The 230,686-nt window shown below is 46.5% G+C and carries 208 protein-coding genes, 2 tRNA genes, 1 pseudogene, 5 riboswitches and 2 other annotated features (1 of these 218 cut by a window edge); of the genes and pseudogenes, 63 read left to right on the top strand and 148 right to left on the bottom strand.

Annotated elements, in window-relative coordinates; all coding sequences use genetic code 11:
• A protein-coding gene (locus tag EI981_RS20570) for a CAP domain-containing protein (RefSeq protein WP_127001400.1) crosses the window boundary here: on the top strand, positions 1–477 show its 3' portion. 243 nt of this gene lie to the left of the window's left edge; the window shows 477 of its 720 coding nt (coding positions 244–720); its start codon lies beyond the left edge, outside the window; the stop codon is at positions 475–477.
• 257 nt (positions 478–734) lie between these two features.
• On the opposite strand, the gene EI981_RS20575 is transcribed toward EI981_RS20570, so the two are convergent.
• The 24 genes from EI981_RS20575 to EI981_RS20700 form a co-directional block, all read right to left on the bottom strand.
• A complete protein-coding gene (locus EI981_RS20575; RefSeq protein ID WP_127001402.1) occupies positions 735–1,241 on the bottom strand; it encodes a DinB family protein in 507 nt (168 codons plus the stop codon).
• A gap of 240 nt (positions 1,242–1,481) precedes the next feature.
• Positions 1,482–1,886 carry a 3-hydroxyacyl-ACP dehydratase FabZ family protein gene (locus tag EI981_RS20580; protein ID WP_127001404.1) on the bottom strand — a complete coding sequence of 135 codons (405 nt, stop codon included), beginning with the start codon at positions 1,884–1,886 and terminating at the stop codon, positions 1,482–1,484.
• Between the two features lie 321 nt (positions 1,887–2,207).
• Positions 2,208–2,573, bottom strand: coding sequence for a hypothetical protein (locus EI981_RS20585; protein WP_127001406.1), 366 nt, complete (start codon positions 2,571–2,573; stop codon positions 2,208–2,210).
• Positions 2,574–2,781: 208 nt separating this feature from the next.
• Complete coding sequence (locus EI981_RS20590) at positions 2,782–3,081, bottom strand: immunity 53 family protein (RefSeq protein WP_127001408.1); 300 nt, start codon at positions 3,079–3,081, stop codon at positions 2,782–2,784.
• Between the two features lie 244 nt (positions 3,082–3,325).
• The gene (locus tag EI981_RS20595) at positions 3,326–3,772 is read right to left on the bottom strand and encodes a hypothetical protein (protein ID WP_127001410.1); all 447 of its coding nucleotides are present in this window, start codon (positions 3,770–3,772) and stop codon (positions 3,326–3,328) included.
• A gap of 253 nt (positions 3,773–4,025) precedes the next feature.
• Positions 4,026–4,373: a DUF3139 domain-containing protein gene (locus EI981_RS20600; protein WP_127001412.1), complete on the bottom strand. Its 348-nt coding sequence runs from the start codon at positions 4,371–4,373 to the stop codon at positions 4,026–4,028.
• A 511-nt stretch (positions 4,374–4,884) separates the two neighbouring features.
• Positions 4,885–5,610, bottom strand: coding sequence for a DUF695 domain-containing protein (locus EI981_RS20605; protein WP_162616233.1), 726 nt, complete (start codon positions 5,608–5,610; stop codon positions 4,885–4,887).
• A gap of 876 nt (positions 5,611–6,486) precedes the next feature.
• Positions 6,487–6,582, bottom strand: a complete 96-nt coding sequence (gene comI / locus EI981_RS29780; RefSeq protein WP_019639195.1) for a competence inhibitor ComI — start codon at positions 6,580–6,582, stop codon at positions 6,487–6,489.
• Between the two features lie 570 nt (positions 6,583–7,152).
• Positions 7,153–8,004 (bottom strand): HEAT repeat domain-containing protein, encoded by an 852-nt coding sequence (locus tag EI981_RS20620; protein ID WP_227011516.1) that lies wholly within the window; start codon positions 8,002–8,004, stop codon positions 7,153–7,155.
• An 83-nt stretch (positions 8,005–8,087) separates the two neighbouring features.
• Positions 8,088–8,621: a hypothetical protein gene (locus tag EI981_RS20625; RefSeq protein WP_127001418.1), complete on the bottom strand. Its 534-nt coding sequence runs from the start codon at positions 8,619–8,621 to the stop codon at positions 8,088–8,090.
• Between the two features lie 275 nt (positions 8,622–8,896).
• Complete coding sequence (locus EI981_RS20630; RefSeq protein WP_127001420.1) at positions 8,897–9,481, bottom strand: hypothetical protein; 585 nt, start codon at positions 9,479–9,481, stop codon at positions 8,897–8,899.
• A gap of 777 nt (positions 9,482–10,258) precedes the next feature.
• Positions 10,259–10,624, bottom strand: coding sequence for a hypothetical protein (locus EI981_RS20640; protein ID WP_127001422.1), 366 nt, complete (start codon positions 10,622–10,624; stop codon positions 10,259–10,261).
• 296 nt (positions 10,625–10,920) lie between these two features.
• A complete protein-coding gene (locus EI981_RS20645; protein WP_127001424.1) occupies positions 10,921–11,406 on the bottom strand; it encodes a GNAT family N-acetyltransferase in 486 nt (161 codons plus the stop codon).
• A 381-nt stretch (positions 11,407–11,787) separates the two neighbouring features.
• Positions 11,788–12,825 carry an alpha/beta fold hydrolase gene (locus EI981_RS20650; RefSeq protein WP_127001428.1) on the bottom strand — a complete coding sequence of 346 codons (1,038 nt, stop codon included), beginning with the start codon at positions 12,823–12,825 and terminating at the stop codon, positions 11,788–11,790.
• A 229-nt stretch (positions 12,826–13,054) separates the two neighbouring features.
• Positions 13,055–13,591, bottom strand: coding sequence for a hypothetical protein (locus tag EI981_RS20655; protein ID WP_127001430.1), 537 nt, complete (start codon positions 13,589–13,591; stop codon positions 13,055–13,057).
• Positions 13,592–14,039: 448 nt separating this feature from the next.
• Positions 14,040–14,456, bottom strand: a complete 417-nt coding sequence (locus tag EI981_RS20660; RefSeq protein ID WP_127001432.1) for a tyrosine-type recombinase/integrase — start codon at positions 14,454–14,456, stop codon at positions 14,040–14,042.
• A gap of 112 nt (positions 14,457–14,568) precedes the next feature.
• Positions 14,569–15,138 (bottom strand): manganese catalase family protein, encoded by a 570-nt coding sequence (locus EI981_RS20665; protein ID WP_127001434.1) that lies wholly within the window; start codon positions 15,136–15,138, stop codon positions 14,569–14,571.
• 207 nt (positions 15,139–15,345) lie between these two features.
• On the bottom strand, positions 15,346–15,621 hold the full coding sequence (locus EI981_RS20670; protein WP_127001436.1) for a spore coat protein CotJB: 276 nt from the start codon (positions 15,619–15,621) through the stop codon (positions 15,346–15,348).
• A complete protein-coding gene (locus tag EI981_RS20675) occupies positions 15,614–15,844 on the bottom strand; it encodes a spore coat associated protein CotJA (protein ID WP_127001438.1) in 231 nt (76 codons plus the stop codon). Before EI981_RS20675 ends, EI981_RS20670 begins: the two co-directional genes overlap by 8 nt.
• Before the next feature lie 181 nt (positions 15,845–16,025).
• A complete protein-coding gene (locus EI981_RS20680) occupies positions 16,026–16,472 on the bottom strand; it encodes a hypothetical protein (RefSeq protein ID WP_162616234.1) in 447 nt (148 codons plus the stop codon).
• A gap of 294 nt (positions 16,473–16,766) precedes the next feature.
• Positions 16,767–18,116 carry a hemolysin family protein gene (locus EI981_RS20685; RefSeq protein WP_127001442.1) on the bottom strand — a complete coding sequence of 450 codons (1,350 nt, stop codon included), beginning with the start codon at positions 18,114–18,116 and terminating at the stop codon, positions 16,767–16,769.
• Between the two features lie 51 nt (positions 18,117–18,167).
• On the bottom strand, positions 18,168–19,304 hold the full coding sequence (yfkAB, locus tag EI981_RS20690) for a radical SAM/CxCxxxxC motif protein YfkAB (RefSeq protein WP_127001444.1): 1,137 nt from the start codon (positions 19,302–19,304) through the stop codon (positions 18,168–18,170).
• Between the two features lie 16 nt (positions 19,305–19,320).
• Positions 19,321–20,418, bottom strand: coding sequence for an HD-GYP domain-containing protein (locus EI981_RS20695; RefSeq protein ID WP_127001446.1), 1,098 nt, complete (start codon positions 20,416–20,418; stop codon positions 19,321–19,323).
• Positions 20,419–20,448: 30 nt separating this feature from the next.
• Positions 20,449–21,882 (bottom strand): bifunctional metallophosphatase/5'-nucleotidase, encoded by a 1,434-nt coding sequence (locus EI981_RS20700; protein ID WP_127001448.1) that lies wholly within the window; start codon positions 21,880–21,882, stop codon positions 20,449–20,451.
• 143 nt (positions 21,883–22,025) lie between these two features.
• Here EI981_RS20700 and moaD point away from each other — a divergent pair, with 143 nt between their 5' ends.
• The 5 genes from moaD to EI981_RS30290 all read left to right on the top strand — a co-directional run bounded on the left by moaD (position 22,026) and on the right by EI981_RS30290 (position 24,160).
• Positions 22,026–22,274, top strand: coding sequence for a molybdopterin converting factor subunit 1 (gene moaD / locus EI981_RS20705; protein WP_127001450.1), 249 nt, complete (start codon positions 22,026–22,028; stop codon positions 22,272–22,274).
• Positions 22,275–22,469: 195 nt separating this feature from the next.
• Positions 22,470–23,516, top strand: coding sequence for an HD-GYP domain-containing protein (locus EI981_RS20710; protein ID WP_127001452.1), 1,047 nt, complete (start codon positions 22,470–22,472; stop codon positions 23,514–23,516).
• 173 nt (positions 23,517–23,689) lie between these two features.
• On the top strand, positions 23,690–23,956 hold the full coding sequence (locus EI981_RS20715) for a hypothetical protein (RefSeq protein WP_127001454.1): 267 nt from the start codon (positions 23,690–23,692) through the stop codon (positions 23,954–23,956).
• On the top strand, positions 23,953–24,090 hold the full coding sequence (locus EI981_RS29095; protein WP_162616040.1) for a hypothetical protein: 138 nt from the start codon (positions 23,953–23,955) through the stop codon (positions 24,088–24,090). Before EI981_RS20715 ends, EI981_RS29095 begins: the two co-directional genes overlap by 4 nt.
• Complete coding sequence (locus EI981_RS30290; RefSeq protein ID WP_127001456.1) at positions 24,062–24,160, top strand: IS3 family transposase; 99 nt, start codon at positions 24,062–24,064, stop codon at positions 24,158–24,160. Before EI981_RS29095 ends, EI981_RS30290 begins: the two co-directional genes overlap by 29 nt.
• A gap of 184 nt (positions 24,161–24,344) precedes the next feature.
• Here EI981_RS30290 and EI981_RS20725 read toward each other — a convergent pair whose 3' ends face one another.
• The 8 genes from EI981_RS20725 to sufC all read right to left on the bottom strand — a co-directional run bounded on the left by EI981_RS20725 (position 24,345) and on the right by sufC (position 30,920).
• A complete protein-coding gene (locus EI981_RS20725) occupies positions 24,345–24,461 on the bottom strand; it encodes a hypothetical protein (RefSeq protein ID WP_127001458.1) in 117 nt (38 codons plus the stop codon).
• A 433-nt stretch (positions 24,462–24,894) separates the two neighbouring features.
• Complete coding sequence (locus tag EI981_RS30140) at positions 24,895–25,074, bottom strand: GH25 family lysozyme (protein WP_227011927.1); 180 nt, start codon at positions 25,072–25,074, stop codon at positions 24,895–24,897.
• Between the two features lie 120 nt (positions 25,075–25,194).
• On the bottom strand, positions 25,195–25,371 hold the full coding sequence (locus tag EI981_RS29100) for a hypothetical protein (RefSeq protein ID WP_162616235.1): 177 nt from the start codon (positions 25,369–25,371) through the stop codon (positions 25,195–25,197).
• 371 nt (positions 25,372–25,742) lie between these two features.
• Positions 25,743–27,140 carry a Fe-S cluster assembly protein SufB gene (gene sufB / locus EI981_RS20740; RefSeq protein WP_127001460.1) on the bottom strand — a complete coding sequence of 466 codons (1,398 nt, stop codon included), beginning with the start codon at positions 27,138–27,140 and terminating at the stop codon, positions 25,743–25,745.
• Between the two features lie 45 nt (positions 27,141–27,185).
• Positions 27,186–27,608, bottom strand: a complete 423-nt coding sequence (sufU, locus tag EI981_RS20745) for a Fe-S cluster assembly sulfur transfer protein SufU (RefSeq protein ID WP_127001462.1) — start codon at positions 27,606–27,608, stop codon at positions 27,186–27,188.
• Positions 27,608–28,822, bottom strand: a complete 1,215-nt coding sequence (locus EI981_RS20750) for a cysteine desulfurase (protein WP_127001464.1) — start codon at positions 28,820–28,822, stop codon at positions 27,608–27,610. The genes sufU and EI981_RS20750 overlap by 1 nt, the downstream gene beginning before the upstream one ends.
• On the bottom strand, positions 28,819–30,120 hold the full coding sequence (sufD, locus tag EI981_RS20755) for a Fe-S cluster assembly protein SufD (protein ID WP_127001466.1): 1,302 nt from the start codon (positions 30,118–30,120) through the stop codon (positions 28,819–28,821). Before sufD ends, EI981_RS20750 begins: the two co-directional genes overlap by 4 nt.
• A gap of 20 nt (positions 30,121–30,140) precedes the next feature.
• Positions 30,141–30,920, bottom strand: a complete 780-nt coding sequence (gene sufC / locus EI981_RS20760; protein ID WP_127001468.1) for a Fe-S cluster assembly ATPase SufC — start codon at positions 30,918–30,920, stop codon at positions 30,141–30,143.
• Positions 30,921–31,350: 430 nt separating this feature from the next.
• On the opposite strand from sufC, the gene EI981_RS20765 reads away from it, so the two are divergent.
• Positions 31,351–31,905: a hypothetical protein gene (locus tag EI981_RS20765; RefSeq protein ID WP_127001470.1), complete on the top strand. Its 555-nt coding sequence runs from the start codon at positions 31,351–31,353 to the stop codon at positions 31,903–31,905.
• A gap of 130 nt (positions 31,906–32,035) precedes the next feature.
• Here EI981_RS20765 and EI981_RS20770 read toward each other — a convergent pair whose 3' ends face one another.
• Entirely contained in the window at positions 32,036–32,428 is a 393-nt protein-coding gene (locus EI981_RS20770) for a DUF423 domain-containing protein (RefSeq protein WP_127001472.1), read from the bottom strand.
• 161 nt (positions 32,429–32,589) lie between these two features.
• Here EI981_RS20770 and EI981_RS20775 point away from each other — a divergent pair, with 161 nt between their 5' ends.
• The 3 genes from EI981_RS20775 (at position 32,590) to EI981_RS20785 (ending at position 34,860) form a co-directional block, all read left to right on the top strand.
• Complete coding sequence (locus EI981_RS20775) at positions 32,590–33,006, top strand: hypothetical protein (RefSeq protein WP_127001474.1); 417 nt, start codon at positions 32,590–32,592, stop codon at positions 33,004–33,006.
• 91 nt (positions 33,007–33,097) lie between these two features.
• Positions 33,098–33,955, top strand: coding sequence for a DegV family protein (locus tag EI981_RS20780; protein WP_127001476.1), 858 nt, complete (start codon positions 33,098–33,100; stop codon positions 33,953–33,955).
• Between the two features lie 50 nt (positions 33,956–34,005).
• On the top strand, positions 34,006–34,860 hold the full coding sequence (locus EI981_RS20785; RefSeq protein WP_127001478.1) for a DegV family protein: 855 nt from the start codon (positions 34,006–34,008) through the stop codon (positions 34,858–34,860).
• A 758-nt stretch (positions 34,861–35,618) separates the two neighbouring features.
• Here EI981_RS20785 and EI981_RS20790 read toward each other — a convergent pair.
• From EI981_RS20790 to EI981_RS20820, 7 genes are all read right to left on the bottom strand, one after another.
• Complete coding sequence (locus EI981_RS20790; protein WP_127001480.1) at positions 35,619–37,049, bottom strand: SpoVR family protein; 1,431 nt, start codon at positions 37,047–37,049, stop codon at positions 35,619–35,621.
• Position 37,050: 1 nt separating this feature from the next.
• Positions 37,051–38,214 carry a sporulation protein YhbH gene (gene yhbH / locus EI981_RS20795; protein WP_127001482.1) on the bottom strand — a complete coding sequence of 388 codons (1,164 nt, stop codon included), beginning with the start codon at positions 38,212–38,214 and terminating at the stop codon, positions 37,051–37,053.
• A gap of 200 nt (positions 38,215–38,414) precedes the next feature.
• A complete protein-coding gene (locus EI981_RS20800) occupies positions 38,415–40,199 on the bottom strand; it encodes a glycoside hydrolase family 9 protein (protein ID WP_127001484.1) in 1,785 nt (594 codons plus the stop codon).
• Positions 40,200–40,291: 92 nt separating this feature from the next.
• Positions 40,292–41,263: an ROK family protein gene (locus tag EI981_RS20805; RefSeq protein ID WP_127001486.1), complete on the bottom strand. Its 972-nt coding sequence runs from the start codon at positions 41,261–41,263 to the stop codon at positions 40,292–40,294.
• Between the two features lie 44 nt (positions 41,264–41,307).
• On the bottom strand, positions 41,308–42,030 hold the full coding sequence (locus EI981_RS20810) for a 6-phosphogluconolactonase (protein WP_127001488.1): 723 nt from the start codon (positions 42,028–42,030) through the stop codon (positions 41,308–41,310).
• A gap of 107 nt (positions 42,031–42,137) precedes the next feature.
• The gene (locus EI981_RS20815) at positions 42,138–42,974 is read right to left on the bottom strand and encodes a YitT family protein (RefSeq protein ID WP_127001490.1); all 837 of its coding nucleotides are present in this window, start codon (positions 42,972–42,974) and stop codon (positions 42,138–42,140) included.
• A 439-nt stretch (positions 42,975–43,413) separates the two neighbouring features.
• Positions 43,414–45,309, bottom strand: coding sequence for a PrkA family serine protein kinase (locus EI981_RS20820; RefSeq protein ID WP_127001492.1), 1,896 nt, complete (start codon positions 45,307–45,309; stop codon positions 43,414–43,416).
• Positions 45,310–46,195: 886 nt separating this feature from the next.
• On the opposite strand from EI981_RS20820, the gene EI981_RS20825 reads away from it, so the two are divergent.
• Entirely contained in the window at positions 46,196–46,933 is a 738-nt protein-coding gene (locus EI981_RS20825) for a DUF2161 domain-containing phosphodiesterase (protein WP_127001494.1), read from the top strand.
• Positions 46,934–47,022: 89 nt separating this feature from the next.
• Here EI981_RS20825 and EI981_RS20830 read toward each other — a convergent pair whose 3' ends face one another.
• Positions 47,023–48,588, bottom strand: a complete 1,566-nt coding sequence (locus EI981_RS20830; RefSeq protein ID WP_162616236.1) for an aminotransferase class I/II-fold pyridoxal phosphate-dependent enzyme — start codon at positions 48,586–48,588, stop codon at positions 47,023–47,025.
• 526 nt (positions 48,589–49,114) lie between these two features.
• Here EI981_RS20830 and EI981_RS20835 point away from each other — a divergent pair.
• Entirely contained in the window at positions 49,115–49,519 is a 405-nt protein-coding gene (locus EI981_RS20835; RefSeq protein WP_127001498.1) for a hypothetical protein, read from the top strand.
• The gene (locus tag EI981_RS20840; protein ID WP_127001500.1) at positions 49,516–50,583 is read left to right on the top strand and encodes a phosphodiester glycosidase family protein; all 1,068 of its coding nucleotides are present in this window, start codon (positions 49,516–49,518) and stop codon (positions 50,581–50,583) included. The genes EI981_RS20835 and EI981_RS20840 overlap by 4 nt, the downstream gene beginning before the upstream one ends.
• Positions 50,584–51,180: 597 nt before the next feature.
• Here the strand turns inward: EI981_RS20840 and EI981_RS20845 are convergent.
• The 4 genes from EI981_RS20845 to EI981_RS20860 all read right to left on the bottom strand — a co-directional run bounded on the left by EI981_RS20845 (position 51,181) and on the right by EI981_RS20860 (position 54,697).
• On the bottom strand, positions 51,181–51,426 hold the full coding sequence (locus EI981_RS20845; protein WP_068780187.1) for an AbrB/MazE/SpoVT family DNA-binding domain-containing protein: 246 nt from the start codon (positions 51,424–51,426) through the stop codon (positions 51,181–51,183).
• Positions 51,427–51,678: 252 nt separating this feature from the next.
• Complete coding sequence (gene trmL, locus EI981_RS20850; protein ID WP_127001502.1) at positions 51,679–52,143, bottom strand: tRNA (uridine(34)/cytosine(34)/5-carboxymethylaminomethyluridine(34)-2'-O)-methyltransferase TrmL; 465 nt, start codon at positions 52,141–52,143, stop codon at positions 51,679–51,681.
• 414 nt (positions 52,144–52,557) lie between these two features.
• Entirely contained in the window at positions 52,558–53,646 is a 1,089-nt protein-coding gene (gene serC / locus EI981_RS20855) for a 3-phosphoserine/phosphohydroxythreonine transaminase (RefSeq protein ID WP_127001504.1), read from the bottom strand.
• 160 nt (positions 53,647–53,806) lie between these two features.
• Positions 53,807–54,697 (bottom strand): hypothetical protein, encoded by an 891-nt coding sequence (locus EI981_RS20860; protein ID WP_127001506.1) that lies wholly within the window; start codon positions 54,695–54,697, stop codon positions 53,807–53,809.
• 350 nt (positions 54,698–55,047) lie between these two features.
• Here EI981_RS20860 and pepT point away from each other — a divergent pair, with 350 nt between their 5' ends.
• Positions 55,048–56,286, top strand: a complete 1,239-nt coding sequence (gene pepT, locus EI981_RS20865) for a peptidase T (RefSeq protein WP_127001508.1) — start codon at positions 55,048–55,050, stop codon at positions 56,284–56,286.
• Positions 56,287–56,312: 26 nt separating this feature from the next.
• Here the strand turns inward: pepT and EI981_RS20870 are convergent, their stop codons facing one another.
• The 18 genes from EI981_RS20870 to metA all read right to left on the bottom strand — a co-directional run bounded on the left by EI981_RS20870 (position 56,313) and on the right by metA (position 80,223).
• Positions 56,313–59,042: a GH36-type glycosyl hydrolase domain-containing protein gene (locus tag EI981_RS20870; protein WP_127001510.1), complete on the bottom strand. Its 2,730-nt coding sequence runs from the start codon at positions 59,040–59,042 to the stop codon at positions 56,313–56,315.
• Positions 59,043–59,327: 285 nt separating this feature from the next.
• Entirely contained in the window at positions 59,328–60,752 is a 1,425-nt protein-coding gene (gene glnA, locus EI981_RS20875) for a type I glutamate--ammonia ligase (RefSeq protein ID WP_127001512.1), read from the bottom strand.
• Between the two features lie 250 nt (positions 60,753–61,002).
• A complete protein-coding gene (gene aroF / locus EI981_RS20880; RefSeq protein ID WP_127001514.1) occupies positions 61,003–62,046 on the bottom strand; it encodes a 3-deoxy-7-phosphoheptulonate synthase in 1,044 nt (347 codons plus the stop codon).
• 355 nt (positions 62,047–62,401) lie between these two features.
• The gene (locus EI981_RS20885; protein ID WP_127001516.1) at positions 62,402–63,349 is read right to left on the bottom strand and encodes a 4-hydroxy-3-methylbut-2-enyl diphosphate reductase; all 948 of its coding nucleotides are present in this window, start codon (positions 63,347–63,349) and stop codon (positions 62,402–62,404) included.
• Positions 63,350–63,433: 84 nt separating this feature from the next.
• Complete coding sequence (locus EI981_RS20890) at positions 63,434–64,882, bottom strand: sensor histidine kinase (RefSeq protein ID WP_127001518.1); 1,449 nt, start codon at positions 64,880–64,882, stop codon at positions 63,434–63,436.
• A 4-nt stretch (positions 64,883–64,886) separates the two neighbouring features.
• Positions 64,887–65,576 carry a response regulator transcription factor gene (locus EI981_RS20895; protein ID WP_127001520.1) on the bottom strand — a complete coding sequence of 230 codons (690 nt, stop codon included), beginning with the start codon at positions 65,574–65,576 and terminating at the stop codon, positions 64,887–64,889.
• A 220-nt stretch (positions 65,577–65,796) separates the two neighbouring features.
• Positions 65,797–67,422 (bottom strand): S1C family serine protease, encoded by a 1,626-nt coding sequence (locus tag EI981_RS20900; RefSeq protein ID WP_127001522.1) that lies wholly within the window; start codon positions 67,420–67,422, stop codon positions 65,797–65,799.
• A gap of 137 nt (positions 67,423–67,559) precedes the next feature.
• Positions 67,560–68,213, bottom strand: coding sequence for a response regulator (locus EI981_RS20905; RefSeq protein ID WP_127001524.1), 654 nt, complete (start codon positions 68,211–68,213; stop codon positions 67,560–67,562).
• Positions 68,206–69,252, bottom strand: coding sequence for a sensor histidine kinase (locus EI981_RS20910; protein WP_127001526.1), 1,047 nt, complete (start codon positions 69,250–69,252; stop codon positions 68,206–68,208). The genes EI981_RS20905 and EI981_RS20910 overlap by 8 nt, the downstream gene beginning before the upstream one ends.
• 4 nt (positions 69,253–69,256) lie before the next feature.
• Positions 69,257–70,270 carry a cell wall-active antibiotics response protein LiaF gene (gene liaF, locus EI981_RS20915; protein WP_127001528.1) on the bottom strand — a complete coding sequence of 338 codons (1,014 nt, stop codon included), beginning with the start codon at positions 70,268–70,270 and terminating at the stop codon, positions 69,257–69,259.
• Positions 70,271–70,530: 260 nt separating this feature from the next.
• Positions 70,531–70,686 (bottom strand): hypothetical protein, encoded by a 156-nt coding sequence (locus EI981_RS29300; protein WP_193556393.1) that lies wholly within the window; start codon positions 70,684–70,686, stop codon positions 70,531–70,533.
• A gap of 543 nt (positions 70,687–71,229) precedes the next feature.
• Positions 71,230–71,973 (bottom strand): 3D domain-containing protein, encoded by a 744-nt coding sequence (locus EI981_RS20920; protein WP_269467557.1) that lies wholly within the window; start codon positions 71,971–71,973, stop codon positions 71,230–71,232.
• Between the two features lie 131 nt (positions 71,974–72,104).
• Positions 72,105–74,042, bottom strand: a complete 1,938-nt coding sequence (gene thrS / locus EI981_RS20925) for a threonine--tRNA ligase (RefSeq protein ID WP_127001530.1) — start codon at positions 74,040–74,042, stop codon at positions 72,105–72,107.
• Between the two features lie 467 nt (positions 74,043–74,509).
• Positions 74,510–75,427 carry a putative sporulation protein YtxC gene (gene ytxC / locus EI981_RS20930; RefSeq protein WP_162616237.1) on the bottom strand — a complete coding sequence of 306 codons (918 nt, stop codon included), beginning with the start codon at positions 75,425–75,427 and terminating at the stop codon, positions 74,510–74,512.
• 154 nt (positions 75,428–75,581) lie between these two features.
• Positions 75,582–76,718 carry a cyclic dehypoxanthinyl futalosine synthase gene (gene mqnC / locus EI981_RS20935; protein ID WP_127001534.1) on the bottom strand — a complete coding sequence of 379 codons (1,137 nt, stop codon included), beginning with the start codon at positions 76,716–76,718 and terminating at the stop codon, positions 75,582–75,584.
• 129 nt (positions 76,719–76,847) lie between these two features.
• Positions 76,848–78,026, bottom strand: coding sequence for a trans-sulfuration enzyme family protein (locus tag EI981_RS20940; protein ID WP_127001536.1), 1,179 nt, complete (start codon positions 78,024–78,026; stop codon positions 76,848–76,850).
• Positions 78,019–79,203, bottom strand: a complete 1,185-nt coding sequence (locus EI981_RS20945; protein WP_127001538.1) for a PLP-dependent transferase — start codon at positions 79,201–79,203, stop codon at positions 78,019–78,021. Before EI981_RS20945 ends, EI981_RS20940 begins: the two co-directional genes overlap by 8 nt.
• Positions 79,204–79,287: 84 nt before the next feature.
• Positions 79,288–80,223, bottom strand: a complete 936-nt coding sequence (gene metA / locus EI981_RS20950) for a homoserine O-acetyltransferase MetA (RefSeq protein ID WP_127001540.1) — start codon at positions 80,221–80,223, stop codon at positions 79,288–79,290.
• 350 nt (positions 80,224–80,573) lie between these two features.
• Positions 80,574–80,695: riboswitch (SAM riboswitch) on the bottom strand.
• Positions 80,696–81,281: 586 nt separating this feature from the next.
• Between metA and corA the strand changes: the two genes are divergently transcribed.
• Positions 81,282–82,217, top strand: coding sequence for a magnesium/cobalt transporter CorA (gene corA, locus EI981_RS20955; RefSeq protein WP_127001542.1), 936 nt, complete (start codon positions 81,282–81,284; stop codon positions 82,215–82,217).
• Positions 82,218–82,313: 96 nt separating this feature from the next.
• Here corA and EI981_RS20960 read toward each other — a convergent pair whose 3' ends face one another.
• Positions 82,314–83,318 carry an HRDC domain-containing protein gene (locus EI981_RS20960; protein ID WP_127001544.1) on the bottom strand — a complete coding sequence of 335 codons (1,005 nt, stop codon included), beginning with the start codon at positions 83,316–83,318 and terminating at the stop codon, positions 82,314–82,316.
• Between the two features lie 226 nt (positions 83,319–83,544).
• On the opposite strand from EI981_RS20960, the gene EI981_RS20965 reads away from it, so the two are divergent.
• Positions 83,545–83,844, top strand: a complete 300-nt coding sequence (locus EI981_RS20965) for a DUF3055 domain-containing protein (RefSeq protein WP_127001546.1) — start codon at positions 83,545–83,547, stop codon at positions 83,842–83,844.
• Positions 83,845–83,975: 131 nt separating this feature from the next.
• Here EI981_RS20965 and EI981_RS20970 read toward each other — a convergent pair whose 3' ends face one another.
• The 9 genes from EI981_RS20970 to EI981_RS21010 form a co-directional block, all read right to left on the bottom strand.
• A complete protein-coding gene (locus tag EI981_RS20970) occupies positions 83,976–84,866 on the bottom strand; it encodes a 5'-3' exonuclease (RefSeq protein ID WP_193556506.1) in 891 nt (296 codons plus the stop codon).
• Between the two features lie 25 nt (positions 84,867–84,891).
• Entirely contained in the window at positions 84,892–85,257 is a 366-nt protein-coding gene (locus EI981_RS20975) for an arsenate reductase family protein (RefSeq protein ID WP_127001550.1), read from the bottom strand.
• A gap of 155 nt (positions 85,258–85,412) precedes the next feature.
• Positions 85,413–86,363: an RluA family pseudouridine synthase gene (locus tag EI981_RS20980; protein ID WP_127001552.1), complete on the bottom strand. Its 951-nt coding sequence runs from the start codon at positions 86,361–86,363 to the stop codon at positions 85,413–85,415.
• Positions 86,360–86,929 (bottom strand): cob(I)yrinic acid a,c-diamide adenosyltransferase, encoded by a 570-nt coding sequence (locus EI981_RS20985; RefSeq protein ID WP_127001554.1) that lies wholly within the window; start codon positions 86,927–86,929, stop codon positions 86,360–86,362. The genes EI981_RS20980 and EI981_RS20985 overlap by 4 nt, the downstream gene beginning before the upstream one ends.
• Positions 86,930–87,120: 191 nt before the next feature.
• A complete protein-coding gene (locus EI981_RS20990; protein ID WP_418789078.1) occupies positions 87,121–87,312 on the bottom strand; it encodes an aspartyl-phosphate phosphatase Spo0E family protein in 192 nt (63 codons plus the stop codon).
• A gap of 222 nt (positions 87,313–87,534) precedes the next feature.
• Positions 87,535–88,743, bottom strand: a complete 1,209-nt coding sequence (locus tag EI981_RS20995; protein WP_127001556.1) for an aminotransferase class I/II-fold pyridoxal phosphate-dependent enzyme — start codon at positions 88,741–88,743, stop codon at positions 87,535–87,537.
• A 13-nt stretch (positions 88,744–88,756) separates the two neighbouring features.
• On the bottom strand, positions 88,757–89,257 hold the full coding sequence (locus EI981_RS21000; protein WP_127001558.1) for an Lrp/AsnC family transcriptional regulator: 501 nt from the start codon (positions 89,255–89,257) through the stop codon (positions 88,757–88,759).
• A gap of 227 nt (positions 89,258–89,484) precedes the next feature.
• Positions 89,485–89,883 (bottom strand): spore coat protein, encoded by a 399-nt coding sequence (locus EI981_RS21005; RefSeq protein WP_418789023.1) that lies wholly within the window; start codon positions 89,881–89,883, stop codon positions 89,485–89,487.
• 36 nt (positions 89,884–89,919) lie between these two features.
• The gene (locus tag EI981_RS21010) at positions 89,920–90,153 is read right to left on the bottom strand and encodes a hypothetical protein (RefSeq protein ID WP_127001560.1); all 234 of its coding nucleotides are present in this window, start codon (positions 90,151–90,153) and stop codon (positions 89,920–89,922) included.
• 372 nt (positions 90,154–90,525) lie between these two features.
• Here EI981_RS21010 and EI981_RS21015 point away from each other — a divergent pair, with 372 nt between their 5' ends.
• The gene (locus EI981_RS21015) at positions 90,526–91,755 is read left to right on the top strand and encodes an NAD(P)/FAD-dependent oxidoreductase (RefSeq protein ID WP_227011518.1); all 1,230 of its coding nucleotides are present in this window, start codon (positions 90,526–90,528) and stop codon (positions 91,753–91,755) included.
• 95 nt (positions 91,756–91,850) lie between these two features.
• Here EI981_RS21015 and EI981_RS21020 read toward each other — a convergent pair whose 3' ends face one another.
• Together EI981_RS21020 and EI981_RS21025 are read right to left on the bottom strand one after the other, a co-directional pair.
• Positions 91,851–92,384: a hypothetical protein gene (locus tag EI981_RS21020; protein WP_127001564.1), complete on the bottom strand. Its 534-nt coding sequence runs from the start codon at positions 92,382–92,384 to the stop codon at positions 91,851–91,853.
• Between the two features lie 321 nt (positions 92,385–92,705).
• Positions 92,706–95,069 (bottom strand): endonuclease MutS2, encoded by a 2,364-nt coding sequence (locus EI981_RS21025; RefSeq protein ID WP_127001566.1) that lies wholly within the window; start codon positions 95,067–95,069, stop codon positions 92,706–92,708.
• 164 nt (positions 95,070–95,233) lie between these two features.
• Between EI981_RS21025 and EI981_RS21030 the strand changes: the two genes are divergently transcribed.
• Together EI981_RS21030 and EI981_RS21035 are read left to right on the top strand one after the other, a co-directional pair.
• Positions 95,234–95,596, top strand: coding sequence for a phage holin family protein (locus EI981_RS21030; protein ID WP_068780150.1), 363 nt, complete (start codon positions 95,234–95,236; stop codon positions 95,594–95,596).
• Positions 95,597–95,833: 237 nt separating this feature from the next.
• Complete coding sequence (locus tag EI981_RS21035; RefSeq protein WP_127001568.1) at positions 95,834–96,205, top strand: cupredoxin domain-containing protein; 372 nt, start codon at positions 95,834–95,836, stop codon at positions 96,203–96,205.
• Positions 96,206–96,295: 90 nt separating this feature from the next.
• Here EI981_RS21035 and zapA read toward each other — a convergent pair whose 3' ends face one another.
• The 3 genes from zapA to pheS form a co-directional block, all read right to left on the bottom strand.
• Complete coding sequence (gene zapA, locus EI981_RS21040; protein WP_162616238.1) at positions 96,296–98,506, bottom strand: cell division protein ZapA; 2,211 nt, start codon at positions 98,504–98,506, stop codon at positions 96,296–96,298.
• Positions 98,507–98,625: 119 nt separating this feature from the next.
• The gene (pheT, locus tag EI981_RS21045) at positions 98,626–101,076 is read right to left on the bottom strand and encodes a phenylalanine--tRNA ligase subunit beta (protein ID WP_127001572.1); all 2,451 of its coding nucleotides are present in this window, start codon (positions 101,074–101,076) and stop codon (positions 98,626–98,628) included.
• Positions 101,077–101,097: 21 nt separating this feature from the next.
• Entirely contained in the window at positions 101,098–102,132 is a 1,035-nt protein-coding gene (gene pheS, locus EI981_RS21050) for a phenylalanine--tRNA ligase subunit alpha (RefSeq protein WP_127001574.1), read from the bottom strand.
• 65 nt (positions 102,133–102,197) lie between these two features.
• Positions 102,198–102,477 (bottom strand) — a binding site (T-box leader).
• Positions 102,478–102,715: 238 nt separating this feature from the next.
• Between pheS and EI981_RS21060 the strand changes: the two genes are divergently transcribed.
• Positions 102,716–102,792 (top strand) — tRNA-Pro (locus EI981_RS21060).
• 12 nt (positions 102,793–102,804) lie between these two features.
• Positions 102,805–102,875: transfer RNA gene (locus EI981_RS21065), tRNA-Gly, on the top strand.
• Between the two features lie 118 nt (positions 102,876–102,993).
• Here the strand turns inward: EI981_RS21065 and EI981_RS21070 are convergent.
• Both EI981_RS21070 and EI981_RS21075 read right to left on the bottom strand, forming a co-directional pair.
• Positions 102,994–105,102, bottom strand: a complete 2,109-nt coding sequence (locus EI981_RS21070; protein WP_127001578.1) for a putative bifunctional diguanylate cyclase/phosphodiesterase — start codon at positions 105,100–105,102, stop codon at positions 102,994–102,996.
• A gap of 180 nt (positions 105,103–105,282) precedes the next feature.
• Positions 105,283–106,243 (bottom strand): annotated as a pseudogene (locus tag EI981_RS21075) (aldolase catalytic domain-containing protein).
• Positions 106,244–106,548: 305 nt separating this feature from the next.
• Between EI981_RS21075 and EI981_RS21080 the strand changes: the two are divergent.
• The 3 genes from EI981_RS21080 to EI981_RS21090 are packed head-to-tail and all read left to right on the top strand — an operon-like array spanning position 106,549 to position 109,022.
• Positions 106,549–106,791 (top strand): FeoA family protein, encoded by a 243-nt coding sequence (locus tag EI981_RS21080; RefSeq protein ID WP_127001580.1) that lies wholly within the window; start codon positions 106,549–106,551, stop codon positions 106,789–106,791.
• On the top strand, positions 106,788–108,806 hold the full coding sequence (gene feoB, locus EI981_RS21085) for a ferrous iron transport protein B (RefSeq protein WP_127001582.1): 2,019 nt from the start codon (positions 106,788–106,790) through the stop codon (positions 108,804–108,806). The genes EI981_RS21080 and feoB overlap by 4 nt, the downstream gene beginning before the upstream one ends.
• 36 nt (positions 108,807–108,842) lie before the next feature.
• Positions 108,843–109,022 carry a FeoB-associated Cys-rich membrane protein gene (locus EI981_RS21090; protein WP_227011930.1) on the top strand — a complete coding sequence of 60 codons (180 nt, stop codon included), beginning with the start codon at positions 108,843–108,845 and terminating at the stop codon, positions 109,020–109,022.
• 75 nt (positions 109,023–109,097) lie between these two features.
• Here the strand turns inward: EI981_RS21090 and EI981_RS21095 are convergent, their stop codons facing one another.
• From EI981_RS21095 to ilvB, 12 genes are all read right to left on the bottom strand, one after another.
• The gene (locus EI981_RS21095; RefSeq protein ID WP_127001586.1) at positions 109,098–110,204 is read right to left on the bottom strand and encodes an ATP-binding protein; all 1,107 of its coding nucleotides are present in this window, start codon (positions 110,202–110,204) and stop codon (positions 109,098–109,100) included.
• A gap of 335 nt (positions 110,205–110,539) precedes the next feature.
• Positions 110,540–111,808, bottom strand: a complete 1,269-nt coding sequence (locus EI981_RS21100) for a cytosine deaminase (protein WP_127001588.1) — start codon at positions 111,806–111,808, stop codon at positions 110,540–110,542.
• Entirely contained in the window at positions 111,805–113,073 is a 1,269-nt protein-coding gene (codB, locus tag EI981_RS21105) for a cytosine permease (RefSeq protein WP_127001590.1), read from the bottom strand. The genes EI981_RS21100 and codB overlap by 4 nt, the downstream gene beginning before the upstream one ends.
• A gap of 287 nt (positions 113,074–113,360) precedes the next feature.
• Positions 113,361–113,765 carry a hypothetical protein gene (locus tag EI981_RS21110; protein ID WP_068780136.1) on the bottom strand — a complete coding sequence of 135 codons (405 nt, stop codon included), beginning with the start codon at positions 113,763–113,765 and terminating at the stop codon, positions 113,361–113,363.
• Positions 113,766–113,965: 200 nt separating this feature from the next.
• The gene (locus EI981_RS21115; protein WP_127001592.1) at positions 113,966–114,514 is read right to left on the bottom strand and encodes a peroxiredoxin; all 549 of its coding nucleotides are present in this window, start codon (positions 114,512–114,514) and stop codon (positions 113,966–113,968) included.
• 95 nt (positions 114,515–114,609) lie between these two features.
• Positions 114,610–115,686 (bottom strand): 3-isopropylmalate dehydrogenase, encoded by a 1,077-nt coding sequence (leuB, locus tag EI981_RS21120; protein ID WP_127001594.1) that lies wholly within the window; start codon positions 115,684–115,686, stop codon positions 114,610–114,612.
• A gap of 143 nt (positions 115,687–115,829) precedes the next feature.
• Positions 115,830–116,432, bottom strand: a complete 603-nt coding sequence (locus tag EI981_RS21125; RefSeq protein WP_127001596.1) for a class I SAM-dependent methyltransferase — start codon at positions 116,430–116,432, stop codon at positions 115,830–115,832.
• A gap of 170 nt (positions 116,433–116,602) precedes the next feature.
• On the bottom strand, positions 116,603–117,712 hold the full coding sequence (locus EI981_RS21130; protein WP_127001598.1) for a glycerol dehydrogenase: 1,110 nt from the start codon (positions 117,710–117,712) through the stop codon (positions 116,603–116,605).
• Positions 117,713–117,855: 143 nt separating this feature from the next.
• Entirely contained in the window at positions 117,856–119,379 is a 1,524-nt protein-coding gene (locus EI981_RS21135; protein ID WP_127001600.1) for a 2-isopropylmalate synthase, read from the bottom strand.
• 164 nt (positions 119,380–119,543) lie between these two features.
• Positions 119,544–120,536 (bottom strand): ketol-acid reductoisomerase, encoded by a 993-nt coding sequence (gene ilvC, locus EI981_RS21140; RefSeq protein WP_127001602.1) that lies wholly within the window; start codon positions 120,534–120,536, stop codon positions 119,544–119,546.
• 187 nt (positions 120,537–120,723) lie between these two features.
• A complete protein-coding gene (ilvN, locus tag EI981_RS21145; RefSeq protein ID WP_127004860.1) occupies positions 120,724–121,203 on the bottom strand; it encodes an acetolactate synthase small subunit in 480 nt (159 codons plus the stop codon).
• Positions 121,203–122,948, bottom strand: a complete 1,746-nt coding sequence (gene ilvB / locus EI981_RS21150) for a biosynthetic-type acetolactate synthase large subunit (RefSeq protein WP_127001604.1) — start codon at positions 122,946–122,948, stop codon at positions 121,203–121,205. Before ilvB ends, ilvN begins: the two co-directional genes overlap by 1 nt.
• Positions 122,949–123,573: 625 nt before the next feature.
• Here ilvB and EI981_RS21155 point away from each other — a divergent pair.
• A complete protein-coding gene (locus EI981_RS21155; RefSeq protein ID WP_127001606.1) occupies positions 123,574–124,029 on the top strand; it encodes a GNAT family N-acetyltransferase in 456 nt (151 codons plus the stop codon).
• A gap of 9 nt (positions 124,030–124,038) precedes the next feature.
• On the opposite strand, the gene EI981_RS21160 is transcribed toward EI981_RS21155, so the two are convergent.
• The 5 genes from EI981_RS21160 to EI981_RS21180 all read right to left on the bottom strand — a co-directional run bounded on the left by EI981_RS21160 (position 124,039) and on the right by EI981_RS21180 (position 127,220).
• Positions 124,039–124,365 (bottom strand): hypothetical protein, encoded by a 327-nt coding sequence (locus EI981_RS21160; protein ID WP_127001608.1) that lies wholly within the window; start codon positions 124,363–124,365, stop codon positions 124,039–124,041.
• Between the two features lie 182 nt (positions 124,366–124,547).
• The gene (gene rplT / locus EI981_RS21165) at positions 124,548–124,907 is read right to left on the bottom strand and encodes a 50S ribosomal protein L20 (RefSeq protein WP_127001610.1); all 360 of its coding nucleotides are present in this window, start codon (positions 124,905–124,907) and stop codon (positions 124,548–124,550) included.
• A gap of 32 nt (positions 124,908–124,939) precedes the next feature.
• Positions 124,940–125,140 (bottom strand): 50S ribosomal protein L35, encoded by a 201-nt coding sequence (gene rpmI, locus EI981_RS21170; RefSeq protein WP_068780125.1) that lies wholly within the window; start codon positions 125,138–125,140, stop codon positions 124,940–124,942.
• A gap of 75 nt (positions 125,141–125,215) precedes the next feature.
• Complete coding sequence (gene infC, locus EI981_RS21175; RefSeq protein WP_127001612.1) at positions 125,216–125,713, bottom strand: translation initiation factor IF-3; 498 nt, start codon at positions 125,711–125,713, stop codon at positions 125,216–125,218.
• 268 nt (positions 125,714–125,981) lie between these two features.
• Positions 125,982–127,220, bottom strand: a complete 1,239-nt coding sequence (locus EI981_RS21180) for a glycosyltransferase family 2 protein (RefSeq protein WP_127001614.1) — start codon at positions 127,218–127,220, stop codon at positions 125,982–125,984.
• Between the two features lie 580 nt (positions 127,221–127,800).
• Here EI981_RS21180 and EI981_RS21185 point away from each other — a divergent pair.
• Positions 127,801–128,328, top strand: a complete 528-nt coding sequence (locus EI981_RS21185; protein WP_127001616.1) for a phosphatase PAP2 family protein — start codon at positions 127,801–127,803, stop codon at positions 128,326–128,328.
• Positions 128,329–128,378: 50 nt separating this feature from the next.
• Positions 128,379–129,533: an MGDG synthase family glycosyltransferase gene (locus tag EI981_RS21190; RefSeq protein WP_193556394.1), complete on the top strand. Its 1,155-nt coding sequence runs from the start codon at positions 128,379–128,381 to the stop codon at positions 129,531–129,533.
• A 149-nt stretch (positions 129,534–129,682) separates the two neighbouring features.
• Here EI981_RS21190 and trmB read toward each other — a convergent pair whose 3' ends face one another.
• Complete coding sequence (gene trmB, locus EI981_RS21195; RefSeq protein WP_127001621.1) at positions 129,683–130,441, bottom strand: tRNA (guanosine(46)-N7)-methyltransferase TrmB; 759 nt, start codon at positions 130,439–130,441, stop codon at positions 129,683–129,685.
• A 446-nt stretch (positions 130,442–130,887) separates the two neighbouring features.
• Here trmB and mnmL point away from each other — a divergent pair, with 446 nt between their 5' ends.
• From mnmL to EI981_RS21210, 3 genes are read left to right on the top strand one after another with little or no spacing between them, the layout of a single operon-like run.
• Complete coding sequence (gene mnmL, locus EI981_RS21200; protein WP_127001623.1) at positions 130,888–131,838, top strand: tRNA modification radical SAM protein MnmL/YtqA; 951 nt, start codon at positions 130,888–130,890, stop codon at positions 131,836–131,838.
• Between the two features lies 1 nt (position 131,839).
• On the top strand, positions 131,840–132,421 hold the full coding sequence (mnmM, locus tag EI981_RS21205; protein ID WP_127001625.1) for a tRNA 5-(aminomethyl)-2-thiouridylate-methyltransferase MnmM: 582 nt from the start codon (positions 131,840–131,842) through the stop codon (positions 132,419–132,421).
• Between the two features lie 55 nt (positions 132,422–132,476).
• Positions 132,477–133,406 carry an alpha/beta hydrolase gene (locus EI981_RS21210; RefSeq protein ID WP_127001627.1) on the top strand — a complete coding sequence of 310 codons (930 nt, stop codon included), beginning with the start codon at positions 132,477–132,479 and terminating at the stop codon, positions 133,404–133,406.
• 68 nt (positions 133,407–133,474) lie between these two features.
• Here the strand turns inward: EI981_RS21210 and EI981_RS21215 are convergent, their stop codons facing one another.
• The 5 genes from EI981_RS21215 to recQ form a co-directional block, all read right to left on the bottom strand.
• Complete coding sequence (locus EI981_RS21215) at positions 133,475–134,650, bottom strand: glucosaminidase domain-containing protein (protein WP_127001629.1); 1,176 nt, start codon at positions 134,648–134,650, stop codon at positions 133,475–133,477.
• 18 nt (positions 134,651–134,668) lie between these two features.
• Positions 134,669–135,781 carry a nitric oxide synthase oxygenase gene (locus EI981_RS21220; protein ID WP_127004861.1) on the bottom strand — a complete coding sequence of 371 codons (1,113 nt, stop codon included), beginning with the start codon at positions 135,779–135,781 and terminating at the stop codon, positions 134,669–134,671.
• 45 nt (positions 135,782–135,826) lie between these two features.
• A complete protein-coding gene (locus EI981_RS21225) occupies positions 135,827–136,063 on the bottom strand; it encodes a hypothetical protein (protein WP_127001631.1) in 237 nt (78 codons plus the stop codon).
• 222 nt (positions 136,064–136,285) lie between these two features.
• Entirely contained in the window at positions 136,286–138,076 is a 1,791-nt protein-coding gene (locus tag EI981_RS21230; protein WP_127001633.1) for a B12-binding domain-containing radical SAM protein, read from the bottom strand.
• Between the two features lie 15 nt (positions 138,077–138,091).
• On the bottom strand, positions 138,092–139,936 hold the full coding sequence (gene recQ, locus EI981_RS21235) for a DNA helicase RecQ (RefSeq protein ID WP_127001635.1): 1,845 nt from the start codon (positions 139,934–139,936) through the stop codon (positions 138,092–138,094).
• Between the two features lie 228 nt (positions 139,937–140,164).
• On the opposite strand from recQ, the gene EI981_RS21240 reads away from it, so the two are divergent.
• The 6 genes from EI981_RS21240 to EI981_RS21265 all read left to right on the top strand — a co-directional run bounded on the left by EI981_RS21240 (position 140,165) and on the right by EI981_RS21265 (position 146,984).
• Positions 140,165–141,688, top strand: coding sequence for a DHA2 family efflux MFS transporter permease subunit (locus EI981_RS21240; protein ID WP_127001637.1), 1,524 nt, complete (start codon positions 140,165–140,167; stop codon positions 141,686–141,688).
• A gap of 176 nt (positions 141,689–141,864) precedes the next feature.
• Complete coding sequence (locus tag EI981_RS21245; protein WP_227011519.1) at positions 141,865–142,464, top strand: acyl-CoA-like ligand-binding transcription factor; 600 nt, start codon at positions 141,865–141,867, stop codon at positions 142,462–142,464.
• Between the two features lie 176 nt (positions 142,465–142,640).
• Positions 142,641–144,113: a 23S rRNA (uracil(1939)-C(5))-methyltransferase RlmD gene (rlmD, locus tag EI981_RS21250; RefSeq protein WP_127001639.1), complete on the top strand. Its 1,473-nt coding sequence runs from the start codon at positions 142,641–142,643 to the stop codon at positions 144,111–144,113.
• Positions 144,114–144,449: 336 nt separating this feature from the next.
• On the top strand, positions 144,450–145,229 hold the full coding sequence (locus EI981_RS21255; protein WP_127001641.1) for a helix-turn-helix transcriptional regulator: 780 nt from the start codon (positions 144,450–144,452) through the stop codon (positions 145,227–145,229).
• Positions 145,230–145,800: 571 nt separating this feature from the next.
• Positions 145,801–146,178 (top strand): hypothetical protein, encoded by a 378-nt coding sequence (locus EI981_RS21260; RefSeq protein WP_127001643.1) that lies wholly within the window; start codon positions 145,801–145,803, stop codon positions 146,176–146,178.
• Between the two features lie 326 nt (positions 146,179–146,504).
• The gene (locus EI981_RS21265) at positions 146,505–146,984 is read left to right on the top strand and encodes a DUF1579 family protein (protein WP_227011520.1); all 480 of its coding nucleotides are present in this window, start codon (positions 146,505–146,507) and stop codon (positions 146,982–146,984) included.
• A 771-nt stretch (positions 146,985–147,755) separates the two neighbouring features.
• Here EI981_RS21265 and EI981_RS21270 read toward each other — a convergent pair.
• The gene (locus tag EI981_RS21270) at positions 147,756–148,253 is read right to left on the bottom strand and encodes a DUF6022 family protein (protein WP_127001645.1); all 498 of its coding nucleotides are present in this window, start codon (positions 148,251–148,253) and stop codon (positions 147,756–147,758) included.
• Between the two features lie 149 nt (positions 148,254–148,402).
• Here EI981_RS21270 and EI981_RS21275 point away from each other — a divergent pair, with 149 nt between their 5' ends.
• On the top strand, positions 148,403–149,107 hold the full coding sequence (locus tag EI981_RS21275) for a MerR family DNA-binding transcriptional regulator (protein WP_127001647.1): 705 nt from the start codon (positions 148,403–148,405) through the stop codon (positions 149,105–149,107).
• A 271-nt stretch (positions 149,108–149,378) separates the two neighbouring features.
• Positions 149,379–149,789 (top strand): CatA-like O-acetyltransferase, encoded by a 411-nt coding sequence (locus tag EI981_RS21280; RefSeq protein ID WP_127001649.1) that lies wholly within the window; start codon positions 149,379–149,381, stop codon positions 149,787–149,789.
• A 156-nt stretch (positions 149,790–149,945) separates the two neighbouring features.
• On the opposite strand, the gene EI981_RS21285 is transcribed toward EI981_RS21280, so the two are convergent.
• Positions 149,946–150,827: a poly(ethylene terephthalate) hydrolase family protein gene (locus EI981_RS21285; RefSeq protein WP_227011521.1), complete on the bottom strand. Its 882-nt coding sequence runs from the start codon at positions 150,825–150,827 to the stop codon at positions 149,946–149,948.
• Between the two features lie 269 nt (positions 150,828–151,096).
• Between EI981_RS21285 and EI981_RS21290 the strand changes: the two genes are divergently transcribed.
• From EI981_RS21290 to EI981_RS21310, 5 genes are all read left to right on the top strand, one after another.
• Positions 151,097–151,666 (top strand): DUF4256 domain-containing protein, encoded by a 570-nt coding sequence (locus EI981_RS21290; protein WP_193556507.1) that lies wholly within the window; start codon positions 151,097–151,099, stop codon positions 151,664–151,666.
• 28 nt (positions 151,667–151,694) lie between these two features.
• On the top strand, positions 151,695–152,411 hold the full coding sequence (locus EI981_RS21295; protein ID WP_127001655.1) for an MBL fold metallo-hydrolase: 717 nt from the start codon (positions 151,695–151,697) through the stop codon (positions 152,409–152,411).
• A 333-nt stretch (positions 152,412–152,744) separates the two neighbouring features.
• Positions 152,745–153,932: an MFS transporter gene (locus tag EI981_RS21300; protein WP_127001657.1), complete on the top strand. Its 1,188-nt coding sequence runs from the start codon at positions 152,745–152,747 to the stop codon at positions 153,930–153,932.
• A gap of 48 nt (positions 153,933–153,980) precedes the next feature.
• The gene (locus tag EI981_RS21305) at positions 153,981–154,454 is read left to right on the top strand and encodes a nucleoside deaminase (RefSeq protein ID WP_127001659.1); all 474 of its coding nucleotides are present in this window, start codon (positions 153,981–153,983) and stop codon (positions 154,452–154,454) included.
• A gap of 122 nt (positions 154,455–154,576) precedes the next feature.
• Entirely contained in the window at positions 154,577–155,356 is a 780-nt protein-coding gene (locus tag EI981_RS21310) for an IucA/IucC family C-terminal-domain containing protein (RefSeq protein WP_127001661.1), read from the top strand.
• 59 nt (positions 155,357–155,415) lie between these two features.
• Here the strand turns inward: EI981_RS21310 and EI981_RS21315 are convergent, their stop codons facing one another.
• Genes EI981_RS21315 through EI981_RS21325 form a run of 3 tightly spaced genes read right to left on the bottom strand, consistent with a single transcriptional unit; the run spans position 155,416 to position 158,289 of the window.
• The gene (locus tag EI981_RS21315) at positions 155,416–156,216 is read right to left on the bottom strand and encodes an ABC transporter ATP-binding protein (RefSeq protein ID WP_127001663.1); all 801 of its coding nucleotides are present in this window, start codon (positions 156,214–156,216) and stop codon (positions 155,416–155,418) included.
• Between the two features lie 25 nt (positions 156,217–156,241).
• Positions 156,242–157,282 (bottom strand): FecCD family ABC transporter permease, encoded by a 1,041-nt coding sequence (locus EI981_RS21320; RefSeq protein ID WP_127001665.1) that lies wholly within the window; start codon positions 157,280–157,282, stop codon positions 156,242–156,244.
• Positions 157,279–158,289 (bottom strand): FecCD family ABC transporter permease, encoded by a 1,011-nt coding sequence (locus EI981_RS21325; protein WP_127001667.1) that lies wholly within the window; start codon positions 158,287–158,289, stop codon positions 157,279–157,281. Before EI981_RS21325 ends, EI981_RS21320 begins: the two co-directional genes overlap by 4 nt.
• 212 nt (positions 158,290–158,501) lie before the next feature.
• Between EI981_RS21325 and EI981_RS21330 the strand changes: the two genes are divergently transcribed.
• From EI981_RS21330 to EI981_RS21350, 5 genes are all read left to right on the top strand, one after another.
• On the top strand, positions 158,502–159,482 hold the full coding sequence (locus tag EI981_RS21330) for an ABC transporter substrate-binding protein (RefSeq protein WP_127001670.1): 981 nt from the start codon (positions 158,502–158,504) through the stop codon (positions 159,480–159,482).
• Between the two features lie 297 nt (positions 159,483–159,779).
• Positions 159,780–160,484, top strand: coding sequence for an ABC transporter ATP-binding protein (locus EI981_RS21335; protein ID WP_127001672.1), 705 nt, complete (start codon positions 159,780–159,782; stop codon positions 160,482–160,484).
• Positions 160,485–160,486: 2 nt separating this feature from the next.
• Positions 160,487–162,811 carry an ABC transporter permease gene (locus tag EI981_RS21340; protein ID WP_127001674.1) on the top strand — a complete coding sequence of 775 codons (2,325 nt, stop codon included), beginning with the start codon at positions 160,487–160,489 and terminating at the stop codon, positions 162,809–162,811.
• A gap of 416 nt (positions 162,812–163,227) precedes the next feature.
• The gene (locus tag EI981_RS21345) at positions 163,228–164,034 is read left to right on the top strand and encodes a pentapeptide repeat-containing protein (protein WP_127001676.1); all 807 of its coding nucleotides are present in this window, start codon (positions 163,228–163,230) and stop codon (positions 164,032–164,034) included.
• Between the two features lie 75 nt (positions 164,035–164,109).
• Positions 164,110–165,396, top strand: a complete 1,287-nt coding sequence (locus EI981_RS21350) for a leucine-rich repeat domain-containing protein (protein ID WP_127001677.1) — start codon at positions 164,110–164,112, stop codon at positions 165,394–165,396.
• Positions 165,397–165,511: 115 nt separating this feature from the next.
• Here the strand turns inward: EI981_RS21350 and EI981_RS29790 are convergent, their stop codons facing one another.
• Positions 165,512–165,676 carry a hypothetical protein gene (locus EI981_RS29790; protein WP_227011950.1) on the bottom strand — a complete coding sequence of 55 codons (165 nt, stop codon included), beginning with the start codon at positions 165,674–165,676 and terminating at the stop codon, positions 165,512–165,514.
• Here EI981_RS29790 and EI981_RS29795 point away from each other — a divergent pair.
• Positions 165,614–165,790, top strand: coding sequence for a GyrI-like domain-containing protein (locus tag EI981_RS29795; protein ID WP_227011522.1), 177 nt, complete (start codon positions 165,614–165,616; stop codon positions 165,788–165,790). The genes EI981_RS29790 and EI981_RS29795 overlap by 63 nt on opposite strands.
• Before the next feature lie 37 nt (positions 165,791–165,827).
• Here EI981_RS29795 and EI981_RS21360 read toward each other — a convergent pair whose 3' ends face one another.
• The 4 genes from EI981_RS21360 to EI981_RS21375 all read right to left on the bottom strand — a co-directional run bounded on the left by EI981_RS21360 (position 165,828) and on the right by EI981_RS21375 (position 169,591).
• Entirely contained in the window at positions 165,828–166,226 is a 399-nt protein-coding gene (locus EI981_RS21360) for a VOC family protein (RefSeq protein ID WP_127001679.1), read from the bottom strand.
• Between the two features lie 501 nt (positions 166,227–166,727).
• A complete protein-coding gene (locus tag EI981_RS21365) occupies positions 166,728–167,573 on the bottom strand; it encodes a GNAT family N-acetyltransferase (RefSeq protein ID WP_127001681.1) in 846 nt (281 codons plus the stop codon).
• Between the two features lie 526 nt (positions 167,574–168,099).
• On the bottom strand, positions 168,100–168,735 hold the full coding sequence (locus EI981_RS21370; protein ID WP_127001683.1) for a cyclodeaminase/cyclohydrolase family protein: 636 nt from the start codon (positions 168,733–168,735) through the stop codon (positions 168,100–168,102).
• Positions 168,728–169,591, bottom strand: coding sequence for a bifunctional 5,10-methylenetetrahydrofolate dehydrogenase/5,10-methenyltetrahydrofolate cyclohydrolase (locus EI981_RS21375; protein WP_127004865.1), 864 nt, complete (start codon positions 169,589–169,591; stop codon positions 168,728–168,730). Before EI981_RS21375 ends, EI981_RS21370 begins: the two co-directional genes overlap by 8 nt.
• A 109-nt stretch (positions 169,592–169,700) precedes the next feature.
• Positions 169,701–169,788, bottom strand: a riboswitch (ZMP/ZTP riboswitch).
• Between the two features lie 305 nt (positions 169,789–170,093).
• Here EI981_RS21375 and EI981_RS21380 point away from each other — a divergent pair.
• Together EI981_RS21380 and metG are read left to right on the top strand one after the other, a co-directional pair.
• A complete protein-coding gene (locus tag EI981_RS21380; protein ID WP_127004866.1) occupies positions 170,094–170,678 on the top strand; it encodes a 50S ribosomal protein L25 in 585 nt (194 codons plus the stop codon).
• A 77-nt stretch (positions 170,679–170,755) separates the two neighbouring features.
• Positions 170,756–171,018: a binding site (T-box leader), on the top strand.
• 53 nt (positions 171,019–171,071) lie between these two features.
• A complete protein-coding gene (gene metG, locus EI981_RS21385) occupies positions 171,072–172,712 on the top strand; it encodes a methionine--tRNA ligase (RefSeq protein ID WP_127001685.1) in 1,641 nt (546 codons plus the stop codon).
• Positions 172,713–172,740: 28 nt separating this feature from the next.
• Here the strand turns inward: metG and EI981_RS21390 are convergent, their stop codons facing one another.
• Positions 172,741–173,487 carry a GNAT family N-acetyltransferase gene (locus tag EI981_RS21390; RefSeq protein ID WP_127001687.1) on the bottom strand — a complete coding sequence of 249 codons (747 nt, stop codon included), beginning with the start codon at positions 173,485–173,487 and terminating at the stop codon, positions 172,741–172,743.
• A gap of 183 nt (positions 173,488–173,670) precedes the next feature.
• Between EI981_RS21390 and mscL the strand changes: the two genes are divergently transcribed.
• The 3 genes from mscL to EI981_RS21405 all read left to right on the top strand — a co-directional run bounded on the left by mscL (position 173,671) and on the right by EI981_RS21405 (position 176,929).
• On the top strand, positions 173,671–174,069 hold the full coding sequence (gene mscL / locus EI981_RS21395; RefSeq protein ID WP_193556508.1) for a large conductance mechanosensitive channel protein MscL: 399 nt from the start codon (positions 173,671–173,673) through the stop codon (positions 174,067–174,069).
• Positions 174,070–174,209: 140 nt separating this feature from the next.
• Positions 174,210–175,958, top strand: a complete 1,749-nt coding sequence (locus tag EI981_RS21400; protein WP_127001691.1) for a globin-coupled sensor protein — start codon at positions 174,210–174,212, stop codon at positions 175,956–175,958.
• A gap of 359 nt (positions 175,959–176,317) precedes the next feature.
• Positions 176,318–176,929: a DUF2087 domain-containing protein gene (locus EI981_RS21405; RefSeq protein WP_127001693.1), complete on the top strand. Its 612-nt coding sequence runs from the start codon at positions 176,318–176,320 to the stop codon at positions 176,927–176,929.
• Between the two features lie 112 nt (positions 176,930–177,041).
• On the opposite strand, the gene EI981_RS21410 is transcribed toward EI981_RS21405, so the two are convergent.
• A complete protein-coding gene (locus tag EI981_RS21410; protein WP_127001695.1) occupies positions 177,042–178,544 on the bottom strand; it encodes a copper amine oxidase N-terminal domain-containing protein in 1,503 nt (500 codons plus the stop codon).
• A gap of 190 nt (positions 178,545–178,734) precedes the next feature.
• Positions 178,735–178,778, top strand: a riboswitch (PreQ1 riboswitch).
• A 140-nt stretch (positions 178,779–178,918) separates the two neighbouring features.
• Here EI981_RS21410 and queC point away from each other — a divergent pair.
• The 5 genes from queC to EI981_RS21435 all read left to right on the top strand — a co-directional run bounded on the left by queC (position 178,919) and on the right by EI981_RS21435 (position 182,480).
• On the top strand, positions 178,919–179,587 hold the full coding sequence (queC, locus tag EI981_RS21415) for a 7-cyano-7-deazaguanine synthase QueC (RefSeq protein ID WP_127001697.1): 669 nt from the start codon (positions 178,919–178,921) through the stop codon (positions 179,585–179,587).
• Positions 179,584–180,072: a 6-carboxytetrahydropterin synthase QueD gene (queD, locus tag EI981_RS21420; RefSeq protein ID WP_127001699.1), complete on the top strand. Its 489-nt coding sequence runs from the start codon at positions 179,584–179,586 to the stop codon at positions 180,070–180,072. Before queC ends, queD begins: the two co-directional genes overlap by 4 nt.
• On the top strand, positions 180,072–180,815 hold the full coding sequence (gene queE, locus EI981_RS21425) for a 7-carboxy-7-deazaguanine synthase QueE (RefSeq protein WP_127001701.1): 744 nt from the start codon (positions 180,072–180,074) through the stop codon (positions 180,813–180,815). The genes queD and queE overlap by 1 nt, the downstream gene beginning before the upstream one ends.
• Before the next feature lie 67 nt (positions 180,816–180,882).
• Positions 180,883–181,380 carry a preQ(1) synthase gene (gene queF, locus EI981_RS21430; protein ID WP_127001703.1) on the top strand — a complete coding sequence of 166 codons (498 nt, stop codon included), beginning with the start codon at positions 180,883–180,885 and terminating at the stop codon, positions 181,378–181,380.
• A 116-nt stretch (positions 181,381–181,496) separates the two neighbouring features.
• Positions 181,497–182,480, top strand: coding sequence for a 2-hydroxyacid dehydrogenase (locus EI981_RS21435; RefSeq protein WP_127001705.1), 984 nt, complete (start codon positions 181,497–181,499; stop codon positions 182,478–182,480).
• Positions 182,481–182,593: 113 nt separating this feature from the next.
• Here EI981_RS21435 and EI981_RS21440 read toward each other — a convergent pair whose 3' ends face one another.
• Entirely contained in the window at positions 182,594–184,120 is a 1,527-nt protein-coding gene (locus tag EI981_RS21440) for an MDR family MFS transporter (RefSeq protein ID WP_227011931.1), read from the bottom strand.
• Positions 184,121–184,349: 229 nt separating this feature from the next.
• Here EI981_RS21440 and EI981_RS21445 point away from each other — a divergent pair, with 229 nt between their 5' ends.
• The gene (locus EI981_RS21445; RefSeq protein WP_127001709.1) at positions 184,350–184,616 is read left to right on the top strand and encodes a DUF3949 domain-containing protein; all 267 of its coding nucleotides are present in this window, start codon (positions 184,350–184,352) and stop codon (positions 184,614–184,616) included.
• A gap of 151 nt (positions 184,617–184,767) precedes the next feature.
• Positions 184,768–185,856 (top strand): M24 family metallopeptidase, encoded by a 1,089-nt coding sequence (locus tag EI981_RS21450; protein WP_127001711.1) that lies wholly within the window; start codon positions 184,768–184,770, stop codon positions 185,854–185,856.
• Positions 185,857–185,935: 79 nt separating this feature from the next.
• On the opposite strand, the gene EI981_RS21455 is transcribed toward EI981_RS21450, so the two are convergent.
• Positions 185,936–186,637: a queuosine precursor transporter gene (locus EI981_RS21455; RefSeq protein WP_127001713.1), complete on the bottom strand. Its 702-nt coding sequence runs from the start codon at positions 186,635–186,637 to the stop codon at positions 185,936–185,938.
• Between the two features lie 341 nt (positions 186,638–186,978).
• Between EI981_RS21455 and EI981_RS21460 the strand changes: the two genes are divergently transcribed.
• A complete protein-coding gene (locus EI981_RS21460) occupies positions 186,979–188,667 on the top strand; it encodes a methyl-accepting chemotaxis protein (RefSeq protein ID WP_127001715.1) in 1,689 nt (562 codons plus the stop codon).
• Positions 188,668–188,742: 75 nt separating this feature from the next.
• On the opposite strand, the gene EI981_RS21465 is transcribed toward EI981_RS21460, so the two are convergent.
• The 11 genes from EI981_RS21465 to EI981_RS21515 all read right to left on the bottom strand — a co-directional run bounded on the left by EI981_RS21465 (position 188,743) and on the right by EI981_RS21515 (position 200,308).
• The gene (locus EI981_RS21465) at positions 188,743–189,882 is read right to left on the bottom strand and encodes a KamA family radical SAM protein (RefSeq protein WP_127001717.1); all 1,140 of its coding nucleotides are present in this window, start codon (positions 189,880–189,882) and stop codon (positions 188,743–188,745) included.
• Positions 189,883–190,053: 171 nt separating this feature from the next.
• A riboswitch (cyclic di-AMP (ydaO/yuaA leader) is annotated at positions 190,054–190,197 on the bottom strand.
• 22 nt (positions 190,198–190,219) lie between these two features.
• Entirely contained in the window at positions 190,220–191,842 is a 1,623-nt protein-coding gene (locus EI981_RS21470) for a cobyric acid synthase (RefSeq protein WP_127004867.1), read from the bottom strand.
• Positions 191,843–191,958: 116 nt separating this feature from the next.
• Positions 191,959–192,765 carry an adenosylcobinamide-GDP ribazoletransferase gene (gene cobS, locus EI981_RS21475; protein WP_127001719.1) on the bottom strand — a complete coding sequence of 269 codons (807 nt, stop codon included), beginning with the start codon at positions 192,763–192,765 and terminating at the stop codon, positions 191,959–191,961.
• Positions 192,762–193,355 carry a bifunctional adenosylcobinamide kinase/adenosylcobinamide-phosphate guanylyltransferase gene (gene cobU / locus EI981_RS21480; protein ID WP_127001720.1) on the bottom strand — a complete coding sequence of 198 codons (594 nt, stop codon included), beginning with the start codon at positions 193,353–193,355 and terminating at the stop codon, positions 192,762–192,764. Before cobU ends, cobS begins: the two co-directional genes overlap by 4 nt.
• The gene (gene cobT / locus EI981_RS21485) at positions 193,352–194,431 is read right to left on the bottom strand and encodes a nicotinate-nucleotide--dimethylbenzimidazole phosphoribosyltransferase (protein WP_127001722.1); all 1,080 of its coding nucleotides are present in this window, start codon (positions 194,429–194,431) and stop codon (positions 193,352–193,354) included. The genes cobU and cobT overlap by 4 nt, the downstream gene beginning before the upstream one ends.
• A gap of 130 nt (positions 194,432–194,561) precedes the next feature.
• On the bottom strand, positions 194,562–195,350 hold the full coding sequence (locus tag EI981_RS21490; protein ID WP_335926390.1) for an ABC transporter ATP-binding protein: 789 nt from the start codon (positions 195,348–195,350) through the stop codon (positions 194,562–194,564).
• 5 nt (positions 195,351–195,355) lie between these two features.
• Positions 195,356–196,402 (bottom strand): FecCD family ABC transporter permease, encoded by a 1,047-nt coding sequence (locus EI981_RS21495; protein WP_127001726.1) that lies wholly within the window; start codon positions 196,400–196,402, stop codon positions 195,356–195,358.
• Positions 196,399–197,412, bottom strand: coding sequence for an ABC transporter substrate-binding protein (locus EI981_RS21500; protein WP_227011523.1), 1,014 nt, complete (start codon positions 197,410–197,412; stop codon positions 196,399–196,401). Before EI981_RS21500 ends, EI981_RS21495 begins: the two co-directional genes overlap by 4 nt.
• 233 nt (positions 197,413–197,645) lie before the next feature.
• A riboswitch (cobalamin riboswitch) is annotated at positions 197,646–197,855 on the bottom strand.
• A gap of 129 nt (positions 197,856–197,984) precedes the next feature.
• Complete coding sequence (locus tag EI981_RS21505) at positions 197,985–198,959, bottom strand: TRM11 family SAM-dependent methyltransferase (RefSeq protein ID WP_127001728.1); 975 nt, start codon at positions 198,957–198,959, stop codon at positions 197,985–197,987.
• Between the two features lie 86 nt (positions 198,960–199,045).
• Positions 199,046–199,636, bottom strand: a complete 591-nt coding sequence (locus tag EI981_RS21510; RefSeq protein WP_127001730.1) for a histidine phosphatase family protein — start codon at positions 199,634–199,636, stop codon at positions 199,046–199,048.
• A gap of 18 nt (positions 199,637–199,654) precedes the next feature.
• On the bottom strand, positions 199,655–200,308 hold the full coding sequence (locus EI981_RS21515) for a TetR/AcrR family transcriptional regulator (protein WP_227011524.1): 654 nt from the start codon (positions 200,306–200,308) through the stop codon (positions 199,655–199,657).
• Positions 200,309–200,665: 357 nt separating this feature from the next.
• On the opposite strand from EI981_RS21515, the gene EI981_RS21520 reads away from it, so the two are divergent.
• Entirely contained in the window at positions 200,666–201,931 is a 1,266-nt protein-coding gene (locus EI981_RS21520; protein WP_127001732.1) for a Gfo/Idh/MocA family protein, read from the top strand.
• 70 nt (positions 201,932–202,001) lie between these two features.
• On the opposite strand, the gene EI981_RS21525 is transcribed toward EI981_RS21520, so the two are convergent.
• The 20 genes from EI981_RS21525 to cobD all read right to left on the bottom strand — a co-directional run bounded on the left by EI981_RS21525 (position 202,002) and on the right by cobD (position 230,665).
• A complete protein-coding gene (locus EI981_RS21525; protein ID WP_127001734.1) occupies positions 202,002–204,131 on the bottom strand; it encodes an S-layer homology domain-containing protein in 2,130 nt (709 codons plus the stop codon).
• Complete coding sequence (locus tag EI981_RS21530) at positions 204,112–206,202, bottom strand: NPCBM/NEW2 domain-containing protein (protein WP_127001736.1); 2,091 nt, start codon at positions 206,200–206,202, stop codon at positions 204,112–204,114. The genes EI981_RS21525 and EI981_RS21530 overlap by 20 nt, the downstream gene beginning before the upstream one ends.
• Before the next feature lie 264 nt (positions 206,203–206,466).
• A complete protein-coding gene (locus tag EI981_RS21535) occupies positions 206,467–209,673 on the bottom strand; it encodes a cohesin domain-containing protein (RefSeq protein ID WP_127001738.1) in 3,207 nt (1,068 codons plus the stop codon).
• Positions 209,670–211,199, bottom strand: coding sequence for a dockerin type I domain-containing protein (locus EI981_RS21540; RefSeq protein ID WP_127001740.1), 1,530 nt, complete (start codon positions 211,197–211,199; stop codon positions 209,670–209,672). Before EI981_RS21540 ends, EI981_RS21535 begins: the two co-directional genes overlap by 4 nt.
• Before the next feature lie 16 nt (positions 211,200–211,215).
• Positions 211,216–212,862: an S-layer homology domain-containing protein gene (locus EI981_RS21545; RefSeq protein WP_162616239.1), complete on the bottom strand. Its 1,647-nt coding sequence runs from the start codon at positions 212,860–212,862 to the stop codon at positions 211,216–211,218.
• 176 nt (positions 212,863–213,038) lie between these two features.
• Positions 213,039–215,285, bottom strand: coding sequence for a helix-turn-helix domain-containing protein (locus EI981_RS21550; protein WP_227011525.1), 2,247 nt, complete (start codon positions 215,283–215,285; stop codon positions 213,039–213,041).
• A gap of 56 nt (positions 215,286–215,341) precedes the next feature.
• Positions 215,342–216,205, bottom strand: a complete 864-nt coding sequence (locus tag EI981_RS21555) for a carbohydrate ABC transporter permease (RefSeq protein ID WP_127001744.1) — start codon at positions 216,203–216,205, stop codon at positions 215,342–215,344.
• Positions 216,199–217,083 (bottom strand): ABC transporter permease, encoded by an 885-nt coding sequence (locus EI981_RS21560; protein WP_227011932.1) that lies wholly within the window; start codon positions 217,081–217,083, stop codon positions 216,199–216,201. The genes EI981_RS21555 and EI981_RS21560 overlap by 7 nt, the downstream gene beginning before the upstream one ends.
• Before the next feature lie 180 nt (positions 217,084–217,263).
• Entirely contained in the window at positions 217,264–218,880 is a 1,617-nt protein-coding gene (locus EI981_RS21565; RefSeq protein ID WP_127001748.1) for an extracellular solute-binding protein, read from the bottom strand.
• 491 nt (positions 218,881–219,371) lie between these two features.
• Positions 219,372–220,274, bottom strand: coding sequence for a Gfo/Idh/MocA family protein (locus EI981_RS21570; protein ID WP_127001750.1), 903 nt, complete (start codon positions 220,272–220,274; stop codon positions 219,372–219,374).
• A 28-nt stretch (positions 220,275–220,302) separates the two neighbouring features.
• Positions 220,303–221,478 (bottom strand): M20 metallopeptidase family protein, encoded by a 1,176-nt coding sequence (locus EI981_RS21575; RefSeq protein ID WP_127001752.1) that lies wholly within the window; start codon positions 221,476–221,478, stop codon positions 220,303–220,305.
• A 2-nt stretch (positions 221,479–221,480) separates the two neighbouring features.
• Complete coding sequence (sdaAA, locus tag EI981_RS21580) at positions 221,481–222,365, bottom strand: L-serine ammonia-lyase, iron-sulfur-dependent, subunit alpha (RefSeq protein ID WP_127001754.1); 885 nt, start codon at positions 222,363–222,365, stop codon at positions 221,481–221,483.
• Entirely contained in the window at positions 222,362–223,045 is a 684-nt protein-coding gene (sdaAB, locus tag EI981_RS21585) for an L-serine ammonia-lyase, iron-sulfur-dependent subunit beta (RefSeq protein ID WP_127001756.1), read from the bottom strand. The genes sdaAA and sdaAB overlap by 4 nt, the downstream gene beginning before the upstream one ends.
• 21 nt (positions 223,046–223,066) lie before the next feature.
• Positions 223,067–224,104, bottom strand: coding sequence for a dihydrodipicolinate synthase family protein (locus EI981_RS21590; RefSeq protein WP_127004875.1), 1,038 nt, complete (start codon positions 224,102–224,104; stop codon positions 223,067–223,069).
• Between the two features lie 29 nt (positions 224,105–224,133).
• Entirely contained in the window at positions 224,134–225,150 is a 1,017-nt protein-coding gene (locus tag EI981_RS21595; protein ID WP_127001758.1) for an NAD-dependent epimerase/dehydratase family protein, read from the bottom strand.
• Positions 225,151–225,246: 96 nt separating this feature from the next.
• A complete protein-coding gene (locus EI981_RS21600) occupies positions 225,247–226,566 on the bottom strand; it encodes a hypothetical protein (RefSeq protein ID WP_127001760.1) in 1,320 nt (439 codons plus the stop codon).
• A gap of 323 nt (positions 226,567–226,889) precedes the next feature.
• Complete coding sequence (locus EI981_RS21605) at positions 226,890–227,729, bottom strand: hypothetical protein (protein ID WP_127001762.1); 840 nt, start codon at positions 227,727–227,729, stop codon at positions 226,890–226,892.
• A 145-nt stretch (positions 227,730–227,874) separates the two neighbouring features.
• Complete coding sequence (cbiB, locus tag EI981_RS21610; RefSeq protein ID WP_127004877.1) at positions 227,875–228,843, bottom strand: adenosylcobinamide-phosphate synthase CbiB; 969 nt, start codon at positions 228,841–228,843, stop codon at positions 227,875–227,877.
• Positions 228,843–229,421 carry an adenosylcobinamide amidohydrolase gene (locus EI981_RS21615; RefSeq protein ID WP_237172634.1) on the bottom strand — a complete coding sequence of 193 codons (579 nt, stop codon included), beginning with the start codon at positions 229,419–229,421 and terminating at the stop codon, positions 228,843–228,845. Before EI981_RS21615 ends, cbiB begins: the two co-directional genes overlap by 1 nt.
• Before the next feature lie 146 nt (positions 229,422–229,567).
• A complete protein-coding gene (gene cobD, locus EI981_RS21620) occupies positions 229,568–230,665 on the bottom strand; it encodes a threonine-phosphate decarboxylase CobD (RefSeq protein ID WP_193556395.1) in 1,098 nt (365 codons plus the stop codon).
• Positions 230,666–230,686: the final 21 nt, after the last annotated feature.

A 230,686-nucleotide genomic window follows, 5' to 3' on the forward strand; every position in this document is an offset into this window, starting at 1 on the left:
ACACCGGATGGAAATCCAGCAAACCAGGCACCTGCAGGAAATCCTGAAAATAAGGAGCCAACAGGTTCAACAGGACAAGTACAGGAGGGTAAGAAAGATACTACGGATAAATCCGACTTCGAGCAGCAGGTTCTGGATCTAGTCAATCAAGAAAGGGCCAAAACAGGATTAAGTTCCTTGAATAGGAGTGAAGAATTGTCAAATGTGGCTATGGTCAAGGCACAGGACATGTACAACAACAATTACTTTGATCATAATTCTCCAACACATGGATCCCCCTTCGATATGATGAAGGAATTCGGGATCACATACAATACCGCTGGAGAAAACATCGCAAAAGGGCAAACCACCCCTACCCAGGTTATGAAGGAGTGGATGAATAGCCCTGGCCACAAAGCAAATATACTGAATAATAGTTATACTCATATCGGTATTGCTTATTATAACAACACATGGGTCCAGGAATTTACTGGATAGCGCCTCTCATCTCCCAACAATAAAGTATCAAAAACCCGCAATTTATGTCGGGTTTTTGATACTTACAGATCCTGCATACACCACCAGTTGTTTTGTGTCCTCGAACTGACTCGAATTATCAATCTCATCCATCTCCATCTTGTCTGCTGAATGACTTCATAGAAATGCCTCAGCAGACCGAGAGTTTCAGCCCGCAACGTGAATGTGTTGTTTTATGTTATCAGGCTCTACTTTGCCATCTTTGAATATGCAAAGCCTTACTTAAACTTTTCTATAATTTCATTAATTTGTTTAATATGTCTTTGTTCATGTAAATACAGTGATCTAACCCATTCAATTAATAACATCTCTTTAAAGACTGGATGTATAAAATGTCTTCTACTCAGCACTGCTGGGTCATCTACTGTATTTAATATTTCATGTAACTTATTTCTTGAATAGTTTAACTTCTCAATGATTTCTTCATATTCTAAAAACTCATCAGTTGGTTTAGCAATGTCAGGAGCTTCTAACTTATTACTTCTATCAAGTAGAAATTCTAATGGTTTATTCTCTATGAGTGAATCTTCTGTGCACTTTAATCCTTTCCTTATTGCTACAACGTATAGTTCTTCTGTTTTAGCTAGGTGTTGACATACCTGACTGATACTCCAACTGAATGAGTCTTTTTGTTTGTTTAATTGATCTTCACTCAATCCATCAAGAATCCCTAGTAATTCGTCTCTTGTTTCTTTTAATTTTTGATTGATTTCTTGAAGTTCCATGGAAAACCCCCTTACTTTATTTTTTGCGGATATTTCCTATAACGTTCTTGTATCTACGAACCCGAGAGACTTAAGGGAGCGACCGGGTCCGACGGACTTTCCCACGCAGGATTGTGAGCTGAATCTACTTCTCTGTTCACCTCTTCTTGCGAACCAAAGGCCGAACGGCTCGCTGTTTAGATACGATGTTATCTGATGTTATTGCCCTCTTGAATAGTCACACAAAAAATTAGCGAATTATTAGGAGCCTTGTATATATATCATAATCTCTTTTGCTCTAATAATTACTCGGTTTCCAACAATGGCCTCTCCTTTACCCAATATAAAACCTCTTCTGTTCTTGATAACTTCATAATATAATTCAACTCTATCACCTGGATAAGCATTGCCTATAATTTCAATACCGTTTAAAGATGAAAGAAAGCCCAAACTATTCTCCTTACTTGATGTTGTGAATGCTCCTAATTGCGCTAATGCCTCCACAATCATCATACTTGGCATACATTGACTTGACTCAGTAATAAACCATTCATTACATGTCACATTCTTATATCCTTTAGCCCACTTACCTTGCTCTAACTCAACAATTCGATCAATCATTAAAAATGGATATCGATGTGGAATTACGCTTGGAATATCAATCATTGGTATGCACCTCAAAATTATTTATTCATGGTCTTTAATGAACTGTAGTCCTTAATAAAATATTTGCAACAATTTCATATAACTTTGTTGTATCTACGAACCCTTACTGGCTTAAGGCGCGTATGCGTCGGGTCCGACGGACTTAGTCTGTGCAGGGTTGTCTGCCTTATTTCGCTTCTCTTAAATGCCTCGGGCAGACCAAAGGGACTTCAGCCCCGCCGCGTAGATACAGTGTTATAGGATGTCAGTGCCTTCCCGAAATACCAACATATTTGCCCATAAAATTTTAAGTAGTTAAGTGTTCTTTGTTTACATTACGAATTATTTAGTGGATAGTTCATCAATCGCTTGAATAGATAGTTCCAACGCTTTAATCCTTCTTTCTAAAAGCGTTCTTTGGGGACTACCAGTCTTTGACTTAGCATAACTATTTTCAATTGATGGAAATAAACCAGTAATAACATTGCGAGCTTCTGCTAAATCTTCCTGAGTATAGTGATGGGGACTTTGATTCCAAACGTTTTCTAGCATAGCTAGGCCGATGTAAACAGCTTTGAGTCTTTTCTTTACCAGAGTAGTATTTACGCCATTATTAGTCATCTGGGATAAGGCATTCTCGAGCTTACTAATTGTTGATTGCAAAGATTTTATTGATTCCAACTTATCTACATATGATACCTCTTCCATGTAATTAATGTCCTTTCTTCGCACCTAATCAAAGTGAATTGCCCGTTATCTTAATAATTTCAAAAGAAATTTGCTTTTGTTTTTTTCGTTTAGCGCTGATTTTCATATAACGTTCTTGTATCTACGAACCGAAAGGCCTAAGCCTGCAGCGTAGATACGGTATTATGTGAAGTTCATGATTTTTCATTGAATTAATATGATTATATTCTTATGATTTTGTTTCAAGTTCAGCCCATTCCTTAAATGTCCTTAATATATCTTGTAGATTTCTTGTTCCTCCATAACCTTTAAATACACACTCTTCAATTCTACAGTGAAACCAATCAGTCTCACTTCTTGCGATATCAATTTGTTTAAATAGCTTCTCTTCTAATTCTGTGTCCATTAGAGATATTTCTAGCTTCCACCCTGGATTATCTAATGTTTCGAGCTTTATTCCATAAATATGTTCCCAATCTTCATTGCATTGGAGTTCATACCATTCTTCAATCCACTCTAAGTAATTAATAGCCTTTGACCTTCTTTCTTTTGTTTTTCGTTATTTAGTGCACTTCATGAATTTCACATATCGTACCTGTATTCACGACGTCCAACTCCCTTAAGCCCGAAGGGCGGCCGGAGTTGGATGTGTCCAGCTACTTGTGCATCCCTGCTATGAATACTCAACATCGAACCTCCTCATTCTTCTGCCGAATCGAGGGTTGAATGGCCTGAATATAATGTTATCGGATGTTACCGAATCCTTGAACTACTTAATCAATATCTCCGATCTTCCATTCATCATTGGAGTTCTTAGCCTTTATAAAAACGTAATTATAATTAAATGCCTCACCTGAAATCACTATATCTTCAGCTTTTACTAAGGCAACAAATGAATATTTCTGTTCTTGTATATTTATTTCATCTAATAGTTTGACTGTTTTTAGTTTATATTTCGGCAGGCCATTTATTGGGCTTGTAGCATGGAATAATTTCATATATTCACTTTCGTTCTCTTCAAATGTGTATTTCATTCTTTGGTTAATAAGTCTAATAATATCTAATTCATTTCCGCTATATATATTTTCATTTATATATTCTGGACTTTCTATGACTTGAGAAGATATAGAGTAAGTTGTAAGCAAGTTATTATCCTCGTTTTTTAAATTACAAGACGATAACCAAAATATAAGAGATATCATAACAAATATCTTTTTCAATTGATTTTCTCCCTTCGGTAATTTCCGATAACGTTCTTGTATCTAAGAATCCGAGAAGCTTAAGACGCATCGCACCGCGTCGACGGACTTATTCTCGCAAGGTTTTGAGCTGGATCTTCTTTCTCTGCCTCCCACTTCTTGCGAACCAAGGTCCGAACGACCCACAGCGTAGATACGATGTTATCCGATGCCTCTGATCTCTTTGAAATCCCGTAGTGATCCATAGCGATCTTTTTCTTTTACATAGGGCACATTATTTTTCATAATGTTTTAAATCTGATTCCGTTATACCTTTTTGCTTTCCTTCTTCAGTTAATCTATAACCAAACTGTATTACTTCGTTATGTGCAAAATATATATATTCAACATCTGGTTCATCCTTAAATATTACTTCGGCATAAAAAGATGGCAGCTTTATTCCCCATATTCCTTTGACGGATACTATTTCTTCTCTACCATATTTCTGTTCTTCTATAAGATAGTCAGTGACTCTATCAGCGTATTCAATCTTGTTTGATTGTACATAAATAATTGATACTACTACTAATATAATCATTAGCATTGCTATTATAATTGCAATAATTTTTGTTTTCTTCTTCATAAATAACTTCCTTTATTTGTTTGCTTTATTGATTTTTTGAATCCATTCTCCGAGGTTTCGGGTAACGTTAGGTATTTACGAAATGACCCAGCCTTAGATAGCTCTTATCTTAGGCTGGGTCATTAGTTGTCTAAGCTTCTTCCATGATTATACATATGACAACCGAGGGGCGATAGCTCCGTAGCGTAAATATGGTGTTAAGTGAAGTAATTGACTTCTATGAGTTACTATAAAATCTCTTGCGAATTTCTAAAGGCGTCAAGGTTACCCCTAACTCATGGGGAGATTTTATCCTACTTTAAATTTATGGTGCTTTTCAATTATTTCGCTTAACGTTCTATGTATTCACGAGTCCGTGAGGCTTAAAGGAGCGCCAGCGACTGGGTGCACAGTACTTAGCCTCGCAGGATTGTCTGCTGATTCACTTCTCGGAATCGCCACTTGCAGACCAAGAAGCTGCAAGGCGACGTGGCGTGAATACTATGTTAAGCGTGCTTCTGACTTCCTTGAATTACTCATTCTCTATTACTGGGCTTTCCCAGCCATCATAGTTTCCGCCAGCTTCTATTACTTTCTTTAGTAGTTCTGTTGTGATGTGATTTATCGTTTCAAATTCAACATTACTTGTGTGTGAAATCACTAATTGAAATGGGAAGTCTGATTCTTGTAGCGTATCTTCCTCAACAATTCTGTACAGGTTTGAATCAAGATTCCTTTTAAAGTCTTCCCTGCTCACATATTCAGGAAAATAGATCCAATGGTTTACTTCTCGTGGTATTTTGAGATTATCTTTATTAGCTTTTAGTTGTTCTACTACTTCTGAATCCATTTTCCACTGCTTCTCATAAACATCTGGATATAGAGAGTTTAAGTAAAATTCCCATTCAGGATCTTCCCCAATTAAGATTTCACATTTGAGTTTTCTATATTGCGAAAGAATTTTATTCAGTCTATTGAAAAGTAAATTTTCTTGCTTCGTATAATAGTAAAAAGACTTTGAGTCTGCATAAGTGATGGCACCTACAACAAAATCATGATCTGTCAATTGACTATCGATTTCATCTTCAACTGCACTTATAAGTTCAGAATCTAATTTCTTCGAAAAAAATTTCCTTGATTTCATATTTACTTGTATTAATGTTTTTGCACCATCGATCGGGACATTTTTAAGTATTCCTAGATCTACTCTCACTATTGTTTTGTGTTTTGATAGATATACATCCCAGTGATCAGACATTTTAATTCTCCTTTGATGTTTTGTATTTTTAATCATTTCTGATAGCGTTCTTGTATTCACGAAACGACCCAGCCTTAGATAACTCTTATCTTAGGCAGGTCATTTGTCGAACGCGGCGAAGTCGATATTCCCACAGCAATACCGATTAAACTGGCCGATTTCCACCAAACTAGCACAGACTATCTTCTGAACAGAACTAACATTAAGAAACCTTATCCTATTAATTAATATCAGACTAATGAACAATTTGATTTACTTTTAATGTTCCCAATAAATGATGAAAAGTTGAGGTACTTCTCTGAAGTTCTTATAAAAAATCGTCTTTAATTCAACTCTCATTGATTTCAGTTAACGTTGTTGTATTCACGACGTCCAACTCCCTTAAGCCCAACGGCCCAATCGGTTAGGGAGTTGGATGTGTCTGGCTGCTTCCACTTCCCTGTATCCTGAGTTTACTCCATACAAATCCTCTTCAACTTCTGCCGGACCGAGGGGCTTCGCCCCGATGCGTGAATATGGTGTTTTAAGATGTCCCCGCCTTCACAAGTAATACAAATCCCCTACGTCTGTTGGATTAAGCTCTACATATGATGATGCGCAACCATTATTGATATTAAGCTCTAGGTATATATTTGATGTTTTTTTACTTCATCAAGACTGTCTACAATTTCCGAATCTTTACTCTTAGCATAGCTCTCCACGATATCTCGTATTTCATTTCACGCTTTGATACATTTTTTTCTTTGTGTTATTATATATGTAATAAAGACCAAGTGCTGCGAACACTTGGTCAGTACAATTGGCTTGGATGGTTTATTCCCTTCTAAGTCGTATAGGAACAAAACCCACCTCTGGCCTCAACCTTTGGGTGGGTTTTTACTTTCTCTTGTTGTTATTATTGATGTATGTTAAAAGAGCAAGAATGAACGTTCCAAAGAGAAACATGATCGTTAATGCATCTTTCACTTCCATGGCTTCACCTCCTCTCGAAGGGAAACCATGCCCACCCAAGATTCAATTGTAGTTATATTTTACCTTTATTTACATCTACGTACAAGCGTTCTTAATTTGCTTTTATAATCTTTTTTTTTGCATCCCTTTCATATAACGTTCCAGTATCTACGAACCCGAGAGGCTTAAGGCGCAACGCGCCGGGTCCGACGGACTTAGCCTTGTAGGTGTGTGAGCTGAGTTCACTTCTCTGCCTACTACTCCTTGCGAACCTAGGGCCGAACGACCCGCAGCGTAGATACAGTGTTAACTGAAGTCATAGCCCTCCTCGAACTACATCCGTATATATCCGTGCTCATCTTTTTCAATCATCTTTAATTGTTTTTCAAAGTCTTCTATCGGTTTTATATCTTTTACAAAATGCCAATAATAGCGCATGAGTTATTACACGCAGGTCTTCAGCATCATGAACGCTGCAGTCCAGGGTTGTCTGCTGGATTCTCCTCTATGCTATTGCACCTGCAGACCAGTGGCGAATGCCCGTGCGTGAATATTATGTTATGTGGAGTCCGGACTTCATTGAATAGTCTTTTAAATTTCTTCATTTAGTTTTTCTCTTATTCTTGCTAATGCTCTTTTGGCTGCTAATTTCGCATTATGCATTCCGTTTATGGAAACCTCTATTAACTTTTCTCTAGCTGGAATGTATCTATGAAAACCAACAATCTCACATGCCCTCTCTTGAACATACATATCTTCATCATCTAAATATTTTATTAATGAATCAAGATATCTTTTCGGTGTTAATGCCATGATTGAAAAAATATACTGACAACGAATATCATCATTTATTAGTTGGTTAGAACTTATCAAATTGTTCAACTCATCAATACAACTTAAGTCTTCATCAATCTCAGTACTACTAATTTCTATTTCTGAGGGATAGTCTTTCTTCAATTCATCCCAATCAAAATTAGGATGTTGTTCGAGTTTAGTTATAAATGAACTTATACTTCTAAAACCTGGAGATAAATCCGTTTCCTCATGATTAATGTAACTTATCCTATATTTGCACGCACCTTGAAAATGTAAGCCTATATAGTTCGAATTATCATCTGTCCATAAAGGAATAATATCTTGATAAACCTTAATTTCAGACATGAAATCAACTAATTCAATTATTTCATCAAATTCCATTAATCTTAAAAAGTAAATTTGATCCTTCTGTTTCTTACTGTGAGTTTCTAAGTCCTCAACTAATACAATAGGTAATGTGATGCTAAGTCTATTAAAAAGATCTATAAACATATTTCCGCTCCTTTGAAAAAATTGATTTTTTCGCATTTCACATAATGTTTTTTTGTATTCAAACGCCCCAGCCTTAGATAGCTCTGATCTTAGGCTGGGGCGTTTGTTGTCTGAGCTTCTTCCATGATTATACATCTGACAACCTAAGGGCGATAGCCCTGCAGCGTGAATACGGTATTATCGGATGTCCTAGCCATCACAGAAATATCCTACTTGTATTATAATAAGCCTTTTTCTTTTAGTAGTTTTATTTTTTCATCTGGAATACTTCTCTTTAAGTCACCATTTTCAACATCAATGTCATCCCAGTCAGAATACACAACAAAATCATCTGTGACTGGAGTTATATTATCCCAATTTTTATGGTTCAATTGATAAGCTACGTCAAATCTAGTATTTTGGCATAATTCCCACAAATTTCCCCATCTCTCTTCACCATATAAAGATTTAAATTCTTCTTGTTTTTCACTAAACGAAGGCAATACGCTTTCAAGACCAATTTGGTAACATGCTGGCATCTCACCAGAATTCCAAATGTACCAAAGGATTTGTCCATGTCCTTCTTTTAACATCTCGTCACGATACGATTTGATTCCAAGTGTAATGAGTGATAGAACTGGTTCGTCATCTGAACCGTATAGGGAGATATAGCACACTTTCTCCGAAGGCTCCAATTTTACTTTTCTTACTGCATTTTGTATTTCACTTAACATAGCAACTTTTAACTCTTCTAAAAGAAGATTATTTTCCATTCTTTTTCACCCTTTGATTTTTATTATCTTTGCTGGGATTTCCGATAACGTTATTGTATTCACGACTGTCCCACCGAATTAAGGCACCGTCAGATGTCGGCCGCGATGCGATTAGTCAGTGCGGATGTGTCCGGCTGCCTCTGCCTCCCTGCTACTGAAACTGCCTCCCGGTCCCACTTCTAACTCCGGCTGGACCGAGGGCGAATGCCCAATGCGTGAATATGGTGTTATAGGATGCCAACGCCTTCTCGAGTATGCTAAGCAGCTTACTGTCGCTATTTCTTTTTCCAGGTATTCAAATACAGATTGGTAATTGTAAGCTCTACTTTACCTTTATCTCTAATTGCTTCTTCTGGATTAATGTCGATTGAGAAATTATCTCCCGATTTATAGTTCAACCCTGAAATCCCAGAAACGGTTCCGTCATATTGATTATTTTTATATTTGGCTATCAACTGAGCAGTCATTTGTGTACTAAATGTCAAATCATTATTTGTTATATGATGCACGCCAGAAATCAACGTTGCTCCACTCATTGAATAATCACCAAATGATCTAAAACCAATATTTATACCACCCGCACTAACACTTCCAATATTTATCCGATCAACTATTATCTTGTGTTTTCCATCATTATAAAGCTCTTTTCCGATATTGCTTTGAATGTCCGCAAGGTCAATTTGGATAGTGTAGCTACCATCAAGAACATAACCTGCCTTATCACTATACTTTTCTGTATTGTTTGCGATAGCAGATATCCCTTTACTCCACAGTTCCAGCAATCCAGTTCGCCATGTTACAACCAAAAACAATAGAATTGTTGTGAATATTACTAATGATATCTTTTTAATTTTTTTCATCTTCAATCTCCTGAAAGTATATAGTTGATTTGCGTTGATTTCCTATAACGTTTTTGTATTCACGACGTCCATTTCCCTTAGATAGCTCTTATCTTAGAGAAATAGATGTGTCCGCATTGATATACTTCCTGAATTTACTTCTGCGGACCGAAGGCCGAATGGCCTGATGCGAGAATACTGTGTTAGACGGAGTACCTGACTTCCTAGAAAATACCCTCATCCCATTACTAACATTTCCAATTACTGAAATGCCTCTTCGAATCTACTTCAAACTCCGGCCGGACCGAGGGGCGTATGCCCCGAAGCGTAAACACATTGTTATCTGATGCCATCTGACCTCTATGAATAATTCACGGCTACTTGAATCTTCTTTCGATTTTATTTCCAATTCCGTCAGGTTTAAACAAGCGCTTCAAAGCGAGTGAATCTTCTGTGCTCTTTAATCCTTTCCTTATTGCTACAACGTATAGTTCTTCTGTTTTAGCTAGGTGTTGACATACCTGGCTGATACTCCAACTGGCGGATATTTCCTATAACGTCTGGGTGTTCACGAACCCTCGTTAGCTTAAGGGGTGAAGCCCTGTGTCCGACGGAATTAACCAGTGTAGGGTTGTCTGCCTGACTTCACCTTTTCGAAATGCCTCAGGCAGACCAAGAGGCGCGATAGCGACCCACAGCGTGAATGCAGTGTTACAAGGGGTCAGCGCCTTCTTCGAAACACCTACACATTTCAATATCATATCCCGGTAGTTAAGTGTTCTTTGTTTACATTACGAGTTATTTAATGGAAAGTTCATCAATCGCTTGAATAGATAGTTCCAACGCTTTAATTCTTCTTTCTAAAAGCCTTCTTTGGGGACTACCAGTCTTTGACTTAGCATAACTATTTCCGATTGATGGAAATAAACCAGTAATAACATTGCGAGCTTCTGCTAAATCTTCCTGAGTATAGTAATGGGGACTTTGATTCCAAACGTTTTCTAGCATAGCTAGGCCGATGTAAACAGCTTTGAGTCTTTTCTTTACCAGAGTAGTATTTACGCCATTATTAGTCATCTGGGATAAGGCATTCTCGAGCTTACTAATTGTTGATTGCAAGGATTTTATTGATTCCAACTTATCTAGATTTGATACCTCTTCCATGTAAATACTGTCCTTTCTTCGCATCTAATCAAAGTAAATTGCCCGTTATCTTAATAATTTAAGAAGAAATTTGCTTTTGTTTTTTTCGGTTTGCGCTGATTTTCATATAACGTTCTTTTATCTACGAACCGAAGGGCGGCCGCAATGCGGTTAGGTGGTGCGGATGTGTCAGGCTGATTTCACTTCCTTACTGCTGCAAATTGCATCTCTGAATCCACATCTAACTTCGGCCGGACCGAGGGCAGAACGTCCCGAAGCGTGAACATGTTGTTAGGCGATGCCAGCTTGAGATACATTCAAATTAATTCTCTTTCCATTTCTATTGAGACTATTTTCTTATTATCTTGATTCATTATTATTTTATATCCACACGGCGTAAAACCCTGATTACAATAAAAAATAAGAGCTCTGGTATTAATGTTATGGCAAAATAATTTCATCTTTTTAATACCATGTTCATTTCTAGCCTTATCCATCATTATGTTAATTAAATATTCAGACACACCTTTGCCTCTATAGTCAGGACTAACTATTACATTACCTAACCAACAAATAGAATCTTCATGATTCAAATCATATAAATTTGCATATGCAATAGCTAATTGGGTGTTAGTATCAGTAATTACTGTGGGACTAAATCTATTTTCTAGGATCTTAATAATTTGATCAGGTGTTAATGGATATTCAAATCGAGGACTTATAAAAAATAATTCTTCTATATTTAACGGAAGTAAAGAGATGATTTCTAAATCTTCTTTCAATAGATTTCTATGAAATATCATGGTTTTCCCCCCTCGCTCCAGCTGGTTTCCCCTAACGTTCTTGTATTCACGAAACGACCCAACCTAGATAACTCCTATCTTAGGTTCGGTCGTTTGTTGTCTGAGCTTCTTTCTTGATTATACATCTGGACAACCAAAGGGGCATAAGCCCCGTAGCGTGAATATGGTGTTAGATGATGTCACATGCCTTCTTGAATAATCAATATACTTGCCATTCATTTGATTTCAATCCATATATCAACCTATCGTGATATTTGCCATTTAAATATTCATAAACGTCTGAATCCACTTCTTAGAAAATCCTTCTTGGCCGACCGAGGAGCGTCAGCGTCGATGTCGAAATACATTGTTATATGATGTACCATCCATCCTTGAAGATACTTACAACACTCCCTTATTTAGATTTAATATATTTATTAATATGTTTTCAATTTCTTTAGCATCATCAGGATGAAACATATGGGATGACTTTTCCATCCATATGAATTGTTTTCCAGCAGGTGCTACTAGCAAATTGTAGTATTTGTCCGTTAGTTGTCCATAGACATGAATATCTTTTCTTCCGTGAATAAAAACGACAGGAATATCAATCTTTTCAATCGTTTTATTAAAATCTATCTCCGCAAAATCCTCGATTATTCTTTGTGTATAACTCCTTTGAAATCCTCTAATTGTGTTAAGTATGTCTTTTATTGAGTAGTCAGGTGACCTTAACAAAAGATCTACTGCAAGTTTCATTCCCGGGTGCTTCACATTATGATCTGAGTAGACCATTGAATTATATCTACCCATCCACTTTCTTAACGTGCCCCATTGCTTCACGCTTTTTATATACGGTGGGTATCCACAATTCATTAATTCATCTATTGCTTTCTGATTATTTTTGTCTTTTGCTTTATTCAATGTCCATTGTAAACATAGAGCGTCATTATCCGCCCAGTTTATGATTTGAGAAATTCCAATATAAGCACGATAATCTTCAGGGTTCTCGTAAGCTAATCGCAATCCCAGTATAGTTCCCCATGAATAGCCCGCAATATATATTTTATTTTTATTAAATTCTTTCTTTAAGTACCTAACTACTTCCTTAGAATCCAATATGTATTGATCAACACGGAATGAATCCTTGGATGTATTGCTATTAAATGTTTTTCCTGATCCCCTCTGATCCCAAAAAACTACTGTGTAATGTTTGACCAATTCTTTAGTTGTTGTTGCCACAACGTAGTCCCTTGAGCGACTCGATACACCAGGTATAGGTAACCCAGGACCTCCATGTAAAATAAGTAATACTGGATTATTAATATCTTCAGTTTGGATTAATAGATACTGGTCAATTCCACCTATTTCCACTTTCTCTACTTTACTTATCCCTGTCTCTGATATAATAAAATCTTTCTTGGGAAATAGAACTGCCACATTATATCTCCTCCTCCTCCACCAATTCTTCTAGTACTTAATAATTTAAATGGTATTTCACATAACGTTCTTGTATTCACGAAACGCCCCAGCCTTAGATAGCTCTTATCTTAGGCTGGGGCGTATGTTGTCTGAGCTCCTTCCATGATTATACATCTGACAACGAAAGGGCGATAGCCCTGAAGCGTGAATACGGTGTTATGTGAAGTAATCGACTCCCTTGAATAACCTACATAATTACTTTCCTTAACGAACAGTCATTAAGTGCCTGATTAATATGTTCTTTGTTCGTGTTCATTTCTATGCCATCAGCAATACTCTCCATTGGAAAAAATGCAAGTGTGATATCCTCTTCCAAATGGAGTAGAACGGCATAATCAAAATGTACTTGTTCTTCACCAATCAATTCAGTTTTTTGATAGATCTCAATCTTCTCAAGTCTTAAAGCTTGGGGTAGATGATAAGTAAAATGCGGCCCAGAATAACTTCTTTGTTTAATGTTATATATAATTCCATCAGGTTTATCGCCACATTCAACGATAAGCTTCCAGTAGTCATTGTATACATCTGTCTCCAACCAAACATTCTTAAATATAAGAAAAAAATCATTATCGATTGAAATGCTGAAACTATAATAAGAACCAATGTATGTAGAATTATAGCGATTCTCGGCTCCAGGTGAATTTACAAATTGTATCTGTTTTCCTATGCAGTTTCTTAGAATTTCAATCTGTTGCTCTTCTAGCTGAGCAGAGTATTGTTTCATTATTGCTCCTCTTCGCATTCTCGATTATTTCACATAACGTTCATGTGGGTTCCCGAACCCTCACACCTTAAGCCGCGATGCGGTTAGGCGGTGCAGGGTTGTCCGGCTGATTATGCTTCCTGCAAACTGAATTATCTCCGTTGTGATTTCGCTGCTTCTGCTTCGGACGGACCAAGGGGCGATAGCCGCAGCGGGAAAACGGTGTTATATGTTGTTGACGCCTGCTATGAAATACTTTTAAATGTCCATGCTTTTATTTTCTTTCACCACCCGTGAGGATTTACGCCCTTACTCAATTACCATGATTATACCTCCATTTCATAATTATGTAATCTTATTCCTTCCCATTCTCCTATATCCCTTCCAACCATTCACCTACGCTTAGGTATGGAACTTCTCTTCAATCTTCTTCTCGATCTCCCCTCCGACTTTCTCTCCATTACTCCCCCTAATCCTCCCTATAAATACGGTCGAGGGGGCTTTGGATGTGGCGGAGGACATGGATACCAACCTTCTTCTGAACACGGGAGCGTACCACCGCTTCAGTGAACACTTTTTGCAGGGTACGCCTCATGCAGATGTGTCTGCCGATTTTGCCCAGGGAATAACCAAATGGCGGCATCTCCAGCTTAATGTATTGCTTTACTAACAGCGACGCAGCTCTTGATAGAAGGGTATGTCGGTCCTTCTTTCCTTTCCCTTGTCGGATCGAGATGATTCCACGCTCCCAGTCAAGATCCTTTATCCTCAACCGTACCACCTTACTGACACGAAGTCCTGATGAATAAGCCAGATACAACATCGTCCTGTGCCTCAGATTATCCAGTGCTTGAAGGATGCGAATCACCGCTTGTTCGGAGAGCACGTAAGGAAGTTTCTTCTCCTTTTTGGGACGGAGGTAAGTTTGTCAACTTCCTAACCACAGACCCGACAAAAAAGGACACCCCGTCAAAGGAATGCCCTTTAAATCCGCCTCACTAGAACACCTTCTTCTTTCCCTGCTCAGCCTTCAAGATTTCAACTGCCTCGCGGAAGCGCAGTGAGTGAATAATCTCGCGCTCGCGTAAGAACTTCAGGCTGTCTTGCAGATCCACGTCATCGGTCATATCGATCAGCCACTGATATGTAGCCCGGGCCTTCTCCTCCGCGGCAATATCCTCATACAAATCGGCGATGGGATCGCCCTTCGCCTGGATATAGGCGGCCGTGAACGGTACGCCCGAAGCATTCTCATAGAAGAGCGCGCTATCATGGGCAACATAATGAGGCGCCAGCCCGCAAGCTCGTAATTCCTCTACAGTCGCATCCTTCGTGAGCTTGAACACCATAGTGGCAATCATCTCGAGATGCGCAAATTCCTCCGTCGAAATGTCCGTAAGTAATCCAATCACTTTATCCGGAATCGAATACCTCTGATTCATGTAGCGCAGCGCAGCCGCGAGTTCCCCATCAGCACCGCCATACTGCTCCAGCAGCAGCTTCGCCATTCCGATATCGCATTTACCTACACGAACCGGGTATTGCAGCTTCTTCTCATATACCCACATTTTCTCCGCCTTACCTCCTTCTGCTCATTTTCATAAGGCCCACTTTACAGCGCTGAAGCTTATGTTAGTTGTGCATTTTGCAGAATGATGGAGTTGCCTGAAGCTAATGTCTGAGGATGCAGTCGTTCATCCAATAACTGGCCTCAGGTGGAAGGTCTTAATCAAGACCGTATTTTTGAACACTCTCCATAAATAATCAAGGCAGGCCTAGACCTGCCAAGGCCATGGAACGTTAACCCATTCCCACGGGTATCTCGAGAAAGAATGCCCGAAATTCTGCAACGGACCGTATAAGTGTTGAAAGTGCTCTGCCAGATGTCGTCTTTCCAATGCCAATTGATTAAATTGCTGGAGCGCAGCCAAGTCCCCCGGATGCGTATCCAGATAAAGGTTCAGCTCGACGAGCGTGAAATCCAGTGCCTGCAGCTTCTCCAGCATGTCATAATACTCCTGATCGCAATGCGGCTTAGTTACTTCATTCATTCGTCTGCCTTCCTTTCCCCCACCGGGATTCATAGGGGCTGTATAATGCGGGCCATAGCGTACCATGTCTTAATGCTTCCTGTGGACTGAACTGCGGCAGATTGGGTGGCTGGAAGGGCATATATAAATGCGGCGGTGTACTATAGGTTTTAATCAATATCGGCGGGCAAGGATCAAAAGGGCCAATGAAAGGGGTATATGACTTCTCCTGAGTAAAGTTCAAATCACTTCCTCCTTTACATACTGGTTTTCAAGATCGCTGCGGCTTGGGACAAATCTAGTCACGATCTCCTCATTCTTTAACATATGACATTCGCCCAAATAATGAACTAAAAAGCGTGAATAAACAGCAAAAAACCGCCCTCTCCAGAGCGGTCAAGCCAAATATTGATCCCATTATTATATTAAATAGTAATCTCATCCGTTATACTCATTGGAATCTGCTCCGAATGAATCTCACCTTGGTTATCCTTCCAAGTAATCTGGACAATCGTGTTCTCGAGACTAGTTCGCTCCGGCTTGATATCATCAGCACCAAGAGGTGCCGTAATCGAGCCAAAGTTGCCCAGATTCTCATAAATACCTACTGGTCCGCCTTGACTGGTATGAATCGTGTTATATACCGTCTCGTTGTCTTCAATGACTTCTATAGCGTAATAATCAGATTGATCAATCGCCTTGCTCCCGATATACCGAAGTCCCGCTTCTCCCCTCTTAATCTGCTCCTGATCCATAACTACTTTATAGTTGATGACTGTCCAATTCTCACCTTCCCCATCCATAAAATACAGATTTGCCGTAGGCTCCTGCCTCCCGCCATGCCAAAGCAATGCACCAAGTACAATGTTCATAACTGCAGACAGTAATAATCCGTACCAAGCAACCCTATACCTCATACTCCCGCCTTTCGGACTTCTGTTTAACTAGCATGTAGTCGTGTCCCGTTAATTCTCTATTTCCACTTATTATACCAACCACCTCCGCTCTAACAACCTATATTGGAAAATAAAAACCGTCAGCATCACACCGTACTCCAAGTTCTCAAGTACAGCATGACCTGACGGCCTTGTTATATTGGGTTAACCTTATTCGCAAGAAATCATTAATTCATCTGATCTTGCCAGAATCTTGGGAAACCTGAAACCCTATGATTCCTCACATGGATCATCGGGGAGCTCTGGCTCCACTAATTTAATGATCTTCACGCGGGTAATTCGCAGGCGGCTTGCTTCAGCAACCTCGAAAATAATATTGTCCTCCTGCTTCTTCTTCCCCTTGGCTGGAATCCCTTCCAGCTCCTTGAACAGCCAGCCGCCGATGGAATCAACCTCATCGTCCACCAGCTCACTTCCGATCAGATCATTAACCTCTTCGATTAACAAACGGCCGTCTACCGAGTATACGCCATCTTGCAGCTTTTCGATTTCCGGGCGCTCATCCTCGAACTCATCATGAAGATCGCCGACGATCTCCTCGAGAATCTCTTCAACCGTCAGAATACCGGCTGTACCACCATACTCATCCACCACAATCGCAAGCTGTGAATGCCGCTTCTGCATCAGCCGCAGCACATGGCTAACTTCCATCGATTCCGGTACGTTTAGAATCGGACGCACCATATCCGCGAGTTCCTTCGGACCTTCCGGCTCCGGCAGCAGCAGATCGGTAATATGTACAAAGCCAATGATCTGGTCTTTATCCTCCACAGCCACCGGATAGCGCGAATGCTTCGTATCGTTGATAATCTTCAAATTCTCTTCCCAGGATAGATTAGTGAATAAGCAATCCATATCCGTCCGCGGAAGCATAACCTCCCGTGCCAGCATATCCGAGAAGTCAAAAATATTATCCATCAGCTTCATTTCATCTTTGTCGATCACGCCGCTCTTAGCGCTCTGATTCATCAAGATCCGTATTTCTTCTTCGGAATGCGCCGCTTCAGCCTCATTCGCCGGCTGAATGCCGATTAAGCGCAGCAGCCCGTTAGCCGCTGTATTAAGCAGCCAAATAACCGGCAGGAACAGCTTGTAGAAGAATAGCAGCGGAGCTGACAACCACAGTGATGTCGCCTCGGACTTCTGTATAGCCAGCGATTTAGGAGCTAGTTCACCGACTACAATATGCAGGAACGTAATAATCGCGAAGCCTACTGCTACGGAAATCGTGGAGATCAGTGCAGGATCCGTAACTCCGAGCTTATACATAATAGGCATGACAATAAGCTCGGATACAGCTGGCTCACCAACCCAGCCAAGACCGAGTGATGCAAGCGTAATTCCTAACTGAGTAGCCGATAAGTATGCGTCCAATTTCTTGTTGACTCGAAGCGCATAGGAAGCCCTTCGATTCCCTTCGCTGACAAGCTGGGTCAGCCGTGATTGGCGCACCTTAACGAGCGAGAATTCCGCAGCAACGAAGAACCCGTTAAAGAACACCAGGATTAAGACTATAAGTAGGTTAGAAATAATCTTGCCAACTTCAAAATCGGTGTGCAAGATGAACGCCTCTTTTCTGTGTGATTACGTATAATGTCTTATTGTTAAATATTATAGTTCGATGGCTTTACGCGATTTGAAGTCGATATCCTTATAATACATATCGGCAACCAGCAGATTTGGACCACAGCAATTCGCAGCAGGGCAATGGCAGTTCACCTTCTGATTGAGCGGATGCTCCGTAAGCCACTTCTCAAAAATATCATCCAGACGCCCGTCACGCAAATTGCCAAAGGCCGGAATCGCCGCAAAGTCGGTGACGAATACATCGCCTGTGAACATGTTTACGTTCACCCGATTGCGTCCATCCGGGTCATTGCGCACCGTAACATTCGGTTCCTCGCGTAGACGACGCAGCAGCTTGGCATCCTCCGCGCTTGGATTGCAGGCGAAGAAAGGAAGCGTACCGAACAGCATCCATAGCTTAGGATCACGAACATCAAGCAAGGAATGGATGGCTCCGCGCATCTGATCCAACGATAGCATAGGCAGTCCCTCTGCGAAGTCAGCCGCGTACATCGGATGGACCTCATGGCGTTTACAGCCCATCTCCAGAATCAAGCGATGAATCTCCGGCAGCTTCTCATAAGTTCGGTAATTGATCATCGATTCTGCGGAGATGAACATCCCTTCCTCACTCAAGCGGCGGGTGTTCTCCACCATTTTGTCATACATTCTGTAAGCAACCTCAGACTTGACTGGATGCCCACTGCGGGCGAAGCCCACCTCGTGGAAGTCCCGCTCGCTCGTGTAATTGAACGAGATATGCATAACATCCAGGTAAGGCAGCAGCTTCTCGTAACGCTCATAATCAAGCGTCAGATTGGAATTGATCTGAGAACGAATCCCCCGTGACCTTGCGTATTTCAATAGCGGAACAATCAACTCGTCGACCGTCTGCTTCCGAAATGTAGGCTCTCCGCCAGTGATACTGATCGTCTGCAGGTTCTCGACCTCATCCAGCGCACTTAGCATCATATCGAGTGGAATATGCTCCGGCTCCTTCATCACAAGACTATCGCCTACTGCGCAATGTTCACAACGCATATTGCACAGATTGGTTACCGTCATCTCCACGCTGGTCAGTACATGTCGACCGTACTGCTTAAGCGACAGAATCGGGTCCCACGGATCATAACTCGGGCTTATTTGCCGGATGGCTTCATTGTTCATACTCATTATTTTCATATTATACTCACCTTATTTATTTTATAGCTTCTTTTGTACCATCTACTCCGGTAATAACGACGGATAGACGGTTTGACAGATCGATATCGTACGGAGACTTCAAATCAACTCCGTCAGGATCGGTCAGTACTCTGACCACAGGTCTGTGCGGAATCGCCTTGTGAATCTTGGCGACAACACCTCGTTCACCAGTGCTTAGATCAACGGTCATACCCACCGGATATATAGCCATATGATCTCTGAATAGCTCTAACTTCGATTTCTCATACCATTCTCCGCAGCCTGCATAGAGCACCTCCAGTGCCTGATGCGGCAGCATCGCCGGACGGTATACCCGGTGCGTTGTCATCGCATCGAACGCATCTGTGATTGCGATCCAGCGGGCGAATTCATGGATCTCATCGCCCTTCAAGCCACGCGGATAACCGCCGCCGTTAATGCGTTCATGATGCTGATAAGCACAGTGGGCTGCCTTGAGCGGAATCCCTGGTTCATCCTTCAACAGCTTGAACCCGATCTCGGTATGCTGCTTAATCTGTGCGAATTCCTCGTCAGTCAATTGGGACGGCTTATTCAGAACATCCCGCGGCACCTTCGTCTTGCCTATATCATGCAGCATGGCTCCAAGGCCGAGCAGAGTCAGATCCTCTTTGCTATAGCCATAGACCTGACCTAGCAACAAAGTATATAAGCATACATTCAAAGAATGGCGGTAAAGGTAATGATCCATACTATCGATATTCATCATCATGATCATTGCATCTTCCCGAGAGCTGAGGTCATCGACGATGGATTCGACCAAGCCGGAGAAGGTCTTGCCCAGATAGGGATAGGCTACCCCTTTCATCGCCGGCTCCATCAGCTTCTTGAAGTTGACCCTTAATTCATTCAACGCGCGGCGGCGCGTAGTTTCTTCGATCATCTCGCTGATCTGAATATCATCCGTACGATGATCAGCAATATAGATATAATCGAGGCCGTGGTGACGCAAGCGGCGAATGATAGCATCATTTATTTCTGCATTTTCCGATAAGAGAACAATCCCGTCCTCATTATAAATCTTTTTACCCAGCTTCATTCCTGGTTGTAGAGAATTTATAGCTATTAACCGCAACTAAACCACTTCCGTCTCGTTATAAATCGCTTAAACTTGCTTCCATCTGGTGAAGAAGCAGCTGTCTACGGCCCCTGCCGTCTGTAATTCCATCCTGAGCAGATCACGTATAAATAAAGGAAGCATAAATTTCTGCTCGCTTCCTTGCTGCAACCGTTCGTAGCCTACTCCGAAAGTAAACATATCCAGAGTACCGACCTTATATGTCGCTCCAGGGTCCAGAGGAATCCCGGCGACACTAGCTCGAATAATTCGCTGATCTGGCTCGGCATATGGGTCATATTCGACTTCCATACCATCCAGACAGATCCCGCCCAGAACCTTACCGCGGAAGCCATAGCCGAATATGGTCTTATCCATCATATCCGGAAGCAATGATTGCTCCAGGGTATATAGAATGTCCTCACCTTTTAAGATCATGGTACAAGGATTAATCGGAGAAGGGCAGCGTTCATGCAGCATGCCTTCACTAATATCACCAGCGGGAAGGTCGCTCAGCAATTGTCCGCTATTGATAATCGATAGTTCGCTGTTCGTAAACCTCCTGACCGCCTGGGCCAATAAATTGCCAAATGGAGACTCACTGCTGTAAGAGATCGACAGCTTTCGATCCGTCGTTGTGACCGTCCGATCCAGACGGGCTTTAGCCTTCCTACGATAAGTGTCAATGGAGCTCAGGATCACATCACTCTCCGCCCCTGGCCCAACTTGAAGCACCTTTCCATCGTAAATTTCCGGTAGACCGCTCACTGGGTTCCTGCGGTATTTTATTTTCCCAAGATAATTACCGAATTTGCCCGCAGCTGTGATCGCTGTCTTCCCTATAATTAAGGACTCCTCCAGCAGATGATGGGTATGACCGCCAATGATGAGGTCAATGTCTGGAATCTTCTCTGCCAACTGTCGATCGAGCAAGATTCCCAAATGGGACATGACAACAATCAGATCCACCCGCGGACGCAGCTGTTCTACATCATATTGGATCGTCTCTATCGGGTCAAGAGCATCCCAACCCAGCAAGCTGTAGAAATCAGAAAATGCCGCCGTCGCTCCAATCAATCCGATCGTGAACGGACCCCGCTGTACAATAAGATGTCTTCTCATCCATTCTGGGGGCTGGCCTGTTCTTTGTTCAACAATATTGTTGCAAATTACGGGACATCGCAGACTGGCATACGTCTCCCCTAGAAGTTCCGGAGTGAACGTCAGCCCCTCATTATTCCCGATCGTGATCGCATCGTATCCCGTCAAATTCAGAATATCGACATTCGCCTGACCCATTGTGCCTTCCGTCTCTGGTGCGGCTCGATCCATATGGTCGCCTATATCAAGGAGCAGCATTTCACTATTTGGCTCCGACCGCAAATCATCGATCATCGCGGCGATTCTGCCCATGGCGCCGAAATGGCTGTGCAAGTCATTCGTATATGCGATCGTTAATGTAACTCCGTCCTTATCCGGCACATGAAAGCCCCCTTGTTGTTTTTCTATTCAATAGACCAACAAAAAATGAAGATAAATCTAATTATATACCTTGAAAACGCCCACTGTCTTCTTATATATGATATATTATAGGGATTTAAACACAAAATCCGAGGTGCTTAGACATGAAAATAGAAATTTCTCTCTTCGCCGGACTGGCCGAGCGACTCGGCACATCCCGGATCTCCCTGAACTGCAGCGAATCCAGCCTAACTGCCGAGCGTCTGAAGAAGCTGCTAAGCGATGCTTATCCCGATGCCAGTCCGCTCATATCCGCAGCAATGGTTGCCGTCAATCAGGAGTACGCAGCAGCCAATTGTCCGATCCAGGAGAAGGATGAGATCGCTTTGATTCCGCCTGTATCTGGAGGTTGATGCTTAAGCATCAACCTTCTGTCCTCCCTGTGATCTATTTAACAGGAGAGATAATGACTATAAGTCTTCAACACAATCCTGCTCCGGTCATAATCTTCCTCTTATAAATAGCAACAAAGAACTATGATACCGTTGTCAACCCATATATTTCCTGATATGATTAAAAAAAAGCACAATATAGAGGTGTCATCTTTCTTGAAGGTACATATTATGGATCTTAACCCTGGAGACAAGCTTCAGACCGACGTATTCAATCATTTTGGCGTACTGGTTCTACAGAAAGAGAAGGAACTGTCCAGCGAGGCCATCGTGAAGTTGATGCAGCACGGGATCGATTATATTGATATCATCCCTCATACCATTGACGTCATCGTGCCGACCGCCTCAGTTACTCCGCAGTTCATCCAGAAGATTCAGCCTGTGTTTAACGAAGCGATTGACGGATTTGAAGCAATATTCCTGGAAGCGCTGGCAACCGGCAATTTCGACAATTCTCAAGTAGACCAACTGCTTGAACCCATGGTCGAACAGCTCGATGACCAGAAGGATGTCGTATCTCTGCTTCTGCTGCTTGGCAATAATGATAATTATACATATAATCATTCTTTGCAGGTTGGAATGCTATCCTATTATATCGCTTCCTGGTTAGGATATTCAAAGGAAGATGCCTATAAAGTTGGCAAAGCTGGTTACTTGATCGATATCGGGAAGTGTAAGATATCGGAGGATATCTTATTCAAACCTGGTAAGTTGACACCTGAGGAATTTGAGGAGATCAAGCGACACACACAATACGGGTATGAGATTATTATGAATTCTACCGGGGACGAGCTATCGGCCCTCATCGCTTTGCAGCATCATGAACGTGATGATGGTAGCGGTTATCCACGCGGACTGACGGATAAGGAGATCCACCCATACGCCAAGATCACTGCAGTGGCGGACGTCTACACAGCAATGACCTCTAACCGTATCTATCAATCGAAGCAGGAGCTATTCACCGTACTCAAAGAATTGAATAATATGAGCTTTGGCAAATTAAGTCCTGAGCCTACCCAGGTGTTGATTAGCCATCTGCTACCGAACTTTATCGGTAAGAAAGTACTGCTGAGTTCCGGCGAAGTCGGGGCGATTATCATGACGAACCCATCCGACTTCTTCCGCCCGCTAATCCGTACAGAATCGCGCTTTATCGATTTGTCCAGGGAACGCGAGCTTACGATTACTGAGATTTATATGTAATAGCATTAATACACCTTAATTTAGAAGCCCATTGATCTTAATTGATGTGCTCCCTGTCAAGTAGACAGTGTAAAAAAACAAAGATCATGAGTGCCCTCTGAAGTGCACCCCTTAGAAAAGACATTGGAAAAACTTCTTGGTTTAACCGATGAATTTCTAGGGGTGTATTTTTTATGGCTATTAATGGTCAAAAGTTTAAGACCTATTCTGAGGAACTCAAGATGAAAGCATTTCGCTTGCACGTAGAGGAAAAATGGACGTATCGGAGGGGAGAATGCGATGCTAAAAAAGTGATTGGAAATCTGGATTCGGGAGGGAAAGAACAGCACTTCAGGCACATCGAACAAGCGGCGAACATCGGCCAAGTAGCGAAGGTACTGCGCCTTATGCAAAAGCTGGGTCTTCAAGCCAGCATTCGCCGGAAACGCCGATCATTATGACATATCTGGCTGCCGAGCGTGTGGCTGATAATCTGCTTAAGCGAAATCTCACAGCCAAAAAACCAAGCCAGAAATGGGTAACGGATATGACCCAATACCAGGTGGGTGAGCACTGGCTGTATCCGTTTTTATAACCGAAGACGACCACAGCGTAAACTAAACAAACTGACGCCGGTAGAGTACCGACGCCAGTTTCTAGCATAGGTGTTTTTTCCATGTCCACTAAATCGGGTCTTGACCCGTAGAAGTAGAAGTTTTTTTCTACTGTCTACTATGATGGGAGCATATCATTTAAGGTCAGTAGGCTATTCTTTCAGATTACATGGCGGCATGGGCGTATGACGTACACCAACTATTGGAAAATTGAAGTTGATATTAGAGTTATCAATTAAAAAACAAAGGCTCTTGTAATGATAACAAGCAAAATGAACAGAACTAAAATCGCTGCAGTTGATGTGAATAATCCACCACCACATGATCCTACACCACCAAATACTTCACCCATTTGTGCAAACCTCCTTGTATTTAGAGTACACACTATCCTATTCTATTTCCTATATAAAGATTGGGCACCTTTCCCTCGTCAATAGTCCATTTTATGTGATGCTTGTACTTACCGATGTAATGAAACAGGACCTGCTTACTGTTACAGGTGTGTTGCTTGGCTGATGGCTACTCTTGGTATCATAAGTAATCCAACCAAGCCAGATAGTGGAGGATATAACTTGTACCCATTCGCTACTGCTTCAGCCCAGTCTTCAATCGCCCAAGGGCTTACTTGATTAATATCACGTTCACTCCCCTTTGGTTCCTCCTTCTTTGGTCGTATTTATTTCTCAGCTCAGCTTCGGTTCCATCGAATTCATTTAGATCCATTGATCCCATCTACCTTACGAGAACCGTTTGCCTATGTACCACCGGCCGGTCCTCACTCTGTACTACCAGAACTCCCAGCGTCGCCATTCTGATGCATCAGCAGGTCTTTGAGTGCTGTATCGTGCAATCCAGAGCGGATACTGGCTCAATCCGCTGAAGTTACCAATGAATGATGGATAGGTGTAGAGTATCGGCGTGACTCCCGTGGCGCTTAATCTGCCGGATTTCGATTCGTAATCCAGTACCCCATCCTCTCAATGTAAATAGCCCCCGGATCAGCTCCGAGGGTAAAAGAAAAAAAGAGCCTGCGTGTTTTATGTTTTACAGACTCTTTTGATTCAAGTATTCAACTATCCAGCAAACTACTTCCAGCCCTTTTGCCCTTTGTACTTCTCAGCTTTATCTCGATTTTCTTTCTCCTGTTCTTTAGCCCAATTCGCTTTTTCAGTCTTCCCCTTTTTCAAATAATCCGCAGCTTGTCTACCAAAGCGCTCAGCTCTGTGCTTAAACATATCAGTTTTATCTTTAAAGAATGCCATAGGAGGAACTCCCTTCCAATAATGATCTTCCAGTAAATAACTTATCATAAGGCTATTAAGAAGAGAAGGCTTGTCCTGATTCTTAATTTCAAAGTCGGCAACGACCTCAGTCGATTGATTTCATTTCCGTTTTGATCAGATCAAAGTAGATTTTAACCAAAGCCATGCTTAATAAAATAAAAAAAGAATCCGCAGAAAAAATCTACGGATTCAGTAAGGATATGTTTGTATTTGGTGGAGTGGCCTCATACCACTATTCCCCACTTTCACAACCATTTTAAACGTGTATTTCCTGAGCTACGTATCCACGATTTACGTCATAGCTACGCTTCGTATTTGATCAATAAGGGGGTAGAGAGCTTAGCTTTCACTTACCCTATACTACCTTCCATCTCAAATTTGATCAATCTGTTCATCTCAACCGCATACTCCATCGGCAACTCTTTTGTGAACGGCTCGATGAAGCCCATGATGATCATTTGCGTTGCTTCTTCTTCAGTCAGACCACGGCTCATCAAGTAGAAGAGTTGTTCCTCCGATACCTTCGATACAGTCGCTTCATGCTCCAGAACAATGTTATCATTCATGATCTCATTGTATGGAATAGTATCCGAAGTAGACTCATTATCGAGAATGAGTGTATCGCACTTGATATTGGACTTCGCGCCATCTGCTTGACGTCCGAATGAAGCAAGACCGCGGTACGTTACTTTACCGCCATGCTTACTGATCGATTTCGATACGATTGTCGAAGTAGTATCCGGAGCAAGGTGAATCATCTTCGCACCTGCATCCTGGAGCTGGCCTTTGCCAGCAACAGCGATCGACAATACGCTGCCTTTGGCTCCGCGGCCCTTCAGAATAACCGCTGGATATTTCATCGTCAGCTTAGAGCCAATGTTGCCATCAACCCATTCCATTGTCGCATTCTCTTCGGCAACGGCACGCTTCGTAACGAGATTGTAAATGTTCGGCGCCCAGTTCTGAATCGTGGTGTAACGAACGCGGGCGTTCTTCTTACAGATAATCTCCACAACAGCACTGTGCAGAGAATTCGTGCTGTAGATCGGAGCTGTACATCCCTCTACATAGTGTACGAAGCTGTCCTCGTCAGCAATGATCAAGGTACGTTCGAACTGACCCATATTTTCCGAGTTAATACGGAAGTATGCTTGCAGTGGAATCTCACACTTCACACCCTTCGGCACATAGATGAAGCTGCCACCAGACCATACCGCACTGTTCAGAGCGGCAAATTTATTGTCTGCTGGAGGAATAATCGTACCGAAATGTTCGCGGAAGATCTCAGGGTGCTCTCTCAGAGCAGAGTCGGTATCCATGAAGATAACGCCTTGGTCCTCCAGATCCTTCTGCATGCTGTGATATACAACCTCGGATTCATATTGAGCCGATACCCCAGCCAGGAACTTCTGCTCCGCTTCTGGAATACCAAGCTTGTCAAAAGTCTCTTTGATCTCGTCAGGAACTTCATCCCATGTCTTGCCTTGCTTCTCAGATGGTTTGACATAGTATTGAATTTCGTTAAAGTCAAGATCGTCCAGATTTCCACCCCAGCGCGGTAGCGGCATTTTCTCGAACTGCTCCAGCGATTTCAGACGGAAGTTAAGCATCCACTCCGGTTCATTCTTCATACGGGAAATTTCCGTGACAATCTCTCGAGTCAAACCTTTACCCGATTGAAAAATTGACTTGTGCTCATCACGAAAGCCATATTTATACTCTTCCATTTCAGGCGCTTTCTTAGCCATGGCTGCATTACCTCCTTAAACTTTCATTAATTGCATATACTCAATTTATTCTTCTTCGTGAATCCCTTTCTTGAGTGCGTTCCACGCTAGCGTCGCGCACTTGATCCGGGCAGGGAATTTATTAACCCCGGATAGAGCCTCAAGCTCTTCATATTCATCAAAATCAACAGCCTCTCCCTGCATTAAGGAAGAGAATCGGCTAGCCAAATCCATCGCTTCCGCATAGGTCCGGCCCTTCACTGCTTCTGTCATCATCGATGCTGAGGACATGCTAATCGAGCAGCCCTCTCCGTTAAAGCGGGCGTCCTTCACAACGCCATCCTCCAGCTTCAGCTGGAGAGAGATGCGATCCCCGCAAGTTGGGTTGTTCAGATCAACAGTCAGGGAATCGTCATCAAATTTCCCACGGTTGCGAGGGTTTTTATAATGATCCATAATTACGCGGCGGTATAAATCGTCAAGTTGCATTATCCAAAATACTCCTTTGTCTGGACTAAAGCTTCAGCCAGACGGTCAATGTCCTGCTCCGTATTGTACAGATAGAGGCTAGCTCTAGCTGTTGCACTGGCTTCAAGCCAACGCATCAATGGCTGGCAGCAGTGATGACCGGCACGTATAGCTACTCCGGATGCATCCAGAACAGTAGCTACATCATGCGGATGAATATCCTGCAGATTGAAGGTCAACAATCCGACCTCGCGTTCGCGCGGCCCGTATAATGTCAGTCCTTCAATTTCAGAGAGTCTAGCAGTGGCGTATTTCGCCAGCTTCGTTTCATGCTGGTGAATCGCATCCATACCGATCTCCTGCAGAAAATCAATCGCAGCGCCCAGTCCAATCGCTCCGGCGATAATCGGTGTTCCGCCTTCAAATTTCCACGGAAGCTCCTTCCATGTCGATTCATACAGGCCGACATCATCGATCATCTCTCCGCCGAATTCGATCGGCTCCATAGACTCCAGCAAATGCTTCTTACCATATAGTACCCCAATTCCCGTTGGTGCGCACATCTTATGGCCAGAAAAAGCGTAAAAATCGCAATCCAGTTCCTGCACATTCACCTTCATATGAGGCGTACTCTGTGCTCCGTCAATAACCATTATAGCTCCATGACGGTGAGCAATCTCAGCCAGCTCTTTGACCGGATTTACTACGCCAAGCACATTGGAGACATGAGCGATCGAGACGATCTTCGTACGATCGGTAATCGTCTTTTCCGCATCCTCCAGAGCGATATTACCGTCAGGCTGAAGCGGGATATATTTTAAAGTGGCACCCGTCCGTATGGCCAGCTGCTGCCAAGGGATCAGATTGCTATGATGCTCCATAGGAGTAATGACAATCTCATCACCCTCTTGGAGCACTGCAGGTCCGTAAGCAGAGGCTACCATATTCAGCGAAGTCGTCGTCCCCCGAGTGAAAATAATCTCCTGGGTCCGCGCAGCGCTGATAAACCGCGCCACCTTCTCTCTCGCCCCTTCATATGCATCCGTTGCCCGGCTGCCAAGTGTGTGGACACCACGATGCACGTTGGAATTTTCCCACTCATAGTAGTGCTTCAGTGCATCGAGCACAGCGCGTGGCTTCTGAGAAGTGGCAGCACTGTCAAGGTATACAAGTGGATGACCATTGATCTCCTGATGCAGAATAGGAAATTGTTCCCGGATCAGTTCTGCATTCATTGACCTAACTTCCTTTCAACCAGTCCTTGCAATTGCTGCTGCAATTGTTCCAAAGGAATCTCCGTAACGACCGGAGCCAGGAAGCCGTAAATAACTAAGCGTTCAGCTTGCTCACGCGAGATACCACGAGACATGAGATAGTAAATTTGCTCTTGATTGACTTGGCCAACCGAAGCCGCGTGACCGGCTTTAACATCATCCTCATCGATCAACAGAATTGGGTTAGCATCCCCACGTGCCTTCGGACTAAGCATAAGAACCTTCTCTGTCTGCTCGCCATTTGCCTTGGTTGCACCCTTCTCAATCTTCGTGATCCCATTAATGATCGCTGTAGCTTGTTCACGCATAACAGCCCGGGTAATCATTTGACTCTCAGAGCTCTTGCCGAAATGGACGGCCTTCGTCGTATAGTTCAGCTTCTGCGAACCCGAACCGACAGCGATCACCTTCATATCCGAGAGAGATCCGTTGCCTTTGAGAATCGACAGCGTCTCACTCATCGCATCACCAAAGTTCATCTCGCCGATGATCCATTCGATCGAACCGTCATTGTCGATGATCGAACGGCGATAGCTCAGGTCAATGGTATTGGTGCCCAGATTATGAACTGTAGCGAACTGTACCTTGGCTCCCGCTTGAACGAATACTTCCGCTACTCCGCTATGAACAAGCGTCTTGTCAAATTGTCCGGAGAAGTAGTTGTCTACATAAGTAACACGGCTATTCGCTTCGGCAACAATCAAAACATGCGGTGCAAAGGTCGTCTTATCATCCTCTTGGACAAAGATGCTTTGCAGTGGAATATCGATCTCTACGTTGCGCGGTACATACAGGAACACACCACCATTCCACAGTGCGGAATGCAGAGCCGTCAAGCGGTTCTCATCGCTCTTGACAGCCTGATGCAAATACTTCTGTACAAGGTCGCCATGTTCGCGAACGGCAGTCTCCAGATCTGTGAAAATAACACCTTTGGCAGTCAACTCAGGGGACAACTGCGCAAACTGCGTTCTGCTGTTCACCTGAACGATCAGATTACTATGCTCTTTCAGATCGACGAGAGAAGCCACACTTTCAGGCAACTGCTGCGCCGATGCTGCATAGCCTTCGCGTTGTTGACCGAAATTGCTGAGATCCCAGCGTTCGATTTTCATCTTTTCCAACTTAGGCAGTTCAAGCTCTTGGGCAAGCTTTACGCCATTTACACGACTTTCCGTCAACCAGGCCGGTTCCCCATTATTAACGGATGTTTGTCTTACTGCATCAAGTTCCACCGGAAGAACGATTTGTGTCGTCATTTCAGTTCCCTCCTTCCGTCTTAGGCTTCTTGACCGACAGTTTCATCCGTAATTCCAAGTTCTTCTTTGACCCAATCATATCCGTCGCGTTCCAGACGTTCTGCCAGCTCAGGGCCACCCGATTTAACGATTCGACCTTGCATCATTACGTGAACGACATCCGGTTTAATATAGTTGAGCAGACGTTGATAGTGAGTAATGATCAGGAATCCACGATCTTCATCACGCATGCTATTCACACCGTTAGCTACGATACGCAATGCGTCGATATCCAGACCAGAGTCGATCTCGTCCAAAATGACAAGCTTCGACTCAATCATCATCATTTGCAAAATTTCGTTCCGTTTCTTCTCCCCGCCGGAGAATCCTTCATTTAAATAACGGTGAGCGAATTCAGGATTCATCTCGAGCTCCTTCATTTTGCTCTCCATTTGACGGATGAATTTGATCAGTGAGATTTCATTGCCCTCTTCACGGCGTGCGTTGATTGCACTGCGCAAGAAGTCAGAGTTCGTTACACCAGCAATTTCGCTTGGATATTGCATTGCCAGGAACAGACCCGCGCGAGCACGTTCGTCCACGGCCATTTCCAACACATCTTCACCATTCAAGCTCACTGCACCGTCAGTTACTTCATATTTAGGATGTCCCATTAATGCGGAAGCGAGCGTACTTTTACCTGTTCCGTTGGGGCCCATGATAGCATGGATTTCTCCGCCCTTTATTTCAAGGTCGATTCCCTTGAGAATTTCCTTTCCTTCAATGGTCGCCTTCAGACCTTCAACAACGAAATGTGTCATTTTTTATCATACCCTCCATCTACTCGTTCTCTTTTTTGTAAAGCCATTATAGCATAAAATAATTCTAATAATTATTTAATTAGAATTATTATTGGTGATTCTCACTGATTCTCATTCCATTCTACCTTACTTTCCAAGCCGAATCAACGCGAGCTGCAAAGATTCTCAAATGAATACCATCACAATAGAGCAAAATTGAGCTTATAGATACTGATTTATATCTAAATATAGTCTTACGTTCTAGGTCTGTAGAACTGTTTTGATTAATAATTATAAAGACATCATGCAATTTTTAATGGAATTCCGGTATGTTTATAAGATTTTAGGACTATGCTTCCCCTTGAAGCAGTGCTATGATAATCAGGTGTATTAGAGTTATATTATGAAATGTTTTTTGTTACATATCATGACATGAGCTTTTGGGGGAAATATGAAAAAGACAAGTGCAACCGATCAAGAAGAACTAGGATATCTATTTAATGTAGAAATTCTGGTCAAAGAACAGACAAATGCCAAAGCACTGCAAAAGCTGCTGCAGCTATTGAACAGCAGTGACGATATTATCGATTACCGGATCAACTCAGGAATTGAGCTAGGCGCCATTATTAGTTCCATGCTTGCCAGCAAGAAGCAGTCACTTATCAACAAGTCCTATAAAAGAATCAATGAGGGCGCTTCGAACCCGGCTCCCTCGGAGACCAAGGATACAAAAACACCCCATGCTCCTAAGGAACAACCGGAGAGCCCACAACAGAACAGTTTTGTAAGCATGGCAAAGAGTCAGTATTTTGAAAACTGGGTTCAAAAATACATCGCCAATAATTCACTCGTCCGTCTATTAGTCAACCGTAACGGGAAGCGTATCAGCATCCCTTGCAGGATCTTGAACTTCCTAGCGGATACCTACACAATGACGGTCTACCATGTAGATGAGAAGCAAGTCTACTCCTTCCATCTCAGCGAAATTATCGATCTTAACGAATAATGACTCATATGAGCTTCAAATAGACACTTTTGATCCCGAAGCAACACTTCGACATCGGATCTGAACACGAACATTTTAGGTACACAAAAAGAGCGGACGATCTAATTAATCATAGATTCGTCCGCTTTTATTACTTATTACTGTTCTGTTGTGTCTTGTCCCATGCGGCCAGAATGAACATCAGCCAGCCGGCAATAAAGGATACGCCACCCAGTGGTGTAATCGGGCCAAACCACTTCCAGCCCGTAAGGGCAAGCAGGTATAAGCTTCCGGAGAAGAGGATCGTACCGATCAGGAACAAAATATTCGCCCAGCGCCATTTGTTCGCACTGCCGCCAAAGGCAGCCGCTATGGACGCGAGTATCATTCCGATTCCATGAATCATCTGATAGTGAACTCCCGTCTCAAAGGTACCGAGCGATTCCTCTCCGATGATCGATTTTAGCACATGAGCGCCGAACGCTCCCAGTGCCACAGACAACAGCATAATTATAGCGCCGATCCCGGCATATTTGCGTTGCATGCTAACGCCTCCTATACAGCTCAATCTTCATAAATTCATCTTAACCCAATGGCTTGATACATTCTAGTACTACAAACAATTGAAATAGTCATTGATTTTTTGTCAAAGATATGAAAAATTAAACAGAGTAATCATTATGGCCTAAAGGAGAATTATTTGAAATGGAAAACTTTGACCAAAGGAATTATACTACATACCCTTCTTATCCTGGCCCCGCACAAGGCGGCCAACCCACCCAAATCATCAAGCATTCGGGTCCCGGCATCGCTTCCTTCATCATAAGCTTGGTAGCTTTCATGGGCTATCTTTTCGCTACAGTGCTTGTATCGGTTGCAGCCGCCAATGTTCTGGAAAGCCCGGAAGAACTGTTCGAGGAGTATTTCATACAGCAGGGCAGCGCAGTTGCCGGAGTACTGCTACTATTGATTACCATAGTCTTAAATCTAACCTCACTCATACTAGGTATTGTCGGAATCAGCATGAAGAATCGCAAGAAAGTGTTCGCGATATTAGGCACGATTTTCTCTGCAATCCCTATACTACCGGTGATTTTCGTATTATTGTTTGCTAATCTATAAACGTTGCTTCTATCTAATACGTCTACTTTTCAGCACAGAGAAGGTTGGATGAAAGCTAAGAACTATTAACAAATATTTAAAGGAGATGCTTATGTCACAGATTAAAATATTCGCAGACAGCACCTCCGATCTGCCGGCAGATTGGATTACAAAATATGAAATAGGAATTATACCTCTCTACGTTGTATTTGGTGATACGATTTACCGGGACGGGGTCGATATCACTCCGGAAGAGCTCTATCGTAAGGTTGAAGAGGGCGGCTCTCTGCCGAAAACCACGGCGCCATCGCCAACCGATTTCGTTAATGCTTTCAGTCCGCATATCGAGCGTGGCGAGACGATCGTCTATCTCAGCTTGTCGTCCAAGCTGTCCGCGACCTATCAGAATGCACTGATCGCAGCGGACGAACTCCTGCCAGGTCGGGTACATGTCGTCGACTCCCTGAATCTGTGCAGCGGAATCGGTCTGCTCGTCATGAAGGCCGTCAGAGCGGCTGAACAAGGTAAGACCGCAGTAGAGATTACAGCTATGTTAGAGCATACCCGACAATTGGTAGACACTGAATTTGTTATAGATACTCTAGAGTATCTATACAAAGGCGGACGCTGCTCTGGCATGCAGAACTTCATCGGCAGTCTGCTGAAGATCCGGCCAATCCTTAAGGTTGTTGACGGTTCTATCATCCCCGCATACAAAGTACGCGGCAAGAAAGACAAAGCCGTTCAGAAAATGCTGGATAACGCACTTGCAAATCTTGACGCAATGGATAATGATGTAATTATTGTCGTACACACGCTTGCTGAGGAAGAAGCCCTCTACTTAGCGTCCGTATTAAAAGAGAAGACCGGCGCGCGTGAAGTAGCGCTCTCCCAAGCAGGATGCGTTATTTCGAGTCATTGTGGCCCACATACGGTAGCAATCATGTATACTAAGAAGTCTGAGGCCTGACGGATCAGACAGCATAAGGCCTAACTAAAACATATAAGGAGGACTACACAATGGGAAACCTCAAAATATTCGCTGACAGCACATGTGACCTGCCATCCGATTGGATTGGGAAATATGACATTGGAATTATTCCCCTGTATGTCACCTTTGATCAGCAGACCTATAAAGATGGCGTTGACCTGGATACCCCGATGTTATATCAGAAGGTAAGCGAGACCAAGAAGCTGCCGAAGACGGCTGCCCCTTCACCCGCTGACTTCATTCAGGCCTTCACTCCAGCCATCAACGAAGGCAAGGATATTCTCTATATAAGCTTGTCGTCCGAGCTCTCCTCTACTTATCAGAACGCACTGATCGCAGCAACTGAATTCCCCGAGGGACAAGTTCGTGTATTTGATTCGCTAAACCTGTCCACCGGCATCGGTCTGCAGGTGATGAAGGCATATAGAGCAGCCGAAGCAGGCAAGAGCATCGAAGAGATCATGGACCTCCTGCACAGAACTCGCCCGCAGGTGGAGACGGAATTCGTGATCGATTCCCTCGACTATCTCTACAAAGGCGGACGCTGCTCTGGGATGCAGAACCTGGTCGGTAGCCTACTCAAGATCCGTCCGGTCATCAAAGTAATCGATGGGAAAATGACCCCCGCCTACAAAGTGCGCGGCAGTCGTGAGAAGGCTCTTCATCAAATGTTGGACAACGCGCTTGCCCGCATCGATGATATGGACAATGACCTGATCTTCGTGACTCATTCGCTGGCGGATGAAGATGCCGACCAATTGAAGAGCATTCTGCAGGAGAAGACCGGAGCTAGAGAAGTCGCCATCTCCAAGGCAGGCTGCGTCATCTCAAGCCATTGTGGTGCGAAGACGATCGGCATTCTGTACACGAAGAGAACAAGCTAACTTTCTAGCTTGACGCTTAAGAGTACAAACATAGATAAAATAAAGACCCGCCTAGATAGGCGGGTTTTTATTCGCGGAACCTTCTCTAACGAAACAGGATATCGCTATTTGGGCCAACAAGAGCAGTAAATCATTTTAACGAAACTGGGGATCGCTATTGAAGCAAATAGGCTGCTAAAAGTCTGGATTTCATTCAAATAACAATCTGTAGTTTCGTTAGATTTAATTTTCCGCTGTTTTTGTGCCAATAACATTCTGTAGTTTCGTTAGAGTTTGAAAGAGCCTGTACTGTACGATTCTTTTGCCTTCTCTAACGAAACTGGGGATCGCTATTGAAGCAAATAAGTGGCTAATAGTCGGGATTTCGTTCAAATAACGTTCCGTAGTTTCGTTAGATCTAATTCCCTGCTATTTTAGGGCCAATAACGATCTGTAGTTTCGTTAGAGTTTGAAATCGCCCGTACTGTACGATTCTTTTAACCATCTGCAAACCTGCAAAAATGCAGGTTTTGAGTCATCCTATATGCTCCACAGGTCCTCATTCCTGCAAAATTGCAGTTGTTTCTTAGAAAACGGCTGATCCAAGACGTAATCGAATGAATCACCTGTATTTCTGCAGATTTTTTGCTAACAAAGGCTGATTTCAGAAGAAGAAAACTGCATTTTTGCAGTTTTCTTCTGAATCTTTAAACTTGGATGATACCCTCAAAATATCCCTCACAAACAGCTCTGAGCGGCTCCTGGCCCCTGACAATTCGCTAGACAATCCTCCGGCTCACTTTATTGCCCTCATAGCTGAACTGAGCGCACTTGTTCTCGACGATCGTCTCTAGATGGACGGGTCTGCCCCAGAGCGTGTAGACATAAGGTAGAGTACGCTCCAAATATTTAAGGTCCAGCTCAAGACCGTCATATTGATGCTTCAACAGCAGCTCACCAGACCGGTTATAATCTCCGTCCTTCACGACAACGTAAGGAAATCCACCGTTCATGCGGGAGACGACTAGTTGATCACGTACATTCTCCCACCCCTTGTCGGTGATTTTCCATTCGGGCCCCTGCTTCTCGAAAATATATAGATCCAGATCATTTACTAACTGCTTCGTCAAATAGCTGCGCAGGAAAGAAATATCTGAATCGAGCTCCCGCACCTCGAAGATTTTCTCTCGTCCCTGCCCAGGAACCCGCCCGAATCTCGTTCGTTCCTCTTCTGTCGGCTCGTTCCACCGCCGTTCGATATCCTCAAAGATTTTTAGGCCGAGGTAATAGGGATTCAGACTCTGCGAAGGCTGCACAACAGAAGCGTTAAGCTTGGCGAATTCGATGGTCTCCTCACTGCTCAGATCCATCTCGCGCAATATACGCTGATGCCAGTAAGAGGCCCAGCCTTCATTCATGATCTTCGTCTCCATCTGCGGCCAGAAATAGAGCATTTCCTCGCGCAGCATACTCATAATATCCCGCTGCCAGTCCTCCAGATGCTCCGAATACTCCTGGATGAACCAGAGAATATCCTTCTCCTGCTCCGGTGGGAAAGGAACTGAATCCTTGCTGCCCGAGAGCGCCACGCCCTGATTCTCCAGCTCCCACAGATCGTCATACTCTCCCTGCCGGGCCGGCGCCTTCTTCTTCTCCTTGGCTTGGCGCTGCTTCTCTTCCATTTGCTGTCGCTTATCATAACGATGTGGCTTAATTAGCTGCGGATCGACATGCTCCTGAATGGCTAGAACAGCATCGATGAATGCCTCTACCTTGCCTGCACCATGAATCAGCTCGTAACGATTAATCCGCTCTGCCGTCGCGGACATACTCTCAACCATATCGCGATTCGTAGCCGAGAAGCGAAGGTTGTTCTTGAAGAAGTCGCAGTGAGCCAGCACATGGGCGATGATCAGCTTATTCTGTATCAGCGAATTGCCCTCCAGCAGAAAGGCATAACATGGATTGGAATTAATGACGAGCTCATAAATTTTGCTTAATCCAAAGTCATACTGCATCTTCATTTTATTGAAGGTTTTTCCGAAGCTCCAATGACTGAAGCGAGTCGGCATCCCATAAGCCCCGAAGGTGTAGATGATGTCAGCCGGGCAGATCTCATAACGCATCGGATAATAATCCAGCCCGAATCCATCGGCGATCTCCATAATTTCCCGAATCGAATACTCCAACTGTTCCAGCTCAGCCGCCACGTTATTTGCCTCCTTCCCGTTTGTGGAAAAAGCGTTTCAAGGCCTGATGCACCTCACCCTTCTCCTTAATCACATAGTACAGGAACCGTTCATGCTTCAAATTGCGATAAGCGGACATTAAGGTGCTGCCGCGGTTGTATTGATTAACCTCCCCATAACCGAACATGTTCGAGCGCTTCAGGAGCTCATTAATAAGCCTAGTGCAACGTTCATTGTCTGAAGTCAGATTATCGCCATCGGAGAAATGGAAGGGATAAATATTGTAGCTGGACGGAGGATACCGTTCATCTATAATCTCCAGCGCCTTCTGATAGACGGACGAGCAGATCGTTCCGCCGCTCTCGCCGCGAGTGAAGAAATCCTGCTCGCTGACCTCCTTGGCTTCCGTATGATGGGCCAGGAACACGATTTCCACCTTCTCATACTGCCGACGTAGAAACCGGGTCATCCAGAAGAAGAAGCTGCGAGCACAGTACTTCTCAAAATTGCCCATAGATCCACTCGTATCCATCATGGCAATAATGACCGCATTAGAGCGAGGAACCTTGACATCCTCCCATGTCTTATAGCGCAGATCGTCCGGCGAGATGCCATGGATACCCGGAGAGCCAGAGGTCGCATTGCGACGCAGGTTTTCTAGAATCGTTCGTTTCTTGTCGATGTTGGACATTAGTCCCTTCTTGCGGACATCGTTAAATCGGAAGGAGACCGTCTCCATCTCCTCTTTATCCTTATCCTCAATAAAAGGGAGCTCCAATTCATTGAACAGCATATCCTCTAGTTCTTCGATGCTGATCTCGGCTTCTACGACATCATGCCCGGGCTGATTGCCTGCTTTCCCTCCTTTGCCAGCATTCTTCGGTTGATCCTGAGCCAGCACATCACCAACTTCGCTGTCCCCATTCCCTTGCCCGACATGCTTCTGCTTCTGAAAATTATGGATGAAGCGGTATTCCTCCAAGTTGCGCAGTGGAACCTTAATAATCTGCTTGCCGTCCGACATGATGATATTCTCTTCCGTAATCAGGTCCGGCAGATTCTGCCGAATGACTTCCCGCACCTTCTCCTGGTGGCGCTGCTGATCCTGATAGCCTTTGCGATGCAGCGACCAATCTTCCTTGGAGACGACGAAGTTGAACTTATTCTGTTCAAATGAAGATGACACAGTGGGCACCTCCCTATTGGAATGTCAGGGGATTAAAAAGTAGCTGTAACTAAGTATATTCACGCGGCGCGGTGATATGTGAGGGAGAAGCAACGCAAAAATAGCCCATTGGCCGAAATAGAGTAGGGCTGCTATAACAAATAAAACCACCGGAACTTCAGTCCGGTGGTTTATACATGATCTAGTCTATACGTTGCAAATTACTGATCTTCGGAATCCGATAGGTCGCCAAGCGCAACCGCATACATATACCATGAAGCATGCGGCAGCCACTGCTCGCCCCAGCGCCAATTATCATCAACAACACCAGGTTCAGATTTGACGAATAATTCGATGTCCTCCTCATCGGTTAATCCAGAAGTAATGCCATTGCAGATTCCCCCCGGACAGTTCATATAGTCGAACCCATTTACAAAATGATACTGCGGATTGTTCCGCCCGGAGCCCTGCAGCATGCAGCTGTCAAATGGATTAAGTCCAAGAATCCAGCTCAACTGGGCGTCGGCATAAGCTAACAGCCTTTCCTTAAACTCAGCATCCTTAGCTTCGGTCAACTGCTTGGCCAGCAGTCTGGCTGCTACGGCTAAAGACGCAAGGCGCGCGTTCTCCCCTTGCCACCAAGGTGAGACCTCTGTCTGATGCGGCAAGAAATAAGAAGTATATCTCCGTCCATCACTACTCTGTACCCATTGTCTCGCCAGCCCGAATGGATTAGCAACCTCTGCGGTAATCCTCAGTTCAGATTCCATAACCCGAAGGGCCGCCTCCATTACCTTGCTACGGCGCGATGGATTCTTCTCAATCTGCAAATAGTTCAGCAGCGCTACTACCGGAAGGCCGGCATCCGAAGCATGGAAGAACGGGCGTCCCTCCTCATTGGCGCTCCAATAGCAGCCCCACTCTGCACTTGGTTTTAAATAACCGATTAACCGCTCAGCGCTCTCGCCTGCCTGTTTCAGATAATCTGGATCCAGAGAGGCCTGGTACAATTCAACTAACGCGGTTAACATGCAATATTCATCTAACAGATTCGGCTTGCCATCATTCAAATACTTGGCATTATTCTCTGCAAGATATTCATACGACTCACGGGCTGCCTGCAAATATTGCTCGCGCAAATAATCGCCAGGGTAGGCGTGCCGGCTCGCAGAAGCCAGCGCAGCGATGGCAAATCCAGCGCCTTGACGGAATCCTGTCTCATAGGACTCATCGGTAATCACTTCAACATCAGCCGTAGCCGCTGCTCCGAACTGGGAGGAAGAATTCTTGTACAGGAACGAGATCCTCCGGTCCTCCGCCTTCATGAACTCTCCGCTGCGTCTGATCGAGCGGAAGAAACTGCCCGAGGGAGCCCTCATTCGGAACATATAATCCGCACCATACATCGCTTCATCTAACAGTCTGCGCTTGAATTGGTAATAATGCCGATTCCCCGATTCCTCGAGCAGCTCATGCGCCTTGAATAGAACCCATGCCGTAAAGGAACCTTGCTGCGGATTGAAATAAGTCGCATGCGACAGATGTGATAGATGCTTGCCATAATCCCCGGTCGCATCGTACCAACCCCCGTGCAAGTCATGTCGTCCTTCTCGCTCCCCAGCGAATGGGATATCCCGGTCTGCCCGGTCAAAATCTCCGCTGCACCGCTGAGCTTTGAAATAGAAGATGACATCCGATAGACTTTGCTTTCCAAGCAAATGATCTTCTACAGCAAAATCATAGGAACGAATGACACCCTTCGTCGTATCACATTCGATTACATATCGCCCCTCGGCCTGCAACCCATCAAAATTAGCCGTCCAGAAATGCCAATCCCTCCATCTTTCCACCGTTCCACAGCGCTGAGCACTTCCGGAATAGAGCGTCTGCCCGCTCGCCTGATCCACAACTCGGAAGCTGCTGACCTCATCTGTGCTGCCGCCCATGATGACAGCATGCTTTGTTCCCTTTCGCTCATATCCGATATGATTAATTAATATTTTCATCCAGCCATCGTCCTCTCTCCCAAGCTACTCACATCATTTATTAGTTGAAATCATGTTTGTCCGAATGAGGCATTCGGGGAAAATGTACGTAGTTACCCAATCTTCTCGTAGTCCCATGCCAGACAGGCCGCTCCCAGCAATCCGGTCACCTGTGGACCGAGCTCGGTGAGTGAGATCTCCTTCAGCCCTCTCCTAGACACCCCGATCGTATTCTGATATATAAAATCACTAAGCTCCTTCAACAGCCAGCTATCCCTCATCACTCCACCACCGAGAATAATCGCTTCTGGGTTGAGGATATTCACCAGATTAACCAGCCCGATCCCGATCGACCAGATGAACTCTTTATGTATCTTCATCGATAGTGGATCTCCCTTACGCGCCTCTCTAAAAATATCCACGGAAGTAATATTACCTGATTGAATGAGAGGGGCCAGTCTCGAATCCGGATAGTCGCTAATCCAACGGATTGCCCGGTTGATCATCCCGCCTCCTGATGCGGCAGATTCCAGACACCAGCTACTCCCACACATACACTGCTCCATATCACGTCCGACGAAGGTATGACCGATCTCCCCAGCATAATTGGAGGCTCCCCTAATCAGCCTGCCGTCACTAATGATCCCCGCGGCAATTCCAGTGCCGACATTAACATATAGAAAATGGCGATACTCCCGGCCTTTGCCGAGATGAAGCTCAGCCAGAGCCGCCGTATGTACATCATTATCGATTGCTACATTCATTCCGTAGCGTTGCTTCAGATCATCCCTGAAGCGAATCATTTCCATCCCGGGCACCCTCATCGTCCCGAGCCAGTCCCCTTGTTCAAAATCAACGTGGCCGAACACGCCAATTCCGATATTTACAGACATATTCTCTTCACGGCGTCCATGGATATAATCCGCAATGGAACGATAGATACTACCCTTCAGCGAGGACTCCGTGCTAAGATCGATCCCGTATCTGGCATGATGAATAATATCACCCTGACGCGTTACCGACCCGATCAATATTTTCGTCGCACCAATATCAATTCCTACAGTTACCGGCTCATCAACACGCATTTGGCTAGATCTCCTTTCTATTTATCCCTGGATCTGAATCGTGACTACAGTAGTTCAGCTGCTGCCTTATCCATAATAATCGTCAAGCTAGGATGCAGCTGCAGAACAGAGGCCGGAACATCTGTAGTTATCGGCCCCATTAAGGCCTGCCTAATGATCTCGGACTTGCCCTTCCCTTTTGCCAGGAGCAAAATCTGCTTCGATCTCATAATCCGTCGGATTCCTACGGTAATCCCTTGTTCAGGTACGCTGCCGACTGTGCCGAAGAATCCGGCCTTATCCTGCGTTGTGCGACTAGCTAGATTAATTACATGTGTATCCAGATGGAAAGGGGTTCCCGGCTCATTAAATCCAATATGCCCATTGCTCCCAATCCCGAGAATCTCAAGATCAACTGGATACGCATCAAGAAGTCTATCGTAGGTATAACAAGCCTGCTGCAGATCTTCGTCCATGCCGTCCGGCATATAAATATGGTCGCTCTGCAAGCCGATAGGGTTCAGTACCTGGTGGCGAATCCGATAGCTGACACTTCGCGGATCATCTGGAGATAGACCGACATACTCGTCCAATGTAAACGCCTTCATTTTTGAAAAATCAATACGCCATTGACGACACAACTGGGACAACTCCCGATGAACTCCAACCGTAGTCTCGCCTCCCGCAAAGGTAATTACGCTCTCTGGCTTCGCTACAACCTGCTTTGTAATTTCAAGTGCAGACGCAATATGAAACTGTTCTTCTGTATCTTCCACAATGATCCTCATGAAGCACCTCCCAAGATGTGTAATCACCTCTATATTACCCCCTCTCTACCTGGAAGTGAGGTAGAAAATCTTCTAATAAGGGGTTAATATTCTACAAAAAGAGCCGTCTATTTTGACAGCTCCATAAATCCTTCCCCGAACACATCGCGTACATCATGGATGGTAATAAATGCATTCGTGTCGATCGCCTTAACGATCTTCTTCAGTTGACTGATCTCTTGCTTATTAATGACAATATACAAAATTTCCTGCGGCAGCTTCGTATAAAAGCCATGTCCGTGAAGCACAGTCACGCCCCGCTCCATCAGAACATTCACCTGCTCCGCGATCTGATTCTGCTCCTTGGATACGATCATCACCGCTTTTCTCGGATTCAAGCCTTCAATGATGAAATCCATCACCTTAGTACCGATAAACAGCATCACAATGGTGAACATCAGGCTCTGAACCCCAATAATGAACAAGGATGCAAACACGACGATCAAATCGAAGAATAGCAAAGCATAGCTTATATTCCAATCCAGATACTTATTCATGAGCCGGGCGAGAATCGTCGATCCTGCCGTCGTTCCGCCAACCTTAATAATGAGCCCGATGCCCACCCCGGCAAATACGCCGCCGAAGACAGCATTCAGCATCAAATCATGGGATGCGATGCTCCAGCCCTCTGTAAGATACAGGAAGAGAGAATTGAATACGACAGCGATAATTGTATATATGGTTGTCTGCTTATCCAGGAATTTGTACCCGACCACCAGTAGTATAGAATTAAATATGAAGTTAACAAGACCAGGAGACCATTGGAACAAGTAGTACAGAATGATGGTGACCCCGGTAACTCCCCCCTCGCCAAAATCATTAGGAATAACAAACAGATTCACATCCAATGCAAAAATTAAAGCGCCCAAGATGATCGTTAAAATATCGGTTATTCTCTTTTTCATAAAGTAAGCCCCTTCTTGTGAGTATGTATGGTGTTACCCCTCGCGCTATAATCATGTAGATCCGGCCTGCCCGTAATAAATTGGAAAGAGCGCACCGCGGCAAGGGTACGCTCTTCTTCTCAATATGGATTGTACTGCGCTCCGAATCATTTAGCCGATCAAGCCTGCTATTTCATTGTAGTGGAAATATTATGATTTGTTAAGCCATTTTCAGAAAATGAATAAATATACAAATGATAACGTCTTTTGCTGATTTTCACTGGGCATTTGGTTCATGAAAGCAGCAGCTATGTTGCTATAAATACCCCTTCTTATCGCAAAAAAAGAAGCCCGCCACTATCCAGTGGCAGACTATAATCCATATTCTAAGCTTATCTTCCTATAGAAGCAGGAAGCCCATGCCCCCAGTCATGTCTCCCGCCCCTGATAGCGGGATCATCTAACGGTTCAACAGGCTCCCCACATACCGCAGCAGCTCATTCGCGCATACAGGGCAATAGCCATGCTCATCAATCAAGCGCTTGCTGACCTCATTGATGCGTTTCAATTGACTCTCATCCGGGGTCTTGGTAGAGGTCGTTATCTTGACGATATCCTTCAGATCAGCGAACAGCTTCTTCTCGATCGCTTCCCGCAGCCGATCATGATGATTGTATTCGAATTTGCGGCCTTTACGGGAGTAAGCGGAGATGCGAATTAATATCTCTTCACGGAACGCCTTTTTGGCATTTTCAGAAATACCGATTTGCTCTTCAATGGAGCGCATCAGTCGCTCATCTGGATCAAGCTCCTCATCTGTAAGCGGGTCGCGCCGCTTGGTCCAGTTGCAGAACGACTCGATATTGTCGAGATAATTCTCGAACAGTGTCTTGGCCGACTCCTCGAAGGAATAGACGAACGCCTTCTGTACTTCCTTCTTCGCGATCTCGTCATACTCTTTGCGAGCAATGCTGATGAAGTTCAAGTATCTATCGCGTTCCTCCTTCGTAATCGAAGCATGCTGATCCAGTCCGTCCTTAATCGCCCGAAGAATATCAAGCGCACCCATGCATTGAATATCCTGCTTGATCAAGGCGCTGGATATCCGGTTAATAACATAACGCGGATCGACCCCGGACATCCCTTCCTCCAAATACTCATTCTGCAGTTCTTTTAAATCCGCATCTTTATAGCCCTCTACCTCTTCCCCGTCGTAGAGGCGCATTTTCTTAACGAGATCGATGCCTTGCTTCTTCGTCTCCTTCAGACGAGTCAGTATAGAGAAGACCGCCGCGGAACGCAAAGCATGCGGAGCAATATGCACATGTCCCATATCGCTCTGGCCGATCAACTTGGCGTAGATTTTCTCCTCCTGCGATACTTTCAGATTATACGGGATCGGCATAACGATCATCCGTGATTGCAGCGCCTCATTCTTCTTGTTCGCGATGAAGGATTTATATTCCGATTCATTTGTATGGGCCACAATGAGCTCGTCGGCCGAGATCAAAGCAAATCTTCCCGCTTTAAAATTCCCCTCCTGCGTCAAGGACAACAGATTCCAGAGAAACTTCTCATCGCACTTCAGCATTTCCTGGAACTCCATCAGACCGCGATTCGCTTTATTCAATTCACCATCAAAGCGGTAAGCTCGTGGATCGGATTCAGAGCCAAATTCCGTGATCGTCGAGAAATCGATGCTTCCTGTTAAGTCAGCAATATCCTGTGATTTCGGGTCCGAAGGACTGAATGTGCCAATCCCGATCCGCCCTTCCTCGGATAAAAGCACTCTCTCCACCGGCACCTTCTCGATATCTCCGTCAAACTCTGTACGCAGCCTCATCTGGCAGACCGGGCAGAGATTCCCCTCGATTCTAACTTGAAGCGCCTTCTCCACCTCCGGGCGCAGCTCATGAGGAACGAGATGCAACGGATCCTCATGCATCGGGCAGCCGGAGATTGCATAGACTGCACCGCGCTGTGTACGGGAGAATTGCTCCAGACCGCGCTTGAGCATCGTAACAATCGTCGACTTGCCCCCGCTCACCGGACCCATTAACAGCAAGATGCGCTTGCGGACATCAAGCCTTCTGGCCGCGGAATGGAAGTACTCCTCCACCAGCTTCTCCACAGCCCGATCCAGTCCGAAGATTTCCTGTTCAAAGAACTTATACTTTTTCCGGCCATTTAGCTCTTCCACGCCGTAAGACTCAATCATTTCATACACCCGGGCATGGGCCGTCATGGCAGGTGAAGGATCCTCAGCGAGCAGAGCGACATAGTCCTTAAATGTTCCGTTCCATGCTAAAGCATCGCTTTCCGCCCGGTAAGCCGCTATACGTTCAAAAATGTCCATGTTCGGTACCTCCTGTACTCCGCTTGGGGTCTCCCTGTCCCTTTGATCCTGACCAGCAATGGAATAACCTGCAGCATCATCATTTATTTAGTGAATTCTCTACACCTGACTCAATTAGAAAAAGTGTATTACATACCTATGCGAAAACAAGCAAGAAGTTGACCTTTTTTATCCTTATTAATTATTCCAGTCGGAATAATCAGTTTTCAAGCTTACATCATGCAAATCATCGAGGAGCATTTCCGGCTGTGCTATAATTTGGTCTATAAGCTGAGCCATAACAATCGGTGGATCACTGAAGTCATAGCGACAGCATTTGCGATAGACTGAGAGTAAATGGGAAGTGCACCATACTTGGAGACGATCTTTGCCTAATGGACAGGGACTTCTGTCCACGCACCTTCAATAAAATGGGGTCGAGTGGCCTAAACGAAACGCAGCAGGCTGGCAAAACGGATCGATAGATAATCCAACGAAACTGAGGGAGCGCTATTTGAACCAGAACGGATCATCGGATTTCTAACGAAACGTGGGATTGCTGTTTGAGCTAAAACAGGTCATTTGAAGTTCTAACGAAACGTGGAGCGCTATTTGAACCAAAACAGGTCATCCGAAATTCTAACGAAACTGGGGAGCGCTATTTGAACCAAAACAGATCATCCGAAATTCTAACGAAACTGGGGAGCGCTATTTGAACCAAAACAGATCATCCGAAATTCTAACGAAACGTGAGAGCGCTATTTGGGCCAAAACAGTTCATTTGGGCCGTCTTTCCTCCTAATAACGTGTCTGTGTTTCGTTAGAATTAAGATCAGAGCGTTGTTGCGACAATAACGTTTCCTAGTTTCGTTAGCGTATAAATTCTTGGAAGTAGAGGGAGATACGCATGGCAGTCAAGCATGAGACGGAATTGTATGCTCCGCTGAAGGTTTTTTTTGAGGAGCGGGGATATGAAATAAAAAGCGAGGTACGGCATTGTGATCTGGTCGGATACCGCCCGGAGAGCGATGAGCCGTTGATCGTTGAAATGAAGAAGAGCTTCAATCTGCCCCTCCTTCTGCAAGGATTGGAGCGTCAGAAGCTCAGCAGCGAGGTATATTTGGCTGTAGAGCGAGCGCGGGCCAAGAAGGGAGCGCATAATCAGCGCTGGAGCGAAATTACGAACCTGTGCCGTAGACTCGGCCTAGGCTTCATAACGATTACACAGTACAAGACGAAGAAGCCCTTTGTTGAGATTCACTGTATGCCTGGGGATCATCTTCCCGCGCCTTCGCAAAGGATCGTTAAAGCCCGGGCCGCCCGCTTGCAGTATGAATTTAATGAAAGAAGCGGCGATTATAACGTAGGCGGCAGCCATGGCACGAAGCTGATGACCGCGTACCGTGAGAAAGCGCTGCGTATCGCGATGGTCCTGCAGGAAGGCGGAGAGATGGCCCCCAAAGACATTAAGCTGCTGAGCGGCATCGGCCAGACTGCAGGGATTCTCCAGAAGAACTACTATCTCTGGTTCCACAGAGTCTCGCGCGGACGTTATGTCCTGACCTCTGAGGGCGAGCACGGTCTGAAGCAATACGGTCACATCATCGAGGCATGGCGTAATGCCGCTCCTTCTGTGGAGGAGTAGACGCATACCCCTTCAGTAGGAATTCTACTCCCCCCATTCCTGCCTCTCACCGCATGCAATCCAGCATGCGGTTGTTTCATTTTATGTCTCTAACTCCTGGCCGTGAACTCCGCCAGGGCGTCTTCAATCCGCGCTATGCCCTCGGCGATTCCCATTGCCGGGTAAGCTGCATAATTCAACCGAATCCAGTCCCCTTCCGTGATCGGGGACTGTTTTAAGTCCTCTGAAGCGGCATAGCATCGTATGCCCGGTGTAAATGCCACACCTTCTAGCATTGAGGCCTTCAGCAGAGCCTCTGAGACGATTCCTTCAGGAAGCCGTACCCACAGAAATAATCCTCTTCCCGGATCATGAACCTCAGCCTTCCTCCACTCTCTTCCTGTAAGCAGCTCCTTCATATATATCCGTCGGGTATTTAATTCATCCAATACCGCCGCCGTATGCTCTGATAATGAGAAGCGATCATCTCTCAGTAGCTTGTAGAGCATAAGGCAGGTCTGATTAGAAGCAGAGGCAAGCCCAGCTTCTTCGGTACGAGCGGCGGTGAGCCTGGTGAGCATCGCCGTATCGCCGCGCAGCCAGGCCAGCGGCAGCGATGGGAACAGGGCACGCTCGAACGAATCCAGCAAGACGACGCTCGTTCTTCTCCATTTGGCTTGACTAAGCCATAAGGAGAAGATGGAGTCGGACGCTGCCCGGACCGATGCGGTGCCCACCCGGGGCACGCCTGCGCCTTGCGGCCTGGCAGGCGCCGGCCCAGCCCCTCCGGTAACCTTGCCCCCCTCCGGGGCCGTTACCGGGCCATCCGCGCCGCCACGCCCGGCGGCGCGCGCGAACCCCGGCACCCCGCAGGCGGTGCCGTCCTCGACGATCGGCACACGGTGCCGATCGCACTGCTCCAGCAGCGCAAGCATGCGCTGCTGGCTCCACACCGCGCCGGACGGCCCGGTGCTGTGCAGCGGCGTCACGTACACCAGCGCTGGCTTTGCCGCGCGGAGTTGACGCCGCAGGTCGTCCGGCAGCATGCCGTCCCGGTCACACTGGACCGGGACAATGACCGCGCCGCGGCGGTGCAGCGCCCACAGCGCCTCCGGCGAGCTGGGCGACTCCACCAGCACCGCGTCGCCCGGCTTCAGCAGTGCGCGGATCGCAAGCTCCAGCGCGCCTGCTGCACTGTCCGCCAGCAGCAGGCGGTCCCCCGCCTCTGCTGCTCTCTCCCCACCCTCCGCTTGCCGATAAGCGGAGGCCAGCCACTCCCGCAGCCGCTCCGAAGCCTCGGCCTTCGACTTCGTAGCTTCATCGATCCGGTCAGTCTCATTGATCCGCGCCTTTACCGTTTCATCGACCTCGCTAGTCTTATCTGCCCCCGACTTTACCGCTTTATCGGTCTCACCCGCCTCGGAGGCTCCATGATCATCAGCGGCCCCGCTTCTCTGACAGGACTCTGTCCCCGGTTTTCTCCCAGCATCCTTCTTTCTCCCTTCCGATAACCCTAACTCATCCGCAATCCTCGCCAGAGGATCACTTAGCGAAGACAGCTCCCCAACATAACTCCTAGCGAAGGATATAAAATCTCCGTCACGAATCAAACCTTCGACATCGCTGCGGAATATGTCCGGCAGACGCCCGATCGTCTCCTTAAGCCAACCCTCCATATCCATTCCTCCCCTTCCGAATCATCGCCTTACGGCGATTGTACCTGAGGACAAATTGTAGCAGCAAATTTATTGTTACCTTTTTTCTTCTACTAGAGCTTATCAACAACTCTCTCATTTGATCAGCAAACCTGATCAAGGCCATCGAGGATGAGCGACCGCAATTCAAAGATAGGTCCTCTAATGCTCCTCCGATCACCCCGTTTTTGACCTCAAGGATCCAATGCTCGCACAGACGAGTAGTATCCTTATTTATACGCTTTAGTGACATCGATTGGAAACGGGTAATGCTAGCCAAAATGATCATTTAACAGACTATACGGTCGGCTTAGGAGGATAATTTCAAATATTCTTGTTTTTAGTTTATAAGCGTGGCTTGTCCGTTACAGAATACACATCAGAAGCATAAGCTTTGATGCTTAAAACCATACTTTTTGAACATGCACTATTAGAAATATTACGTTTTGCGAGAAACGATACCACATGATAGAATGTAATCTTGGAAATAATAACTAGAGGTGATATAATGCATTACTCCACGGAGCCCATGTCAGATAGCGTCCCAAGCAGAAAGAAGCGCCGGCCTTCCCCTAAGATGATTCTATTAATCTGGATTCTACTTATCGCCCTCGGCGTGACTGCCGCTTACTTATACAGCAATCATTTGAAAGATTCGATGATCGCGCAAATGAACCTGGAGATACAAACCCGCACGGAAGCGATGAAGACGGATTACACGACGCAGCTCGCCGCCCTGTCCGCTGAGATTCAGGAGCTCAACAGCAAGGTGGAAGCCTTCAATGAGCTACTGACCTTCACGAAGGATAACTCCAGCAATAAGACGGATAACAGCAATAAGCTGTACTCCCAGCTGAATGAAGTCAAAGAACAGCTCGCCGCGCTGCAGAAGAAGATGGATCTGTTAAAATGATGACGTCACATAAACAAATCAATCGCTTCTTTTTACTCATGACGGGTCCTTTTCTGGGACTTCTTATCGCAATGTTGATTAGCGGAACTAGCTTGCATGTTCAACAGAAACCCGTGCCATTTACAGTCAACACCGATATTCCTGCCACGGCAGCTGCTATTTCCGGGCAGCTGGATCAGGCGGAGGAAGCAGCTCAGACAACGATATCTTCTATTAAGAAGACGGCGGAGCTGTACAATAAGACGACCTCAACCATGTCGAAAATCGTGCAATCGTCGCAGAAGGCTGCCAAACGACCTGAAACGATCTACAACAACAAAATTACAAGCAGGCTCGGTTCTCCATACAAGACCGTGGAATCCGACCGTATCAGGCTTGAACTCTTCACTGTAAATCCCGGTACTTATCAAGGCTATGCCATGAAAGTGAAGCTGAAATCGCCGGATGCGATGCGAATGACCCTGGGCAAGGACAAGCTGGGCAGTTCTGAGACGACACTCGCTGCAGCCAAACGTTATGGAGCGGTCGCAGGAATTAATGCTGGCGGATTTGCCGACTCCAAGAAGGGACGTTTCCCATTAAGTACAACCGTACTGGACGGTAAATATCTGGGCGGATTTGAACCCAGCTACAAGGATCTCTTCTTCGTAGGATTGAACAAGTCTGGCAAATTGATCGGTGGAAAGTTCTCCACACAAGAAGAGCTAGATCGGCTTCATCCGGATTTCGGCGCTTCCTTCGTACCGGTTCTGCTTAAGAATGGTCAGAAGAAGCAGATTCCAGACAAATGGAAAACCTCGCCTTTGCGTGCTCCGCGCACCGTCATCGGCAATTATAAAGACGATCAGCTGCTTATTATCGTCGTGGATGGATATAATGAGAACGGCGGCTCCGGGGCAACTCTCGAGGAGCTACAGACCAGACTGTACAAGCTCGGCGTTCAGGATGCCTACAATCTGGACGGCGGCGGTTCTACCTCGCTCGTCGTTAACGGTCAAATCGTGAATCATCCCTCTGATGGGCAGCTTCGTCCTGTTCCTACTCATTTTCTGTTTTTTAAATAGCAAAAAAGATCACTTTGCCAGCGATCTCGTTCTGTCTGTGAAATATATCATATTTTGATTTATTTTTACCGAAGAGATGGATATAATAGGAACAAGAGATGTTAACTTGGAGGTGTCGTCCTTGTCTTTCTCATTAACATTCTGGATTATTGCCATTGTACTGGCTATGTTCCTGTGCGGAATTCTTACTGCATCCTATAACGACGATAAAACAAAAGGCCTGTAATAAATAAGCTTCCCTTCATAGGGAAGCTTATTTATTACATTTAGAGGATGTTCAAAAAGTCCGCTTTTATAAGAAAACCAATCGAGGCCAATTCATGGCTGAGCGACCGCGATTCAAAGGTAGGTTTTCTTACGATATAGAATTTCATCAACTCCGTTGATAACGAATAAATTCTATATCTAACACGAAGTGAATCAAGAAGTAACTCGGCATCGAATCTTGAATTCGCCCGGGTCTAAGCGAATGCTTACGAAGTCATGTTTCCTACGGAAACATCTCAGGTGCTCACGTACCAACTACGTACGCTCCTCAGACCCTAGCTTCATCCAACCTTCTCGGTGCTGAAAACCTGACTTTTTGAACACACACATTTAGGTCAAATGGTTCATTTCGACCAAGCATTGATTGCAGATCGAACGCTCCTTGAAGTCGCTAACATTGTCCATAGAGCCGCAAAATACACATTTAGGACGATATCTTTCCAGAATAATATGATCGCCCTGTACAAGAATTTCTACAGGATCTCCCTCATTCATTTGATATCTTTTGCGCAGCGACTTAGGCAATACGATTCTCCCCAGTTGATCCACTTTCCGGACCACTCCAGCTGGTTTCATGATACGATACACCTCTCCAACATAAAATTATTATGTAAAAAATAGAACGAAATACCTATCTAATAATATATATTTCGCTATTTTTTTGCAGATTCCTGCTAATCTCGACAGTAAAAATGCTTCGCCTGGTCTCTCCGATCCCGGAACTGGTTAGCCGTAGAGTTATGTAATTGACCACGCCGACTAATATCTAACGTCCGTATCGACAATTTAGCGGGCGCGGCCCGGTGATCAAACAGCCCGTAAGCGAGCCTACTCCATTCCAGGGAAGCCAATCTGTCTTAATGCCTCGTAGACAATAATTGCCGCCGAATTGGATAAGTTAAGCGAACGCACCTTATCGCTCATCGGCATCTTCATTAATGTATCCGGATGTGCCGCGAGAATCTCCGGCGAGAGTCCTTTGGTCTCTTTACCGAACACTAGAAAATCTCCGTCACGGAATTCAAGATCCGTGTAATACTGCTTCGCTTTCGTCGTAGCAAAAAAGAAGCGGCTGCCCGCGTATTTCTCTTCTACTTCCTGAAACGAGTCATGATATTCAATATTTACCGCATACCAATAATCAAGACCGGCCCGTTTCATCGTTTTATCATCTGTACGGAAGCCGAGCGGACGCACCAAATGCAGATGAGCCCCCGTTGCCGCACAGGTTCTGGCTATATTCCCGGTGTTCGCCGGAATTTCCGGCTCCACGAGTACGATATGCAATGCCATGCTGATTAACACCTCATCAAATAATAGAATCTGTACTTTCCATAGCTGTCTAAGGGTAGTCCTCACCTATTATAACAGTTTAGCTCCCAAAGTATAAGAATCGTTTTTAAAATATAATCATATTAAAAGAGGTTGTTCAAAAAGTCCACTTTTGATCCCGAAGTAACACAGAAAGTGATCTCGACATCGAATCTTGAATTCAGCCGGGCCTAAGCAAATACTTACGAAGTCGTTTTCTTCGAAAACGTGTAGCTCTGCTCCACAGGCCCTTGCTTCATCCAACTGATGCGTTTCGAAGAAACGCACATCGGAAGCATAAGCTTCGGTGCTGAAAACTGGCCTTTTTTGAACATCTATTAAAAGAAAAACCCCCCGTCGCCATTGCAACGGAAGGTTGATAGATTTCAAGCGATATTAGCCATTTTGCTGTTGGAAATGGTTCATAAGATCAACCAGAGCCTTGATGCTATCATATGGCACTGCATTGTAGATCGAAGCGCGGAGTCCACCGACACTGCGGTGACCCTTGAGTCCTACAAAGCCCTCTTGCTCCGATTGCTTAATGAACTGCTTCTCCAGCTCTTCATTAGCGAGACGGAACGTCACGTTCATGAGGGAACGGCTCTCTAGGTCAGCACAACCGCGGAAGAATCCTCCACTATTGTCAATCGCATTGTACAACAGGTCTGCCTTCTTGCGATTATTCTGCTCAACTGCTTGCAGGCCACCCTGTTCTTCAATCCAGCGTAATACTTCATTCACCATGTAAATAGAGAAGGATGGAGGTGTATTATATAGTGAATTGTTGTCTGCCTGAATATCATAACGAAGCATGCTTGGCAGATGTTTAGGAGAATTGCTTACCAGCTCCTCACGGGCAATGACAACCGTTACCCCGGAAGGACCTAGATTCTTCTGTGCCCCTGCATACACCATGCCGAACTGAGTCAGGTCGAACGGACGACACAGAATGTCACTCGACATATCCGCGATCAGCGGCACGCTACCGGTATCTGGATATTGTGTGAACTGGGTGCCTTCAATCGTCTCATTGGAGGTCAGATGCAGATAAGCTGCATTGTCTGGCAATTGGAGGTTGCTAAGATCAGGAACGGACATGTACTTGTCTTCCTCAGAGGAAGCAGCCACGTAAGTCTCGCCGATCAGCTTCGCTTCCTTAATCGCCTTGTTAGCCCAGCTTCCGGTCTTCACGTAAGCCCCGACCTTGCCTTCAGTCAAGAGATTCATAGGAATCATCGCGAACTGCGTCGATGCCCCGCCTTGCAGGAACAGCACTTTATAGCCTTGCGGATTGCCCAGCAATTGCAGTAGGCGGCTGGATGCTTCATTATGAACCCCTTCATACACAGCCCCGCGATGGGACATCTCCATGATCGACATTCCTGTACCATGAAAATCAACAAATTCAGCTTGCGCGCGTTCCAATACCTCAAGCGGCAGTGCAGCCGGTCCGGCATTGAAATTATAAGCTCTCTTACTCATTTCTCCCATCCTCTCCTATTTACCCTTATACCTGCGTAGTTTTTTGATAAGCATAATCATAGCAACTATTCTTTTCTACAGCAAGCTGATATTTCATGATATATCACCAATTCGCAGAATTGACACATTAACGCTTCACCAAGATATAGAGATGAAATGATTATTTTGTGTAAAACTCATAGATTCTGGACCAGCTATAACTATCACCGGGAGCGACATTCAACTTAATAAATATTTCTGGTGAAATAACATGTTTCTCCCCCCATACCGCGATAGAATCAACCGGATATATGCTAATCTCTCTGACTCCGGCACGACTCTCGTGGTGGTACAGATCCCAGATCCATCCTTGGGGCTCATTGGCTTGGCCTACGCCCTGCAAACGGAAATAAAACCAGCTATCCTGGGTATCATTCCAGTTAACTTCACTGTCTTGAAATAACAGACTATCCATCGATCCCTCTTCGTCTACTTCAGGAACAAGCTCGAACGGGAACTTCAGAGTATAACCCGACCCAATCCCACGCTGGTCAATACCGAGAAAATTGTGGTTATATTCGGTCGTAGAGATCGTCTTGCTGCCTTCATTATGCAATGTGTAGTCCAGTATCAGACGGTTGTCCTCAATATGGATCTGCTTCTCCAGCTGGGCCGCATAGCCGCGGCACTCCTGTGGAAATACCGTAAAGCATAGTTTAGACGAGCTTTCCTGTGTGACCTCCTGCCGATAAGGAATCAGTGGATATTCCTTGTGAAATTGATACGGCTCTTCATCCACCCGAGTCAACAGACCTACTCCCAGCTTGGGAAACAACTCGCCGACCTTGGCATCCTCGTATCCGATCGGATCTGCGATGCCAAACTCATTGCACAGCCCTGCTCCACCGGTTCCGAGTCCGGGAACAAGGCTCTCCGGTACGCAGAAGCTATGATTGCCCTGCCTTAGGGTCACCCCTGTAATAAAACCGCTCCAATCAAAACGCTTGCCTTGATAAAATCCTTGCTCAGCAAAATCTACGATCAGGTGATCGTTTTTCAATTGATATCCCATCTATTGTTTTCCTTCCTCTCCAAGGACTGAAGCATCAGCCCATATCTTGACCTCTTCGAGCTTCATTAAGGCTCCTTTACTTCCGGCAGCCCCATTAAATAAGTATACCTCCCTCCGCTCTTTTCGTTAATACGGACGGAGGTTTTTCTACCACACTTTTATCCGCCTTCCCGGTTTGATACAATTTATATAAAGGTTGCTCAAAAAGTCCGCTTGGTGATCATATAATGAATCAGGAAGTGGCATCCTCAAGATCGTACCTATGTGAGGGATATATGCTTCGGTGCGCATACCGACCTTTTTTGAACATGTACACTTTGTGATTAAATCGATGAAAAGAGGCTAATTCGATGAGAGACGAGCTTATCAACAGGTTTACTTCCTATGTTAAAGTCGATACACAGTCCAACGAGGACAATCTGGTCTGCCCATCTACACCAGGGCAACTCACGTTGGCTAGACAACTCGTGGAGGAGCTGGAAGCCATCGGCATGGAGGATATCAGTCTTGATGACAACGGTTATGTCACGGCAACCCTGCCGGGCAATACGGTAAAAGATGTTCCCGTCATCGGTTTCCTGGCTCATCTAGATACCGCTACCGACTTTAGTGGTGCTAACGTTCAGCCGCAGATCTTAGAATCCTATGATGGCGGAGATATCTTATTGAATGAACCCGGTGATATCATATTGTCTCCGCGTGAGTTCCCCGAGCTAAGTAATTACAAAGGCCATACGCTCATTACAACCGATGGTACGAGCCTGCTTGGCGCGGATGATAAGGCTGGCATCGCCGAGATTATGACCGCGATGAACTATTTGATCCAGCATCCGGAGATCAAGCATGGCACGATCCGCGTCGCCTTCACACCTGATGAGGAGATCGGCCGTGGTCCAGACCGCTTCGACGTCGATGCCTTCGGGGCTGAATTTGCCTACACTGTGGATGGCGGGCCATTAGGCGAACTGGAGTACGAGAGTTTTAACGCTGCTGCAGCCAAAGTAACCTGCAAAGGGGTCAGTGTTCATCCCGGATCAGCGAAGGGCAAGATGGTCAATTCCGCCAAGATTGCGATGGAATTCCACGCCATGCTGCCTGCTGCGGAAGCCCCTGAGCATACCAATGGCTATGATGGCTTCTACCATCTGTCCTCGATCAATGGTGATGTGGAGCAGACACGGCTGCATTACATCATTCGCGATTTTGACCGCGAACAATTCGAGACCCGCAAGACCAAAATGCAGAGCATCGCTGAAGAGCTGAAGGCGAAATACGGTCCTGATCGAATTACCCTTGACCTGCGCGATCAATATTACAATATGCGTGAGAAAATCGAGCCTGTCATGGATATCGTGAACGTAGCCGCCGAAGTTATGAAAGAATTGAAGATCGAACCGATTATCACCCCGATTCGCGGCGGTACTGATGGCTCGCAGCTCTCTTACATGGGACTGCCTACGCCGAATCTGTTCGCCGGTGGTGAGAACTTCCACGGCAAATTCGAATACATTTCCGTGAATAGTATGATCAAGGCGACCGAGGTTATCGTCGGAATCATCCAGAAATTTGAAGAGAGAGCGCAGTCCTAACAGACTGCGCTCCCTGCGCTTCTATACTACGGAATTCGTTCCAGCAGCACTTCAATGACTAGATTGCCTTGCTCCGGCACGTCCAGCAGCTCCCGCGAAATGAGACAACCCATTCCATTCATTTTAAGGTCTGCCTGCTGGCCATTTATTTTTACCGCACCTATACGATATTGACCGTAATCGATTTGCCGCGGATTGTGATAGACGACCTCCAGCATTCGCCCAGCGAACAGTGTCTCGACAGAAGCAGTGCCCTCAGCATCGAATTGTGTTCTTATCAGCTTCGGTTCCAACAGTAAATCACCGTAGTACCCCTTCACCCCGTACACTTCCGTAAGCTGTGTCAACAACAGCCAGCTGGCAGAGCCGGTCAAGTACGTATACATTCCTCTGCCCCGTTCGTTAATATACTCCGGTACACCCGGGTACATTTTACTAACGGAAAAATCACTGGACAACCGATATATCGAATCGAGAACCTGGTATCCCTCCTGCACATATCCACGTTTATATAGCGCATTGGCATACATGACTGTCATATGGCTGAACATCGCCCCGTTCTCTTTATGACCAAAGGCAAAGCCAAAGGCGCGGCCGAGATTTTGCTGAATACCTCCAAACCGTGAGTTCAGGCGATAGCCGATGTGCTCATCCTTCAGATATCGCTCCACTGCGGCATGTATTTTATCGACCTGTTCATCGGTCGCTACCCCGCCCATGATAGTGAACACTTGCCCCGTCAAAGTCATTCTGACTCCCTCAGGACAGTCCCCCTCAACACGCTGGCCATCATTGTTATAGTAGCCGTTGAACCATTCATAGCCTTCCTGGCTAGTCACCCATTCGTTGCGCCGAAGATGTGTGATCATCCATTCTGCTTTATGCTTAAGGTCTTGTACCACATCCTCAATGCTAAGTACGACTAACTTACCGCTTACGGCCGGTACAATCGATTGATAGTAGCTGTCCAACAGAGCAAGCTTCGATGTTGTGCTGTCATAAGAGACCGGATGTGACAAGCTGTCCAGCAGCCTTGCAATCTCTTGGCCTAACTTGATCGTATTTATTCCCGATCTATGCTTCAACTGCAAGAGCAGATCGGACAATTCTATCAAATTGCTGGCATAGAAGGCGGTAAAAGCGACACTCTCCCCACGGTTCGGGGCCAGATCAAGCCCGTCGTTCCAGTCCGCTCCCTCCAGCTTGATATTGTTGTGTTCCCCGACATTAAAGAACGGAACCAGATTCTGCAGCAAAATATGCTCCAAAATCGTCCCTTCATAGATGTCCCCTTCACAGGTCAACAGCTGGTTGCCCTGCTCCGGCAGCCAGCTTGTGTCCCGCCCTTTGGAGCGCTCAATAAAGCTGTCCCGGAAATAGGTCTGTGACTGAAGCAGGAAATCGAGATCCCCGCTTTGATGAATATACAGCATTGTCGTGAGCAGCGGCCAGGCACCATGGTCCATCCACACGCGCGGGATATTGTTGCGATCGGCGATGAATTCCCCTGGCCTAGCCCCAATGATCGTCGCGTTGCTGCCATCGATGCGTACCCCGGCATAATTGTTCAGCAGCAAATAACGGACCTCCGCGGGTTCCATGACCATCAGAGCCAGGCAGTCCTGCCATAGATCACGCCAGCCCCGGCCACCGCGGCCATAATCATGGTAAGGGAGAAATGAATTACCATAGAGGCGCCGCAGAACCGGCTGCAAGGTCACCCATTTCATCCACAGATCCTGTTCCTCGTCCCCGGAATGGAAGATGATCGTATCCAACTTCTCACGCCAATAACGCTCGTTCTGAGCAAGCAAATTGTCAAAGCTGGCCTCGGATAAATATTTTGCCGCGTACTCTTCGTCGCTAATTCGTTCCCCGGTAATCAACATCGCAATAATATAAGACTTCGACTCACCTGCGGCTAGTTCCACCTCTTCAAATCTCAAGCCGCCGACCGCTTCATAACCTTCGAAACGGACGTCTGGGCCTGCCTGCGCTTTTCGGTTGAGGACGACAGCCTCTGGCCAATCTAACGCCCCGCCTTCTCCAACGAAGTCCTCAGTCACCGGGAAGAAGCCCGAAGGACGTTTACCATGATCCTCTGCCCCAAGCACGCTATAGGTGACTTTATTGACCCGATGTCCCCGTTCATCAAAGGACAACGAGGGCTGTACCTCAACGCCATATGTAGTAGTATAGATGCGATGTAGCAGGGAGGTCACATGCCGGTGGTCGCGAAGGTCATCGGCTGAGCGTCCGTACAATGGAATCGCCGTTGTGGCAGTGAAGCGGATAGGAGTATCCCCTGTATTCGTGAGCTTCACCTTCATCAATTCAACTTGATCTTCAGTAACCGGGACAAAATTCGTCGTCTCGGCAGTTAGCGGTAGCATGCCATGCTTGCGTGTGACGCGATGCCATAGAAATCCAGCCTCCACCTGGCTGTACTCGCGGCCCTCGGCAAATTGTTGAGCGTTCTGCCGCGCAGAATTGCCGCTGACGGACCAAGCCCCTTCCTTCTCCGTGTAAATCCAGAAATTCCGTGCCGCCTTTGAATTGTGAAGTGCCTCGGCCGATACAGGCTCCGTCAGAAAGCGGTTATGGCCGGATGTAATCTGCCCATGCAAATTTGGAGTGATTGACGACATCATCCCTGCCTCATTCACTAACGGAAAATACAAATAACTATAACCCTCCGGCTGTTCAAGCTTGAACCCCCCTTGCTTCCCTGCATATTGCCATCCCCTTGACTTCATCCCATCTTCCTCCTCATGAATAGTCGCTTATAAAGAACCTATTACTTCATTCGAAGCGAGAACGATTACCTCATAATTCGAAACCGGTTTCGTTTTGTATATTATCTCATTCTTGGCTCTCCGATGTAAAGGGATGTTCACGAATCTGAAACAAGATAAACTGAGATTTTTTATCCATCCGTGGTCACAGATCAAAATAAAAAAGAAGAAGCTCCCCTGAACCTATTTCTATTCCGGTCCGCGGAGAGCTTCATCACCTTCTATCATTGGGAGCTAGATTTCATTCTATAAATCATAATATAGGCCGAATTCATAAGGATGAACACGAATTGCTACCGCTCTGGCTTCTGCCCGCTTGAATTTAATATAGTTAGCAATGAATTCGTTCGTGAACACCCCTCCTGCAGTCAGGAACTCGCTGTCCGCCTCAAGCCCATTCAGCGCTTCCTCGAGCGAACCCGGTACACTGCGAATACCTTCCTTCTCCGCTCTGGAAAGTTCATAAATATTTTTATCGAAGGGGCCGTAGCCTTCCTTGACTGGATCGATCTTGCGCTTGATCCCGTCCAGCCCGGCCATCAGCATCGCTGAGAACGCCAAATACGGATTAGCGGTAGAGTCCGGGGTCCGGAACTCAATGCGACAGCCTTTCGGTGTAACAGCAGCGACTGGTATCCGTACGGCTGCGGAACGATTGCCTTTGGAATATACGAGGTTGACCGGAGCCTCGTACCCAGGAACTAGACGCTTGAAGGAGTTGGTGCTCGGATTGGTGAAGGCGATCAGAGCAGGAGCATGATACAGAATGCCACCGATATAATGCAGCGCGGTCTCACTTAGGTTAGCATATGCCCCTTTTTCATAGAACAGCGGAATATCGCCATTGAAGATCGATTGATGCACATGCATCCCGCTACCATTATCGCCGAAGAGCGGCTTCGGCATGAAGGTCGCTGTCTTGCCGTACTGAATCGCCGTATTGTGAACGATATATTTATAGACCATCAGATTATCCGCTGTTTTCAGCAGTGTGTCGAAGCGGAAGTTGATCTCAGCCTGGCCAGCAGTCGCCACTTCATGATGGTGACGCTCCACCTCAAGTCCAGCCTCTTCAAGCAGACGGCACATTTCGCTGCGGATGTCCTGCTGCTTGTCAGTCGGGGCTACCGGTACATAACCGCCCTTCACAGGAATTTTGAAGCCCGTATTGCCGCCTTCCTCAGTACGGCCTGAATTCCAGGACGCTTCCTCAGAATCCACCGAATAATAGGTTCTGTTGATCTTATTCTCATAGCGAACATCATCAAAGATGAAAAATTCCGATTCAGGTGCGAAGTAAGCTGCCGTACCGATCCCGCTTGCTTGCAAATATTCCTCGGCTCTTACCGCGATACTACGTGGGTCACGCTCATATCTCTCACCCTCCGGCGTAAAAATATCACAAAATACGTTTAACGTTGGATGGGCGGTGAACGGATCTACGTATACTGCGCCATGATCCGGCATCATCACCATGTCAGATTCCTCAATCCCGCGGAACCCGGGAATGGATGAACCGTCAAAAGCTACTCCATTAACGAATGTATCCTCATCAACCTGTTTCGCTGGAAGCGTAATATGGTGAGCCCGACCAGACAGATCAACAAACCGGAAATCCACCCATTCGATCCCTTTTTCCTTGATAGTTCTCATTACAAGCTCTGCTGACATGTTGTTTCCTCCCCAGATCACGAACATTAAATGCAATTATCACATTCAATGTTCATGCTTACGATTTATTCTGAGGTCATTATAAAACCATGAAATTATGTCGTCAATAGTGATGTAAGGTATTTTTACATGGTAAATAAGGTATTATTACATCAAGTACAAACTTATCGCTAAATAGTATAAAGGCCCTCCGTCATAAAGACAGAGGGCCCTGTTTATTCAATGCTAATCATTTATCTTTTACGAACGATCAGCTCTGTAGTGCAACCTTTGGAGTGTCGAATTTCTTGCCTACAATCGGAGCTAACTTCTCTAGATCTTGCAGCAAGGCGGCAAATTGGTCCGGGAATAAGGATTGCACGCCATCCCCGGTCATCGAATTGTCAGGGTCGGTATGCATCTCAATAATGAGTCCATCCGCCCCGGCAGCAACTGAAGCCTTCGTCATCGGCTCAACCAGCTCGCGCCGTCCAGTACCATGGCTCGGGTCTGAAATGACCGGCAAATGACTAAGCGATTGAAGCACCGGAATGGCCGACAAGTCCAGCGTGTTACGGGTGTAGGTTTCAAAAGTACGAATACCGCGTTCACAGAGCATCACATTCGGATTCCCGCCAGCAAGAATGTACTCAGCGGCATTCAGGAACTCATCGTATGTAGCGCTGAATCCCCGCTTGAGCAATACCGGCTTGCCGCAAGCCCCCAGTTTACGCAGCAGATCGAAGTTTTGCATATTTCTTGTGCCGACCTGGAGAATATCAGCATATTCCGCACAAATATCAACATATTCCGGAGTCATGACTTCCGTAATCGTCAGCAGGCCATGCTTCTTGCCAGCCTCGGCCATCATCACAAGTCCTTCCACACCGATTCCTTGGAAGCTGTAAGGCCCCGTACGCGGCTTAAATGCGCCCCCGCGCAGCACCTGGCCACCAGCCGCCTTGACCAGACCAGCAATCTCATCAATTTGTTCCGGTGATTCAACCGCACATGGACCACCCATGACGACCAGTTCTCCACCACCGATCTTCACATCACCGATCGAGATTACCGTATTCTCAGGATGAAAATCACGGCTCGCCAATTTATACGATTTGGATATTTTTATAACATTCTCAACATCTTTCATTTGCCGCAGATGCTCAGCAAGCTTCGGTTCAATACTTCCGATAAGGCCGATCACTGTACGATCCTCACCGCGTGAGATATGAACCTGCAATCCCTCTCTCTCAATAACGGCTATAATCTCCTGAATCCGTTCCTCAGATGTTCGATTTGAAGTTACTATGATCATATAATTCCATCCTTTCCTTATCCATTGACATCATATAGGGATATTTTGTATAGTCCCCCATAGCAATATTTTACTGTCACGCTTAAACGCTTGTTCGCTTTTAAGCTTTTAATCGTTAAAGAGAATATACTCTATTGGACCACTTCCGTCAAGATTGCCAAATTGCAGCAAGATAGAAATGTGAATCTCGTATTTAAAAAACCGCATAACAAAGGAGCTCGTTCGACCAAAGGTTGCAGGAATACGAGAACTCGATGACAACAAATTCGAACTACTGCTCGAATACTAAATTCCCGATCCCAAAGCCTCAAGTAACGAAAGAGCTCCGTGATTTATTGTATGTGATTATGAAGCTTTATTTCTTGGCAACTTTAACCGGAGGAAGCAACTTCTGCATATTGACCGTCCTGACGATCTCCCAGGTGGACGGATCATCCGGATTATACTGCTCCAAATAATTGATGACTTCCTTAGTGATCGGCGTTGGCGTTGAAGCTCCTGAAGTCACCGCCACCTTGCTAATGCCTTGCAGCCATTCCAGCTTGATCTCGGACACATCAGAAACCCGGTATGCCGTTACTCCGGCGATCTCCTCCGATACTTGTGCAAGCCGATTGGAGTTATTGCTGCGCGGATCACCTACGACGATAACCAAGTCAGCTTGGCTGGCCTGCTCAGCTACTGCTTGCTGGCGCATCTGGGTGGCCAGGCAGATCTCATTATGCACCTCAGCCCCTGGGTACTTCTCCAGCAGCTTCTTCATAATATGCTTAATGTCCCACTGGCTCATCGTTGTCTGATTCGTGATGACAATTCGGTCAGACGTCAGATGAAGATCGGCAATCTCCTCTTCCTTCTCAATCAGATGAACCTTATCAGGAGCGACACCGATCGCACCTTCCGGTTCCGGATGGCCTTTCTTGCCGATGTAGACGACTTCATAGTCTTCAGCCACCTTCTCCTTGATTAATACATGGGTCTTGGTCACGTCTGGACAAGTCGCATCCACCGTGGTCAACCCTTTCTCACGAGCCAGCTTTCTGACCTCTGGAGATACCCCGTGAGCCGTGAAGATCACAGTCCCACTCTCCACCTGATCCAGAATTTCCATCCGATTCGGGCCATCCAGCGTAATAATGCCCTCATCCTCAAAGGATTGGGTCACATGACTGTTGTGAACAATCATGCCCAGAATATATATAGGCCGCGGAAGATCGAGATTTTGTGCAGCCTGTCTGGCCAGCACCATCGCATCGACGACTCCGTAGCAATAACCGCGCGGCGTAATTTTGAGCACTTCCATGAATTATTCCCTTCTTTCCGTGCGCCTCTCCTAGAACCTCTTCTAGCGAGAGAAGCGGATAATACGAATCCTCCCTATTATAGCCTATTCCGGCAAGGCATTAAAGAGAGCTGGAAGCCAGATGATAAAAGAAGTCCCTTCGCCCAGCTTGGTAACTACTTCAACCGACCCATCATGCTCATCGATAATCCATTTTGCAATGGATAATCCGAGCCCGACTCCCTGGATGACACCGCGGGAAGGATCAGCCCGATAGAATCTCTCGAAGATATGCGGGATCTCGCTCTTATCCATCCCTATGCCTGTATCCGTAATGCGGATACCAATCTGTTCTCCCTGTCTGGCCGCATCGATCGTTACGCTGCCCTCAAGCGTGTATTTGAAGGCATTCTCAATAAAGATGAACAACAGCTGCTGCAAATAATCCTTATTCCCCATCACAGCGGCACCCCTAACCGCTTCAAGATTTCCTTGCAGCCAGGCTGCATTGCGCGGAAGGAATTGTGCTCTGCGTATGACCTCTTCTATTAACGGAGAGAGTGCAAGCGGTTTTTTGTTAATGGTCTTACCAGCATCAGCGCGGGCAAGCGACAGCAAATCGTTAACTAGACTACTCATCCGCCGCGATTCATCGGCGATGTCCGTAATCGCCTCCAGCGTATAGATCCGCTTCTGCTCTTCATCCAACTCTACCCGTTTTTCACCGCCTTGGCCCCACATCTTCTGCAGCAGGTCAACATTGCCACGAATCGTCGTCAGCGGCGTCCTCAGTTCATGAGAGGCATCGGAGACGAAGCGGCGTTGAGCTAAATAAGCTTCATCCAGCTCGTTATAGAATCCCTCAGTGCGCTCTAACATTCGATTGACCGTACCAATCAATTGGCCGATCTCATCGTCCGGACCCTCATAATCTATTCGTACACTCAGATCATTTCCAGTCTGGATTCCGTTAGCAGCCTCAATAACTTTACCGATCGGTGCCATAGACTGACGAGCCAGGAACATACCCAGTGTTGCAGCAAAAATAAGCGAAATCGATGACCCAAATAATAACACACTTCTGACCAACCCCAGCAATCGTTCCTCAGCCCCGGTATAGGCACCAAGTTGGAGAAGACCAATATTCGTATTTTTATACTGTAAAACGGTCTGATACAGTAAAAATGAATTCTCACCGATCCGAATGCTCTGATATCCATTACCATTTTTAAGCGGCCCCTTAGGTAGTGGAAATTGAAGATTTAATTCCTGCATATTATTCGATCGGTTAATACTCTTCTTCACATCGTTATAGATTTGCGCAAAAATTTGCGCATCTTCCAAGCGATTATTTTGGCTGGGCTCTAAAGAGATGTCCAGATTCACTGGATCCAAAATTAAAGTTTGAATCCGATTAGCCTGCTCCTCCAGCCGATTCTTTACTTCCTGATACGTATAGAAGCGTATCAATCCATAGAACGAAGCTCCGAACAATATCAATACGACTGCTAATATGCTAGTATACCAAGCCGTGAGCCGTAATCTTATCGACATGCTCTTAGTCTCCTCTCAGAATGTAACCGGCTCCGCGAATCGTCTGAATTATGCGTTTCCCGCCGAACTCCTCCGTCTTCTGCCTTAGCATGGCAATATAGACCTCAAGTACATTGGACTCGCCGCTGTAATCATAGCCCCAAATTTTATCCATAATCAGATCTCTAGTTAGGAGGCGCTTCGGATTCTGCATGAACAGATGCAGCAGATCGAATTCCTTCGCAGTCAGCTCCAGTCTCTTCCCGCCACGAATGACTTCCCGTGAATCGAGATCCATAATAATATCCTCAAAGATCAAGCGATGCTCGCCGTTCTCGCCGCCCCCTTGATCTTTCCGTCTGAGCAGCGCACGGACCCGAGCTAACAACTCCTCAAGTGCAAACGGCTTCACTAAATAGTCGTCCGCCCCAGTGTCCAGCCCCTTAACGCGACTCTCCACTTCATCCTTGGCCGTCAGCATTAGCACTGGCACCGTACTACCGCCTTCGCGCAATCTTCGGCACACCTCGAAGCCATCCACCTTCGGCATCATCACATCCAGGATGATCATATCCGGCTCTGCCGTCATCACCATAGATAAGCCCTCCGCACCATTTTGGGCCGTATATACATCATACCCTTCAAATGCCAGGCCACGCCGCAGCATTGAAGTGATTTTCTCATCATCATCGATAACTAGAATAACTGACCTCATAAGCAACCTCCTCTGATCAAGAGCCATATGTAATGATCAAGAAATTATGGCTCAAGTCTCTATATATATTCTATCAAAATTCAAGCCCAAACTTAAACTTGTCACAAAAAGGCGGCAGGCCCAAGGGCCCGCCGCCTCCTTACGCCTAGAATCAGACGCATCGACCTGCCGATAAGAGGTAGTTCAGGTGCTGAAAACCAAACTTTTTGGACACGCACTATTACTGAACGTTCGAAAAGTCGTTCTTATTGCCAATCTTAATCTTCAGATCCATCTTGTTGCCGTCACGGACAATATTGAAGGTAACCTCATCACCGACATTTTGCTTCTGAATATAGTCAATCAGCGTTTCCTTGGTGGCAAATTTCTTACCATCGGCTCCTGTAATAATATCGTACGGGCGCAGGTCTGCATTATAGGCTGGTGATTTGAACACAACGCTTGATACCACCGAGCCTTCCTTCACATCTGAACCCATTTGGGCAGCCACTTCATCACTCATCGTCATCAGTGTAGCGCCGATGAATGGAACTGGTTTTTCCGGAATCTTCTCGTTATTCTTCAGCTTATCGATAACTTCTTTGACCGTACTGGTCGGAATCGCAAATCCGATACCTTGTGAATCCGCGCTAACTGCAACGTTAATCCCTACAACCTCACCATTCAAGTTCAAGAGCGGACCGCCGGAGTTGCCGGGGTTGATCGATGCATCCGTCTGTAGCAAGTGCTCATACTCACGGTCTTTCTCTCCGTTCTCACCAGCGATGGTAATGCTGCGCTCTTTTGCGCTAAGTACGCCCGTTGTGACGGTATGATCGAAGCCTTTCGGGTTCCCGATAGCAACTAACCAATCGCCTACCTGCGAGTTGTCAGAGCTTCCAAGTGGGATGGACGGGAAGTCGTTATTGCCCTCGATCTTTAGCACGGCGAGATCAAGCTCATAGCTCGTGCCAAGTACCTTGGCTTCATATGGTTTCTCGGTATCCTGTACCGTTACTTGAACTACATCGGCATTGTGGACCACATGTTCATTGGTCAGAATATAGCCGCTCTTATCGAAGATGAACCCTGAACCGATGCCAGTCGGAACCAATTGATTCGAATTGGACGAGGAACCACCGCCATCACTATTGCCGTTGCCGTTGCCGTTGCCGTAACCTCCGTTATTCGAATCTTCACCGAAGAAGAAACGATAGAACGGATCATCACTGTAAGAATTGCTCCGGCTTGACTGCTTGCCAGCCTTAACCAGTGTCTCAATCTTAACAACCGCCGGTCCGGCTTCCTTAACAACACCAGCAACATCTGTAGAACCTGCCACCGGATAAGATGTAGTCGACGCCTTCGAAGCTGTAGTATCGTTACTGCCTTGATTCATATTCTGTTCAGCTACAGTTGGTTCGGATGAATTTCCTGTGAACAGGTGAGCATAGTCTGCGAACGCCATCCCACCGCCCATGATCAGCATGCCAGCCAGGAAAGCAGCGATAATGGATTTTGCAGAGGATTTCTTCTTCGGCTTATTGAACTGCCAGTTGCCCGAATTTTTTGGAGGTAATGAACCTCCCCCGTCTCCATTCAATGCGCCAGCGTCCTCAGTCGAGGAACGGTAACCATATGTGCTAGGCAGCGGCTTCACCGGCTGCGGTCTTGTAATTTCAACATCCTGTGATGGGCCTTCGCTGCCCAAGTAACTACTGGTGCTAGTTCCTTCCGGCTCCTTGCTATAGGATTGGAATGGACCGTAAGAATAATAGTAAGAAGCTCCGGAGTCTTGAGTTCCTTGCGATCTATCACTTTCATTCTCTTTGAATGGTTGACCCGATTTGTTTTTATCCTCTTCCATGATTGATATACCTCCTTCCCCTTGGTACTACAGGGGTGATTGATTGTTGAGTTGTTATCTCGTTTACATTTATTATTTTGTACCAAGAACCTTAAACATACCTTAAAAACAATTAAAAAGGAGATAAAAGCTGGAAGTTAACTAACCCACCCTTGACGATGAGCAAAAATGGCCAATTGAGTACGGTCTTCGAGATCGCATTTCATCAGCAAATTGCTGACATGGGTCTTGACTGTCTTGATGCTAATATGCAGTTCTTCTCCAATCTCTTTGTTACTCTTCCCTTCGGCAATAAGCAACAGTACTTCCTTCTCGCGCTCTGTAAGATCTGTATCATCGCCCTGTACCGTTCGCTGACGAAGGCCGCGTGTTAGCGCTTGAGCAATCTCCCCCGTCATCACCGGCATACCGCGACTGGCCTGCTGCAGGGCATGAATAAGTTCATCTGCGGATACCGTCTTGAGACAGTAGCTAACCGCCCCAGCTTCCACGGCCTGTACGACCAGATCATCCTCTATGAAACTCGTCAGTATGACGATATTGATTTGCGGATAACGCTCTAGTACCGCCCTTGTTGCTTCTACTCCATTCATAACCGGCATCATAAGATCCATTAATACAATATCAGGCAATGCATTCTCCGGGTTAGCGTTCATAAAGTCAACCGCTTCTTTTCCGTTTCCTGCTTCAGCGATAACCTCAAAGAGGGGATCCATCATTAAATAAGTTTTAAGCCCCATTCTAACCATATCATGATCATCAACAATCATCACTTTAATTTTATCACTCATTTACAGCCGCCTCTTTTCCCGTCTCAAATTTCGGAATATGCACACGGATGGTCGTCCCCGCTCCTGGCTTACTTATGATCTCAACATGACCGCCAAGCTTCTCGGCCCGTTCACGCATGGTGGTTAGTCCATAAGATCCCGGTCTCTGGGTGGTACTGCTGAAACCCTGGCCATCATCGCTCACACTGAGAATGACCTGTCTTGGTCCCTCCTTGAGCGACATGCTGACTACCTTAGCACCGGCATGCTTAACAATGTTGGCCATCGCTTCTTGAATAATTAGGAACAATTGATGTTCCTTGGCTTCTGATATGCCTCCTTGAATATCAAGGTCTTTCATTCCTTTTAGCCCATTTTGCCGGCAATAATCAGGGAACCACTGATCGAGCGCTTCTGCAAGCGACTTGCCAACGAGCTCCATCGGGCGGAGCTGGGCGATCAATGCACGCATCTGCTTCTGCGCCGTATTCGACATTAGGATCAGCTGCTCCATCACCGTCTGTGCCTGGGCTTCATTCTTCTCCAACACTTTGGGAAGCGAGGATGCGGCCATATGAATGGCAAATAGCTGCTGACTGACTGTATCATGCAGGTCACGGGCCAGCCGGCGCCGTTCCTCCAGCACCGCAAGCTCAGCCGCCTGCTCCTTCTCAACAACCTCCTGCTCACCAAGCTGCTGCAGGAGCTTCATCTTCTTCTCCACCGCATCCGTCATATTGTTGAACTCCTGATATACCCCGGCAAAGGATTGATCCAGTGTATCAGGCATCCGTACGGATAAATTGCCCTTTGCGGCCTGAAGCATATTTAGATGCAGCAGATCGATCCGTCCCTGAATACGACGGCCAGCGATATAACCGATAATTAGTGTTAACACGACGATCGCTATCGTCTCATAGAACCAGACATAGGGATCACCAATGATGATGATCCCCGCCCTAACACCGATATAAGAAGCAATGGCTGCCAGACTGCCTGTCAACAGGAAGAATCCGAGCAGCTCCCATTTTGTATTTTTTAGAATTCGTTGAACGATCATATAATCAACCCACCATATTTACTTTAACGTCCCCGATAAACACGCTGACGATCAGCTTCACTTTCTTGTTAGCTTCATTATAATATGGAGTCTGCGCTTTAATATTGCTCATGAACCCGCCCTGCTTCTGGGAGAAGACGGCCAGGTCACCGATAAATGCACTCGATACAGCTACAACGCCGACATCCATATCATCTGGTACGAAGATCTTCACATCGCCAATAAATGCTGAAATGTTAATCTTCGTCTCACCGTAAGGAATCTGTGCCTTGGTTAAATCGATAATTGTATCTCCGATAAAATGGGATATGTTCATTGGCTGAAGCTGGAAATACTCCTGACCCATATGAACATCGCCAACGAATCCTGATTTATTAAGCGTCTCCTTAGAACCAAAACCGTTGAACTTCTTCTGAAACTGCTCTTTCCAACCTGATTTGTCATTCATTCCCTCTGGATCGTAGGATCCATGCATTCCATTCCCCTGCTGCTTCATATCAAATTGACTGTCGCCAAAATGATCGTAATCGAAATTGCCCGGTCCCATTTTCTTCTCTTTCTTTGGCTTCTCCATCGATTCAAAAATTGAGTCCAGCGACGATTCCATCTCCGTAATTGGCGGAACCGGCGGCTTCGGAGGTGCCGGAGGCGGGAACGGAGGCTGATTAAACTTCGGAGAACGTGGCTTGAATAGTAAATTAATACCGGCAATGATCAGTGCGAGCGGTACGAAAAACTTGAAGAACTGGCCGGGGTCAACCTGTACCAAATCCAAGTTCCTGGCTAGGAAATAACCACCGATCACAATCAGAACTAAACTGCCGATCAAGCTACCTCCGCGTCTGTCTCCATTGGCGAAACTCGCGATACCACCAAGAATAAGAAATACTGGCCAAAATGTTCCGAACAGATAGCCTATACTTATATCTGTATAGCCCAGCATATTCAAAATAAAGATGCTGCCGATTGATATTAATACTAGCCCGCCGATCAAGCGACCTATGTAATTATGTTTCATTTTCGTTCCCTCCATCATACTCGTCATCTACTGTAACAACAGTGTACCGCATTTCAATGACAAGCAACAGCGGCGCGGGATGGAACATGCTATCGGTCTCAAGACCGAGTCGCTTTACTTTTTTTTACAGACTGAATCGTAACTTTATAAATGAATCCTTTAAGGCAAGACTTTATAGGAATTTTGAAGCCGCCAGCAGGCAATTACACAAAAAAGGGCAACCCTAACGGGTGCCCTGTAAAACTCGTTGAATCTCTCAGTTATTGCACATGAGAGCCTTGTTTATGTTTGACATTACGAGAAACCTTTTTAGCAGTTGTTGTTGTCATGTTCTCCTCAGCGAACTCGGCATTGAACTTCTCGTTAGGAGTTTTATAACCAGGAGAAGCTGCTTTGTTTTTATTTTGATTTGGCACTGATTTCACCTCCCTTGCACTTTCGCGACAAGAAATCTCTCTTATCGACTTAACGGAACGTTCTTTTACAACGAACCATCCTTATTATGCAAGGAGTTCAGGGAAACTATGCACCTTTAAACCAGGTTAAAACTACCTCCTGATTCACTACAATCAAAAGTGGATTTTTGAATTTCCCAATTAAATCAGGTTCAAAAATTCGCTTTTCAGCACCGAGAAGGTTGGATGAAGCTAGGGGCTGAGGAGCACAGCGTACGGTTTGGGTACGTGAACACCGGAAGGCCAAGCTGAATTCAAGATTCGATGCCGAATAAACTCTCAGTGTTAACTACGTGATCAAAAGCGAATTTTTGAACTTCCTAATTGAATCAGGTTCAAAAATTTGCTTTTCAGCACCGAGAAGGTTGGATGAAGCTAGGGGCTGAGGAGCACAGCGTACGGTTTGGGTACGTGAGCACCGGAAGACCCGACTGAATTCAAGATTCGATGCCGAGTTAACTATCCGTGTTGCTTCGTGATCAAAAGCGCATTTTTGAACTTCCTCTACACAGTTTTGTTCCAGAGGTCTTCGGGTATCTCCTTACTAACCTCCATCGCCTCGCCCAGTTCACGCAGCATAGCCTCCGTCAACTTACCGTTTCCCTTCCGGATGACCTGAACTTCAACTTCCTTCTTGCCCCATTCTTTATAGACCTGTTTAGTCGTCTTAAAGTACAGATCAATCTTCTTGCCTTTGATCGCTGAGCCTTTATCCGCTACAACCCCATAGCCATAGCCAGGAATGTATAGAATTGTTCCAAGCGGGAACACCTTCAGATCCGCCGCAATCGTAGAGACTGTATTTTTATCGCGGCGTACCTTAACTCCTGAATACGTGATGCCATATTCCGGGTGGTTGGGTCTTTTACCTGTCGATTCATAACCAGCAGTATACCCCGTAGCCATCACCTTGACCGTCTTCATTTTCTTCTTGACCTGCTCAGTCTTCTCCGCTTTATCCACCTTCGGTTGTAACGGTCTTTGCATCATTTCCATCGGCTTAGGTATCATTACCGTTTGCTGCTGGACCGTTGGATTTCCAAACGATTCCTGCCTTGATTGAGTCTCCAGCAGGCGCATCATCTCGAAATATTTCTTTTGTTCATAGTATGGATCTGCATACGATATATTCGTCACATTTGCCGATTTGGCTGCCGCAGGAATATGGTCCAGTGAAATCCCGTGCAGAAGCAAGCCCGTCAAAATACTTACCATTACAATTCTTTGCCATAAAATAATTTGGCGCATACGAAAAACCTCCCCCTTATTCCAAGAGGTTCTCCATATGCGCCGCAATTTATACATTTAATTTTAAAAAAGGTATTGCTTCCGCCTCTCGCATCACTAGAAGTGACAAAGCGCGCGGACAATATGATCTATTAAATAGTGTGGTTGGCGATGTCATTTTTCAAGGATGCAAGTACATCATCCAGTGGCTGCGCGCCCAAGTCCCCTTCACCGCGCTTGCGCACCGAGACTGTACCACTATTCTTCTCGTTCTCACCAACAACGAACATGTATGGAATCTTCTCGAGCTGAGCTTCACGGATCTTATAGCCAAGCTTCTCATTGCGCAGATCACTCTCGGCACGAATGCCTCCAGCACGTAATTTATCCTCTACCTGACGTGCATATTCCTCGAAATGAACCGAGACCGGAATGACCTTCGCTTGTACTGGAGACAGCCAAAGTGGCAAATTGCCAGCAAAGTTTTCAAGCAGGAACGCTGTAAACCGCTCCATTGTACCGAGAATACCGCGGTGTAGCACCACAGGACGATGCTTCGCTCCGTCTTCTCCGACATATTCCAGCTCGAAGCGTTCCGGCAGAAGGAAGTCAATCTGAACTGTGGACAGTGTCTCTTCCTTGCCCAGAGCGGTCTTGATCTGTACGTCCAGTTTCGGGCCGTAGAATGCCGCTTCGCCTTCTGCTTCATAGAACGGCAAGCCTGCTTCTTCTACAACCTCACGCAGCATACGCTGTGCTGTGTTCCACATTTCGTCATTTTGATAATACTTCTCTGTATCCTGCGGATCACGATAGGACAGACGGAAGCGGTATTCACCGATACCGAAGTCACTATATACTTGCTTGATCAAGTCAAGCACACGAGAGAACTCGCTCTTGATCTGATCCAGGCGGCAGAAGATATGAGCATCATTCAGCGTCATCGAACGAACGCGGTGTAGACCTGTCAATGCGCCTGACATTTCATAACGGTGCTGCATACCGAGCTCAGCGATACGGATCGGCAGATCACGGTAGCTGCGCATATCGCTCTTAAATACCATCATATGATGCGGACAGTTCATCGGACGAAGTACGAACTCCTCGTTATCGACTTGCATTCTTGGGAACATATCCTCTTCGTAGTGAGCCAAATGACCTGAAGTCTTGTACAGCTCTGTGCTACCGAGTACTGGAGTATAGACGTGTTGATAGCCGAGGCGTTCCTCAATATCAACAATATAGCGCTCAAGTGTACGGCGTAGAGTTGCCCCTTTTGGAAGCCAGATCGGCAGACCTTGTCCAACCAAATTATTAAAGGTAAAGATGCTGAGTTCCTTACCAAGCTTACGGTGATCGCGCTTCTTCGCTTCCTCCAACATATGCAAGTGCTCATCAAGCTGGGCTTTCTTCACAAATGCTGTACCATAAATGCGCTGCAGCATCTTATTGTCGCTGTTACCGCGCCAGTAAGCACCAGCCACGCTGAGCAGCTTGAAGATTTTGATCTTGCCTGTGGAAGGTACGTGCGGCCCCCGGCACAAATCGGAAAATTCGCCTTGATCATAGATTGAGATAGTCTCGCCTTCCGGCAAATCACGAATCAATTCAAGTTTGTAAGGGTCACCCATTTCAGTGAAGATCACAATGGCCTCCTCACGGCTTACTTCGCGGCGTGTAATCGGCAGATTCTCGCCAATAATCCGCTCCATTTCCTTCTCGATCTTCTGCAGATCTTCAGGATTTAGCGGGTGTTCCAGGTCCATATCATAGTAGAACCCGTCCTCAATCACAGGACCTACACCAAGTTTAACTTCTTTACCGCCGAATAACCGTTTTACGGCTTGAGCCATCAAGTGAGCGCAGCTGTGGCGCATAATTTCCAGACCATCCTGCGAATCCAGCGTAATGATCTCTATCTTCGCCCCATCCTCCAGCTTCGTGTTCAGGTCAACGGCAACCCCGTTCAACTTGCCAGCCACTGCATTTTTGCGCAGGCCACTGCTAATCGACGCCGCTACATCTTCAAAAGTACTTCCTTCTGCATATTCCCGGACCGATCCGTCCGGCAAAGTAATCGATACTGCCACTTTCATTTCCTCCCTCTTATTGTTTGGCCGCCGGAAGCGGACATACAAAAAACGCCCGTCCCGTAAAAGGGACGAGCGTGATTTACCCGTGGTTCCACCCTTATTCGGCTGTCTAAGTTAATAACAAGACAAGCCCTTAATTAAGCATTGTGTAACGGTAATGAACCGGCTATTCCTAATACCGGATAACCGAGCAACAGCTGAATCAACTATAAGCCCGTTCTCCCATGGTTCGGAACAGCAGCTACAAAGGGGTAAACCATGATCGAATCCGAAGGGAATTCCAGCCAAAGTTCCCTCTCTCTGTGCAGTTCAAAATCCGGTTCATATCTTTGTCATCGCTTTTAGAGGTAATCCAAAAAGTCACTTTTGACCGACTTCTTGAATCCATACTTAAATTACAACTAATGTGTAAATTATATAGCGATCCTGTCCTACAGTCAAGGAAATGGGCTAGTTATGGCGGCTTAGGTGCACTGATCCTTCGATCTCTCCGATTGATGGAACATGGTGCATTGTGGGCATTGAGAGCAGATCTCCACCCGCTCTCCAAAAATCTGGCAGATCGTCGAGATCATCTGCATCTCCGGCCATGGAGTATGGATTAAAATGCGGACTGGTGCTAGAGAAATCAAAGAACTGACAACGGCATTTTCCATCTCCAGCTCCTGATCGGCTATTCGCGCGACCATGCCTCCACCGGCAGGAATATGGATCGACGTAAACTTCTCATCCAAAACAACAAATTCTTGATCCTTTTTGTGCATCAGGTGGACTAGTGGAGTCAACGGCTCCTGAAAATGAACAAAATACTGGAGCAGGCCGATGAATTCTTCATATTGCTTATCAAGTAGAAGCTCATCCACCGCATAATCGATAATCTCATCCAGTTTGTTTATATATTCCCTTAGCCGAAAAGTGATTAGACCATCCAAATGCACAAAAGCGCTTTGCTGCAAATGTTTTTTCAGTTCTTTCTTAATTAAGGACATCCGCGTCCGTCTGGCAGATAAACCTGCTTCGTCCGTTCCAAGTAGGCGTAAACTCAGCTTCCATACTGCTTCATAATCTTCAGCTGAAGCGAAGGAATATTTTCTGGATAGCATTGCGGACAGAATACCCGCCTCTTTCACCTCAACTACATAACGTGCGATTCCCTCTGTTAACCGTTCATGTCCATCGCCCCATACCGGGTCTGGATACTTGTGTCCGTGTGAAGTCTCACCAGATATCCCAACGAGAACATCCATGATTTTTCCGTCTGTGGAGTAGCTGATTGCTGACTGACCTGAGTCAATATACAGATCTTGTCCTGAGAAGCACTCTGTAAAGCGGGCACCCGAGTCTGTACCGTCAATATTGATCCGAATTGTAAAAAAATCCATGGACTTTCCCCCTTCCGCTTCCTCTCCACAAGTATATGGTGAGGAGAAAACGGATATACGGATCAAGCCCATGGAATGAAAGGTAGACTTTCCAATGTTACCTAGACCAGGTCAGCGGCAGTTGGATTAACCTAACTGTGACCTTGGCTCCAGCCTAATTCTGCATCACAAAATCCCGTTCAACATGAGATTCCTTATCAAACACACGCAGAATATCATACTTCGTATTACGCTGTGCCGGGATTTTCCCTGCTTCACGAATAATGGAAAGAATTGCTTCAATATTTACTTTATACGTTGCACCTGCCGATGAGACAACATTCTCCTCAATCATCGTACTGCCGAAGTCGTTGCAGCCATACCGCAGGGATAATTTACCTACCTCAGGTCCCATCGTAACCCATGAGGACTGTAGATTCTTAATATTATCAAGGACAATCCGGCTGATCGCTACCGTCTTCAGGTATGCTTCCGGTGTTTGTCGCTCCTTCTTCAAGTTTGTGTTATCCGGCTGGAACGTCCAAGGGATAAAGGCCAGGAAGCCTTCCGAAGGATACTGGTTCTGGATGCATTCGTCCTGGGCTTCACGTACACGCATTAAATGGAGTGCACGCTCTTCCATGGATTCTCCAAATCCGATAACCATCGTTGCGGTCGTGTTCATGCCAATCTTGTGAGCGGTCTGCATCACATCCATCCAATCTCTCCAGGAGCCCTTCAGACGGCTAATCTTCCGCCGTGTGCGGTCATCAAGAATCTCAGCACCACCGCCCGGCAAGGAATCCAGGCCCGCAGCATGAATTTGCCGTAATACTTCCTCAAGCGAGAGGCCATCCGAGACTTCCTTCATTTTCATAATTTCAGCCGGAGAGAAGGAATGCATCGTAATGTCCGGGAAATGAGTTTTGATTTCTTTTAGAAGATCCGTATAATAGCTAAATGGCAAGTTAGGATTCGTTCCGCCCTGCATTAAAATTTCCGTTCCGCCCACATCAATGGTTTCCTGGATTTTCTGCAGAATCGTCTCTGTTGGCAGAACATAACCTTCTTCCGATCCAGGCCGACGATAAAATGCACAGAAACGGCAATAGACATCACAAATATTGGTGTAGTTCACGTTGCGACCGATGACAAATGTTGTCAATGGCTCAGGATGTTTACGCTCCATCAGATTGTTCGCCACATGTCCCATCTTCTCAACTTCATCAGATTCGAACAAGGCGATCGTCTCTTCCAGATTAACGCGCTCCCCCTTAAGTGCTTTATCAAGTATATGATCAATAGCTGTCATATAGTGCCCTCCCTTACTTCAATATAAAACTATCACAAATGTAATTAATTATCAGATAAATTTATCCTAACACACTCAAGCCCATAAAAACAGCACCTGATTTAGGATCAGGTGCTAAGCGATGAATCCTTAAATCTTACTGCTGCTAAGAGCTTGTTCTAAATCAGCGATTAGATCATCAATATCTTCTAGTCCGACTGAGAATCGCAGCAAACCATCTCCGATTCCACGTTCCAGTCTAACTTCGCGCGGCATGGAAGCATGAGACATCATCGCTGGATAGGATAGAATACTCTCGACCGCACCGAGACTCACTGCGACTAGTGGCAGCTTAACCTCGCTGAGCAACCTTTTCGCACGTTCTCCCGAGCCAACATCGAAGGAGACAACCGCGCCATACCCTGTCGATTGCTTCTCCTGAATTGCCCGTCCAGGGTGTTGCTCTAGTCCCGGATAGTAGACTGTTTCGATATCATTTCGACTCTGCAACCAATCCGCCAATTTGCGAGCGCTGATCTCACTGTACGCCATTCGTGCACCTAGCGTCTTCATTCCTCTCATAAGCAACCACGAATCCTGCGCACCGAGCACAGTGCCAAGCCCGTTCTGCACATATTTTAGGCGCTGGGCCAGCTCCTCGTCACGTGCAACAGCGAGCCCGGCCAGCACATCACTGTGTCCGCCAAGAAATTTAGTCGCGCTATGCAGCACGATATCTACGCCAAGTTCAATAGGACGTTGATAATATGGGGTCATAAACGTATTATCAACAATGCTGAGCAAGCCGTGCTCTCTAGCCCAAGCAGCAATCTCGGCCATATCGGTAATTTTCAGCGTCGGATTAGATGGTGTCTCCATATATACAGCTTTCGTATTTGGTCTTAAGGCCGCCTTCACTTGCTCTGGGTCAGTCATATCGACGAAAGTCGTCTCGATATTCATCCGGCTCAGCACATTCGATAACAGTCGATAAGTTCCTCCGTAGACGTCCTCAGTCACAATCAGATGATCTCCCGCCGAGAACAGCATGAAGGTTGTTGATATCGCGGCCATGCCGCTAGCGAATGCAAAGCCCTTCACACCGCCTTCTAATACCGCAATATAATCCTCCAATGCCTGGCGCGTTGGATTCCCTGAGCGGCTATAATCGTATTCCGGAGGATTATAGATATCATGATGATGGAAGGTGGAAGCTTGATAGATCGGTACGCTCGAAGCCCCCGTACTGGGATCCAACTCGCCACCGAAGTGAATCAATTTAGTCTCAAACTTACGATCTTGTTCATCGCCCGAATGGAAGTTACTCATGAATCTCTCCTCCTTCAACCTCGACGCTAGCTGCCTCCAAAGCCTGGCCCAAATCCTCGATCAGATCGTTAACATGCTCAATTCCTACCGAGAATCTCAGCAATCGATCATCAACGCCTACTGCTTCACGAATCTCAAGCGGAATATCGGCATGGGTCTGTACAGCTGGATAAGTCATCAGCGATTCAACACCGCCGAGACTCTCCGCGAAGGTAATCAATTTAAGATGTCGCAGCACTGGCTCAACATAGCGAGCGTCCGTCACTTTGAAGGAGAAGATGCCCGTATTGCCGCTGCTCTGCTGATTTTGAATTTCATAGCCTGGATGGTCTGGTAGAGCTGGGTAGAATACTTCCGCCACCTGTGGATGGTTCTGCAAATATTTAGCGATCGCCAGTGCATTGCTCTGGTGACGATCCATCCGCAGTGCCAGTGTCTTCATACCTCTCATGAGCTGATAGCTATCAGACGGGCTAAGCACAGCGCCCAAGGAATTGTGCAGGAAGAACATCTCGGCAGACAGTTTCTCTCCTTTGGTCACAATAATTCCGGCCAAAACATCATTATGTCCGCCCAAGTATTTCGTCGCGCTATGAACTACAATGTCTGCACCAAGCTCAAGCGGCCTCTGGAAATAAGGCGTAAGCAACGTATTGTCGACGATAGTCAGCAATTGATGCTGCTTTGCCCAACTGCTTACCTTACCGATATCGGTAACCATCATCAATGGATTCGTCGGCGTCTCGATGAATAGAGCCTTTGTATTCGGCTGACGTACGCTCTCCAACTTATCTAGATCATTCGTGTCCACATAGGAGGCCGTTACTCCGAATTTCGCCAATATCCGTTCAAGCAGCCGATATGTACCTCCGTACAAATCAAGCGATACGATCAAGTGATCGCCTTGGGCGAACATCATAAACACCGTCTGCAGTGCCGCCATACCGGAGCTACAGGCAAACCCGGCATCTCCGCATTCCAATTCGGCCGCCGCTTGTTCAAGCACCGCTCGAGTCGGGCTCTTCGTACGAGCATAATCGAATCCCGTGCTCTGTCCGAGACGCGGATGGCGGAACGCCGTTGCTTGATATATTGGATAATTGACCGCTCCCGTCACCGGTTCCTCCACTGAGCCGATTTGTGCCAGCTTACTCTCAATATGCCACTTCTTATCCATGCCAATCTTTCCTCTCATCATTTATATAGATTGTTTAAAAGTCTCCCTTTGATCACGGAGTAATCTGACTTTTTAAACACGGACTTAAATCTCATATACGAAATCTTTCGCCTCATCAATGTTATAAGGTGTCTCTTGATACACATAGTAATTGAGCCAATTGGAGAATAATAAGTTGGCATGCGATCTCCAGGTAGACACCGGCGTTTTGGAAGGATCGTCATTTGGATAATAGTGAAGCGGTAGATCGACCACGAGTCCCTTGGCTACATCACGATCATATTCCCATTTCAAAGAGCTCGGGTCATATTCGGAATGACCAGTTACGAAGATCTGCTTGCCATCCTTGGTGGCTACGAGATAAATACCTGCCTCCTCGGATTCCGCAAGAACTTCCAATTCATCTTTAGCTTCAATATCTGCTCGTAATACGTCCGTATGACGAGAATGTGGCACCTGGAACACTTCATCGAAACCGCGCAGCAGCTTCACATGAGGCTTATTCACCGTATGAGGGAATACGCCGAAGCATTTCTGGTCCAGAGGAATTTTTCGTACGCCATAATGATGATACAAACCGGCTTGTGAAGCCCAACATATATGCAGGGTCGAAGTAACGTGGGTCTTGCTCCAATCGAATATCTCCTGCAATTCCTTCCAGTAGTTCACTTCTTCGAATTCGAGCTGTTCGACCGGAGCACCTGTAATAATCAGACCGTCAAAGCGGCGATGCCTGATTTCATCAAAAGTTTTATAGAACATTTCCAGATGCTCCGCCGATGTATTCTTCGACGTATGGGAGCTTGGATGCAAGAGCACGATATCGACCTGCAACGGTGTATTTCCGAGCAAGCGTAGTATTTGTGTCTCCGTTGTTTCTTTTGTTGGCATAAGATTTAGTATCGCAATGCGGAGTGGCCGAATATCCTGACGATATGCCCGACTTTCATCCATCACAAAAATGTTCTCTTGATTCAGTACTTCCTTGGCCGGCAAATAATCCGGGATCTTGATTGGCATAATGTTCCCACTCCTCATTTCATGGATTTGAATACAAATCATCTGTCATCTCAAAGAGGAAGTTCGAAAATCCGCTTTTGATCACGAAGTGGATCAAGAAGTAACTCTGCATCGAATCTTGAATTCAGCCGGGTCTAAGCGAATGCTTACGAAGTCATGTTTCCTCCGGAAACATCTCAGGTGCTCACGTACAAAATACGTACGCTCCGCGCCTCAGACCCTAGCTTCACCCAACCTTCTCGGTGCTGAAAACCGGATTTTTTGAACACTCATTTAATAGCTGGAGATACAACAAATGGCCTCACTCGTATAAATCGAGAAAGGCCATTGATATCTGACTGAATATACCTCTCTCATCTCTCAGAGATCATACGCCGACAGGGCATCTGATCCTGCAAGAATTAGCACCGTGCAAAATTCGCCGGTTGCCGGGTATCATCGGGCTAGTCCCTCCACCTACTCTTGATAAGAAAAAATGTATTTTGTATTCAATTGTTTTAAATTTGAATTTACTGATCTCATTATACATCATTTCTGCATTTTCACAAGACTTTCATTTCTTTTGGTTTATTAGCCTCTAACCCCAGCTCGAAATGAACATTTTTCCTTAAAAAAGTTCCAGAAGGCCAGTTTTCAGCACCGAAAGGTTGAATGTGAAATTCTATATCACAAGAAAACCAACCTTTAAATCGCGGTCGCTCATCCTTGAATAGCCTCGTTTGAGGTTTTCTTATCAAAGGCGGACTTTTTGAACAACCTCTTGAAACATTTGATGGCACAGCGTTATACTAGACAAGTGTTTTAAAATTCAGGAACAAAGAGGTGAAAAATCCGAGATGGAAGGCGACCCGAGTCCGCAGAGTTATAGGATACAACCGCATAGGAAAAACGGTCAGCAGGCGACCTGTGGATTTAGCGCGGGCACTTTCTTGTCACGGAGCTATATGTAGTGGCGCCTCTTTCGCATGTCTGCCTCAACTGACGCTGTCTTTTCCTGTGCTCGAACCTTAAAGAGAGCATACCTGACGTAATAGCCAGGAAAAGGGAGTGAACTTAATATGAAAATTCGTCATGTCAAGGAAGGTGTATTCACACCAATAGAGGACGTGGAAATTACGACAACCCCTCCGGAGGAAGGGTTCTATTGGATTGATGCAGATGCCGAGGATCTCGCTCTGCTTCAGCCTCTATTCTCATTGCATGATCTGGCAGTGGAAGACTGCCTGTCTGAAGAAGAACAGCGGCCAAAGATTGAAACCTATGAGAATCACTATTTCATCGTTGTGAACAGTATCCGTTACGATGATGAGGAAATTTTCCTGCGTGCACTGAACGTTTTTCTTGGACGGCATTATATCATTACAGTTACCAAGCAGAAAATCAATGAACTTCGCGCAGTCAAGCCGCTTCTTTGGGAGCAGGAGGTTAGTTCGCCAGACTGGTTCCTCTATCTGCTGATCGACCTTGTCGTTGACAACTACTTTACCGTTGGCGACCGGATTGAAGTGAAGATTGAGAATTTGGAAGAAGATATACTGATGCATACGAAGCGCTCGCACCTGAATGAAATTATCGGTCTACGAAGCGAAATACTATGGCTGAAGAAAGTCCTTGGCCCGCAAAAAGAAGTTATTAACATTTTAAATAAAAAAGATTTGCGCCTGATCGATGATCAATTGCAAAAATACTTTAGCGATATCTATGAGAACGCGGTAAAAATCGCCGAAAACTTTGATACGTTTCGCGAACTGGTCGGAAACTTAAGAGAAGCCTATCAGGCTTCGATCGCTAACCGGGCGAACGAAATCATGCGCGTGTTTACGGCAATTACGACGATCTTCATCCCTCTAACCCTAATAACGGGTATTTACGGAATGAACTTCGACAATATGCCTGAGCTGCATTGGAGATACAGCTACTATGTTGTCCTTGGCATTATGGCCATACTTGGGGCAGGGATGTTCTATCTCTTCCGCAAGCGGGACTGGATTTGAACAGATAGCGAGGAATATTCACCATCGGGTCTTCCCTTGATGGATATTCCTCGCTTTTTCTTGCAGGGCAATCTATAATTACGAGTCCAACTACCTCTATACCGCTTTCCGAACCGAACCCGCATTGCGTCTGAAAGAGAGACGAATCAGTCTTAGACGCTCATATAGCAGATCCACTTGACTGTCCTCTGTAGCCTCTGCTCCAAACACACGCAATAACACCGGCTTAAGGAGATTATCACCTAGCTCTTCGAACGCTTGCCATACTGCCACTTGCTCTTGCTCAGGCATACTCTGAAGCTCTAGCTTGATCAGATCATCCATCTGATAGCCGTCCTTCTCCAGACTCTCAAGCAGTTCTAACGCCTCCCTGCGTTCGAGTCCGCTATGAAGACAGATATCGCTGATATTCTGTCCTTCTGCCAAGCATTCCAGCACTTTGCGACGCAGGCTGAACTTCTCCATCTCAGCACGGTATTTAGCCTCCTTCTGCTTGTATACCCAGGATCGGAAGACTTCATCATCAATCCTCTCCTCCACCCAATCGAGTGGGAACGCTCGAGGTTGTTCACGAACCTTCGACAGCTCTACTAGCTCGGCTCCATATTCATTCGCCTTATTCTCGCCAACACCAGGAAGCTGCAATAATTCTTCCTTGCTATGCGGACAAAACACACTAATCAGCTTAAGCAGACGATTGCTAGCAATCAAGTAAGGGGCTTTGCGTTCCATGGATGCCTTCCTTCTACGCCAAGAGGCCAGTTCAGCATAAAATTCCTCATTAGGATGCAGTTCACTGTAACAGATCAGCCTCTGTGCGACCATTCCCCGACCCTGCGCAATATCCCGCTCATCCCATATGCCATCGATAATCGGCCTGAAGCCTTCACTCAGCTTGGCAGCCAGACGATGACGATATACGAGCAGCATTTCCGACCACGATGCCCCTTCGAACCAGATCGTCTCCCGCTGACCTTCCGACTCCAGCTCATTCCAGCCCATATGCCATATACCTTCATCTTCGCCAATCCAAATCTGTGCCTCAATCGTCCTGTCCTCCAGGGTCTTTCTCTCCAAGCTGTTCAAAAATACGATCCGCATTCTTCTATTTCGCCTCCTCTATGTTTTCAGCAACGCTATAGGGCGCTAACAACGACAAAAAGCACCCCCCTGCCATAGCAAGAGAGGTGCTTCCCCTAAACGTATACTGTTATTCCTAATTGTACCATTTTATAAAGTACTGTCAACGATGAATGCTGTTTTCCCACAAATGCCATTTTTTCAGATATAATGACAAAAGACATTGCATTTTAAGGAGGGCTATACTATGACTGGCTCAAATGATCTTGATTTCTTATCCGATAGCACTGAGAGCACTTCAACAAGATTTGTAACCTTCATCGGACATTCATTGAAGCGCTTTGATCTTGCTGTAACGACAACGAACCGCTTCTACGGTAAGAAGCTTGTTACCGATTTACAAAATGGACGTACGGCCATCCTTGGCACCGATGACCTCGAAGAGGAAGGCTACCTAGAGCATATCTTCTCTCTCGAAGAACAAGAAGGCGAGGACATGCGCAGTTTCCTGTATCAAGTCGTAGGGGACCCTTATTTTACGGATTAAGCATCAAATCAACGTTACAATAACAAATAATAGGCCCCCATTCACTCTGAACGGGGGCTGGTGACTGCAAGCATTCAACTGCCATATAAATCGCCGTCAGCAGCGTCTGTGTTCTGCCTGGTATGTTGTGTCTATCTTGCTACCGCCAATCCCATCCATGAAGAGACGCTCGCCATTTCGAGCTCTTCAAATTTGGATACAACAAGCGCCGGGTTCAACTCGAAGCAGCAGGCCTCAACCGTACACTCCAATTCTACGTCACAGCGGATTTCGGCAAGCTGTCTTGAGAGATGGAGCATATCCAGATCATTCTCGATTTTCGTGCGAACCGACTTGGACAGCCCGTCCAGATTGGACAAAATACCGTCCACAGAGCCATATTCTTGGACCAACTTCATCGCAGTCTTCTCTCCGATCCCGCGAACACCAGGATAATTGTCGCTTGGGTCGCCCATCAAGCCTTTCATATCGATAATCTGTGCCGGTTTTAACTGCTTCTCCTCCATCAGACTCTCCGGCGTATATACCATATAATTGCCATGGCCTTTTTTCATAATGATTACGCTGGTTCGATCAGTCACAAGCTGAAGCATATCATGATCACCAGTCAGGACGAACACTTCCATGTCCTCGCTGAATTTGACGGACAGCGATCCGATGCAGTCATCCGCCTCAAACCCAGGCGAACTGACATTAGGAATACCCAAGCTATCCATCACTTCGCGAATCACACTGAACTGTGGAATTAGCTCATCAGGGGCATCCGAACGGTTACCTTTATAGGCTGAGAACTGCTCGGTACGAAAGGTCTTACTACCTAGATCCCAGCAACAAGCAATGTGGGTTGGCCCGAACTTCTGCACAACATCCCAGAAATAACGCATAAATCCATAGACGGCATTGGTCGGCAGACCCTCTTTGGTGCGCCGAATATATCCGGTTGCAGCCGAAGCATAGAAAGCCCGGAACATCAATGCCATCCCATCAACTAACAATAAACGCTGTTTTGTTTGTTCCATAATCGTAAACAAGCTCCCCTATTAAAATCTATTTGTCTCCCCACGACTGTTCATAGCTATCCTCTTTAAAGCCTACGGTAACTTTATGTCCGTCCGTTACAAGCGGTCGTTTAATCAGCATACCATTAGAGACGAGTAACTGGATCGCCTCTTCGCGTGATAAACCTGGCAGCTTGTCCTTAAGCCCTAGCTCTTTATATACCTCACCGCTCGTATTGAAGAACTTCTTAAGCTCAAGCCCGCTGCGGTCGATCATCTCTGACATTTGTTCACTTGAAGGAGTTGTCTCCTTCAGATTGTGCAGCTCCAGATGATGGCCATGCTCCTCCAACCATTTAACCGCTTTGCGGCAAGTACCGCATTTAGGATAGTGATAAACTGTAAGTGTACTCATAGTATCGTTCCTCTCTAAATGGTCGTTCAAAAAGTCCACTTTTGATAACCTCAAAAGGGGCTATTCAAGGATGAGCGACCACGATTCTCCGCTACTCAGTCCCTAACTTCATCCAACCCTCTCGGTGCTTAAAACGTCCTTTTTGAACACGCACTCTAATTCAACCTTTTCTGTAAATGAGCCATATCTGCAGGCAACGAAGCAGAGAATACGATCTGTTCGCCCGTTAACGGATGAATGAATCCAAGCTCAGCGGCATGGAGAGCCTGCCGATCAATAAGAGCATCCAGTGCATTCATGCTTGCCCGCTCCTGCTCATTAAGCTCGTCGAAGCCTAAGTAGCGATACATCTTGTCGCCAATCAACGGGTGACCGATTGAGGTCATATGAACGCGGATTTGATGCGTTCTCCCTGTCTCCAGCCTAAGCTCCACCAGAGCCCCTTCTCCATAACAAGCCTTTACCTCATAATGAGTCAATGCAGGATAGCCATCCGCCGTCACGATGCGGCGATGCGGTTCCTGTGGATCACGATCAATAGGACCGTCAATCGAGGCGCTCGCAGGCTGCGGACAACCGTGTACGAGAGCAATGTATTTCTTGGATACTTGCCCCGCTATAAGCTGCTCCGAAATATGCTGATGGATATAGGCATTCTTGGCGATCGCAATAATCCCGCTCGTCTCCTGATCCAGACGGTGCACTGGACGAAATCGGTACTTCTCGCCTTTGGCCTGCCAGTAGTGTACAACCCCGTTGGCCAGCGTGTTCATATAATGACCATGTGTTGGATGAACGATGATCCCTGGTTCCTTGTTAACGATCAGCAGTGCGTTATCCTCATACACAATATCGAATGGAATCGGCTGTGGCAAAATATCCTCTGACATCTCCTGCTCCAATGAGATGGATACGATATCGCCCGCTCTTACTGCCACGCTGATGTACACTCGCTCCCCATTCAACATTACACCGCGTTCCGTCAGCTTGATTCGTGACAGCAGCTTTCGCGATACGCCTAAGCGCCGCTGCAACACCGTCTTCACCAGCCAACCTTCCTCTAGCTCTGTTACCTGATAAGTAATCGGTTCATAGTAATCTGTCATGATTTATTGCCAAACACCTTCCGACTGCGCAAATATTCTATATCGGGAACCGCCAGACGCGCGTTAGCTGTCCTGGCCACCGTGAAGAAGAAATCAGATAGCCTATTGATATATTTCAAAGCGTCCTCGTTAATTTCCGTTTTATGGCTCAGTGTTACTACTCGGCGTTCAGCGCGGCGGCAGACTGTACGACAGACGTGAAGAACAGCTGCCAGTTGGGAACCGCCAGGCAGAATGAAGCGCTCAAGCTTAGGATTTTCCTGTTCATAGCGGTCCACCCACTGCTCCAATCTCTCCCATAGCTCAGACGTTACTTTGTATTTGCTCTCTTTGATCTTGACGTAGGCCAGATCAGATCCACAATCGAACAACTCCTGTTGAACCAGCAGAAGATCCTCGTGAAGATCGGCGAATTTCTCCCCTTCTGCAAGGCTCACAGCCTGTCCAACAAAAGAGTTCAATTCATCTATCGTGCCGTAGGCTTCTACTCTCTCATCATCCTTATATACTCTCCCGCCGATCACTGAGGTCTGCCCCTGATCACCAGTACGCGTGTAAATCGTCATTAGAGAAACTCCCCCTATCCTTAGAAATCGATATTCCCAATATACCATAAAACGATGCTGAGGGCTTTTCCAGATGATTACTAGGCTTCTTCAACTTCTTGCAACCCTCTCGATAACCCTGAATCGCATAAAAAAGAAGATCTGTAAAAGATCTTCTTCAATCGACTGAACTCTGTCAGGTCGCTACTTGATTATTGTTTCTTACTCCGCTTCTTCATAAATTCATTAATCTTCAGATCCAGCAAACGGCTGATTTCGATTACAATATCCGAGGTAAAAGACTTCTCTTGCAAGAACATCTTTTCCATTCTATTACGAAGTATATGAATTTCATCCTCCAAGGTTACTGCTTGTGGTGAAGTCTTACGGTTCGCTTCTACCATCCACTTGTTTGATTCATTGTCTTCAGCGATCAATAGCCCCGCCATATCATATACTAGATTGTATTCACCACAACCCAAAAGTTATCCCTCCCCGAGAAACTATAACCTTCCTCCGAAAACATATTATACCATATTAATTGGACAATGATCAATTAATAAATGAAAGAAATGTTAAATAGAACCATTTTCCCGGGTGAATAGTTCATGGTCACAGCGCCAGACCTAGCCTTGCTTCAGCTTATGGACGAATTGGCCCATTCGGTGTAGTGCTTCGTTAAGTTGACTGACCGATGTCGCATAGGAACAACGTAGGAAGCCTTCCCCGCCACCGCCAAAAGCGTTGCCAGGTACAGCTGCCACCTTTGCTTCCATAAGCAGTCTCTGCGAGAATTCCTCGGAGCTAAGTCCAGTCGATTGGATACTTGGGAAGGCGTAGAATGCCCCTTGGGGATCATGGCAGGACAAGCCGATGTCCCGCAGTCCCTGTACGATCAGGCGTCTTCTCTGGTTATACGATTCTACCATATGATCCTTCTCTCTAAGGCCGTTCTTCAGAGCCTCGAGCGCAGCCACTTGGCCCATAACTGGAGCGCACATCACGGTATATTGATGGATCTTCAGCATTGCGTAGATCAAGTCAGGATGTCCGCATACATATCCCATGCGCCAACCTGTCATGGCAAAGGCCTTGGAGAAGCCGTTAACGAGCAAGGTACGGTCCTTCATGCCAGGGATCGAAGCGAAGCTGACATGCTTGTGATCGTAGGTCAATTCCGAATAGATCTCGTCGGCGATGACGATCAGATCATTCTCCTCCACCACTTTGGCAATCGGCAGCCAATCCTCATAGGTCATAATACCGCCTGTCGGATTGCTCGGATAATTTAAAATTAATATTTTGGACTTCGGCGTAATCCTAGCTTGCAAATGCTCAGCCTTCAGCTTGAAGCTGTCCTTAGCAAAAGTCTCGACTTCTACCGGTACTCCTCCGCCAATTGAAGTAATTGGGGAATAGGAGATATAGCACGGAACCGGCACGAGAACCTCATCCCCTGGCTCGATCAAAGCTCTAAGAGCAAGATCAATCGCTTCGCTTCCGCCCACAGTAACGATCATTTCATCTTTGGGATCGTATTTCAGATCATAGCTATTATATAGGTACTCCGCAATGGCCTCGCGAAGCTCAGGCATACCTGCGTTGGATGTGTAGCTCGTAAACCCACGCTCCAGCGAATATACGCAAGCTTCTCGTACATGCCAAGGAGTTATAAAATCCGGCTCACCGACACCTAGAGTAATAATATCCTTATTGCCACTCACCAAATCAAAAAAACGACGAATACCCGAAGGCTGTATCTCCCTTACGACGGGAGACAGATAAGATGTCATAGATTTGCTATTGTTCTCTACATCCTGTGAATTTACACTCATATTATTACTTCCTTTACGGAGATATCAAAAGTCTGCGATCCTCTTCAGGATCTTCAAAAATAATGCCATCCTGCTTATACTTCTTCAAAATAAAATGCGTCTTGGTAGATAGTACGGACTCAAGTGTAGACAGCTTGTCGGACACGAAGCTGGCCACTTCCTTCAGGTTACGGCCCTCCACCTCAACCAACAAATCATATGCACCGGACATCAGATAGACACTCATTACTTGCGGGAACAAATAAATGCGCTCGGCGATCGTCTCAAACCCTCTTCCACGCTCAGGCGTAATTTGTACTTCGATTAACGCCGTCACCTTCTCATCGTCCAGCTTGCTGGAATTAACCACCGTAGCGTACTTCACGATCACGTTATCCTCTTCCAATTCCGCGATCGCCTCCGCTATCTCCTCAGGAGTCGCGCCGAGCAATGTCGCCAGCAAATTAGGGTCACGCCTCGCGTCCTCTTTCAGAAGATCCAGCACTTTCAGCTTAAGCTCGCTTATTTGTCTCATCCTTCATCCTCCAGCGCTGTTCCGGCAAATGTCAGGGTGGTAGTTCGTATGCATTCTCCACGCACCGCCTGCCGAAAACTAAATTTAATACTAATATTACATGAATTTCATGTATCTGCAAAGAAAAACCGTCCGTCATAAGGATGAGTTATCCCCTGGACGGACGGTCGCTGAACTATAGCCGGTAAGCCGAACTAATCGCTTCTCCAGCCGCTTGAACGGTTAGGTTAAGTATATGGATTCTGTACGTTCGAAGTGTGATTCGACACATTGTTCTGATGGTAGAAAGCACCGGATTGCATACCGTGCTGCTGACTCATCTGATGCGCTTGTTGATGATCCTGTTGCGCAGTCTGAATCTCCTTATCAATCATTTGGCGCGGTGCTGGAGAAGGCGCGGTATACATTTTATTTTGCTCCATCACCTGAAATAATTCACCCTGCAATCGCAGCGTGCTGTTGGTCAGATCCGTGAACATGCGTCTGACAACAGGACATGCCGATTCTGTCGTGGCCGTTGTGTATTCACGCACCGTTCTCTTCAGATCGGATAGAATAACATTCAGGTAATCGGACTCGTTCATCATTTGCTGACCCTGTGATTGATTCTGTTGTTGATTCATCATTCCTATCCTCCTAGATATTTATTAAAGAACTGTTGGTTAATGACTTTGCGTCGGTGCCATTTGTTGGTGCTGCTTCAGCATTTCGATCATCTGATGTGTATGCTGCTCATGAACCTGCAGATGCTGATCTATGACCTGGCTGATTTGCGCGTTGGCCGATACGCTTCTTGCTGTCGCATACAGCTTGATAAGCATATTCTCATTGGATAGTGAATCGGCGATGTAATCCAATTCCTTGCCTGAGAGAGGCTTCATTTGCATATTGTTCATGCCTATTCCTCCTGATTTTTGATTCAATTCTTGCCTATTATGCTCCCGCAAGTGATTTTTTATGATGTCTCTAATTGGACATACTAACGACAATCTCGTGAACAACAGCAACCTTATTGAGTTACTTCTTGATTCACTTCGTAATCAAAAGCGGACTTTTTGAACTACCTATTTAAATCCATGTTCAAAAAGTTTGGTTTTCAGCACCGAGAAGGTTGGATGAAGCTAGGGGCTGAGGAGCGGAGCGTACGTAGTGGGTACGTGAGCACCGGAAGACCCGGCTGAATTCAAGATTCGATGCCGAGTTACTTCTTGATTCACTTCGTGATCAAAAGCGGACTTTTTGAACTTCCTCTAAAGGAGTGGCCTATTTTGAAGCTGCATTCCGGTCATTATTACTGGCCCACCGTATCTCCCGAGCCTAGCAAATACCCCACCTTAAACACGGATATCTCCTGCGATGTATTGGTTGTCGGAGGGGGGATGGGCGGAGCAATAACTGCATTTCTTTTAACCCAGAGGAACATCAATACTGTTCTGGTTGAAAGTCATCAAATCGCCTCCGGCAGTTCCCTAGCAAATACAGGCCTACTCCAATTCTCCAATGATAAGACGTTAACCTCACTGATTCATACGTTTGGCGAGCAGGAGGCCGTGCATTTCTACCGACTCTGCCGTGATGCTAACCAGCATTTAATCCGTCTTAGTCAGGATTTTCCCGAAGTGGCCCGACTGCTTCCCCGCGGAAGCTTATATTTCGCCAGCACGCCTGAGGACGCCGATATGCTTAGAGAGGAGCATAGAACCTTGCAACGCTACGGTTTTGATGCTTCGTGGTGGAATGAAGACCAAATCTCAACCCACTTCTCATTCAAAAAAACCGCTGCCATCTATACCAAAGGGGATGCAGAGGTTAACCCTTATGCCTTCGTTCATAGCCTGGTTGAACATTCAGTCCAGCAGGGAGCGCGGGTCTATGAAGAATCCGCGATCAGCAGCTGTGAATTTACCCAAGATCGGGTGATCTGTCGATGCGGGCAGTCACAGATTACAGCAAGGCATGTTATTTTTGCGACTGGATATGAGACACAGCAATACAAGCGCGAGAGAGGCGCAGAATTAACAAGCTCCTATGTCATCGTTACTGAACCGCTCAAGGACTTTAGGGACTGGTACGAACAATGCCTGATCTGGGAGACGGCCCGGCCTTATTACTATCTACGAACTACCCGGGACGGAAGAATTATAGCCGGAGGCTTAGATGAACTCTTACCTGGAGGCAGACTTGTAGAGGGACGCTATCTAGCCAAGAGCAAACAGCTACTTGATTATGTACATCAAATGTTCCCGAGATCTGCTACAATCCAAGCGGAGTATAGCTGGGGCGCAGTGTTCGGGCATACTCATGACGGACTTCCTTATATCGGTACCCACCCTGATTACCCGCATTGTTATTTTCTCGAAGGTTATGGCGGCAATGGTACGGTATGCAGCACGATTGCCGCAGAGATGATTACGGATATCATCAGCGGAGTTGATCGACCTGACATACAGATGTTCTCTTTAACGCGCACTCCCCATCCTACTCCTAAACTCCATTAGACTCCCGATTGGTATTCTGCCTAAGCGTTACTAAATATAAAAAGAACCTTCAATTCCAATCACGGAAATGAAGGTTCTCCTTCTCAAGCTTACTCTTATTCTTCTTCGGTCACTGTACGAATGAGATGCATTCTCTCGTCTTCTGTTAGGAAATGACTCACATGAAAACAAGCCGAGCAAATATAGGTGTCCAGCTTAGCCGCCTTCTGCACTAACGGCCTCGCCAATCCGGTCGGAACTGCAGGTACGAAGCTGTCCGGCAATGGTTGGCTTCCAGCAAATAGCATGTACTCACGGCAATGAGGGCACTCAGGTACCTCTTCCTGGCCATCCAGTACTTTCTCCACTCCGGAGTCATAAGCCAACAAATCTCCGCCCGCCTTGGCAAAGGTCTCTACTCTACGAATCGCATCGAGATGTCCGCTCTCTTCATGTTCCCAAAAGACCTTCTGATCCTGATCTTCATCCCCGTCGTACTCGTTCTCTTCATCCTCAATCTCATCAATCCCAATATTCAGAGTACGATACCCCTTCAACTCATTGTTGCAATAAGGGCAGTACTCCTCGGGCCCTATTTCTTCATCCCATACAATTTCTGTCTGGCACCATGGACAAATTGTCGTCTCCATCGTCCCCATCCTTTCTTTAATCCAACTTTGATCACGAAGTAGTACTGGTAGCTTAATCGGCATCGAATCTTGAATTCAGCCGGGCCTTCCGGTGCTCACGTACAAACTACGTACGCTCCGCTCCTCAGGCCCTAGCTTCATCCAACCTTCTCGGTGCTGAAAGCTGGAATTATTAAACACGCACTTAAATGCGTATTAAGCCACCCAGAGATAGATAATCCCAGCGACAATGAAGCATACGGCAGCCGCGAATAAAACCCTGACCAGGTTCTTCAGCATGATCTTACTCCCCCTACATGGATCATATTCGTTCCATACGAATTATTTAAGCTCCGCCACCGTAACTCCTGTGCCGCCTTCTCCGTAATTTCCAAGACGGTAGCTCTTGATATGCTTATGTCTACGCAGATAGTCGGATATTCCGCTGCGCAGAATCCCGGTTCCTTTACCGTGGATAATATAGATTTGACCCAGATTGCTCAGGTACGCCTCATCAATAAAGCGATCTACCTCAATCAATGCCTCTTCCAGATTGGCTCCACGCAGATCCAGCTCTGTCCGCACATGCTCATCCCGCGTACGCTTCACATTAGCTGCGGTTCGCTGAACCGGCTTCGTAACGGGAGCTGAACCAATCAGCTCGAGGTCATCAAGCGCAACCTTCATCTTCATAATTCCCAGCTGGACAAGTGCTTCCTTGTCGCCGGACAGCTCGACAACATGCCCCTTCTGATTCAGGCTGTGTACCTTCACCTCATCACCAGGCTGGATCGAGCGTTTTGGCTTGGCAGCCTTATGAGCTATAGACTTCTTACGCATCGCTGGCTCAGCTTCGTCAAGCTGCTTGCGGGCAGCGATCAGCTTATGCTCCTTCACCGAGGCTCCTTCTTCCATGGCAAGCAAGCGCAGCTCATCGATAATCTTCTCCGCTTCGCTGCGAGCCTTAGCGATAATCTCCCTCGCTTCCTCATCCGCCTTCTCTAGATAACGCTCCTTCTGCTGCTCCAGCTTCTCAAGCTCGGCCTCATGCTTACTGCGCAGGCCTTCCATTTCCTTGCGTAGTTTCTCAGCGTTCTCACGCTCTTGCTCAGCGATATTCCGATTCTCTTCGAGCTTGGCAATCATATTCTCCACCCGAAGGTCTTCTTCCTTAACTTCACCCCGGGCGAATTCAAGAATCGGAGCCGGAAGCCCGAGCCGCTCAGCTATTGCAAATGCATTACTTCGGCCAGGTACACCTACCAGCAAGCGATAGGTTGGGCTCAATGTATTGATATCAAACTCCATGCTGGCATTGATGACACCCTTACGTTCATAGGCGTAAGCCTTAAGCTCGCTATAGTGTGTTGTCGCCACCATTCTGCAACCCAGCGAATGTATATGCTCCAATATCGCGATCGCCAATGCCGAGCCTTCAGCAGGATCCGTCCCCGCCCCAACCTCGTCGAGTAGAACAAGGCTCTTCGGCGTCATATTTTTCAGAATGGAGATGATGTTCGTCATATGGCTGGAGAAGGTACTCAGGCTCTGCTCAATACTCTGCTCATCGCCGATATCCGCATAGATTGCGTCAAACACACATAATTGACAGCCTTCTTCAACCGGAACGAACAATCCGGACATCGCCATCAAGCTGAGCAGACCGATCGTCTTCAGCGTAACCGTCTTACCGCCCGTGTTAGGACCGGTGACGATAATCGTCGAGAAGTGATTGCCGAGCTCAACGTCAATCGGTACGACCTGGTCGATCGAGATGAGTGGATGGCGTCCTCTCCGCAGCTTAATGAAGCCGCGGTCATTCATTCGCGGCAGCGTGGCCTTCATCTCGCGCGCCAGACGTGCCTTGGCGAACATAAAATCAAGCTGGGCCAGAATATCGATATCATATATCAGAAGTTCCGCCTGCTCACCTACAAGCGCAGTTAGTTTCTGCAGTATAACCTCGATCTCCCGCTCCTCGCGTAGCTTCGTCTCACGCAGCTTATTATTCATCGCGACAATCGACTCCGGTTCAATGAACAGGGTCGCCCCTGAGCCGGACTGATCGTGTACGATTCCGCCAAAATGCGAACGGTATTCCGCTTTAACGGGAATAACAAAACGATCACCGCGAATCGTAACGATCTGATCCTGCAGCATCTTCGACACCGTTGACGAACGAATCATCGAATCCAGCTTCTCACGGATCCGTACTTCTCCACCACGAAGTTCACGGCGAATTTGCGACAACTCCGCACTTGCCGAGTCCATAATTTCCGCACTGTCATCCACACAGCGTTTGATTGCATCCTCTAACGGCTTCTGCTCACTTAAGGAATCGCTCAGTGTAAATAATATTTCCACCGGATTATCCTCATGCACTGCAGACAGGTAGCGTTTGATCCGTCTTGAACCTTCAAGCGTTGTCGCAATTCCTAGAAGTTCGTGAGGATTCAGCGTACCGCCAATGCGGGCTCGTCTAACAGCCGACGTTATATCTACAACTCCCCCGAAGGAAGGATAACCCTTGAGCCGGTCAACGGTAAACGATTCCTCCGTCCCCTGCAGCAACAATTTCACATCTTCCAAGCGTGTCACTGGCTGTAATTCCTCTGCCATTTGCTTGCCTAGTGAGGTCTGCGTATAACGGGCTAAATGATTTATAATTTTTGGATATTCCATCGTATGCAGTATTTTCTGATCCAAGAAACTTCACAACCTCTCTCGAGCTATGGTTACATTATATCGAAACCGCTCAAATTTCGCTATTTAGCCTTAATTTAAAAATAAAGGCACATAAGAACCGACTTTCATGAACATCATAATATAGAGTTGCCACATGTATTTCATTAAAAAAGGAGGCAAATACCGTGCATTTTCTTGGGCATGTTGTCCGTTTTATCGTCTCCGCCCTGGTACTGCTGGTTGTGGGCTGGCTCGTTCCACAATTCAGTGTAGGTGGGTTCTGGAGCGCTCTTGTGCTCGCTCTTGTAATTGCCTTATTGGGTTGGGCCATTGAGGGCATATTCGGCAAGAAGGTTACTCCATTTGGACGCGGCATCGTCGGTTTTCTGGCCAGTGCACTCGTGATCTGGCTCGCTCAATTCGTCGTATCCGGTGTCTCGGTGTCTGTAATCGGCGCCTTACTGGCGGCACTAGTGATCGGGATTATCGACTTGTTCATCCCCGTATCTACGCCCTTTGAGGCAGGCCGAGATAATGGCTCTCGATAAGCTTACTAAGTAAAAGCTACAAGATGCAGCAAGAACTACCCCCGCGCCCCTATATCTGGAGGCTTCGGGGTAGTTTTCTTTATGGACTCATATTTCACGATTACATTCACATATGAAAATCTGAGAAATATGGAAAATGTTCACTAATTATTCATACCGTCCCCCTCTTTTGATTGAAAACCTGCGCTATAATATTCTTAAATTTGTCACAATAATACTATATTGCAGGTGATGATTATGAAGAAGACTATTGCATTTATGGCTACATCTGTGTTATTGCTCGTCTTGGCTGCTTGTGGCAGCGGTTCCAATACCAGTTCCGAAAATAACAACATTACACCAGAAGCCGAGCTCACGATCGAAGCGACCGATTATCAATTCGATCAGCCTGAGTACCACTTGAAGAAGGGCGTTCCGGTGAAGATCACTTTCAAGAGCAAGGAAGGCAATCATGGGATGCTCGTGCCTGGACTTAAGCTGCAGTTAAGCGGCAAGAGCCAGTCCAAGACGATCATCCCAGAGGAAGCCGGGGAATTTGAATTGGCCTGCTCCATTATGTGCGGAACCGGACATTCAACCATGATCTCCAAAATTATTGTAGAAGAATAAATCAACTAGAGGTAGTTCAAAAAGCACAATAAGGGTCCTTGGGCGAATCGCCTAAGGACCCTTCATTTAGTACCGTGACTATTCACAGTGCTAGTTATTATCCTGCTCGATCAATTCAATCCACTCGTCATACTCTGTCTGCAGCTTCGCATAATCTTCCTTCAGCCGCCTATATTCCTGCTCAAGCTTCTGCGTATTCTCTTGGTCCAGTTCCTTGGCTGATTTTAACAGATGATACTCATGCGACACAATTTCGTAGCCTTCAGTAATTTGCCGAAGCTGCTCTGACATCTGCCCCTTCTCCTGCTGCAACGCATCGTACTGCTCGTTCAGGTCCTCGACCTTCTCCGAGCTGGCCGCGCATTCCTGCTGCCATGTATTCAATTGTCGCTGCAAATCCGCCTCGATCTCCCGCCAAGAAGCCAGTTCCTGCTCTGCTGAAGCCAACTGGGTCCTCCAGGCCTGCTCCTGCTGCTCGGCATCCTTGCGTGCCTGTTCTTGCTCTTCCGCAAGCTGGGCGTAACCTTTGGCTTCTTCCTCTAAGGAACAAATACGATCACCTAGACTTTGAACCATCTCATTCAATCGGCTCTTCTCCGCTTCACTTGCTTCTGCAAGCTGAGCATAGCCCCCGGACTCCTCTCTCAGCTCCCGAATACGTTCATCCAGACTCTGAATCTCCGTTTGGAGCTGCTCTTTCTCGGCTTCACTAGCCTCAACGAGCTGAGCGTACTCCCGGGACTCTTCTTGCAATTTCTGAATCTTCTCACCAAGACTCTCAATCTTCTCACTCAAGCGCTTCTTCTCGGCTTCACTTGCTTCCACAAGCTGGGCATGGACCCCAGTCTCTTCCTTCAGCCCACGAATACGTTCTTCAAGGTTTTGTACTTCCACTTGCAAATGGTTCTTCTCGGCTTCACTCGTTTCTGCAAGCAGAGCATAGTCTTGTGACTCCTCCTGAAGAATCCGGATCCGATCTTCAAGATTATGGACTTTCTTCCGCAGCTGTTCATTCTCTGCTTCGCCAGATTCTACAAGCTGATCATAGTTCTTAGCCTCTTCTTCCATACCTTGAATGCGATCGACAAGACTTTGAATCTCATTTTGCAGACGATTCTTCTCTACTTCGCTCGCTTCCGCAAGCTGAGCGTAGCCCTTGGACTCTTCTGCCAGCTCACTTATACGTTCACCCATACTTTGAATCTCTTCTTGCAAACGGTTCTTCTCCGCCTCGCTCGCTTCCGCTTTCATAATAGCGGTTCCTCGATCCGACAGCGCTTGCTTCAATTTAATACGCAACTCTTCCAATTCACCAGCAGTCCGCTTAAGCTTGTCCTGTTCAACCTGCAGACCTTGGCGAGCGGCATTCGCTTCCTTCGTTGCGAATTGTAGCTGCTGCTCGTTCTTCTCTAGCTCTTCGGATACCGCGAGTATCTTCGTCTCGAGACCACTCAGCTCCTCATTACGTTTCTCAGCCAGCTTCTGCCACGATTTCTCATTCTGCAGGACGCCATCTAATTCGGAGCGGAGCTTGTTCTCCCTTTCATTCGCTTCCTGCACATGCTGCTGCAGCTTCTTGGTCTCTGCTTCTGCACTCTGTAGCGATTCCTGCAGACCTTTCTTCTGCATCTCCAGTTTATCCACGTTTACTTTCAACTGTTGTCCATCAGCCTTAGCTGCTTCTTCACGCTGCTGCACAGCCTTCAATTGAGCGCTAAGCTTGTCGTGCTCGCTCTTCTCCCGCTGTACATTTTGTTCTGAAGCACGTAGCTTATTCTGCAGTTGAGTGTTACTGTTCCGCTGTTCGCTCAGCTGACGTTCCAGTTCCTGCACTTTGTTCTTGTGCCTCAGGTTCTCGGCCTCTTGTTCCTTGGCCTGCTTAGAACTTTCAGCTTCATGCTGTTTGAACGTTGCTTCGGTAGCCGTGAGCTTGTCAGACAACGCCTTCCTGTCGTCCTTCAAATTGCCATACTCCTCCTGAAGCTTGGCATATTGCTCTTCTTGCTTGCCATTTAACGTCTTCAGCACTTCAAGCTCCTGAATGATGGACGCCTTCTCCTGCTGCAAGCTCTTCAATTCACCTTCAAGCTGATTGACTCTGGCAGCCTCTTCTGTCATCCGAACAGCAGTCAGCACCGCTAGACGAGGAGTATCCAAATGTGAATACGCCTTGGAAATGGAACGCATCTGCTCGTCCACTCGCTTAGCGATCTGTTTCATATACGCTTCATTACTGCCAACAATTTTATAAGAAGTACCGTAAATATCTACGTTTACACTAATTCGGTCAGGGGTATTCAAACTTTGTGCCTCCTTTATTGCGCTTTGTTCTAGGTGTCTGAAATATGCATTTTTTTGCACGAAAGTCACATCGAATCGTTTACTTGTACTTGATTCGATGTGACTTTGTACAATTCCTGCTATTTTCTTAATTCAGCTGCAAAAGTTTGCTCAAGTGCATTGACCACAGATCCATGAACTGCAGTGATCTCCTCATCCGTCAATGTCCGTTCCTTGTTGCGGTATACGAGAGACAAGGCCACACTCTTCTTGTCTTCTCCCAGCTTACTGTCGATGAATATATCGAATACCTCAACGGATTCCAGCAATTCGCCTGCGTTCTGACGGATCGTCCCGATCAAATCTCCGGCCTGAACTTCCTGGCCAACCACAACAGCGATATCACGCTGCATCGAAGGGAAACGCGGTAAATCACTATATGCTACCGTTGCTCCTGCATAGCGGTAGATCGGTTCAAGTAACAATTCTGCTGCATACGTATCCACTAGCTCTATTTCACGCTGAAGATCTGGATGAAGCTGTCCTATGGTACCGATCCATAGCTTGCCTTCCGGTGTATCGAGATACATAGAGGCAGAACGTCCCGGATGGAATCCAACTGGCTTGTTCGCTTCATAAAAGACTTTTTCGCTTAACCCCAGCGCTTCAAACACACTTTCCAGCGCTCCCTTGATATCGAAGAAGTCCACCTTCTCCGCAGGCATATTCCAGCGCTTCTCGCCACGATTTCCAGTCAGCAACATTCCGAGCAGAGGCAACTCTTGTGGTTGCTTCGTCAGCTTCTCTTCTGTAGATAGGAACCCATTACCGATCTCGAACAATGCCAGATTATCCTGCTTGTGTTTGCGGTTATATGCCGCGATCTCAGTAAGTCCTGGCAGCAGGCTGCTGCGCAACACGCCCCGTTCCTCACTCATCGGCATTGCCAACTTCACTTCATATTCTCCTGCACCCAGACGCGGGAACAGCTTAATACTGCCTTCCTTCACGAAGGAATAGCCCATCGCCTCCTGCCAACCGCCATGTACCAGCAGTTTGCGCAAGGAACGACGTAGAGCCTGCGACTTCGTATATCCGCCAGCAGTTGTCGGCCCTTCTATTACTGTAGTAGGGATGTTGTCATATCCGTATATGCGGGCAACTTCTTCGATCAAATCGACATCACGGGTAATATCCCCGCGGCGTGTAGGTACGCGCACTTCAATGGTATTATCGGCCATATCTCCACAATCAAAATGCAATCTGCTCAGGATCGTCTTCGTCTCAAGCGTTGAAATATCCGTTCCAAGGAAAGAATTCAATTTGCTAAGTGATAGAGAAATGATATTCTCCTGCGGTTGTTTGACAACTGTCTCCACTACGCCTTGATGAACACTGCCAGAAGCATGCTTCATCATAAGTCCTGCCGCCCGGTTCAGGGCCGGAATTACAGAGTTCGGATCAACCACTTTCTCAAAACGCAAGGATGCCTCAGAACGTAGTCCCAGATGACGGGATGTAATCCGTACCGAGCTGCCGCTGAATTTGGCCGATTCCAGCACAATATTCGTCGTCTGCTCAGTTACTTCCGAGTTAAGGCCACCCATAACTCCGGCGAGAGCGATCGGGTTATCCTCTCCGTCCACGATCAAGAGCGTTCCCGCCTCCAACTTGCGCTCCTGCCCATCCAGTGTAACCAGGCTCTCATCTGAGCTAGCCTCGCGCACACCGATCACACCGCCGGCAATCTTGTCAGCATCGAAAGCGTGCAGAGGTTGACCATATTCCAGCATAACGTAGTTCGTGATATCAACGATATTGTTGATCGGGCGAACCCCCGCAGCCATCAGACGATTCTGCATCCAGAGCGGCGAAGGAGCGATCTTAACGCCTGTGATATAACGAACTGCATAGTGGTCGCACAATGCCGATGCATCGATCTTCACAGCGACATAATCATTAGCTGGCTTCTGTACTTCTACCAAATCCTTCTCCGGCGTTGGTAGCTTAACTTCTCTTCCGAGAATCGCACCCACTTCGTATGCCGCGCCCAGCATACTTAAGCAATCGGAACGATTCGGCGTTAAATCGAAGTCCAGAATTTGATCGTCAAGTCCAAGCAGGTTCGTGATCGGCGTGCCGATCTCAACTTGCTCTGGCAGCACGAGAATTCCTTCCTGCTGATCCTTCGGCAGTAGCTTGTCATTCAGCCCCAGCTCTTTAGCGGAGCAAATCATGCCATGGGAAGGAACACCACGCAGCTTCGCCTTCTTGATCTTCAATCCACCTGGCAGCTCAGCGCCCACAAGCGCTACGGCAACCTTCTGGCCAGCGTCAACATTTTTGGCTCCGCAGACGATCTGCAAATCCTCGTCCTCGCCAGCATCTACTGTACACACGTTCAGCTTGTCAGCATCCGGGTGCTTCTCCTTATGCTTGACATAACCGACAACAACCTTAGTCACACCTTTGTTGCGGTTCTCGATCGAATCAATCTCAATGCCCGAGCGTGTAATTTGCTCTGCGAGCTCAGTAATATCTACATTTTCAAGCGATACATATTTAGATAACCATTCGGCTGATACTTTCATCTGACTTTCCCCTTTCCGCTATTAAATTCTGGCAAACTGCTGCAAGAAACGAAGATCATTGCTGAAGAAGTGACGGATATCGTCCACACCATATTTCAGCATCGCGATCCGCTCCACACCCATACCGAATGCAAAACCGCTATAAATTTCAGGATCATAGCCGCTCATCTCTAGCACGCGTGGGTGTACCATGCCGCTACCCAGAATTTCAAGCCATCCGGTGTGCTTGCACACCCGGCAGCCATTGCCACCGCATTTAACACAAGTTACGTCGACCTCAACACTAGGCTCAGTGAATGGGAAGAAGCTTGGACGAAGCCGGATTTGCGTATTCGAGCCGAACATCTTCTTTGTGAACTCCAGCAAGGTCCCCTTCAAATCACTCATCCGGATTCCTTTGCCGACAACCAGACCTTCAATCTGATGGAACTGGAAGGAGTGTGTCGCATCATCATCATCGCGACGATATACTCGTCCCGGACAAATGACCTTAATCGGCACCTCGCCCTTCATTTGCTCCATCGTGTGTACTTGAACCGGAGAAGTTTGTGTACGCATCAGCAACTCTTCCGTTAAATAGAAAGAATCCTGCATATCGCGAGCCGGATGATCCTTCGGTAAATTCAACGCTTCAAAGTTATAATAATCGGTCTCAACCTCAGGACCCTCAGCAATCCGATAACCCATACCAATGAAAATATCTTCAATGTCCTGGATAACCTGATTCAGCGGATGAATCGCACCTTGCTTCATCGGACGGCCCGGCAAAGTCACATCTACCTGCTCGGCAGCCAGACGCTGTTCAGTAGCCAGACGTTGGAAAAAGTCAATCTTCTCTTCCACCAGTGCTTCAATAGCCCCGCGAACTTCATTGGCCACCTGACCGATAACAGGGCGTTCCTCAGCACTTAAAGATCCCATACCGCGCAAAATTTCCGTAAGTGCACCCTTCTTACCCAAATATTTAACACGCAGCTCAATCAGATGATTACCATCCGCAACCTTGTGAAGCTGTTCCAATGCTTCCTGTTTGAGTGCTTCCAAACGATCTTTCATGAATTTTTCCTCCCTAAACGTTAAAAATCATGTTGAAATCCAAACAAAAAAGGCCTTCTCTCCCGAAAAGGGACGAAAAGACCGTGGTACCACCCTTGTTAGAGCCTGGTGCGTGCAGCACACGCACCAGGCGTATCGCTGTTACAACAAAACTCTCACTTTAACGAATAACGGCTCGTGACCGGTATCCTCTACTTCCTTATTCCCTTCAGTGGGAACAGGCGGTTCAAGGAACTGCTCCGGAGTGAACTTCAGCAGTCTAAATTTCGTAGAGACGCTCTCAATCTGCGGCGTCCCCTCCCTGTAAGAAGGCTTCTGCTTACTCTTCTCCATCATAGCATTTACATGTTTGGCTTGACTGATTACACTTATCCCATATTATATGCAAACTCCCCCCAAATGGCAAGCTTCCTGGACCCTAAATGACAGTTCCGGCTCCCCCAATCGTAGTTAGATACAAGTAACCTGAATTTATAGAAGAGGATCAATAGATATTTATTCAAAAAAGGTCTTGCCTTCCATCTCTAAAAATGATATATTATTTCTTGTCTTCAAAAGGAGTCAAATTCTTAGATTAAGACAACGGGATGTAGCTCAGCTTGGTAGAGCACCTGGTTTGGGACCAGGGGGTCGCATGTTCAAATCGTGTCATCCCGACCATATTTCATATTTGCGGGTGTAGTTCAATGGTAGAACTCCAGCCTTCCAAGCTGGTAGCGTGGGTTCGATTCCCATCACCCGCTTACTCATGTAAATCCCTTGCGATGCAAGGGATTTTCTGTTTTTATCTCACAATTATGAATGCTTCTACTGAAATGTTCCTCTGCTCTCTATCGGCGAACGCCTCATATAAAAAAGCTCCTAGCCGGCAAGCCGACTAAGGAACTCATTCTCAAATACGCCTGCAGGAACAGGCTTACTGAACAGGAAGCCCTGCCCCTCATGGCAGTTCTGCTGCTTTAGAAACTCAAGCTGCTCCTCGCTCTCGACCCCTTCGGCCGTCACTTTGAGCTGCAGATGGTGTGCCATTGTCGTAATTGTAGATACGATGGCGGCATCATTTCCATCCAACATTAGCTCCTGTACGAAGGCTCGGTCAATCTTCAAGCGGTCAATGGGTAGGCTCTTCAAATAGTAGAGCGAGCTATATCCTGTTCCAAAATCATCGATACTAATATGTATTCCGAGCTGCTTCAAGCTGTATAACTGGCTTAACGCCGTCTCAATATCATAGGTCATACTCTCCGTAACCTCAAGCTCCAGATACTTCGCTTCCATTCCAACTTCCTTTAGGATCGCTCCCACCCTCTCAGCCAGGTTATATTGACGGAATTGGCGCATCGAGAGATTGACAGAGATACATATTGGCGGATAACCAGCTAATTGCCAGTTCTTATTATACTGACAGGCTGTCCTTAATACCCACTCTCCAAGTTGAACGATCAAGCCGCTATCCTCAGCGATCGGAATGAATTCCCCTGGTGAAATGATCCCACGCTTCGGATGTCTCCACCGCACTAGCGCTTCCATTCCTACCATCTGATTGGTCTGCAGACTGAATTGCGGCTGAAACTCCAGGAAGAATTGCTCCTGATCTAGCGCCTTGCGCATATCGTTCTCCAATTCGATTCGGGCCTGGGTTACCAGCTTTAATTTATCAACGTAACGCGAAAATTCCTGCCCTTGATCCTTGGCATGATGAACAGCCATATCAGCGTATTGGATGACCTGCTCAACGGATGCTCCATCTGCAGGATAGACGGCTAAACCCATCGAAAGTGAGATGTGGTACTCTGTCTCATCGATAATGACGGATGGATTCACTGCATGAAGCAAGCATACTGCACGGCGTTCAGCCGCCTTTGCATCACCCACTTCGCCTAAAATGAGAGCAAATTCATCTTCTCCCATTCGGTAGACCTTCTCTGCACCCCGGCACACCTCTGACAGTCGTTCGCCTACCTCCGTAAGCACTTTGTCGCCAGCGCTATAACCAAGAGAATCATTAATTGCCTTGAAGCGATCGATATTGATCACGGCAATACCGATACATGAAGCGCAAGAAAGGGCCGCTTGACCAAGCTCCTCCTTCATCCGCCGCAAATTAGGTAATCCGGTCAGTTCATCATGATCGACCATATGCTTCATCAAAGCTTCAACAGCCTGTTGGCTACGGAACGGCTCTTCAATAGTAAGGCGGTATACTCCCTTCATCACAAAATAATAAGAGAGAACCATATACCATTCGCCGACAGCATGAAGCAAGCTAGCCTGCATGTCTACTAACATAAGCAGAATATGCCCCAGCAGCATGAACATCAACGCCTGAACCATCGTTATCGCTGCAGACGAGCTTGCCTTGCGCGATCGGCGAACCATGGATATCATCGCCAATAAGATGATCGGCAGAGTAGCTATCCAAATTACCGAATTGCCGAGGCTGCGTCCGTTATACTCCAGCCATTCAGGGTGCTTCCATTGATATGTATATAACAGTCCGATCCCGATCGCACTGACCAATGCACCACCGATAAAGGCCATAAATTTATGTTTGCCCAACACCTGCCTATCTTCTGTACAGAAAATAAACAGAATCCCCAAAGCCCCAAGCAAATGCGAAATCGCAAGCAACGTATTCGATAAATGAAGCCCGGTCTCTATTCCGAACAGCTTAAGTCCGCTATATGCCGAAATATGTAATACATCCAATAATCCGATTATGAAAAAGAGGACCGCGGTGTACAAACGCTGTCTAGACAGCTTGTCCGCAAACAAAATCCAGCCTTGAGCAAAAATCGCAAATGATATTGTTCCGATCACCAATCCGGCCAGGATCAATAATGCTCGCATGCTATCCGCGGAAATCCCCAAGCTGTCTAACCTAACGGATGCTATAATGAAGGCCAGCATACCTGCCAATCCGATTCCTCCCTGGATTAAAGCTGTTCTTCTCTCTGTCCTTGTACCCATCTTTGCGCTCTCAACCCCCGGAGGTATATTCTTTAGTTGTACAATTCAACATCATCCGCTATTTTCCTGCCTTCTCCCTAATCCAAGGACAAAAATCGCTAAAATACGCGTCACTTTTCTGAACACTCAGAAAAAGCCCGGCTATTCGAAGATAACCGGACTTTTTCTATATATATTCTATTACTTCTTCTTAAAGTTCACTTCAGGCGTCGTAAGCTTATCATAGAAATCAACGACTTTATCCTTATCGTCTGATACACGAAGCGCCATAGCTGAACGCGGATGCTCGTCCAACGTTCCGGTAATCATGTAGGGGATCAGGTAACCCCACTCCTCCTTCTCGCGAAGCGGCACCATCAGTTCTTCAAGAACAACAAGCAGTGGACGAAGATTATATTTCGTATTTTTTAAATGAGTGACGAGCAGTTCTGTAGGACAGTTGCCCGCTGCACGACCCATCCCGTATACAGAAGCGTCAAGAAATTCTACCCCGTTATCTGCTGCAACTAGCGTATTTGAGAAAGCCAACTGCATATTGTTATGGGTATGAACGCCCAAGCGTTTATTAGGCAAATGGGTCTTGAATTTGTCCACCAAGTACTCCATATCTTTATAATCCAGACTACCGTAAGAATCGACGACATACACAACGTCAACTACGCTCTCCTTAATCATCTCGAACGCTTCTAGCAATTCATTCTCCATCACGTTCGACAAAGCCATAATATTCAGCGTCGTCTCATACCCGCGATCATGGAACAATTGTACAAGCTCCAGAGCTTTATCGACATCCTTGATGTAGCAAGCTACTCGAATCAGATCAAGCATACTCTCGCTGCGGGGCAAAACATCATTCTCATCTACCCGACCGATATCGACTAGGGCAGACAGCTTGGTGGTTCCTTTCTGCGGGATCACCTTACGAAGGAAATCGTCGTCCAGGAAGCGCCATGGCCCTGCCTCATCAGCTCCCTTAAGCAGTTTCGGGGAGTTTTTTATACCCAATTTCCATATAATCCACGCCTGCTTCATTCAGACCTGCATACAATTTTTGTACAAAATCCACACTAAAATCCCAATTATTGACTAACCCGCCATCTCGGATAGTACAATCGACAATCTTACATTGGTTCGCTTTCATCTTCCTATCCCTTTCACTCGTTTGTTTTATTATCCATCTTACTTGAAGGTAAATGAAAATGTAAAGTGAAAGATACAAAACGCTGTGATTCATATCACAGTTGTTTATTTTCCGGTTTGCTATATTTATTGAGAACCAATGAGAGTGATTATCAATATCAGATTATTAGATAAGAAATGCTATCATTTAATATTAATTATTGTTGGATAGATATTCATACAGAAGTTTATTAATAGTACCTAAATTAATGAAGCAAATAAAATTACCAGTTCTAATCCTTTCATTATAATAAGGGGCGATCTACCATGTCTGACTGCCAAAACTGTCTGCTCGGTCTGAGACCGGGAATCTCCGCTGAAATACGTCACTTCGGATCCATTGATCCTGCGCTGAAGCGCCGTCTTACTGATCTTGGCATCTCTGTTGGCTCAAATATTACGATCAAGCGATATTGCCCATGCGGAGGACCATTAATGCTGGAATGCAGCGGTCAGCTATTCGGAATCCGTCAGAAAGAAGCAGCGGAAATTAAGGTGGCTGTCTCATGAACAATGCGGCCCTTATCGGCAATCCAAATACAGGTAAAACCTCCCTATTCAATACGCTCACCAGTTCATACGAATATGTAGGTAACTGGTCAGGAGTAACTGTTGAGAAGAAGGTTGGACATCTCAAGAATAAAAGTGGAGAACTGACCGATCTCCCTGGCATTTATACCTTGCATCCCTTATCGAGGGATGAAGGTGTCGCTGCTGAATATTTGGTGTCGGAATCCCCTAGCCTAATAGTTAATATCGTTGATGCTTCTCAACTTGAACGAAATCTTTATTTAACTTTTCAGCTATTGGAATACGGGAAGCCCGTTGTAATTGGTCTCAATATGATCGATGTTGCTAAATCGAACGGTCTCAGCATTAATCTAGAGGCCTTGGCAGAGAGTATCGGCGTTCCTGTAATGCCCCTTGTAGCCCGTACGGGAAAAGGCGCTGAAGAACTGCTTGATCTAATCAGCAACTCTTCGGTAAAAGCACCTGATTTTCGCATCGATTACGGAAATGCCGTCGAAGCAGCAATCAGCAACATTTCCCGGGAATTAAATTCTGTCATCCCTGATCATATTTCGTCCGAACGCTTCATCGCCCTTCAGTTGCTGGAGCGCAATGAAGCTGTTATTCGTTCACTTAAGCTCAGCGATGAGCAGATCGCCAAGGTACAATCTATTTGCGATTTGGCAGAACAGCGGTTGCACATGGCAGGAACCCCATCCACTTTACAGGAGTATATCCGCTCAGTAAGAACGAAGCATATTCAAGAAATCTGTGCAAAGGCTGTCGATACGACCCATCGCAAGCCTAACACACTCACGGAGAAAATAGATGCCGTAGTGACCCACCCGATCTGGGGGATACCAATATTCCTCGTCTTCATGATGTTTACCTTCAAGTTGACCTTTGATTGGCTTGGTAATCCGTTATCCGATCTACTGGAATCCTTCTTCTCTGGTCCACTTAGTACATGGATACAGAACGGACTAGTTGCTGTGGGCGCCTCAGAATTTACGCGTGCACTCTTGATCGACGGAATTATCGGCGGTGTAGGGGGTGTGCTTGTATTCATTCCGCAGATTTTCATTATGTTCCTGATTATTTCCTTCATTGAGGATTCAGGCTATATGGCACGGATTACCGTTATGATGGATAAGATCATGGAACTAGCAGGACTTAATGGCAAGGCACTCATCCCGTTCATTATCGGCTTCGGCTGCAACGTCCCTGGCATTATGGCCTCGCGCAGCATTGAGCAACCGAAGGAACGGATGCTGACCATGCTGCTCGTTCCGCTGATGTCCTGCTCAGCCCGTCTGCCCGTCTACGCCCTGTTCGCAGGTATATTCTTTGCCCGAGCCCAGGCACTCGTTGTTTTCTCTTTGTATCTGCTTGGGATCGTGCTAGCGTTAGTATTAGCCAAGCTATTCTCGCTGTTCATGTTCAAAGATTCGAAGTCCTTCTTCATGGTTGAATTGCCGCCATACCGCATGCCGCAGTCTACCACCCTGTTCCGTAGCACTTGGGAGAAGGGCAAAGGCTTCTTACGCAAAGCAGGGACGTTCATTCTTGGCGGATCTGTATTGATCTGGCTGTTGTCCTATGTTGGACCAGGAGGAGTAGCTGATACGATGGACGATAGCTTCCTTGCTTATATCGGCGGGCTGTTCGCTAACCTTCTTCATCCACTTGGCTTTGGAACATGGCAATCCGGAGCCGCCCTCATTACTGGCTTCATGGCCAAAGAGGTCGTCGTATCCACGATGAATATCATCTATCATGTGCCTGATATGGCTGGACTACAAGGCCAAATTGCGCTGTCCTTTACGCCACTGCAAGCAATCAGCTTCATGGTATTTGTACTATTATATACACCTTGTCTCGCTACGGTAGGTGTTCTTCGCAAGGAGACAGCCTCCTGGAGATGGACAGCGTTCGCTGTCTTCTATTCCTTAACACTTGCCTATATCATGTCGTTCATTATTTATCAGGGTGGAATACTGCTGGGGTTTGTGTAAGAACCATATGAGTTCAATGAAAGGAAAGTGATAATGATGGCCGATATCCTAATCATTGGTGTGGTCTTCGGATTTGCACTTTTTGCTCTCTATCGCGGCTTCAAAAAGAGCAAGAAAGGCGAATGCGCTGGCTGCTCACAGCGTAATTCCTGCGCGGCCTGCGGGGATGTCAATCAGACATCATCTTCTCCCCACTGTGAATCTCAATCTCCATAAGTCAACAATTTATACTGAAAAAAAAGGTATCTCATCCTTGTAACGATGAGATACCTTTTTCTCTTTATACAAAATCTATACCATGGGGAGCCAGATCTCAAAGATTGTACCTGCTCCTTTGATACTATCGACGGAGATCGTTCCCTTGTGGTTCCTTACGATCCGGTAGCTAACCGATAGGCCAAGCCCAGTTCCCTTCTCCTTCGTCGTAAAGAAAGGATCGAAGAGGTGGGCTAACAGCGTCTTATCGATGCCATTCCCGTTATCCTGAATAGATATATTCACATATTTCCCTTCGGGCTTTGCTGTGATATTAATAACTCCGGAGTGATCGCATTTTACCTCTTCAATCGCATCCAGCGCATTTTTGATAATATTTAATAGAACCTGCTTAATCTGCTTCACGTCAATGGACACATTCATGTTTGCATCCTCGGACAAGAGAAGGTTGATTTCGCAGCCTTTCATATGCCCCTCGCTTTCCGTCAGGAGCACAACTTCTTTTAATAAGGAGTAGACACTAACAACAACCATTTGCGGGGCGGTGGGCTTGGAAGAGTTGAGAAATTCAAAAATAATATCATTGGCGCGATCAATTTCGGCCAGAATAATTCTTGCATATTCATCCTTGCCCAATTGGACAAGATGAGGGCGAAGCAGCTGAATGAAGCCGCGGATGGTTGTCAGCGGATTGCGGATCTCATGGGCAATAGCTGCTGATATTTTCCCAAGCATGGCCAGCTTATCATTTTGATATGCAGTTTGCTCAATTTGTCTGAATTCAGAAACGTCCTTCACGCTGAGCAAGAAATCTCCATCCATCTGGTCTCCATACTTCACCGTAATTAACCAATGACGGCCATATTCATCAATGACCTCATGATTCTTCTTGCGATAGAAGATTGTCTCGCGATAAATACGCAGAATCTTCCTCTTCTTAAATTGGTTCAGATGTGGGTGAAGCAGTATTTGCAACAAGTTACATCCGATCAATGCGTGACGCGGGGTTTCAAGGAGCTTAGCCATCTGCACATTAATAAAAGTCAGCACTCCCTCACTATCAAACAGCATAATTCCGCTATCCATATGCTGGAGCACATTTTCATACTTGTTCATTACAAGCTGGGTTGATTGAAATGCTTTGACGGACTCAAGTAATGTATCCTGGAATTCACTCAACAAGTTGATCCCCCTTTTTCAAATGATCTACCTGCCTATATACGTCAACCTACGGTCTACGGTCATTTTGCAATAGTCCCATTCCACGTTCTTACGGCATTGATCTTTACTCAAAGGTTCTTGCTCTTAAATTCTTAAGGAAACCCCTCAACACGGATCATAACCAACTCCTTATACGCTTGTACAATAACCCTAATTAAATCATAGTAAACTTTTCCAGAAAACGTCAATCAGAGATACTGTCGAAAAAAGAGGTATCGCTTAAATTTACCCATTTTCTCCAAAAAAATATCCAAAAAGGTTAAAAAGCACTCCCAATTGGAAGTGCTCTTGTCATTTTATCTATTAAAGTCAACTTTTTCTGTTTCATTGCCTAGATTAATTGTTGTCTCACTAGGCTTCGTCTCGGAGATAAGTTTGCCGTTTCGGAAGGAATAGCGAACGGTCGCTTGCTTCCGGATGGCCTCATATTCATTCTCTGCCGACAGGACGATGAAATTCGCAGGCTTGCCTGACTCAATGCCATACTTTTCTTCAATTTGCAGCGTCTTGGCACTGTTCGTCGTTATCATATCAATGGAATTTACAATCTGCTCGTAACCCATGAGCTGAGCGGCGTGAATTCCCATATGAAGGACTTGAAGCATCTTCCCTGTACCCAGCGGATACCATGGATCGAAGATATCATCATGCCCAAAGCATACGTTAAGTCCTGCTTCCAGCAGCTCTTTTACACGGGTGAGACCTCTGCGCTTCGGATACGTATCGAATCGGCCCTGAAGATGAATATTGACGAGCGGGTTAGATACAAAATGAATGCCCGACATTTTCAGTAGACGGAACAGCTTGTACGCATAAGCGTCATTATAGGAGCCCATTGCTGTTGTATGGCTTGCTGTCGTACGTGCTCCGAGGCCACGCTCAAAGGCTTCTTTGGCAACAACCTCGACGAACCGAGATTGTTCATCATCGATCTCATCACAATGGATATCCACCAGACGGTCGTATTTCTCAGCCATGTCAAAGACGATCTTCATGGAATTGACGCCATATTCACGTGTAAATTCAAAATGCGGAATCCCGCCAACCACATCCGCTCCTAACTTCATCGCTTCCTCCAGCAATTCTACGCCGTTCGGGAACGATAGGATGCCCTCTTGTGGAAAGGCGACGAGCTGGATATCTACATAAGGGGCCATCTCTTCCTTCACTTCAAGCAGCGCCTTCAAAGCGGTCAGATCGGGATCTGTCACATCAACATGGGTCCGAACATGCTGAATGCCTTGGGCAATCTGCCATTTAAGTGCCGTCTTGGAACGGAGTACTACATCATCATGAGTCAACGTCTCTTTACGCTGCGACCAACGCTGAATTCCTTCAAATAATGTGCCGCTTTGATTCCATTCCGGTTCACCAGCTGTGAGCGTCGTATCCAGGTGAATATGCGGTTCAATAAATGGTGGAAGTACGAGCGAACCGGCAACATCGATCACTTCATGGCCCTCAACATTCACCGGAGACTCCGTAATGCTCACAAATTTCCCATCCTGTACAACGATATTCCATAGTCCCTCTTGTGCTCTTAACTTTGCATTTTGAATAATCATTGATGTACCCCCTCATTAATCAGTTTCTTTGTTGTTTGCTCCTCTCGCAGAGGAAAGCATTTCATTGCGATCACATAAATCACTGCTGTGCCCAAAATCCCGTTGACCGGCGGAATCCCTGGTACAAACTTGGCGATAAGTACGCCCCCTACCCATGCGATTAGAGCGTTCCAATTCACTTGTCTGAATTTCATTTCCTCGAACTTCTGATACTTACCGCGTTTCAGCAAGAAAAAATCGGTCAGTAGAATCGCCCCGATCGAAGGCAGAACAGAGCCCAATACCGTAAGGAATCCAACAAAATTGTTATAAAGCCACATCGCCGCAACCGTACCTAGAAGCCCATTTCCAATTACAAATTTATTACGCGATAACTTCGTAATATTAGAGAAACCTAAACTTGAAGCGTACAAGGCATTTTCGTTGGTAGTCCAAATATTCAGACCAAGTACGATGATAGCTGGAATGATTAATCCTTGCAGATACATCACGTCAGAGATATCTGATTCCCCGTATACAATCGCCCCAACGGCACCAAATAAGAACATTAATGAATTACCAAGGAAGAACGCCACCACCGTGGATACTACTGCAGAGCGAGCCGATTTTGCAAATCTTGCAAAATCGGGCGTCAACGTCCCACCGCTAATAAAGGAGCCGATACAAACCGAGAGGGCCGTAGCAATCCCGATTGCTTGGGCCGGCTCATAGGACAGTAAGCCCTGGAGGCCTCCTGCCTTGTTAGTTGCCTCGAGCACCGAGTAACTCCCCAAGATCGCAATCGAAGGAACGGAGACAATGCCGATAATCGCCAGTGCTTTAATTCCGTAAATAGCAGTGACCGTCATCAGCACTCCGAAAATAAGAATCAGCACATATACGTTCATGCCAGTCATCTTCTGTACTGGAACGGCGAACATCGCGACACCTACACCAAACCAGCCTACCTGCGTTAAGCCGAGCAGCAATGAGGATAGATAAGACCCTTTCTCCCCAAATGCATATCTGGTCAGCAAATGAGTCGACAGCCCTGTTTTTGCAGCGATATAAGCCAGTGCCCCGGTATAGACACCAAGAATCAAATTCCCGGCCAGAACAATCCAGATGAATTGAGAAAACTTAAGTCCGTTGCCAAGGGTTCCGCCTGCCCACATGCTGGCAGAGAAGAAGGTGAAGCCCAGCATGACGGCGAGAATTTTCCAAAATCCGTTGCGATGTGCCTGGGGCACAGGTTCTAATGAGAATTCCAAATCTACTTTTTCCATAGCAGCCTCCAAATAACATGATGATTGATACCGCATGATGCTTGTACATGCTTGGAGAGCACCGAACCGTGCAAAAAAAAAAAATTGCAATAAAAAAGACGCATTGCCGTTTCTGACAATACGCCTCTTCTACTTATGATCAAACCAAATAGACATAAAAATGCCTTGTTGGATCATAAGGTCCGCTGTCCTTGCCAGTCTCACGGGACTGATTTAAAGGTATCAATATAAAGTTGTTAACATTATTACAGAAAAAATCTTCATTGTCACTGGAAATACATGGGAATCTATTTCTGCAGCAATTTGGTTCTACGTCGACTCATTACTGCTAACCGCTTCTTAAGCTCTCTTTCCCACTTGTCATCGCCGATATGCTTCGAGAAAGCCAAAAGGTCAAGCGCCATATCGATTTGGCTCTGAACAATATCAAGCGGGTCCTCTTCCTCACAGTTCACACAATTGCAGAAGATCGATTCTTCATCCTCCATTACGAAATCCTGAAAATCAATTTCCGAGACACCATCACCATGTGCGTACTCAGCCAAAATCTCATATTCATTCTCCACTTTGTAATGGACTTCGACCCGATGGCATACCGGGCAGAACAGCAAGGGAACATTATGGACCTGGGTACGATAATGCTTCAAAGTCCCCTTAGTTCCAAGCATACTAGCACCGCAGCAAAAACTCATCCCCTGTCACCCTTTCCAGATCCTTGTTCATACACTCAAGTATTATATCCACCTTCAATATGTGATTTCAAATAATTTATTCGAGAAAGGTGCGAGTAATTCCTCTGTAGAATACGAAATTATTACCAAATATCTATGACCAACGACATACCTTGGGCAAAAAGCCCCCTGCATGGAACACCTGCAGAGGGCTTGAAATGTTACTTCGAATGAAGATTCTTGTCTCCAGGTTTCCAATCTGCGGGGCAGAGGCCACCAGATTGAAGAGCCTGAAGAACGCGGAATGTCTCGTCAACACTACGTCCTACATTGTTATGGTTAACGACCTGGTATCTCACTTCGCCCTCCGGGTCAATGATGAACAGGCCGCGAAGTGCAACGCCCTCTTCCTCGATGAGGACACCATAATCACGGGCAGCACTCTTCGTCATATCGGACGCAAGCGGGAAGTTCAATTGCCCCAGGCCATTACTATCCTTCGGCGTATTAATCCACGCTTTATGGCTATGCTCAGAGTCTACGCTGCAGCCAAGAACTTCAGCATCTAGCTTCTTGAACCGTGGGTAAGCCTCACTCAGCGCCATAATCTCAGTCGGGCATATATCTGTGAAGTCCAACGGATAGAAGAAGAACACCAGCCATTCGCCACGATAATCGGACAGCTTCTTACGTCCAAATTCCTGGCCGTCTCCGTTTACAATCGCGAGATCGAATTCCGGAGCTGGTCTGCCTACCAAACGTTCTGCCATCTGAAAATTTCCTCCTCAACAAATGGTAAGAAACAAAAGGCGCTTCTATTTTTAGGTTGGACTACTTATTTTCATGCTATGCATACAAAATTATGTTATTTCATCGCAGCGACGATAAGATCGCCCATCTCCTTCGTACCGATCGCCTTGCTCTTATCAACGGCGATATCACCGGTACGATGTCCTGCATTAAGTACATCAGATACAGCCTTTTCGATCGAATCTGCAGCATCCGCATAGCCAAATGTCATTCTAAACATCAGAGCCAGCGACAAGATCGTCGCGATCGGGTTAGCTAGATTCTGGCCAGCAATATCCGGGGCAGAACCATGGACGGGCTCGTACAGACCGAAGCTGCCTTCACCCAGCGATGCGGAGGACAACATGCCGATTGATCCAGTCAACATCGCAGCTTCATCACTAAGAATATCTCCGAACATATTCTCAGTTACGATAACATCGAAGCTGGCCGGACGGCGAAGCAGCTGCATTGCACAGTTATCCACCAGTACATGCTCCAGCTCAACATCCGGATATTCCGGAGCAATCCGGATTACTACCTCACGCCATAGGCGGGAAGTCTCAAGCACGTTCGCCTTGTCAACGGAAGCAAGCTTCTTGCGACGCTTCTGAGCGATCTCGAACGCTTGACGCACGATCCGCTCCACTTCACTCACATTATAAGCGCAAGTGTCAACCGCTTCCTGTCCTTGCTCCGTATCACGGCGGAACTTCTCACCGAAATAAATACCGCCTGTTAACTCACGTACCACGATCAGATCCGTACCTTCTAATACTTCCGGCTTCAAAGTGGAAGCGTCCTTCAGACAGTCGAAGACAACGGCTGGACGCAGGTTGGAGAATAAGCCGAGCGCTTTCCGAATACCGAGCAGCCCTGTCTCTGGACGAAGCTCCTTCGGGTTGTTATCCCATTTCGGTCCGCCAACCGCTCCAAGCAATACCGCATCCGCACTGCGGCAAATATCGAGCGTCTCTTGCGGTAACGGTGTTCCCTTCTCATCGATTGCAATTCCGCCGAACAAGGCATGCTCTGTCTCAAAGCGGTAGCCGAACAGTTCCTCCGCACGTTTCATTACTTTTTCTGTTTCAGCAACAACTTCCGGTCCGATCCCGTCGCCGGCAATAACGGCTATTTTTTTTACGTCAGCCATGATTATCTTCCTCTCCTCAAGCATTTCACGAATAACATCCTTACTCTGTTGTAACACAATCGGAGAGGCTAGACCAAGATATAGATTCTATTATACTAATAGGTTTTAACTATAAGCTATTTAAAGGGCTATCTAGGTGGAATTTATTTCTTAGCATCAAGTATAAACATGGACGCATCCTGATTCATGAATATTTTACTTCCCGTATAAAAAGTTTTAGCCGTAACATCTTTGAAGCCCATCTGATTCATCAGATTTATAAGCTGCCCTTGATCAAATCCATTATGAACCATGTCTGAGGCAATCTCTTTATTTTTATCAAAATCAATAATTAGCAAATGGCCATCTGGGTTGAGAACCTCATACAACTTGGATAACACGGGCTCCACATTGCTGATATGAAGCAAAACCTGAGCCATAATAACGTAATCAGCACGGATATCTGAGCGGAATGCCGTTTCAAAATCAAAGCATAACGTAGCCGCATTCTGAATATGGGCCTCAGCCATTTTTTGCTCGATCTGTCTAAGCATATTTTGCGAGGTATCCAAAAAAGTCACGGAACGAAATTCATCCAGCAGATCCATTCCAACGAGTCCAGTCCCACATCCAAAATCGATCGCACTTTTATTTTTACCGTCCGATATGTATTCACGAACAGCATTAGATATAATTTTGGCGATTCTAATTCTTTCGGGTGTATCATATCCACTCGCCATCGAATCAAAAATATCGGTATTTCCCATGATTGTACCCCCAGTCCGTTTCTTTCTTAAAATTCTTTTTGTGCATTTCAATGTTTATCTTGTAATAGCTACAGTATCATATCATGAGCTTTGATATCAAAAAAGGCAGGGTGTCTCTCCTTTTAAATTTCCAAGAGCACCACCCTGTCTTCTGTTGTCAGCTATGTCCCTTAATCATGATACGATTCAGCAATTGCATTCGCTGTTACGATCGCTTGGTATACATCATCCGGACTGACCGGGAACGGCATATTCCCCATGGTGTCGCCCTCTGCACATGCATCAATTGCAACCTGGCGCCATTCCTTCTCCTCAAACTTTTCCATTCCGAGATCCTTCAATGTTAGCGGCAAGTTAACGGCTTTGATGAGATGAATCACCGTCTCCAATTCTTCACGTGGAGCATTCTCCAGTACTAACTGAGCCAACAGACCAAAGGTCACTTTCTCCCCATGCTGCGCTTTGTGCAATGATTCTACAGCTGTCATTCCGTTGTGAATCGCATGTGCTGCGGCCAATCCCCCAGATTCCGCACCTACACCGCTCAAGTAAATCGTAGCTTCGATCGTCTCCTCCACAGCACGCGTCACAACATGGTTATCCACAGCGATTTTAGCCTCGACCGCATTTTTCAATAACGATTCATAGCAGAGCCGTGCAATTCCAAGCCCGGTTGCGGAAGGCTTCATGAGCACCAGATTGTCGCCAAATGACCGATAGCAGGCTCTCGCTTCAAAATAGGTTGCCAGCGCATCACCGATTCCTGCAGCAAAGAAGCGGGAAGGCGCAGCAGCCAGTATTCCTGTATCAGCCAGTACAATATCCGGGTTGCTCGGCAGGAATAAGTACTCGTCGAAGGAGCCGTCTTCTTTGTATATTACAGCCAGGGCTGTACAAGGTGCATCAGTAGATGCAATCGTCGGGAAGATCACGACCGGCAGCTTCTCATAGTAAGCCGTAGCCTTGGCCGTATCCAGTGTCTTGCCTCCGCCGATGCCGACAATGATATTAGCCCCTGCCTTACGCGATAAATCGCGGTGCCGTTCAATTTCCTGCTTCGTGATCTGATAATTGAACTTCTCAAATATGGCTTTATTGCTCCCATTCTTTATGGACTTTCCAGCTTCCTCTTTCGCCCGTTCCAGGATGAATTCATCGCAGATTACATAAGCTGAATCACCAAATGTTTTCATGTAATCGTTAATTGAAGCAAGCAGACCCTGTCCGATAATAAACTTCTTAGGCGAGGTCACCGACTTCACATATTTGGCACTGGTCATTTATAAATCTCCTTTTATCGCTCGTTTTCGCCGCTTTTAGGCATTCTTAGAATGCACAGGTACGCTCAACATTATAATTTCCCGGATATGTATGCAAAAAGAAAGAGCCCCAACTCTTAGTTGGGACTCTTCACATGAGATTGCTATAGCTTCTGTATCGCTTTCTTCTCAATCAATCGATTCAATGCATCAACATAAGCTCGGGCACTCGCTTCCAAAATATCCGTGCTTACGCCCCTGCCCTGTACAGTGAGTTCATCTTGCGTCATGACGACGTGAACCTCACCCTGAGCATCCTTACCATAGCTAATCGATTTGATAGTGTAATCGGACAGCGTTACCGTCTCTCCGGTAGCTTGATCGATCGCATTGTATATAGCATCTACCGAGCCATTGCCTTCCGCTTCCCGCTCCAGTGTCTTGCCGTCGGCTGTCAGGATGCGCACCTTGGCCGATGGCGTCGATTCATTGCCGTAGGACACATGGATCGCTTGCAATTGATAAGCTTCCGGTGTGTCCACCAGCTTCTCTTGCAGCAGAGCATGCAAATCCTGATCGGTAACATCCTTCTTCTTATCGGCCAACACTTTGAATTTGGCAAAAGCTTCGTTCAGCCTCTCATCATCCAGCTTGTAGCCTAGCTCAATCAATCTTTCGCGGAAAGCGTGGCGTCCGGAATGCTTGCCAAGCACCAGCTTGCTCTCCTTCAGGCCGATCGTCTCCGGAGACATGATCTCATAGGTCGTCTTCTCCTTCAGCATACCATCCTGATGAATCCCCGACTCATGAGCAAAAGCATTCGCGCCAACAATCGCTTTATTCCCCGGTACGACCATACCTGTCAACCGGCTAATCAGACTGCTCGTGCGAGCGATCTCCGACAGTTCAAGCGATGTCTTGGCTCCGAAGAACTCACTGCGCGTCTCTAGCGCCATTGCTACTTCCTCCAGAGCGGTATTGCCGGCTCGTTCGCCAATCCCGTTGATCGTTCCCTCGATCTGATCGGCCCCGCCAAGAATTGCGGCCAATGAATTCGCTGTTGCCATTCCCAGATCGTCATGACAGTGCGCACTCAATTGGATCTTCTCGATGCCTGGAACTCTCTCCTTCAAGGTTTTGAAGATATTTCCGTATTCATAGGGATACAGATACCCTACTGTATCCGGGATATTTACAACCGATGCTCCTTCACGGATCGCCATCGCCGTCATTTCGCACAGGAAGTCAATCTCCGTACGACCAGCATCCTCACAAGAGAACTCGATCTTGGAGAAGTACTGACGCGCATATCTGAGCGCAGCCTGAGCTGTCTCCAACACCTGATCCTTCTCCATCTTCAGCTTGTATTTACGATGAATCGGACTAGTAGCAAGGAAGATATGAATGCAAGGATCTTCCGCCCCCTGCAGCGCCTCTCTTACCGCATCGATATCCTGGGTCCGCGAACGGGACAAACCGATAATCGTTGAGTTCTTGATAGCCTTGGCGACCGCATTTACCGCTGCCAAGTCACCCGGCGAAGCAGCCGGAAAGCCCGCCTCAATCCGATCAATGCCAAGCTTCTCCAATTGATAGGCGATTTCCAATTTCTCACGGGTATTCAGATTCACTCCCGGGGATTGTTCTCCATCCCGCAGTGTTGTATCAAACATATAAATTTTGCGCACTTATGTACACCTCCTGTACAAACTACCTATAAAACCCAATGCGGCACACGCGAAGGGCACGGCCGCATTGGGGGGATGGATAGAAATTTGAATTCATGTTTGAAAGACAACGTCGCTACGCTACATACATATGACGCTCGGTGAAATCTATAACGGGAAAGATATTATTTTTTGATCCAATGCATAAGTCCGCGAAGCTCATTACCTACTACTTCGATCGGATGGTTCGCTTCGTTGCGGCGAGTCGCTGTCAAGAAGGCACGGTTCGATTGGTTCTCAAGGATGAAGTCGCGAGCGAATTTACCTTGTTGAATATCTGCCAATACTTCCTTCATCGCCTTCTTCGTTTCATCAGTTACAATGCGAGGTCCTGTTACATAGTCGCCGTATTCAGCCGTGTTGGAGATCGAATCGCGCATGGTAGCCATTCCGCCTTCATAGATCAGGTCAACGATCAGCTTCATTTCGTGCAAGCATTCGAAATATGCCATTTCTGGAGCATAGCCTGCTTCCACCAATGTTTCAAAGCCAGCTTTGATCAGGGCTGTTACGCCACCGCACAATACCGCCTGTTCACCGAACAGATCGGTCTCTGTTTCTTCACGGAAGGAAGTCTCGATAACCCCAGCGCGAGTACAGCCGATCCCTTTAGCATAAGCAAGACCAATTTCCTTCGCTTTGCCTGTAGCGTCTTGATGAACAGCGATCAAGCCTGGAACCCCGAAGCCTTCTACATAAGTACGACGAACCATATGACCCGGAGATTTAGGAGCTACGAGCAATACGTCATTGTCTTGGGAAGGAACGATTTGGCCGAAGTGAACGTTGAAGCCGTGAGCGAACAGTAGCGCTGCACCTTTCTTCAAGTTCGGAGCGATTTCGCTGTTGTATACGGAAGCTTGAGTCTCATCCGGCATCAAGATTTGTACTACATCAGCGCGCTTGGTAGCTTCAGCTACAGACAGCACTTCGAATCCATCCTCTTTAGCCTTGTTGAATGATTTGCCTTCACGAAGGCCGATGATTACGTTCAAGCCGCTTTCACGCAAGTTCTGTGCATGAGCATGGCCTTGGCTGCCATAACCGATAATTGCGATTGTTTTTCCTTTCAAAACACTAAGTTCTGCGTCCTGTTCATAATACAAAGTAACTGCCATGATAATAACCCTCCTAAATAATGTCGGACTGCTTGCAGCATGTCCCATAAATTTGATCCTCCGCCTGTTAAGCGGGTGCTTCAGAGGGCCGTCACAGCGTTAGCGAAGTGCAGACGATGACTGGACCGCTCCTCTCAAACCCCCGCTCACAGGAACGGAAGGTATTACGTACAATGAATCTAAATAATTAACCGCGCGTCATTGCTGTTACGCCGGTTCGCGACAACTCGCGGATACCGTAAGGACGGAGCAGCTCGATCATCGCGTCGATCTTCTCGGTATCGCCTATGACCTGAACCATCATGCTCCCTGCGCCGATATCAACGACTGCGGCGCGGAATGTCTCCACGACACCCATGATTTCTGGGCGCTCGGCCGGCTCTGCCTTCACTTTGATCAATGCCAATTCTCGTGACACCATCGGGTTGGCACTCAAATTAACAACCTTGATGACATCGATCAACTTATAGAGCTGCTTCTCAATCTGCTCCAGCGTCGTGTCATCTCCTTCAGTAACAATGACCATCCGGGACAATCCTGGCTCCTCCGACTGACCAACCGTAATACTCTCGATGTTGTATCCGCGGCGTCCGAACAATCCGGACACACGCTGCAGAACACCTGGCTGGTCGTTCACTAATACAGCAATAACATGATTCTTCGTCATCATTCACAGTCCCCCATCAGCATTTGATCAATGGTGGAACCTTGAGTAACCATCGGATATACATTCTCTCCCTTGTGAACCACGAATTCCACCAGCACCGGTCCATCGTTATCAAGCGCTTCCTGCCAAGCACGCTCAGCTTCTTCCTTGCTGGTAGCTCTAAGTCCCTTCACTCCGTAAGCTTCAGCCAGCTTCACGAAATCCGGACTGCCGGCGAGGTCGATGTGGCTGTAGCGGTTGTCGTAGATCAGTTCTTGCCACTGCCTTACCATTCCGAGTACTTGGTTATTAATGACCACGATCTTCACTGGAATTTTGTTGATTGCACAGATCGCAAGCTCCTGCGCACACATCTGCATTCCACCGTCGCCGTTGATGGAGATGACCAGTCGATCGGGATGAGCCATCTGCGCGCCAATCGCTGCCGGGAAGCCGAAGCCCATCGTGCCAAGTCCGCCGGAAGTGATGAAGGAACGAGGCTGGTTAAATTTATAATACTGAGCCGTCCACATCTGATGCTGACCTACATCGGTCGTTACAATTGCTTCGCCATGGGTCGTGTCATTCAACATCTCAATCACCCATTGCGGCTTCAGTACATCCTCGGAATCTTTGTACTTGAACGGCTTCTCTTGCTTCCATCTGCTAATCTGTGCTCTCCAAGCATCAGCCTTGCTGCTATATCCTACCATCGGATTCAGCATTTCAAGCACGGTCTTCACATCACCGACAATCGGGATATCCGTCTTGACGTTCTTGCCGATCTCTGCCGGATCAATATCGATGTGAACGATCTTGGCATGCGGTGCGAACCCGTCGAGACGCCCTGTGACGCGGTCATCAAATCTTGCTCCGATGCTGATCAGAAGATCCGATTGCTGGATTGCCTGATTCGCGGTATAAGTACCATGCATTCCCGGCATTCCCATCCACAGATCATGTCCGCTTGGGAAGGCGCCTAGCCCGAGCAATGTCGTCGTGATCGGAATGCCTGAACGAGTAGCGAATTCCAGCAATCCTTCATGTCCTCCGGAATAGATGACACCCCCGCCGGCCAGAATAACCGGCCGTTCCGCTTCGGAGATTGCTGCTACCAGCTTATCAAGCTGCAGGCGATTGGGTACAACCGTTGGATGGTAGCCGCGCAGGTCAATCGAATGTTCGGGCTCGAATCTTACTTTCTGTGCTGAGACATCCTTCGGAATATCGATCAGTACAGGGCCTTTCCGTCCGGTGTTGGCGATATGAAATGCTTCGTGGATAATCCGTGGTAGATCCTCTGCATCTCTAACCAAGTAACTATGCTTCGTAATTGGCATCGTAATGCCCGTAATATCCGCTTCCTGGAAAGCATCGGTACCAATCAGACTCGTTGCCACGTTACCGGTAATCACCACCAGTGGAACTGAATCCATATAGGCCGTGGCAATTCCTGTTACTGTATTGGTTGCTCCTGGTCCGGAGGTCGCGATGCAAACTCCTACTTTGCCGCTGGCGCGTGCGTAACCATCTGCCGCATGAATCGCTCCTTGTTCATGTCTGGTTAACAGGTGGTGGAAATCATCGAATCCGTACATCGCGTCATAAATATACAGGACCGCGCCACCTGGATAACCGAAGACACATTCGACACCTTCCAAAAGCAAACTGCGAAGCAAGATTTCCGAACCTGAAATGACTTCCGGTTTCATCCATTTCTCACGTAATTGTTCTGTAGACCGCACTGCTGGAATTTGCGCGCTCATCAGTCATCCTCCTTCCAAGATTTAAATCATCTCTTGATTAATGAATTTGATATACAACAAAAAAACCTTCCATCCGCCGAAATAGTCTCCTATTCCGAGGGACGAAAGGTTGTTGCTTCCGTGGTACCACCCATGTTTACCTGACACTTCACAGTATCAAGCCTTGACAAGTATTCGCGATCTGTTGCCTTCTCGCGCTTACCTGTGGTCTCTAACGCAGACCTGACGATTTTCCCTAATAAGTTTCGACTGGACTTTACCTAGGATAAGTCCGCTAGCCTTTCAGGAAAACAGCTCCGAGGTGAGCTCGCATTTAAGGGATATTGGTGGTGGTCTCAGCAAATCCATCCACTCTCTGAGCAAAGAGCCCCTAAACCTTCGTCCTCATCATCGCCGATTCAATATTTTGTCATGAAAATGTTTAGAAACATTATATGATCACTTTACATCCAGAGTCAATACCCTTTTTTTCTAACAAAAATCAAGACGTAGGGTCTTTAGCCCAGTAGGAACCCTTCTCCCCCCTAGTGTCATATGATAAAAAATAACGCCTAATTTCTAGCATATTTCCGCTGAAAACCAGGATATTGTGATCTCCACCTAACACAAAAAGGAGGTTGACTGAATGATCCGCTATCGAAGACCCAGGCAGGATGATCCTGTCATTATCGATTTGATTGAGAAGGAGCTTGTCCCCTATTCCCACCTTCCGCCTGAGGAAATAGCTACGATTTTCAAAGACCTCCCCAAGCGATTAGCACGTGGTATTACACTAGTGGCTTCGCCATATTATGAAGCCGATTCGGTTGCCTTTATTCACTTTATGATTCATGGCGAATTGTTATATATTGACATGACGGCAGTCGCACCCGCGCATCGGCGGCAACGACTGGGAAAAACGCTGATGTCCCATGCCGAGCAGTATGCCGGTTCACGCGGATGCAAACGGGCCAAGGTGATGGTCGATCAAGGAAATTCCCGAGCCCACTCCTTCTATCGCAAGCTCGGGTACAAGACCATTCGTTATATCGATCAATCGGAATGTTATGAACTAGAGAAGATGCTTCCCATCCGGGTATAGGCGGAGGGCTTAGAAGAAAGGCCCATAGCCGTTCCCATACGGACCAACACCGCCATACCCATGTCCGCCATATCCGCCATAAGGGCCATATGGACCATACCCACCGCCAGGGTATCCATTCCCAAAAGGCGCTGTGCCGATCGCGAGCAAATCAAATAATACGAGCGGGATCAGTGCCTTCGTCTTCACTTTTTTGCCCGAATCTTGCTTCAGTACCAAGCTGTTGCCGCTAATCTTTACGAGTTTGCCGGTTACGAAGCCGCCATCCTTCTTGTACGCAACGATAGATTTGCCAATCCACTTCTCTGCTTCCTTCCTGGTTACCGTTCTACCCATCACAATAACCTCCTTCCAGAGTCGTCCGTGAATCCCCTGACAAAGCACCCAGCTTCTTGTTCTGGAGCGCGCCCTATCTTCCATCAGCTTATTCAACAGCGATTCCCTCCGCATATGCCATCGCCTTGATAACAAAAAACAGGCATCCCAAAAAGGATGCCTGTCCTGCTTTATTTATAAAATTAAGCGTTGATTTTTTGTTTAGCTACGTTAGCCAAAGAGTTGAACGCTTCAAGATCGTTCACAGCAAGATCCGCAAGCATTTTACGGTTGATGTTCACTTCAGCCAGTTTAAGGCCGTGCATCAATTTGCTGTAAGTCAAGCCGTTCATGCGTGCAGCCGCGTTAATACGCACGATCCACAATTTGCGGAAATCGCGTTTTTTCGTACGACGATCACGGTATGCATATTGCATGGATTTCATAACTTGCTCGTTAGCTGTTTTGTAGATGCGGTGTTTCGAACCAAAATAACCTCTAGCTAATTTCAATACTTTTTTATGACGACGACGAACCACGAATCCGCCTTTTACTCTTGCCATAGTAATAAACCTCCCAGAAAAGTTGTGTTAGATTATTTCAAATTTGCAAGCTGCTGTTTCATGCGGCTAACGTCACCCGAATAAGCTACTGGGCTGTTAGCCAATACACGTTTGCCGCGTTTGGACTTGTGAGACAGCAAGTGGTTGCGGTTCGCTTTGTAGCGTCTTACTTTACCCGTTCCAGTAATTTTAAAGCGTCCTTTCAGACTGCTGTGGGTTTTCATTTTAGGCATGGTATATCCCCCTCAAATTGTGTGATTCGGTGCTCATCAGAGATTGCTCAGAGCATTCTCTGATGAAACGCTCGATTAATTGCTTTTAGGTGCTAAAATCATAATCATACTGCGGCCTTCCAATTTTGGAATGCGTTCAATTGACGAGATTTCTGCTACCTCATCCTTAACTCGTTCAAGGATCTTCTTCCCAATGTCAGCATGGGTAATTTCCCGGCCGCGGAAGCGTACCGAACATTTTACCTTATCGCCATCCTTCAGGAATTTGATAACATTGCGAAGCTTGGTCTGATAATCATGCTCCTCAATGTTGGCACGGAACCAAACTTCCTTGACATCGACAACCTTCTGATTCTTGCGAGCCTCTTTCTCTTTCTTCTGCTGTTCGTAGCGGAATTTGCCATAGTCCATAATCCGACATACCGGCGGCTTAGCTGTAGGGGCTACGTTAACGAGATCAAGGTTCAAGTCCATGGCCATCTGCAGTGCTTCACGGATCGGCTTAATGCCAATTTGCTCACCTTCAGCACCTACCAAGCGGACTTCCTTCGCACGAATCTCATCATTGATCATATGTTCCTTACTAATAGTTCTCCACCTCCGAAAAATATTCTGGTCTTACAACCGATATCTTCAAAAGAAAAGGGATGCAGGTCAACGCCCGCATCCCACTTGATCGTCAATTCGTCATGAATTTACATTCATCAATTAACGGATCAATACCAGCCAACAATACGTCGGACAGGTGAGAAGCCACGGCCTCTGCTTGCAATCCTAAATAATAACCGCTAATTAATGTATCATACTCTTATATCCTATGTCAAGAGTTGAATCCGAAATATTAGCCTTGCTTGCTCTGAACCTCTTCCAAGCGCACCACTCTGGTATGCTGTGTATGGCTCCAATGTTTGTTGTTCTGTGTGAAGAAAGCATAGAACGTAATCGGCCACCAGGAGATCAGGTAAATCGGGAACAAGATCAAATAAGCGTAGACCTTCTTGGATTTAACCTTCTCCAAAATCATCGCTGCCAAGAAAATAAATACGTTGGCGGCGATTGCCACGAACGAAATCCACAGCGGCATGTAACCATACAAGGTATCCAAATGCGGCCCGCTAAGCAGTGACTGGTCGACCCAAATGACCGCAGTCAGCAAAAACGTAAGCAGAACGATATATACGTTCACACCATAGAGCGCCATATCCAGCTTGACCAGATTACGCTCCTTGATGCTCTTCCACAGCAGCGGGAAGAAGTAGCGGCGGGCAACCGTAAAGTGCCCTTGCATCCAGCGTAAACGCTGGCGTGCCGAAGCCTTGAACGTGAGCGGCTTCTCGTCGAACAGCTTGGCATCGTAGTTGAACACCGGATATACACCGCGATCAACACAACGCATCGTGAACTCGAGGTCCTCTACAAGACTGGTTGCGCCCCAGCCCATTTCCTTCAGCAGGTTAGTCTCAAAGCACATGCCCGTACCACCAAGGAAATTCGCCATACCCAGATTGTGGCGAGACAACTGCCACAAACGATTACAGTACCAATACGAGATTCCATATGCAGCAGTAATCCAGGAGTCCTCTGGATTCTTTGTATCGATATAGCCCTGAATGACACGCGCGCCACTGCACAGATCATTGTTCATCTCATTCAGGAAATCCGGATGAGCCAGATTATCGGCGTCGAACATTACTATCGCGTCATATTGACGGGGCATTTTCCACAATTCCTTCAGCATCCATTCGATCGCATAGCCTTTACCACGTAAATTCGGGTTGCTGCGAACGCAGGCATTCATACCGTGGCTGCGAACGATCTCAGCCGTACGGTCCGTACAGTTATCGCAAATTACGAACACATCATACAACTCTTTTGGGTAGTTCAGGTGCTTGAGGTTCTCCATCAAGGCCCCTACCACTTTCTCTTCGTTATGCGCTGCTACAAGTACGGCAAATGATTTTTGTGGTTCGTAATGTACTTTGCTCTTTTTCTTGTACAAGCCGAACAATGATAAGCCGAACTGATAGATCCCTACAACAGCGAGCACAACCTGCAGTACAATCAAAATAGCCTGAAACATGTTGTTTTTGTACCCCCTTAAACTCCATCTCTTATTTTTGTTTTACGGAGTTTTTTTTGACCCTTCTTCTTCATTATTTCTGAAAAACATTTTCTTACATTGCATTACGATTTTCCACGACTTCGGCACATTTGTCAAAAACGATGTAACGCCTCCCTAGCGGAAATATCGGCCGGAGCCAGCTTTTATTCATGCATGATCCACTGCAACTCTTTTTCAGTGCAGTATGGTCTTATTTTCATCACTTTTGACGGTTTTTATTTCTTCAGACCCCCTTTTTTTAACGCAGTGTTAAATTTTTTGGTTTTCCAGCTCATTCTTAATAACGAAAACAACACAAAAAAGTTACTTAATTCTCCAATATTGTTTACAGAAGTCTGTTATCATTAAAACATTGTAATGCGCCTTGAACCAGAAATCAAAAAATAGCGCCCTACCCTTGAAAAGGCCGCGAAATAAAAATATGATAAGTCTAACTCGGAAATGCCATGCTACAAACTGATGAAGCATCGATCATCAAATGAACAGCTCATGAATTTTGCTCGGCCCGTTACAGAGCCCTACAAATCGGAGGTATCCTATGAATTCCTTGCTTCAAAAGCTTACATCTCTCGATCGGAAAATATTTAAAGGAATTAACGGACGTTTACATCGTAAATCCTTGAGTATCGGATTTTATTATATCACTCATCTAGGTGGAGCCTGGTTTACTATTATTGCCACTTTATTGATCTGGTATTTCAGCGCGAATCCTTGGAGTCGTCTAGGTATTCAGGCCTTGGTTGCCTTGGCTTTAAGTCATATTCCTGTAGCTATAGCCAAGAAAGTATATCCGCGCATTCGCCCATATCTGGCACTTCCTGGCACGAATACTTTTCCCAATCCGCTGACGGACCATTCCTTCCCTTCCGGGCATACAACAGCGATCTTCTCAGTCACGATGCCGTTTATGGTCGTCATGCCATCGCTCATTATTGTTCTTGGTCCGCTTGCTCTGGTCGTAGGAATATCCAGAATTTATCTGGGGCTTCATTACCCGTCCGACGTGCTTGCAGGGGCCGTAATCGGTTCCTCTGTAGCGTTCGGAACTGTTGCATTATGGGCGTAAACGGGATATTGTAGTTGGTAGAAAACCTTGCAGGAAAAGGTGAAACCAAAGTGCAAAAACAAAGAGTATTGCTTTTATCTGAGGGGTTTGGAGCAGGTCATACGCAAGCGGCATATGCACTTTCCAGCAGTTTACGCAAAATTGCTCCACATGTTCAGACGAGAGTGCTGGAATTGGGTAGTTTTCTCAACCCTAGAGTAGCGCCGGTCATTATAACTGCCTATAAGAAGACGGTCTCCTCCCAGCCTCGGCTCGTTCGCATGATGTATCGCAGCAATTATAATAAATCTTTAAACCGATTGACGACGCTGGCACTTCATCGGATATTTTATACGCGAACTTTACAGATCATCCGTCAGCTGCGTCCCGATGTCATCGTCTGCACTCACCCAATCCCAAGCGTCGTGATCTCCCGGATCAAGCGGCTTGGCTTTGATGTACCACTGTGCACCGTTATCACTGACTATGACGTACACGGAGCATGGGTAAGCCGTGAAGTGAATCGCTATCTCGTATCGACCGAGCAAGTGAAGGAGAAGCTTCTTGAGCGCGGTGTCGGTGCATCAAAAATTCAAATTACCGGCATTCCTGTACACCCTAACTTCTGGGAGAGACATCAAAAGGATGATATCCGGGCACAGTTTGCTCTTAACAATTTGCCTACGGTACTCGTTATGGGCGGCGGTTGGGGCTTTATGAAGGATGAAGCTGTCAATTCCTTGCTAGCTTCCTATCGCAATGAGATTCAAATTATATTTTGCTTCGGCAATAACACGAAACAGCTTGAGAAAATGAAAAAGGATCCGCGGTACATTCACCCTAACATCCATCTACTCGGCTTCACTAAAGAGGTTGATAAATTGATGGAAGTAGCTGATCTGTTAATTACGAAGCCCGGAGGCATGACTTGTACCGAGGGCTTGGCGAAGGGAATTCCCATGCTGTTCCATAAGCCCCTTCCTGGCCAGGAAGAAGAGAATTCGCAATATTTCGCATCGCAGGGTTGGGGAACCGAGATCCACTCATTGGGCGATATCGAAGGTTGGATCCATCGTCTGTTATACAATTATCCTGAAGTGCTCCGTACCCGTGAAGAAGTTCTAGAACATATCGCTAGCTATCACCCCATGCAGAGTGCTCAGGCGATACTGGATCTGCTGGCAGATAATCACAAATGGAAAATGGACAATCAAGAAATTAAATAGTTGCCTGTTTACTTAAACGTTTTCGGCAACATGCGACAATAATCGCCTTCGGCACTAATTATGCTGAGGGCGTTTTGGCGTTATATTAATCAAAAATGCTGCTTCATGCGGTCGTAACCACATTAGAGCAGCATTTAGAAGTTTAATAATTAAAATTCATCCATCTTATGTTCATGATAGCGTCTTAAAGCTGCTTCTCCAATAATGACTTCACAGCGGTGAATCGGCATCCCCTTGCCGACGAACTTGCCTTCATACTCGGTCATCACATGCTTCTCGTTAATGCCGCCCTCATGTAGGCTAAGCGATATATCGTTCATCTGCAGACCCGTTGCAGCGAAAGAATTAAGCGAGAATTGGAACAAAGAACGTGAATCCGTCTTAAAATGGATCTCTCCATTCTCGTTCAGAATAGAACGGTATTTATTTAAAAAACGCGGATGCGTAAGACGTCTTCTGGCATGCTTCTTCTTCGGCCATGGATCGCTGAAGTTCAAGTAGATCCGCTCAATCTCTCCAGGTGCGAATATCTCCTCGATCTGTTCCACATTGCCAAGCGCAAGCCGAACATTGAATGAACTCCCTTCGCCAGCTGGAGTGACTTCAATTGCCCGATCCGGCTCATCAGCCTCTTCTTGATCAACTTGGCCCTGAATCGCGCGTACTTTCTCACTGCCGCGACGGATCAGTTCATCGTACATGTCCATCCCGATGAAGTTCACATCCGGATATTTGACACTCATACCGCTAATGAACTGACCTTTGCCCATGCCTAGCTCCACATGGATCGGACGATCGTTGCCGAACATCTCGGACCAACGTCCTTTATATTGCTTGGGATCAAGCACAACCAGTTCAGGCTGCTGCTCCAGATTTTCCCTAATACCTTTTCTACCGCGTAAACGCATGATATTCCTCCACTTTCCTGTGATTATACTATAAGAGGTTGTTCAAAAAGTCCGTCTTTTTGAACATGCACTATTACAGAGATCATTCAAAAGATTTTCCACTTTGGATCACTTTTTGCTTTTTGCAAAATAAACCGATTACTGAAATATTGTGCCGAAGTTCGTCGGAAAAGTAAAGAGTAACAGAGAAAAAGGAACCCTCCATACCGCCGGGGAGACAGTGGGAAAGATTCCTTTTTCATATATTTTGGAATTGGGGTCCAACGAATGTTATTACAATCAAAATAACATAATCAGTTAACCATCGCAAGAAAAGTACGTAGGCCTTCATTCCCTTTTTTAATTGAACTTTGATACAATAAACTCGTAAGAGCCTGTCAGAAGGCTGACTTTGCTAGTCATGATACTAATTCGCATATTTCTGTGACAAATAAAGGAGTTTTTCAATGAATACCTCATTATCTGCTTCCCCACTGCTCTGGTCTGACAAAAGATTCCATACATGGAACTACGAGATGCGGCATGAATTTGGCGATAAAGTGTTCAAAGTGATGCTAGATGCCGGATTTACCTGCCCGAATCGGGACGGCTCCATTGCCAAGGGCGGCTGCACCTTCTGCAGCTCAAGGGGGTCTGGTGATTTCGCAGGCAGCAGGCGAGATGATCTAGTGACGCAATTCAACAAAATTCGCGACAAACAGCATCAAAAGTGGCCGCATGCCAAATATATCGGTTATTTCCAAGCTTATACGAATACTTACGCTCCGGTCGAGGTTCTTCGTGAATATTACGAAGCAATTCTTGAACAGCCCGGGGTCGTTGGTCTCTCTATAGCTACGCGCCCGGACTGTCTGCCTGATGATGTCGTGGATTATCTGGCCGAACTCAATGAACGGACCTATCTATGGGTGGAAATGGGACTGCAGACGATCCATGATACAACCTCTGAACTAATTAACCGGGCCCATGATACACAATGCTATGTGGACGCTGTTGAGAAGCTGAGAAAGCGAAACATCCGCGTATGCACTCATATCATCTACGGATTGCCTCAGGAATCACATGAGATGATGCTCGATACCGGCCGTGCAGTTGCAGCAATGGATGTTCAGGGCATTAAGATTCATCTGCTTCATCTGATGCGCAAGACACCGATGGTCAAGCAATATGAAGCAGGACTGCTCCGTTTCCTAGAGATGGATGAATATGTGAAGCTGATTGTGGACACATTGGAATTCCTGCCGCCAGAAATGATTGTTCATCGTCTAACCGGGGATGCGCCGCGTGATTTACTGATCGGGCCGACGTGGAGCCTGAAGAAATGGGAAGTGCTGAACGCGATCGACGCCGAACTGAAGAACAGAGACTCCTGGCAAGGCAAGTATTGGAGGGGTTAAGATGGGCTTTCTATCCGTACTAAGCTTTGCTCATAAGCTGGTCGCAGACAGACTCCAGCCTGGAGAATTGTCTATCGACGCTACCGCAGGCACTGGAGCCGACACCTTGTTTCTAGCCAAAGCCTGCGGACGAAGAGGTCTCGTGTGGGCATTCGATATTCAGGCTGAAGCGCTCCGTCTAACCCAGGAGAGATTGGATCGCGAATCCGGTGATGAACTGGCCCAGGTCACCTTGCTGCAGCAGAGCCATGCCGAGATGAAGGAACAGCTTCCAAGCTCGACCCGCGGCCAGATTGGGGCTGTTATGTTCAATCTGGGTTACCTGCCGGTCGAAGAGGCTGATCAATCGCTGATCACACTACCAGAGAGCACGATCGCCGCACTGGAGACAGCTGTCTCACTTCTGCGCCCGCGCGGGATCGCAACGATCGTCCTCTATCCAGGACACCCTGGCGGGGACCAAGAGGCCGAGGCTGTACATGCCTGGGCGGCGAACCTGCCTTCATCGATCGGCCAGACGATTCTGTACCGACAAATTCAACGCCCGCATGCACCTTATCTCATAGCGATCGAGAAGAAATAACTGTAAACTGGAATTAGACATAACAGGCTAATTGGGAGAGGAAGTGTCCTTATAAATGCAAGAGAACACCTTTACTTTCGAAAACGACGCCGATCAACCCGTGTTCGTCTATCATTGGTATCCGGACGATACGATGCTGCCGTTACGCGGCGTTGTGCAGATTGCCCACGGTATGGCGGAGACCGCCAAGCGCTATGCCCGTTTCGCGGAGGCGCTCACCGCCTCCGGATTCCTCGTGTACGCGGGTGATCACCGCGGTCACGGCTTGACGGCAGCGAATCAATCCGGGCTGGGATGGCCCGGTAAGGACGGTTTGAACGGTATGGTCCGGGATATGACGAAATTAAGAGATATAATCCACAGTAAGCACCCGAATTTGCCTCTCTTCTTGTTGGGCCACAGTATGGGGTCCTTCCTGACGCAAAAGGTGATGTACGCTGCACCCGAGCATTATACCGGCTTTATACTGTCAGGAACCAACGGACCGAGAGCTTTTCTCGGCTTCGGTGAAGGGCTTTCCAAGCTACAGATGAAGCTGCGGGGACCAAGCCATCCGAGTGTACTTATGAATGCAATCTCCTTCGGCAGCTTCAACCGCCAATTCCGTCCTGTACGAACGGCCTTTGATTGGCTGTCCCGTGACGAGGCGGAAGTCGACAAATTTATTGCCGATCCTTATTGCGGATTCCTATGTAGTACGGAATTCTTCCAAGGCTTATTCGGGATTTTAAGAGATATTCATCGTCCGGACCATGTAAGCCAGATTCCGAAGGATAAGCCGGTCTACATATTTTGCGGTGATCACGACCCGGTCGGATTAAGCGGCGTTGGCGTCAAACGACTGGTGCAATTATATGAACAATTGGGCATAAAGGACCTGGAACTGAAATTATATCCTGGCGGAAGACATGAAATGCTTAATGAGATCAACCGCGATGAGGTCACAAACAATGTTATTAACTGGCTGGAGCGACATGTATCTTAATGTGGTAGTGCAATAGCGTTCTGTAGTTTCGTTATAAAAATGAACAGGGGAAACTCTTTGGAGGCTAATTACTTCGCCCACTCAAAGGATTTCCCCTCGATTTGTTGCCGCATCGTATTGAATAACCAGGTTACGCCCGTCCACCATTCCGGGTCCTCCGCATAGGTCTGATTCAACCATTGAATCGGATGATCATCTCCCAGACGACGACTGCTTATATTCTTGACCGTCTTGGCAGCAATATCAGCCGATACCTCGATGGTCGTGTTATAACTCTCCCAGCTGCCAAATACGTTGAACGGATTATTCGCTATTTGCTTCGCTTGCTTTTGATCCTTCGGCACAAAACCCTGCTCCTGTCCCGTAATCGCGAACAACAGTAATGGATGAACATCATATCGCTTCGCCGATGCAATGATCGCTGACAGATACGGTTCTTCAGCCAGCAAAGAATTTCTATCCTGTAAAAATAGTGATAATCGCTTCTTATCCACATCCATATAGCGAAGTTCGGCAGGAATACCACCAGCTCTCCGCAAGCTCTCCCGCTCACGAATATCGCGCAGCATAATCTCCATCACGCTTGGATATGTCTGTGCTCCGGCCGTAGGTTGCTCGTTCCGGAAGCTGTTCATTGTGAACACAAGGATGATCGCAGCAGCCACACAACTTGAGACTATCGCCATCATGGCCCAAGGGCGGACCATCCATCTTCTAGGGGCTGTTGGAGTATATAAATCTGCCATATTCGCCATGTTGGCTGTCTCAACAGATACAGCTATCTCTTTAGCGACGCAGCTAGCCTCATTCATGTGCTGAGGGGCATCTGAAGCTTGGGACCTTGCCTCCACCAACGCGTTCAAGGAGATTTGATCGGGTGAATGCTGGGACCATTGTAATAGGGTATCCCTAAGTCTCTCACGTTCCAAAGGCACGGCGGATCTACTGCTTACCCATACTGTCAGAGCACCCAACAACTCATCCTGATTCAAATCCAGAGTCAGGCACTCACGCAATGCATCATCCTGATGAAGGATCAGCGTATCCCTCTGCTTGTTCAGCAGCTCAAATCGTACCTTCTCCTTCACTTCATCCGGAAAAGAGGGCAGACGGCTGTCGATGACCCGATGAGCTGCATCTGACCAAATAGCCCGTCTCTGCTCTGAGTCAAGATCCACGTACTTTTTCTCTATGTACTTCTTTAGCCGAACCGCTTCTCCATCCGATAAAATAAATGGTTGCATTTATGTATCCCATCCCTACTAATAGCATTTATCCTGCGTATAGAAATTGGGAGTGATGTACGAATTATCGTACTGCTTATGCCATATATGCGTGGTTGCCGGCGACATCGGCGGGATTAACCAAGTCCAGTTCCCAGTGACAGCGCGTTCCTGCTTCGCCTCCCTTTGCTCGAACAGAGCGAACTGCTCTGCCGCTGTATGATGATCGACAATGCTCACACCTGCTTCACGGTAGGACTGCAGCACGGCGGCATTCAATTCGATCATAGCTTTATCCTTCCATAAGGAGCGGTTGGATGTCGTGTCTAATCCCATCGCCTCAGCCATCGCGGGCAGCAAATTGTACCTGCCTTCATCGGCAAGATTTCGGGCCCCGATCTCGGTTCCCATGTACCAGCCATTAAAAGGCGCAGCCGTGAAATGCAAGCCTCCGATCTCCAACCCCATATCTGAGATGATAGGCACACCATACCACTTGATATTCAATTCATTAAAGCGAACATATTCAGGATGCCTGATTGGAACCTCCAGAATCGAGCCGTCTTGCAGGGCAAATACCTGCGGTTGCTGTTCATTCACCTGCACCACAATAGGCAGAAGATCGAAAGGAGTCTCTTTCCCTACCCAGCCTAATTGCTTACATTGATTTGTAAAGGCCATAGAGATTGGGTCGCCGATGACTCCCTCCTCTTCAGCATAACCTGCATACCGAATCAACTGATGATTCCAGATGCGAATATGGAGATCGGTCGTACATTGATGGAATATCGTGATGGTCGGGCGAATCTTCCCGCCGTTCGTGGCATAATCGATATGCTGCAGCAATGCCTCCACGATCTCCTCCTCTGTGGACAAGCGCCGTGCATCGATTACGTTCAGAGAATCCCAGAACAACCGGCCTATACAGCGATTGCTGTTCCTCCAGGCCATTTTTGCCCCGTGCTCCAGTTCTTCATAGGTTAATTCATAAGTTCCCAAGCGTTCTATCTCCGCCTCAATCCCAGCCAATCGACGCTTAGCCTCTTCCTCCGATTTATTCAATTCGCCATAACATTGACGGATGAACTCCTCGGCTTTGACATAGAGGATACGATCACTTTCTTTATCCCGCTTATTGGTCTCTGTGTCCATGATGCTCAATAATGACACCTCCACTTAAACTCTAAGCTATCAACATTAGTCGAGTCCTTCGATAGTTCCCTCTTTCAAGATGAAGAAGCCTTTTTGAGCAAAGGCAATAATCTTACTTACGCTAATTCCTGTCTGCCGAGATATATCGATCACCATCATATCAGGTTTAACCTCGGCGATGCTGCGAATTTTGAAGTAGGCGTCCTCACAACTCGGACACATTTTCCGGCTTCTTCTCTCCGATAAATTACCGCAGAAATCACATATTTGATAGTTTCCCATGAAGTCTCCTTATACGTAATCTTGATATCATCTATGATCATTATCCAGTAATATTGTACTTTAAATTAATTAATTACTCTATATATGCAGAAACATGTAGAAAAAAACAGGAAGTTTTAATGCCTCCTGTTTTCTTGATTTAACATGTTTAACTTGGATTCATCGAAGAATTTTAGGACAGCTCACCAATGCAATGCACCCTTCCCAGGGCACAGAAGCATCTTATTCCTGCACAACTGCCACAGTTAACGGAAGCGGATAGTAAACCGGATGCTCGTCAGCTTCCTGCTGGTACAGAACAATAAGCAGTGTTCCGTTGCCTTCCTTGGCTTCTGCAGCGACATCTAGCATGGTAGACTTGCCTCCTAGAACATCGGTAAGCGAGAATGGCAGCTCCTCAATGACCGCATATTTCATAAGCTCTCGCTCGTCCAGATTCCTTGCAGCGAGCTCGATAGGTATATCCATCTCACCTGAAGCCAGAGCCTTGAAGTAGCTGTTCCGTGCATGCTTATGCATGCGGTCTTCCCACCATATTTTGCGCGGCTTATACTTATGTCCCAAATAGTAATCGAGCTTCATCAAGCCAAGCACGATCTCTGGCTCTTTAAGCCCGTGCTGGGTTAGGAATTCATACAGCCGAGAGAACAAATCCTCCAGCTGATGGCCGATCCGCTGCCAGCCCCGTTCTTCCCAATAGTCACCGAACTCCTGGAAGAAATCGAATGGTGACGTGAATTCCTGTGAAATGAGGTATTCGATCGTATGATCCATGCGGTGATCGTTCCAATACTTCTCCAGTACATCCTCCAGCCGCTTCAGCCTGATTACATCACGGAAAGGAAGCACATCATTGCTCAATATTTCATATGGCGCATGATCCATGAACGTATATCCATACTTATCAGCATCATTACGGAGTCCGGTGCCGCGCAGCATTTTCAGGAAGCCGAGTTGCAGCTCTTCGGGGCGCATCTCGAACACATCATTGAACGTCTTGCGGAAGGTCGAATAATCCTCCTCCGGTAGACCAGCAATCAAGTCAAGATGCTGATCGATTTTGCCGCTCTCTTTAATCTTGGTCACGGTACGCGTCAGCTTGGTGAAGTTCTGCCGACGCTTCACCAGCAGATTCGTCGGGTCATTCGTCGACTGCACGCCGATTTCAAAACGGAAGATTCCCGGCGGTGCATTCTCAGCCAGAAAATCAAGTACTTCCGGCCTCATAATATCAGCGGTGATCTCGAACTGGAACACGCAGCCGCGATGGTTATCGATCAGGAACTGGAACATCTCCATCGCATAACTGCGGTTAATGTTGAACGTCCGGTCGAGGAACTTGATAACCTTTGCCCCATTATCGATCAGATACATGATATCCGACTTCACACGCTCGATATCATAGTATCGTACCCCAACCTCAATGCTGGACAAACAAAATTGACAGCTGAACGGACAACCACGGCTCGTCTCGAAATAAATGATCCGTTTGCTAAGGTTCGGAAGATCCTCGGGAAACCGGTGCGGTGAAGGCAGCGTGTCCAGATCCGACTTCGGCCGTCCCGGGTTGACGATGACCTCATCACCCTTGCGATACGCAGCCCCAAATACGAAATGCAGCTTGCGCTCACCAGACAATTCCTGTAATAAGTGATGGAACGTCTCTTCCCCGTCCCCCATCACGATCGCGTCGATGTTCGGACAACGATTCATCCAGTACTCTGTATCGTAGGACACCTCGGGACCGCCGAGCACGATGAACGTGTCGGGCAGCACCTTTTTTAATAAATCTACAAGCTTGAGCGTCTCTTCCATATTCCAGATATAACAGGAGAATCCGATGACATCCGGCTTTCGCTGATACAGATCAGACACGATATTCATCGCCGGGTCTTTAATCGTGTACTCTACCAGATCGATATCGAACTCATGGCCACTGTAAGCCTTGAGTAATCGGATCGCCAAAGAGGTATGAATAAATTTTGCGTTTAATGTAGTCAAGATGACTTTCATGCTCGGTTCACAACCCTATTCCATATTTTGAAAAAACTTCAGAAAAGGCGCGCCGTACTTGCGGAACTTCACTTCGCCGACGCCCTTTATTCTTAGCATATCCGTCTCGGATGTCGGACAGACTACGCTCATTTCCCGTAGGGTCGCATCATTGAAAATAATATAGGACGGAACCCGTTCCTTCTCGGCCAAGTCACGACGAATCAGGCGCAATTGCTCGAACACCGTCTCATTCACCGCCGATGGCCCATCGTCGTAATTACGGCCTCGGCGCCTTGTACCACCGCTCGATCCCGCAGCCGCCGTCTGAGGTGTTTCCGGTGCACGCAGCATCACCTGCTGCTTGCCCTTTAGCACATCAATTGCTAGCGGCGCAAGCTTCACGATCGGATATTGGCCTTCAGACAGCGATAAATATCCCTCGGCGATCAATACGTTAATCAGCTCGGAGATCTCCTTCTCTGTCCGCCGTCGCATCATACCGTAGGTAGATAGCTGGTCGAAGCTGTATTGAAGCACCTTCTTGTTCTGAGATCCCTTCAAGACGGAAGACACAAGTGCTACGCCGAATCTCTCCCTCATCCGATGGATGCAGGAGAAGATGATTTGAGCATCCGTGGTAGCATCCACGAGCTCGCGCTCATCCCGGCAATTGCTGCAAATGCCGCACAGTGAATGATCATGCTCCTCGCCAAAGTAGTCAAGCATCCCCCAGCGCAGACATTTGGTAGAATAGCAATATTCTATCATTTGCTGCAGCTTGCGGTACTCATTGTGCTTGCGCGTCTCATCCTGAGGATTCTGCTCGATCAGGAACTTCTGGGTCATAATATCCTGGGCGCTGAACAGCAAGATGCATTCGCTCGGTTCGCCATCCCTCCCGGCCCGACCCGCTTCCTGTACGTAAGCTTCCATGTTCTTGGGCATATTGTAATGAATTACATAACGGACATTGGATTTGTCAATACCCATGCCGAAAGCGTTCGTCGCTACCATAACGCGAATATCGTCATAGAGAAAAGCCTCCTGGTTCTCCTCCCGCTCTTGATCGGGCAAGCCCGCATGGTAGCGTCCTGTCGGAATTCCCGATGCCCGCAGACGCTCATACAGATCGTCCACGTCTTTACGCGTCGCGGCATACACGATACCCGGCTGACTGCCGTGAGTATTGGCGTAATTCAGTACGAATTCCCGCTTATTCTCCCCACGCAGCACGGACATGGCTAGATTGTCTCGGCCAAGACCAGTTACGAACACAGACGGATCATGAAGCTTCAATAATCCGATCATATCGTCCATGACCTCCGGCGTCGCCGTTGCCGTGAAGGCTGCGACGATTGGACGCCGCGGCAGCTCTGCCACGAAAGGCGTAATCGCCAGATAGCTCGTCCGGAAATCATGCCCCCACTGAGATACACAGTGCGCCTCATCAACGGCCAGCATCGAGATGGTCAGTTCCTTCATTTCCTCGCGGAACCAGTCAAGCTCGAGCCGCTCGGGAGCGACATAGAGCAGCTTAAGTTCACCGCGCTTAGCAGCACGAATCCGTTCATTAACCTCTTTGCCGGTCAAGGTACTATTAATGTAAGCAGCGGATACTCCTGCCGCGAGCAATGCATCCACCTGATCCTTCATTAAGGAGATCAACGGCGAGATCACTAGTGTAAGCCCTGGTAGCATTAGCGCCGGAATCTGATAGCAGATTGATTTCCCGCCCCCGGTCGGCATTATGCCAAGCGTATCCGCCCCAGACAGCACACTCGATACGATCTTACGCTGGCCCTCGCGGAAATCGGGATAGCCGTAATATTTTTGCAGCAATTGCTTGGCTTCTTCCATACTTTGCAGCTCTGTTCTCATATCATATCTCCTTATTACACCGTTCCTGCCCCTCTTTCGGGAGCATAACTAACATAAATTAAGTTTACTGGGCTTTTAGAAAATGAGCAACTGAGCAATCCTCGCTTCAACCTTCCATCAGCGGCCCCGAATCTTATCAGATTACGGGTTCACATAAATATTTTGACATTAACTTTCAAAAGATATAATCTATCATTAGATTTTCAATATCGAAAGGTGGTAACTGTCATGATTAATCAAGGAAATCGAAGATGGTGGGTCTTGGGTGCTCTCGCAGTGGGAATCCTTGCGGTCGGGCTCGATATGACCATTCTTAACCTCGCCCTGCCTATCCTTGCTACCGATCTGCATGCAACGAATAGGGATCTGCAATGGTTCGCAGATGCGTATAACCTAATATTTGCTGCTATGCTTCTGCCAGCAGGTTTGTTAGGTGACCGATTGGGGAGAAAGAGACTGCTGATTATTGGCTTGCTGGTGTTTGGATTGGCTTCTGTTGGATGTGCTTACGCTAGTTCATCCTTGGAGTTGATCGTAGGACGTGCGCTTCTAGGCTTGGGTGCTGCATTATTGGTCCCATTATCCATGTCGATCATACCTGTGTTGTTCTCTGAGGAAGAGCGTCCTAGAGCAATTGGCGTATGGATGATGGCGAATGCGCTCGGTATTCCACTGGGGCCAATTGTGGGAGGCTGGTTGCTGAATAACTACTGGTGGGGCTCCGTATTCCTTATCAATATCCCATTAGTCATCATTGCCTTAATCGCCGTTTCTATCTTGTTGCCTGAATCACGCTGCGAAGTAAATCAAAAAGTAGATACAATCGGGATTCTTGCTTCGAGTCTTGGCCTGGTCAGCTTGACATACGGAGTCATTGAAATCGGTGAAAAAGAATGGGGAGATATCACAACATTATCTACAATCATTGGCGGGATATTGTGCTTAGTCGTTTTCATACTGTGGGAAAAACGCAGCCAACAGCCACTTATTGATCCATCTTTATTTCAGTCATCCAAATTCACATGGGGTTCAATACTGGCTGCTGTCATATCCTTTATCATGTTTGGAGTATTGTTCGTAACACCGCAATATTTTCAAGCCGTTCAAGGTGTTAACGCATTAAATTCCGGATTACGCTTATTGCCATTAGTTTTTGGCCTTTTGATTGGAGCCCCCGTATCCGATAAACTACAATCCAAACTAGGTACCCGGTCTACTATGACTCTTGGTTTCTTAATACTGTCTGCCGGCTTAGCGTTTGGGGCTAATACTAGTATGAATAGTGGGTACGGTTTTGCCTCAATATGGGTCACTATTGTTGGTTTTGGGATTGGATTGGCCTTACCCGCGGCAATGGACGTCGCGATGTCGCCACTATCGGCGGAACGCAGCGGCGTAGGCTCGGCATTAATTATGTCCTTACGACAAGTAGGCGGAACGATGGGGGTTGCCATTCTCGGGACCATCCTTAGCTCCAGTTATCGAAATAACCTTGAGTTGAGCGGTATTCCGGAGGATGTTACAGAAATTGTGCAGCGCAGCGTATCTGCAGGTACAGCCGTAGCTCAGAAAATCGGCTCGCCAGCTTTATTGAACTCAGTGCACGCTTCCTTCATCACTGGAATGGAAATGATGCTATGGGTATGCGGGGGAGCAGCAGTCATTGGCTTATTGCTAACCATAACTTTTATACAAAAGAAAACAGACTCCAGCAGAATACCGCAGCATGAACAAAATTCAATAGGAGAATAAGCAAGTTAGGGGATCAACTATTGTAGGAACTTGCCTACCATTCCGTAGACATGCTAAACTTATCTCTATGATATTGCTCGATTTTCATGTCCTTTGTTGGTTAGGACTATAAATATAGAAGCTATTGACGAATCGAAAAAAGAGTTCGAGCAAAATACCTTTGGGGAGTGAACAGGGTGTCGGGGGATAACCATAAAACCATTGGGTTGCGAGAACGTAAAAAAGCGAAGACCATGGCAGCAGTTCAGATGCACGCACTGCGTTTATTCAAAGAATTTGGTTACCACGAAACTACAGTAGAGCAGATTGCTGAGGCAGCAGAAATATCTCCGAGTACTTTTTTTAGATATTTCGCAACTAAAGAAGACGTGGTGACTACTGATAATTATGATCCCCTTCTTATCTCAGCTTTTGAAGATCAACCTACCGATCTTAACCCACTTCAAGCTTTACGCAACGCCATGAAATCAGCTATGGATCAAATGTCAGATGATGAGTTTACGACGATGAATGAACGTAACCAACTGATCATGACTGTGCCCGCACTCCGTGCAGCATCATTAAACAATTTGGCTCAAACCATGGAATTGCTCGCTAAAATTATTTCAGAAAGAATGGGAAATAAGCAGGATAATTTGGCTATTCGAACGCTAGCCGGCGCCGTTATGGGAGTCAACATGTCAGTGATGCTTTATTACGCGGAACACCCTGAAGCAGATTTCGTAAAATTGCTGGATGAGTCTTTGACCCTACTGGAACAAGGATTGCTACTATAGAATTATAATAATACAGTAATAAGTCCAAACCTCGTTTATTGGGTTTGGGCTTTTTGGTGTTTTTGGTGTTAAATTAGCATATGTAGTTAAAATGACTGAATTGCGATTTATTGACCATGGACACGCTACACTGTATCATTTGCATTAAACAAACTGATTCAGGATGGAGATCTAAGATGAAAGGCAAACCTTATCATAAAGCAAATACAACCTCAAAACCGAATTCTAAAAATAGTCCGAAGCAAAAGCGGCCTACCCCAGACCGAGTCACTAGTCGTGATTCAGCGGAAGAGCTGCGTGCAGGAGACCGCATCGTCGTTACGATCAAACGGCTAGGTATTAATGGCGAAGGGGTCGGATACTACCGGAGAAAAGCGGTATTTATTAACGGGGCCCTGCCAGGAGAGGTCATCAAGGCGGAGGTCACCAAGGTAGAAAATAGATTTATCGCGGCTGAGCTTAAGCAGATTGAGAAGCGATCCCCTTATCGGATGGATGCCCCCTGTCCCGTATTTAATATTTGTGGAGGCTGCCAAATCCAACACTTATCCTACGAAGGGCAAATGGCAGCAAAGGAAGACATCGTACGCGAAGCCTTCTCGCGCTACGCTGGACTTGAAAATGTGCGTATGAAGCCGATCCTTGGTATGGAACATCCTTGGGGGTACCGGAACAAGGCGCAATTGCAACTTGGTATGGGCCCTGATGGCATGATTGCCGGGCTGTATGCGGCTGACTCCCATCAATTGGTCGATATTACCGGTTGCCCGATTCAGCATCCGAAGGTGAATGAAGCCGTTGATCTGGCCCGCAAAGTACTGCAGCGGTTGCAAATCCCTGTCTATAAGGAGAAAAGCAATCAGGGGCTGGTTCGTACTATCGTAGTCCGCTTCGGATTTCAGTCGGAGGAACTGCAAATTACATTCGTAACAAGCAGCGACAAGTTGCCGAAGCAAGAACAATTAATCAAGGAATTGCGGCTCGCAATTCCCGGGCTGACGAGTATCGCAATGAATATCAATCCGAAGAACACTTCGTTGGTATTCGGTAATCGGACGGTAATCCTGTGGGGCGAGGATAGCATTCAAGAATCGCTTGGCGACCTGGAATTCACTTTGTCTCCGCGCGCCTTCTTCCAGTTGAACCCGCTGCAGACGGTGAAGCTCTACGAGATGGTAAGAGCTGCCGCCGGACTAACTGGCAAGGAGACGGTCGTCGATGCCTATTGCGGTACGGGTACAATCGGACTGTGGCTCGCTCCCTATGCAGGCGAGGTACGCGGAATCGAATCGATCCCGGAGGCAGTCGAAGATGCCAAGGCCAATGCGCTTCGTAATGGGCGCTCCAACACCACCTTCTACGAAGGTTACGCCGAGGAGCTGCTACCGCGCTGGGTGAAGAGCGGCTTCTCCCCTGACGTGATCATCGCTGACCCGCCGCGCACCGGTCTGGATTCCCGCTTCATCGAAGCGGTGCTGCGCACGAAGCCGAAGCGCTTCGTCTATGTCTCCTGCAATCCGTCTACGCTAGCCAAGGATTGCAAGGACCTGCTGGACGGCGGCTACTCCCTGGAATGGGTGCAGCCGGTGGATATGTTTCCGCAGACGAGTCATGTGGAGTGTCTAATATTGATGGTGCGTAAAGAATGAGATGTGACAGTTTTGCTCAATTTTATGTTTGTGTATACTTAGGCTCTGTTTTTAAGCTAACTGACAGGTAAACGAAAAAAACATTTTGATGGGTTTTATAAAATCAAAACAACTTTATGTAATAGCAGGTCTGTCTGGAATGTGATTCTTTCTACAATCGGGCGCTTATCTGGAATATAGATCATCACTCTTTTTCATTAAAAGGCCATTTTGCGAGAGAGTGGCGAAATGAAAGAACGTGTTGTTCAATCAATGAGAATAACAAGTGGCAGTTTTACATTTATTGTAGTATTCTGAAATTATGTTTTATGACCAAATTTTACGAGGTGTGTAAGGGTGGAGAGAAAGTATTTAGAAATCGATAAAGTAATTGAATACATCAAACAACATATTTACGAACCCATTTCTCTTACCGAATTGGCTCGTTATGCAGCCTACAGCCCTTACCATTTCATTCGCATTTTCAAGGAAAGAATGGGTGTTCCACCTCAGTATTATGTTTCTACCCTTCGATTACAACATGCAAAGGATTTATTAATACATACGAATCTGAGTGTTCGCGATATTTCATTGGAAGTTGGACAAAGCAGTCTTGGAACCTTCACAACACGATTTACTGAACGAGTGGGGATGACACCATCAGAATTTCGAAATTCACCAGTGATGTCAGAACATTATTTACATTCCTTACATCAATTTAATAATTGGGAAGTATCCATTAATAAACGATCTCAATATGCTAAATTAGAGGGTAACATTAAAGCAGAGATTCCTTTTGATGGTATCGTACTTGTTGGATTATTTCCCAAACCAATTCCAGAAGGTCTACCTTTATATGGAACATTACTGCGGAAGCTAGGTGACTTTTGCTTCACAGATGTCAAACCGGGGTCGTATTATCTTATGGCTACATCCGTTTCTTGGGGGTCACAGACCGTAGACTTCATACTCCCACACAGCACATTGCGAACTAGAACAAAAGATCCTATCATAATCGAATCAGATAAACCCGTACCTTTTCAGAAAGTTATGCTCTATACTCCGCGTTTGGACGACCCTCCAATTCTAATTTCACTCCCACTATTGATGGGAAGGTTTCTCAATCGAGTAACTTAACAAGTACCTGTAAGCTACTGTTTTAAAATGTTTGAGAGAATTTGCAGCATCACTTTAGGGATGGGCATATGGTCTTCACCCGCAAGCTTATTGTATTCAGCGTTTAGAATTGCTCCGCTCAACTGACTTGCGACCTCGTGCATTGCTGAAACATTCCGCGAATCACTTCTTTAGAAATACTGATACCTTCCACGAAATGGATCAACCCTTCTTCATTTTTATCATGGTCAAGCAATTCGAGTAACTCTTGACTCAGCTCTTTGAATTCATTTAGACTTGTCCCGTTTTTGGCATAAGCTGAATCGTACAAGTCTAGCTTGCTTATTTTACTGCCCAACTGAATGGCAGGTTTAAGCGCAAGAATAGCACCTGGAGAATGTCAGTATAAATAAATATGATTTTAAACAGCAATCCATGAGAAATGATGCATGGACATTTTTGCTATAATAGGCCTGTACAGTTAAAAACACTATTCTGGGGGTGAAAATACAGCTTGCAGAATTATTTCTTGTGCATAGTGAATTATGATAAATAAGACATAGGCAAAATCAAATCATTAGTCGAGGAGAGAATGAAATATGACTTCTGGAAGTCATATCCTTACGAAAAACATATAGCAAAATCGTTTTCTAACGGTAATTTCGAGCCCGTTTTTCCATACTTAGCAACAAAAATTGAATGGAATATCGTTGGTGATAAAGCCTTGGTAGGTAATGAAGCAGTTATAGAAAATTGTAAGCGAACTGCTAGTTATTTCAATAGTGTAATCACTAAGTTCTCTACGTGGAATGTTATCGCAGAAAATAATATTGTTGTAGTAAACGGAACAGGCGAGTTTATTCGTAATGGTGAACAATTATCTTTCGTTTCAGCCTGTGATGTTTATACTTTTAACGATAGCAATGAACTGCAAAGAATTGATTCTTATTGTATAAATGAGATTACTTGAATTTCAAAGACATTCAAAGCCTGTGCATTGATAAATGTTGTTTTACTTGATGAATTACGAATCATTATTCATATAGTCATATTAGGTAGTGGCAAACGTTACTTCGATGTTATTTCCCAAAAAGAGCTATAGGAATCGAAAATAAAGTATTTTAGATGCGAATCTGAATTTGTAAAGTGGATCGGAATAAAGATTTGCACCTTGTATTGTAGAATCGGGTCAGTTAATCGAATAAAAAAGCTATGACAAATTTTTAGCAATCGAGAAGAAGCTGATAGTAATTATGTGAGATAAACTTATGAAAACAAAGAAAAGAGGATATTTTCATGACAATGATTGACGAAACCCAAGATCTACAGCAACTACCCAGTCCTGGTCCCGAGCACAGACTTCTAGAGATATTTGTCGGTAAGTGGAATACGGAAGGGGAAATTAGGGCTACTTCATCCAGTCCTGCAGCCAGACTAATTGCTGTGGACACTTACGAATGGCTACCTGGGGGGTTTTTCCTTATTCACAAAGTGGATGGACACATGGGTAATGAAGTGGTCAAAACCACGGAGATCATCGGCTATGATTCTTCGAAAAAGACGTATTTCACTCGTTCTTTCGACAATCAAGGAAACGCAGGTGCTTACCTAGCAAATCTACGAGATCGTTTCTGGACGATTAATGGTGAATTGGAACGCTTTACGGGCGAATTCAGCAGTGATGGTAACACCTTAAAGGGAAAATGGGAATTATTAAGTGACGGTTCTAATTGGCAACCTTGGATGGATATCAAGTTGACTAAAGAAAAATTGTAAAAAATAAAACCTTAATAGAGATATCTGCAAAAGTCTTGATTTTGAGAAAATGAGTACTCCGAAATGGTAAAGTGAATGGAAAACTAATAAAAGCAGCTCGTTCCTCGTCAGCGAATGGGCTGCTTTTAAGCGCTGAGATGAAGAGGTTCCATGGCAACAACCAAATACTGGGGGCTCTTTCGTATACGAATACAGGCCTATCTCACCGCGATAGTTGTAAATGTTAAACGAATGGTTAGGCTAATAGAGCAAAGCGCATCGCAGGAAGCGTTGTGTGGTCAGGGGTTCAATCCTCCTAGGCTAACCACACATATCAAAGCCTCGTATATCGGCAATATCACGCACTCTACCCATGTGGAGTGCTGTGCGTCGCTTGTAAGAAAGTATTGATTTGGAGCCACATTTACCTAATACGAGAGGTTCAAGCAGATAGCTGCTGGACTTTGCTTTTGTCCAATAGAATCTAGCAGGTTTATACGCTTATAGCCGTTTGTAGTCTCGGATAATGACATCCATCACATGCTTACCCCAATTGAGGTTTCCGAGCCTTTCTCATTCCTAGCATTGTGATGAGTGCTTTCCACAGGGTCAAAGCGCGACAAGAACACGTCCCATACTTCCTAATTGCCGCATCTTGAGAAACATAGGCTTGTATATTGGGTGACGGTAGAATATGTAGAGGAGCCACGACTGTTGGGCTCCCTTTTTTCATTGTTTAACTATTGGGATAAATGAATAAATGGCATGCAAATTATTAAATAAGGAGCGAAATTATTGTGAGTTTTCTTTTAATTGGACAATTTTTGTAGTAATGTCTTTTCGATTAGTTCCTTTAAATGCTATGAACTTTGGAGGTGCTGGGAGTTCAAACTGAACATGAGAATGAGATAATTCAAATAGGAGTGTACCAATCTCATCTTGATGCTGGTTCTTGATAACGATCCAAAAAACACGTATTTCATGATTGGGTGTCCCCCAGGTAGCTTTTTCCATTGAATTTCTAAAGTTTAGGCAACCAGCAATAACAAAGTCATCTTTTTTAGTTTCTTCTGCAGAATGATATCCGTTTGTCTCAAGTTCAATCCAAATCGGTGGAAGCAGTTTATCTAAATACATTCCATACGTTGCGTCTTCATATTCAGGAAACAGTTTATTAAGTTCCTCGGCGTTTTCTGCTAGGACTTCTTTCCAGTACTTTGCAATATAATCGGATACTACTTGTGCTAATTTTTCAATCGACATCTCAGCGTGAATTTTAAATGTTGTCATAAAAATCCCTCCATCATTTTGACTTACAACCAATTTTATAACATTAAAGCGAATGATAAAGTTTAGATAAATCGACTTAAATAAATAGATGAAATTATATACAAACTTTATAAGGGTTCTTAATTGCTAGCAACTGCGGAGGTGAAGTGATGAAAAGTAAAATGAGACCTGTAGATATCGCAAGGATGTTAAATATTAGCACAAGCTCATTGAGAAATTATGAAGCAAAGGGGTTGGTACCTACTACGGAAAGGCTAGCTACTGGTTATCGCGTTTATACGAAAGAGCATATAGCGTATTTTGAATGCATAACAGCCATGGCTCCGGGATTCGGAATGGAGATAACATCAACCGTTCTAAAAAAAATACAAGTAAAAGAACTGGATTCTGCCCTCTGGCTAATAAATAAAGCTCAAGCAATAAACTATGAAAATAAAGTAATAGTCGGAAAGGCATTACGACTCCTTGAAACTCCAGTCAATGAACAAACCTCGACAAAAAAACAAATGACCATAGGTGAAATATCAAGGGAAACAGAAATTGCTGCATCGACTCTTCGATATTGGGAAAAGGAAGGCTTGATCAATGCAACAAGAGAAGATAATAATAACTATCGCATGTTTGATAGGTTTCAAATGATAAAAATCTTGCTCATGAAAACAAATCAGAATGCTGTTTATTCATATGAGGTTACTCATTTGAAAGAACAGATTAAAACCTTGAATGATCATGATTATCAAAGTTTAAAAAGGATTGTTAATCATACTCAAAATCACTTAGAAGATCGTAATAAAATACAATTACATGGACTTTATTATCTATATCGATTGTGTTCGATGGTCAATTTGTATTGACCAAAGGACTTGATAGTTTATTCATGAACAACTAGAGCTGGGAGTTCCCGAAAATGAAATATGTGTAGTCGCATCGCAATGGTGGACCGTGGCTCGCTAAAGGTCTAATATTGGGTATCATCAGCACTCATTACATGCGGAAGCCGTCACATTGTTGGTTCGCAAGGAATAGATTTGGTCATTTCTAGAGGGATTGTGATAAGGACATGGTTAAATCAGTCGAGCAGACCTCCTAAGATGAAAATACAATAATTTTAGGAGGTCATAATAAATGAATTTCCATCCAATTGACATGGATAACTGGAGTAGAAAACCCTATTTTGAACATTATTTAAACAATGAAGAATTTAATGATTTCTACAAGCGTTATCTTGATGATATGAAAATGTACGGAAATGTTAAACAATTTGCGGCTAAAGCAAACGAGCCACCAAACATCTTCCCCATTTCTAGCATTCCGTGGGTCAGTTTCACGGGCTTTAACCTGAATGTGTATAACGAAGGAACTTATTTACTACCTATCTTTACAATGGGGAAATATTTTCAGCATGACGAAAAAATATTGTTACCATTGTCGGGACAATTCCACCATGCCGTTTGCGACGGCTACCACGTTGGCATGCTGTTTAATGAACTGCAATTACGTGCAGATACCTGTAAGGAATGGTTGCAAATTTATTAACTAGCCACCATACTCCTTTAACAGGAAGAGTTGGGTCGTATTTCAATCCACAATAATTTCAAAAATCCGTTGTTATTGGAGGCTTAAACCGCCCCATTGAAAGGCTTCAGAATCTGACTATGTAACTAAAAAAACGGCAAACATGCCGTTTTTTTGTTATTGATTATCATCCATATTTGCTTGTATAACGTCCACCCAATTTGTATTATGCATCATCTCGGAAGATCCCCCATGAAATGCCTTCATGGCTTCCTGATCATCAAGCAGCCAATATCTCATCCAAGCCGTCAAGTAACCCCTATGATTGCCACCATTGCCTTCAATCGCTGTATGAGCTGCACCTTTAGCCATCCCCATCATAACAGGCGTGCTTGCGTTAGTACTATGCAAGGCTAATTGATTCGTTGATACCGGTGAGATTAGAAAATCTCGTGTACCGCCCATAATGAGGAAAGGAACGGTAATCCGTGCTGTATCGTACACATCTTCTGGATCACAATGCTTCAAATCCGGGAGAGCGATGGATACAACCGTCTTAATCAACGATCCACTTATATAGTTGGTATGAGCATTAATAACCCCAGTAGACCCTTGAGAATGTCCAACTACACCAATCTGTTCCATTTGTATTTTTTGATAAAACAAGCTGTTTGCTAGTTGGTTTTCATTTCTCAAATAATCAATAGCCTCCACAATTTCTTTGCCTGTTCCTGTTGTCTTGCTATAGGAATCTATTACAATGAATCCCCAGCTAGCAAGATGAGTTAAGAGCTCATCATAACGATCTGGAGTGGCATCTGTTCCATTCCCCCAAGAAATAATAGGATAGGATTCATCTCCTTGAAATGCTGGGTAGTATATTCTAAATAAAGCCTCTCCGCTCGTACTCTTCACTTCTTCTACCTTTACATGATAGCTTCCTTGCTGTGCATACCGCTGCTCAATGCTGCCTTCTGCAAGTTCTGGTACATTAGAATGAATGATTATTTGCATGAATATTGTAATTGGAACTGCAACGATAAGGACTAAAGCTAACAACCATAATATCCACTTTCGTTTCTTCAAAACCGACATACACGTGACCTCTACGATATTCTATAGGCTTCTCTATAGGTTTCTCTATCGTTTTCTCTGTTAAAATATGGAACTAAAGGGATATACGTGAAAGATGTAGTTATGTTTCATTAAATAAGATGTGAATTCTCCCCTCCTTTAGGCAACTACTTATTGTTATAATTAAATATGAAAATATTCAGTTCAGCTGACCTGTTAATAAAGTCGGTTACATCTCGTTTGAGGAGGTTTTTATTATGGAAAATACAAAAAAGCGGTTGTCCCCAGAGCAACGCGAAGAACTGCTTAAAACATTGAAGGTTCGTTTTGAGAAAAACATGAACCGACATATAGATCTTAAATGGGCTGGAGTACAAGAAAAGCTGGAAGCTAATGCGGAAAAGCTGTGGTCGCTCAATGAGATGGAACTCACCGGAGGAGAACCGGATGTTGTTGGCTATGATACTGAGTCGGGCGAATTCATCTTTTATGATTGCTCAGCCGAAAGTCCTAAAGGCCGCAGAAGTGTTTGTTATGACCGTGAAGCGTTGGAGTCCAGAAAACAACATAAGCCGGAAAACTGTGTGATGGATATGGTGACTGCCATGGGCATTGAGCTTTTGACAGAAGAGCAATACAGGGAACTGCAGAAACTTGGAAATTTCGATACAAAAACATCAAGCTGGTTGAAAACTCCTTCTGACATTAGATCACTTGGCGGCGCCATATTTGGCGATTTCCGCTACGGAAATGTCTTCGTGTATCATAACGGTGCGGAATCATACTACGCCGGCAGAGGGTTCCGCGGCTCACTAAGGGTGTAAATTCATATAAAATTGGAGGATCTATTTTATGGAGCTAAGACGAATAACAGATTGTGTATTTTATACTATGTTCAACAAAGAGTCAGATAGACCGGTCCTTGGTTATATAAATGGGCAAAATCGTTCTTTGATGGTAGACTCAGGCAATTCTATAAATCATGTTGAATGGTTTAATGAAGCCATACGTAATGAAGGATTAAGAACACCGGAATTCATTGCGATTACGCATTGGCACTGGGATCATACCTTTGGTATGTATGCGGTAAATGGGACTACCATTGCCCACCAAAAAACAAATGTTAAATTAGCGGAAATCGCGAAGTGGGAATGGACAGATTCTAAAATGAAAGAGAGATTAGAAGCTGGGGTTGAGATTGAATTTGCGGATACCTGTATTCGAACAGAATACCCTACACTATCGGAAATACGAGTAGTAACTTCTGATATCTCTTTCGAGGGATATATGGAAATCGATCTCGGAGGCATTACTGCAGAATTACATCATATTCCCTCACCGCATAGTGATGATTCTGTGTGCATCTTTATACCTCAAGAAAGAGTGTTATTTATTGGCGATGCGGTTGGAGTCGATTATTATAATAATTGCTACTTGGATAAAGATAAATTGCGTTCTTTAATTACAGCGATTGAAGGATTTGATTTTGATACTTGTGTAGTAGGACATGCTGAACCAATTAGTAAACAAAGCATTGTTAATATCATGAACTCTCTTATGGAACGTTAAGAGAGCTGCGTCCTTTTGTGCCTATAAAAAATCCACTTCAAGTGTCACCCCAAACTCCATTAACTTGGAAGTTATTTTGAGTCTCTACTTGAAAGGGGATAATACCACTGGAACTCTAAGCACTATTCCCTCCAAATGGCTAAATCCCTAACACGCTGACATGTCGCGTCATTCCTCTTCACTCTATGTATATCAAAAATATTAAAACCTTATATGTTTTTCATATTTTTATTGTAGATAGCCACATGCTAACATATATGAATGCAACTAGAGGGGAACTGGCATTCAGTTTCCAATTCATGGTTAGTATTTACTCGATATAGGTGGTTATTAATGTTAAAAAAGTCAGCGTTTCCATTACTTCTGTTAAACATGTTTCTTGCCAATCTAAGTATGGGTCTTGTCATTCCGATCGTACCGAAACTTCTTGAGATATTCTCGGCTAACGGTCAGGCCGCGGGTTATTTAGTCTCCTGCTTCGGCCTGACTCAGTTCCTATTCTCACCCCTTGCAGGTAACTTGTCAGATCGATACGGCCGTAAACCGATGATTATGATAGGTTTAGTGTTATTCGCAGTCTCAAATTTGCTCGCAGCGTTAGCAAGTGATCTTACTTTATTATTCGTATCGCGATTGATTGGGGGAATAGGCTCAGCTGCCTTAATCCCGTCCATTATTGCGTATATTGCTGACATTACTGCAGATGATCAACGTAGCAAGGCCATGTCATGGTTAGGAGCGTCGATGACATCCGGGTTTATTATCGGACCGGGTGTCGGTGGATTACTTGCCGAATGGGGCATCAAGACGCCATTCTTTGTATCCGCATGTGTAGGACTGGTGGCGATGTTTTGCAGTCTATGGGGATTGCCTGAATCACTGTCGGCGAACATTCGCGAGATGCATCGGCAAGTGAAGGAAAAGAAGGATAATGTTTTCCGGCAAATTGTACTTTCGATTCGGTCTCGCTATTTTACCCTGTTGCTCATTGTTTTCGCCATGACCTTCGGTTTGACGCATTTTGAAGCGATTTTCCCTCTTTATGTCGTACAGGTCTACGGATTCACGACGCGTCAAATCGCTATACTACTTACCGTATGTTCGTTAATCGGCACGTTGAATCAACTATTGTTGGGCGACCGGATTACACAACGGTTCGGGGAAAAACGAATTATTGGTGCCATGTTGTTGTTATCGGCGGTATCTCTTGTATTCTTATTGTTCTCAGGCCATTTCTATTATGTTATGGTAATCACGATGTTATTTTTTACCTTCAATAATATTTTGCGCCCTACAATTAATACGCTACTATCCAAAGTGGCCGGGGCTGAGCAAGGGTTTGTAGCCGGGATGAATAATTCCTATACGAGTCTCGGTACGATATTTGGGCCGATGCTGGCGGGAATTTTGTTTGAAATCCATTTCGACTTGCCCTATCTGTTTGGGGGATTCGTACTGCTAGTCAGCAGTATCTTCTCGGGAAGTCAATTACGAAAAGTACTTTCGTCGGGGAACGTTTAACCAATTTCAACTTATTCTGTAACTCTAAATGAAAGGAATGGGAATATCATGATTAATGATTCAGACTTGAAGCATTTGCGACGCTGCATTGAACTGGCAAAGACTGCTCTGGAAGTTGGCGACGAGCCATTCGGTTCTATCCTTGTCTCAGAGAGCGGAGATGTACTTGCGGAAGACCACAACCATGTTGCCGGTGGAGACCACACTCAGCACCCAGAATTTGCACTGGCTCGTTGGGCAGCTGAGAACATGACATCAGAAGAAAGAAGCAAGGCGACCGTATATACCTCAGGCGAACATTGCCCGATGTGTGCTGCGGCCCACGGCTGGGTTGGTTTGGGTCGGATCGTATATGCCAGTTCTTCCGCCCAGCTGGTACAATGGCTGAATGAAATGGGAGTTGCCGCCTCGCGTGTGCGCAGCCTTCCAATCCAAGACGTTATTCGTGATACAACCATTGACGGTCCTGTTCCCGAGCTCGCGGAGCAAGTTCGAGAGTTGCATCGTCAGTACCACGGATAAGTTGGTCCGCCCTTGGTGTTGTTTTTCCGTATTCTTCCTTGCTTAAGTTCTAGCAATCCCCTCGATATGTTGTAAAATATGAGGTATAGGTTATTTTGGGAAAATGAATACTGGAGGACCACATGGCAACACTCGATCACCCCTTATTTAAGACAAGATACCATATGTTCCGTGCGGACTCGGCTCATATATCTTCAGAGGCACTAATCATTCATGGTGTTGATTTGCTTGATTCCGAGGCCCTGGAGGCATTTCTATCCGTCTTCGGCGAAGCGATTCAGTCACCGCGTAAGGAAGTTACAGGCTCCATCTTCATGAAGCGTTATGTTTCCCTCATTGCTGGAGCATTGTACGCCTTCTCTTATTGCGACCGCTGCCTGGACATTTCCCTTGAGCAACTCAAGATCGTCTTACAGAAGGATAAGCTCCATTTTCTATTAGCAACCGAGGAGGAGTTGCCGGGTATCTCGATGATTCCAGAACGAGAGGAGCGGCGGCGCCTGCTACTTCAACGTATGTACCACTCCAATATGAAACCAGTGTGGAATGCAATTATTCAAGCCACCGGTATTGGCGGGTCAACATTATGGGCTACATTGTCTTATCTCGTTGCCTATTGGAAGCAGGAGGATATCAACAAGCTTGAAACCGATGAAGCAAGACGATGTGTCGAAGAGGATTATCGTTACTTCACGAACCACGCTTGGATTGACAGCTTTGCAGACTGCCCGATTAACCCCATCTTCTCTCGATTCAAGTCGGTCGAGATTGATGATCACACCGTCTTGGTCAGAGCGAAATGCTGCTTACAGTACTGTCTACCGGGAGATGATCGCTACTGCTATACATGTCCGCGCATCAGCGAGGAGAACCGAACACGTAAGTATCGCGCTCACCACTAAAATAAAACGACCGTTCCAAAAGGCTCACTTCTGCAGCCAAGGAACGGTCGTTTCTTTTATTAGTCCAAATTTGGCTTGCGCCCTTTTCCATGTGGAATCACCATTGGTGTACCAAACAGCGGGTCTTGTGAAATGATGCATTCCATACCGAATACGTCAGCAATCATTTCTTCGTTAACGATATCTTCAGGCTTACCCGCCGCCCATATCGCATGATCCTTGATGGCCACCATATGATGTGCATAGCGGCAAGCGAGATTAATATCATGCAACACCATAATGATCGTACGGCCTTCCTTCTCATACAGCTCAAACAGCAGATCAAGCACATCAATCTGATGTGTCAAATCCAGATACGTGGTCGGCTCATCAAGCAAGATCGTATCGGTGCCTTGCGCAAGCGTTAAGGCGATCCATGCGCGCTGGCGTTGCCCGCCCGATAGTGAATCCACGGTACGCTCGGCATAAGCAGTCATGCCCGTCGCCTCAAGCGCCTGTGTGACCTTCTGTTCATCCTCCTGCGACCATTGGCGTAGCCATGATTGATAAGGATATCGCCCTTGCTTGACGAGCTGCAAGACGGTAAGCCCCTCGGGGGCAATCGGACCCTGCGGTAAAATGGCGAGCCGCTTCGCAACCTCCTTGGTCGGTAGTTTGGCGATTTCGCTGCCATCTATAAGTACAACTCCATCCTTCGGCTTAATGAGACGCGCCAAGGAACGAAGCAGCGTCGACTTGCCGCATCCATTGCTACCGACAAAGACCGTAATCTTCCCCTTCGGGATGGAGAAATTCAATTCATCAAATACGATTGCCTCGCCATAGGCGAGACATAAATCCTTCGTTTCCATTGCGATCATACACAGATCCCCCTCAGGTGTCCGATTATTGGTGTCGATGGCGGTAGAGTAAATAGATAAAGAACGGAGCCCCGATAACAGCGGTGAACACTCCCGCAGGAATATCGAGCGGTGTAAATACCGTTCGACCAATCAAGTCTGCGATAAGCAGCAGCAGTGCGCCAATCAAGGCCGAACAGGGCAGCACACCGCCGAAGGACGGACCTACCAGGCGGCGCGCAATATGCGGTGCCATAAGCCCGATGAAGGAGATGGCGCCGCCAATCGCAACGGCGGCGCCCGCCAAGGCTACCGCCAGAATCAGAAGCACGAATCGATGCTTCTGAACGGGGCTGCCGACGCCGGCCGCGACATCGTCGCCTAGCTCCTGCACGTTCACATGACGTGCATACAGCATTGCTGCCGGCAGCAATATCAATACCCAAGGCAGCAAAGGCAAGACATCATTCTTCCATGAAGTTCCGTAAATGCTACCTGTCATGAACGTGAGAGACTTCTGTGCCAGAATGAACGGCGCAGAGACAAGCAGCATATACGTGATAGCGTTAAACGCCGCGTTCATACCGATACCGATCAGCACCATCTTAAGCGGCGATACGCCCTTACTCCACGCCAGCAAATAAATGACGAACGTAGCTACAAATGCACCAATAATAGCACCGATGGGTAAGAAATGAATACTAACTGTGCCTGCAAAATAATAGAAATAAAGCACCGCACCCAGTGTCGCCCCACCTGAAATACCTACAATATCAGGAGATGCAAGCGGATTGCGAATCATGCCTTGCAGAATGGCGCCAGATACCGCCAATGCGGCACCTACAAGAATTGCAACGACAATCCGTGGCATCCGCAGATTATAGATGATTACCTCGTGCGAGCTGTCCTTGGCATGACCAAAAATGGCCAGCAACGTATCAAGCACTCCAATCCTCACGCTGCCCAATCCCACGCTTAATATAATAAAAGCAATAGTTACAGCTAATAAGACTAAGCAAGACCAGAGCACCTTGCGGCTAATAAGGAACGAATACCATGGACGTCGAACTGAAATATATTTGCTCATTTTCCATTCCCTCCTTTGCGTGCAACATAGACGAAGAAAGGAACGCCGACAATAGCCGTCATGACGCCAACCGGTACTTCCTTCGGCATGACGATAAACCTGGCGCCAATGTCTGCAATGAGCAGCAGCAACGCGCCTAGCGCAATACTATAAGGAATAACCCATTTATAATCGGTTCCGACTAGAAACCGAGCGAAGTGCGGAATGATAATACCGACAAATGCAATCGGTCCCGCTACAGCAACTGAACCGCCGGCGAGCAGCAGAATGACGATAACCGCCACAATCTTAATCATCCATGTGCGTTGCCCAAGCCCTGTTGCGACATCATCCCCCATGCTGAGCACGTTCATCTGCCCAGCCAAGAGCAGGGCGACAACAAGAGCTGCCAGCATATAAGGAGCAACCGCCTGCAGCATGCTAAGCTCACGGTCGGCTACTGAGCCTACCAGCCAGAATAAAGTCTGTTCAAAAGCCTTCCCACTCGTTAACTGAATCCCCTGTGTTAAGGAAGAGAAGAAGGCGGTCATCGCTGAACCTGCCAACGTAATCTTAATGGGCGTCATACCATCTCTGCCTAATGAGCCAAGCCCATAAACTACCGCAACCGCTACGGCTGCACCGAAGAAAGCCACCCAAGTTAGGACGTTATATGAAATATCCGACACGAGCGCATAGGCCGTCACGACAAAGAACGCAGCTCCCGCATTTACCCCAAGAATGGAGGGTGATGCTAATGGGTTGCGTGTCAGACCCTGCATATAGGCGCCTGCTACTGCCAGACCTGCGCCAACAGCTGCCGCAATCAATGCCCGCGGTACCCGTGTGTGCTGGATAATTAAATGCTCGTTCGAGCCATTAAATGCAGTATACGATTCTATCACGTTATGAAGCGAAATTTGTGTAACACCAAATAACACACTGCACATCATCGCAACAGCTACCATGACAAAAAATAAGATGAGGACCAGAGCCCTGTATCGGCTTGCAATTCTACCACTATTCATGTTGATCTACTCCGTCTACACGCCTTCATTGGCTAATATGTGATACTACCATGCATTAGCTTTATCATAGATTTCCTTCGTTATTTGGATAACGCGTAGATCTTGAGCAAGCCAAATCTTTATAACAACATCTTGACACCTCAAAAATTATACCATAGTATTGCCTAGTAATGATAATCATTTTCATTTGAATTCTAGGAGGATTTTCTTCAATGTATACGAACAGACGTCCCGCACATTTAACAAAGCTATTTGCTGCTTTGTGTTCTATCATTTTCATACTATCTGCTTGTGGACAAGCCAGTAACGATTCGAAGCCAGCTGGAGATTCATCTGCTGCTTCGGACGAATCGTATACGATTCAACATGCTATGGGTGAAACAACAATTAAGGGTACGCCACAACGTGTCGTCATCTTAACGAACGAAGGAACGGAAGCGCTACTTGCGCTTGGAGTGAAGCCCGTTGGCGCCGTTAAGTCCTTCACAGGCGATCCTTGGTATAAGCATATTAAGGACGATATGGAAGGCGTCACCGAGCTTGGTGCAGAGGCACAGCCTAATATTGAGCTGATTGCTAGTTTGAAGCCGGATCTTATTATCGGTAACAAAATGCGTCAAGAGAAGATCTATTCGCAACTTAGCGCTATTGCACCAACAGTGTTCTCTGAGACGCTCCGCGGCGAATGGAAGAATAACTTCACCCTGTATGCGAAAGCGTTGAATAAGGAAGCCGAAGGCCAGGAAGTGATTGCCGACTTCGATAAGAAGATTGAAGATTTCAAGGTAGTAGCTGGCGATAAGCTGAAGCAAAAGGTATCTGTTGTTCGCTTTATGGGCGGTAAGACGCGGATCTATCTTGAAGATACGTTTACGGGAATTATTTTCAAGCAAATTGGCATTGCTCGTCCGGAAAACAACTACAAGGATACGTTCGTTGAAGAGATTTCAAAAGAGCGAATTCCAGAAGTCGATGCGGATATGATGCTGTACTTTACTTACGAGACAGGTGACAATAAAGGAACTCAGCAAGCGGAAGAGTTTATGAAAGATCCACTCTGGCAGAACCTCAATGTCGTGAAGAACGGTAAAGCTTACCAAGTAGATGATGCAATCTTCAACACAGCAGGCGGCGTTCGCGCAGCAAATCTGATGGTGGATGAGCTGTATAATATCTATGGCATTCAGAAGTAATCAGTGAATAAATGATACATCATATTGAAGGGAAGGAAGCATTGACTGCTCCTTCCCTTTCTTCATGTCCATAGCTGCTTGTACGTTCTGTTGAAAGTTCCGACCCCAATGATTCAGATTCCTCTCATCTAATCCAACGAACCAATCTCCTTCTAGAGACCGAGGCCAAAATACATCGGCTGCACGATGTGTTTTTTTGCGTTTGGTATATTATGGATATTGGGACTTGGCACCGCTCAACTGACATGAGTGTGTCTGACCAAGCTTGCCAAAATACCCTGTGAGGAGCTGTAGCACGTGAATAAGTTAATTGAATTCATAGACGTAACGAAAGAATACAAAATAGGAGAGGTAACTATAAAGGCACTTAATGGTGTGAATTTCTCCATATCCGAAGGAGAATTTGTCGTGATTTTGGGGGCGAGTGGTGCTGGTAAGAGCACGATATTGAACATATTGGGCGGTATGGATACGGCAAGCTCAGGTCAAGTGTTTGTCGGAGATCGTGAAATTACAAAATGGAACGAACGAAAATTAACTGAATATCGCGGACAAAATATTGGCTTTGTATTTCAGTTCTATAACTTGATTCCGAATTTGAACGCTCTAGAGAACGTTGAATTCGCCACGGAAGTCTGTAAAGACCATTTGGATGCCAACGACATTTTACATAAAGTTGGATTAACGAATCGCATCAAGAACTTTCCTTCCCAGCTCTCAGGGGGCGAACAGCAAAGAGTCGCGATCGCGAGGGCTGTTGCCAAGAACCCCCTACTTTTACTCTGCGATGAACCTACTGGAGCCCTGGATTATGTGACGGGTAAAGCAGTCTTGAAGCTTCTTCAGGATTTGAACCAGGACACAAAAAAATGCGTCGTAGTAGTCACTCATAATTCTGCAATTGCTCCTATGGCAGATAAGGTGATCAAGGTTAAAAGCGGAATGGTAGAGAGTATTACGATCAATAAAGAGAAGCAAAGTATTGAAGGGATTGAGTGGTAATTATGAAATTATTCATAAAACTAATGAGGGATATTAAGCAGTCGATCGGACAATGCATTGCCTTTGTTTTAGTAATTGCGGTAGGGGCTTTTTTCTATACAGGGCTCGCCACTTTGAGCGACAATATTAGCGGCTATACGAAGGGTTACTTTGAAGAACATCATCTAAGCGACTTGAATGTCTATTACGACCAAATTTTCAAAGATGATATTGCTGATTTAAGCAAAATTAAAGGGATCAATAAAATCGAAGGACGTTATACTTTTGATGCTACGCAAGCCTTCAAGGATTATAAGGCCTCATTAAAAATCCATTCGATCCCCGAAATAAATGAAATCAATACACCTACTATAATTGAAGGTAGTATGCCGTCAAAAAATGATGACCTCTTATTAGACTCCCATTATGCTAAGGAAAATCATATTCAAGTCGGTGATAAAATCACCATAACTACAAATGGAAAAGATTTGGGGTTTAACATTAGCGGTTTGATTGAGAATGTTGAATATGCCAAGAAGAACGAAACCCAGGATCATAAAGGCTACGGAGTAGCTTACATGGCTGAAGAAGCAATACCTGAAATCGTGGGTGGCTTCTACTATAACGAAGTTATGATTGATGCCAATAAGGGTTACGATACTGAAAACTTAGGTCAAGCCATCGAGGCCCAATCTAAGCAGCTTCCCTATTTAGGCCAAGTAAGTAAAGAGCGGACTTTCAACTATTCACAAGTATCTCAGACAATACGTAACAATAAGTTGATGAGCAGGGTGATACCATTCGTTCTCTTTATGATTGAAGCCGTTATCCTATTTCTGACGATGTCGAGGATGATAGATTCACAAAGAAATCAAGTGGGGATTATGAAGGCCCTGGGGGTCAGGAATAGAAGCATTATGCTTCATTACATGGGCTACCCTGTGCTGGTAGGGATCATAGGTTCCATTCTAGGTACCATCATTGCTGCTGTTGTATTTATTCCATTAATTACGGCATCAATTGCAAGGGCCTACTCCCTGCCCGACATTACCTTCTCACTTTCATTATCTTCTGTCATTCCCCCGATCCTCTTCTCAAGTGCTTTTGGAATTGTGGCGTGTTACCTAAGTGGGCGATCCATATTAAAAGAACGTGCATCCCAGGCGATGCGCCCTAAACCGCCGAAGAAAATGAAACAGCTGCTTATCGAAAGAATACCAGGGATCTGGAGCAACATTTCCTACAGCTACAAGCTCATAATAAGAAATATATTTTTGAATAAACAAAAAGCGTTAGCAAGCTCCGTTGGCGTTGTTGTCAGTACTATTCTATTGATAACTGCTTTTGGCACTCAATCAGCTCTGTTAAAAGTAGCTAATCAAGTGGAAGATGTCTATACGTATGATTTAAGAGTCGATTATGCGCTAGGGACCTCTTCGGATGTAATCAGCCTTCCGACTGGTATTAAAAGCAGTTATGGGTTATCCAACTTCCCCGTGGAGCTGATAACAAATGATGAGAAAGAAAATGCCACCTTAGTCGTTACCGAAAAAGAAAACGACCTCATTCATTTCTTCGACGGAGCCGGAAATCGGATACCTCTAGAAGATCGCGGTGTTCTGGTCCCGAGATCTTACGCTGACAAATATCATATTTCAGCAGGAGACATGATTCAATTAAAGTTCACAGCACCAGAACTTAAGGATAAATCTGTGGATCTGAAGGTTCTGAATATATCTACCCAATATTCGAATCCGTCGTTTTACATTACACCAACCTATTTAAAGAGCTTGGACATAGAGTACAGACCAACCTCCCTTTTAGTTGAGGCTAATAGCTCCAAGGATCTGGCAAGCATTCGCAACTCCTTAGAACAAAATCCTCATGTAGATGCCATTGCAGATAAGAGTGATCTCAAGAAGTCAGCTCAATATATTTTGAAGCAAAACAGCTTTGTATTTATTATGTTTATCATTTGTGCTGTCATCCTCTCCTTTGGCGCCATATATACGATTTCTTCCATCAACATTTATGAACGGAGCCGTGAACTAGCAACACTTAAAGTTTTAGGATATCAAAAAGGCAAAATAAATCGGCTCATATTTTTTGAAAATATTATATTAACTACATTTGCGGTTATTGTTTCCCTACCAATAAGTGGATATGTCTATGCAATAGTTGTTAAAGCGCTGTCTAGTACCCATCAGCAAATTCCAGATCAATTAAACATTATTATTATTCTGGTCTCTATTCTCCTGGCGTTCTTGCTTACCATTCTATCTAACCTGCTGCTTAGAGGAAAAGTGAACAAAATCAATATGACTGAATCCTTAAAGAGCATAGAATAACTTAGGGGTGGTATCGCCTATCGGCTGGTTTATTACGGATAACATAAATACCAAGGAATATGCTAAAACAGTATCTGCCAGGACTTAATTTTCTGGTTTAAAACATGAGGAGTATTGGTCAAATCCGGAGGTTATATCCACAATCCTAAGTTTTTGTGAGTAATTATAGATATAATTTAAATTTACGAAGCACATTCATTAGGAAATAATGATTGTGCTTTTTTCATAGAAATCTTTCATGACTTTTGCCCCCATCTTCCCCCATTTACTGTACAAACAAAACAATCAGACCTGAATTGAACTTGTATATCGCCTAGGAAACAAAAGGAATTACGAAGAAAAAGCGTTGGTGGGAATAAAAATAATACATTACAATAGTAATGTAAATTTTAAATTTCAACTAGGAAGTGTTCTCTATGAACAGCAATTTACATTCTAATTGTGAACAATGCTTTGGATTATGTTGTGTGGCATTACCGTATGCAAAATCTGCTGATTTTGCATATAGCAAAACAGATGGGGTCCCTTGCCGTAATCTGGGTCCGGATCATCGCTGTGGTATCCACGAGCATTTACGAGACAAAGGATTTCGCGGATGTGTTACCTATGAATGCTTTGGTGCAGGACAGCATGTCTCGCAGGAGATCTACAAAGGAAATGATTGGAGCGTTAATCCGGGGTTATCTAAGGAAATGTACGCTGTATTCCCTATTGTTCAACAATTGCATGAGATGCTCTACTATTTAAATCAAGCATTGGACTTGGAAGAGACACGAACCATGAAGAATGAGCTGCAAGATATCTCTGAGCTGACTTTGTCTTTAACAAGGCTTAGCCCAGCGGAGATTCTAAACCTCGATGTATCCAACCATCGAACGATTGTTAATCCCATGCTCGTACGTACCAGTGAGCTTGTTCGCAATAATGATGTTCAAAGTAGTAAGAACAACATGTCACACCAGGATTTTATAGGGGCTAATCTAAAAGGTGCCAATCTGCAAGGTATGAATTTAAGAGGCGCATTATTGATAGCAGCTAATTTGAAGAACGCTGACCTCAGAAAAGCAGATTTTATAGGTGCAGACTTGCGAGATGCTGACTTATCGGGTGCAAATCTTATCGGATGTATTTTCCTAAGCCAGGCTCAAGTGAACTCCGCAAAAGGAAATAAAGAAACCCGATTACCTCATTACTTGAAAGTTCCTGATCATTGGTTGAATTAACTTGATACTAGAGTAGTAAAAGCTAATAGACGGCCACTATACTTGATATGTGAAATGTTCTCAAGGAGGATTGTCATGGATATAACGCGGGATTTCTTGGATGAACGGTTCAAAGCCTATGTTCTGGACAATTTTTGCGGGAACCGGGAGAAGATCCAGCTGGGTGATTTAACTCAAGTTACCTCTCTCCAAATAACAAATCAGCGATTTACAAGTCTTGACGGCATTGAGCATTTCCCTTCTCTTCAGGAGCTAGATTGTTCGTTTAACAGCTTGGCAGAGCTTGATATTAGTAAAAATATAAATCTGAGAGTTCTGAATTGTGCCAGCAATAAATTAACCGAGCTGAACATCAGTCATAATTCGAATCTAGAGAAGCTATCCTGCGAGTATAACAAGCTAATTCAACTAGATAGCCGACATAACCCTTTATTAAGGGAGTTGAACTGCAACAAGAATGATATTCCCTCGCTAGATATGAAGCATAACGTTTATCTGGAGCTCTTGAATTGCGGCTTCAATCGTTTTCGCAACCTGGATCTTTGTCAGAACAAGTTGCTAATTAAGCTCGATTGCTGTTGGAACCTTATATCGGAGCTGCATCTGGATCAGAACCCGGAATTACAAGAGCTGAACTGTAATTATAATTCCTTATTCGATTTGAACCTGGATCAGAATATTCTGCTTATCCGCCTGGATTGCGGCAACAATCATTTGATCAGCCTAACTATGAAGAATAGTGCGAAGCTGCTTGAAGTCCGCTGCAATAACAATCATCTGACGAGCCTCAATCTAAGTGGAAATCCGGAGCTGCAAAGCTTAAGATGCTTCAATAACCATATCTCTGCATTAGATCTCAGCCAACAAATCCATTTAACCGAGCTCTACTGTTCCGAGAATAAAATCTCCAAGCTGGACACAAGTCTTCATCCAAAGCTGGAACGTCTTGATTATTCCAATAATCTAATCCTGGAACCTGACCATACGATTTCGGGAGTCGGAATCTTTGCATATGATGTCTCCTTTTCTTCCTATGCAACGACACTTCATTTTATGGGAAAAGAGCTTGCCACAACAGTAGATGTCCCATTCAAAACAGATATGGAACAGCTAACTCCTCTTATCCGTGGCGCCTGGGGGCATATGGATGAGCTTGCCGAGATGGCGCTTGCCGCTGTTGCCGAAGCCCATCCTGACGAAAATGTATCTGAGTTGATCCTGTCTGTCCTTGAATTTCATAAGGACGGTACATTTCGTTTAGGGTATGATGCAGGCGATACCCCCGCCGGGCAGCTATATATTTACATCATTTTTAATAAAGACCTGCAGATCAGCGACGATCTCATCTATGAGACTTATTGATAACCCTGCTTCTTCAAATAAATCTAAAGGAATAACAACGATAAATCATGATTATTTAGAGAGAATGAACTAGGTTGTTCAGTATATTAAGGATCATAGCGATCGTAGGCTTAACCTAGATGAACTGGTCGAATACGCTAATTCCGCAAAATATCATTTCAGCAAGCAAGAGCAGGATGGTATTAGCTACAAGAGGCTGCCCGGCGGACTGAATGCCTTGTTCCAGTTCTACGATATACCTGATAAGCTCGGTATCACCTATCAGAGTATATTTGCGCAATGGCTGCCGAATAGCGAGTACGACCCTGGCGAGAGACCGTGCCTGGAGTTCTGTATGAATGACCCTTCAACCGACCCAGATGGAAAGTGCAAGGTAGATTTGTATATCCGATAAAAAAAGAGGGCGGATTAAAGCTCTTCCCCCTCTTCATCTATTCGTTCTCCTTAGGCCATCCGCCCCATATCCCCAAAAAGTTCCCGCTCGGGTCGAAGAACTGGAAGGAGTATCCCCCTCCCTGCTTATATACCATTTCTTTGACTTCCACACCTTTTTGATTCATTTCTTCATAAAGCTCTTTAATATTATCGACCTGAAAAGTGAAAAATGGCTTCCGTTCGCCGGATGCCGAGACGAAATCCATTTTTGGCTGGTCATCCGAGCGAATCAAGCCAAATCCGAGACCATTCAAGTTTAACCATGCTCCATCATCGCCCTCATTGTACGGAAAACATAAATCAACGCCGAACAGATCCGTATACCACTGCATAGATTCCTTTACATTTCTTACTGGCAGCTCGACAATTTGAAGATGAAAAGCTTTGGCTGTCAAATTTTCCCCCTCCTCAATGATTTCATTCCCGATGTACAAAGTTGTTTTCCTAATAATACCATATAGGGAATGCTAGAGTCTCATTTGGGAATTTTGTGTTTGCTACTATCGGTAATTAGAAGCACGAAATAGTAGCTGATGAGCTAATCAGAGTTCTAACGGAAATGAGAGGCGCTATTGGGGCGAAAAAGCAACTTTAAAAAATCTAAGGGAAATGAGCGACCTTATTACGGGGATTTATTGTGAAATGGAGCTAATCGGTAGACAATAGAGGCACAGATTTCCGTTACATTTTCATAATAGCCGAAATCTTCGAAATAAGGGCTGTGGCTTCCGTTAGCAATCGAACCACGCGGCAAGTGAATAGGCAGGCAGCAAAAAAGGCGGACTGCCTTCCCCTCTCACCAGATAAGCTAGGTAAAGCAAGGGAAGGCAGCGCACATTTACTAACCATATATTCATCATACCAATGGAAAGACTACCATTATCATAGCATTGGGTCTAAATAGAGATATTGTCTGTACGGGTAAACGCAAAATCGTAACCTACATACCGATATGTAACCTGAAATCCAAGACGCTCTGCTACCGCAACCGATGGTTTGTTTACCTCCATGCAATCCCAATATGGAACCTGATCATGGTTCAGACAGTCTTTAACAAGACAGTGAGCTATCTTTTGTCCCAATTTCTTTTTCTGATGTTCTTTGACAGTCTCGATATCAATACAGTGGATATTTCCAAGCACGAAGCCGGAGAAACACACGCTTACGACTTCTCTTTGGTGAACGATACAATAGCCAATACCTTTATTGATGAAATCCTCAGGACTGGACCAGAATTCGTCAATTTTCAAGCGCAGAAAATTAGCATTTATAGCTGTCTTATTCCCTAGAAGGTCAGCGTCTATTTTTACCACTTCGTACCCTTCTTTAAGCTCAGGCTCATTATTGTTGTCGAAATCACTAGATTTCAACCGATAAACCCTCTGATTCCATCTCCCTAAATCTCGATGTGCAAAGACTCTTTCAATCGTACCGTACCACTTATCATGATTGCCTATAGCTTCGAAGCAATCTAATCCAACTCGCTGCGCTTCCGGAACGATAACTGAGTCTATGAAGCTATTCAATTCTTGATTGAATAGCTCATTCTGCTCATCGCCTATAAATAAGAAACCGTCATTATTGCCTAACCAAATGATCCCTGAGGTCGGTGACATTCGATCATCAACAAATATTCTCCCCGGGTTAACTCCCTCAACAACGGCTGCAGCTTCCATTTGTCCTTGTGGATTAAGCAAGTGTCTGCATTTTTTGAACTCGCCTCTATCCAGTTCCGTTATCATTGTCTTCCCGCCTTTTTAATTATTCAATTAATGTCAATAGTCCTTAGTAATTACTGCGACTACTCCAGACATTAGCATATTGTACAACCGATTGTTAGGTATTTTATGGTTATAGTTCTTCTTGACATATATCATTGCTAAACTAGACTAGGGCTTACTGTTATCGGTATATAGGCGCAAAAATGTTGTAGCTGATGAGCTAATCTAAGTTCTAACGGAAATGAGAGACGCTATTGGGGCGAAAAAGCAACTTTAAAAAATCTAAGGGAAATGAGCGACCTTATTACGGGGATTTATTGTGAAATGGAGCTAATCGGCAGGCAATAGCGGCACAGATTTCCGTTACATTTTCTAAATGGCCGAAATCTTCGAAATAAGGGCTGTGGCTTCCGTTAGCGATCGACCACGCGGCAAGTGAATAGGCAGGCAGCAAAAAAGGCGGACTGCCTTCCCCTCTCACCAGATAAGCTAGGGAGCAAGGGAAGGCAGCGCAAATTCACAAACCTGACGGGTCTACTCTAGTGAATCAACTCTGGATTCTATCCTGAATAGTCCGCGACGCTTTATTCTTCAAATCGCTGATTTGCTGCATTAATGAGGACACCTTATCGGCATACTGCTGCTTCAATTCCAGATCCTTTAGCGAGGCCAAATTGATATCAACGGTCAGCAGAGCTGATTGGGCAGCCGCTTCGAAGAGGATGGCGCTGATGCCGAGATCGGAAATGACATTTTTGTTCGAGGTCTCGGCGATATTATATACACACTCTATACCAGTCCTGCACACTTCCATAAGCTGAACCGGGACTTCAATCGCATTGATCGTGGCCTCATGGATCTCCTGCTTACGAGCCAACTTCTCCTCCTCCGTGTCCTTCGGCAGCTTCAGAGCGTCCATGTAGTTGTTAAAAGAAGCGATATCGCTATCAAATAACTCCCTGCACTCCTCGTTCAGGCGATTCATCGTATACATCACTGCGGAGATTTGCGGTTCGATATCAGCGAACTTCTCCCCTTGCGATAAATTGCCTACCATCGAGGTCATTGCGGTGCCGAGTACAGCCACAAGCGCTGCAACACTGCCGCCGCCCGGGGTAGGACTTGAACTGCTTGCCTTACTTACGAAGCTATCAATAGAATCTAGCCATGTAATCTCACTCATGCTTGCCAGCCTCCTCACGTTGAATCTCCATAGCCTTCAGTAGATTCTCGTACAAAATAGAGGTCGTTAATGTACCAACACCGCCCGGTACAGGCGATATCGCTTGCACGTGGTCAGCTACGTCAGTCGCGACATCCCCTACCATCTTTCCATCCTCCGCTTCATTAATCCCTGCATCAATAACGACCAAGTCTGCATGAACCATTTGCTTGCTCACTACTTCGGCTCGTCCAACGGCCACAAATGCAATCTCAGCATGACTTAAATGTGAAGCGATGTCCGGGGTACGAGAATGACATACGGTCACCGTGGCATTCTCTCGCTGCAGTAAATGAAATAGCGGCATCCCTACCGTTTGCCCCCGGCCAACCAAAGTAACGTTCTTGCCTGCCAAGCTATAGCCATAATACTTAAGCAGCTTGATGCATGCCTGTGGTGTAGCAGGATAAAGTCCGGCTTCTCCGGTTACAGTAGCTAATTTATTCGCCGGTGTTACGCCGTCCACGTCCTTCTGTGGTGAAATCGCCTGCTCGATTTTAGCCGCAGAAATTTGCTTAGGCAGGGGTAGCTCCAGCATAATCCCATGTACCTTCGGATCCTGATTCAACTCAGCAACCAGCTGCAGGATCTCCGCTTCCGTTACCTCCGCATGAAAATCATGAAGCGTGAACTGAACGCCCAGCTTCTCGGCGATTCTCTGCTTGGCCTTGGCATAATAGGCAGAGGCCGGATCTCCTTCAACCAGGATCGTTGCCATATGGGGCTTAATCCCCTGGGTTTTCAGTTCCTCTACTTTTGCCCGAATCGTCTCATATACTTGATCCGCCGCCTCTTTTGCCTTCATAAGCAATGTCATTTTAAGCATCCTCCCCATCATTTTGTTGGACCAATCTATCCACTTGCTCGCAAAAAAAGCAAAAAAAGCATCAACGAGCGCCCCGTCAAATTGACGAGACGTCCGAAGATACTTTTCCCCAGGCGAACGGAAACGTTTATCAGCCATATGCTCCCTCGTGGTTAATTCCACTTGCTTCGCCAGTCACATACAGCACTATTTCTTTCATATTAGCAAAAATTTGAACGAATGAAAACCTGCGGTCGAAAAATTCCATAATAAACCAGTATGTGGTCGACAGAACCATTTTTCTATGTTATCGTACCTATTAATAAGGCATTTCGTTCCGCTGAGAACGAAGTGCCTTAGCGCGTATTTATACGACTTTTTACATTAAATGTATTAAGGATGGTGATGTGATGGTGCTCATGCTTCCCCAGCTACGGGGGGCGAAATCCGTAGTCATATAGACGATAGATTTTGAGGGCATTGAATACCAACTATTTCAGAGGAGTGTAGTATGATGAGAACATGTTTTCAAGTTGAAGAACGTATACCTATGAATCGAACGGGATTGAAGCGACTGAGGAATTCGGGACGGCTTCCTGCTGTTGTATTCGGATCTGGCACAGATAATCAGAACATCCATTTGTCCACGAAGGAATTCGGTAAATGGATAAGACGAGGCAGTGGCGGTATTATTGAACTGAATCTTGAAAATCATGACTCGATTCCTGTTCTTCTGGAGGCGATTCAGCGCGATCCGGTAACACAGGAATATATTCATGTGGATTTCCTTCGTGTCAAGAAAGATGAACTGGTGCGGACCAAGGTCAACATCGAGTTCGCTGGTACTCCGAGAGGTACGAAGCTGGGCGGGATCGTCCAAACCCAAAGTACCTTTATTGAAATCGAATCCTTCCCGGACAAGATTCCAGGTTCGATTATCGTGGATATCAGTCATCTTGAAATCGGGGAATCCATCCACGTTGGCGACATTGAGCTTCCAGATGGGCTCGTCCTGATCTCGGCCACGAACGAGCTGCTTGTCTCGGTAGTGACTCCGAAGGTTCAGGCAGAGGATATCGAGGCGACCGTCGAAGCTTAATATATAAATTAAACTATTACAGTTATGCCTTGACTTATTTAACCTGTTTCAGTATAATCCCAATAAATTGAAAATTATGAAAAGCAATGAAGAGAAAGAGTACCAAAGGCTAACTTTTAACAGAGAGCTCCCCTCGCTGAAAAGGAGCAAAGAGAAACTTTGGGAATATGGTCTCAGAGCTGCGCATCGAAACCTCATCTGGTTGTAGGCTGCGCCGGAACCCGCATCCGTTAGTGTGCTAGGGTATAAACGCATAACAGCGTCGTACCTGAAGAGGTGAATGCCGCAAGGCATGAATGAATTTGGGTGGTACCACGTGAGCACAACTCTCGTCCCTTTTGGGATGAGAGTTTTTTGCGTTTTCATAAACAATAAAATCAAGGAGGAGACAAAATGGCGAATATTTTTATTGGTGGAGCATGGCCTTATGCTAACGGTTCATTGCATTTAGGAAGGTTAGCAAGTGTATTGCCTGGTGACGTACTAGCACGTTATTTTAGGGCAAAAGGAGATAATGTACTATACGTATCCGGCAGTGATTGTCACGGTACCCCTGTTTCTGTTCAGGCGAGCCAAGCAGGGATTTCTCCCCAAGAGATTGCATCTAAATTTCATGAGGAATTTACAAATTGCTTCACTAAACTGGGATTCACTTATGACCTGTATACACGAACAGATCAACACTATCACCATCGCATCGTGCAGGAGTTATTCCTTGAGCTGCTAAATAACGGTTATCTATACCGAAAGACCGAACGCCAAGCATATTGTGAGACAGAGCAGCGCTTCTTGCCAGATCGATACGTTGAAGGTACTTGTCCGGTTTGTGGAAGCCATGCTCGTGGAGATCAATGTGATGCTTGTTCAACATTACTTGATCCCTCTAAATTGCTGGATAGGACCTGCAAGACCTGTGGTGATCCCCCAAGCGAAAGACCGACAGAACACTTTTACCTCGAGCTCTCCAAGTTTCAGGCTGAAATAATGGATTACGTGGGAAAAGCTCATAAATGGGGAGATAATGCGATTAAATTAACACGACGCTATCTGGAGGATGGGTTGCAGGATCGTGCGGTTACTCGAGATTTAGAATGGGGCGTTAATGTTCCAGTCGATGGATACAACAACAAGAAAATCTATGTATGGATTGAAGCGGTAAGTGGGTATTTATCAGCTAGTAAGCAATGGGCAAAAGAATACAATAGCAATTGGGAACCATTCTGGAAAGATAGTAAGGACAGCCTTACAGCCTATTATGTCCACGGCAAGGACAATATCCCTTTTCATACCATCATATGGCCTGCGATCCTTTTAGGAGTAAAAGGTCTCCATCTTCCTGATCGGATCATCTCGAGCGAATATTTAACCTTGGAGGGCAAAAAATTCTCTACGAGTCGAAACTGGGCCGTATGGCTTCCTGACATATTAAGCAGATATGATTCAGATTCTATACGTTATTTTTTGATTGCTAACGGTCCAGAGAAACGGGACACCGATTTTTCCTGGAGAGAATTTATCTATAGCCATAACGGAGAATTGCTCGGCGCATTTGGTAACTTTGTTAACCGTACACTGGCTTTTATTAATAAATCCTTTAATGGTCATGTCCCCAATGGAAGGCTAGAGGGAGAATATGTTACGGATATCAATCACTTATATCAACAGTCTGGAGCCTTAATTGAAGATGGTCAGCTGAAAGAGGCTCTAGAACTCATATTTAGATTTGTACGCCAATCCAATAAATTTTTTGATGAACAAAAGCCTTGGGCTCAGTTCAAACAAAATAAAGAGCTATGCGGGAACACACTCTACCATTGCGTTCAGATAATCGCGAATCTGGCTAATTTACTCCAGCCTTTTTTACCTTTTTCTTGCGAGAAAATAAGAGGATTTCTTAACTTAGGACCTGCGAGTTGGAGTTTCATTTCCGTTCCAGTAAATCAACAAATCAATAAAATAGATCTCCTATTTGAACGGATAGATCCTAAACAGATAGATGAAGAAGTCCATCGGTTGCATAAACAGAAACAATAAGATTATTAGGGGCAAACTGCCCCTCCCCTTACTTTTCCATCTCCTTCACCCTATACCAATACCTATAAATCTCCGCATACCCAATCTTTTCATACAGCCGCCGGGCAGGCGCATTATTAGCAACCACCGCTAAATAGCTGTGCCTAGCTCCATGCTGCTTGCCCCATTGTAGTAAATGAAGAATCATCTGTTCCGCATAGCCCTGATTCCGGTAATCCGGGTCTGTAACAATATCGAACAATCCAAGATATTCCCGCTCTATCACTCCGTAGCCGCAGGCCACGGCTCTGCCATCAACATACAAGCTAATCATGGCCTTGCGGGTCTTGATATTGCCCAGCATGGTGACCATCGTCGCTTTGTATTCATCCTTAACCTGACTCATTCGGTAAAAAGTATTGATCCACTCCGAGTCGGCCTCTCCGCTTACCTTCACTGATCCCAGTCGCGGCTGCCTGATATGCTTCAGGTCCAGCACCTGAACACTAGTGATATCAAGCTGCGAATATCCCCGTTCCGCTAACACTTCGTCCAAATGCGCCGGACGTACGAATGGAGTTATTTTATAAATCACAGGAAGCAATTGATCTCCATACAGTCGCTCGCACTCGCCTATCTTCTGATGTAGATCATCGGTTGAACCATAGATTGGACTTATCGAATTGGCTCGCTTCGTATATCCGTCCGCAAACCGCAGCAACCAACCATCATACAATAACGTAGATAACGATGGCCAATGATTCAATGATAATTCCTCAATCGATCTACTATCCATTGATTTTCCCCTCTTTATACTTTCAAATTATAATACTATTATATGAATAAATATTCAATATAATGAATCTCCTACTATTCCAGTATTCTTGCATAATCCAATATTTATTGATATATTACCAAAGATGGATTCTTAAATAGGAATCATTATTTTTAAACAAGCAGGTGAATATAACAAATGGGCATACTCAAAGAATTTAAAGAATTTGCGCTTAAAGGCAATGTACTTGATCTAGCTGTCGGCGTTGTCATCGGTGGTGCTTTTGGTAAAATCGTCGCTTCTCTCGTCAGTGATATCATTATGCCACTGGTCGGTATTCTTCTTGGCGGCATTAACTTGTCTGGATTGGTCTTGACCATTGGAGATGCCCCACTGACTTACGGCGCATTTCTACAGACCGTTATTGATTTCCTGATCGTCTCAGCAGCTATCTTCCTATTCATCAAGGCTATTAATAAATTCAAACGCAAAGAAGAGACTCAGCCCGCTGCGGAGGAAGCTCCTAAGCCATCGAATGAAGAAGTCTTGCTCACAGAAATTCGCGATTTGCTCAGACAGCAAAATAACAAAACGGCTGAATAACAATCAACTATTGCTAAGAGAGGATGCTTGCCATGATTAGGTGGGTATCTTCTTTTTCTATGCGATGGACAGAAATTTATCCCAGTAGAAGAAAAAATAGGTGTACAGTATAAAATTACATATGAAAAGAGGTTATTACCATGTTCCGTATGCGCCATAAAACAGATTCCGGGGCGCCAGTGGCTCTCACCGAATCCGATCTTACCTCTGTGCAAGCGCTTCAACAGAAGCTATCCTTCCTGCAAATCAGTCAGTCAGATCTGAACAATCTGCGCAAGATTACGGAATTAATCGATAATCTGGCCAAGCCTATTACCGATAGCAACTATGATATGCTGTTCCGAATTCCCGAAATGCTACAAATTATTAATGATCACAGTACCAGAGAGCGTCTATCGAAGACATTTATTGAATATCTGAAATCAATCCCGAGAATAGAGTTTAACGAAGAATATATCATTTCCCGTAAAAAAATCGGCTTCATCCATAATCGTATCAAGCTGTCGCCTGAATGGTTCATCGGATCTTATACAAGAATCTACGAGATTCTCGTTCCGGCCATCGTCCGTAAGTTCTCACGGGCCAGCGAAGTTGCTGAGATTATCATTTCCTTGCAGCGCATACTGATGCTAGATTCTCAGCTTGTGCTTGAAGCCTACAACGAAGCCCACGACTTCCAGTACATAGAGACCAACAGCCAGATCATCGAAGAACTGATTCAAATGGATAAAGTAAAACCGCTGATCGATTCCGTGAACCTGTCGCTACAGGAGACGACGAATATTAGCTCCGCGGCTCAGGAACTGACTGCTTCGATCCAGGAGGTGGCCGATCATTCCGTTCAGCTAAGCGATCAATCCGAAGACATGATGAGACAGGCCAAGCAAGTAGAGCATTCCGTTCGAGAGGCACTTCAGGACTTCTCCGATACGGCCCAGGATGTCTCACGTTCCAGCCAGCACTTCGAGCAATTTCTACAATCGGTTCATAGTATTACGGATATTATCAGCGTTATCAATAATGTTGCCAATCAGACCAATCTGCTTGCCCTAAATGCATCCATTGAAGCAGCTAGAGCCGGAGAGCAGGGTCTTGGCTTCGCTGTCGTAGCGAGTGAAGTGCGCAAGCTGTCAGAACAGACTAAGGAAGCCGTTGGACAAATTACCAAGGTGATCACAACATTCACTGATACGGCCAAAAGAATTGGAGAGGAGACGAAGTCGATGGGTTCACATATCACTGAGCGCGTAGAGACAACGAGTGAAGCGATTGACAGTCTGGAGCAGATTATGGAACGCATTGAGGGCTTCCGTGATTTCACGGCCAATGTCGCCTCAATTGTTGAACAACAGGCCGCAGCTACAAGCGATATTACTGAACGAACCTCCACTTTGCTTCGTCACCAGGAGGAAATCCAACAATTCGCCAGCGCGACGGGTAAGGATATTTACGAGGTAAGCCGCAAAGTTGACTCCTTACGATTGAAAGCGCTTAAAATAAACTCTCAGCTCAGCCACTCGCAAATATTGCGTACCGTAAAAACAGATCATCTGTTATTACGCTGGTGGGTATACAATGCTGCACTTGGCTTCCGTCATGCGGATCACCAAGGAGACGAGATTCAAGAGCCTTGCCGATTAACTCAATGGAATGAGCAGAACAAGGACAACTCTAAGCTAGCATCCCTGTCCACTTTTCGCTCTTTAGAGGAACGGCACGAAAGTGTCCATCATCTAGCTAATGAAGCTATGGGTTATATTCAATCCAACCAGCATGTGCAAGCGGACAAGCGGATCATAGAATTGGAGCTTGCTTCACAAAATATGGTTGAGACGCTCGACCAGCTTCAGCAGGAGATCATTCAACAAGCGCGCAGCAAACAAGCATAATCTACTTTTTTCGATAGCCAGAGATCCTATTAAAGCAGGATTTCAGGCTGATTTTAGGACGACCTAACTATTATGTCATCATTGCCAGAAATAGCGTCGGTAGCAGTCTACCCTCCACCCAAACTAGTACAAAACAGCGCGATGCTCCTGCACCGGCCTTCGGCGACTTGAAACCGCAATACCATCATAATCGGTTAATAAGACTCACTGAACAAGCAAAACCGTCCGGTAAGATATTTACCAGGCGGTTTATTTTTTGAATGCAGTGGAATAAGTCTTTACTTCTAATTAGACATATATTAAATTAGGTGTATATTAAATTATATTTTTTAACGACATATTGGCAGAGGTGATAGCTAATGCAGCTGGACAAAATCGTTGCTTACCATAAAGCGCTGGCCGATCCAACCCGGATCAAAATATTGATCCTGCTGGCTGAGGGCGAGCTGAACGGGCAGGTGCTAGCCGAGAAGTTATTCGTTACGCCGGCCACGATCACGCATCATGCGGCCAAGCTTCGCGCCGCGAGTCTGATCCATGAACGCCGCGAGAAGAATACGATCTATTTCTCACTGAACCACTATTTTATCAACGCTTATGGAACCGCGACGGCCAACATCATTTATAAGAATGCTACTCGGCTGCCCGAAGGAGAGGATCATCCGATGGAAGATCGAAATCAAAAGCTTAAGCAATCTGTGCTATCCAATTTCTTCACGTCAGCGGGAAGATTGCAGCATATTCCGGCTCAACTGAAGAAGAAGTTAATCGTGCTGGAGCATATGATCAGCGGCTTAGAGCAAGGACGTAGCTATACTGAGAAAGAAATCAATGAATTTATCAAGCAATATCATGATGACTTTGCAACGATCCGGCGGGAGTTCATCATGCATCAATTCATGAGTCGCGAGAACGGAATATACACCATGAACCCTCCAGAGATGTGGATGAAATGGGAGACGTTGAATTAAACGAGACCTCCACTTTCTATTCCCAGTTATCCGTGCAGATGCTGTATAGCAAAAAAACAACCACAATCCCTTAATCAGGGACTATGGTTGTTTCTTACTTTAACGGCAAGTATTATTTACGTTCAATAATAATCCAGCCATCTGCATCCTTCGTTACTGTTGCGCCCAGTGATTCAGCAATAAAGCGAAGCGGTACATAGGTAGTACCATCGCTATGAACGAATACAGGCTGTGGCAGTGTAACAGCCTGGCCGCCGATTGTTGCCTTGTCGGAGCCAACCGTTAGCATAATTTCCCGACCGTTAAGATCATCGATGATAACGATTTGTTTGGAACCCTTGTTCCACTTCACTTCTGCATCCAGTTGTTCAGACAAATAGCGTAGCGGTGCAAAGGATACATTTTTCTTGGAAATGATGCCGTCGTACTCATCCTCGGGATCAAGCCAAATCAGTTTCTCTGTGATCTTCAAATCATTCTTGAGTGTCTTATACGCCAAAGAGTCTGCTTCGAAATTACGCAGCATCTGTCCTGGAGTAAAGTCTCCCTCTGTAATATCAAGCACGCCTGCACTTGTATCGATCTTGTCGATCGATACTTCAGCGCCGATGTTCCAGACCTCGCTCTCCGTATGAAGCTTGATGGCCGAGAACGGAACATACTCATCAGCAGGAAGTGCGATGGCAAGATCAAGGTTTTGTTTGCGAATATTTTGTTTACCATCGAAGTATAGATCCAAGTTCAATGTGGAATTTTTGCCGAGTACCGTCGTCAGCTCTGGAGTTTCCTTCAGGGCTTCCTCCAGACTGGCATCATAATTGTTCAGGAACTCATTCAGGCTCTCAATCAATTCACCATGGATCGCCCCAACAGTGGCTCCCTTAGAGCCAACCGGAAGATCCGTTCCTACATCATAACCCTCTTCTTCCATCGAAGTGAAGACCGGATAAAAAGTATCGTAGAAAGCGTTAATCAGTTCCTTCAGACCTGCCTCATCTTTCACTACTTCTGTCAAGAATGGCTTAACCATCGCCAACAGCTCTTCACCATTCACTTCAACGTGAAGATTCGTCAAAGCCAATGATTCTCCATTCACTTTGTCTTGAACCTGCTTCACGGTCAGCTTCGTCGGATTTGGAGCATGGTTGATAGCAAATTGGACTACCTTCTGGGAGAAGCCTTGAATCTTCTCTTCATATTGACTCATATCCGGGTATCCCAGCTCGCTGTCATCCAGCGATATGTAGAGCGGTTGCTTGGCTCCTTCCAATTGAATCGCCATTCCATGTTTGTCCATGGACAATTGATAAGGCAATTCCTTGCCTTGGAATCCAACAGACCCTTTTATCGATGCAGTAGTTTTATCTTGAACTTTACCGCTGTCAATTGTGAGATACAAAGAGTTAATCAGATCAATCATTTTCTGATCTTCAGCAGATATGCCGGCCGCAGGCACGAGTTCGATCGAGATCTTCTGCTTCGACTCGCTGGACAACGGGTTCATGCTGTTCGCGAGCGCTTTGTTGATATCAAGCCCTCCTACAGCCTGACAGCCAGTCAACATCACCAACAGCAACGCCATTGGGATCGCTAACCATTTCATTCTTTTGATCATTATCGATGAGTCCCCTTCCCTAGTTAATATATTCCATTATGTTTCAACGGCCTTTACTTGTAAATAGATTTTCGAATTTTACGTGTCCATATGATAGATTCCATAGATTATCACATTCCCTCCTAATATAAATATGCTATAATGACTGCGTATCAACTCTAAAAATTGAAGAAGTTCATGCAGCATCTGCATGAGAGAGGTTCGCGAACTCCCTCTATAAAAAACTAATGGCGCCCTGCCTTTTATTTCGCATGGGCTTGTTTTTTGTAATAGAGGTTGTTCAAAAAGTTCTGACTTTTTGGACAAACGCTAATACAGTTCAAGAACTCTCTTTCTTCCGATTACAAATTCAAGAAGAATGAGAGGTTTTTTTTATGCTTAAAAATGAAAAAGCCGTTGTCGTCTTCAGCGGCGGCCAAGACAGCACCACTTGCCTATTCTGGGCACTACAGCAATTCCGCGAAGTGGAGGCCGTCACCTTCGACTATGGCCAGCGCCATAAGCTGGAGATCGAATGTGCCAAAGAAATCGCCGCCGAGCTGGGCGTGAAGCTGACCATCCTTGATATGAGTCTGCTAGGTCAAATTACGCAGAACTCGCTCACGAACAGTGACATGCCGATCGTTCAAGAGGAAGGCGAGCTGCCAAGCACATTTGTCGAAGGACGTAACCATCTATTCCTGAGCTTTGCGGCTGTATTCGCCAAGGGCCGTTCCGCCCGGCATCTCGTAACTGGCGTATGTGAGACGGATTTCAGCGGATACCCCGATTGTCGGGATGCCTTCGTGAAGTCGCTCAATGTCACACTTAACCTGGCTATGGACTACAATTTCGTCATCCATACCCCGCTGATGTGGATCGATAAGGCCGAGACATGGAAGCTGGCCGATGAGCTGGGAGCTTTTGATTTTGTCAGAGAACGTACATTAACTTGTTACAACGGAATCATCGGTGACGGCTGTAGGGAGTGCCCTGCCTGCAAGCTAAGAAGAGCCGGGCTGGAGAAATACCTAGAAATGCGCCAAGGGGTAATGTCCTTATGACCCGGTCCCCTGGAGAATTTCGCATTGTAGACCGCCTGCAAAAATATGGACGGGATATACAGCATGAACAGCTTAGATACCACCAACGCCGCGTGCTAGTGAGTAAAGAATTCACCTTTGATGCTGCTCATCATCTACATGCCTATGAGGGCAAATGCAAGAACCTGCATGGACATACCTATAAAGTAGTCTTTGGCATCAGCGGCATACCAAATGATATCGGCATTACTGTAGACTTCGGAGCAATCAAGACGATCTGGAAAGAAGAAATCGAGGGCTCCCTGGATCACCGATATTTAAATGAGACGCTGCCGTTAATGAATACCACGGCAGAGAATATGGTCGTCTGGTTGTTTGAACGGATGGAGAATGCTCTGCAATCCGATGCCTACTGTTCTTCCATTCTTGGAAGACGTACGGAATTCGTCCGTCTGTACGAGACAGGAACGAGCTATGCTGAAGCCAGACGGGAGTGGATGTATTGATGAGCACGGTAAAGAAGTCCCTGATTCCTGTTCTGGAGATCTTTGGACCAACCGTTCAAGGTGAGGGCATGGTCATCGGTCAAAAGACGATGTTCGTGCGCACCGCCGGCTGTGACTACCATTGCAGTTGGTGCGACTCAGCCTTCACTTGGGACGGAAGCGGCAAGGAATCGATTCGGCTAATGACTGCGACGGAGATCTGGGAAGAGCTGCGGCAGATTGGGCAAGATCGATTCTCTCATGTCACACTTTCTGGAGGCAACCCGGTTCTACTTCCACAGCTGCAGTCTCTGATTGAATTGCTTCATCAACAGGGTATTACGCCAGCTATAGAAACCCAAGGCTCGCGCTGGCAAGATTGGCTGGCCGAGGTCGAACAAGTCACCCTCTCCCCAAAGCCGCCAAGCTCCGGAATGAATACGGACTGGTCGAAGCTGGACGAGATCGTGAATAAACTTCGCCATCGCCCTGCCTCCTATAGTATGAGTCTGAAGGTTGTCGTATTCGATGATCTTGATCTGAATTATGCCACAGAGGTGCATCAGCGTTATTCTGATATACAAATGTATGTACAAGTCGGCAATCCCGACGTACACCGCATGGATACCCGGAACCATGCCAGTAATTTGCTGCAGCGCTATGAGCATCTGATCGATCAGGTCATGAGCTCGTCAGAGCTCAATGACGTCAGGGTACTGCCGCAGTTGCATGCCTTAGTATGGGGCAACAAACGCGGAGTCTAAGACGAACGTCCAATACGAGTAGTTTTTATGCCTTATCACATGACTCATATTTAAGGAGGATGTCTCTATGTCAGGAAGACAGCAGGAAGAAATGCAGGATGTTACCCTACTGGGTAATCAAGCCGTTAACTACCCCATGACCTATACACCAGAAATTTTGGAGAGCTTCGATAACAAGCATCCGTACCGCGATTATTTTGTAAAATTCAACTGTCCGGAATTCACGAGCCTCTGCCCTATTACTGGGCAGCCTGATTTCGCGACGATCTATATCAGCTACATTCCCGACCTGAAAATGGTTGAGAGCAAATCGCTCAAGTTATACCTGTTCAGCTTCCGTAACCATGGCGATTTTCATGAGGATTGCGTCAACATCATTATGAATGATCTGATTAAGCTGATGGAGCCCAAATACATTGAGGTATGGGGGAAATTTACTCCACGTGGCGGCATTTCCATCGACCCATACTGCAACTACGGTCGCCCAGGGACGAAATATGAAGCGATGGCTGATCACCGACTGATGAACCATGATATGTATCCGGAGAAAGTCGATAACCGGTAATCGACAGTAACCCACCTTGTACTAAAGTACGAGGTTTCTCACCTTCAAAGAGGCTCTTGAAGCCTCTTTTTTTGTTACAATAAGAATTATATAACCCAGATACAGGAGGTCCATCTATGTTACCGCAAATTTATATTGCCAGAAAAATACCCGTCGAGGTAGAAAATTATATTGCTGAGCACTTCCGCTATAAAAAATGGGATCGCTTAGAACCTATTCCACGCGAGTACTTATTTGAGCAGTTGGCAGATTGTGAAGGATTATTAACCTCTGGAACGCGGATCGATCAAGAACTGCTAGACCACTCTCCAAAGTTAAAAGTAGTCAGTAATATTAGCGTCGGCTATAACAATTTTGATCTGGAAGTGATGCGGGAACGGAAGATCCTTGGAACGAACACGCCTAAAGTGCTTGATGATACGGTTGCTGACTTAATCCTCTCCCTGATGCTGTCTGTAGCACGCCGTGTCCCTGAACTAGACCGCTATGTTAGAGCGGGGCACTGGTCAAGCAAGGACGATGAGAATATATTTGGTGTGGATGTTCATCACAAAACATTAGGTATCATCGGCATGGGCAATATAGGGCAAGCGGTAGCCCAGCGGGGCAAATGGGGATTTGGTATGAACATTCTATATCATAACCGTCATTCTAAGCCTGACGTTGAACAAGCCTTAGACGCAGCATATCGTTCCAAAGAAGAACTACTGCGCGAGTCCGATTTTATCGTACTGATGACTCCGTTAACTCCAGAGACTAGACACTATATCGGTGAACGCGAATTCGCCATGATGAAGCCTTCCGCTGTATTTATCAATGCCTCCCGTGGAGCTACAGTGGATGAAGCGGCCTTGATCAATGCCCTTCGCATGAAGCAAATCTTCGGTGCTGGTCTAGACGTATTCGAGCAGGAGCCTGTCGATCCGAAGAACCCGCTGCTAACTATGGACAATGTTGTGGTCCTGCCGCATATCGGTTCAGCGACTTCGCAAACAAGGCTTGAGATGGGGATGCTTGCAGCGCGGAATTTAGTGGATGCCCTCTATGGCAGAAAGCCGTCCCAGTTAGTTAAAGAGCTGCAAGATCTATACGAATCATAAGCGTCTCTAACGATACTCGTAAAATAAAAGCCCGCCTCTTCTGCGCCCCTGTCAATTCAGCTACTAGAGCATTGATCAGGGGCAGCAGCCAGGCGGGCTACTCTTCATTTTATTTACACACGCTGTTCCGAAACTTCAGCAGCTTTCACCGCTCTCGGTTTAATCCGATCCTTCGGCATAAGGATGATTACAATAACGGACAATGCAGTAGGAATCAAGGCCCACAGGAAGGTATGGGCGATCGAAGAAGACAATGCTCCAGTTATTTTTTCCAAAATAGGCGCTGGAATCAAAGCTCTTTTCTCAGGACTTAACATATCCCTCGTATCTCCAAAGCTCTGTCCGGATTGCCCCATTCCTTCAAATGCCTCAGCCATATTATTCGCCAGCAGATTACGCTGAACGATCCCGAAGATCGTAATACCGAGCGTCATACCAAGCGATCTCAGGAATGAGTTCGTTGAGGTAGCTGCCCCGCGCTGGCGGGCATCAAAGTGATGTACCGCAGCCATCCCAAGTACAGAGAACGAGAAGCCTACCCCGAACCCGGTCAAAATACTGTACAAGGTCAACAGAGTACGGGATGAATCGCCAGTTAACGTACTCAGGGCAAATATCCCCCCTAAGAAGAACACCACAGAGATCATCATTACACTGCGGTAGGACATTTTCGAGGTTAAGATTCCACCCATCATACTGCCAAATACAGAGCCCAGCATCATCGGCATCAGAATGATTCCTGAATTCGTCGCCGTTCCGCCGTATACCCCTTGCACATAGATTGGAATATATACCGTTGCAATAATAAATACACTACCATAGAACAGAGCAAGCAAGCTGCTTGTAGCATACAATGGAATTTTGAACATGGAGAACGAAATGACTGGCTCCTTAGCCCGTACCTCCACTAGCAGGAAGGCAACGAACAATACCGCGAATCCAACAAACAGGCTGATAATGACAACGGAATTCCAGGCATATTTCTCTCCACCCAGTTCAAGAGCAAACATCAGGCAGATGACAGCGCCGACCAGCGTAAAAGCTCCGCCCCAGTCAATCCGTTGTTTCTCATGCGTCAGCGATTCATGATAGAACACAATAATCAAGCCGAGAGCGATAATACCGATAGGTACATTAATATAGAAAACCCAGTTCCAGCCTAGATGATCTGTAATGAATGCACCGAGCAGCGGACCAAATATACTCGAAGTACCGAATACAGCCCCCATTAGGCCTGTCATTTTACCACGCTTCTCAATCGGAAAGATATCGTAAATAATCGTAAAAGCAATCGGCATCAGCGCACCGCCGCCAATCCCCTGAATCGCCCGGAAAATACTAAGTTGAACGATACTCGTTGCAATTCCACATAGCACTGAACCGAGAATAAACGTCACGATACCAAAGATAAAAAACCGTTTCCGTCCGTACATATCGGACAGCTTGCCGAAGATCGGCGTCCCTGCCATAACTGCTACCATATATGCGGAGGTGACCCATACGAACTGATCCATCCCGCCTAGCTCGGAGACGATCGTTCCCATCGCCGTTGTTACGATCGTATTGTCCATGGCTGACATTAGTATGCCGAGCAGCAAGCCGAACAATATGAACTTGGTCTTGTCCTTTCTCTCAGCGATCACTTTGCAACCTCCCAATAACTTAAATTTGAATAACAATCTCATTGTATGTAGGAATGCAACAAATGTAAATAACTCTCAAACATTTTTTGTCAATCCTTATAACCAAAATCATGATCCATTAGAACTATATCGGACTCTCCACCACACCTCCACTCATCTCCTAAAATGTGCAATAACATTGTAATATTTGCTAATTATGTTAAGATGAAATTAGGAGGGATCAGCTATGGAAAACTGGATTATCTGGACGATTGTCGGTAGTTGTCTTGGTGCTTATTTTATTTTCATGGTTGTCATTCAATACCAATACATTGGCGAACTTCGCAAGAAGAAGCATAAAAGCAGTGAAGAGCAAAGTGCTTATTATGAGAAAATGTCCTTCGAGGAGGAGCAGCTGCATTTTAGTATGCAGAGTTTCTGGCCTACCGCAGCAGTTGCCGCGCTCATCCACAGAATTGTACGGGTGTTCAGGAAGGACGGAACACCTGCTTAATAATTAGATATTTAATAAAGATGCTTGGGATACTATCCTGGGCATCTTCTTTTTTTGCTGCAAGAGCCCGCCATTCATCGAACTATCGTCAACGACTCAATTAGCCTATAATAATATTGAATAGTTATCTGAGAAAGGAAGTATTACAACTATGAATGTTAAATGGTCCGGACTTGAACAAAATATGAAGCAATCCGGGATTGATACCATGCTTATTACTGATCCCAAACATGTATATTACTTAACGGGCTTTCTGAGCGACCCCCATGAGAGATTCCTGGGAGCCGTGTTACAGACTGGCCATGAGCCTTTCATGCTCGTCCCCGCCCTCGATGAAGAAGCCGCCCGGGCGGCGTCGGATATTACCGACATTATCACGCATCAAGATACCGATAATCCTTATCAAATATTAGCGGCAAAGGTACAAGGTAAGATCGGTACATTGGGTCTCGAGAAAGAAAACCTGTCCATGGCGCGCTATGAAGCGTTGCTAGAAGCCCTCTCCTTCTCGGCAAGCTTCGATGTAGGTCCTTGGCTTCGGGAGCTGCGGATGCATAAATCTCCTGAGGAAGTCGGCAAGCTGCGCCACGCCATTTCCCTGATCGAGCAAGTATTGCAGGCGGCGCTCAAGCAGGTGAAGGAAGGCGTGTCCGAGAATGAATTGGTAGCTGAGGTTGAATACCAGATTCGCAAGCTGGGAGCAGACGGTCCTTCCTTCGATTCGATGGTATTATTCGGTGAGAATGCCGCACTGCCACACGGAGTTCCAGGCAAAAGACAGCTGCGTCGTGGCGATCTGGTCATGTTCGATATCGGGGTCTACGCAGACGGCTACGCATCGGATATTACTCGTACCTTCGCCTATGGAAATATCACGGACGAACAGACCCGGATCTACAATACTGTACTTGCCGCTAATGAAGTGGCAATTGCCCAGATTCGTCCTGGCGTCACTTTCGCCTCGATCGATAAAGCTGCCCGAGATTTAATTACCGAGGCTGGTTACGGGGAGTATTTCCTGCATCGCCTTGGTCATGGGCTCGGCATCGATGTTCATGAATTCCCATCCGTTCATGGATTGAATGAACTTACGCTCTCAGCTGGCAATGTATTTACCGTCGAGCCAGGTATCTATGTTCCCGGTATCGCCGGCGTCCGGATTGAAGACGATGTGCTTGTTACCGAATCCGGCGTTGATGTGCTGACTCAATTTCCGAAGCAGCTCACTTTTATTGACTAATCTACAAAAGCAAGAACTGTGCTCTATCAACAACAAAACCTCCAAGACGCGCGCGAATGCGGCCCTGGAGGTTTTTGATTTATTTCACTTGATCGAGTTCCGGCTCACCGTCTGGATGGAAGTTACGCGCAATGTACAGAAAAGGCGTACCCACCGCAGTTAGTGCAAATTTTATAATATACGTAGTGAACAGGATTTCGAGCCATACGTCGAAGCTGTATTTACCAATGAAGGCAATCGAACAGAAGATCATCGTATCGACAAAGGAACTGATCATCGTACTTCCGTTGTTTCGAATCCAGAGCTGATTGCGCAAAGGATAGAAACGGCGAATCCAAGAATACAGGCGGACATCGAGAAACTGACTGATGAAATAAGCGGTCAAACTACCCAGCGCCAATCTTGGCATTAACCCGAAGATCGTCTTAAGCGAATCTTGCGCCAGATCACCTGGCTGCGGCTGGAACACAAGAACCATCTGCATAAGAATCGTTGTCATAATCAGCGTGAAGAACCCGAACCATACCGCCTTTTTGGCCTCTTGACGCCCATACTTCTCATTCAGCAAATCACTCGTCAAATATAGGCTTACATACATCGTATTGCCAAGTGTCATCACAATGCCGAACATATCAATCGTCTTAACGACTTGAATATTGGCGATGACCGTGGCAACCCCGATCCAGGCATATAATCCCTTCTTGCCGAACCAGCGATAACAGATCAGGAAGAAGGTGAGATTTATGAGCATATATATAAGGCCCCAGAAAAAGTTAAACATAACACGCCTCCTAGTTTTGGTTACGCGGGATGGTTACGAACCGCGGCTGATTTTCAAATCAGCATTTTCTACGATAACATAGCTTTTCGCAAGTTGCCACCCTATTATTTCTTCCATTATAGAGGTTGTGCAAAAAGTTCGTTTTTAATCAATAGAATTGACCAAGAAATGGTCAAAATTCACTTTCTCGAAACAATGAAATCGCTATCATCAAAAAAATAAATAATATCATTGTTTAAACGTTTCATTTTGTCTTACAATACTTTTATATGTCTTTTTTTCCAATTGAACTACATAAACAGGAATAAAGAACTAGATTAATAGAAACTCAGGGGGATATAATGCGAAAATTCAAACATTCCATTGGTCGCAAATTTATGCTGACTTTTGCGGTCATCACGATCCTGTCATCCATTTTATTCAGTACAAGCTTCTACCTTATTGCTATGAGCATTATTGACGACAATGTACTGCCTCAATTCGATGAGGTTCTGCATACAAGCTCCAGGGACATATACAAAGGACTTGATAATTCACAAGCCCTCCAGCTTATTAAAGGAAATGAAAATTCGCGCTTTGCTGTAGAGTCCTATCTCAGCAAGAAGGTTGAGGAATTCCATCTGCATACCGCCTATATTCTTGATGTCAAAGAAGATAAGGCAATCGTGATTGGAATTAATCAAGATTCGATCATGAAGGTTGGGGACGAGCTTGATATCCAGGAAGCGATGAAGATGAAAGATCCTGGCAAACTGAGCGTTAGCGACCTGTACAGTGATCAATATGGCGTGCACAAAACTGCATATATCCGCCTGTCTGGAAGCACAGCTGTTCTAGCTGTAGGTATGGACGCGAACTTTATCAAGCAGAAGGAAGATCAGATTTTATGGACCGGAATCGTAATCGCTGCCATTGTCATTGTCCTAGCTCTGATCGCAGCTTATGTGAACAGCAGACGGATCATCAAGCCGATTAAGAAATTGGCTACAGTAACTAGGCAAATGGCACAAGGAGATTTAACTCAACAGATTACCATTACGGGACATGATGAGATTGCTGAGCTCTCGGCCAGCTTCCAAACGATGATTACCGAGCTAAAAGAAATGATTACCAAGGTTCAAAATAGCTCCCATGGCGTGATCCAAGGCTCCGATCAGATTTATCAGTCTGTGAACACCTTCCAGCAGTTGATCGAGCATTCCGGCAACTCGATGCAGAAAATTGAGAAAGGCAGCACCGTAATCGCCGGAGCGGCCGCAGAGAATGCCCGAGCAATGGAAGAGATCTCACTAGGGATCCAGCATATCGCCGGTTCCTCCGCTGAAGTGACAGAACGCATTGGTGAAGCTTCAGATGAGGCTGACAACGGGAATGAGCTGGCCAAGTCGGCGACCCGTCAGATGCAACTTGTTGAGCAGGCCGCAGCAGCATTGCTCACGCATATTTCAACTTTGAACGAACGTGCTTCATCCATCATTCAGGTCGTAGACCTGATCACAAGTATTACGAAACAGGTTCATATTTTGGCTCTGAATGCGGCAATTGAAGCAGCACGGGCTGGAGAGCATGGCAAAGGCTTCTCCGTCGTCGCCGAAGAAATTCGCCTGCTTGCTGAACAGACGAAGGATGCCACAACGAAGATCAGCGAAAACTTGTTAAGCATTCAGGAAGAGACTGTAAGCTCAATGCAGACGATGCAGCGTGCCACTAATGAGATTGGTTCTGGTACGGAGCAAGTGAATCAGGCAGAGCAGGCGTTCAGCCATTTGACCGAGCTGATCTCGGAGATTAACTCCAGCGTTCAATCCGTCTCAGCGGCAACCGAGGAAATCTCGGCCAGCACGGAAGAAGTAACTGCCTCTGTTGAAGAATCGGCCAATATTACCGGAAAATCTCTTCTCAGCATCGAAGAAATCTCCAACAACACCAGCCGGCAAATCGAAGAAATGAAGAACCATGTCGGAGCCATTGAACAGCTCCATCATCATGCTCTTTCCTTGAGAGAGGCTATAAATAAATTCAAAGTTTAAGAGGGATAGATCATAAGAAGAACCGCCGGAAATGGGATTCCGGCGGTTCTTCCGTGTTAAAAGAATCAATTCTTCTTATAATTCATTCACCGAGACGACCTCGGCCAATTTCTTCTCGGGTCTCTTCCAATACGACTCATTGCCAGGAAGATCATCAAACCAGGCTGCATCTTCTGGACATTCAAGCATCATGAACTTCCCATACTCATCATCACGGGACTGATGATACTTCAAATACGCCATTCCGTTCTCGATCGCTAATATTTCGATTTTACCGGATGTATGGCTCATTGATAAGCGAACGCGCTTGCCTAAGCCGGAAGTACGGGCCTTAGCCCCTTCCACCAGTTCATATGCCCGCTGCAGCGGAATAACAAAATCGGAATTGCCGGCGACCGGACGGTTGATGAAGAAATAATAAGGTGTTACACCTGCCCAGGACAATTTGTCGAGCAGTTCCCCAAGCACCTTCTCGTCATCATTGATCCCCTTCAGGATCGGCGTCTGATTCACGACAATGGCTCCAGCCTTATGTAGTGCCTCGAAGCATTTGCGCGCTTCCGCCGTAATCTCCCGCGGATGATTAATATGCGCCATCACATAAATGCGCTTCTCCGCTGAGGAAAATTCAGAGATCAACTGCAATAGATCAGGATCCTCATAGATCCGCATCGGATTAAAGACAGGGATTTTCGAGCCAAGTCGGATGATCTTCACATGATCGATCGACCGCAGCCGTTCGAGGATAGTGCGCAGCTTGGTAGTTGCGAGAATCAGACTATCCCCGCCCGTCAATAACACATTGTTGATCTCAGAATGTCTGGAGATATATTCAATCCCCGGTGTTACATCGGCCATCGCTTCCTTCACATCATTGCGGAACAACCGCTTACGGAAGCAGTAGCGGCAATAAGCACCACATACCTCAGAGACGATCAGAAGCGCCGTTGTCCGATACTTATGCTGACAGCCAGGTACGACATAATTCGTATCCTCGTCAGAAGCATCCCAGCGCCCATATTCCCGCAATTCCCCGGTATTCGGAATAACCAGCTTACGAATCGGGTCATTAGGATCGTCCCAGTCAATCAGATTCAAATAATAATCATTCGCCCGGAACACGAATTTGTCAGTAATCGGACGAAGTTGATCCCGTTCCATTTGAGACAACTGCGTCACCCTATCGATATTTGTAATGTACTTCGGGCTTGCCATACACCATCTCCTCCTTTATCTCTACAACACGCCGATTCGTAAAGAAGAAGCACGGAAACCAAAGATGACAGTGCAGCGCAAGGCATCACATGCCGAGTAATAACGGGTCATTATAAAAAGATCCATAAACACAAAAAGACCCGTAGCAGGGTCATTGCAGAGCAGTATAAATGATGACCCATCCACTGCTGACGAGGTTAGCTGACGGACTCGGGAAAGATGGTTCCCTACGTGTACTATGCACAACGATTCGCCCCAAAAAATGGTTCCCCCGCTTTTCGACTTTACCATTCGAAAATTAAGCGTATATTCATCGTATTACAAATGTAAGCGTATGTCAAAACTGAGGATTCTTTGGAAGGTCTGCAATCTCATATATTTGATCCATATCCAGATGCCCTCTTACATGATCGGCAAGTCGGTCAAACGCAATCTCTCGCCTTACGGCGGCGGAGAATGTCGTAGCCAGAGGCTCCAGCCCCTTGGCTTGTCTAATTCCATCCAACCAAGCCCTGCGATAGCTATCACTATTGAATAGACCGTGCAAATACGTACCGAACACTCGCCCATCAATACGACAGACTCCCTCCATTCGTTCCTCTCCATCAACGCTTTGAACTAGGAATAAGGAAGTTGCCTCTTTCTCCCTACTAGCAGTGCTTCTTGTCACATCGTTTGAGTTCACTACGGTATCTGAGTTAGATGACTCTAACACACAACCAGCTTGGCTTGAGTATACCGTCTCCCCGGAATGAATTTCGTAGCCACCAACGGGGATAATAGGCTCCGTCGAATAAAGGTGGAGGGGGGCATCAGGTAGAACATGTCCTGCGGTGCGGATTGTCTTTTTTCCAGGAAGAAACGTCGTCCTCAGCGGCAGCCAGCCAAGTCCACGGGATTGATTCACTTTGCCAGATTCAACGGCCTCTGGATCAAGGAGTACATCGCCAAGCATCTGATATCCGCCACAAATACCGACCAGTTGCGAATGAGTGCTGCTCTCCATATACTGCTCAATCGCTCCGTCCAGCCCCTGTTCTCGCAGAAATGCCAAGTCGCTAATCGTATCCTTGGAGCCTGGCAGGATGATTACATCCGGCTCTCCTAGCTCCGCTGCTCGCTGGACATAACGCACAGACACGTCCGGCTCTGCATCCAGCATGTCGAAGTCAGTAAAATTGGAAATACGGGGATAACGAATAACGGCAATATCAATATCACGGCCCTGCTTAGGCATCGAAGCGTAGGAGTCGAGAATAACTGAATCCTCGGCCTCGATCTCCATATCCGGCAGGAAGGGCAGCACGCCGAGCACGGGAATGCCTGTCCGCTGTTCCAACCAATCCAGCCCTGGCCGAAGCAGCTCCAGATCGCCTCTGAATTTATTGATGATGAAGCCCTTCACCCTGGCCCTCTCTTCGGGCTCCAGCAATTCGAGCGTCCCGACCAGAAACGCAAACACCCCGCCGCGATCGATATCGCCCACCAAAATGACCGGAGCTTCCGCCCACCCAGCCAGATTCATATTGACGATATCGCGCTGCTTCAAATTGATCTCCGCCGGACTTCCCGCACCTTCCAGTACAACGAGGTCATATTCATCCCTCAGTCGGTTCAGTGCCTCCATCACGATCGGTTGGGCCACAGGCAGGAACTCCTCACGATATTTCATCGCGCTCAGATGCTGATAAGGCTTGCCGTGAACGACGATCTGCGAGTGCATATCTCCTGTCGGCTTAATCAGGACGGGATTCATATCCGTCGACGCCTCGATTCCACAGGCCTCAGCCTGCACTCCCTGGGCGCGCCCAATCTCCCGACCATCGGCGGTGACATAAGAATTAAGCGCCATATTCTGTGATTTATAGGGAGCTGTTCTGATTCCGTCTTGAACGAAAATTCGGCATAAGGCAGTCACGATGACACTCTTGCCGACATCAGAAGCCGTACCCTGCAGCATCAGCACAGCGCCTCGATTGCTGGAGTCTACGCAATTCCTCTTTGTATCTTTTTCCGTTATATCAACTTGCTCTCTTAATAAATCTTCTTGCCTCATCGAACAAACCTCCACTTCACTCATTGAAAAAGCAAGCAGGCGAGCAGTAGCAGTACCGCTTCCAGCCCTTCATTGATCGCGCCATAGGTATCCCCCGTCAAGCCGCCCAGCCTTGCATTCATCCGGCTCGCCATCCAGGAACCGACTCCCCAAGCTAATAGAGGGGCAAGAACATAATAGACCATAGGGATGATAATATTCATATCTCCCCACTCTGGCACAGCGGCAAGCAGCAGCAGTCCAGCCGATAGCACAAGGGCCAGTAAAGTCGCAAGCAGCGTATCCTTGCCGCTCTGTCCCCGGAATCGTCCGGCCAGTCCTTCCCCCCCGCGCGCGGTCGGCCAATGACGCATAGCCAGCGACATGAACCAACGGCTCCACACAGGAGCCGTCATCATTGCCGCTCCAGATACATACAGTCCGCGGCTTAGGAGTGTAGCAAGCAGCGACATTTTAAAGAGCAGCAGCAGCACACAGGCTAACACACCCATCGCCCCAACTCGGCTGTCCTTCATAATCTCCAGCATTTTCTCACGGGGACGATAGCTCAGGAACGCATCCGCAGAATCCATCCAGCCATCCAGATGTAATCCGCCAGTCAGCCAGACCCAAGCGATTAGCAGAATAACCGAGACCGGCAGTACAGGCAGCCCCAGGCTGGCCACCACCGCAATGATCCAAATAACAATGCCAATCGCTGCACCGACGAGCGGATAATATTTGGCGCTCCTCTTCAGCAACTCCGGCGTAAAATCAAGCTCGGCCCGCACCGGAAACCGCGATAGAAATTGAAAAGCGGCCAAAATTGGCCGTCCTTTTTGTCTCATAATCGATACTCCCTGCTCTTAAGTTCAATTGGAATTCCCGCAGTGACGAGAAACACTTGCTGTGAAATCTCAGCCATTTTGCGATTCATGATTCCAGCTAAATCCCGGTAGACTCGACCCAGACGGTATTCAGGCACGATGCCATCCCCGACCTCATTCGTCACCAGTACCAAATTACCGGAATAGGCTGAGACGACAGCAGCTAATCGTTCGATCTCATCCAATACTTGCGGCTCCGCCTCCGGCCCATCGCCGGACGCGAGCAAAACATTAGAGAGCCATAATGTGAGACAATCCACCAGTACAACAGGTTCGTCTGCCACAGGCTCCTCGATAGAGGAAGATATACGATTGTTCGACTGAGCCAGCTCGCTTAACAGCGCGGCAAGCCGCAGCGGCTCTTCCTTCGTCTCCCAAGGGAAACCGCTGTCCACGCGGACACTCTGGTGCAGCCTGATCCGCTCACGCATCTCATCGTCGAATGCTTGCGCCGTAGCAATATAAATCCCTCGCCCCGTATGCTTCATACACCATTTCTCGGCAAAAGAGCTCTTACCGCTCCGCGCCCCACCGGTCACCGTAATGATCATACGGTTGCCTCCGGACCAGCCCCTTCTCCTGTAGAGACTCCGGCACTCTCAAAGGTCGCCATTTCCGACATTACGCGGCAGATCGCATCGATCAGATGCAGCGCCAGTACGCCGCCAGTGCCTTCACCTAGCCGCATGTCCAGATGCAGCATCGGGGCAAGTCCTAGCTCACCGAGCAGCTGCTCATGCCCCTGTTCATGCGAGGCATGCGAGGCGATCATATAATGCGCAGTTTCTGGTGCAAGGCGTTGCGCGATTAATGCTGCTGCACTAGAGATAAACCCGTCAATTACGACCGGACAATGGTGAGCAGCAGCAGCCAGGATCACCCCAGTCAAGCCGGCAATTTCAAGTCCGCCGACCTTGGATAATACATCCAGCGGATCGTTCACATTCGGCTGGTTAACATCAATTGCCTTCTGCACGATAGCAATCTTATGCTGAAGGCGTTCGTCATTGAGACCCGTTCCTCGACCAACGCATTCCTGCGGTGATTTTCCGGTCAACACGCTCATAACTGCCGCACTGGCCGTAGTATTACCGATCCCCATTTCGCCAGTCACGAACAGTCTTGATCCATTTGCTACTGCACCCTTCACCGTATCGATTCCCGCCAGCACGGCCGCTTCCGCTTCCTCACGGCTCATCGCCGGACCTTTGGCCATGTTCGCTGTTCCATAGCGGATCTTCTTCATGACGAGCTCCGGGTGCGACAACTCGGCATTTACTCCGATGTCCACGCACATCACTTCGGCTCCGGCTTGACGAGCCAGTACATTCACTGCTGCACCGCCGGCCAGGAAGTTATGTACCATCTGCGGCGTTACCTCCGCTGGAAAAGCACTGATGCCTTCCTCGCACACACCATGATCAGCAGCCATGACAATGACAGAACGCTTAGATAAATCGGGATGTACATTCCCTGTTATTCCTGCTAGCTTCACGGCCAGATTCTCCAGCTTCCCGAGACTCCCCGGCGGCTTGGTTAACTGATCGAGATGCTCAGCCGCTGCTGCTGAAGCAGCCTCGTCCGGAGCTGAGATTTTATCGATAATTTGTGCGATTAAATGATTCATGTGTATATCCCCTTCCTGGTGCGTGATGTGCGACTATATCATAACTAACTATATCACTAGTGTTGCAAGATCATGCTGCAAAATATGAACTAGCGAAACGTAGTTCCGCTAGTATAGAATAACCTATCATTCAAGCCCCATGTTTACCGCTAGTTTCCTTGCGCAGTAATAACTGCGGCTCTCCGTGATCCGGGTGCGCAACGATATGCGACTGCACCTGAAAGACCGATTCAATCAATTCGGAATTAATTATTTCCGCTGGTGAACCTTCAGCTACAATTCTGCCCTGATGAAGTACAAGCAAGTGGTCGCAATACAGAGCAGCAAGGTTGAGATCATGCATAACAGATACGACCGTCAAACCCGCTTCACGTTGCCAGCTGGCAACCAGCTCCATGAACTGCGTCTGATGTCGGATATCCAGATAGGTTGTCGGCTCATCAAGCAGGACGATCTCAGGTTGCTGGGCCATCACTTTGCCCAAGGCGACCCGCTGCCGCTGTCCTCCGCTCAATACATGAAGCGGACGATGCGCTAAATCATTCAACTCGAGCTTATCCATAATACCGTCCATTAGACGCTGAGCGGCTTCACTATCTTCTCTGCCGCGCCAATTCTGGAACGGAAACCGCCCCATTTCAATCACTTCCCGGACAGGGTAAGCTACTGGTGGAAGCCCATCCTGCTGCAGAACCGCCAGCTTGCGCGACAGCTTCTTGCGCCCGTATTCGGCAATCAACCTGCCATCCAGACTGATCTCACCGCGGTTCGGCTTCTCTACTCCGGACAAGAGGCTAATCAGCGTTGATTTCCCACTGCCATTTGGACCGATAATGCCCCAAAACTGTCCGCGTTGAACCCGCCAGTTTATATCCTTGAGTACGGAGAGACTTCCATATGATTTATCTATATGCCGCACTTCAATCAACGCATCTCCACCTCTCTCTCCTTCTTCTTGCGATACAGCAAATAAGCAAAGAAAGGCGCCCCTACGAAGGCAGTGACAATTCCCAACGGTATCTCAATCGGTGCCAGCAGCGAGCGCGCTGCCAGATCGCTCCACATCATAAAGATGCCCCCGCCGAGCGCGGAGAGCGGAATAATCAGGCGATAATCGGGACCCGTAATAAGCCGAATAATATGAGGTACCACCAAGCCAACAAAGCCAATCACCCCGGATACCGAGACGGCCGCTGCCGTGAGCAGCGTGGCCACGAATAACACTGATAATTTGGTGAATTCCACATTGAGTCCCGTATGGGTTGCTTGCCGCTCTCCAAGCGCCAGCAAATTCAGCGTCCTGGCCCGGCTCCAGAGGTAAATAATCCCCAGCGCCAAATATGGCAACAGGATGGCCGTATACGACCATCCTCGCAAGCTTAAGGACCCCATCGTCCAATATAAAATTTCATTCACCGTCTTCTTCGACATTGCTGTCAGAAAAGATACAACCGCCCCCAGGAAGGATTGCATCACGACACCCGATAGAATTAAATTTTCGATCGGTATTTTCCCGTTCTCCCGTGCCAGCCACATTACGATCCACAACGTTAATGAACCCGTTAAAAATGCGATAGCCGGCAGTGTGAACACTCCAATCACGGAGTACTGCCAGCCAAGGAAGATCAGTACCGCGGCCCCTAGCGCTGAACCCGATGACACGCCAAGGGTGAATGGATCAGAGAGCGGGTTGCGCAGTACTCCCTGGAAAGCAGAGCCCGCTACCGCGAGCGAAGCACCGACCAGCAGGCCAAGCATCACTCGCGGAAGGCGAACCTTCATAACAATCTGTTCAGAAGCCATGCTCCAATCTGGAGTGATATGATCGCCAATCCATGGAATATGATGCGCGAGAATGGCGATAATCTCTCCAGCAGGCAAATATACTGAGCCAACCCCGATACAGATCAAGATGGTGATTGCGAGCAAAGCAAGACCTATGATTCCGTATCCGGCCAGCTTCTTCCTCATGGCTGCATCAATTCCGGATAGATTGCTTTGGCTACTTCAATCAGTCCTTGGGTTACGCGCGGTCCTGGACGGCTGAGCAAATTGTCATCCAGTCCAATGACCTGATCATTCTTCACCGCCGTAATTTGATCCCAACCGCTGCGTTCTTTTATAATCTCGGCCAAGGTCTTGTTATTATCAATGACGCTCTTGGCATATAGGATAACATCAGGATTTGCCTTAATAATATTCTCTTCGTTAATTTGACTCCAACCTTCTATATCGGAAGCTACGTTAGTGCCTCCGGCAAGTGTGATCATCTCGTCCATGAACTCACCTTTACCAACCGTCCAGCCTGGCGAAAACTCGATATATACCTTTTTCTTATCTTCCTCTTTAACCGTTTTGACGGCTTCAGTTACTTGATTCAGCTCATCCTGCATCTGCTTCACAACTTGCTCCGCCTCAGCCTGGTGATCCGTAATTTGTCCAATCATCTTAATATGGTCCATCACATCAGTAACTGTCTTCGGATTGGATTTAAATACTTTAATCCCGAGATCAGTCAAGCTCTTGATCGTCTCTTCCTTGATCATCGTCCCTGTTACAACGACAAGATCCGGCTCAGCCGCTACAACGGATTCTACATTAACTTGGAAGCCGCCCATCTTCGGCTTGGACAGCGCTGCTTCCGGATAATCATCATTATCCGAGACGCCGACAATCTGCTCGTCCAGCCCGATCGCGAACAAACCTTCCGTCTCCGATGGTGACAAGGAGACAATCTTCTGCGGAGCCGCATCAAATGTGACCTCTGTGCCGAAATCATCCTTAACAGTAAGCGGGTAAGCTGTATGCTGTGCTTCCCCTGCATTTCCGCTATTGCTGCTCTGCTCAGCAGCCTGATTCGTACTATTATTTGCCGCCCCGTTCGTGGCATTATTCGTTGAATTATTGGCGCCACACCCTGCAACGACCATAATTACGAGCGTCAGCAGCGCAGCCGCCCATATTTTTCTCCAGTTCTTCAAGTTTTCCCTCTCCTTTTGAATAAGTTCTTGTACGCCATTGCTTGTGCTAGCAGCCTCGATCAGGTTTTCTTATCAAAGCCGACTTTTTGAACTACTACTTAAAACAAAGAAAACCCGATCCGATGGGATGGGTTACGTCTACAAAGTATTATGCCTGATCCAAACAGAGCATGAAGTCTCCATTTACAGATTGCAATCTTAGCTTAGCAGAACGTCATCCTTTCCTCGAAGGACCGTCTCATATACTCGCGGCAGGTCTCCTGACTTACAGGTTATGACTTGAAGCCCACCTTCCCATCAACCTGACAGTTGACAGTGGCAAATTGGACTTCGTCCCTGTTTACAGTGGCGGGACCGCGCCGGACTCACACCGGCTTCCCTTTTCACCCGAGTGTATGGCGTCATACGCCGCCAACTCAGGACCAGCAAGTATTTATTTAATTCATTAGCTTAAAGCAAGGCTATCTTCTCTATTGGATTATAGGTGAAAAGAAGATTGAACACAATATCCAAAACCGTTCATGCACCGTTATCTACTGCTGCAATACTGTAATAAGATAGTCTTATCCCGTTCACTCGCTCCTGCATAGCCACACATTGCGAATAAAGGAACCCTTAAGAATTTTTCCTTGGTCCATGATCATAAGGCCCACCTCGCGAATCTCCTCCTCAAGTGGCTCTGAAGAGACGATAACCGACTGGATGCTAATCCGCTTTAGACTAGTGAGCATTCTAATCCGTTCATCTCGCGGAAGTACCGAACACAGATTATAAGGCATATCAAGAACAGCGGCATCATAATGCTCATCTATCTCGTTCATATCACCGATCTCTACCAAGCCTTTCGAATCATAGCCAAAATGGTGCAAATTCACACGCGCTCCCTTAATCGCTAGCGGATTAATATCCCGGCCGACAATATCCATCCCTATCGACAACGCCTCGATCAGCACATTCCCCATGCCGCAGCAGGGATCGATCAACCGCAGTCCATTCGGTTGAGGCGCCGCGATATTAACTAATGCGCGAGCAACTGGGGTGCTCAGTCCGGTCGAGTAATTTTGCGGCTTATGCTTATGCTCAAGCCAGACCGACCGTGCCGGATAGCAGCTTCCCAGTGTCCAGCGCCCGTTATGAGAGAGCAAGCCATAGATCAGATCCGGCGTACGCATCTCCGCCTTGCCGCGAATAATACTCCCGACTTGGCGCTCCATCTGCCGCTGCTGCTCGTAGCTGCGTGGATCACCATTTTTGATATATTTTACTTTAAATGTTCTATTATTAAGCTCCAGCTCGGCAGCCCGCCGCAGCAGTTCCTCCCAAGAAACTTCGCTGATCAATACATCCATCCTCAGCGATAGATAAGGACTACGATTCGGATCGATCAGAATGGGCGTATCCACGAATGGGTACGGTCCAACAGGATCAACGGCGTATCCGAATAGCGCCTGCAGCTCCATCCTGCACAGATCACGCTCCGTCTCATGACAGGCAAAGGGATAAATATAGCGGCTGGAACTCTCCGTTTGCTGCATCAAATCTCTCATTCCTCTTTTGGCAAATTGAATTCTTCAGAGCACCATCATACCCCTTTTCCCCGAAAAAAGAAAAGAAGAGTCGGTCCCCGTTAAGATCAGGACAACTTTAGTTTCATAATCTCCCCCGGCGAAACTTTGCTGTCCCAGAAGTCAGCATCTGGATTCATCAGCATGTTCAGCGTGGATATCACACCACCATGGGTCACAACAAGCAGGATGGAAGGATTAGCGTTCCCGCTAACCGCAAGCTCCTTCGATTTCTGCACCAGTTCCCTTTGAAAGTCGGCGACCCTGTTCTGGAACAGCTCCCATGATTCCCCTTCCGGTGGTGTATACAGCTTGGGATTGTCAATCCAGGCACGATAGAGTGGGTTATGCTCTAGCATTTCATAGGTTTTGCCTTCCCAAGCACCAAAGTTCATCTCCTTAAGTCTTGGATCATAGACAGCTTGTGCAGTCAAATCAGGACGGATCAATTGCAAGGTCTGGCGACAGCGCTTCAGGTCACTGCAATATACACCGGCAAAGGATTGACCAGCCAGCTTACTCCGCAGCGGAGTAAGACCGGAAGCCTCCCCAGGCAACAACTCCTCATCGCTATGGCCTTGATATTTACGCTGCAGATTCCACCCTGTCAATCCATGCCGGATTAACCACCACTCCACTCCCTCATAGCTTTCATTCATTATGTCGAGTCCTCCTTGTTACGCCCGTGATGGATCAACAGCCAGTGAAGTGGTTAGGAAATCCGCTAAATAATTGAGCATTTCCTCGGAATCGACCTTGCTCTCCGTCTTGTATATTTCGCTGCGTGCGGCAATTCTCTGCGTCGTTCCCATCATAATATGCGACAGGATCTGTGCCATCATCGCTGGATGAGTCTCCGCACGAATCGATCCGTCACCCTTTCCTTCTTCAATGATTTGTTCTATCAAATCGATTCCCTGCTTCGTGAAGCTCTGATACCGATCCTCCAGCTCCGGCGTTGGATAGGAGGACTGATAGAATTGATCGAACATCGCGGCAAAGCGAAAATAATCTGGTCGGGTCTGGTACATGCGGACGAAGGTAGCAAAATAATCATGCAGCTTCTCCAGCCCATCTTTGCCTTTGAGCTTCTCACCCAGCAAATCGCTCATTTCATTCAAAATTCGGATCTGAATATCAAATACAATCTCATGAATCGAGCTGTAATATTTATACAAGGTTACCCGGCTAATCTCCGCCTTCTTGACGATATCGACAATGGTGATGGAGATCAGCCCTTTTTCTAATACAAGTTCATAGGCAGCCTCCATAATTTGCTCCCGCCGCGACTGACGCATTAAATCCAATTCCTGCTCCCATTTCGTACTCAAACGAATTCACTCCTATCTATCCGTTACGCATTTTATATTCAATGTTCATAGTGTTTCCATTACGTAAATAGCCTTTATGCTGCTTAGCTTACTCTATCCGGTAACTGAAATCAACAGCTATGGCGGCGGATCTATTTCCCCTGCTATCTTGCTACGACAACAAAACCAAAGGATGGGGTTGACACGGTGTTAACACCATAATATGATTACAACATAGGGATTACATCGTGTAAATACACTTTATTCAATGTATCCCTGTATTCAATACATTTTTTTATTTTTAACACGTTTCACACTTATGAACTTATCACATCAATATTTCCCTATGAATGACTATGGACAATGGAGGAGAATTTCATGAAAAAGGTAACAGCCGTACTTATCGGAGCTGGAAATCGCGGTGCCCTGGCCTACGCCACTTACGCATTGGAGCATCCAGAAGAGCTTCAATTCGTCGCGATCGCGGAACCGGACCAAGGGCGAAGAGAAGCCTTCCAGAAGGCCCATAACCTCCCAGACTCCGCCTGTTATACCTCGTGGGAGGAGATGCTGCAAGAGCCGAAGCTGGCCGATGCTGCCCTGATCTGTACGCAGGATCAATACCATTTCGACCCGGCGATCAAAGCCTTTGAAACCGGATATCATATCCTTCTTGAGAAGCCGATGTCGACGGACCCTGTCGAAGTCGTAAAGTTAGGGCAGCATGCCGTTAAATACGAACGCATATTCAACATCTGTCATGTGCTCCGCTATACGGAGTTTTTCGGGACGCTCAAAAAAATGGTCGAGGACAAAAAAATCGGCGAGCTCGTCTCCATCCAGCATAATGAGAATGTGGCCTATTGGCATCAGGCCCATAGCTATGTCCGCGGCAATTGGAGAAATTCCCGTGAGTCGAGTCCAATGATCCTGGCTAAATCATGTCATGACATGGATATTTTGCTGTGGCTGGCCGGAAGCGATTGCAGAAGCATTTCTTCCTTCGGCTCCCTGTCCCATTTCAAGGCCGAGAATGCGCCGCCTCAAGCTGCTGACCGCTGTACAGACAACTGTCCTCATGCTGAGGAATGCCCGTTCTTTGCCCCAAGATTTTATCTTGCTAACGAAGGCTGGCGTTATGCGCTAACCAATGATGTAAGCGAGGAGGGGACTATGAAGGCGCTCCGGGAAGGGCCATATGGCCGCTGCGTTTATAAGTGCGACAATGATGTTGTCGACCATCAAGTGGTCAATATTGAATTCGAGAACAACGTTACAGCAGCCTTTACAATGTGCGCGTTCACGAATGAATACGCCAGAACGATTAAGCTCATGGGTACTCGCGGCGAGGTAAAGGGCATTATGTCCTTCAATAAATGTGAGATTGAAATCACCGATTTCCTCACTGGGAAAAAAGAACTCATCTCTATGGAATCAGGCGTCGACGATCATGGTGGCGGCGACAGCGCGCTGATTGGCAACTTCGCCAATCTGGTACGCGAGGAGCGTATCCATGAAGGTCTGTCCTCAGCCAGCGTCTCTGTACAGAGCCATCTGATGTCCTTCGCGGCGGAAAAATCCCGGCTAGAGAACCAGGTCGTTGTCTTTAAAGATTTCGCGGAAGAGATCAAGTCCAGAATCTAGTATTTAAAAAATAGTATAAGGAAGGACAGCGTAGAACCCCGCTGTCCTTCCTTTTGCCTTGCTGAAAAAATCAACGATTGTAATCAAGATTCATCATTCGATAAATCATCGCTGCCGCCTCCGCCCGTGTCGCTTGAGTGGCTGGTGCAAACCGCCCCTGCGCGCGCCCATGTACGAGACCAACCTCAGAGGCTGCCTTGACCGCATCAAGAGCCCACTGGGCAACAGCTTGCTCGTCAAAATATGAGACTGTTGTTCCGGTCACCGGAAGCTCCTGATGCCGTAAATAATACGCTCGCATCAGCATGACCACCATTTCCTGACGTGTAATGTCCCGGTCAGGAGCAAATTCAGAGGCGCTTACCCCTAATACAAGGCCCTCCTGGACAGCGACCTGGACGTAAGCCCCATACCATGCATCAGGATCAACATCCTTGAACCCGGCAGCTTTACCTTCAGGCAGCTCCAGAGCTCTTGCCAGAAGAGCGGTAAATTCGGCACGGGTAATTGAACGGCCTGGCTCAAAGCGGCCCTCCTGCACTCCTTGAAGGATCCCCCTGGATTCCAGATAGGCGATCGCCTCGTATGCCCAATGGTTCTCTAGTACATCTGTGAAGGAAGCAGCTGCGACAAAAGCGCCATAACTTCCAGACCGGAAAATATCAGCGGACATTCCGTTCTCGCTGTAACGGAAATCGGACAACCTGGTCAGCTTCCCATCCTGAATCGTATATATAAATGCCGATTTCTTCGCTTCCACTTGAAGCGCAAAGTGCAATTTAACCGCTTCTTTCCAAGCAGTCAAATCCTTGACTACGCCGTCCGCCTCGACAGAGACTCCCAACTGCAGCAAGTTCCCTGCTGAATGTGCAGGCACATTTCTGGCATCGATCGCCTCAAAAAACTGTTCCCGGGATAATGAGGTCAGCTTCAATATTACCTTCGCTGGAGCCGCTCCGCCACCGAATGCCGACTCAATCCATTGGTCAAAAACCTGTCCCGGAATGTCCAGTTCAGTCCTGTCCCATTGTAGCGTCAACGTTTCTGTTCCCAATTGCTTAAGGGCAGACGCTGTTAATACAATCGCTTCGGCATTCTCCCTCATTTTCACCTTCACTTTACCATTATCCGGCGCAACAAGATCCTTGGCTTCAACGATCTGGTAGTTCGCCGGTGTCGGCTGCATTGGTCCGCTCTTCTGCGGATTTGTGGCGCCTGGTTCCGTAATGCCCGTATTTCCGCTGCCTCCTGCGCCGCTTCCGCCCCCTTGCTCCGGAGGAATAACCGTATTTCTCGTTTTAAAAGAGAGCACGCCGCCCGTGTTGTCTTGTTCTTTACCGTTGCTCTTTTTTATAGCAATGACTTTCCAATAGTAGGTCTTGCCTGGAGATAGAGCGGACACCGCCGCGGATGTATCCTCTGTCGTATGGTTCCAAATGACAGGCTGAAGCGAGGAATTTTCCGAGATCATCACGCGATAGCTGTCTGCCCTGGCCGACGGTTCCCAGCGAAGCGCAACCTTCGAGGCATTAACTTCTTGCACCCCGTCAGCAGGCTCGATAATACTGAATGGTCCAGGCTGGGCAGAAATATCTGTACCTGCCGGGAAGATCGATACCGCCTGCCCTGGCAGCAGCGTCAGTCTGACCGAACCGTCCTGGACAGGAAGCTCTTGCTCGATTAAATTGAGCCCTTCTATTCCGATCGAATAGACATCAATCGATGCTGTCCCTTTCCATTGAACCGGCAGCTTCCAGGTTCTATTCTCATAACCGTTCTTGCTGTAAGCGATAATTTCCTGATAGTCATCCTCATTCCACAGAGCTGGGAAGAATACATCCCCGCCATCCCGAAGCGTCTCTCCCTCCTGCTCTATAAGAAGGCTTCCGTCGCTTTGCTTGTGGCTGGTTACCCCTTCCGAGAGGGTTATGATTCCGTTCTGGTCGGAGACCCGGTCCAGACGATTCAGATAATAGGATGGAAGAGTCTTTAATGCGAAATCATCGATGAATCCCCGTAATGTCTCACGGTCGGCCTTAATGATCGATTCTCCTAGCATCCCTGTACCTAGCCGCTCATCGCCTCCATCGCCTCCAGTATAGATTGAAGCAGGGATCTTGAACTGCTCCGAGGCGCTCCAGCGGATATGCCAGGCCATAGGCTGCAGGCCGATCAACGGATCAACGCGATAATTTATCAAATTCAGCGGTTACGTCCACCCCTTTGTCTCGGAAATACCGAATAATCTTCTTCTGCGTCTCGGCTTCCTGTTGCGAAGTTATCTTGTGATACGGGCTGATGAACCCGGCCTCAAGCTTGGGAATATTCTGATGGAAGGCGTCGATATGAATCGTTCCGGCTCGCTGAATCGGCAGCAATTCAAGTAGCTTGTCGATTCTTTGGATGGTCAGCCCTTCCTCCCACTCCCGGGTATAACTGATCGGATATCCCCAGACATACTTCCGCAAGCTTCCGTCATTTTCCCTGGCAATGACATCCTTCGTCAGATACGTATCCCAGAGCGGACTCTCGGAACTAGCATCAAGCATATTGATGTGCAGGCTTATAGTTGTGTTATATTTAAACGCTTCATCCATTAGCCATTTCAAGCTGTCTTCAGCTCTTTCATCCTGTTCACGCTTCAGTTTAGGATTAACCACATCCAATGCTGGATAACCGGTATCATGTCCATCGAACTGCCAGCCGACAAGATAAATGATTTTGGGAATCCCCCGCGTCAGACTGTCCATCTTCTTAACCGTTGCCAGAGCCTGCTCGAACGTCATGCGGACCGTACCATTATTCTCAGCCATAAACATCTTCATCGTCAGAGTCTGATGATACGCATGCTGAAAAGGCTGATCCACTGCAAATTGAACGGTAATCGGCACCTCTGCAGTCCTGGTGACGCCGCCCAACGTAACAGTTGCCGTTACGGTCGCGGTTCCCGCCGAGTTCAGCTTCGTCCCTGCCCTTACCTCCGCTCCGGATTCCGTCGGTTGCACTGAGGCAAGCACATTCGGATTACTGAGCGAATATTTGACATAGGCATGCTTCAAATCGGCATCTGATCCATCGCTTAATTGGCCGCTCAACCGCAAATGGGCCAGACCATCCAGATTCAAGCTTGCATGATCGCTGGTTAAACTGACGGACTCCAGCCTTTTGCCTTCTCCAACGATGGCCTTGGCCAGAAAAGAGAGCACTGACTCATGCAGTTCCGCGGCGGCCTGATTGACAGCGTATTGGCTTGCAGCATCATCCGCATATACCGCCTTGGCCTTAGCAATAGCTTGCCCCAGCTCTTCCTTGCTGCCCGAAGGATATTGTCCAGGATCCGTCCCTTCAACGGCGTTGTCATAATAAGCTTGCGCATTAGCCAATTCACTCTCCAGCGCCGTCTTGTTAGCCGATTCCGCAGGCTGGACTCCCGGCACTAGCACCTGCAGCGGAACAGTTTCTGCCGTTGTGCCGTCAGCCAGCTTGGTTACCGCCAATACCAATGTCACTGTGGCATCGGTGGAGACTGGAAAGATCTGAGCATCCTTCGGAATAATGTCCTCGCGGTCCGAAGCTGCTATAGCCACGGTAAATCCGTCTGGAACATAAGGAAGCCGCAATAAGGTCTGCCCTTTCTCCGGCGGGGCAATGCTTCGAATCGAGGAGGCCACCGATTCCGCTGTCTGATCTTCCGGGTCTCCATTGATCAGCTTCGTATCCGCCCAGTCGGCATAGGAAGTGGTTTGCGGATTGGAGCCCGCAGCGTATCCTGTCACTTCCAGCGACAGCTCATGGATCCCGGATACATCGACATTGATCTTTAATGGACGGATATACGGCTTCGCTGTAAAATGAGGACTTTCATACAGCTTATCCCCGTCCCCATACACAGCAAATACGACACTTGTAGGCAGCTTGCTGTTGGTAAGCGCTTCATCATCAATGCCAATTACTGAGGTAAGACGGTTGTAATCCCCGTTAATTTGGTAAGTAATTTTTGAATCGGCATGAGACCCGAGTCCTTTGTCATACGTGACCCCTTCCATCTTCATTTTCTGGCCTGTTAGGCTTGCAGCTGCAATCTGGTCCTTCTGTGTCTTTACTTTACCGTGTTTAACTGAGGTCCAATCCAAATCGCTAATATAGATTTCCTCATACGATGCCGGTTCTGCTTCGGCAAATGCATGACGGCCTAAGCCTGTCATCCCCAGACTCGTTAATGCCAGAACAATCGCCAAACTCCCCGAAATACTTCTCCATATTCTCTTCATTGATCCTGAGTACCCCCCATCGTAATTAAGTATTACGCTATTAAACTATCATAGGGAGTATGCGCTTACATAGTGACTCGAATCTACAATAGTAAGCGGTCATTTCTACACAATTAAGAGGAACGCCTGCACTCGGCACGCCGGATAGCATACTAGCTCTCCGCTTATTAAAAAACTCCCGGGACCATGTCATCCATGATAATCATAGACGTCCTGCATGGCCACCGGGAGATGGAAGGTTAATTATTTTATCGTCTAACTATTCTACTCCAGCGATTTCAGCACAATCATAGCAAGATCAGTAATATCTAAGATTCCATCACCGTTCATGTCCATCATCCGATTGCTATCATTAAGCGGTTTGCCTAATTGTTTGGCAATGATTGCAGCATCCTGAGCATCAACCTTATGGTCCTTGTTCAAATCTTCTGCATCGTAGCCAAACTGGATGCCAAGCTTCATATCATCGGACATGGAATAGGATAGCTTGGTGATGTCCGCGTTCTTATCTGTAAATAAGGATTGTTTGCTTACAATCAGATTCGCGGGATCGGCAAATTGCTTCGACTTCATCGTAATTTCAGCGATGTCTACAATGCCACCAAGCGCCCGATCTCCCAACAGAGTGGCAATAATGTTGATCTTCCCCTTCGCACTATCTTTGTTCCATCCTAAATAGGCATTCGAGGCCGAGCCGAAGTCACTGGCCATTTGAACATCAACAACTTCGAAAAGAGCTGGATCAAATTCGAGTGCTGCCTGCACGGCGTACAGGTCAGTAACATCCTGAGCTTGCAAAGTAACGTTAAAGGTGTCTCCTACGTTAATTTCGTCATCTGTCTTTAACTGCAAGCTTCCTGGGGATTGCCCCTCAAAAGTTACATGATCATAGTATCCGATCATCATATTCCATGCTGAGGAAAACAGGCCAATTCGTGCATATACAGCTTGCTCCGGGGCAATGCCGGTCACAGAGATGTCAATCCATTCCTTTTGCGGCATACCCTTGATTATCGTGCCTGTCGATGAACTAACTTGTTTACCTGACTTATCATAAAAATATAATATGATGCCTGAATCATCCGTACTCGTACCTTCGATCAATCCCTGCTCAATATACAGCTTGGCTGCGGCCGAATATTCGCCACCGCGGATGACCGGAATCGGATCGCTTAAGTAGCTGTTCTCTCCTATATTACCTTGCACTTTGTCAATGACCTTTAGGCTGCGGCCTGGCTCTCCACAATAACTCTGCTCATCCGAAAGGCTGTACTCAATTTTCTTTGTTGTATCAGCAATACTCCAGCCCGGAATCGTTCCATCCGCATTGAGTGGTTCCTCGAAGCAGCTATTTCTTACTGGCGACTGTACGCTGGTTGACTCGGTAATTGGAATCATCATCAGCTTTGTTTTATCGGTATAATAGATTTGTTCATGCCCCTCAGCATCCTTGGCCAGCGTCATGAAACTCATCTCGAAGTTACTCGGGGTAAGGGAGCGATACTCCAATGTATCCGGATCGACTACGGTCATCCGATTTGCCAGCCCGGCGTAGAGCAGCCCGTCTTCGCCCCAGCGGAAGTAGTATGGACGCCACATTCCATAATCCTTCACATCAGAGTAAATATTCTTCTGCTTCACGATGGAGAGATCATCTGGGTTCAAAGCGAACAAAATCCCGTCTACGCCGCCCCAGAGTAATCCATCCGGGCCAAAAGTGAGGCCGCTGATCATGCGATGTGTGTCCAAACCCTTCAGCGCTGTAAGCGGAGTGTGCATCGTCATTGCTTTTTTCTCAATATCCCAAACAAATACTTCCGGGTCATTTGCTGGCATATTCGTGTTCAAGCCACCAGACTTCGTAGTTGAACCATAGATTTTCCCATCCTTATAAGCAAGGCCTATAATGCTATGGTCTTTGATAATATCTCGATAGACCTGTTTGTCACCCGTTGCCAAATCGTAAATGGTGAGCGCCCCGCCTAACCTCCCGTAATCAGGAATTGTCCCGATGATCAGCTTGCCGTCGGCGTACTCCATTTTATACGGTCTGTCCTGAGATGATCCGATCGTGAACAGCAGCTTGGGATCGCTCATTTTACCGCCGGTAATGTCCACCTCATAAATATCTCCGCCGGGATAGATCCCGTAATATACTTTATTTCCAACAGAGATAATCCCCTCGGCTTGGCCGATCAAGAAGCTGAAGGATTGATTCGTTCTTGGGTCAAATACTCCGCCATTTCCACCTGGATAAGCCGACATATATAATCGTCCATCCGTCCCACGTTCCATATTGTGAATCGGAATTGGCCCACCCTTGGCAGCAACACCCGGCAGATCCTTACGAATTCCCTTTTTGACATCCAAAGCCGATAATTTACCATTCGCCTGAATTGTTACAATGGTACGATCTGATGTTAATTCAGGGTCCTTCATATCGACCCAGGCTGCTCCACGCAATGAGGTAGCGAAGCTGATTCCCGTATTTCTCGTCTCAAGCGTCGTTAAATCAACCTCCAGGATGCCTCCATGAGCAGGCACATAGGCTTTGCCATCCGCAACCGGAATTTGATTGTAGCTCATGACTCCTCTATTACTAACGGGATCAACGCCTATAAACTTATCCTCCCATTTCTTCTTTTCCAAATTGTAATACACCATGACTAGGCCTGATTCTTCTCCACTTGCTTTGACGAATAAATATTTATCCACTACTGCCATGTCATAGGCAAATTCAATCTTTCCATGTTCTATGCCAAGGATACCCGGCACCTCATCAGAGATGACCTCCGAAGCTCCCGACTCTACGTTCACCTTAACAACTTCGAATGGCAACGCCATACCAGCATAGATATGTCCGTCGTGATAAGCCATAGAACGAATATAATTATGGCCTGCAAGCAAGGTCCCATAATCCCTCAATTCCTTGGTCTTCGGATTGTATTGGAACAGCTTGCCGTTATCATAAGTGCCAATATAGACATTTCCTGAAGGGTCGGTGGTCATAGACCATACCGATTTCTCACTGCCCATCACCTTAAGCTTCTGAACTGTCTTGGTCACCGGAGAGTAGCTCCACAGTTCTCCTGTCCCCGATGAAGTAATTGCGCCGATATAGACAGTTCCATCCGGTGCAATTACATGTCTCCACGACTGCGCCACACCAGCCAGCTCAAAATCCCGGATCCGCTCATTATTCTTCACGTCAATCACATTAAATACAGCCGGAGTTGTCGAGGCCGTCGTGTATAAAACCTGCTTGCCATCCTCTACTCCCATTACACCATCATTGATCGATACGGAGGTGATCGGATACCCCATATTCACAGGTGTTCCAAATTTCATTTTTGACAACTTGCTTCCCTGTTCTGAAGCTGCCTGTGCCCCAGATGGCAACAACAAGCTTAGCCCCAGCGCACAAATAAGTAGCAAAGCTAGCGAACGATTCCTCACATTGCGTCGGTTCATAAACTGTGCCCTCCTTCGTTCTCATCCAGCAGCTTCGTCAAGATCGTATTAGTCAGCATTTCGATATCCGCCTGGTCAATTTTACCGTCGTTATTCACGTCATATTTCCAGTTGTCATTGTTCACCATTTGCCCGGCCAGCTTGGCTACAGCCATCACATCGTAGAGATCGATCTTGCCATCGCCATTCACATCTAGCGAAGCTCTGCGGATATAAGTACTCGCACTCTCAGCTTCAGGGCTGATATAAATTTTGTTATTCTGAACGCCATCGGTATCTTGGACACCTGAATCTTCTTGAAGCGTAACATCCACTCTCTCCGTATTACCCAATACTTTAAACTTAACACTGAGTACCTGCTTATCCTCGCTAACGGAAGACCCTACAGGTCTGGATACCTCGAATTTAAGAACCCCTGGATCATCGTTGCTCCATTCCACCGTTGCTGGCCCACCGGCATTAAAATCATTAGCAGCGGCAACACCCGCTACCTCCAGGACCGCCGGATCATAGGCCAAGCTTCCAAAGGCGGTCTGCACATCAATCCCACGGCTAAGCAATATCCTAGCTTCAAGAGTCTGATTCGCTAGGATCCCGGTTGGCATTTGCAAATGAAGAGTACCCGGCGCTTTCTGTTCCTGTGGCGAGGTCAAAGTGAAGTCGTCATAAAATGCACCGGACTCAGCCGTAAAATAGTTAGATATAGAGGCGGCTACCCTTGCATACACAGCATTCGCCGGAGCAGTACCTGTCACGGTTACTCGCGTCCATGCCCCAACTTGTCTTAAATGCACGATATTTTCGCCGTCTTTATCCTGATTTACCTGCTTGCCGGTGGCATCATAGAAACGCAGCACCAGGCTCGCTCCGGCCGCATTCCCTGCATTCGGGGCAATGTACATCATAGCCGAACCATTATACGTATACCCTGGTGTCACATCTCGCGGATCGCTTTGCAGATAGATGGGTAGTGTATTCGATTTGTCTACCAGCTTCAGACTGGAATTGCCATAATAGCGTACATCCTGCGTTATTTCATAGGATGTTCCGTCATTAGGCGCAAAGAACATGCTCCAACCCGGAATCGTTCCGTCTGCATTTACTGGCTGCTCAAAACCATTATTCAGAAGAGGTTCAACGGAATACACCGTCTGAGTCACCGTCTCAATCTGATCGCCTATTCCGGCCAAAAGCTCTGCTTCTTGATCTTCCACAGCCTGTGCATCATCCTGTTCAGCCACAGCTTCATCGGGTTCAATACCTTCTGATTCAACAGATGGCCCCTCTTTAACTTCCCCAGCATTTCCACCCGTTTCACTATCAACACCACCAATAGGTTCTTCTGAGGTGCCTAGCTGTGATTCCCCCAGTTCGGAATTTTGTCCATCCGTGAACATGTCCTTATCTATTGCCGAAGCCTGAATCGTTGGAGCAGGTACAACCATCAGGGACGGGAGTACCAGCAGTACAGCTAAAGCTGCGATGCTCCCCATTCTCCCCAGTTGTTTTAATTTGGAGTTTCTCATTCGCGCTTCTCCTCCTTTAGTTCAATTGCTGAAGCATTTTCCAGATGAATACCGCCGTATCCGCGCGATTGGTCGGTTGCTTCGGCATAAAGCGGTTCTGACCGATACCTGATACAAGCTTCAGCCCTCTGGCCATTTTCACGGAATCCTTCGCCCAGCTGCTAATCGTCTCATCATCTGTGAATTTCTCAGCAGCAGCTATGCTGCTGTTCGGAAGCAGTTCCTGACTGCGCAAGGCATTCATGACGATGACAACCATCTGCTCACGGGTTACCGGATCATTGGGTCTGAATGTGCCGTCACTAAATCCTTTAATAACACCGAGCTTATTCAAGACAGCTATATCATTGGAATACCACGCCTCTGCTCCTACGTCAGAATAAGCAGTCTTAGCTAGATTTGTGGAATCAAGCAAATCTAAATTAAGGGCTCTCACGATCATAAAAGAAAATTCAGCACGGGTCACTGATTTGCTAGGAGAGAATAATGTATCCGATGTACCGTTGACGATATGTCTAGCTGTTAATACCTCAACCGCATATTTGGCTTCCGCATACATTGCTGTGGTATCCGCATACGGCCTGGAGTATTCCATGACGCGGTAAGTGCCCGCCTGCTTCGCAGCAATTGTAAATTTCCCGGTATCGGCCTGATGCACAGCGCCTCTCACATAATCCCATGTTCCAGACGTCTCGTTATAACGGTAGACGCCCAGCTTGTTGACATCCCGTCCAGACAGCGTATATTCCATCACCGCTTTTAGCTGTGCGTTGTCAATTTGCGGAGAATCTATATCCCATTTACGCAGTGAAGCTCTAATACTCTGAAGCAATGAATCATATTGAGATAAGTCGGTGGCGGAAATGACGTAGACGGTATCTACACCCGTTCCTTCTTTGTTTACAGGTACCACGGAGAGTCCTGCAACCGTTGACTCAGCCGCCTGCAGCAAAGCCTCCTTCTCTGTGGATGATAGCTCTGATTTCAATCCGTTAAGCAACGCCTGCAGCTTCTCTCCAGCCTTCATCGGATCCTTTTCATTCAATATGGCTTTTGCTCCATCGATGATGGTAGGTGCTGACGTTGCAGGCTTATCACTAGAACTCGTCTGCCCGCTGCTATAATCCGGCGCTTTACCATCCTGTTTGGCGATTTGGATGACGAGCGCTTCGCCAACTCCCGATGTAAGCCCTTTCAAATCTTTGTATCCTTGTTGATTCGTTTGCCGTTCACTGCCCACTGCTTTTATCCGCTGAATTTGGACTTCCACACCCTTATCCTTCAGCGCTTTAAAAGTGACATCTGCCAGATGGACTGAAGCTTGCGGGTTAGGCTGCAGCTGCTTCCTTGCTAAGGGTAAGTAAAGCTCCCCTTTTGTAGCGTCGTTCTGATATGCATCAAAGGAATCATAAGCCTCACCAGCTTTCACATCTTGCACTTGTAAAGCTTGCGCGTCATAAGCTAGCACAACTTCAACACCGAACAGATCCTCGAACTGCTCTCCGTTAATCTGCAGCTTGAACGTATCTCCGACGCGAATATTGCTTACATTGCCGCTAATTGTTATCTTCGAGCTTTCTGCCGCCCGTACCCCCGTACTCCCATAAGTAAATACAGTTGAGCTTATCAGGATCAAGCATAGGGCAAAAATCATTTTTTTCATCCTTACTTCCCCTCTCTTCGGATCAAGCATGGAATCCCTAATCATGAATCTATCATTTACCGGATTACCACCTCCCTTCGCAGCCTCGCAACAGCCTGCACATAGGAACCGGCAGCTATTGCGGGGCATTAAGGAGTACAAAATGATAACACTAGATTCGATCCATCACTTCACAGTTATTCATTTGTATTTTGCTTACGATATTCACTTGGAGAAATACCGTAATACTTCTTGAAGGTCGTTGTGAAAGTGGAAGAGTTCAAATACCCTGTCTTCTCCCCGATTTCACCGATCGTCAAGGAGCTGTCCTTCAGCAGTTCTTTGGCATGGGACAGCCTTACTTTGTTAAGATATTCCACGTAGTTGACCCCAAATGTCTTCTTGAAATAGCTGGAAAAATACTTTGGCGAAGTCTCCACGATCTCTGCGATATGATCCAGATACAAATTCTCCATATAGTGCAGCTCGATATACTGCGAAATGAAGCTGGGATTAAGCCGGTTCGTATCCCGGGCCTTGCTGTGCTTCGCAATGTGTTTCGCCGCTTCTATCAGGGTGTTCTCTATATCCATATAATCATGTGCGAAATCGATTCTTTGTAGAAATTGCTGCTCCAGCTTATACATCTCATCATCTGCAGTTGCCGTCATATTGGAATGCCTAAGCATATACAGGAACATCGTCTTGGCAATATGCGCCATCTGATGATGATGAACATTCCGATTCGCATTCTCCCCGAGCGTCTCGGAAATGATCTCCTTCGCCTCCTGAAGCCTCCCGTTCGACATATAGTTCGAGAGCTTCTCGATTTTATCGAATGGGAAATAAAGACTCCATCCGAATTGAATCTTCTCGGTATCCTGTACATGGGACGACTCATTCACAGTTCTGTATAGCAGACCATCCATTGCGCTGCGATAAGCCTGCTTATAATTTTTCAATTCGGTCGCATACGTCTTGCTTATACTCGCCCATACGGAATAGTTCTGCAGCTCCGCCTGTTCCAGACTTGCGCACAGCCGTTGCAATTGCTTCAACAAGGCGGCCCGATTAGCAGGCTGCTCCAGACCAATGAGCAATACAAAATGTAAATTTTTATCATAGAACACCTGAACTTCATCGCTCACTTGACACAAAGCTTCATTCAGCACCTCTGTGATGCTCTCCACCGCCATAGACGGCGGTTGATCCTTGGTCTTCGGATCGAGATGCACCATGGTCAGTACAAAATACTTATTGCATAACATGTCGCTATAACTGCTTTGCAGAAGCGAATTATGCTCGCTGGAGTAAGCGTGTTCATCGACCGTCTGAAGAAAGACGCTGCGCCTCGCTTCTGATTCCGCTTGCTTCAATTGTTCCTTCGTAGAGTCGATCTCCATTTGCATTTTGACAATACCACTAAGAATTTTACGGAAATCATTGCCCCGACTCGTACCGCCCAGCTGACGGATGATCTTCTTAACCGGCCGATTTAAATAAATGCTCAGAAGCGCAGATAACAGGACTGCGCTAATGATAGCCGACAGCATAATCATTTCATTGGCATCGACCACAGAATCGATATTCTGGAACTGATACGGCACTTTATTGATATAGATGAAATCGTTGAAATCCGATTTATAGAAATTGTATTGATAATCTTCCTTCTTCAAGGAACCTTCCTGAGATGAATTGAAATAGACCTCGTCGAGCACCCCGGATAAATCGGAGCTTTCGTCCGTGCTCAGTACCACGCTGCGGTCCTGATCGAGCACGATAAGCGAAGCGCCTGGAATCATCACCTTCTGATTCACATACTTCAGCAAAGCTGCCTCATCAATGAGAAGGATAATGTTCTTGTTGGACATACGAATTTTGTTCCCGCCAACGGCAACCATCAGCTTCTTTCTCTGCCAGGATGAATTCGTTGCGACTTTGAAATATTGCCCTGGCAGCAGTTTGAAGCTGTTCTTTCCCCGGATGTACGTACGCCAGTAGTTCTCATTATACAAGTCATGCTTATATTTCTTCTCGAATAACTGACTTAGGCTGCTCGTACCTACCGAGGTGATGGCCAGATCCATATCATCGTAGAACACAATCACATCCTCGATGAAGTCCACGGAAGATGCAAGTGAAGAAATGCTGTCCTGCATCGTATATACCTTGGCCATATCAATACGCCCTTCCTCCTCCGATTCCAGGCTGCTATAAGGAAGGCCATGAATCGTATGGATGATGTTGTTGACCGAGCGGAAGCTGTTATCGAAGGACTGTATCATCGTTCTTACCGCCAGCGTATTGTTCTGTGCAACCTTCTCGTAAATGCCTGAGATCGAATTCTTGAATACAAAATAATTGGATACATACATGATGCCGATGACTAAGAGCAGCGAACAAAAGATTTGCACGATACCCAGATTAGTAAAAAAACGCTTCAAGTCATAGTCATCCTTTCTCCTTGTTGTTTATCCAATTAATTATACATGAAATCGACTCATCCCTTCTCGGCGCCGATCATAACGCCCGAAGCAAAATATTTTTGAGCAAATGGATAGATCATTAAGACGGGAATCATCGACAGGATGATCGTGGCATTCTTCTTCGCCTGAGGAGCGAGTGCCGCTGCTTCGACCAAGCTTGAGCGGTTCCCATCATCAAAGATAAGCATATCCCGAAGTACGACCTGAAGCGGATACAAGGTTGAATCATTCAAATAAATCATCGGTAGGAAGTAGCTGTTCCAATGCCCCATGAAATAAAAGAGTGCGATCGATGCCAGCGCCGGTTTGGATAGCGGTATCACGATATTGAACAGAATCCGGTATTCAGAAGCACCGTCGATTAGTGCTGCTTCACGGACCTGATCAGACATGCCCTCATAGAAGCTCTTCAGAATAATAAGCTCCATCGTCCAGATCGCATTCGGAATAACAAGCGCCCATACCGAATCAGTCAATCCCAGCCCTTGCACAACCAAGTAGTTCGGGATGATGCCTGGATTGAGGAACATCGTTAATACGATGCCAAGCATCCAATATTTACGCCAGATGAAATTAGGACGGGACAGCGGATATGCCGCGATCGCCGTAATCAGCAAATTAATAAAGGTACCAAAGCTCGTATAAAAAATAGTATTCAAGTAAGCTCTCGGTATCCGTTTGTCTTTTAAGACCTCCAGGTAGGCATCGAAGTTAATGCCTCTCGGAAATAGCGTGATTTTCCCTTGAACTACGGAAGCCGTATCACTTATCGATATCGAGAAAATATAAATGATCGGATAGACTGTAATAATTCCAACGCAGATCAGGAGCAAGGCGTTGATGACTCCGAACAGATTGAACTTCGATTCTCCTACCATAGCCCCTTACCTCCAGCCTTTTTGCTTATGAAGTTGGCCGACAACAGCATGATCATAGCAATTAACGCTTCAAACATGCCGACAGCAGCGGCATAACTGTAATTGGATTCAACCAGACCTTTTCTGTATACATAAGTGGAGAATACATCCGCCACTTCGTACGTAGTCGGAGTGTACAGAAGCAATACCTTCTCGTATCCGATTTGAAGCATTTTACCAGTCTTCAGAATGAACATAATAAGAATCGTCGGCATAAGACTTGGCAATGTAATATTCCACAGACTCTTCCACCTGCTGCATCCATCCACCTTGGCTGCTTCATACAGCGTTGGACTGATTCCAGCGACCGCAGCGAGATAGATAATGGCATCATAGCCCGCAGTAGCCCAGATATCCGATGCGACGTAAATGGTACGGAACCACTCAGGCATAATCATAAAGTAAATTTTCTCAAATCCAAGCGCGACCATCAGCTTGTTAATCAAACCGGTGCTAGGCGATAAGAAGTCCATAACCATACTACAAATAATGACGATCGATAAAAATGCTGGCAAATAGGTGAGTGTCTGAATCGATTTCTTTAACCACTTCACTCGCAGTTCATTAAGCGAAATGGCCAAAAGAATCGGAATCGGGAACCCGAATAATAAAGTAAGAAAGCCTAATGCAAGCGTATTTTTGAATAATAGCAAGAAATCACTGCTTGAGAAAAAATTGGCGAAATGCTTGAAACCGACCCATTTACTGCCGAAGATGCCTTCGAATACGTTATAATCCTTGAACGCAATCGTTAATCCGAACAACGGACCGTACCGGAAAATAATATAAAACACAAGGCATGGCAGAAAGAGAACCAATAGCTGTCTGTCCCGTTTTATATGATTCCACGTCGAACTAAGCGATGTAGAGAACCGGGAGCCGCGCGGTGGCTTATTAAGTGTAAGGACCTTCTCCGTGTTAGGGTTTGGCACGTTTCTTCTCCTCCTGGATGTTGGCGAATGGCACTTGGAGCTGCTTAACTCGCCGTGCCATTCACCATCCTATTATCTGTTTTCTATTTATTTGTTATTGGCGTCAAAACGCTTTTGGGCCTGATTGTATACGTCGGCATATTTGCTTGCGCCCATTTTCTCAGCCGCAGCCAGCCAATCATTCCATTCCTTATCCCCATAGTTCTTGTTAAGAATGTACTTGGCATTGAATTCTTCCATTGATTTGATAATCGAGGTTTGCAGTTCGGCAATGGTTGCAATTTCTTCCTCGGTCAGATTAAGCACGGGATCAAGCGCTTCAAATTTGTTAGCAGAAAGTATTTTATCCTGAGCCTCTTGCTCTTTCTCTGTGAAGTTGTAGTATACAGAACGATGATCCGGGTTCAAGTACATCCCTTCAACCCACATCCCATAATTATCTTCCAGCGCTTTAATATCTACATTCGGGAGATCGGCCAATTCCGGATATACCGGCTTGCCGTTCTCATCAAAGTTAAAGTTTACACCCTCAATACCAAGCGTAATCAACTCTGAACCCGATGGGCTCGTCAAATAGTCAAGCAATTTGAGTGCAGCTTCTTTATTCTGGTTATTGGCAACTGCCATCCCGAAATCCGCATCGATTTTAGGCAGCGTACGAATGTTACCCGTAGGTCCGACCGGATTGCCGTAGCGCAGATCGTACTCAGGGTTCTCCGAGCTGACTTGGTTATAGAACAGGTCCATACGTCCGATCCAGTCCCATGTAACGAACGATTTGTCCGTTGTCATCTTGGCTGTCCAGGATTCCGGCGTGTCGGTCAGGAATTCTTGATCGAGCAAGCCTTCGTTATATAGCTTTTTCAAGAAGTCCAGCATATCTTTATACTCTGGCTGTACGCCTGCGAATTTCCAGGTGCTATCGGACTCATCATAATAAGCAGGGTAGTTTAAGCCCCCGATTCCCCAACCATAGGCAAGATCTCTGAAGATATCTCCCTTGGTTTTGGAAGCCATCGGATAAGAATCCGGATAAATTTCTTTCAATTTCTTGAGTGCCTGATAGAACTCTTCCGTATTGGTCCACTCAGGAATATTATTCTTATCGAAAATATCTTTTCTGTACATCATCCCATGGTTCACATCACGGTTCATGTTATAAATCGGCCATGTATAGAGGTTGTTGTTCTCATCACCGTATGAATTGGCCACCCATGGATTTTCATCGACGTACAATCTTTTGAAGTTCGGCAGCATATCCACATAGTCGTTAATAGCGACAACCGCTTTTTGCTGACCGATTTTCTTAAGTTCATCCGGTCTAAGTCCGTTGAAAATATCAGGCAGTTTGCCGGATGCGACAACCAAACGAATCTTGTCTTCGAAAGTATTTTTAGAATAGCTTTGGAAATCTATTGTAATTCCTGTGCGTTTCTCAATTTCCTTGGCGATCAGCTTGTCGTTAAGCTGAATTTCACTAACAACCATCCAAGTGAGTTTCGTTGGCTTATCAACTAACGGGAGTTTCAATCCGCCAGTATCACCATACTGATTGCTAGTATCTTCCACTACTGTGTTGCTAGCTCCTCCATTCTTGTCTCCGTTTGAAGCGCTCCCATTTTTGCCGCCGCCTGAACCACATGCAGCCAGCAGTGTACTTGCCATAATCAGAACAAGCACCATACTGAGAATTCTCTTTGACATTTTTTTGCCTCCCCTTGTGATAGGTGATAATTCACTGTGCCCGAGTCTCTCGTATCGGACAATTCAAATTGTAGGATGGGGGTTAACACTCCGTAAATAAAGCGTTTTCATCGACCGCAATTTTTCGGTATTTAAAATTATAAAAAAACGTAAAAACCTTGATATATCAAGCATTTTCGGGTGTGGAAAAAGCTAAAGAGGTGGAAAATGCTATATTCGCGTCTTCGTTTTTTTGGCTTTTTCCGCATTCCCGAATTTCTCCCCCTTCAATCGATGAAAAGATAACCAGTAAGATATGCTAATTCCTTACAAGTACTGGTTTAAAAAGTCAGACTTTCAGCACCGAGAAGGTTGGATGAAGCTAGGGACTGAGGAGCGGAGCGTACGTAGTTGGTACGTGAGCACCGGAAGGCCCGGCTGAATTCAAGATTCGATGTCGATTAATCTACCAGTGCTACTTCGTGATCAAAGGGGGACTTTTTAAACTACCTTTACAGGCGGACTGGATTTCCTGACTTTCTGCTCTCCTCAGCAGCTTCAACAAAACGGATGACCTCCAGCGTCTCCTGCCACCGAAGCGGAGGAATTCGGGTCTGGAACAAAATCATAATCTGTTCGAGCAGACTAGCATAAAAGGGCTTGGCCGCAAAATCGATCTCGATCGATGAGATTTGTCCCTGACGGTGAATTTCTGCGCTGAACGGAGTCCCCGGATGGCGACTGAGCCTGATCGTTCCCACACGACCATCTCTCCAGACTGCTGAAATATGTTCCACCTCTTCCGCTCTTGTTACATTGACCTCCACACAGTCGCTGCCCATAATGCCATACAGCAGCTCGACAGAATGTATACCGTACCAGTAATAGTAGGATTGCGTCGGCTCGACATCCAAAGGTCCACCGACATCGGTGCTAATCACGGACGCGGTGCCATACAAGGCCAGATCTTCTGTAATTTGCTGGGCATATCTTAGGGTCGAGCTGCTCATCAGCGGAACCTGATGCTCCTGGGCGATGCGGAATATCTCCTCCGCCTCTTGGCTGCATAAAGCCAGTGGTTTATCGACAAAAACCGGCTTGCCATAGGGAGCGATCCGCTTGAATTGCTCCAGATGCACCCTCCCATCCGCCGACGTAAGCAGTATGGCGTCGCAGCTTGCCGCAATCTCCTCTGGACTATCCATTCGGCGTACACCAAATTCGGTCTCCAGCGTGGCCATAAAGCCCTGAACCCGATCTGCGCTTAGCGCAAAATCCTCGGACCCACCTAAAAAAGCTGCTACAACCTTCCCGCCCGGAACATGATTCACATCGGACGGGTCGTTGAGCAGCCTGGTGAATGCAACGGAATGAGAGGAATCCGTACCTATAATTCCAATATTCAAGTGTTCCACCCTTGCTTTCCCCTTTCCAGACTGTTTATTAGTTTGCAGATAATCTCTGTAATGCTATAGCTGCAAGTAGGGCTGCACCAAGCGGAATACATTCTTCATTCAATTCATATTTCGGATGATGAAGTCCATAAGCACTGCTTGCGTTCGCGTTAGGACCTGAGCCCAACCAGAAGAAGCAGCCCGGTACATGCTGCAAATACACTGAGAAGTCCTCACCAGCCAAGGTCGGAGGGGCCTCTATTCTGCGTTCAGCGCCAATCGTACGGTCGATTACTTGTTCAACATGTCGGTTGCATTCCTCATAATTGACTAGTACCGGGGTCTGCTCGATATACTTCAACTTCGCCTGGCACTTATATCCTGCGGAGATTTGCTTAACGATCCGCTCTATTCTCTCCGGCATTTGCTTCTGAACCTTGGCATTGAAGGTGCGGATCGTTCCGGTCATCTCCGCGTAATGTGGAATGACGTTGTTTGCCTCGCCTGACTTGATGCTTCCGATCGTGACGACAACCGGATCAAACGGCGATACCTCACGACTGACAATGCTCTGCAGTGCCATGATGATATTCGAAGCACAAACGACGGGATCTATAGATTGATCCGGAATCGCCCCATGTCCCCCGCGGCCTTCCAAATGAATCTCAATGCGGTCCACCGAGCCCATCAAGGAGCCGTACCGCGTAGCCGCCAGCCCCGCTGAGAGTGTCGGAAGGTTATGCAGCCCGTAGATTTCATCAACGCCTTCGAGCGCACCCTGCTTAATCATCGCCTTCGCTCCCGCATTAATCTCCTCTGCTGCTTGGAACAAAAAGCGCACGGTGCCCTTTATTTTTTTATCGGCCAGCAGCTGCGCTGCGCCTAGCAAGATAGCTGTATGCGCATCATGCCCGCAAGCATGCATAATCCCCGGGCGCGTGGAAGCGAACTCTACACCCGATTCCTCATGAATCGGCAGAGCATCCATATCCGCCCGCAGCGCAATAACAGGCCCCGGCAGCTCGCCTTTCAGTTCGGCAACGAGGCCATACCCGCCAACCCCGCTGCGGTAATCTATTCCGAGCTGGCTAAGTCGCTGCGCTACCTTCGAAGCCGTCTCCGACTCCTGCAAGCTTAACTCGGGATGACGGTGCAGATCCCTGCGAAATGCGATCAGCTCCGTCTCAAGCTGCTTGCCCGCTTGAACTAATGATGGTAAATCCATCTTTATCCCTCCTCTTTCTCATACAGCTCTTTCATAATCCTCTTGCCTGTAGGGGTCTGTGCAAGTCCACCTAGCGCTGTCTCGCGATGCTTCTCAGGCATCATGCTACCAACCTCGAGCATCACATCGATAACTTCATCAGACGGAATAACACTTCTTATACCGGCCAATGCCATATCCGCTGCGGCCATCGCCGTAACCGCACCGAAGCCGTTTCTGACAATACAGGGGATTTCTACTAGACCAGCTACCGGATCACAAATAAGACCGAGCGTATTTTTTAGCGCCAGTCCTACCGCATGAACCGCCTGCTCGGGCGTACCGCCGCGCAGCTCCACTAGAGCTCCGGCAGCCATACCGATTGCCGAGCCTACCTCAGCCTGACATCCGCCTTCGGCCCCTGATACGAAGGAGTTATTGGCGATAACGTAACCGATCGCCCCCGCACTGAACAGGCCCTGAACCATATGCTCATCGCTCCAGCCAAACCGTTCCTGTGAGCTGACGAACACTCCTGGTATAATACCACAGGAGCCTGCCGTTGGAGTGGCAATAATCCTTCCCATCGAAGCGTTCACCTCGGACACCGCCAGAGCATAAGCCATTGCTGTGCAGGCTTCTTCTCCCAGTGAAGGAACGCCTTGCTGCAAATGAGCATGAACCCGTCTGGCATCTCCGCCAGTTAATCCACTGCGGGGCTGCATCTCGCTCTCTATTCCCTTATGAACCGCCTCTTTCATAACTTCATAGTACTCTGTCATCTGCAGGATGACTTGCTGATCTGTTTTCCCCGTCTCAGCCGCTTGTTCTGTAATCATCAACTGCCCGATCGTTACTGCTTCTTTCTCACAAAGCCGGATCAATTGCTCTAAATTCGCAAATCTCATCCTCTATCCCCCTTAACGCCAAGATGAATAAGACGAACCCTGTGAACATCCGGTAAGCTGCAAATTCTCTCGATAAATTCGCAATCTAATATCTCATCGCACTCGATCACGGTCAGAGCATCTCCACTTCTCGACTTCCGGTCGACTTCCATAAAACCGATATTGGTGTTGGAATGCTTGAATATATCTGTCATCTCGGCCAAAATACCGCGTCGGTCGGCGTGAAAGATCAGCAGAGTCGGATAGATCGCCGTAAATTTAACGTCAAAATCGTCGATACTCACGACCTCTATATTTCCTCCGCCGATGGAGCTGCCCGTTACAACGATCTTCTGGTCTCCCCGGTGTAGAATTATTGTTGCGGTATTCGGGTGTACTCCAGCCTTCTGTGCAGAGCGGATCTTCACCTTCATTCCAGCTTCTTCTGCTCGCTCAAAGGCCTCTCGGATTCGCAGATCATCCGTATCATAATCGAGTAGACCGGCGATCATGGCTAGATCTGTACCATGGCCGCGATGGGTTGTCGCAAAGGAACCGTAGAAGATGATCTCCACCTGCTCCGGCTGCTCCCCAAGGACATGGCGTGCTGTTCTTCCCAGTCGCACAGCCCCTGCAGTATGAGAACTGGAGGGGCCCACCATGCTCGGACCGATTATGGAGAATACATCCTTGAATCGCATGACATGAGCCCTCCTTAATTATTAATCTTCAAGCCATTCGGCCAGGTGTGCTGCCACAAATTCATCATCATGCAAATGTGGATAATCCCGATACATACGGTCGATTTCCTCCATCTGACCCGGTGACAGTGTCTCATGCGGGTTCAGACACCAAATGCCCTGCATCAGGCCTTGGCGGCGCAGTACTTCATGAATGCCTGGAATACAGCCGGCAAACTGATGCGAAGGATCAAAAAAGGCTGCATTGGTATCTGTCACTTGGATATTTCGGGTTAACCATTCTTTCGCGATTTCACCGTGAACGCGAGCAAGCTTGATTTCTTCCAGCAGCTCAACGGCTTTTTTCGTCCAGACTGCCCAATGGCCCAACAAGCCGCCGACAACGGCTTTTTCCACAAGCTCTCCATTCACTTCAAAACGGTAGGTTGTCAGTAGGTCATTGATGATATTGTCATCATTACCTGTATACAGTGCGATCTCATCCCGTCTGCTTGAATAGCATATAGCACGAGCTACATCGATGGATTGGTAACGGTTGAACGGAGCCATCTTGATCGCGACCACATTTGGAATCTCGGCAAATTGGAGCCAGAAATCGAAGCTGAAAATCCGTCCGCCAACAGACGGCTGCAAATAGAAGCCAATAACGGGCATGATGTCGGCAACCTGCTTCGTTCTGTCCAGAATATCCTGCTCACTCCAGTCGACTAGTCCACCCATACTGAGCAGAACAGCATCGTAGCCCAATGATTGCGTTAACCGCGCCTCACTGACAGCCTGCTCCGTAGGCCCACATACGCCGGCTACTTTAATAAATGGACGATCTATTTGGGACTTGGCGATCTCTTCTGCCGCCATTCTAAGTACAGGCTCAAACAGATTATGCTCTGGGTCACGAATTTCAAATTGGGTGGAATGAACGCCGATCGCTATCCCACCGGCCCCCGATGCGACATAATAACGGGTTAACGCCCGTTGATGCTTCTCATCCAATTGACGGTTTTCATCCAACGCTAGAGGGTGGGCAGGGATGACCAGGCCCTCGTGCAGCGCTTTCATCAATTCAGGTGAAAGTGTTGTAGCAGCCACTAGAATTTCCCCTTTCTTTCCTGGAAGTGAGTCGGTTTATTCCATGTCGATCCGCCGGCTTCAACCCATTCGGCCATCCAATCAATCATTTGCAGCAAGGATACCGTAGGGTAGCCGAAGCGCTGATGTGACTTTGAGGCATTGTTAAGTAGCGCCAACTCGGATTCCGTTCCTTCGAAGATCGCTTCCTTACCAAGCCGCTTGGCGAATTCCTCGGCAGCCCAGCGGATCGACATCGTCTCCGGCCCGGTGATGTTCATAATACTTGGCGGATTTGTGCATTCCGTCAGGCAACGCAGCGCCATCTGGTTGGCATCCCCCTGCCAGATCACGTTCGCATGCCCCATCGTCAGATTGATCGCCCGCTGCTCATGGACGGATTTGGCGATTTCGAGCAATACACCATAGCGCATATCAATCGCGTAATTCAAGCGATAGAACAACATCGGCGTTCCGTTCTTATGCGAATGGTATTCAAAAATGCGCTCCCTGCCCAAGGTCGATTGGGCATATTCACCGATCGGTTCTGGTGTGATCGATTCACTGGCGCCGCCGCTGCCGACCGGCATAAATGGATAGATGTTCCCCGAAGAGAATACGACGATACGCGAATCCCTATATTTCTCAGCCACTCTGCCTGGCAAATACGTATTCATCCCCCAGGTGAAATGCTCCCGGCCTGTAGTCCCAAATTTATTGCCGGCCATATAGATGATGTTGTCAGCATGGGGCAACTTCATCAGTTCTGCATCGTTCAGCAGGTCACAGGAAATGGTCTCAATTCCTGCATCCTCCAGCTCACGTCTTGCCTCTTCATTGGAGAATCGCGATACGCCGATGATGCGTTTGTTCAATCCGCCCTCTCGTACTGTGTTTTGGGCCAACCGGGCTAGACTAGGGCCCATTTTTCCGCCTACACCAAGAATCAGAATATCTCCTTCAATTGTAGATAAGTCCTTGACCAATGCCTCGGAGGGCTCAGCCAATTTTGCTTCCAATTCCTCAATTGTTCTCAAAGCAGTTTCCCCTTTCATCCGTGGATCTGTCTCCATCATAACGATAGGGGATATATAAAGACAAATCTTTAAATCGTCTTTAAATAGTTAAAAAATTTAAATCATAGCCTTATCCTTCAAGAATGAAAAGCGATAAATTTGCCGTGGTCGTCCCTTTGGCACCTTCTCCATTCCGGCAATATCAACTAGCCCGTTATCGATCCAGAGCAGCAGCAACCTGTGGGCACTTCTGACTGTAATATCAAGCAAAGCAGCAAGCTCATGTACCGTATATTCATATTTGCTGGATTTCGCCGTATAAGACAGCAGCTTGCTCAAATAAGCGCTAGTCATTCCCGCTTCCTCCGCTTGCTTGATTAAGCCAGAGTAAGTTGGGGGCAGCACAGTCTGTATGGGATCCGACATTTCCAGCGGCCCGATCAGCGTCTGATCTTCGCGGATAATGAAGCAAGTATTCCCGCCAGCTTCCCTCGATTTACGCAGCGCGGCCCGCGCGTTGGTTCCCGCTTCATTGGCCGAGGTTCCAAACCCCACTCCAAAGCTAAGGGAAATCCCAAAGGACTGGTTAGCATCCTTGGCCAGCGGAATCGTCTTGTAACCACCGGTTTCTCGCTCGAAGATGCCTCGCGTCGTAAAAAATAAATACTCATCGCCGCCGATCGGCGTCAGGTAGCCATCCAGCGACTCAACATAATCCAATACCATCCGGTGGATGTCGAGCTTCAGCTTCTGCACCTCATGCTCGCTGCCGCGCTTCATCACAAGCTTCCCGAACTCATCAACCTTGATCATGCCCACCACAATTTGCGATTCCTTCATCCGCCGTGATTCCGTAGACAGCAGCGCGCGCTCCAGGGTCACGCTCATATCCTGATCCGATGGAACCAGCCATTCATTGGCAGCACCAGCGGCGGATAACCTGCGGGCGACCGATTCTACCCCGGTAATCGCCAGAGAGCAGGTCCCGGCGTTCAGCTGCTGTTGGTGAAAAGCAAACAGCTTGTCCGCTGAAGCATGTGCAGGACCATTGTAGAGAACGATCCTCGTCTGCTCAATACCGAGATCCTGAAGAGCGTTCATGACCATCGTCTTGGTCAGTGAATCGATGGAGATGCCGCCATCCAGACGTCCGGTCTGCTGGGCTCGAAACAGCGTCCTGTACAGCCCTGCCCCGGTCAACGGAACATAGTGCACTGGAATCGTTACATTGACTTTCTCCTTCACCTTGCGGTGCGATTGAGCGCCGAACAGAATCAGCGCCTCCACCTCTGTCATCAGCAGCTCGGCAGCCGCGGGAATATCAACTTCGTCCTGCACGATCTTCACCACCGGCATAAACGTCGGGAACGCCTTGAGCACTTTTAGAAGCTTATCTACAACGGGCTGAATGCCAATAATACCAATCTTGATTTGCATGGATAAGGTTCCTCCTCTCTATGACTAAAATGAAAAGTCGAAGGGTTAAAACGCTGAGAACTGCTTTTCTGACTGTTGGAAAATGCTCCTGCAAATCCATTTCAATCTCTAACGAAACTACAGATCGTTATCCTTAAAAAACAGCGATAAATTAAATCTAACGAAACTACGGATCGTTATTTGGGAGAAAAACAGGCTTTTAGCCATTCATTTACTGCAATAGCGATACCCAGTTTCGTTACAATTTTTGCAGCTATTATCTAGCCTAAATAGCGATCCTCAGTTTCGTTAGAAATGGCTTTAGAAAACACTATTTGATTTGTTTATGAATTTTCCTTTTGAATTTTGGCCGGGTTGTTGATTTTATAGGCAACTGGGTGCTTGGTCAGCTTCTTAGCAACAATTTTGGCTTCAAAGCTAATCTTATCCCCGATGGCAAGCTCAAGCTTTTTAAGTGTCGCGCTGTGACTCGACCAGGCTTCTCCGATTTCGGTCTCTGGATCCAGAATTGCAACCGCCTCGTAGATAATTACTTCATCGTCCCGATCGGCAAAATGATTCGGCACCGTCGTGAAATCCTGCACTGTAGCCATCATTTTCACTTTGCCTTCAGGCAGTTCAATCTTCGACTTCTTCGCTTTCTTCACTTTTTCCTTTGGCGCATAATCGGGATCCGAAATATCAATGATAGGCGGTTCGACCGCCTCAGGAGACTTGGCAGCAGATTCAGCCGTTATTGTTTCCGTATTCTGAGCTGCCGCTGCAGTCATCACTGCTTCAGAACTCTCCATGGTCTCCTCTTCCACCTGTACTTCGTTAGAGATGGATGCTTCGTCGATCTTCAACACTGCATTTTCAGGATCAGCAGCACCCGTCTCATCTGCAACCGGCTTCTGTCCATAGCTCGCCGCCTGCATCTCCTTCAAGTAAGAAGGGTGAATGCAGTGCAATTGCTTATTTTCCAGTTCAATAACTGCGGTAATTTTATCTACCATTCCAACGATATTACAGGGAAGATTCTGGCCGTATCCTTTGTAATAGAACGCCTTTGTCTTCGTGGCTTTGCCGGATACTAGTCCCCATTCCTTGCATTGCTCCAACTGTGCCGTCTCGTCCTCGAAGGCGATATAGCTTAGCGGCTCGATCACAAATTCATATCCCATTGCTTCTCCACCTTTCATCATATAAGTGATTTTATTATTTATTTTTTAACCATTCACAAGCTAGTGATACAAGACGGCAGGAATAACTTCCGGTCATCCCGTACCTGCACCTATCTATTAGAAAGCTTCACATCGTAGTTCTTGCTCAGATCCAATGCCATCCGCCATTCACCCAGACCGTAATCAACGTTCCAAGCAGAACTGCCACATTCGCTGCGAAAAACATCAATCCGACCGCATGTGGGATATCTTCGCCACGAAGCTCACGAGTTTTCTCTCCCATATGAGCACGGAACGATACGACACCATGATAAGAATTCTCTCCGCCAAGCTGAATGCCTAGAGCTCCGGCTACCGCAGCTTCCGGGTAGCCGCTGTTTGGACTAGGATGCTTCGGAGCATCACGCCGTACAGCGCGGACAGCCCCCTTCACATCAAGCCTCATCATCCAAGCCCCAAGGAACAGCAGCAAGGCTGTTATACGCGCCGGAATATAATTCGCGACATCGTCCAGCCGGGCCGAGGCCCAACCCAGATCGATATATTTGTCGTTCTTGTAGCCGACCATCGAATCCAGCGTATTCACAGCCCGGTATGCGATAGCCAGCGGGGCGCCGCCGAGCAGGGCGAAGAACAGCGGCGACACGATCGCATCGACGATGTTCTCGGCGACCGTCTCGACGGCGCCGCGGGCGATCTCCGGCTCGTCGAGATGGCTCGTGTCGCGCCCGACGATCATGCCAAGCGATCGTCGGGCTGCCGGGAGGTCGCCCTTGCGCAGCTGGGCGCACACCTCCATCCCGGCGTCCCGCAAGCCCTTGGAAGCGATCGTCGTCCAGATGACGATCGCCTCCGCAGCTGCGGACAGCCACGGGCTCACCTGGGCCAGCAAATACAGCACGGCCCAGGTGAGAGCGAAGCTGCCGCCAACAACGGTCAGCGGCAGCAGCAGCCCCGCCACCCGGTAGTGGCGGGGCCTACATAGGCGGCGCAGCAGCGCCTCGACTACGGCGATCGCCTTCCCCATCCCGATGACCGGGTGGGGAAGCCATCTTGGATCGCCGAGCAGCCGGTCGAGTGCATACGCCGCCGGCAGCACCCACCACGCCGCCATCATCGACGCTCACCCGCTGCAGCGCACAGCGACTCGCCCACGGCGGCGTACACCAGGCGGCCTACCGTGCCGCCCAGATCGGTCGCGGTCCCGGCATAGGCATGCAGCAGCGGCCAATCGGCCCGCTGACTGGCGCCGAGCACGACCGCGTCTGTCGTGGTGCCGGTGGCCGCAAGTCCATTCTCGGCATCAAGCACGCCGAGGTCCTGCAGCGCTGCGGTCTTGGCCTCCGTCGCCGTGATGACGGCGTTCACCAGCGCTGCATCCGTCATCCTGCCGTCTACCGCTAGCAGGATGTTGATCGTCCCCGGCGTCCAAAGCGCCGGGAACGTCGTCCGCTGAACTCCCGCCCGTGCGGAGTTCGAAGCCCCCGCCGTTGCGCAGCAGAACACGGCGTAATCATTGGTGCGCTCCTCGGCAACCGCCGCGTAGCGCAGCCTCACCGCCGTCAGCAACCCGGCGGTCTCCTGCTCCGGTAAATCCCACTCCTGCAGCAATTGCCGAATATCATTCTCCGGCTCATCGCAGCGATAATGCTTGTCCACATATATATTCACGACTTGGCGAAGCTTGCGCATACCGCCTCCGTAGACAGCACTGCTAACTCCATGGAGCGAAGTCGGGGGCGTTAGCAACAAATGGCGCTCCTTCCGCAGCAGCTTCAGTCCCGGCCAAGCCTCCGATTCATAGAGCCCCTGCTCGACTCCATCTATAAATGGCAATGTCATCTTGTCTTCCCCCCCAGCACAACGCTCAATTCCGTGAGCAGTCTCCGGCTCTCATATTCTCCTTTGACTGCAATCCGGATATCGCGCTCACCAAGCCCTGCATACATCGCACAGCTACGAACCAGCACTCCGCGCTTTCCAAGCTCAGTTTGAACCTCAGCTGCTGTCCAGCCTTCAGGTAGACGGACAAGCATGAAGTTCGCCTCTCCTGGCCACGTTTCGCAGCCGAGCTCTTGCAAGGCAGCATGCAGCAGCTTACGTTGCTCCATAATGATGACAATGGTCGCCTGCTCATAGGCCTCATCCGCCTGTAGACACACCTCTCCGGCGGCCAGAGCCAACGAATTGACGCTCCAGGTTACCTGCTTGCCACGCATCCTAGCTGCAAGCTCCGGTGAAGCGATCGCAAAGCCAAGTCTTAGCCCAGGAATCGCATAAAATTTCGTCATCGAACGGATGAGTACAAGTTGGCTATACTTTGTCAGCTCTGGCAGCAGCGACTGTCTCTGCTGTTCGGGTATGAAGTCAACAAAAGCTTCGTCAACAATCAAATAAGTACCGCTCCGTTCGGCAATATCCGCAAATCTGCGTAGTTCATCAAGCGGATACTGCACGCCGTTCGGATTGTTGGGTTGTCCCAGAAATACAAGATCCGTCTCGATAATCAAGCGTTCAACGTCCTGTGGCTCCGCCCGAAAGGCTCTCTTCGCCGACCCGGACACTGAGCTGACCTGTGCGCCGAACTGTTCAGCCAGTGTCCGATACTCCGAGAAGCATGGCTCAATGATGCCCACCTTCGTTGGAGATAGGGCTAACAGGGCCAGTGCCATATTCTCCGCAGCGCCATTACCGATCACAAGACAGCCCGGTTCCACGGCATAACGCTGGCTTAACAAGGATACCAAGCGACGATGACCAGGATCCGGATACTTTACAATTTCCGGTAGAACCTCCTGCAATTTATCCAGTAAGCCGGGCGGCGGACCAAGCGGATTAATATTGGCGCTCAAATCCATCATCTGCCCCGGGGCAATTCCGTAACGTTCTGCGGCGGTCTGTAAATCTCCGCCATGTCCGTACACTTCCAGCAACATATTACTACTCTCTTCCTCTCT

The organism is Paenibacillus lutimineralis (assembly GCF_003991425.1).
Lineage (GTDB): Bacteria > Bacillota > Bacilli > Paenibacillales > Paenibacillaceae > Fontibacillus > Fontibacillus lutimineralis.

Excerpts from the sequence above, each read along its gene's own strand:
- EI981_RS20835 (WP_127001498.1), top strand. The coding sequence starts at position 49,115 with ATGCATTACTCCACGGAGCCCATGTCAGATAGCGTCCCAAGCAGAAAG.
- EI981_RS21225 (WP_127001631.1), bottom strand. The coding sequence starts at position 136,063 with ATGGGAAACTATCAAATATGTGATTTCTGCGGTAATTTATCGGAGAGA.
- EI981_RS20985 (WP_127001554.1), bottom strand. The coding sequence starts at position 86,929 with ATGACGATTTACACGCGTACTGGTGATCAGGGGCAGACCTCAGTGATC.
- EI981_RS21510 (WP_127001730.1), bottom strand. The coding sequence starts at position 199,636 with ATGAATGAAAGCTATGAGGGAGTGGAGTGGTGGTTAATCCGGCATGGA.
- EI981_RS20640 (WP_127001422.1), bottom strand. The coding sequence starts at position 10,624 with ATGGAAGAGGTATCAAATCTAGATAAGTTGGAATCAATAAAATCCTTG.
- EI981_RS20780 (WP_127001476.1), top strand. The coding sequence starts at position 33,098 with ATGTCACAGATTAAAATATTCGCAGACAGCACCTCCGATCTGCCGGCA.
- EI981_RS21555 (WP_127001744.1), bottom strand. The coding sequence starts at position 216,205 with ATGGTAGGAGAATCGAAGTTCAATCTGTTCGGAGTCATCAACGCCTTG.
- EI981_RS20585 (WP_127001406.1), bottom strand. The coding sequence starts at position 2,573 with ATGGAAGAGGTATCATATGTAGATAAGTTGGAATCAATAAAATCTTTG.
- EI981_RS21540 (WP_127001740.1), bottom strand. The coding sequence starts at position 211,199 with ATGAGAAACTCCAAATTAAAACAACTGGGGAGAATGGGGAGCATCGCA.
- EI981_RS20830 (WP_162616236.1), bottom strand. The coding sequence starts at position 48,588 with ATGGAGGGTTGGCTTAAGGAGACGATCGGGCGTCTGCCGGACATATTC.
- EI981_RS21410 (WP_127001695.1), bottom strand. The coding sequence starts at position 178,544 with ATGATCAAAAGAATGAAATGGTTAGCGATCCCAATGGCGTTGCTGTTG.
- sufC (WP_127001468.1), bottom strand. The coding sequence starts at position 30,920 with ATGACACATTTCGTTGTTGAAGGTCTGAAGGCGACCATTGAAGGAAAG.
- EI981_RS20575 (WP_127001402.1), bottom strand. The coding sequence starts at position 1,241 with ATGGAACTTCAAGAAATCAATCAAAAATTAAAAGAAACAAGAGACGAA.
- EI981_RS21155 (WP_127001606.1), top strand. The coding sequence starts at position 123,574 with ATGATCCGCTATCGAAGACCCAGGCAGGATGATCCTGTCATTATCGAT.
- EI981_RS20965 (WP_127001546.1), top strand. The coding sequence starts at position 83,545 with ATGACTGGCTCAAATGATCTTGATTTCTTATCCGATAGCACTGAGAGC.
- serC (WP_127001504.1), bottom strand. The coding sequence starts at position 53,646 with ATGAGTAAGAGAGCTTATAATTTCAATGCCGGACCGGCTGCACTGCCG.
- EI981_RS20995 (WP_127001556.1), bottom strand. The coding sequence starts at position 88,743 with ATGAGTGTAAATTCACAGGATGTAGAGAACAATAGCAAATCTATGACA.
- EI981_RS21005 (WP_418789023.1), bottom strand. The coding sequence starts at position 89,883 with ATGATGAATCAACAACAGAATCAATCACAGGGTCAGCAAATGATGAAC.
- sufU (WP_127001462.1), bottom strand. The coding sequence starts at position 27,608 with ATGCAACTTGACGATTTATACCGCCGCGTAATTATGGATCATTATAAA.
- EI981_RS21275 (WP_127001647.1), top strand. The coding sequence starts at position 148,403 with ATGAAAAGTAAAATGAGACCTGTAGATATCGCAAGGATGTTAAATATT.
- EI981_RS20625 (WP_127001418.1), bottom strand. The coding sequence starts at position 8,621 with ATGGAAAATAATCTTCTTTTAGAAGAGTTAAAAGTTGCTATGTTAAGT.
- EI981_RS20580 (WP_127001404.1), bottom strand. The coding sequence starts at position 1,886 with ATGATTGATATTCCAAGCGTAATTCCACATCGATATCCATTTTTAATG.
- EI981_RS20945 (WP_127001538.1), bottom strand. The coding sequence starts at position 79,203 with ATGGATAAGAAGTGGCATATTGAGAGTAAGCTGGCACAAATCGGCTCA.
- EI981_RS20990 (WP_418789078.1), bottom strand. The coding sequence starts at position 87,312 with ATGGTAGAAGCGAACCGTAAGACTTCACCACAAGCAGTAACCTTGGAG.
- comI (WP_019639195.1), bottom strand. The coding sequence starts at position 6,582 with ATGGAAGTGAAAGATGCATTAACGATCATGTTTCTCTTTGGAACGTTC.
- EI981_RS21240 (WP_127001637.1), top strand. The coding sequence starts at position 140,165 with ATGATTAATCAAGGAAATCGAAGATGGTGGGTCTTGGGTGCTCTCGCA.
- EI981_RS20890 (WP_127001518.1), bottom strand. The coding sequence starts at position 64,882 with ATGTCGATAAGATTACGGCTCACGGCTTGGTATACTAGCATATTAGCA.
- EI981_RS21495 (WP_127001726.1), bottom strand. The coding sequence starts at position 196,402 with ATGAGGAAGAAGCTGGCCGGATACGGAATCATAGGTCTTGCTTTGCTC.
- EI981_RS21465 (WP_127001717.1), bottom strand. The coding sequence starts at position 189,882 with ATGGCAAGCCCGAAGTACATTACAAATATCGATAGGGTGACGCAGTTG.
- EI981_RS21450 (WP_127001711.1), top strand. The coding sequence starts at position 184,768 with ATGAATGTTAAATGGTCCGGACTTGAACAAAATATGAAGCAATCCGGG.
- EI981_RS21375 (WP_127004865.1), bottom strand. The coding sequence starts at position 169,591 with ATGACATTGCTTATGAAGGCAAAAGAGGCGGCGGATCAAGTATATGAG.
- aroF (WP_127001514.1), bottom strand. The coding sequence starts at position 62,046 with ATGATCATAGTAACTTCAAATCGAACATCTGAGGAACGGATTCAGGAG.
- EI981_RS20980 (WP_127001552.1), bottom strand. The coding sequence starts at position 86,363 with ATGACAGATTACTATGAACCGATTACTTATCAGGTAACAGAGCTAGAG.
- metG (WP_127001685.1), top strand. The coding sequence starts at position 171,072 with ATGGCGAATATTTTTATTGGTGGAGCATGGCCTTATGCTAACGGTTCA.
- queD (WP_127001699.1), top strand. The coding sequence starts at position 179,584 with ATGACCCGGTCCCCTGGAGAATTTCGCATTGTAGACCGCCTGCAAAAA.
- EI981_RS21505 (WP_127001728.1), bottom strand. The coding sequence starts at position 198,959 with ATGAGAGATTTGATGCAGCAAACGGAGAGTTCCAGCCGCTATATTTAT.
- trmB (WP_127001621.1), bottom strand. The coding sequence starts at position 130,441 with ATGCGTTTACGCGGTAGAAAAGGTATTAGGGAAAATCTGGAGCAGCAG.
- EI981_RS20900 (WP_127001522.1), bottom strand. The coding sequence starts at position 67,422 with ATGGAAGAGGATAAAAACAAATCGGGTCAACCATTCAAAGAGAATGAA.
- EI981_RS21185 (WP_127001616.1), top strand. The coding sequence starts at position 127,801 with ATGAATTCCTTGCTTCAAAAGCTTACATCTCTCGATCGGAAAATATTT.
- leuB (WP_127001594.1), bottom strand. The coding sequence starts at position 115,686 with ATGGCTGACGTAAAAAAAATAGCCGTTATTGCCGGCGACGGGATCGGA.
- glnA (WP_127001512.1), bottom strand. The coding sequence starts at position 60,752 with ATGTCAGCAGAGCTTGTAATGAGAACTATCAAGGAAAAAGGGATCGAA.
- EI981_RS21470 (WP_127004867.1), bottom strand. The coding sequence starts at position 191,842 with ATGCTGCAGGGTACGGCTTCTGATGTCGGCAAGAGTGTCATCGTGACT.
- EI981_RS21215 (WP_127001629.1), bottom strand. The coding sequence starts at position 134,650 with ATGCAACCATTTATTTTATCGGATGGAGAAGCGGTTCGGCTAAAGAAG.
- EI981_RS20645 (WP_127001424.1), bottom strand. The coding sequence starts at position 11,406 with ATGATATTTCATAGAAATCTATTGAAAGAAGATTTAGAAATCATCTCT.
- EI981_RS21125 (WP_127001596.1), bottom strand. The coding sequence starts at position 116,432 with ATGGGAAATACCGATATTTTTGATTCGATGGCGAGTGGATATGATACA.
- EI981_RS20785 (WP_127001478.1), top strand. The coding sequence starts at position 34,006 with ATGGGAAACCTCAAAATATTCGCTGACAGCACATGTGACCTGCCATCC.
- EI981_RS21070 (WP_127001578.1), bottom strand. The coding sequence starts at position 105,102 with ATGGGTACAAGGACAGAGAGAAGAACAGCTTTAATCCAGGGAGGAATC.
- EI981_RS20725 (WP_127001458.1), bottom strand. The coding sequence starts at position 24,461 with ATGGGTGAAGTATTTGGTGGTGTAGGATCATGTGGTGGTGGATTATTC.
- EI981_RS21090 (WP_227011930.1), top strand. The coding sequence starts at position 108,843 with ATGGCCGATATCCTAATCATTGGTGTGGTCTTCGGATTTGCACTTTTT.
- EI981_RS20910 (WP_127001526.1), bottom strand. The coding sequence starts at position 69,252 with ATGATCGTTCAACGAATTCTAAAAAATACAAAATGGGAGCTGCTCGGA.
- EI981_RS21280 (WP_127001649.1), top strand. The coding sequence starts at position 149,379 with ATGAATTTCCATCCAATTGACATGGATAACTGGAGTAGAAAACCCTAT.
- sufB (WP_127001460.1), bottom strand. The coding sequence starts at position 27,140 with ATGGCTAAGAAAGCGCCTGAAATGGAAGAGTATAAATATGGCTTTCGT.
- EI981_RS21590 (WP_127004875.1), bottom strand. The coding sequence starts at position 224,104 with ATGAAAGCGCTGCACGAGGGCCTGGTCATCCCTGCCCACCCTCTAGCG.
- EI981_RS20750 (WP_127001464.1), bottom strand. The coding sequence starts at position 28,822 with ATGAATGCAGAACTGATCCGGGAACAATTTCCTATTCTGCATCAGGAG.
- pheT (WP_127001572.1), bottom strand. The coding sequence starts at position 101,076 with ATGAAAGTATCAGCCGAATGGTTATCTAAATATGTATCGCTTGAAAAT.
- sdaAA (WP_127001754.1), bottom strand. The coding sequence starts at position 222,365 with ATGAGATTTGCGAATTTAGAGCAATTGATCCGGCTTTGTGAGAAAGAA.
- EI981_RS21100 (WP_127001588.1), bottom strand. The coding sequence starts at position 111,808 with ATGATTATTCAAAATGCAAAGTTAAGAGCACAAGAGGGACTATGGAAT.
- EI981_RS21210 (WP_127001627.1), top strand. The coding sequence starts at position 132,477 with ATGCAAGAGAACACCTTTACTTTCGAAAACGACGCCGATCAACCCGTG.
- EI981_RS20600 (WP_127001412.1), bottom strand. The coding sequence starts at position 4,373 with ATGAAGAAGAAAACAAAAATTATTGCAATTATAATAGCAATGCTAATG.
- EI981_RS20895 (WP_127001520.1), bottom strand. The coding sequence starts at position 65,576 with ATGAGGTCAGTTATTCTAGTTATCGATGATGATGAGAAAATCACTTCA.
- EI981_RS20885 (WP_127001516.1), bottom strand. The coding sequence starts at position 63,349 with ATGGAAGTGCTCAAAATTACGCCGCGCGGTTATTGCTACGGAGTCGTC.
- EI981_RS20680 (WP_162616234.1), bottom strand. The coding sequence starts at position 16,472 with ATGAACATTGTACTTGGTGCATTGCTTTGGCATGGCGGGAGGCAGGAG.
- metA (WP_127001540.1), bottom strand. The coding sequence starts at position 80,223 with ATGCCAATCAAGATCCCGGATTATTTGCCGGCCAAGGAAGTACTGAAT.
- EI981_RS21365 (WP_127001681.1), bottom strand. The coding sequence starts at position 167,573 with ATGATAACGGAACTGGATAGAGGCGAGTTCAAAAAATGCAGACACTTG.
- EI981_RS21300 (WP_127001657.1), top strand. The coding sequence starts at position 152,745 with ATGTTAAAAAAGTCAGCGTTTCCATTACTTCTGTTAAACATGTTTCTT.
- EI981_RS21270 (WP_127001645.1), bottom strand. The coding sequence starts at position 148,253 with ATGACAACATTTAAAATTCACGCTGAGATGTCGATTGAAAAATTAGCA.
- EI981_RS21405 (WP_127001693.1), top strand. The coding sequence starts at position 176,318 with ATGCAGCTGGACAAAATCGTTGCTTACCATAAAGCGCTGGCCGATCCA.
- EI981_RS21605 (WP_127001762.1), bottom strand. The coding sequence starts at position 227,729 with ATGGGATATGAATTTGTGATCGAGCCGCTAAGCTATATCGCCTTCGAG.
- EI981_RS20800 (WP_127001484.1), bottom strand. The coding sequence starts at position 40,199 with ATGAAAATATTAATTAATCATATCGGATATGAGCGAAAGGGAACAAAG.
- EI981_RS21530 (WP_127001736.1), bottom strand. The coding sequence starts at position 206,202 with ATGAAGAGAATATGGAGAAGTATTTCGGGGAGTTTGGCGATTGTTCTG.
- EI981_RS21345 (WP_127001676.1), top strand. The coding sequence starts at position 163,228 with ATGAACAGCAATTTACATTCTAATTGTGAACAATGCTTTGGATTATGT.
- EI981_RS21340 (WP_127001674.1), top strand. The coding sequence starts at position 160,487 with ATGAAATTATTCATAAAACTAATGAGGGATATTAAGCAGTCGATCGGA.
- cobT (WP_127001722.1), bottom strand. The coding sequence starts at position 194,431 with ATGAATCATTTAATCGCACAAATTATCGATAAAATCTCAGCTCCGGAC.
- EI981_RS20810 (WP_127001488.1), bottom strand. The coding sequence starts at position 42,030 with ATGAGGATCATTGTGGAAGATACAGAAGAACAGTTTCATATTGCGTCT.
- ytxC (WP_162616237.1), bottom strand. The coding sequence starts at position 75,427 with ATGGATTTTTTTACAATTCGGATCAATATTGACGGTACAGACTCGGGT.
- recQ (WP_127001635.1), bottom strand. The coding sequence starts at position 139,936 with ATGAGAACAGAGCTGCAAAGTATGGAAGAAGCCAAGCAATTGCTGCAA.
- EI981_RS21260 (WP_127001643.1), top strand. The coding sequence starts at position 145,801 with ATGAAATATGACTTCTGGAAGTCATATCCTTACGAAAAACATATAGCA.
- EI981_RS20775 (WP_127001474.1), top strand. The coding sequence starts at position 32,590 with ATGGAAAACTTTGACCAAAGGAATTATACTACATACCCTTCTTATCCT.
- EI981_RS21325 (WP_127001667.1), bottom strand. The coding sequence starts at position 158,289 with ATGAATAGTGGTAGAATTGCAAGCCGATACAGGGCTCTGGTCCTCATC.
- moaD (WP_127001450.1), top strand. The coding sequence starts at position 22,026 with ATGAAAATAGAAATTTCTCTCTTCGCCGGACTGGCCGAGCGACTCGGC.
- corA (WP_127001542.1), top strand. The coding sequence starts at position 81,282 with ATGAAAATTCGTCATGTCAAGGAAGGTGTATTCACACCAATAGAGGAC.
- EI981_RS21370 (WP_127001683.1), bottom strand. The coding sequence starts at position 168,735 with ATGAGTGAGATTACATGGCTAGATTCTATTGATAGCTTCGTAAGTAAG.
- liaF (WP_127001528.1), bottom strand. The coding sequence starts at position 70,270 with ATGAAACATAATTACATAGGTCGCTTGATCGGCGGGCTAGTATTAATA.
- EI981_RS20860 (WP_127001506.1), bottom strand. The coding sequence starts at position 54,697 with ATGGGATATCAATTGAAAAACGATCACCTGATCGTAGATTTTGCTGAG.
- EI981_RS21520 (WP_127001732.1), top strand. The coding sequence starts at position 200,666 with ATGAAAAAGGTAACAGCCGTACTTATCGGAGCTGGAAATCGCGGTGCC.
- trmL (WP_127001502.1), bottom strand. The coding sequence starts at position 52,143 with ATGGCATTGCATATCGTACTCGTGGAGCCGGAAATTCCGGCGAACACC.
- EI981_RS21265 (WP_227011520.1), top strand. The coding sequence starts at position 146,505 with ATGACAATGATTGACGAAACCCAAGATCTACAGCAACTACCCAGTCCT.
- EI981_RS20920 (WP_269467557.1), bottom strand. The coding sequence starts at position 71,973 with ATGCGCCAAATTATTTTATGGCAAAGAATTGTAATGGTAAGTATTTTG.
- cobU (WP_127001720.1), bottom strand. The coding sequence starts at position 193,355 with ATGATCATTACGGTGACCGGTGGGGCGCGGAGCGGTAAGAGCTCTTTT.
- cobS (WP_127001719.1), bottom strand. The coding sequence starts at position 192,765 with ATGAGACAAAAAGGACGGCCAATTTTGGCCGCTTTTCAATTTCTATCG.
- EI981_RS20655 (WP_127001430.1), bottom strand. The coding sequence starts at position 13,591 with ATGAAACAATACTCTGCTCAGCTAGAAGAGCAACAGATTGAAATTCTA.
- EI981_RS21320 (WP_127001665.1), bottom strand. The coding sequence starts at position 157,282 with ATGAGCAAATATATTTCAGTTCGACGTCCATGGTATTCGTTCCTTATT.
- EI981_RS21315 (WP_127001663.1), bottom strand. The coding sequence starts at position 156,216 with ATGATCGCAATGGAAACGAAGGATTTATGTCTCGCCTATGGCGAGGCA.
- EI981_RS21020 (WP_127001564.1), bottom strand. The coding sequence starts at position 92,384 with ATGGAGACGACAATTTGTCCATGGTGCCAGACAGAAATTGTATGGGAT.
- EI981_RS21435 (WP_127001705.1), top strand. The coding sequence starts at position 181,497 with ATGTTACCGCAAATTTATATTGCCAGAAAAATACCCGTCGAGGTAGAA.
- pheS (WP_127001574.1), bottom strand. The coding sequence starts at position 102,132 with ATGAAAGATCGTTTGGAAGCACTCAAACAGGAAGCATTGGAACAGCTT.
- EI981_RS20840 (WP_127001500.1), top strand. The coding sequence starts at position 49,516 with ATGATGACGTCACATAAACAAATCAATCGCTTCTTTTTACTCATGACG.
- EI981_RS20825 (WP_127001494.1), top strand. The coding sequence starts at position 46,196 with ATGGCAGTCAAGCATGAGACGGAATTGTATGCTCCGCTGAAGGTTTTT.
- EI981_RS29100 (WP_162616235.1), bottom strand. The coding sequence starts at position 25,371 with ATGGCATTCTTTAAAGATAAAACTGATATGTTTAAGCACAGAGCTGAG.
- EI981_RS21615 (WP_237172634.1), bottom strand. The coding sequence starts at position 229,421 with ATGCGCAAGCTTCGCCAAGTCGTGAATATATATGTGGACAAGCATTAT.
- EI981_RS20940 (WP_127001536.1), bottom strand. The coding sequence starts at position 78,026 with ATGAGTAACTTCCATTCGGGCGATGAACAAGATCGTAAGTTTGAGACT.
- queE (WP_127001701.1), top strand. The coding sequence starts at position 180,072 with ATGAGCACGGTAAAGAAGTCCCTGATTCCTGTTCTGGAGATCTTTGGA.
- EI981_RS21000 (WP_127001558.1), bottom strand. The coding sequence starts at position 89,257 with ATGAGACAAATAAGCGAGCTTAAGCTGAAAGTGCTGGATCTTCTGAAA.
- EI981_RS21080 (WP_127001580.1), top strand. The coding sequence starts at position 106,549 with ATGTCTGACTGCCAAAACTGTCTGCTCGGTCTGAGACCGGGAATCTCC.
- codB (WP_127001590.1), bottom strand. The coding sequence starts at position 113,073 with ATGGAAAAAGTAGATTTGGAATTCTCATTAGAACCTGTGCCCCAGGCA.
- mnmL (WP_127001623.1), top strand. The coding sequence starts at position 130,888 with ATGAATACCTCATTATCTGCTTCCCCACTGCTCTGGTCTGACAAAAGA.
- rlmD (WP_127001639.1), top strand. The coding sequence starts at position 142,641 with ATGAAAGGCAAACCTTATCATAAAGCAAATACAACCTCAAAACCGAAT.
- EI981_RS20870 (WP_127001510.1), bottom strand. The coding sequence starts at position 59,042 with ATGAAGTCAAGGGGATGGCAATATGCAGGGAAGCAAGGGGGGTTCAAG.
- EI981_RS21160 (WP_127001608.1), bottom strand. The coding sequence starts at position 124,365 with ATGGGTAGAACGGTAACCAGGAAGGAAGCAGAGAAGTGGATTGGCAAA.
- EI981_RS21575 (WP_127001752.1), bottom strand. The coding sequence starts at position 221,478 with ATGGATTTACCATCATTAGTTCAAGCGGGCAAGCAGCTTGAGACGGAG.
- EI981_RS20665 (WP_127001434.1), bottom strand. The coding sequence starts at position 15,138 with ATGTGGGTATATGAGAAGAAGCTGCAATACCCGGTTCGTGTAGGTAAA.
- EI981_RS20845 (WP_068780187.1), bottom strand. The coding sequence starts at position 51,426 with ATGAAACCAGCTGGAGTGGTCCGGAAAGTGGATCAACTGGGGAGAATC.
- rplT (WP_127001610.1), bottom strand. The coding sequence starts at position 124,907 with ATGGCAAGAGTAAAAGGCGGATTCGTGGTTCGTCGTCGTCATAAAAAA.
- EI981_RS20820 (WP_127001492.1), bottom strand. The coding sequence starts at position 45,309 with ATGGACATTTTTGAACGTATAGCGGCTTACCGGGCGGAAAGCGATGCT.
- EI981_RS21535 (WP_127001738.1), bottom strand. The coding sequence starts at position 209,673 with ATGAACCGACGCAATGTGAGGAATCGTTCGCTAGCTTTGCTACTTATT.
- mqnC (WP_127001534.1), bottom strand. The coding sequence starts at position 76,718 with ATGACAGCTATTGATCATATACTTGATAAAGCACTTAAGGGGGAGCGC.
- EI981_RS21330 (WP_127001670.1), top strand. The coding sequence starts at position 158,502 with ATGTATACGAACAGACGTCCCGCACATTTAACAAAGCTATTTGCTGCT.
- EI981_RS21400 (WP_127001691.1), top strand. The coding sequence starts at position 174,210 with ATGTTCCGTATGCGCCATAAAACAGATTCCGGGGCGCCAGTGGCTCTC.
- EI981_RS20975 (WP_127001550.1), bottom strand. The coding sequence starts at position 85,257 with ATGAGTACACTTACAGTTTATCACTATCCTAAATGCGGTACTTGCCGC.
- EI981_RS21600 (WP_127001760.1), bottom strand. The coding sequence starts at position 226,566 with ATGCAAATCAAGATTGGTATTATTGGCATTCAGCCCGTTGTAGATAAG.
- queF (WP_127001703.1), top strand. The coding sequence starts at position 180,883 with ATGTCAGGAAGACAGCAGGAAGAAATGCAGGATGTTACCCTACTGGGT.
- EI981_RS29095 (WP_162616040.1), top strand. The coding sequence starts at position 23,953 with ATGACATATCTGGCTGCCGAGCGTGTGGCTGATAATCTGCTTAAGCGA.
- EI981_RS20765 (WP_127001470.1), top strand. The coding sequence starts at position 31,351 with ATGAAAAAGACAAGTGCAACCGATCAAGAAGAACTAGGATATCTATTT.
- pepT (WP_127001508.1), top strand. The coding sequence starts at position 55,048 with ATGAGAGACGAGCTTATCAACAGGTTTACTTCCTATGTTAAAGTCGAT.
- EI981_RS20960 (WP_127001544.1), bottom strand. The coding sequence starts at position 83,318 with ATGCGGATCGTATTTTTGAACAGCTTGGAGAGAAAGACCCTGGAGGAC.
- EI981_RS20905 (WP_127001524.1), bottom strand. The coding sequence starts at position 68,213 with ATGAGTGATAAAATTAAAGTGATGATTGTTGATGATCATGATATGGTT.
- EI981_RS21565 (WP_127001748.1), bottom strand. The coding sequence starts at position 218,880 with ATGTCAAAGAGAATTCTCAGTATGGTGCTTGTTCTGATTATGGCAAGT.
- EI981_RS20770 (WP_127001472.1), bottom strand. The coding sequence starts at position 32,428 with ATGCAACGCAAATATGCCGGGATCGGCGCTATAATTATGCTGTTGTCT.
- rpmI (WP_068780125.1), bottom strand. The coding sequence starts at position 125,140 with ATGCCTAAAATGAAAACCCACAGCAGTCTGAAAGGACGCTTTAAAATT.
- ilvC (WP_127001602.1), bottom strand. The coding sequence starts at position 120,536 with ATGGCAGTTACTTTGTATTATGAACAGGACGCAGAACTTAGTGTTTTG.
- EI981_RS20630 (WP_127001420.1), bottom strand. The coding sequence starts at position 9,481 with ATGAAAAAAATTAAAAAGATATCATTAGTAATATTCACAACAATTCTA.
- ilvN (WP_127004860.1), bottom strand. The coding sequence starts at position 121,203 with ATGACGAAGAATCATGTTATTGCTGTATTAGTGAACGACCAGCCAGGT.
- EI981_RS20620 (WP_227011516.1), bottom strand. The coding sequence starts at position 8,004 with ATGTATAATCATGGAAGAAGCTCAGACAACAAACGCCCCAGCCTAAGA.
- feoB (WP_127001582.1), top strand. The coding sequence starts at position 106,788 with ATGAACAATGCGGCCCTTATCGGCAATCCAAATACAGGTAAAACCTCC.
- EI981_RS20670 (WP_127001436.1), bottom strand. The coding sequence starts at position 15,621 with ATGAATGAAGTAACTAAGCCGCATTGCGATCAGGAGTATTATGACATG.
- cobD (WP_193556395.1), bottom strand. The coding sequence starts at position 230,665 with ATGTTGCTGGAAGTGTACGGACATGGCGGAGATTTACAGACCGCCGCA.
- EI981_RS20805 (WP_127001486.1), bottom strand. The coding sequence starts at position 41,263 with ATGCGTGTTGATGAGCCGGTAACTGTAGGAATTGATATTGGTGCGACG.
- EI981_RS21295 (WP_127001655.1), top strand. The coding sequence starts at position 151,695 with ATGGAGCTAAGACGAATAACAGATTGTGTATTTTATACTATGTTCAAC.
- EI981_RS21110 (WP_068780136.1), bottom strand. The coding sequence starts at position 113,765 with ATGAGTTTTTGCTGCGGTGCTAGTATGCTTGGAACTAAGGGGACTTTG.
- EI981_RS21130 (WP_127001598.1), bottom strand. The coding sequence starts at position 117,712 with ATGACCAGTGCCAAATATGTGAAGTCGGTGACCTCGCCTAAGAAGTTT.
- infC (WP_127001612.1), bottom strand. The coding sequence starts at position 125,713 with ATGATCAATGATGAGATTCGTGCGAAGGAAGTCCGCTTGGTAGGTGCT.
- EI981_RS21545 (WP_162616239.1), bottom strand. The coding sequence starts at position 212,862 with ATGAAAAAAATGATTTTTGCCCTATGCTTGATCCTGATAAGCTCAACT.
- EI981_RS21305 (WP_127001659.1), top strand. The coding sequence starts at position 153,981 with ATGATTAATGATTCAGACTTGAAGCATTTGCGACGCTGCATTGAACTG.
- EI981_RS21350 (WP_127001677.1), top strand. The coding sequence starts at position 164,110 with ATGGATATAACGCGGGATTTCTTGGATGAACGGTTCAAAGCCTATGTT.
- EI981_RS21115 (WP_127001592.1), bottom strand. The coding sequence starts at position 114,514 with ATGGCAGAACGTTTGGTAGGCAGACCAGCTCCGGAATTCGATCTCGCG.
- EI981_RS21230 (WP_127001633.1), bottom strand. The coding sequence starts at position 138,076 with ATGAAAGTCATCTTGACTACATTAAACGCAAAATTTATTCATACCTCT.
- EI981_RS20605 (WP_162616233.1), bottom strand. The coding sequence starts at position 5,610 with ATGTCTGATCACTGGGATGTATATCTATCAAAACACAAAACAATAGTG.
- sufD (WP_127001466.1), bottom strand. The coding sequence starts at position 30,120 with ATGACGACACAAATCGTTCTTCCGGTGGAACTTGATGCAGTAAGACAA.
- EI981_RS21220 (WP_127004861.1), bottom strand. The coding sequence starts at position 135,781 with ATGGACACAGAGACCAATAAGCGGGATAAAGAAAGTGATCGTATCCTC.
- EI981_RS21380 (WP_127004866.1), top strand. The coding sequence starts at position 170,094 with ATGAGAACATGTTTTCAAGTTGAAGAACGTATACCTATGAATCGAACG.
- EI981_RS21310 (WP_127001661.1), top strand. The coding sequence starts at position 154,577 with ATGGCAACACTCGATCACCCCTTATTTAAGACAAGATACCATATGTTC.
- ilvB (WP_127001604.1), bottom strand. The coding sequence starts at position 122,948 with ATGAGCGCGCAAATTCCAGCAGTGCGGTCTACAGAACAATTACGTGAG.
- EI981_RS21445 (WP_127001709.1), top strand. The coding sequence starts at position 184,350 with ATGGAAAACTGGATTATCTGGACGATTGTCGGTAGTTGTCTTGGTGCT.
- mnmM (WP_127001625.1), top strand. The coding sequence starts at position 131,840 with ATGGGCTTTCTATCCGTACTAAGCTTTGCTCATAAGCTGGTCGCAGAC.
- EI981_RS20815 (WP_127001490.1), bottom strand. The coding sequence starts at position 42,974 with ATGAAAAAGAGAATAACCGATATTTTAACGATCATCTTGGGCGCTTTA.
- yfkAB (WP_127001444.1), bottom strand. The coding sequence starts at position 19,304 with ATGAAAATAATGAGTATGAACAATGAAGCCATCCGGCAAATAAGCCCG.
- EI981_RS20715 (WP_127001454.1), top strand. The coding sequence starts at position 23,690 with ATGGCTATTAATGGTCAAAAGTTTAAGACCTATTCTGAGGAACTCAAG.
- EI981_RS21455 (WP_127001713.1), bottom strand. The coding sequence starts at position 186,637 with ATGTTTAACTTTTTCTGGGGCCTTATATATATGCTCATAAATCTCACC.
- EI981_RS21390 (WP_127001687.1), bottom strand. The coding sequence starts at position 173,487 with ATGGATAGTAGATCGATTGAGGAATTATCATTGAATCATTGGCCATCG.
- EI981_RS21010 (WP_127001560.1), bottom strand. The coding sequence starts at position 90,153 with ATGAACAATATGCAAATGAAGCCTCTCTCAGGCAAGGAATTGGATTAC.
- EI981_RS21180 (WP_127001614.1), bottom strand. The coding sequence starts at position 127,220 with ATGTTTCAGGCTATTTTGATTGTACTGCAGGTTGTGCTCGCTGTTGTA.
- cbiB (WP_127004877.1), bottom strand. The coding sequence starts at position 228,843 with ATGGCGGCGTGGTGGGTGCTGCCGGCGGCGTATGCACTCGACCGGCTG.
- queC (WP_127001697.1), top strand. The coding sequence starts at position 178,919 with ATGCTTAAAAATGAAAAAGCCGTTGTCGTCTTCAGCGGCGGCCAAGAC.
- sdaAB (WP_127001756.1), bottom strand. The coding sequence starts at position 223,045 with ATGCGATTCAAGGATGTATTCTCCATAATCGGTCCGAGCATGGTGGGC.
- EI981_RS21460 (WP_127001715.1), top strand. The coding sequence starts at position 186,979 with ATGCGAAAATTCAAACATTCCATTGGTCGCAAATTTATGCTGACTTTT.
- EI981_RS21035 (WP_127001568.1), top strand. The coding sequence starts at position 95,834 with ATGAAGAAGACTATTGCATTTATGGCTACATCTGTGTTATTGCTCGTC.